The 230686-nt window shown below is 51.3% G+C and carries 224 protein-coding genes, 2 tRNA genes, 1 other RNA gene, 2 pseudogenes and 1 other annotated feature (1 of these 230 running past the window's edge); of the genes and pseudogenes, 126 read left to right on the top strand and 103 right to left on the bottom strand.

What is annotated here, in order from left to right:
- Positions 1-279: 279 nt before the first annotated feature.
- On the bottom strand, positions 280-2466 hold the full coding sequence (gene fhuE, locus HV041_RS11075; RefSeq protein WP_115602219.1) for a ferric-rhodotorulic acid/ferric-coprogen receptor FhuE: 2187 nt from the start codon (positions 2464-2466) through the stop codon (positions 280-282).
- Between the two features lie 348 nt (positions 2467-2814).
- On the opposite strand from fhuE, the gene hinT reads away from it, so the two are divergent.
- The 8 genes from hinT (at position 2815) to HV041_RS11035 (ending at position 8860) form a co-directional block, all read left to right on the top strand.
- Positions 2815-3174: a purine nucleoside phosphoramidase gene (gene hinT, locus HV041_RS11070; RefSeq protein ID WP_005121105.1), complete on the top strand. Its 360-nt coding sequence runs from the start codon at positions 2815-2817 to the stop codon at positions 3172-3174.
- Positions 3175-3176: 2 nt separating this feature from the next.
- The gene (locus HV041_RS11065) at positions 3177-3551 is read left to right on the top strand and encodes a YcfL family protein (RefSeq protein WP_121584512.1); all 375 of its coding nucleotides are present in this window, start codon (positions 3177-3179) and stop codon (positions 3549-3551) included.
- Positions 3552-3573: 22 nt separating this feature from the next.
- Positions 3574-4206 carry a penicillin-binding protein activator LpoB gene (lpoB, locus tag HV041_RS11060; RefSeq protein WP_048212601.1) on the top strand — a complete coding sequence of 211 codons (633 nt, stop codon included), beginning with the start codon at positions 3574-3576 and terminating at the stop codon, positions 4204-4206.
- Positions 4187-5011 carry a thiamine kinase gene (gene thiK, locus HV041_RS11055; protein ID WP_121584513.1) on the top strand — a complete coding sequence of 275 codons (825 nt, stop codon included), beginning with the start codon at positions 4187-4189 and terminating at the stop codon, positions 5009-5011. The genes lpoB and thiK overlap by 20 nt, the downstream gene beginning before the upstream one ends.
- 10 nt (positions 5012-5021) lie before the next feature.
- Complete coding sequence (gene nagZ / locus HV041_RS11050; protein ID WP_115602217.1) at positions 5022-6047, top strand: beta-N-acetylhexosaminidase; 1026 nt, start codon at positions 5022-5024, stop codon at positions 6045-6047.
- A 21-nt stretch (positions 6048-6068) separates the two neighbouring features.
- The gene (gene ycfP / locus HV041_RS11045; RefSeq protein ID WP_165712786.1) at positions 6069-6611 is read left to right on the top strand and encodes an alpha/beta hydrolase YcfP; all 543 of its coding nucleotides are present in this window, start codon (positions 6069-6071) and stop codon (positions 6609-6611) included.
- A gap of 236 nt (positions 6612-6847) precedes the next feature.
- Positions 6848-8152: an NADH-quinone dehydrogenase gene (gene ndh, locus HV041_RS11040; protein ID WP_121584514.1), complete on the top strand. Its 1305-nt coding sequence runs from the start codon at positions 6848-6850 to the stop codon at positions 8150-8152.
- Positions 8153-8320: 168 nt separating this feature from the next.
- Entirely contained in the window at positions 8321-8860 is a 540-nt protein-coding gene (locus HV041_RS11035) for a glycine zipper 2TM domain-containing protein (RefSeq protein ID WP_048211960.1), read from the top strand.
- A gap of 56 nt (positions 8861-8916) precedes the next feature.
- On the opposite strand, the gene HV041_RS11030 is transcribed toward HV041_RS11035, so the two are convergent.
- Together HV041_RS11030 and comR are read right to left on the bottom strand one after the other, a co-directional pair.
- Positions 8917-11097 (bottom strand): TonB-dependent siderophore receptor, encoded by a 2181-nt coding sequence (locus HV041_RS11030; protein WP_115602216.1) that lies wholly within the window; start codon positions 11095-11097, stop codon positions 8917-8919.
- A gap of 253 nt (positions 11098-11350) precedes the next feature.
- Positions 11351-11986: a TetR family copper-responsive transcriptional repressor ComR gene (gene comR, locus HV041_RS11025; protein ID WP_182294216.1), complete on the bottom strand. Its 636-nt coding sequence runs from the start codon at positions 11984-11986 to the stop codon at positions 11351-11353.
- A gap of 243 nt (positions 11987-12229) precedes the next feature.
- On the opposite strand from comR, the gene bhsA reads away from it, so the two are divergent.
- On the top strand, positions 12230-12487 hold the full coding sequence (gene bhsA, locus HV041_RS11020) for a multiple stress resistance protein BhsA (RefSeq protein WP_040231961.1): 258 nt from the start codon (positions 12230-12232) through the stop codon (positions 12485-12487).
- 83 nt (positions 12488-12570) lie between these two features.
- Here the strand turns inward: bhsA and HV041_RS11015 are convergent, their stop codons facing one another.
- The 3 genes from HV041_RS11015 to HV041_RS11005 form a co-directional block, all read right to left on the bottom strand.
- Complete coding sequence (locus HV041_RS11015; protein WP_061067736.1) at positions 12571-13536, bottom strand: L,D-transpeptidase family protein; 966 nt, start codon at positions 13534-13536, stop codon at positions 12571-12573.
- A gap of 147 nt (positions 13537-13683) precedes the next feature.
- Entirely contained in the window at positions 13684-17130 is a 3447-nt protein-coding gene (gene mfd, locus HV041_RS11010) for a transcription-repair coupling factor (protein WP_121584515.1), read from the bottom strand.
- Between the two features lie 119 nt (positions 17131-17249).
- Positions 17250-18314, bottom strand: a complete 1065-nt coding sequence (locus HV041_RS11005) for an acyltransferase family protein (protein ID WP_121585479.1) — start codon at positions 18312-18314, stop codon at positions 17250-17252.
- Between the two features lie 260 nt (positions 18315-18574).
- On the opposite strand from HV041_RS11005, the gene lolC reads away from it, so the two are divergent.
- From lolC to cobB, 5 genes are read left to right on the top strand one after another with little or no spacing between them, the layout of a single operon-like run.
- Positions 18575-19774 carry a lipoprotein-releasing ABC transporter permease subunit LolC gene (gene lolC / locus HV041_RS11000; protein ID WP_003030806.1) on the top strand — a complete coding sequence of 400 codons (1200 nt, stop codon included), beginning with the start codon at positions 18575-18577 and terminating at the stop codon, positions 19772-19774.
- The gene (lolD, locus tag HV041_RS10995; RefSeq protein ID WP_003832278.1) at positions 19767-20468 is read left to right on the top strand and encodes a lipoprotein-releasing ABC transporter ATP-binding protein LolD; all 702 of its coding nucleotides are present in this window, start codon (positions 19767-19769) and stop codon (positions 20466-20468) included. Before lolC ends, lolD begins: the two co-directional genes overlap by 8 nt.
- Entirely contained in the window at positions 20468-21712 is a 1245-nt protein-coding gene (gene lolE, locus HV041_RS10990; RefSeq protein WP_121584516.1) for a lipoprotein-releasing ABC transporter permease subunit LolE, read from the top strand. The genes lolD and lolE overlap by 1 nt, the downstream gene beginning before the upstream one ends.
- Positions 21713-21755: 43 nt before the next feature.
- Positions 21756-22667 (top strand): N-acetylglucosamine kinase, encoded by a 912-nt coding sequence (nagK, locus tag HV041_RS10985; protein ID WP_048211952.1) that lies wholly within the window; start codon positions 21756-21758, stop codon positions 22665-22667.
- Between the two features lie 15 nt (positions 22668-22682).
- Entirely contained in the window at positions 22683-23504 is an 822-nt protein-coding gene (cobB, locus tag HV041_RS10980; RefSeq protein WP_040231971.1) for a Sir2 family NAD+-dependent deacetylase, read from the top strand.
- A gap of 99 nt (positions 23505-23603) precedes the next feature.
- Here cobB and potD read toward each other — a convergent pair whose 3' ends face one another.
- From potD to potA, 4 genes are read right to left on the bottom strand one after another with little or no spacing between them, the layout of a single operon-like run.
- The gene (potD, locus tag HV041_RS10975; RefSeq protein WP_029139492.1) at positions 23604-24650 is read right to left on the bottom strand and encodes a spermidine/putrescine ABC transporter substrate-binding protein PotD; all 1047 of its coding nucleotides are present in this window, start codon (positions 24648-24650) and stop codon (positions 23604-23606) included.
- 27 nt (positions 24651-24677) lie between these two features.
- Positions 24678-25457, bottom strand: a complete 780-nt coding sequence (gene potC / locus HV041_RS10970) for a spermidine/putrescine ABC transporter permease PotC (RefSeq protein ID WP_003030794.1) — start codon at positions 25455-25457, stop codon at positions 24678-24680.
- Entirely contained in the window at positions 25454-26311 is an 858-nt protein-coding gene (gene potB, locus HV041_RS10965) for a spermidine/putrescine ABC transporter permease PotB (RefSeq protein WP_003030793.1), read from the bottom strand. Before potB ends, potC begins: the two co-directional genes overlap by 4 nt.
- Positions 26295-27431 (bottom strand): spermidine/putrescine ABC transporter ATP-binding protein PotA, encoded by a 1137-nt coding sequence (gene potA, locus HV041_RS10960; protein ID WP_048211951.1) that lies wholly within the window; start codon positions 27429-27431, stop codon positions 26295-26297. Before potA ends, potB begins: the two co-directional genes overlap by 17 nt.
- Before the next feature lie 250 nt (positions 27432-27681).
- On the opposite strand from potA, the gene pepT reads away from it, so the two are divergent.
- Positions 27682-28905 carry a peptidase T gene (gene pepT, locus HV041_RS10955; protein WP_121584517.1) on the top strand — a complete coding sequence of 408 codons (1224 nt, stop codon included), beginning with the start codon at positions 27682-27684 and terminating at the stop codon, positions 28903-28905.
- 106 nt (positions 28906-29011) lie between these two features.
- On the opposite strand, the gene roxA is transcribed toward pepT, so the two are convergent.
- From roxA to rluE, 8 genes are all read right to left on the bottom strand, one after another.
- Positions 29012-30133 carry a [50S ribosomal protein L16]-arginine 3-hydroxylase gene (roxA, locus tag HV041_RS10950; RefSeq protein WP_121584518.1) on the bottom strand — a complete coding sequence of 374 codons (1122 nt, stop codon included), beginning with the start codon at positions 30131-30133 and terminating at the stop codon, positions 29012-29014.
- A gap of 92 nt (positions 30134-30225) precedes the next feature.
- On the bottom strand, positions 30226-31689 hold the full coding sequence (gene phoQ / locus HV041_RS10945) for a two-component system sensor histidine kinase PhoQ (RefSeq protein WP_165712789.1): 1464 nt from the start codon (positions 31687-31689) through the stop codon (positions 30226-30228).
- Positions 31689-32360, bottom strand: a complete 672-nt coding sequence (phoP, locus tag HV041_RS10940; protein ID WP_003030783.1) for a two-component system response regulator PhoP — start codon at positions 32358-32360, stop codon at positions 31689-31691. Before phoP ends, phoQ begins: the two co-directional genes overlap by 1 nt.
- Before the next feature lie 164 nt (positions 32361-32524).
- On the bottom strand, positions 32525-33895 hold the full coding sequence (purB, locus tag HV041_RS10935; protein WP_003846707.1) for an adenylosuccinate lyase: 1371 nt from the start codon (positions 33893-33895) through the stop codon (positions 32525-32527).
- Positions 33896-33898: 3 nt separating this feature from the next.
- Positions 33899-34540 carry a high frequency lysogenization protein HflD gene (gene hflD / locus HV041_RS10930; protein WP_016153409.1) on the bottom strand — a complete coding sequence of 214 codons (642 nt, stop codon included), beginning with the start codon at positions 34538-34540 and terminating at the stop codon, positions 33899-33901.
- A gap of 34 nt (positions 34541-34574) precedes the next feature.
- Complete coding sequence (mnmA, locus tag HV041_RS10925) at positions 34575-35681, bottom strand: tRNA 2-thiouridine(34) synthase MnmA (protein WP_048212599.1); 1107 nt, start codon at positions 35679-35681, stop codon at positions 34575-34577.
- A 53-nt stretch (positions 35682-35734) separates the two neighbouring features.
- Positions 35735-36196, bottom strand: a complete 462-nt coding sequence (locus tag HV041_RS10920) for an NUDIX hydrolase (RefSeq protein ID WP_048211947.1) — start codon at positions 36194-36196, stop codon at positions 35735-35737.
- A gap of 13 nt (positions 36197-36209) precedes the next feature.
- Positions 36210-36833 carry a 23S rRNA pseudouridine(2457) synthase RluE gene (gene rluE / locus HV041_RS10915; RefSeq protein WP_121584520.1) on the bottom strand — a complete coding sequence of 208 codons (624 nt, stop codon included), beginning with the start codon at positions 36831-36833 and terminating at the stop codon, positions 36210-36212.
- 202 nt (positions 36834-37035) lie between these two features.
- Between rluE and icd the strand changes: the two genes are divergently transcribed.
- The 3 genes from icd (at position 37036) to HV041_RS10900 (ending at position 41346) form a co-directional block, all read left to right on the top strand.
- Positions 37036-38286 carry an NADP-dependent isocitrate dehydrogenase gene (gene icd / locus HV041_RS10910; protein WP_121584521.1) on the top strand — a complete coding sequence of 417 codons (1251 nt, stop codon included), beginning with the start codon at positions 37036-37038 and terminating at the stop codon, positions 38284-38286.
- Between the two features lie 619 nt (positions 38287-38905).
- Positions 38906-39400: a molybdopterin-dependent oxidoreductase gene (locus HV041_RS10905; RefSeq protein WP_048211945.1), complete on the top strand. Its 495-nt coding sequence runs from the start codon at positions 38906-38908 to the stop codon at positions 39398-39400.
- Between the two features lie 17 nt (positions 39401-39417).
- Entirely contained in the window at positions 39418-41346 is a 1929-nt protein-coding gene (locus HV041_RS10900; RefSeq protein WP_182294215.1) for a bifunctional diguanylate cyclase/phosphodiesterase, read from the top strand.
- A gap of 37 nt (positions 41347-41383) precedes the next feature.
- On the opposite strand, the gene HV041_RS10895 is transcribed toward HV041_RS10900, so the two are convergent.
- Together HV041_RS10895 and HV041_RS10890 are read right to left on the bottom strand one after the other, a co-directional pair.
- Entirely contained in the window at positions 41384-41626 is a 243-nt protein-coding gene (locus HV041_RS10895) for a helix-hairpin-helix domain-containing protein (protein WP_121584522.1), read from the bottom strand.
- A 102-nt stretch (positions 41627-41728) separates the two neighbouring features.
- Positions 41729-43816, bottom strand: coding sequence for a TonB-dependent receptor (locus HV041_RS10890; RefSeq protein WP_121584523.1), 2088 nt, complete (start codon positions 43814-43816; stop codon positions 41729-41731).
- 432 nt (positions 43817-44248) lie between these two features.
- Here HV041_RS10890 and HV041_RS10885 point away from each other — a divergent pair, with 432 nt between their 5' ends.
- The 6 genes from HV041_RS10885 (at position 44249) to zinT (ending at position 49713) form a co-directional block, all read left to right on the top strand.
- A complete protein-coding gene (locus tag HV041_RS10885; RefSeq protein ID WP_048211941.1) occupies positions 44249-45835 on the top strand; it encodes an ABC transporter substrate-binding protein in 1587 nt (528 codons plus the stop codon).
- Positions 45835-46809, top strand: coding sequence for an ABC transporter permease (locus HV041_RS10880; protein ID WP_121585480.1), 975 nt, complete (start codon positions 45835-45837; stop codon positions 46807-46809). Before HV041_RS10885 ends, HV041_RS10880 begins: the two co-directional genes overlap by 1 nt.
- The gene (locus HV041_RS10875) at positions 46799-47611 is read left to right on the top strand and encodes an ABC transporter permease (protein WP_121584524.1); all 813 of its coding nucleotides are present in this window, start codon (positions 46799-46801) and stop codon (positions 47609-47611) included. The genes HV041_RS10880 and HV041_RS10875 overlap by 11 nt, the downstream gene beginning before the upstream one ends.
- Positions 47605-48399 carry an ATP-binding cassette domain-containing protein gene (locus HV041_RS10870; protein ID WP_048211939.1) on the top strand — a complete coding sequence of 265 codons (795 nt, stop codon included), beginning with the start codon at positions 47605-47607 and terminating at the stop codon, positions 48397-48399. Before HV041_RS10875 ends, HV041_RS10870 begins: the two co-directional genes overlap by 7 nt.
- Positions 48383-48973, top strand: a complete 591-nt coding sequence (locus tag HV041_RS10865) for an ATP-binding cassette domain-containing protein (RefSeq protein WP_048211938.1) — start codon at positions 48383-48385, stop codon at positions 48971-48973. The genes HV041_RS10870 and HV041_RS10865 overlap by 17 nt, the downstream gene beginning before the upstream one ends.
- A gap of 95 nt (positions 48974-49068) precedes the next feature.
- Positions 49069-49713 carry a metal-binding protein ZinT gene (gene zinT / locus HV041_RS10860; RefSeq protein WP_161958604.1) on the top strand — a complete coding sequence of 215 codons (645 nt, stop codon included), beginning with the start codon at positions 49069-49071 and terminating at the stop codon, positions 49711-49713.
- Between the two features lie 70 nt (positions 49714-49783).
- Here the strand turns inward: zinT and ycaC are convergent, their stop codons facing one another.
- Positions 49784-50410, bottom strand: a complete 627-nt coding sequence (gene ycaC / locus HV041_RS10855) for an isochorismate family cysteine hydrolase YcaC (protein WP_005120379.1) — start codon at positions 50408-50410, stop codon at positions 49784-49786.
- Between the two features lie 247 nt (positions 50411-50657).
- Between ycaC and leuE the strand changes: the two genes are divergently transcribed.
- The 4 genes from leuE to HV041_RS10835 all read left to right on the top strand — a co-directional run bounded on the left by leuE (position 50658) and on the right by HV041_RS10835 (position 52880).
- Positions 50658-51296: a leucine efflux protein LeuE gene (gene leuE / locus HV041_RS10850; RefSeq protein WP_048212597.1), complete on the top strand. Its 639-nt coding sequence runs from the start codon at positions 50658-50660 to the stop codon at positions 51294-51296.
- A 174-nt stretch (positions 51297-51470) separates the two neighbouring features.
- Positions 51471-51833, top strand: coding sequence for a DUF1971 domain-containing protein YeaR (yeaR, locus tag HV041_RS10845; protein ID WP_045441926.1), 363 nt, complete (start codon positions 51471-51473; stop codon positions 51831-51833).
- Positions 51834-51836: 3 nt separating this feature from the next.
- On the top strand, positions 51837-52019 hold the full coding sequence (locus tag HV041_RS10840) for a DUF1869 domain-containing protein (protein ID WP_048211936.1): 183 nt from the start codon (positions 51837-51839) through the stop codon (positions 52017-52019).
- 216 nt (positions 52020-52235) lie between these two features.
- On the top strand, positions 52236-52880 hold the full coding sequence (locus tag HV041_RS10835; RefSeq protein WP_048211935.1) for a hypothetical protein: 645 nt from the start codon (positions 52236-52238) through the stop codon (positions 52878-52880).
- Between the two features lie 52 nt (positions 52881-52932).
- Here the strand turns inward: HV041_RS10835 and fdhF are convergent, their stop codons facing one another.
- Positions 52933-55080 (bottom strand): formate dehydrogenase subunit alpha, encoded by a 2148-nt coding sequence (fdhF, locus tag HV041_RS10830; protein WP_121585482.1) that lies wholly within the window; start codon positions 55078-55080, stop codon positions 52933-52935.
- A 360-nt stretch (positions 55081-55440) separates the two neighbouring features.
- Here fdhF and HV041_RS10825 point away from each other — a divergent pair, with 360 nt between their 5' ends.
- A complete protein-coding gene (locus tag HV041_RS10825; RefSeq protein ID WP_005120370.1) occupies positions 55441-55689 on the top strand; it encodes a GlsB/YeaQ/YmgE family stress response membrane protein in 249 nt (82 codons plus the stop codon).
- A 49-nt stretch (positions 55690-55738) separates the two neighbouring features.
- Here HV041_RS10825 and yoaJ read toward each other — a convergent pair whose 3' ends face one another.
- The 3 genes from yoaJ to HV041_RS10810 are packed head-to-tail and all read right to left on the bottom strand — an operon-like array spanning position 55739 to position 56987.
- Complete coding sequence (yoaJ, locus tag HV041_RS10820; protein WP_099530266.1) at positions 55739-55813, bottom strand: protein YoaJ; 75 nt, start codon at positions 55811-55813, stop codon at positions 55739-55741.
- A 2-nt stretch (positions 55814-55815) separates the two neighbouring features.
- On the bottom strand, positions 55816-55914 hold the full coding sequence (locus HV041_RS10815; RefSeq protein WP_086523648.1) for a YoaK family small membrane protein: 99 nt from the start codon (positions 55912-55914) through the stop codon (positions 55816-55818).
- Between the two features lie 47 nt (positions 55915-55961).
- Positions 55962-56987 (bottom strand): sensor domain-containing diguanylate cyclase, encoded by a 1026-nt coding sequence (locus tag HV041_RS10810; RefSeq protein ID WP_121584525.1) that lies wholly within the window; start codon positions 56985-56987, stop codon positions 55962-55964.
- 186 nt (positions 56988-57173) lie between these two features.
- On the opposite strand from HV041_RS10810, the gene HV041_RS10805 reads away from it, so the two are divergent.
- A complete protein-coding gene (locus HV041_RS10805) occupies positions 57174-57422 on the top strand; it encodes a DUF333 domain-containing protein (RefSeq protein WP_005120367.1) in 249 nt (82 codons plus the stop codon).
- A 7-nt stretch (positions 57423-57429) separates the two neighbouring features.
- Here the strand turns inward: HV041_RS10805 and HV041_RS10800 are convergent, their stop codons facing one another.
- Positions 57430-57777, bottom strand: coding sequence for a DUF488 domain-containing protein (locus tag HV041_RS10800; RefSeq protein ID WP_061067749.1), 348 nt, complete (start codon positions 57775-57777; stop codon positions 57430-57432).
- Between the two features lie 185 nt (positions 57778-57962).
- On the opposite strand from HV041_RS10800, the gene HV041_RS10795 reads away from it, so the two are divergent.
- Complete coding sequence (locus HV041_RS10795; RefSeq protein WP_121584526.1) at positions 57963-58670, top strand: CTP synthase; 708 nt, start codon at positions 57963-57965, stop codon at positions 58668-58670.
- 36 nt (positions 58671-58706) lie between these two features.
- Here the strand turns inward: HV041_RS10795 and HV041_RS10790 are convergent, their stop codons facing one another.
- Positions 58707-59894: a CynX/NimT family MFS transporter gene (locus HV041_RS10790; RefSeq protein ID WP_121584527.1), complete on the bottom strand. Its 1188-nt coding sequence runs from the start codon at positions 59892-59894 to the stop codon at positions 58707-58709.
- 99 nt (positions 59895-59993) lie between these two features.
- On the opposite strand from HV041_RS10790, the gene HV041_RS10785 reads away from it, so the two are divergent.
- Positions 59994-60812, top strand: coding sequence for a helix-turn-helix transcriptional regulator (locus tag HV041_RS10785; RefSeq protein WP_061067752.1), 819 nt, complete (start codon positions 59994-59996; stop codon positions 60810-60812).
- On the opposite strand, the gene HV041_RS10780 is transcribed toward HV041_RS10785, so the two are convergent.
- The 3 genes from HV041_RS10780 to dgcJ all read right to left on the bottom strand — a co-directional run bounded on the left by HV041_RS10780 (position 60769) and on the right by dgcJ (position 63391).
- Entirely contained in the window at positions 60769-61215 is a 447-nt protein-coding gene (locus HV041_RS10780) for a DUF441 domain-containing protein (protein WP_182294214.1), read from the bottom strand. The two genes, HV041_RS10785 and HV041_RS10780, sit on opposite strands and share 44 nt — an antisense overlap.
- A 138-nt stretch (positions 61216-61353) precedes the next feature.
- Positions 61354-61857 (bottom strand): YbaK/prolyl-tRNA synthetase associated domain-containing protein, encoded by a 504-nt coding sequence (locus tag HV041_RS10775; RefSeq protein WP_048211929.1) that lies wholly within the window; start codon positions 61855-61857, stop codon positions 61354-61356.
- A 43-nt stretch (positions 61858-61900) separates the two neighbouring features.
- Positions 61901-63391, bottom strand: coding sequence for a diguanylate cyclase DgcJ (gene dgcJ, locus HV041_RS10770; protein WP_101741748.1), 1491 nt, complete (start codon positions 63389-63391; stop codon positions 61901-61903).
- 165 nt (positions 63392-63556) lie between these two features.
- Here dgcJ and HV041_RS10765 point away from each other — a divergent pair, with 165 nt between their 5' ends.
- Positions 63557-64327, top strand: a complete 771-nt coding sequence (locus tag HV041_RS10765; RefSeq protein ID WP_048211927.1) for a class I SAM-dependent methyltransferase — start codon at positions 63557-63559, stop codon at positions 64325-64327.
- Between the two features lie 65 nt (positions 64328-64392).
- Here HV041_RS10765 and HV041_RS10760 read toward each other — a convergent pair whose 3' ends face one another.
- Together HV041_RS10760 and yeaG are read right to left on the bottom strand one after the other, a co-directional pair.
- Complete coding sequence (locus tag HV041_RS10760) at positions 64393-65676, bottom strand: YeaH/YhbH family protein (protein WP_048211926.1); 1284 nt, start codon at positions 65674-65676, stop codon at positions 64393-64395.
- A 121-nt stretch (positions 65677-65797) separates the two neighbouring features.
- A complete protein-coding gene (gene yeaG, locus HV041_RS10755) occupies positions 65798-67732 on the bottom strand; it encodes a protein kinase YeaG (RefSeq protein WP_005120355.1) in 1935 nt (644 codons plus the stop codon).
- Positions 67733-68165: 433 nt separating this feature from the next.
- Between yeaG and HV041_RS10750 the strand changes: the two genes are divergently transcribed.
- From HV041_RS10750 to HV041_RS10735, 4 genes are all read left to right on the top strand, one after another.
- Positions 68166-68912, top strand: a complete 747-nt coding sequence (locus HV041_RS10750) for a MipA/OmpV family protein (RefSeq protein WP_048212595.1) — start codon at positions 68166-68168, stop codon at positions 68910-68912.
- A 580-nt stretch (positions 68913-69492) separates the two neighbouring features.
- Positions 69493-69735, top strand: coding sequence for a hypothetical protein (locus HV041_RS10745; RefSeq protein WP_121584528.1), 243 nt, complete (start codon positions 69493-69495; stop codon positions 69733-69735).
- Positions 69736-69745: 10 nt separating this feature from the next.
- Positions 69746-70096, top strand: a complete 351-nt coding sequence (locus HV041_RS10740) for a hypothetical protein (RefSeq protein ID WP_121584529.1) — start codon at positions 69746-69748, stop codon at positions 70094-70096.
- A gap of 177 nt (positions 70097-70273) precedes the next feature.
- A complete protein-coding gene (locus HV041_RS10735) occupies positions 70274-71128 on the top strand; it encodes an aldo/keto reductase (protein ID WP_048211922.1) in 855 nt (284 codons plus the stop codon).
- A 98-nt stretch (positions 71129-71226) separates the two neighbouring features.
- Here HV041_RS10735 and HV041_RS10730 read toward each other — a convergent pair whose 3' ends face one another.
- Together HV041_RS10730 and gapA are read right to left on the bottom strand one after the other, a co-directional pair.
- A complete protein-coding gene (locus HV041_RS10730; RefSeq protein WP_048211921.1) occupies positions 71227-72111 on the bottom strand; it encodes a D-hexose-6-phosphate mutarotase in 885 nt (294 codons plus the stop codon).
- An 83-nt stretch (positions 72112-72194) separates the two neighbouring features.
- Positions 72195-73190: a glyceraldehyde-3-phosphate dehydrogenase gene (gene gapA, locus HV041_RS10725; protein ID WP_003030697.1), complete on the bottom strand. Its 996-nt coding sequence runs from the start codon at positions 73188-73190 to the stop codon at positions 72195-72197.
- Positions 73191-73531: 341 nt separating this feature from the next.
- On the opposite strand from gapA, the gene msrB reads away from it, so the two are divergent.
- Together msrB and HV041_RS10715 are read left to right on the top strand one after the other, a co-directional pair.
- Positions 73532-73945 (top strand): peptide-methionine (R)-S-oxide reductase MsrB, encoded by a 414-nt coding sequence (gene msrB, locus HV041_RS10720; RefSeq protein WP_061067757.1) that lies wholly within the window; start codon positions 73532-73534, stop codon positions 73943-73945.
- A gap of 42 nt (positions 73946-73987) precedes the next feature.
- The gene (locus tag HV041_RS10715; RefSeq protein WP_048211919.1) at positions 73988-74263 is read left to right on the top strand and encodes a YeaC family protein; all 276 of its coding nucleotides are present in this window, start codon (positions 73988-73990) and stop codon (positions 74261-74263) included.
- 44 nt (positions 74264-74307) lie between these two features.
- On the opposite strand, the gene yajD is transcribed toward HV041_RS10715, so the two are convergent.
- The gene (gene yajD, locus HV041_RS10710; RefSeq protein WP_003030690.1) at positions 74308-74652 is read right to left on the bottom strand and encodes an HNH nuclease YajD; all 345 of its coding nucleotides are present in this window, start codon (positions 74650-74652) and stop codon (positions 74308-74310) included.
- Between the two features lie 94 nt (positions 74653-74746).
- Positions 74747-76000, bottom strand: a complete 1254-nt coding sequence (locus HV041_RS10705) for a glycoside hydrolase family 18 protein (protein ID WP_121584530.1) — start codon at positions 75998-76000, stop codon at positions 74747-74749.
- Between the two features lie 296 nt (positions 76001-76296).
- Here HV041_RS10705 and HV041_RS10700 point away from each other — a divergent pair, with 296 nt between their 5' ends.
- From HV041_RS10700 to HV041_RS10665, 8 genes and pseudogenes are all read left to right on the top strand, one after another.
- Entirely contained in the window at positions 76297-77373 is a 1077-nt protein-coding gene (locus HV041_RS10700) for a zinc-binding dehydrogenase (RefSeq protein WP_121584531.1), read from the top strand.
- A 27-nt stretch (positions 77374-77400) separates the two neighbouring features.
- Positions 77401-78780: an MFS transporter gene (locus HV041_RS10695; protein WP_121584532.1), complete on the top strand. Its 1380-nt coding sequence runs from the start codon at positions 77401-77403 to the stop codon at positions 78778-78780.
- A 17-nt stretch (positions 78781-78797) separates the two neighbouring features.
- Positions 78798-79841 (top strand): NAD(P)-dependent alcohol dehydrogenase, encoded by a 1044-nt coding sequence (locus tag HV041_RS10690; protein WP_121584533.1) that lies wholly within the window; start codon positions 78798-78800, stop codon positions 79839-79841.
- Between the two features lie 24 nt (positions 79842-79865).
- The gene (locus tag HV041_RS10685; protein WP_061067762.1) at positions 79866-80702 is read left to right on the top strand and encodes a ketose-bisphosphate aldolase; all 837 of its coding nucleotides are present in this window, start codon (positions 79866-79868) and stop codon (positions 80700-80702) included.
- Positions 80703-80706: 4 nt separating this feature from the next.
- The gene (locus HV041_RS10680; protein ID WP_121584534.1) at positions 80707-81654 is read left to right on the top strand and encodes a sugar kinase; all 948 of its coding nucleotides are present in this window, start codon (positions 80707-80709) and stop codon (positions 81652-81654) included.
- A 9-nt stretch (positions 81655-81663) separates the two neighbouring features.
- A complete protein-coding gene (locus HV041_RS10675; RefSeq protein ID WP_048211912.1) occupies positions 81664-82647 on the top strand; it encodes an aldo/keto reductase in 984 nt (327 codons plus the stop codon).
- 136 nt (positions 82648-82783) lie between these two features.
- On the top strand, positions 82784-83542 hold the full coding sequence (locus HV041_RS10670) for a DeoR/GlpR family DNA-binding transcription regulator (RefSeq protein WP_048211911.1): 759 nt from the start codon (positions 82784-82786) through the stop codon (positions 83540-83542).
- 140 nt (positions 83543-83682) lie between these two features.
- Positions 83683-85040, top strand: a pseudogene (locus HV041_RS10665) (MFS transporter).
- A gap of 37 nt (positions 85041-85077) precedes the next feature.
- Here the strand turns inward: HV041_RS10665 and pncA are convergent.
- The 3 genes from pncA to sppA are packed head-to-tail and all read right to left on the bottom strand — an operon-like array spanning position 85078 to position 88659.
- Positions 85078-85716 carry a bifunctional nicotinamidase/pyrazinamidase gene (pncA, locus tag HV041_RS10660; protein ID WP_048211909.1) on the bottom strand — a complete coding sequence of 213 codons (639 nt, stop codon included), beginning with the start codon at positions 85714-85716 and terminating at the stop codon, positions 85078-85080.
- Between the two features lie 14 nt (positions 85717-85730).
- Positions 85731-86747: an asparaginase gene (gene ansA / locus HV041_RS10655; RefSeq protein WP_115602156.1), complete on the bottom strand. Its 1017-nt coding sequence runs from the start codon at positions 86745-86747 to the stop codon at positions 85731-85733.
- 55 nt (positions 86748-86802) lie between these two features.
- Positions 86803-88659, bottom strand: coding sequence for a signal peptide peptidase SppA (gene sppA, locus HV041_RS10650; RefSeq protein WP_121584535.1), 1857 nt, complete (start codon positions 88657-88659; stop codon positions 86803-86805).
- Between the two features lie 174 nt (positions 88660-88833).
- Between sppA and HV041_RS10645 the strand changes: the two genes are divergently transcribed.
- From HV041_RS10645 to HV041_RS10635, 3 genes are all read left to right on the top strand, one after another.
- The gene (locus HV041_RS10645) at positions 88834-89385 is read left to right on the top strand and encodes an NAD(P)H nitroreductase (RefSeq protein WP_121584536.1); all 552 of its coding nucleotides are present in this window, start codon (positions 88834-88836) and stop codon (positions 89383-89385) included.
- A 116-nt stretch (positions 89386-89501) separates the two neighbouring features.
- On the top strand, positions 89502-90545 hold the full coding sequence (gene selD, locus HV041_RS10640) for a selenide, water dikinase SelD (protein WP_048211905.1): 1044 nt from the start codon (positions 89502-89504) through the stop codon (positions 90543-90545).
- Between the two features lie 4 nt (positions 90546-90549).
- Entirely contained in the window at positions 90550-92496 is a 1947-nt protein-coding gene (locus HV041_RS10635) for a DNA topoisomerase III (RefSeq protein WP_121584537.1), read from the top strand.
- 88 nt (positions 92497-92584) lie between these two features.
- On the opposite strand, the gene gdhA is transcribed toward HV041_RS10635, so the two are convergent.
- Positions 92585-93928 (bottom strand): NADP-specific glutamate dehydrogenase, encoded by a 1344-nt coding sequence (gene gdhA, locus HV041_RS10630; RefSeq protein WP_121584538.1) that lies wholly within the window; start codon positions 93926-93928, stop codon positions 92585-92587.
- A gap of 237 nt (positions 93929-94165) precedes the next feature.
- Between gdhA and HV041_RS10625 the strand changes: the two genes are divergently transcribed.
- A complete protein-coding gene (locus tag HV041_RS10625) occupies positions 94166-94441 on the top strand; it encodes a YnjH family protein (RefSeq protein ID WP_121584539.1) in 276 nt (91 codons plus the stop codon).
- Here HV041_RS10625 and HV041_RS10620 read toward each other — a convergent pair.
- Complete coding sequence (locus HV041_RS10620; protein WP_048211902.1) at positions 94401-94814, bottom strand: pyrimidine (deoxy)nucleoside triphosphate diphosphatase; 414 nt, start codon at positions 94812-94814, stop codon at positions 94401-94403. The two genes, HV041_RS10625 and HV041_RS10620, sit on opposite strands and share 41 nt — an antisense overlap.
- 79 nt (positions 94815-94893) lie before the next feature.
- On the opposite strand from HV041_RS10620, the gene HV041_RS10615 reads away from it, so the two are divergent.
- Complete coding sequence (locus HV041_RS10615) at positions 94894-95463, top strand: carboxymuconolactone decarboxylase family protein (protein ID WP_048211901.1); 570 nt, start codon at positions 94894-94896, stop codon at positions 95461-95463.
- Positions 95456-96079, top strand: a complete 624-nt coding sequence (locus HV041_RS10610; protein WP_121584540.1) for a CDP-alcohol phosphatidyltransferase family protein — start codon at positions 95456-95458, stop codon at positions 96077-96079. Before HV041_RS10615 ends, HV041_RS10610 begins: the two co-directional genes overlap by 8 nt.
- A 7-nt stretch (positions 96080-96086) precedes the next feature.
- Here HV041_RS10610 and HV041_RS10605 read toward each other — a convergent pair whose 3' ends face one another.
- The 7 genes from HV041_RS10605 to xthA all read right to left on the bottom strand — a co-directional run bounded on the left by HV041_RS10605 (position 96087) and on the right by xthA (position 103217).
- Positions 96087-97394 carry a rhodanese-like domain-containing protein gene (locus HV041_RS10605; RefSeq protein WP_121584541.1) on the bottom strand — a complete coding sequence of 436 codons (1308 nt, stop codon included), beginning with the start codon at positions 97392-97394 and terminating at the stop codon, positions 96087-96089.
- Positions 97395-97482: 88 nt separating this feature from the next.
- Positions 97483-98115, bottom strand: a complete 633-nt coding sequence (locus HV041_RS10600) for an ATP-binding cassette domain-containing protein (RefSeq protein WP_048211898.1) — start codon at positions 98113-98115, stop codon at positions 97483-97485.
- On the bottom strand, positions 98115-99650 hold the full coding sequence (locus tag HV041_RS10595) for a thiamine ABC transporter permease (RefSeq protein WP_121584542.1): 1536 nt from the start codon (positions 99648-99650) through the stop codon (positions 98115-98117). Before HV041_RS10595 ends, HV041_RS10600 begins: the two co-directional genes overlap by 1 nt.
- A complete protein-coding gene (locus HV041_RS10590) occupies positions 99623-100792 on the bottom strand; it encodes an ABC transporter substrate-binding protein (protein ID WP_121584543.1) in 1170 nt (389 codons plus the stop codon). Before HV041_RS10590 ends, HV041_RS10595 begins: the two co-directional genes overlap by 28 nt.
- A 31-nt stretch (positions 100793-100823) precedes the next feature.
- Positions 100824-101534, bottom strand: coding sequence for a TVP38/TMEM64 family protein (locus HV041_RS10585; RefSeq protein ID WP_121584544.1), 711 nt, complete (start codon positions 101532-101534; stop codon positions 100824-100826).
- The gene (locus tag HV041_RS10580; protein ID WP_167470004.1) at positions 101531-102187 is read right to left on the bottom strand and encodes a TVP38/TMEM64 family protein; all 657 of its coding nucleotides are present in this window, start codon (positions 102185-102187) and stop codon (positions 101531-101533) included. The genes HV041_RS10585 and HV041_RS10580 overlap by 4 nt, the downstream gene beginning before the upstream one ends.
- 223 nt (positions 102188-102410) lie before the next feature.
- Positions 102411-103217, bottom strand: coding sequence for an exodeoxyribonuclease III (xthA, locus tag HV041_RS10575; RefSeq protein WP_121584545.1), 807 nt, complete (start codon positions 103215-103217; stop codon positions 102411-102413).
- A 444-nt stretch (positions 103218-103661) separates the two neighbouring features.
- Here xthA and HV041_RS10570 point away from each other — a divergent pair, with 444 nt between their 5' ends.
- The 7 genes from HV041_RS10570 to ves all read left to right on the top strand — a co-directional run bounded on the left by HV041_RS10570 (position 103662) and on the right by ves (position 111447).
- Positions 103662-104882 (top strand): aspartate aminotransferase family protein, encoded by a 1221-nt coding sequence (locus HV041_RS10570; RefSeq protein WP_121584547.1) that lies wholly within the window; start codon positions 103662-103664, stop codon positions 104880-104882.
- Entirely contained in the window at positions 104879-105913 is a 1035-nt protein-coding gene (gene astA / locus HV041_RS10565) for an arginine N-succinyltransferase (protein ID WP_048211892.1), read from the top strand. The genes HV041_RS10570 and astA overlap by 4 nt, the downstream gene beginning before the upstream one ends.
- Entirely contained in the window at positions 105910-107388 is a 1479-nt protein-coding gene (astD, locus tag HV041_RS10560; protein WP_121584548.1) for a succinylglutamate-semialdehyde dehydrogenase, read from the top strand. The genes astA and astD overlap by 4 nt, the downstream gene beginning before the upstream one ends.
- The gene (astB, locus tag HV041_RS10555; protein WP_121584549.1) at positions 107385-108728 is read left to right on the top strand and encodes an N-succinylarginine dihydrolase; all 1344 of its coding nucleotides are present in this window, start codon (positions 107385-107387) and stop codon (positions 108726-108728) included. Before astD ends, astB begins: the two co-directional genes overlap by 4 nt.
- Positions 108721-109686, top strand: a complete 966-nt coding sequence (gene astE, locus HV041_RS10550; protein ID WP_121584550.1) for a succinylglutamate desuccinylase — start codon at positions 108721-108723, stop codon at positions 109684-109686. Before astB ends, astE begins: the two co-directional genes overlap by 8 nt.
- A gap of 348 nt (positions 109687-110034) precedes the next feature.
- Positions 110035-110520, top strand: coding sequence for an ATP-independent periplasmic protein-refolding chaperone Spy (spy, locus tag HV041_RS10545; RefSeq protein ID WP_048211888.1), 486 nt, complete (start codon positions 110035-110037; stop codon positions 110518-110520).
- A gap of 351 nt (positions 110521-110871) precedes the next feature.
- Positions 110872-111447 carry an environmental stress-induced protein Ves gene (gene ves, locus HV041_RS10540; protein ID WP_048211887.1) on the top strand — a complete coding sequence of 192 codons (576 nt, stop codon included), beginning with the start codon at positions 110872-110874 and terminating at the stop codon, positions 111445-111447.
- 57 nt (positions 111448-111504) lie between these two features.
- Here ves and nadE read toward each other — a convergent pair whose 3' ends face one another.
- Positions 111505-112335, bottom strand: a complete 831-nt coding sequence (gene nadE, locus HV041_RS10535) for an ammonia-dependent NAD(+) synthetase (protein ID WP_101741717.1) — start codon at positions 112333-112335, stop codon at positions 111505-111507.
- Between the two features lie 210 nt (positions 112336-112545).
- Here nadE and osmE point away from each other — a divergent pair, with 210 nt between their 5' ends.
- From osmE to cedA, 8 genes are all read left to right on the top strand, one after another.
- Positions 112546-112887, top strand: a complete 342-nt coding sequence (gene osmE, locus HV041_RS10530; protein WP_003030621.1) for an osmotically-inducible lipoprotein OsmE — start codon at positions 112546-112548, stop codon at positions 112885-112887.
- 298 nt (positions 112888-113185) lie between these two features.
- Positions 113186-113506 carry a PTS N,N'-diacetylchitobiose transporter subunit IIB gene (chbB, locus tag HV041_RS10525; protein WP_003832547.1) on the top strand — a complete coding sequence of 107 codons (321 nt, stop codon included), beginning with the start codon at positions 113186-113188 and terminating at the stop codon, positions 113504-113506.
- A gap of 82 nt (positions 113507-113588) precedes the next feature.
- Positions 113589-114947 carry a PTS N,N'-diacetylchitobiose transporter subunit IIC gene (chbC, locus tag HV041_RS10520; protein WP_040233680.1) on the top strand — a complete coding sequence of 453 codons (1359 nt, stop codon included), beginning with the start codon at positions 113589-113591 and terminating at the stop codon, positions 114945-114947.
- A 54-nt stretch (positions 114948-115001) separates the two neighbouring features.
- Positions 115002-115349, top strand: coding sequence for a PTS N,N'-diacetylchitobiose transporter subunit IIA (gene chbA, locus HV041_RS10515; protein WP_165712569.1), 348 nt, complete (start codon positions 115002-115004; stop codon positions 115347-115349).
- 13 nt (positions 115350-115362) lie between these two features.
- The gene (gene chbR / locus HV041_RS10510; RefSeq protein ID WP_005120798.1) at positions 115363-116202 is read left to right on the top strand and encodes a transcriptional regulator ChbR; all 840 of its coding nucleotides are present in this window, start codon (positions 115363-115365) and stop codon (positions 116200-116202) included.
- 123 nt (positions 116203-116325) lie between these two features.
- Positions 116326-117681: a 6-phospho-beta-glucosidase gene (locus tag HV041_RS10505; protein WP_048211884.1), complete on the top strand. Its 1356-nt coding sequence runs from the start codon at positions 116326-116328 to the stop codon at positions 117679-117681.
- A 12-nt stretch (positions 117682-117693) separates the two neighbouring features.
- On the top strand, positions 117694-118452 hold the full coding sequence (chbG, locus tag HV041_RS10500) for a chitin disaccharide deacetylase (RefSeq protein WP_101741715.1): 759 nt from the start codon (positions 117694-117696) through the stop codon (positions 118450-118452).
- Positions 118453-118621: 169 nt separating this feature from the next.
- Positions 118622-118885 carry a cell division activator CedA gene (gene cedA / locus HV041_RS10495; RefSeq protein WP_071887334.1) on the top strand — a complete coding sequence of 88 codons (264 nt, stop codon included), beginning with the start codon at positions 118622-118624 and terminating at the stop codon, positions 118883-118885.
- 65 nt (positions 118886-118950) lie between these two features.
- On the opposite strand, the gene tcyP is transcribed toward cedA, so the two are convergent.
- The 4 genes from tcyP to hxpB all read right to left on the bottom strand — a co-directional run bounded on the left by tcyP (position 118951) and on the right by hxpB (position 122738).
- Positions 118951-120342, bottom strand: a complete 1392-nt coding sequence (tcyP, locus tag HV041_RS10490) for a cystine/sulfocysteine:cation symporter (protein ID WP_048211881.1) — start codon at positions 120340-120342, stop codon at positions 118951-118953.
- A gap of 135 nt (positions 120343-120477) precedes the next feature.
- Entirely contained in the window at positions 120478-121077 is a 600-nt protein-coding gene (locus HV041_RS10485; RefSeq protein WP_086523651.1) for a metal-dependent hydrolase, read from the bottom strand.
- Between the two features lie 83 nt (positions 121078-121160).
- Positions 121161-121922 (bottom strand): 2-dehydro-3-deoxy-D-gluconate 5-dehydrogenase KduD, encoded by a 762-nt coding sequence (gene kduD / locus HV041_RS10480; RefSeq protein WP_121584551.1) that lies wholly within the window; start codon positions 121920-121922, stop codon positions 121161-121163.
- Positions 121923-122069: 147 nt separating this feature from the next.
- On the bottom strand, positions 122070-122738 hold the full coding sequence (gene hxpB, locus HV041_RS10475; RefSeq protein WP_121584552.1) for a hexitol phosphatase HxpB: 669 nt from the start codon (positions 122736-122738) through the stop codon (positions 122070-122072).
- 167 nt (positions 122739-122905) lie between these two features.
- Between hxpB and HV041_RS10470 the strand changes: the two genes are divergently transcribed.
- Positions 122906-123442: a YniB family protein gene (locus tag HV041_RS10470; protein WP_048211877.1), complete on the top strand. Its 537-nt coding sequence runs from the start codon at positions 122906-122908 to the stop codon at positions 123440-123442.
- Between the two features lie 75 nt (positions 123443-123517).
- On the opposite strand, the gene HV041_RS10465 is transcribed toward HV041_RS10470, so the two are convergent.
- Together HV041_RS10465 and pfkB are read right to left on the bottom strand one after the other, a co-directional pair.
- Complete coding sequence (locus HV041_RS10465) at positions 123518-124378, bottom strand: fructosamine kinase family protein (protein WP_115643489.1); 861 nt, start codon at positions 124376-124378, stop codon at positions 123518-123520.
- A 269-nt stretch (positions 124379-124647) separates the two neighbouring features.
- Positions 124648-125577 (bottom strand): 6-phosphofructokinase II, encoded by a 930-nt coding sequence (pfkB, locus tag HV041_RS10460; RefSeq protein ID WP_121584553.1) that lies wholly within the window; start codon positions 125575-125577, stop codon positions 124648-124650.
- A gap of 287 nt (positions 125578-125864) precedes the next feature.
- Here pfkB and HV041_RS10455 point away from each other — a divergent pair, with 287 nt between their 5' ends.
- The gene (locus HV041_RS10455) at positions 125865-126623 is read left to right on the top strand and encodes a YdiY family protein (RefSeq protein ID WP_121584554.1); all 759 of its coding nucleotides are present in this window, start codon (positions 125865-125867) and stop codon (positions 126621-126623) included.
- Between the two features lie 165 nt (positions 126624-126788).
- Here HV041_RS10455 and yniD read toward each other — a convergent pair whose 3' ends face one another.
- On the bottom strand, positions 126789-126896 hold the full coding sequence (gene yniD, locus HV041_RS10450) for a small membrane protein YniD (protein ID WP_003030590.1): 108 nt from the start codon (positions 126894-126896) through the stop codon (positions 126789-126791).
- A 304-nt stretch (positions 126897-127200) separates the two neighbouring features.
- Here yniD and thrS point away from each other — a divergent pair, with 304 nt between their 5' ends.
- From thrS to selO, 14 genes are all read left to right on the top strand, one after another.
- Positions 127201-129129, top strand: coding sequence for a threonine--tRNA ligase (thrS, locus tag HV041_RS10445; RefSeq protein ID WP_003832572.1), 1929 nt, complete (start codon positions 127201-127203; stop codon positions 129127-129129).
- Between the two features lie 3 nt (positions 129130-129132).
- Positions 129133-129675: a translation initiation factor IF-3 gene (infC, locus tag HV041_RS10440; protein WP_048997935.1), complete on the top strand. Its 543-nt coding sequence runs from the start codon at positions 129133-129135 to the stop codon at positions 129673-129675.
- A 96-nt stretch (positions 129676-129771) separates the two neighbouring features.
- On the top strand, positions 129772-129969 hold the full coding sequence (rpmI, locus tag HV041_RS10435; protein ID WP_003030583.1) for a 50S ribosomal protein L35: 198 nt from the start codon (positions 129772-129774) through the stop codon (positions 129967-129969).
- 55 nt (positions 129970-130024) lie between these two features.
- Positions 130025-130381: a 50S ribosomal protein L20 gene (rplT, locus tag HV041_RS10430; protein ID WP_003030578.1), complete on the top strand. Its 357-nt coding sequence runs from the start codon at positions 130025-130027 to the stop codon at positions 130379-130381.
- A 120-nt stretch (positions 130382-130501) separates the two neighbouring features.
- Positions 130502-130626 (top strand) — a sequence feature (Phe leader region).
- Positions 130507-130551, top strand: a complete 45-nt coding sequence (gene pheM, locus HV041_RS10425) for a pheST operon leader peptide PheM (RefSeq protein ID WP_001386830.1) — start codon at positions 130507-130509, stop codon at positions 130549-130551. It overlaps the preceding feature by 45 nt.
- A 124-nt stretch (positions 130627-130750) precedes the next feature.
- Positions 130751-131734, top strand: coding sequence for a phenylalanine--tRNA ligase subunit alpha (gene pheS, locus HV041_RS10420; RefSeq protein WP_003832580.1), 984 nt, complete (start codon positions 130751-130753; stop codon positions 131732-131734).
- A 15-nt stretch (positions 131735-131749) separates the two neighbouring features.
- Positions 131750-134137 (top strand): phenylalanine--tRNA ligase subunit beta, encoded by a 2388-nt coding sequence (pheT, locus tag HV041_RS10415; RefSeq protein ID WP_121584555.1) that lies wholly within the window; start codon positions 131750-131752, stop codon positions 134135-134137.
- A gap of 4 nt (positions 134138-134141) precedes the next feature.
- Complete coding sequence (ihfA, locus tag HV041_RS10410; RefSeq protein WP_003030571.1) at positions 134142-134441, top strand: integration host factor subunit alpha; 300 nt, start codon at positions 134142-134144, stop codon at positions 134439-134441.
- Between the two features lie 120 nt (positions 134442-134561).
- Complete coding sequence (gene btuC, locus HV041_RS10405; RefSeq protein ID WP_101741707.1) at positions 134562-135542, top strand: vitamin B12 ABC transporter permease BtuC; 981 nt, start codon at positions 134562-134564, stop codon at positions 135540-135542.
- A gap of 74 nt (positions 135543-135616) precedes the next feature.
- On the top strand, positions 135617-136168 hold the full coding sequence (locus tag HV041_RS10400) for a glutathione peroxidase (protein ID WP_048211871.1): 552 nt from the start codon (positions 135617-135619) through the stop codon (positions 136166-136168).
- The gene (gene btuD / locus HV041_RS10395; protein WP_115602132.1) at positions 136168-136917 is read left to right on the top strand and encodes a vitamin B12 ABC transporter ATP-binding protein BtuD; all 750 of its coding nucleotides are present in this window, start codon (positions 136168-136170) and stop codon (positions 136915-136917) included. Before HV041_RS10400 ends, btuD begins: the two co-directional genes overlap by 1 nt.
- Positions 136918-136994: 77 nt before the next feature.
- Entirely contained in the window at positions 136995-137459 is a 465-nt protein-coding gene (locus tag HV041_RS10390; RefSeq protein WP_003832591.1) for an NlpC/P60 family protein, read from the top strand.
- A gap of 316 nt (positions 137460-137775) precedes the next feature.
- Positions 137776-138486, top strand: coding sequence for an EAL domain-containing protein (locus HV041_RS10385; protein WP_048211869.1), 711 nt, complete (start codon positions 137776-137778; stop codon positions 138484-138486).
- A gap of 64 nt (positions 138487-138550) precedes the next feature.
- Positions 138551-139993, top strand: a complete 1443-nt coding sequence (selO, locus tag HV041_RS10380; protein WP_182294213.1) for a protein adenylyltransferase SelO — start codon at positions 138551-138553, stop codon at positions 139991-139993.
- On the opposite strand, the gene HV041_RS10375 is transcribed toward selO, so the two are convergent.
- The 8 genes from HV041_RS10375 to ppsR form a co-directional block, all read right to left on the bottom strand.
- Positions 139990-140769, bottom strand: a complete 780-nt coding sequence (locus tag HV041_RS10375) for a heme ABC transporter ATP-binding protein (RefSeq protein ID WP_115643483.1) — start codon at positions 140767-140769, stop codon at positions 139990-139992. The genes selO and HV041_RS10375 overlap by 4 nt on opposite strands.
- Entirely contained in the window at positions 140762-141754 is a 993-nt protein-coding gene (locus HV041_RS10370; protein ID WP_048211866.1) for an iron ABC transporter permease, read from the bottom strand. Before HV041_RS10370 ends, HV041_RS10375 begins: the two co-directional genes overlap by 8 nt.
- A complete protein-coding gene (locus HV041_RS10365; RefSeq protein ID WP_061067791.1) occupies positions 141754-142575 on the bottom strand; it encodes a hemin ABC transporter substrate-binding protein in 822 nt (273 codons plus the stop codon). The genes HV041_RS10370 and HV041_RS10365 overlap by 1 nt, the downstream gene beginning before the upstream one ends.
- On the bottom strand, positions 142572-143603 hold the full coding sequence (gene chuS / locus HV041_RS10360; RefSeq protein ID WP_121584556.1) for a hematinate-forming heme oxygenase ChuS: 1032 nt from the start codon (positions 143601-143603) through the stop codon (positions 142572-142574). Before chuS ends, HV041_RS10365 begins: the two co-directional genes overlap by 4 nt.
- Before the next feature lie 47 nt (positions 143604-143650).
- Positions 143651-145636 carry a TonB-dependent hemoglobin/transferrin/lactoferrin family receptor gene (locus tag HV041_RS10355; RefSeq protein ID WP_121584557.1) on the bottom strand — a complete coding sequence of 662 codons (1986 nt, stop codon included), beginning with the start codon at positions 145634-145636 and terminating at the stop codon, positions 143651-143653.
- Between the two features lie 73 nt (positions 145637-145709).
- A complete protein-coding gene (gene hemP / locus HV041_RS10350; RefSeq protein ID WP_048211862.1) occupies positions 145710-145898 on the bottom strand; it encodes a hemin uptake protein HemP in 189 nt (62 codons plus the stop codon).
- Positions 145899-146107: 209 nt separating this feature from the next.
- Positions 146108-147154 carry a 3-deoxy-7-phosphoheptulonate synthase AroH gene (gene aroH, locus HV041_RS10345; protein WP_048211861.1) on the bottom strand — a complete coding sequence of 349 codons (1047 nt, stop codon included), beginning with the start codon at positions 147152-147154 and terminating at the stop codon, positions 146108-146110.
- Between the two features lie 126 nt (positions 147155-147280).
- On the bottom strand, positions 147281-148114 hold the full coding sequence (ppsR, locus tag HV041_RS10340; protein WP_003030553.1) for a posphoenolpyruvate synthetase regulatory kinase/phosphorylase PpsR: 834 nt from the start codon (positions 148112-148114) through the stop codon (positions 147281-147283).
- 329 nt (positions 148115-148443) lie between these two features.
- Between ppsR and ppsA the strand changes: the two genes are divergently transcribed.
- The gene (gene ppsA, locus HV041_RS10335) at positions 148444-150822 is read left to right on the top strand and encodes a phosphoenolpyruvate synthase (protein WP_048211860.1); all 2379 of its coding nucleotides are present in this window, start codon (positions 148444-148446) and stop codon (positions 150820-150822) included.
- Between the two features lie 67 nt (positions 150823-150889).
- Here ppsA and fadK read toward each other — a convergent pair whose 3' ends face one another.
- The 5 genes from fadK to HV041_RS10310 form a co-directional block, all read right to left on the bottom strand.
- The gene (fadK, locus tag HV041_RS10330) at positions 150890-152527 is read right to left on the bottom strand and encodes a medium-chain fatty-acid--CoA ligase (RefSeq protein ID WP_121584558.1); all 1638 of its coding nucleotides are present in this window, start codon (positions 152525-152527) and stop codon (positions 150890-150892) included.
- Between the two features lie 81 nt (positions 152528-152608).
- Positions 152609-152902, bottom strand: a complete 294-nt coding sequence (locus HV041_RS10325; RefSeq protein ID WP_121584559.1) for a ferredoxin family protein — start codon at positions 152900-152902, stop codon at positions 152609-152611.
- On the bottom strand, positions 152899-154188 hold the full coding sequence (locus HV041_RS10320) for an FAD-dependent oxidoreductase (protein ID WP_115602124.1): 1290 nt from the start codon (positions 154186-154188) through the stop codon (positions 152899-152901). Before HV041_RS10320 ends, HV041_RS10325 begins: the two co-directional genes overlap by 4 nt.
- A gap of 57 nt (positions 154189-154245) precedes the next feature.
- Complete coding sequence (locus HV041_RS10315) at positions 154246-155181, bottom strand: electron transfer flavoprotein subunit alpha (protein ID WP_048211856.1); 936 nt, start codon at positions 155179-155181, stop codon at positions 154246-154248.
- 21 nt (positions 155182-155202) lie between these two features.
- Positions 155203-155967 (bottom strand): electron transfer flavoprotein, encoded by a 765-nt coding sequence (locus tag HV041_RS10310; protein ID WP_048211855.1) that lies wholly within the window; start codon positions 155965-155967, stop codon positions 155203-155205.
- A 509-nt stretch (positions 155968-156476) separates the two neighbouring features.
- Between HV041_RS10310 and HV041_RS10305 the strand changes: the two genes are divergently transcribed.
- Entirely contained in the window at positions 156477-157367 is an 891-nt protein-coding gene (locus HV041_RS10305; protein ID WP_048211854.1) for an AraC family transcriptional regulator, read from the top strand.
- A gap of 54 nt (positions 157368-157421) precedes the next feature.
- Here HV041_RS10305 and HV041_RS10300 read toward each other — a convergent pair whose 3' ends face one another.
- From HV041_RS10300 to ydiK, 9 genes are all read right to left on the bottom strand, one after another.
- Positions 157422-158573, bottom strand: a complete 1152-nt coding sequence (locus tag HV041_RS10300) for an acyl-CoA dehydrogenase (protein ID WP_040233722.1) — start codon at positions 158571-158573, stop codon at positions 157422-157424.
- Positions 158574-158586: 13 nt separating this feature from the next.
- Complete coding sequence (locus tag HV041_RS10295) at positions 158587-160182, bottom strand: acyl CoA:acetate/3-ketoacid CoA transferase (RefSeq protein WP_101741697.1); 1596 nt, start codon at positions 160180-160182, stop codon at positions 158587-158589.
- Between the two features lie 157 nt (positions 160183-160339).
- Positions 160340-161098: a type I 3-dehydroquinate dehydratase gene (aroD, locus tag HV041_RS10290; protein WP_048211851.1), complete on the bottom strand. Its 759-nt coding sequence runs from the start codon at positions 161096-161098 to the stop codon at positions 160340-160342.
- A 34-nt stretch (positions 161099-161132) separates the two neighbouring features.
- Positions 161133-161999 (bottom strand): quinate/shikimate dehydrogenase, encoded by an 867-nt coding sequence (ydiB, locus tag HV041_RS10285; RefSeq protein ID WP_048211850.1) that lies wholly within the window; start codon positions 161997-161999, stop codon positions 161133-161135.
- A gap of 21 nt (positions 162000-162020) precedes the next feature.
- The gene (locus HV041_RS10280; protein WP_048211849.1) at positions 162021-163256 is read right to left on the bottom strand and encodes an MFS transporter; all 1236 of its coding nucleotides are present in this window, start codon (positions 163254-163256) and stop codon (positions 162021-162023) included.
- Between the two features lie 242 nt (positions 163257-163498).
- Positions 163499-164719 (bottom strand): MFS transporter, encoded by a 1221-nt coding sequence (locus tag HV041_RS10275; RefSeq protein ID WP_048211848.1) that lies wholly within the window; start codon positions 164717-164719, stop codon positions 163499-163501.
- A 146-nt stretch (positions 164720-164865) separates the two neighbouring features.
- On the bottom strand, positions 164866-165222 hold the full coding sequence (locus tag HV041_RS10270; RefSeq protein WP_061067800.1) for a YdiL family protein: 357 nt from the start codon (positions 165220-165222) through the stop codon (positions 164866-164868).
- Between the two features lie 195 nt (positions 165223-165417).
- Positions 165418-165525, bottom strand: an RNA gene (rprA, locus tag HV041_RS10265) — antisense sRNA RprA.
- 188 nt (positions 165526-165713) lie between these two features.
- Positions 165714-166823: an AI-2E family transporter YdiK gene (gene ydiK / locus HV041_RS10260; RefSeq protein WP_048211846.1), complete on the bottom strand. Its 1110-nt coding sequence runs from the start codon at positions 166821-166823 to the stop codon at positions 165714-165716.
- Positions 166824-167036: 213 nt separating this feature from the next.
- Between ydiK and HV041_RS10255 the strand changes: the two genes are divergently transcribed.
- From HV041_RS10255 to HV041_RS10245, 3 genes are all read left to right on the top strand, one after another.
- Complete coding sequence (locus HV041_RS10255) at positions 167037-170093, top strand: FAD-binding and (Fe-S)-binding domain-containing protein (protein ID WP_048211845.1); 3057 nt, start codon at positions 167037-167039, stop codon at positions 170091-170093.
- A complete protein-coding gene (gene menI / locus HV041_RS10250; RefSeq protein ID WP_005120251.1) occupies positions 170090-170500 on the top strand; it encodes a 1,4-dihydroxy-2-naphthoyl-CoA hydrolase in 411 nt (136 codons plus the stop codon). Before HV041_RS10255 ends, menI begins: the two co-directional genes overlap by 4 nt.
- 77 nt (positions 170501-170577) lie before the next feature.
- Positions 170578-170766: a YdiH family protein gene (locus HV041_RS10245; RefSeq protein ID WP_005120249.1), complete on the top strand. Its 189-nt coding sequence runs from the start codon at positions 170578-170580 to the stop codon at positions 170764-170766.
- Positions 170767-170836: 70 nt separating this feature from the next.
- Here HV041_RS10245 and HV041_RS10240 read toward each other — a convergent pair whose 3' ends face one another.
- Entirely contained in the window at positions 170837-171688 is an 852-nt protein-coding gene (locus HV041_RS10240; RefSeq protein WP_115643474.1) for a Vmh family MBL fold metallo-hydrolase, read from the bottom strand.
- A gap of 122 nt (positions 171689-171810) precedes the next feature.
- Between HV041_RS10240 and HV041_RS10235 the strand changes: the two genes are divergently transcribed.
- From HV041_RS10235 to HV041_RS10200, 8 genes are all read left to right on the top strand, one after another.
- Positions 171811-172686, top strand: a complete 876-nt coding sequence (locus tag HV041_RS10235) for a LysR family transcriptional regulator (protein ID WP_121584560.1) — start codon at positions 171811-171813, stop codon at positions 172684-172686.
- Between the two features lie 491 nt (positions 172687-173177).
- Positions 173178-173546 carry a Fe-S cluster assembly scaffold SufA gene (gene sufA / locus HV041_RS10230; protein WP_005120243.1) on the top strand — a complete coding sequence of 123 codons (369 nt, stop codon included), beginning with the start codon at positions 173178-173180 and terminating at the stop codon, positions 173544-173546.
- Between the two features lie 8 nt (positions 173547-173554).
- Positions 173555-175042, top strand: coding sequence for a Fe-S cluster assembly protein SufB (gene sufB, locus HV041_RS10225; protein WP_061067803.1), 1488 nt, complete (start codon positions 173555-173557; stop codon positions 175040-175042).
- 16 nt (positions 175043-175058) lie between these two features.
- A complete protein-coding gene (gene sufC, locus HV041_RS10220; protein ID WP_115643472.1) occupies positions 175059-175805 on the top strand; it encodes a Fe-S cluster assembly ATPase SufC in 747 nt (248 codons plus the stop codon).
- Positions 175780-177051, top strand: coding sequence for a Fe-S cluster assembly protein SufD (sufD, locus tag HV041_RS10215; protein WP_121584561.1), 1272 nt, complete (start codon positions 175780-175782; stop codon positions 177049-177051). The genes sufC and sufD overlap by 26 nt, the downstream gene beginning before the upstream one ends.
- On the top strand, positions 177048-178268 hold the full coding sequence (sufS, locus tag HV041_RS10210; RefSeq protein ID WP_182294212.1) for a cysteine desulfurase SufS: 1221 nt from the start codon (positions 177048-177050) through the stop codon (positions 178266-178268). Before sufD ends, sufS begins: the two co-directional genes overlap by 4 nt.
- Positions 178269-178280: 12 nt before the next feature.
- Positions 178281-178697 (top strand): cysteine desulfuration protein SufE, encoded by a 417-nt coding sequence (sufE, locus tag HV041_RS10205; protein ID WP_048211838.1) that lies wholly within the window; start codon positions 178281-178283, stop codon positions 178695-178697.
- A gap of 123 nt (positions 178698-178820) precedes the next feature.
- Entirely contained in the window at positions 178821-179825 is a 1005-nt protein-coding gene (locus HV041_RS10200; RefSeq protein WP_101741691.1) for a L,D-transpeptidase family protein, read from the top strand.
- A gap of 68 nt (positions 179826-179893) precedes the next feature.
- Here HV041_RS10200 and lpp read toward each other — a convergent pair whose 3' ends face one another.
- The 3 genes from lpp to HV041_RS25075 all read right to left on the bottom strand — a co-directional run bounded on the left by lpp (position 179894) and on the right by HV041_RS25075 (position 182052).
- Positions 179894-180130: a murein lipoprotein Lpp gene (lpp, locus tag HV041_RS10195; protein WP_003029373.1), complete on the bottom strand. Its 237-nt coding sequence runs from the start codon at positions 180128-180130 to the stop codon at positions 179894-179896.
- A gap of 307 nt (positions 180131-180437) precedes the next feature.
- Positions 180438-181850: a pyruvate kinase PykF gene (gene pykF / locus HV041_RS10190; RefSeq protein WP_182294211.1), complete on the bottom strand. Its 1413-nt coding sequence runs from the start codon at positions 181848-181850 to the stop codon at positions 180438-180440.
- A 7-nt stretch (positions 181851-181857) separates the two neighbouring features.
- Positions 181858-182052, bottom strand: coding sequence for a hypothetical protein (locus HV041_RS25075; protein WP_245163452.1), 195 nt, complete (start codon positions 182050-182052; stop codon positions 181858-181860).
- Between the two features lie 375 nt (positions 182053-182427).
- On the opposite strand from HV041_RS25075, the gene HV041_RS10185 reads away from it, so the two are divergent.
- The 3 genes from HV041_RS10185 to HV041_RS10175 are packed head-to-tail and all read left to right on the top strand — an operon-like array spanning position 182428 to position 184945.
- Positions 182428-183450, top strand: a complete 1023-nt coding sequence (locus HV041_RS10185; RefSeq protein ID WP_121584563.1) for an ATP-binding cassette domain-containing protein — start codon at positions 182428-182430, stop codon at positions 183448-183450.
- On the top strand, positions 183443-184111 hold the full coding sequence (locus HV041_RS10180) for a methionine ABC transporter permease (protein ID WP_121584564.1): 669 nt from the start codon (positions 183443-183445) through the stop codon (positions 184109-184111). Before HV041_RS10185 ends, HV041_RS10180 begins: the two co-directional genes overlap by 8 nt.
- 21 nt (positions 184112-184132) lie before the next feature.
- Positions 184133-184945 (top strand): MetQ/NlpA family ABC transporter substrate-binding protein, encoded by an 813-nt coding sequence (locus HV041_RS10175; RefSeq protein WP_048211834.1) that lies wholly within the window; start codon positions 184133-184135, stop codon positions 184943-184945.
- Positions 184946-185025: 80 nt separating this feature from the next.
- On the opposite strand, the gene ttrA is transcribed toward HV041_RS10175, so the two are convergent.
- The 3 genes from ttrA to ttrB are packed head-to-tail and all read right to left on the bottom strand — an operon-like array spanning position 185026 to position 189844.
- The gene (ttrA, locus tag HV041_RS10170; protein ID WP_121584565.1) at positions 185026-188091 is read right to left on the bottom strand and encodes a tetrathionate reductase subunit TtrA; all 3066 of its coding nucleotides are present in this window, start codon (positions 188089-188091) and stop codon (positions 185026-185028) included.
- A complete protein-coding gene (gene ttrC / locus HV041_RS10165; RefSeq protein ID WP_048211831.1) occupies positions 188084-189109 on the bottom strand; it encodes a tetrathionate reductase subunit TtrC in 1026 nt (341 codons plus the stop codon). Before ttrC ends, ttrA begins: the two co-directional genes overlap by 8 nt.
- Positions 189110-189844: a tetrathionate reductase subunit TtrB gene (gene ttrB, locus HV041_RS10160; RefSeq protein ID WP_005122827.1), complete on the bottom strand. Its 735-nt coding sequence runs from the start codon at positions 189842-189844 to the stop codon at positions 189110-189112.
- 227 nt (positions 189845-190071) lie between these two features.
- On the opposite strand from ttrB, the gene ttrS reads away from it, so the two are divergent.
- The 9 genes from ttrS (at position 190072) to ydhT (ending at position 199023) form a co-directional block, all read left to right on the top strand.
- Positions 190072-191805, top strand: coding sequence for a tetrathionate respiration histidine kinase TtrS (gene ttrS / locus HV041_RS10155; protein WP_182294284.1), 1734 nt, complete (start codon positions 190072-190074; stop codon positions 191803-191805).
- Positions 191780-192364 carry a tetrathionate respiration response regulator TtrR gene (gene ttrR, locus HV041_RS10150; RefSeq protein ID WP_061067811.1) on the top strand — a complete coding sequence of 195 codons (585 nt, stop codon included), beginning with the start codon at positions 191780-191782 and terminating at the stop codon, positions 192362-192364. Before ttrS ends, ttrR begins: the two co-directional genes overlap by 26 nt.
- Positions 192365-192456: 92 nt before the next feature.
- The gene (gene fumD / locus HV041_RS10145; RefSeq protein WP_040233753.1) at positions 192457-192666 is read left to right on the top strand and encodes a fumarate hydratase FumD; all 210 of its coding nucleotides are present in this window, start codon (positions 192457-192459) and stop codon (positions 192664-192666) included.
- 498 nt (positions 192667-193164) lie between these two features.
- Entirely contained in the window at positions 193165-193791 is a 627-nt protein-coding gene (locus HV041_RS10140) for a ferredoxin-like protein (protein WP_048211828.1), read from the top strand.
- Positions 193792-193911: 120 nt separating this feature from the next.
- Complete coding sequence (locus tag HV041_RS10135; protein ID WP_115643467.1) at positions 193912-196014, top strand: aldehyde ferredoxin oxidoreductase; 2103 nt, start codon at positions 193912-193914, stop codon at positions 196012-196014.
- A 9-nt stretch (positions 196015-196023) separates the two neighbouring features.
- A complete protein-coding gene (locus tag HV041_RS10130) occupies positions 196024-196692 on the top strand; it encodes a YdhW family putative oxidoreductase system protein (protein WP_121584566.1) in 669 nt (222 codons plus the stop codon).
- A 64-nt stretch (positions 196693-196756) separates the two neighbouring features.
- The gene (locus tag HV041_RS10125; RefSeq protein ID WP_165712573.1) at positions 196757-197425 is read left to right on the top strand and encodes a 4Fe-4S dicluster domain-containing protein; all 669 of its coding nucleotides are present in this window, start codon (positions 196757-196759) and stop codon (positions 197423-197425) included.
- Complete coding sequence (phsC, locus tag HV041_RS10120) at positions 197422-198207, top strand: thiosulfate reductase cytochrome B subunit (protein WP_061067813.1); 786 nt, start codon at positions 197422-197424, stop codon at positions 198205-198207. The genes HV041_RS10125 and phsC overlap by 4 nt, the downstream gene beginning before the upstream one ends.
- Before the next feature lie 3 nt (positions 198208-198210).
- Positions 198211-199023, top strand: a complete 813-nt coding sequence (gene ydhT / locus HV041_RS10115; protein WP_061067814.1) for a protein YdhT — start codon at positions 198211-198213, stop codon at positions 199021-199023.
- A gap of 9 nt (positions 199024-199032) precedes the next feature.
- On the opposite strand, the gene HV041_RS10110 is transcribed toward ydhT, so the two are convergent.
- From HV041_RS10110 to HV041_RS10095, 4 genes are read right to left on the bottom strand one after another with little or no spacing between them, the layout of a single operon-like run.
- Positions 199033-199710, bottom strand: coding sequence for an ABC transporter permease subunit (locus HV041_RS10110; protein WP_121584568.1), 678 nt, complete (start codon positions 199708-199710; stop codon positions 199033-199035).
- Positions 199700-200485: an amino acid ABC transporter permease gene (locus tag HV041_RS10105; RefSeq protein WP_116360135.1), complete on the bottom strand. Its 786-nt coding sequence runs from the start codon at positions 200483-200485 to the stop codon at positions 199700-199702. The genes HV041_RS10110 and HV041_RS10105 overlap by 11 nt, the downstream gene beginning before the upstream one ends.
- Positions 200485-201303: an amino acid ABC transporter ATP-binding protein gene (locus HV041_RS10100; protein WP_121584569.1), complete on the bottom strand. Its 819-nt coding sequence runs from the start codon at positions 201301-201303 to the stop codon at positions 200485-200487. The genes HV041_RS10105 and HV041_RS10100 overlap by 1 nt, the downstream gene beginning before the upstream one ends.
- Before the next feature lies 1 nt (position 201304).
- On the bottom strand, positions 201305-202138 hold the full coding sequence (locus tag HV041_RS10095; protein WP_121584570.1) for an ABC transporter substrate-binding protein: 834 nt from the start codon (positions 202136-202138) through the stop codon (positions 201305-201307).
- Between the two features lie 248 nt (positions 202139-202386).
- Between HV041_RS10095 and HV041_RS10090 the strand changes: the two genes are divergently transcribed.
- Complete coding sequence (locus tag HV041_RS10090; RefSeq protein ID WP_071887336.1) at positions 202387-202566, top strand: hypothetical protein; 180 nt, start codon at positions 202387-202389, stop codon at positions 202564-202566.
- A 117-nt stretch (positions 202567-202683) separates the two neighbouring features.
- Positions 202684-203577 carry a LysR family transcriptional regulator gene (locus HV041_RS10085; protein ID WP_048211818.1) on the top strand — a complete coding sequence of 298 codons (894 nt, stop codon included), beginning with the start codon at positions 202684-202686 and terminating at the stop codon, positions 203575-203577.
- Between the two features lie 46 nt (positions 203578-203623).
- Here the strand turns inward: HV041_RS10085 and HV041_RS10080 are convergent, their stop codons facing one another.
- Positions 203624-203764 carry a hypothetical protein gene (locus HV041_RS10080; RefSeq protein WP_086523654.1) on the bottom strand — a complete coding sequence of 47 codons (141 nt, stop codon included), beginning with the start codon at positions 203762-203764 and terminating at the stop codon, positions 203624-203626.
- Between the two features lie 417 nt (positions 203765-204181).
- Here HV041_RS10080 and HV041_RS10075 point away from each other — a divergent pair, with 417 nt between their 5' ends.
- Positions 204182-205663, top strand: a complete 1482-nt coding sequence (locus tag HV041_RS10075; protein WP_048211817.1) for an APC family permease — start codon at positions 204182-204184, stop codon at positions 205661-205663.
- A 92-nt stretch (positions 205664-205755) separates the two neighbouring features.
- Here the strand turns inward: HV041_RS10075 and HV041_RS10070 are convergent, their stop codons facing one another.
- Positions 205756-206454: a cache domain-containing protein gene (locus HV041_RS10070; RefSeq protein ID WP_121584571.1), complete on the bottom strand. Its 699-nt coding sequence runs from the start codon at positions 206452-206454 to the stop codon at positions 205756-205758.
- A gap of 24 nt (positions 206455-206478) precedes the next feature.
- The gene (locus HV041_RS10065) at positions 206479-207204 is read right to left on the bottom strand and encodes a GntR family transcriptional regulator (RefSeq protein ID WP_040233767.1); all 726 of its coding nucleotides are present in this window, start codon (positions 207202-207204) and stop codon (positions 206479-206481) included.
- A gap of 304 nt (positions 207205-207508) precedes the next feature.
- On the opposite strand from HV041_RS10065, the gene HV041_RS10060 reads away from it, so the two are divergent.
- From HV041_RS10060 to HV041_RS10045, 4 genes are all read left to right on the top strand, one after another.
- Complete coding sequence (locus HV041_RS10060) at positions 207509-208936, top strand: gamma-aminobutyraldehyde dehydrogenase (RefSeq protein WP_048211815.1); 1428 nt, start codon at positions 207509-207511, stop codon at positions 208934-208936.
- 11 nt (positions 208937-208947) lie between these two features.
- Positions 208948-209421: an ester cyclase gene (locus tag HV041_RS10055; protein WP_053065222.1), complete on the top strand. Its 474-nt coding sequence runs from the start codon at positions 208948-208950 to the stop codon at positions 209419-209421.
- A gap of 90 nt (positions 209422-209511) precedes the next feature.
- A complete protein-coding gene (locus HV041_RS10050; protein ID WP_121584573.1) occupies positions 209512-211404 on the top strand; it encodes an FAD/NAD(P)-binding protein in 1893 nt (630 codons plus the stop codon).
- Between the two features lie 3 nt (positions 211405-211407).
- The gene (locus HV041_RS10045; RefSeq protein ID WP_165712564.1) at positions 211408-212616 is read left to right on the top strand and encodes a cytochrome c; all 1209 of its coding nucleotides are present in this window, start codon (positions 211408-211410) and stop codon (positions 212614-212616) included.
- Between the two features lie 75 nt (positions 212617-212691).
- On the opposite strand, the gene HV041_RS10040 is transcribed toward HV041_RS10045, so the two are convergent.
- Positions 212692-214170 (bottom strand): PLP-dependent aminotransferase family protein, encoded by a 1479-nt coding sequence (locus HV041_RS10040; protein WP_048211812.1) that lies wholly within the window; start codon positions 214168-214170, stop codon positions 212692-212694.
- Positions 214171-214275: 105 nt separating this feature from the next.
- On the opposite strand from HV041_RS10040, the gene puuE reads away from it, so the two are divergent.
- The 6 genes from puuE to HV041_RS10010 all read left to right on the top strand — a co-directional run bounded on the left by puuE (position 214276) and on the right by HV041_RS10010 (position 221868).
- Positions 214276-215538 carry a 4-aminobutyrate transaminase gene (gene puuE / locus HV041_RS10035; RefSeq protein WP_182294210.1) on the top strand — a complete coding sequence of 421 codons (1263 nt, stop codon included), beginning with the start codon at positions 214276-214278 and terminating at the stop codon, positions 215536-215538.
- 217 nt (positions 215539-215755) lie between these two features.
- Positions 215756-217888: a TonB-dependent siderophore receptor gene (locus HV041_RS10030; protein WP_121584575.1), complete on the top strand. Its 2133-nt coding sequence runs from the start codon at positions 215756-215758 to the stop codon at positions 217886-217888.
- A 9-nt stretch (positions 217889-217897) separates the two neighbouring features.
- Positions 217898-218908: an ABC transporter substrate-binding protein gene (locus HV041_RS10025; RefSeq protein WP_182294209.1), complete on the top strand. Its 1011-nt coding sequence runs from the start codon at positions 217898-217900 to the stop codon at positions 218906-218908.
- 164 nt (positions 218909-219072) lie between these two features.
- Positions 219073-220128, top strand: coding sequence for an ABC transporter substrate-binding protein (locus tag HV041_RS10020; RefSeq protein ID WP_048211808.1), 1056 nt, complete (start codon positions 219073-219075; stop codon positions 220126-220128).
- On the top strand, positions 220115-221119 hold the full coding sequence (locus HV041_RS10015) for an iron ABC transporter permease (RefSeq protein ID WP_121584576.1): 1005 nt from the start codon (positions 220115-220117) through the stop codon (positions 221117-221119). The genes HV041_RS10020 and HV041_RS10015 overlap by 14 nt, the downstream gene beginning before the upstream one ends.
- A complete protein-coding gene (locus HV041_RS10010) occupies positions 221116-221868 on the top strand; it encodes an ABC transporter ATP-binding protein (protein ID WP_048211806.1) in 753 nt (250 codons plus the stop codon). The genes HV041_RS10015 and HV041_RS10010 overlap by 4 nt, the downstream gene beginning before the upstream one ends.
- On the opposite strand, the gene HV041_RS10005 is transcribed toward HV041_RS10010, so the two are convergent.
- On the bottom strand, positions 221855-222577 hold the full coding sequence (locus HV041_RS10005) for a substrate-binding domain-containing protein (protein WP_115602100.1): 723 nt from the start codon (positions 222575-222577) through the stop codon (positions 221855-221857). The two genes, HV041_RS10010 and HV041_RS10005, sit on opposite strands and share 14 nt — an antisense overlap.
- Positions 222578-222818: 241 nt before the next feature.
- On the opposite strand from HV041_RS10005, the gene HV041_RS10000 reads away from it, so the two are divergent.
- Positions 222819-223616, top strand: coding sequence for an MBL fold metallo-hydrolase (locus tag HV041_RS10000; protein WP_121584577.1), 798 nt, complete (start codon positions 222819-222821; stop codon positions 223614-223616).
- Positions 223617-223671: 55 nt separating this feature from the next.
- On the opposite strand, the gene HV041_RS09995 is transcribed toward HV041_RS10000, so the two are convergent.
- From HV041_RS09995 to HV041_RS09975, 6 genes and pseudogenes are all read right to left on the bottom strand, one after another.
- Positions 223672-223748, bottom strand: a tRNA-Val gene (locus tag HV041_RS09995).
- A gap of 3 nt (positions 223749-223751) precedes the next feature.
- A tRNA-Val gene (locus HV041_RS09990) sits at positions 223752-223828 on the bottom strand.
- A gap of 199 nt (positions 223829-224027) precedes the next feature.
- Positions 224028-224114, bottom strand: a pseudogene (locus HV041_RS25070) (glutathione peroxidase); the annotation flags it as partial.
- 150 nt (positions 224115-224264) lie between these two features.
- Positions 224265-224813 (bottom strand): GNAT family N-acetyltransferase, encoded by a 549-nt coding sequence (locus HV041_RS09985; RefSeq protein ID WP_061067824.1) that lies wholly within the window; start codon positions 224811-224813, stop codon positions 224265-224267.
- A 33-nt stretch (positions 224814-224846) separates the two neighbouring features.
- The gene (locus HV041_RS09980) at positions 224847-225179 is read right to left on the bottom strand and encodes an EmrE family multidrug efflux SMR transporter (protein ID WP_071887338.1); all 333 of its coding nucleotides are present in this window, start codon (positions 225177-225179) and stop codon (positions 224847-224849) included.
- A gap of 115 nt (positions 225180-225294) precedes the next feature.
- On the bottom strand, positions 225295-226062 hold the full coding sequence (locus HV041_RS09975) for an alpha/beta hydrolase (protein WP_121585485.1): 768 nt from the start codon (positions 226060-226062) through the stop codon (positions 225295-225297).
- Between the two features lie 146 nt (positions 226063-226208).
- Between HV041_RS09975 and HV041_RS09970 the strand changes: the two genes are divergently transcribed.
- Complete coding sequence (locus HV041_RS09970; protein WP_226813998.1) at positions 226209-227075, top strand: LysR substrate-binding domain-containing protein; 867 nt, start codon at positions 226209-226211, stop codon at positions 227073-227075.
- A gap of 17 nt (positions 227076-227092) precedes the next feature.
- Here HV041_RS09970 and HV041_RS09965 read toward each other — a convergent pair whose 3' ends face one another.
- Positions 227093-227491, bottom strand: a complete 399-nt coding sequence (locus HV041_RS09965; protein ID WP_048211800.1) for a helix-turn-helix domain-containing protein — start codon at positions 227489-227491, stop codon at positions 227093-227095.
- Positions 227492-227604: 113 nt separating this feature from the next.
- On the opposite strand from HV041_RS09965, the gene namA reads away from it, so the two are divergent.
- The gene (gene namA, locus HV041_RS09960) at positions 227605-228681 is read left to right on the top strand and encodes an NADPH dehydrogenase NamA (protein WP_121584579.1); all 1077 of its coding nucleotides are present in this window, start codon (positions 227605-227607) and stop codon (positions 228679-228681) included.
- Between the two features lie 285 nt (positions 228682-228966).
- On the opposite strand, the gene HV041_RS09955 is transcribed toward namA, so the two are convergent.
- Both HV041_RS09955 and HV041_RS09950 read right to left on the bottom strand, forming a co-directional pair.
- Positions 228967-229821 carry a DMT family transporter gene (locus tag HV041_RS09955; RefSeq protein ID WP_121584580.1) on the bottom strand — a complete coding sequence of 285 codons (855 nt, stop codon included), beginning with the start codon at positions 229819-229821 and terminating at the stop codon, positions 228967-228969.
- Between the two features lie 133 nt (positions 229822-229954).
- Positions 229955-230299, bottom strand: coding sequence for a DUF1294 domain-containing protein (locus HV041_RS09950; RefSeq protein WP_061067829.1), 345 nt, complete (start codon positions 230297-230299; stop codon positions 229955-229957).
- 200 nt (positions 230300-230499) lie between these two features.
- Between HV041_RS09950 and HV041_RS09945 the strand changes: the two genes are divergently transcribed.
- Positions 230500-230686 carry the start of a GNAT family N-acetyltransferase gene (locus HV041_RS09945; RefSeq protein WP_121584581.1) on the top strand. It continues 311 nt past the right edge of the window, so 187 of the gene's 498 nt are visible here — the first part of the coding sequence; its start codon is at positions 230500-230502; the stop codon falls past the right edge of the window.

The raw sequence follows: 230686 nt of genomic DNA, 5'->3' as shown, positions 1-230686 counted from the left end.
TTCGAAAGAAAGCAGAGATGAGATGGTGTACAAACCATAGTACTCAGCTTACATGCAGAAAGGAAAACCAGAAAAAAATAGGTGGTCATTCTGGTGGTCTTGACAATCCCAATTTTTAGGTTTAGCTTACCAATCAGCCAGTTAATGGCTAAGGCGATCCCAGTCAGAGGAACCATATTTAAGAAGCCTGCTTAAGGAAACTTGAGCGGGCTTTTTGCTTTTTAGCTTTTCAGTAAATCCACCCGACATGCAGGTGGATACTTTACAGACTGGGTATTATCAGAACTGGTAGCTGGCAGTGAGGCTGACGTTACGCGGCTCACCATAGACGATAGAGCCTTCGACATTGGTATCGTAGGTTTTATCGAACAGGTTATTGATATTGCCCTGGAGGGCGAAATTCTTCGTTACCTGGTAGCGAGTGAATAAATCCACCAACGCGTAGCTTCCCTGTTCTGCACGGAACGTGCCGTATGGCGTCACGGTATCGCTATACACTCGATTCTGCCAGTTAACTCCGCCCCCCACGGTCAGTGCCGGCAGGGCAGGCAGGTTATAACGGGTGAACAGTTTTACTGTAGTACGCGGCAGGTTCGGATTGACGGCATTGCCGTCGTTGTCATCCGCAACGTACCGCGTTGCGCCGAAAGTCATCTGCCAGTTATCCGTGATCGCACCGTTCACTTCGAATTCAACGCCTTTGCTGACCGTTCCATCCATCGCTTTAAAGGCCGTATCCCCATTGCTACCGGCGATTGGTACGCCGGTTGATTGCGCCACGTTATCCTGCTCAATGCGGAATACGGCGAGGGTGGTGGTTAAACGGCTGTTCATCCAGTCTGATTTCAGACCAACCTCGTAGTTGTTGCCGGTAATAGGGGAGAGATATTTACCGGAACTGTCGCGTTTGTTCTGCGGCTGGAAGATAGAGGTATAGCTGGCGTAAGTGGACCAGTTATCATCGATGTCATAAACCAGACCCGCATAGGGCGTGGTGTGGTTTTGTTCCATGCTGTAGGTCAAGGTGTCGATACGCCAGTTGGTATAGCGCGCGCCGACGATCAAATGCAATGGGTCGGCCAGAGAAATGCGCGTTGCGGCGTACAGCGATTTCATGTGCGTGGTATCGTCCTGAGCCAATGACTGCGGGTTCCAGTTGGTTTCCGGGAAGTTACCATTGTAGGTATAAAAGCTGCCGATTTCGTTGGGGAAAACGTTCGCCCACGAGCTCTCATAACGGTTATTTTGCTTGCTGTAACTGCCGCCCAGCATCAGGTTATGCTGACGACCAAACAGGTCGTAGCCACCATCGGCAAAGAGATCGACGGCATCGACTTTACGCTTGCCGCTATTCCAGCCTGTTCCACCCACGTAATCATAGCCCGGTCCATAGTTGCCATAGGGACCGATCAGTGTGCCGTCAGCTTTATTAACGTAAGCGTCGACGTACATCATCTTGCTGTCGAACTTGACCTCGGAATGTGTGGCATTCAGGGTTGTTTGCCAGGTATCCGCGAAACGCTGTTTGAGTGACACGAAGACTTTGTTGATGTCTTTGTCATTGTAAGTCCAGTCCGGCGCGGTGCTGCGCGAGCGGTCGTAGCTGTTTTTGCTGCCATCGGTATTCCAGCGCGGCAAGCCGCCCCAGGTTGGACTGTTGATATCAATACGCTGGTATTCGTAACCTGCTGACAGGCTGGTGGTGTCGCCCAGATCGGCATCGACAATCCCCGAGAAAAACATTTTTTCATTGTTGTAACGGTCAAGCCAGGAATCGTTATTTTGATAACCCGCCACGATGCGGGCACGCACGTTGCCGTCTGCCGTCAATGGGCTTTGCAAATCCGTCACATAGCGTTGCTTATTCCAACTGCCGTATTCCGCGGAGACATTCCCCGTGAACTCGCGGCTGGTTGCATGTTTACGGATCATGTTAATTGATGCCGAAGGATTCCCCGTGCCGGTCATTAACCCGTTTGCACCACGAACCACCTCTATACGTTCAAACAAGGCCGTGTCGGAAAGGGCATCGCCGAGGTTCCAGCGGGATTCAAAATAGGTCGGGATCCCATCGACCATGTAGTTATCGATCTGGAATCCGCGAGAGAAATAGCTGCTGCGATCAGAGTCCGCCTGGCTTTTACTGATCCCCAGGGTGTTATCCATCACATCACCCAGTGTCTGGAGTTGCTGATCTTCCATACGCTGTTGGCTGACGATGCTGACAGATTGCGGGATATCTCGCTGTGTCATCTGCATTTTTGTGCCTGCGGATGTCGATTTAACGCTGTAATCCTGCTCATCACTGGATGTGGCGGAGGCTGAACCATCAACGATCACGGTCTCTTCTGCGGAGGCGGCGAGGCTGGTACAAGGCAATAACGCAGCCGTAATACAGGCTGCCAGGAGGGATGGGACAATGGCAGAACGATGCTGTTCGTCCCTGTAGTGTGTTGTGAAAGACATCGGAAAGTCCTTGATAATTATTAATATTAAGTTCGAATCACGTGACTGCGTAATGAACCCTTTGGCTGTTAATTATTTTTCTTTCATAAGAATGCAAATGCGAAATATACGCATTCATATTCAATGTGTAAACAAATGCTACGCATAAATGAAATATTGTTTCAGTACTATGTCTGAGCGATAGCGCCGGGAAATGGTTATAAGAACAGCGCTGGCAGGGCTTTTTGCTTAAAAAATCGAGGGTTAAAGTTGAAAGAGCGTGAGTAACTCGCTCATACTCTATACTCGCAGAGTCACCCGGCGTAGCATGGCACAACGCATGGGCTCTTAATGAAAAAGGAAAACGTCGTGGCAGAAGAAACTATATTCAGCAAAATTATTCGTCGTGAAATTCCGTCGGACATCGTATACCAGGATGAACTGGTCACTGCGTTTCGTGATATTTCACCTCAGGCACCAACGCATATTCTGATCATCCCGAACGTTTTAATCCCAACCGTCAACGATGTGACGGCAGAGCATGAGCAGGCGCTGGGACGAATGATCACAGTGGCGGCGAAAATCGCTGAGCAGGAAGGCATTGCCGAAGATGGATACCGTTTGATTATGAATACCAACCGTCACGGCGGTCAGGAGGTGTATCACATTCATATGCATCTGCTGGGTGGACGTGCGCTTGGTCCAATGCTCGCGCATAAAGGTCTTTAAAAATGACCAGAGGATGCATTGCGCTTACGTTGGGTCTGCTGTTGCTGGCTGGCTGCCGTTCACACCCGGAAATTCCGGTCAGTGATGAACAGTCTCTGGTGATGGAATCAACAGTACTGGCGGCGGGTATCACCGCAGAGCCGCCTGAATTAACAACGTCTGATATTCAGGTCTCAGCATCCTCACGACTCTATAACGAAAGACAAGAACCCGTTACCGTTCATTATCGGTTTTACTGGTATGACGCCAGAGGGCTGGAGATGCACCCTCTGGAAGCGCCACGCAGCATGACTATCCCGGCTCGTTCGTCGGTAACGCTGTACGGCAGCGCCAATTATCTGGGGGCGCACAAGGTTAGGCTTTATCTTTATTTGTAAGGGGTGAATCTTGAAGATCAAAATGAATCGCTACGCATTGATTGCCGCGCTGGCGATGTTTCTCTCTGGTTGTGTGGCTCAACGTGAGCCCGCGCCGGTAGAGGAAGTGAAGCCAGTACCGGAACAACCCGTGCAGCCGCAACAGCCAGTTCCGGTTGTACCAACGGTGCCAACCATACCGCAGCAGCCGGGTCCGATTGAACACGAGGACCAAACGGCGCAGCCAACCCCACGTCAGCGTCATTATGACTGGAACGGGGCAATGCAGCCGATGGTCGGCAAAATGCTGCAAGCTGAGGGTGTGAAAGCTGGGGGCGTACTGCTGGTTGATAGCGTAAATAACCGTACCAACGGCTCGTTAAACGCAGGTGAAGCCACCGAGACTTTGCGAAATGCGCTGGCGAATAATGGTAAATTTACCCTGGTTTCTGCGCAGCAGTTGGCAGTAGCCAAGCAGCAGTTAGGTCTGTCGCCTAACGACAGCCTGGGAACACGCAGCAAAGCGATTGGTATTGCCCGTAACGTTGGCGCGCAGTATGTGCTCTATTCCAGCGCTTCCGGTAACGTCAATTCACCTGCGCTGCAAATGCAATTAATGCTGGTACAAACTGGCGAGATAATCTGGTCAGGTAAAGGTGCCGTTCAGCAACAATAACAAACTGACGCGCGATGAAGTTCTGTCGCGCTATTTCCCGCAGTATCATCCCGTCGTAGCCAGCCAGAGCGGCCTAAGCGGCGGGAGCTGCATCATCGAACATCAAGCCCACCGTTTAGTGCTGCGCTGTCATCACGATCCTTACGCGCCAGAATCGCATTTCTTACGCCACTATCATGCGTTAAAGCATTTGCCAGAAAGTCTTGCGCCGCGTCCTCGCTTTTATACGCGCGGATGGATGGTCGTCGACTTTTTTCACGGTAAGGTAGAATCCAGATTACCGGACGCCGACGAACTCGCTGGCTTATTGTATCATCTGCACCAGCAGCCTCGATTCGGCTGGCGAACCAGCCTGCTGCCGCTACTCGAGCAGTACTGGCAGTGTAGCGATCCGGCACGTCGTACGTCATGCTGGTTGCGCGCCCTGAAGCGGCTAAGAAAAAGCGGTGAGCCTCGACCTTTGCGCCTGGGGCCGCTGCATATGGATGTCCACGGCGACAACATCGTACGTACAGACTCGGGGCTGCGGCTGATTGACTGGGAATATGCCGGCGACGGTGATATTGCCCTAGAGCTGGCGGCGGTATGGGTCAGCGATGAGTCCCAGCACCAACGGCTGGTTAGCGCCTACGCCCAACGAGCGCATATTGAGCAAGATGCGCTCTGGCGACAGGTCAGGCGATGGCAAATCTGGATAATGATGCTGAAGGCGGGGTGGTTTGAGTATCGCTGGCAACAAACCGGCGATCGACAATTTATCAGGCTGGCCGATGAAACCTGGCGGCAGCTAACAATGAAAGGATAAGGAGAGCAGTGTGGGCCCAGTAATGTTGGATGTCGAAGGGTATGAGCTGGACGCTGAAGAGCGTGAGATTCTGGCGCATCCGCTGGTAGGTGGGTTGATCCTCTTTACCCGAAATTATCATGACCCGGAACAGTTGCGTGAATTAGTGCGCCAGATCCGCGCGGCATCGCGTAATCATCTGGTGGTGGCAGTGGATCAGGAAGGGGGGCGCGTCCAGCGCTTTCGTGAAGGTTTTACCCGTCTGCCCGCGGCGCAATCTTTTGCTGCACTGCATGGACTGGAAGAGGGGGGCAAACTGGCTCAGGAAGCTGGATGGCTGATGGCCAGTGAAATGATCGCGATGGATATTGATATTAGCTTCGCGCCCGTTCTGGATGTGGGGCATATCAGCGCAGCAATCGGCGAGCGCTCTTACCATGCCGATCCGCAAAAAGCGTTAGCGATGGCAACCCGTTTTATTGATGGCATGCATGCGGCCGGAATGAAAACGACCGGTAAACACTTCCCCGGACATGGTGCAGTGACGGCGGATTCGCATAAAGAAACGCCAACCGATCCTCGCTCAGAAGCCGAGATCCGCGCGAAAGATATGTCGGTATTCCAGACGTTAATCACTGAAAACAAACTGGATGCCATTATGCCTGCGCACGTCATCTACAGTGATGTGGACCCGCGCCCGGCGAGCGGCTCGCCACACTGGTTAAAAACGGTACTGCGTCAGGAGCTGGGTTTTGACGGCGTGATTTTCTCCGACGATTTGTCGATGGAAGGTGCGGCGATTATGGGGAGCTACGCAGAGCGCGGGCAGGCATCGCTGGATGCAGGTTGCGATATGATCCTGGTCTGCAATAATCGTAAGGGAGCGGTCAGTGTGTTAGATAATCTGTCGCCGATCAATGCAGAACGTGTTACACGTTTGTATCATAAAGGTTCATTTTCACGTCAGGAACTGATGGACTCGGCACGCTGGAAGACGGTAAGCGCCCAGCTCAACCAGCTTCATGAGCGCTGGCAGGAAGAGAAAGCAGGTCATTAACGCACGTTTGGCGAGGATGCGATGATTATCTATTTACACGGTTTTGACTCTAACAGTCCGGGCAACCACGAGAAAGTATTGCAACTGCAATTTATTGACCCGGATGTCAGGCTGATTAGCTACAGTACGCGGCATCCTAAACATGATATGCAGCATCTGCTGAAAGAAGTGGACAAAATGCTGCAGCTTAATGTCGACGACCGACCGCTGATTTGTGGCGTCGGGCTCGGGGGATATTGGGCAGAACGAATTGGTTTCCTGTGTGATATTCGTCAGGTGGTGTTTAACCCTAACCTGTTCCCGTATGAGAATATGGAAGGGAAAATCGACAGGCCGGAAGAGTATGCTGATATCGCCACAAAATGTGTGACCAACTTCCGCGAGAAAAATCGCGATCGCTGCCTGGTTATTCTGTCACGCCATGATGAAGCCTTGAACAGCCAGGGTTCATCGGAGGAGCTGCATCATTACTATGAAATTGTATGGGATGAAGAACAAACCCATAAATTCAAAAACATCTCCCCGCATTTGCAGCGAATCAAAGCGTTCAAGACGTTAGGTTAATCTTTACTGAGCGTTTAAAAAACCAGCCTTCGGGCTGGTTTTTTTGTCCTAAAAGTCTGGGTTGTCTATCTTTTCAGCATCAAAACTTGATGCACATCAATTTTGGTATGACCAATGCACCGTTCGTGTTATTCTCAGTCTCGAGGAACATTTTCAATATCGTAACTTGTTGTTAATTAAAGGCTATATACATAACTTTTAATTAACAATTGGTTAATAAATTTGAGGGGGTCACGTTGACTACACCATTGAAAAGGATCGTGATTGTCGGCGGCGGTGCTGGCGGACTGGAAATGGCGACGCAGTTGGGTAAAAAACTGGGTCGTAAGAAAAAGGCAAAAATCACGCTGGTAGACAGAAACCACAGCCACCTGTGGAAACCGTTGCTGCACGAAGTAGCAACAGGATCGCTGGATGAAGGTGTTGATGCGCTGAGCTATCTGGCGCATGCCCGTAACCATGGGTTCCAGTTCCAGCTGGGTTCGGTGATGGATATCGATCGTGAAGCGAAAACCATCACGATTGCTGAGCTGCGAGACGAGAAAGGCGATCTGCTGGTCCCTGAGCGTAAAGTGCCATATGACACGCTGGTGATGGCACTGGGCAGTACGTCCAACGATTTCAACACGCCGGGCGTCAAAGAGAACTGTATTTTCCTCGATAACCCGCACCAGGCGCGTCGCTTCCACCAGGAAATGCTGAATCTGTTCCTGAAATATTCTGCAAACCTGGGCGCGAACGGCAAAGTGAATATCGCTATCGTCGGCGGTGGTGCAACGGGGGTAGAACTCTCCGCTGAGCTGCACAATGCGGTAAAACAGTTGCACAGCTATGGTTATAAAGGGCTGACCAATGAAGCGCTGAACGTCACACTGGTGGAAGCCGGTGAACGTATTTTGCCAGCGTTGCCGCCGCGTATTTCCAGCGCCGCGCATAACGAGTTAACCAAGCTGGGCGTACGTGTACTGACTCAGACGATGGTCACCAGCGCTGACGAAGGTGGGTTGCATACCAAAGATGGCGAGTACATCAAAGCTGATCTGATGGTGTGGGCAGCAGGTATCAAAGCGCCAGACTTTATGAAAGAGATTGGTGGTCTGGAAACCAACCGTATCAACCAGCTGGTGGTTGAACCAACCCTGCAGACGTCGCGTGATCCGGACATCTATGCGATTGGTGACTGTGCTTCCTGCGCGCGTCCGGAAGGGGGTTTTGTGCCGCCGCGTGCCCAGGCTGCGCACCAGATGGCATCCTGCGCGATGAACAACATTCTGGCGCAGATGAACGGTAAACCGCTAAAAGCGTATCAGTATAAAGATCACGGTTCTCTGGTTTCTCTCTCCAACTTCTCTACCGTGGGCAGTCTGATGGGCAACCTGACGCGTGGCTCAATGATGGTGGAAGGGCGTATTGCACGCTTTGTCTACATTTCACTGTACCGTATGCACCAGATTGCGCTGCATGGTTACTTCAAAACCAGCCTGATGATGTTGGTTGGCAGCATTAACCGGGTGATTCGTCCGCGTCTTAAACTGCACTAATACTGGCTTATAATGCCGGATGGAATGCTTCATCCGGCACTTTCTTTCAGAGTTCTCTGAATCATGCTGCTTTACCCCCTTTCTCCGCGATTTTCATCCGTAATCTGATTGGCATTATTTACCTTCTGTTGCAAAGTTGTTGCTAATAGCAAAAAAGGAGGAAGTCCCGTGAATAAATCAATGTTGGCGGGTATAGGGATTGGCGTAGCTGCTGCGCTGGGTGTGGCAGCGGTGGCCAGTCTAAACGTTTTTGAGCGTGGCCCACAGTTTGCACAAGTCGTCTCTGCAACACCGATTAAAGAAACGGTAAAAACACCGCGCCAGGAATGTCGTAACGTAACGGTTACTCACCGTAAACCTGTACAGGATGAAAACCGTATTGCCGGTTCCGTGCTGGGTGCGGTTGCCGGGGGCGTAATTGGTCATCAGTTTGGTGGTGGCCGCGGCAAAGACATTGCGACCGTTGCTGGTGCGCTAGGTGGCGGTTATGCAGGTAACCAGATTCAGGGGTCAATGCAGGAAAACGATACGTACACAACCACACAACAACGTTGTAAAACAGTGTATGACAAATCAGAAAAAATGCTGGGCTACGACGTAACGTATAAAATTGGCGATCAGCAGGGCAAAATCCGCATGGATAAAGATCCCGGTACGCAAATTCCGCTGGATAACAACGGCCAGTTGGTTCTGAATAACAAGGCGTAAAATAGCGTTATCATGAATATTAGCCCCCCATCGCTCAGGCTGGGGGGCTTTTTTTATCAGAAGGTTAAGGCATAGTTCAAACCAAAGGTGCGACCCCGACCTTTGTATTCATACAAGGATGGACTGCCATAAGTCGGGCTGTAGAGTAACGGTGCACGCTGTCCCCAGAGGGTGGTGTACTCTTCATTCAGCAGGTTCTCAACGCTAAAGGTCAGTTTACCCAGCGGGAGCTGATAGCTGCCGATAAAGTCCATCGTATTGTACCCATCCAGCTTGTTGCCACTGGCGTCGCTCAGGTCAAATGTCTGCTGACTCTGTACTCGCAGAGACCACGGTTCTGGCGCCCAGCCAACCCATGCGGTTGCTTTAGATGGCGAAGCCAGAGTGACATCCCATTTTTGCCATTTACCGTTTTGCTTCACTTCCGATTTAATGATGTTGAAGTTACTTCCCAGACTCCAGTCTGTATCAGCAATGAAATAATCCACCGCGCCTTCAAGGCCATAAATCCGGCGATCGTCGGGTTGTACGTTAATGGTCATATCGTTGCGGTTAACGACGATCGATTTATCAGACGTGGAATAGTAAGCGGCGAGCTGTGTACGCAGGTTATCGCCGGTGTAGCGCCACCCCAGTTCGTAAGAGTTAACTTTAATGCCTTCCAGACGTGAATCCGCTACGTTAACACTGCGCTGGAGCTGATAATGATCGCCAACCAGCGAGTAGGTACCGTTGCCGTAGTATTTTCCGGGGTCGGGAAGTTCCACACCTTGAGAGAAGTTGAACCAGGTCTGCTGGCGATCGGTCAGGTGTGCGAGGATGCCCGCGTTAAACAGGAAGTTATCATAGTCTGCTTTGCCACCCGGGATACTATCAGCAGAGTTCGCCAGACCCGTTGCGATGCCTTGTTGTTGCGTATAGCCGACAAAATCATCAACACGGTTTTCAGTCCACTGGTAGCGGATACCGCCGCTGAGCGTAAAGATGTCATTAATGTCGTAGCTGTTTTGCAGGAAAGGCGCGAAGTTGGTGATGCTGTAACCGGGATAGCGCCCGGTGGTGTAGGCCGTTCGGTTATCCATACCGCCAGAGGGGAGGGAATAAGCCAGATCGAAGAATTCTTGATTGGAATCGAATGTTTCGTGATCGGCGTCGATACCCCATGTCAGTTCCCAGTTTTCCATCAGCTGGCTGTTGAGGGTGATTTTGGCACCAAACTGGTCAGTATCCTGCTGTGATGCGGAGAAACTGGTGACCTTACCTTTGCTCAGCGTAGGGAAGGGATAGAATTTAAGTGATTCGTCACGGTAATAGATCTGGCTGACCAGATTCTGGCCGAAGAAATTGGCATCGGAATATTGCAGACTGATCAGATGCCGTTCCGTGCCGGGGATACGGTCGGAATTGAGACCGCTGCTGGTATGAGCGTTGCCGGTTCCCGTCACGGCAGACATGTTCTTGCCGAGATCCAGTCCGTAGTCGTCATCTCCCTGGCTTTTGTAGTACTGCGTAACCAGCTGCAACTGGCGGTTGTCATCAAGCTCAATCGTCCCGGTACCCATCAGATCCAGGCGATCGGAATGCTGCAGACCGGTTTGGGTATTATCGAGCATTAAGGCGTCGTGGTTGGCATCATACCACCCCCCAAACCGTTGATAAGCGACAGACATGCGTCCGGATGCGCGGTCGGTTCCTCCGCTCACTGCGGCGGCAACACGCTCGTCATGATCGTTACTGTTGTTGAAACCGCTTTTGCTGCCCAGCTCGAGTTCAACTTCACGCTCAGGCTGACCTTTTTTGGTGACGATGTTGATCAAACCACCGGTACTTCCGCCGCCATACAGTGATGTTGCCCCAGAGATAACTTCAATGTGTGCAATATTAAACGGATCAATGGAGTCGAGCTGGCGGCTGTCGGTGCGGGAAGAGTTGAGACGAACACCGTCAATAAGCACAACGATGGCGCGACCACGCATGTTCATCCCGTAGTTGGTCCGTCCCTGGCTGCTAACGTCGATTCCGGGGATCAACTGAGCCAGAACATCTTTAAACTCTTTTCCCCCCTGAACCTGCTGTTCAATCTCTCTGCCTTCGATAACCCATGTCGTTTGCGCCATTTCTGCCACGGTGCGTTGGCTCCGGTTGGCGCTGACGATGAGATCTTCTTCTTCTGCCGCCATTGCCGGTAGGGTTAAAGACAGTAACAGAGGATTGAGCACCCAGAGATGCTTATTCATTTGTATTCCTTATAAAATTTGTTGGCCTGTTTTTATTTTTACGGCATGGAAACCGATCGTTACATTATGAAACGGGTATTAAAACAAATGCGAATATTGCTGATAATGATTGACATTATCAATGTATTTTACAAAATAAATGCATTAACCCAATGAAAACAATAAAGAATGTAGGGGTTAAGATGTGCCGCTTCCACCAGGAGCAGCGTAAGCTCCCGGTGATGACATTAAGACGTGGGTAGTGTGGGAATGGTTAATCTTTAATCAGTTCAGGCCACAATCGTAATGTGGTGTGCGCGATCTGCATCAGTTTTTCGAACGAGGCTCCTTCGCGGGCGCTGATCGACATACCCTGCAAAATACAGTTCAGATATTCAGCCAACTTTTGTACATCGCAGTGTGCTGGTATTTCACCCTTTTCCTGTCGTTGATGCAGAAACTGAGCCAGCGTCTGTTCCTGCATGGCGTGACGGGATTTAACCGTGTGCGCAATGTCCCGGGAGGAGGCGGCCAGCGTAGCGGATGTGTTAATCATGAAACATCCCGCAGGCGTGTCTTTACTGGTGAAGCAGGTCGCTATGGAGGTGAAATAGTCCTCAAGTGCAGATTCGAGGCTTTTTTCTTCACAAAACAGTTGGGCTTCGTGTTTTGCCGCGAAGCGACTGATATAGCGGTCCAGCACGGCACGAAACAGTCCTTCCTTATTGGTAAATTCTGCATACAGCGTAGGCGCTTTTGCCCCGGTTGCTTCTACGAGATCGGCGAGCGATGTCGCTTCATATCCGTGCTGCCAGAAGAGTGTCATGGCCTTATCAAGCGCGGCTTCCCTGTCGAACACTTTTGGTCGGCCACGGCTTTTTTTTGCACAACCTGTCGTTTCAGTTGTCATGGTGCCGTTGTACCTGGTTGGGTTTATTGAATAACCATTATAAAAATAATCGCGCAGACACTCCAGTGCATTCAAGATAAAAATAATTCAATGCTATTGATATGAAAAATAAGACCTTTGTACTTTAAATAACAATCGTTATAAAAAAATGTTGACGTGTGACCTGGATCACATCTATGATTTATCTATCGATCGTTAAGTTAATCGCTTACGGCACACATTCATCTGCTAAAGGTCACTATCATGAAAAACGTAAAAACTCTTTTTGTCGCTGCTGTCCTGAGCTCACTTTCATTTGCAAGCTTTGCCGCTGTTGAAGTTCAGGCTACACCTGCAGGCCAACAGAAAGTCGGTATTATCTCCGCCAACGCCGGGACTAATTTAGGTTCTCTGGAAGATCAACTGGCACAGAAAGCAGATGAAATGGGGGCGAAGTCATTCCGTATTACTTCTGTTACCGGTCCTAACACCCTTCACGGGACTGCAGTTATCTATAAATAAGTTGTAAGCCCTCGCAATGCCACTGCGAATTCAATAAAAAACCCCGCGGGAACAAACCGGCGGGGTTTTTTTATGGCCTGAATTTACAGCGTTTGTGCAGGAGCATCGTGATGGCGCGTCACGTCTACAGGCATGCCTGAACGTAGCTCCATTGCATGCTCCATCACCGCTGCGTCTGTTTGTGCCGCATTTTTAAAGTTCTGCATTGATGAATTCAACACGATTGGCAGTAACTGCGGGTCGTCATTAATCTTTTCTGACAGCGGTTGGTGTACTTCAACCAGGCGCATACCGTTAGGTTCAACGGAGGCTTTAATCGGCGTGTTGATGATGTTCACTTTGGTTCCCGGCGTAACCTGACGGAATAAGGTTTCAATATCACCGTCACGCAGGCGAATACACCCGGAACTAACACGCATACCGATGCCAAAATCCGCGTTGGTTCCATGCAGCAAATACACACCGCCGTAAGCCGCTAAGCGGATTGCATGATGGCCCATCGGGTTATCCGGCCCGGCAGGTACTACGGCAGGGAGGTCGATACCATTGGCTTTATACCGTGCGCGGATATTCGCTGTTGGTGTCCAGGTCGGGTTAGCACGCTTATCAGAGATGGTGGTGACCATTGTTGGCGTCAGGGTGTCGCCGCCTAACTGGCCAATGCCAATGGGATACACGGTCACCGATTTTGTCCCTGGCTGGTAATAGTAAAGACGCAGTTCGGCGAGGTTAATGACAATCCCTTCGCGTGGGGCATCCGGTAGCAGAGTTTGCAATGGGATGGTTAAAACACTGCCCGGGCGAGGTACGTATGGATCGACGCCGGGGTTAGCCTGCAGCAGCGCTAAAAAGCCGACGTTGTATTTTTTCGCAATGGCTTCCAGCGATCCGCCGTTGTTTTCGACAACGTGAGTGGCATTTTCGCCCACCAGTTTGCTGCCTGGCGGCGGGAGCGGCCAGGTATTCGCTTGAGCCGGGAGCGCTAATGCGACGGTCGCCGCGAGCGTAAAAAGCGTTAGCCAGCGAGAGAGTCGTTTATTGTTTAACATCACCTAAATCCATTGTTTTTACGTGGTTTTTATTATGTAAAAGTAAACAGGAATTATGGCGGTTTGCTGTGTCGGGAAGTGCAGGGAAGTGCAAAGAGTTTGTAAATTCATCGGCCGGGCAAGCACCATGCTCACCCGGCCGGAACGCTACGCTATGGCGTTTTCTTCAAGTTGACGCATAAACTGACGTACCCAGTCGATACGGGTTTTACGCTCGCTCAAATCTTGCATGAACTTCAGCCGGGTAGGGCCATCCAGACGGAAGTGTTGGGGTTGCTTTTGCAGTAAGCCAATCAGCCACACCGGGTTGACGTGGTTCTTCTCGGCAAACTCAATCGTCCCGCCTTTTTCATTGCCTTCCAGCTTTCTGATACCCAGTTTTTGCGCTTGCTGGCGCAAACGGGCAATATCCAGCAGCGTACGGGCCGGGTCAGGCAACAAACCAAAACGGTCAATCAGTTCAACTTTAATCTCTTCCAGCTCGTTTTCGCCTTTCGCACTGGCAATCCGCTTGTAGAACGACAGTCGCGTATTCACATCGGGAATGTAGTCATCTGGCAGTAGCGAAGGCATGCGCAGCTCGACTTCAGTTTGCTGGTTGGTGAGATCTTCGAGCGACGGTTCGCGTCCCTCTTTTAGCGCATCAACCGCGTTCTCCAGCAGTTCCATGTACAGTGAGAAGCCGATGGTTTCCATCGAACCGCTCTGATCTTCACCCAGCAGTTCCCCCGCGCCGCGAATCTCGAGGTCGTGAGTGGCCAGCGCAAAACCTGCACCCAAATCTTCCAGTGAGGCAATTGCCTCAAGGCGTTTTTGTGCATCGGTGGTCATCGCTTTCGGATGCGGCGTCAACAGCCAGGCGTAGGCCTGGTGGTGTGAACGTCCCACGCGGCCGCGTAGCTGATGCAATTGTGCCAGCCCGAAATGGTCAGCGCGCTCGATAATAATGGTGTTAGCGGTTGGAATGTCGATCCCGGTTTCGATGATGGTGGTACACACCAGCACGTTGAAGCGCTGATGGTGGAAATCGTTCATCACACGTTCCAGCTCGCGTTCGCGCATTTGCCCGTGTCCAATCCCGATACGTGCTTCCGGTACCAGCTCTGCCAGCCTGTCAGCGGTTTTCTGGATGTTTTCAACATCGTTGAACAGGTAGTAGACCTGCCCGCCGCGTAGCACTTCACGCAGGATAGCCTCGCGCACCACCAGATTGTCATACTCGCGCACAAAGGTTTTGACGGCCAGACGACGCGCTGGCGGTGTGGCGATAATTGACAGATCGCGCATACCGCTCATCGCCATATTGAGCGTACGCGGGATCGGGGTTGCGGTCAGCGTCAGAATATCGACATCGGCGCGCATCGCTTTAATACGCTCTTTGTGACGGACACCGAAGCGGTGCTCTTCATCGACAATCAGCAGCCCCAAATCTTTGAGTTTCACATCGCTTTGCAGCAGTTTGTGCGTGCCGATGAGAATATCGATTTTACCTTCGGCAACCTGCTCCAGAATCTGCGCTTGCTCTTTGGCGCTACGAAAACGGGACAGCATCTCAATGCGCACGGGCCAGTTGGCAAAGCGGTCGCGGAAGTTGTCGAAATGCTGCTGAGCGAGCAGGGTAGTCGGCACTAAAACGGCCACCTGTTTGTGGTTCTCGACGGCGAGAAATGCAGCGCGCATCGCCACTTCGGTTTTGCCGAAGCCGACGTCACCACACACCAGACGGTCCATTGCCAGCGGTTGGCACATATCGCTGAGTACCGCGTTGATGGCCTGTGCCTGATCGGGTGTGGTTTCAAACGGGAAGCTGTCACAAAACAGCTGATACTGTTCGCGGTCGTGCTTAAAGGCAAAACCTTCTTTTGCCGCACGCTGGGCGTAAATATCCAGCAACTCCGCCGCGACGTCACGCACCTTCTCGGCGGCTTTCTGCCGGGCGCGGGACCAGGCATCTCCACCAAGTTTATGCAGCGGGGCATTCTCTTCCGCGCCTCCGGCATAGCGGCTTATCAAATGCAACGATGACACCGGGACATACAATTTGGCGTCGTTGGCATAGGTGAGCATCAGGTATTCGCCAGTAATGCCGCCTGCTTCCAGCGTGGTCATACCGGCATAGCGACCCACGCCGTGCTCAAGGTGCACGACGGGCTGCCCCGGATGCAGCTCAGCGAGGTTTCGGATCAATGTATCCGGGTTAATTGTGCGGCGGGAATCCTGGCGGCGACGTGCCACACGTTCACCAAGGAGATCGCTTTCGCAAATCAGGGCCAGGTTGCGTTTTGTATCAATGAAACCATGTTCTGCCGCACCAATCATCAGATAGCGACCGCTGCCAGCGGCTTCATCAAGGCGTAAAATACGTTTTGGCGCGACTTTGATGCGAGCCAGAAGTTCGCCGAGTGCTTCACGGCGACCTTCACTCTCTACCGAGAAAATGACCGGGCCGTTGAAGGTTTCCAGGAATTTACGCAGCGCATCCAGCGGCGATTTGTGTTGCGCTTGTACGGCGATGTCCGGCAGCTTCTGGAATCCCAGATTAGTGTTTGCCGCTTTGTTTGCCAGACTTTCGGTTTTGAGCTGGACGCGAGGCCAGTGTTTCAGCTCGGAAAACAGTTCGTCAACCCGCAGCCACAGCGATTCAGGCGGCAGGAGCGGACGCATCGGGTCAACGCCGCGATTCTCAAAACGTGACAGGGTATCGGCCTGGAAGCGTTCTGCGCTGGTTTCAATATCACCGGTATTCACTAACAGCGTATTGGCAGGGAAGTAGCTGAACAGCGGTGGCAGCGGTTCACTGAAAAACAGCGGTTGCCAGTATTCAATCCCGGCAGGTAACGTGCCTTTACTGACCTGCTGATAAATATGTTCGGCGTCGCGTTTCACTTCAAAGGTGTCGCGCCACTGACTGCGGAACAGCTCAATAGCTGTTTTATCCGTTGGAAATTCGTGGGCAGGCAGCAAATTAATGGCGTCGACTTCCTCCAGCGTGCGCTGGGTGTCGGTGTCAAACAGACGCAAGCTGTCGATTTCGTCATCAAAGAAATCAAGGCGATAAGGCAGTTCACTGCCCATTGGGAACAAGTCCAACAATGCACCGCGTGTGGCGTATTCACCGTGCTCCATAACCTGATCAACATGGCGATAACCAGCGCTGTCCAGTTGCTCACGCAGGGCATCACGCGACAGGCGCTGACCCTTTTTCATCACCAGTGCATGACCGTGTAGATAGCTGTGCGGGCAGACGCGCTGCATCAACGTGTTGACCGGTACGATCAGCACACCGCGTTGCATCGCAGGCAGTTGATACAACGTGGAGAGTCGCGAGGAGATAATTTCCTGATGCGGGGAAAAACTGTCATAGGGCAGTGTTTCCCAGTCAGCCAGATTCATCACCATCTGGTCGGTAAACTGACGAATTTCATCATGCAGTCGCAAAGCATTTTGCATGTCCGGCGCGATAAGCACCACGGGTCCCGGATGGTGTTCGGCGATTTCTGCAACCAGCGTCGCGCAGGCGGCACCGGTAAGTTCACCCAACTGGCGCTGATCGCCAGCTTTTGCTGGAAGCGTGTAACGATGTTGTTCAGGCATTCGGTTGTCAGGATCTCGTTTGGATATACGTCTGATAAGCAATGTTTCTTTATTATCCGTGATCGTCCCTCATAAGCAAATTGATTCGCCCCCGGATGGGGGCAAAAAGCGCGTAAGGTTTAGCGGGAAACGGTGGAGAAAGACGGCGGGGAGAAAAGCAGGTCGGCAACGGTTTTTTGTGAAATTTTTCGTACCATTAGTCCGACCAGCGTACACAACAGTAAGCAGGCGAACGGGTACACCAGTAGCAGGGCCAGCTCTACGTTTGCGGACCAGACGGTATGATTGAGTTTAGGAAGCAGCGTTAAACTTATCAGTTCCACCAGAATTCGGTGGGTGGTGTAGATGGCGATAGTATTGGAACCTATCACGCTTAATGGACTGGATGCACTCATGCCAAAACGTTGTTCAAATTGATAAAACAACTTCATGATGAGTACGATGGAAACAAATGAGAGTAATAGCGAAATATTTGCCCGCCAGGCGATGACAGCCACCAGTGCACTCACCGTCACGATGACCGCGTGACGGCGCAGGGGAACGTCTTTGATCCACATCATCAGCGTTGCGCCAAACCAGGCGCCGAGACTATACCAGGGCAAATTACGTATTACGCTGTTCAGCCCCCACCATGGGGTCGGGAAAAAGTTGATGGCCACACTCAGCAACGCAAACAGCATCAGTAGCGGCAATGCCCAGCGGCTGAAGATCTTACACAGGATAAAATAGACAATCAGCGCATACAGATACCACAGACTGGTACTGGCTGTGAGCATTCCGTGGGTAAAGTCTCCCAGCGAACCGGCATAGGCTGCATTGGCCGCCTGGCTCAGGTCGCGTTGCGGGGCCAGCCAGCTATTGAGCGCGGTTAACGTCAGCCATTGCACGATTCCCCACAGCACCAGTACCCAGGCAATACTCCAGATGCGTTTGTCTACACAGGTAGTCCACGGGACGTTTGCAATGTAGCGGCGGATCAGATAGCCCGAAATAAAGAAAAAGACAGGCATGCGAAACGGTGCCAGATACAGATTGAGGTAGATCCAGCATTTGGTTAGCACCTGTGAGAGTGGATGTTGAAAGGCGGTGAGATGGGGATAAAAGGTAATGACCGAGTGGTAAATGACCACCAGGCAGATACATAACCCTTTGATTTGATTAATCCATAACTCTTTCTTATTCATTGCAGTGGCGTATCCATATTGTGTGAGATAGCCTGCCATCCTGCAAAACCCTGCCTTCGCTGTAATGCGTAACCGTCTGCTTTTTATTTTTTTAAGATAAAGATCAGGAACAACGGATGAGGGAAAAGTGGAAACTTTAGCGAATTGATTTGGTTATACTTTTCAGAACAATGCTGACGAACACTTACGGTTCAGTCATTTACCCATTCCGCTTTCGCTTATATACTCGTGACTTTGCTAACAGCAACCAGACGGATTTCATGTACCAACCTGTCGCTCTATTCATTGGCCTGCGTTATATGCGTGGGCGTGCAGCAGATCGCTTCGGTCGCTTCGTTTCCTGGCTCTCCACCATTGGCATTACCCTCGGGGTAATGGCGCTGGTCACGGTGTTGTCGGTGATGAACGGTTTCGAGCGCGAGCTGCAAAACAATATCCTTGGCCTGATGCCTCAGGCCGTTCTCTCGTCTGAACAGGGTTCTCTGAACCCGCAGCAACTGCCGGAAAAAGCGGTGGTGTTGAACGGCGTCAACCGCGTCGCACCGATAACTACGGGGGATGTGGTGCTGCAAAGTGCGCGTAGCGTGGCGGTCGGCGTGATGCTGGGCATCGACCCGGCGCAAAAAGATCCTCTCACACCGTATCTGGTCAATGTGAAGCAAACAGATCTGCAGCCGGGTAAGTATAATGTCATCCTCGGTGAGCAGCTTGCCGGGCAGTTGGGCGTCAATCGCGGCGATCAAATTCGCGTGATGGTGCCTTCGGCCAGCCAGTTTACGCCGATGGGGCGTTTGCCGAGCCAGCGTCTGTTTACGGTGATTGGCACCTTCGCCGCCAACAGCGAAGTAGACGGCTACCAGATGCTGACCAACATTCAGGATGCTTCCCGCCTGATGCGCTATCCGGTGGGCAATATTACCGGCTGGCGTCTGTGGCTGAACGAACCGTTAAAAGTTGACACGCTGAGCCAGCAAACGCTGCCGCAGGGCACCAAATGGCAGGACTGGCGCGAGCGCAAAGGGGAACTGTTCCAGGCTGTGCGCATGGAGAAAAACATGATGGGGCTGCTGCTTAGCCTGATCGTGGCAGTTGCGGCTTTTAATATTATTACCTCGTTGGGTCTGATGGTAATGGAGAAGCAAGGGGAAGTGGCGATTCTACAAACGCAGGGGCTAACGCCGCGGCAAATCATGATGGTGTTTATGGTTCAGGGGGCCAGTGCCGGAATTATCGGCGCGCTGCTGGGCGCGGTGCTGGGCGCATTGCTTGCCAGCCAACTGAACAACCTGATGCCGATTATCGGCGTGCTGCTGGACGGTGCCGCGTTGCCGGTTGCTATTGAGCCGCTGCAGGTGATCGTCATTGCGCTGGTGGCGATGGCCATCGCGCTGCTGTCTACGCTTTATCCTTCCTGGCGCGCTGCCGCCACTCAACCCGCTGAGGCTTTACGTTATGAATAAGATCCTGTTGCAATGCGACAACCTGTGCAAACGCTATCAGGAAGGCACGGTGCAGACTGATGTTCTGCACGATGTCAGTTTTTGCGTCGGCGAGGGTGAGATGATGGCGATTGTCGGCAGCTCAGGCTCCGGCAAAAGTACACTGCTTCATCTGCTCGGCGGGCTGGATACACCTACTTCCGGCGACGTCATTTTTAGCGGTCAGCCGATGAGCAAACTCTCGTCAGCGGCGAAAGCGGAACTGCGTAATCAGAAGCTCGGATTTATTTACCAGTTCCACCATTTGTTGCCAGACTTTACCGCGCTGGAAAACGTGGCGATGCCGCTACTGATTGGCAAGAAGAAGCCGGCTGAAATTACCGAGCGCGCACGTGACATGCTGAAAGCGGTTGGGCTGGATCACCGTGCCAGCCACCGTCCGTCCGAACTTTCAGGCGGCGAGCGTCAACGTGTGGCGATTGCCCGTGCGCTGGTGAATAACCCGCGCCTGGTACTGGCAGACGAGCCAACGGGTAACCTTGATGCGCGAAACGCGGACAGCATTTTCGAACTGCTGGGTGAGCTGAACCGCTCTCAGGGCACGGCATTTCTGGTGGTGACGCACGATCTGCAACTGGCGAAGCGCATGAGCCGCCAGCTTGAAATGCGCGATGGTCGCCTGACGGCTGAACTGAGCCTGATGGGGGCTGAGTAATGGCATCGCCTTTATCATTATTGATTGGTCTGCGCTTTAGCCGCGGTCGGCGACGCGGTGGCATGGTGTCGCTGATTTCCGTGATTTCTACCGTCGGTATTGCGTTGGGTGTGGCGGTGTTGATCGTCGGTCTAAGCGCCATGAACGGATTTGAGCGAGAGTTGAACAACCGTATTCTGGCCGTGGTTCCGCACGGTGAGATTGAAGCGGTAAATCAGCCGTGGAACAACTGGCAGGAAGCACTCGACAAAGTTCAGAAAGTGCCTGGCATTGTCGCTGCTGCGCCTTATATCAATTTCACCGGACTGGTAGAGAGCGGGGCGAACTTGCGCGCGGTGCAGGTGAAGGGCGTTGACCCGAAACAGGAACAGCGTTTAAGCGCACTGCCATCCTTCGTGCAAAACCACGCCTGGGATAATTTTAAAGCCGGTGAACAACAAATCATCATTGGTAAGGGTATTGCCGATGCGCTGAAGGTGAAGCAGGACGACTGGGTGTCGATTATGATCCCTAACGCCAGCGCGGATCATAAGTTACAGCAGCCTAAACGCGTGCGTTTGCACGTTACCGGTATTCTGCAACTGAGCGGTCAGCTCGATCACAGCTTCGCCATGATCCCAATGGAAGACGCGCAGCAGTACCTGGATATGGGTTCCAGCGTTTCCGGGATTGCCCTGAAGGTCAACGATGTCTTTAACGCCAATAAGTTGGTGCGAGATGCGGGCGAAGTGACCAATAACTATGTTTATATTAAGAGCTGGATCGGTACTTACGGCTATATGTATCGCGATATCCAGATGATCCGCGCCATTATGTATCTGGCGATGGTGCTGGTGATTGGCGTAGCCTGCTTTAATATCGTTTCCACGTTAGTGATGGCGGTAAAAGACAAAAGCGGCGATATTGCGGTATTAAGAACGCTGGGGGCGAAAGACGGACTGATCCGCGCCATCTTCGTCTGGTATGGACTGCTGGCGGGTCTGTTCGGTAGCCTGATAGGTGTGGTTATTGGTGTTGTTGTTTCTCTACAGCTCACACCGATCATCAATGGTATTGAGGCGCTTATCGGCCATCAGTTCCTCTCCGGCGATATCTATTTCATTGACTTCCTGCCATCGGAATTACACTGGCTGGATGTGATTTACGTGCTGGTGACAGCATTAGTGCTGAGTCTTTTGGCGAGTTGGTATCCGGCGCGTCGCGCCAGCAATATTGATCCTGCGAGAGTACTTAGCGGCCAATAACAATATATACACTAAAGCATTCATGCTGCATCAAGGAGCGGTGATGTATTACGGATTTGACATCGGTGGGACTAAAATTGCGTTAGGCGTATTCGATAATCAACGTCGTTTGCAATGGGAAACGCGCGTCCCTACGCCGCGTGACAGTTATGACGCTTTCCTTGATGCGGTGTGCAATTTGGTGCAGGAAGCAGACCAGCGGTTTGGCATTAAAGGTTCGGTTGGCATCGGCATTCCTGGTATGCCGGAAACGGAGGACGGTACGCTGTATGCAGCCAACGTTCCTGCTGCCAGTGGCAAACCGCTGCGGGCCGATCTCAGCGCACGACTGGATCGTGATGTGCGTCTGGATAATGACGCCAACTGTTTTGCACTCTCCGAAGCCTGGGACGATGAGTTCACCCAGTATCCGTTAGTGATGGGCTTAATCCTCGGCACCGGTGTCGGTGGTGGCCTGGTGCTTAACGGAAAGTCTATCACTGGACGTAGCTATATTACCGGCGAGTTCGGTCATATCCGTTTGCCTGTTGATGCGTTGACGTTGATGGGATTTGATTTCCCGCTGCGTCGTTGCGGATGTGGTCAACTGGGGTGCATCGAAAGTTATCTTTCCGGTGGCGGATTTGCGTGGTTGTACCAGCATTACTACCATCAACCTCTGGATGCCCGTGAAATTATCACCCTCTGGGAGCAAGGCGATGAGCACGCACATGCGCATGTAGAGCGTTATCTGGATTTGCTGGCCGTTTGCCTGGGGAATATCCTGACTATCGTCGATCCAGATTTAGTGGTGATTGGCGGTGGCTTGTCGAACTTTACCGCTATTACGACGCAACTGGCGGGCAGGCTGCCACGTCATTTGCTGCCCGTTGCCCGTGTGCCGCGTATTGAGCAGGCACGACACGGTGATGCGGGTGGGATGCGCGGAGCCGCTTTCCTACATCTTACCGATTAATACAAAGAGGTTGTTATGCTGTCGCGTCGGGGTCATCGATTAAGCCGTTTTCGTAAAAATAAACGCCATTTGCGCGATCGCCTGCGTCAACGGATCTTTTTCAGAGACAGAGTGGTGCCTGAACTGGTGGAAAAACCAAGGGTGTTAGTCCTGACTGGCGCGGGAATTTCCGCTGAATCAGGGATTCGTACCTTCCGTGCTGCGGATGGTCTTTGGGAAGAACATCGGGTTGAGGATGTGGCAACGCCGGAAGGATTTAGCCGTAATCCTGGGTTGGTTCAGTCGTTTTATAACGCCCGTCGTCACCAGTTGCAACAGCCCGAAATTCAGCCAAACGCGGCGCATATTGCGTTGGCAAAACTCGAAGCCGAGCTGGGTGATCGCTTTCTACTGGTAACGCAAAATATTGATAATCTGCACGAACGTGCGGGAAGTCAGAACGTTATCCACATGCACGGCGAGCTTCTTAAGGTTCGCTGTTCGCAAAGCGGGCAGATTTTAGACTGGACAGGGGATGTCACGCCAGAAGACAAATGCCATTGCTGCCAGTTCCCTGCGCCCCTGCGACCGCACGTTGTCTGGTTTGGCGAAATGCCGCTGGGGATGGATGAAATTTATATGGCGCTGGCGATGGCAGATGTTTTCATTGCCATTGGCACGTCAGGGCATGTTTATCCGGCTGCGGGTTTTGTCCACGAAGCGCGTCTGCATGGGGCGCATACGGTGGAGTTAAATCTGGAGCCAAGCCAGGTGGGTAGCGAGTTCGAAGAGAAGTATTACGGCCCGGCAAGCCAGGTGGTGCCCGAGTTTGTGGAGAAGTTATTGAAGGGATTGTGATCACGGATGGCGTAGGCCCGATAAGCGCAGCGCCATCGGGCAGTTATGATGCGCCGGATGCGACGCTGGCGCGTCTTATCCGGCCTACGAGGAGGGCAATTAGCGTCCTGCTTTCAGCTTCTGATAATACTCTTCATAGATGGCGCTGGCGGAACCAACATCGTTCTGCCATTCCCCTTTGTTGATGGTTTCTGCATCCGGGTACAGGGTTTTATCATTCGCGACTTCCGGACTTAGCAGCTTGCGTGCCGCCAGGTTTGGCGTTGGATAACCAATAGTTTCCGCCACTTCTTTCGCCACGTCCGGGCGTAGCAGGAAGTTAATCAGCTTCAGCGCACCTTCTTTGTTTTTAGCATTTGCCGGAATAGACAGGCTGTCCATCCAGAAAATACCCCCTTCTTTCGGCCAGACGACTTCCAGCGGTGTACCTGCCTGACGCGCAACATATGCGGAGCCGTTCCACACCATCCCCAGATTGACTTCACCTTCCATATACGGGTTGGCCGGGTTGTCAGAGTTAAACGCCGCAACGTTAGGCATTAGCTTCTTCAGCTCGTTATACGCAGCTTCAATCTCTTTCGGGTCGGTGGTATTCCCGGAGTATCCCAGCTTGCGCAGCGCCATCTGGAACACTTCGCGGGCATCATCCGTTAACAGCAGGCTGCCCTTGTATTCCGGTTTCCACAGGTCAGCCCAGCTGGTCACGGTTTTGGGATCAATGGCATCACTGTTAATACCAATGGCCGTTGCACCCCAGATGTACGGGATTGAGTAGTCGTTATTCGGGTCAAACGGCTTATTGAGCATTTCCGGATCGAGGTTGTGGAAGTTGGTTAACGTCGACTTGTCGATCTTCTGGATCATGCCTTCTTTACGCATTTTGTCGACGTAATAGGTGGAAGGCACCACCAGATCGTACGCACCGTCTTTATAGGTTTTGAGCTTGGCGTACATGGTTTCGTTCGACTCGTAGGTCGAATAGATTACCTTAATGCCGGTCTCTTTGGTGAACTGTTCCAGTAATCCTGGCGGAACGTATTCGGTCCAGTTGTAGAAATAAAGCGTGTTGTTGTCATTCGCGTGAGCGGCGCTCATGCCCAGTGCCAGAGCACCCGCCGCGAGCAGGTGGCGTGACCATTTTTTCATCATTTAACGTCCCCTGAATTAAGGGCCTTAACGGCCCTTGGTTTTATCACGTGCAATAAGCTGGCTGGCGATCACCATAACCAGCGACAGAACCAACAAAATGGTTGCCAGTGCATTCACCTCTGGTGATACACCGACTTTAACCATTGAGTAGATTTTTAATGGCAAAATCTCATAGCCGGGTCCGGTGACGAAGGACGAAACCACGACATCATCCATCGACAGCGTAAAACTTAGCAACCAACCTGCAGCTACCGCCGGCATGGCCAGTGGCAGAATGATCTTGCGCAGAATGGTCACTTCACTGGCACCCAGGTCTTTAGCTGCTTCAAGCATACGTACGTCAAAGCCTTTCAAACGTGAGTAGACCGTTACGACCACAAAAGGTAGGCAGAACGTGATATGTGAAAACAGCAGCGACCAGAAGCCCAGTTGAATGCCAATCAGCATAAACAGCACCAGCAGCGAAATTGCCATCACGATATCCGGCGACATCATCACCACAAACAACATGCCGCTGACAAATGGTTTGCCACGAAAACGGTAGCGATATAAAGCGACCGCAGTCAGTGAACCGATCAGGGTGGCAAAGGTCGCGGAGAGCACGGCCATCGTCAGTGAGTGCTGTGCCGCCTGCAGCAAACTGTCGTTGTTCATCAGCAGCCCGTACCATTTGGTGGTAAAACCCTGCCAGTTAATGCCGAAGCGCGAGCTGTTAAAGGAGTTCACAATCAAAATGATGATTGGAATATACAGATACGCGTAGATAGCGGTCATGAAACCGCCTCTGAGCAGCCGACCGATCATTCGAGTTCCACCTTCTTGTTCAGCAAGCGCGAGGCGCGCCAGTAGATCAGCAGCATCAGCCCCATCACAATGGTCAGCGTAATGCTGGTGGCGGCACCAAACGGCCAGTCGCGGATGTTCAGGAACTGCACTTTAATCACATTACCAATCAGCAGGTTTTTCGCCCCGCCCATTAAGTCGGATACGTAAAACAGCCCCATGGCTGGCAGCATAACCAACAGGCATCCAGCGATAATTCCCGGCATCGTCAACGGAATAATGATGCGGGTGAAGGTCTGAAGTTTACTGGCACCCAAATCACGCGCGGCTTCCAGTAGCGGTTTATCGAGTTTTTCAATGCTGGAATAGAGCGGCATCACCATAAACGGCAGCAGGATGTACACCAGGCCGATAATCACCGCGCTGGGTGTAAACATGATACGAATAGGAGTATCGATAACGCCGAGCCACAACAGAAATTCGTTGAGATAGCCTTTGGTACTGAGGAAAATTTTGAGTCCGTAGATGCGGATAAGTGAATTGGTCCAGAACGGAACAATCAGCAGGAACAGCAGCAGCGGGCGCACTTTTTCCGGCAGTTTCACCAAAAACCAGGCAAACGGGTAGCCGAGTACCAGGCAGGCGAGCGTGGCAATCAGCGCCATATTGAGGGAATGAACCAGCACCTCAAAATAGAGCGGATCGAGCAGGCGTGTATAGTTTTCCAGCGTAAAGACCATTTTGACGAAATTGGCGTCGTCGCGGGTCAAAAAGCTGGTACCGATGATCATCAGGTTGGGCAGAAAGACAAACAACACAAGCCAACCGACAATGGTGACGATCACCACACTCTGGAATTTACTTGTGTTCTTCATCAGCCAGTACGACCTCCCAGCTTTCTACCCAGTTAATCGCCATTTTCTGGTCGAGCGAGTGGTCAAAGTCAGGATCGTCTTCGTTGAAGAATTCACTGACCATCACCATCTTGCCATTTTCCAGTTCCACAACCGACTCCAGCGTCATGCCTTTGTAGTTGCGTTCGCGCACGTAGCCGATCAGGCCTTCGATATGATTATCGTCGTTGATTTCATCCACGCGCAGATCTTCCGGGCGTAACAGAACGTGCAGTTTCTGTCCGGGAACCACCGCGAAGTTGACGTAAATATTGCACTCGCGGCCTTCAACGTTAGCACGAACGCGCTGCTCGTCCAGACGTTCTATCACCGTGGCGTTAAACATATTGATCTCGCCGATAAATCCGGCAACGAACAAATTTTTCGGCTCTTCGTAGATCTCGCGCGGTGTACCGTCCTGCTCAATCTTGCCGTCACGCATCACCACGATACGGTCTGACATAGTCAGCGCTTCTTCCTGATCGTGAGTGACAAAGACGAAAGTGATACCCAGCTTACGCTGTAACGCTTTCAGTTCGTTCTGCATCTGCTTGCGCAGTTTGTAGTCCAGCGCAGAGAGAGATTCATCTAACAGGAGTAAACGCGGTTTATTGACCACCGCACGGGCAATCGCCACGCGCTGCTGTTGGCCACCGGAGAGTTGATGCGGTTTTCGCTGAGCGAACTCTTCCAGTTGCACCATGCGCAGGGCTTCAGTAACGCGAGGAGGAATATCGGCTGCGGGGGTTTTCTGCATGCGTAAACCAAAGGCCACATTCTCATACACGGTCATGTGGGGGAATAACGCATAGCTTTGGAAGACGGTGTTCACGTAGCGGTTTTCCGCAGGAACGTGAGTGATGTCCTGGTTGTCCAACATAATATGACCGGAATCAACCGTTTCCAGACCGGCAATCAGGCGAAGAACGGTTGTTTTACCGCAGCCAGAGGGGCCGAGCAGCGTGAGAAATTCGCCATTGTTGATGGTCAAATCCAGGCTGGAAATCACCTCTTTGCCATCGAAACTTTTGCGAATTCCCGCTAATTGCACCAGTGGAGAAAGCGAACGCGGTTGTTTATTCAATTTTTTACTCTGTCCCATGTAAACGCAACGGATGGCTGACCGATGCGGGGTTTGTGGTTAACCACCTTGATGACTCTTAATGAGGGCGGTTATTCTACGGCAAACCATTGTAATCGCCAATCCTTGTTGCGAATTACTGACTTAACCCTATAGTCAGAGGGGATGTCAGGGAGAAATATTCTCACTTGCGGGGATAAAAGTGACCTGACGCAATATTTGTCTTTTGTTGCTTATTGATAATGTTGTCACAAAAAGTGAGGGTGACTGCATGGATAAACTACTTGAGCGTTTTTTACACTACGTGTCGCTGGACACCCAATCAAAATCGGGCGTGCGGCAGGTACCCAGCACTGAAGGACAGTGGAAGTTATTGCAGTTGCTTAAGCAGCAACTCGAAGAGATGGGGCTGGTCAATATTACCTTGAGCGACAAGGGGACGTTGATGGCAACGTTGCCCGCTAACGTTGCAGGCAATATTCCCGCGATCGGTTTTATTTCCCATGTGGATACCTCACCGGATTTCAGCGGTAAAAACGTTAATCCGCAAATTGTCGAAAACTATCGCGGCGGCGATATTGCGCTCGGTATTGGCGATGAGGTTTTGTCGCCGGTGATGTTCCCGGTGCTGCATCAACTTCTGGGTCAGACGTTGATCACCACAGATGGCAAAACGCTGCTGGGTGCGGATGATAAAGCCGGTATCGCCGAAATCATGACCGCACTGGCTGTGTTGATACAAAAAGATATTCCGCATGGCGATATCCGCGTGGCCTTTACGCCAGATGAAGAGGTCGGTAAAGGCGCGAAGCATTTCGACGTTGCAGCATTTGATGCGCAGTGGGCCTATACCGTCGACGGTGGCGGCGTGGGCGAACTGGAGTTTGAAAACTTCAACGCCGCGTCGGTCAATATCAAGATCGTCGGTAACAATGTGCATCCGGGTACGGCAAAAGGGGTGATGGTGAACGCGCTGTCGCTGGCGGCTCGCATCCATGCCGAAGTTCCCGCCGATGAAAGCCCGGAAGCGACGGAAGGCTATGAAGGTTTTTACCATCTGGCAAGCATGAAAGGGACGGTTGATCGGGCTGATATGCACTACATTATCCGCGATTTTGACCGTAAGCAGTTTGAAGCGCGTAAACGCAAAATCATGGATATTGCCAAAAAGGTCGGTAAAGGGTTACATCCGGACTGCTATATCGAGCTGGTGATTGAAGACAGCTACTACAATATGCGTGAAAAAGTGATCGAGCATCCGCATGTGCTGGATATCGCCAAGCAGGCAATGCGCGATTGTGACATTGAGCCGGATCTTAAACCCATTCGTGGTGGTACCGACGGCGCGCAACTGTCGTTCATGGGATTACCTTGCCCGAATCTGTTCACCGGTGGCTATAACTATCATGGTAAGCATGAGTTTGTGACACTGGAAGGCATGGAAAAAGCCGTGCAGGTGATTGTGCGAATTGCGGAATTGACGGCGAAACAGTAGCCGCTTTTGCCGGTAGATGCCGGATGGCGCTTCGCTTATCCGGCCTACGGGATACGCTATTTGTAGGCCGGATAAGCGAAGCGCCTTCCGGCGCACTTTCAATAGGTTATCCTTCGAAGAACCAGTATCCGCTATTCACCAGTGCGGCAAGCATGGCAAGGAAAGACGGATCTTCCAGTGCATCCTCAAAGTTTTCCGCTGTCAGAACAATATGGCTGGCGAGCGCATCCAGCGCCGGACGGTGAGGGGAGTCAATTTTCTCACCATTTACATAAACGTCATCGCCAATGCGCAGTACACGCAATCCACCCAGACGAACCAGGACATCGCCTTGCTTCAGGGCATCATAGATTTCGTCAGGCTGATAAGGCGGCTCAGGCGGCGCAACGTCCAGTTCATGACGCGACTGAGAGATAAACTCGCCAAACCACTGTTTAAAATGCTCCGGCTGGTTAATGAGCCCCAGCATCATTTCGCGCAGCTTGTCCATTTCCTGTGGCAGCACGTCTGCTGGATGGTCGCGCGGCGGTAGATCTGGATCGCTGTAGTACGTGCTACCCAGTTCGCGTTGCAGAACGTAATCAGCAAATCCGCTGATCAGCTCCCGGGTATTCGGTGCGCGGAAACCGACCGAATAGTTCATCGCGTTTTCCAGCGCATAACCTTCGTGCGGGAATCCCGGTGGAATGTACAGGATATCGCCGGGTTCCAGCTCTTCATCGATAATAGCTTCGAACGGGTCGACCTGAAGGAGATCCGGGTGAGGGCAGTGTTGTTTCAACTGCAGTTTTTCACCTACGCGCCAGCGACGACGACCGGTTCCCTGAATGATAAATACATCGTACTGATCCAGGTGCGGGCCAACGCCGCCGCCGGGGACAGAGAAAGAAATCATCAGGTCGTCGATGCGCCAGTCCGGTAATTCACGGAACGGGCGCATCAGCGCGGCAGTTGGCTCGTGCCAGTGGTTGACCGCCTGCACCAGCAAAGACCAGTTGTTCTCGCCAAGATGGTCGTAGCTTTCGAAGGGACCGTGGCTAACCTGCCATTTTCCGTCCTGGTGGCTGACGAGTCGGCTGTCGACTTCGTTTTCCATTGCCAGTCCAGCCAGTTCGTCAGGAGAGAGAGGATCAATAAAATTGTTAAACCCGCGTTTTAAGACCACCGGGCGTTTCTGCCAGTGGCGTTCAAGAAAATCGGGCCAGTTAAGTGTGAGTTGGTATTCCATAATGAGCATCCCGCAGGCTGGTATCTGCAACCGATTATAACGGATACTTAACCTCAAGCGTGAAGTCAGTACATATTTATTACATGTAAAGATTACTCGTCTTTTTGTCCCGGATGTTGGCGGCCGAAAATAACTTCCATGCGCGCTCCGCCCAGCAGACTGTCGCCAGCGATAATCTGCCCGTCATATTGCTCGGTGATCTCACGTGCGACAGCCAAACCCACGCCTTGCCCGGGGCGTAAGGTATCCACGCGCTGACCACGGTCGAACACCACTTCACGTTTACTGTGTGGAATACCGGGGCCGTCATCTTCTACCACAATGTGCAGATGATCTTCCGTTAATTGCGCTGAGATCTCGACAAATTCCAGGCAATATTTACAGGCGTTATCCAGGACGTTGCCCAGCACTTCGACGAAATCGTTCTGTTCACCCACAAAGCTTGTCTCAGGCGAAATGTCGAGATTAATGTTAACCCCTTTACGCTGGTACACCTTGTTTAATGCAGAGGTCAGTTTATCCAGCAACGGTGCAACCGGATGCAATTCCCGGCTGAGAAGGGCGCTACTGCCGCGCATGCTGGCACGATGCAGATAATAGCCAATTTGCTGTGAAATACGGCTAATTTGCTCCAGCATGACGGGTTCAGCATCGCTCACGCTCATTTTCTCATTACGCATCGAGCGTAGCGTGCTTTGCAATACGGCCAACGGTGTTTTCAGGCTGTGGGTGAGGTCAGTTAACGTGGTACGGTATTTATCGTAGCGCTCACGTTCGCTCTTTAATAAGCGGTTGAGGTTACGCACCAGACTGGTGAGTTCACGCGTGGTGGCAGGATTAAGCATCTCGCGATGATGCTCTTCAAGCTCACGGACTTCGCGTGCCAGTGATTCGATAGGTCGCAGGCTCCACCAGGCTGCAACCCACAGCAACGGGATAACCAACAGTAAATTGGCAACCAGCACATAAATAAACCAGCTCCAGACCATATATGAGCGTTTGAGCTCAATAGGAATGGTATCAACAACCACAATGGTCAGTTGTGGCATTCTGGCGGTGGCAGGGTAGATGTTCACTGCCACGGAGTGGGTCATTTCTGCATTATCGTCATCTTCTCTGACTTCTTTTAACTGCTGCTGAGCGGAGTGATCTTCTCCCAGCAAGGTGCTGGTGGCGTCTACATTGGCTTCAATTTCATGAAAACCGTTGGTTTTTAGCCAGTCCGGTTGGATACTTTTCGTCAGCCAGGGAACATTGCGCTGCGCCCACAACAATTCACCGCTTTCGTTATAGATCAGCGACATTGTTGGGCTTTGCATATCGAGATTTTCAGGCAACTCGACGTTTATCTTGCCGTTTTCCCACTTTGCCAGGGTATAGAATAGATTACTTTCACCCCGCAGCAGGCGGAACGTTGTCTTATCAAAGCTGACGCTGTAGCCCACCAGGGCAACCATGCCGTAGGCCAGCGACAGCACCAACACCACGCCCGCGGTGGCCAGTAAAAAGCGCAGCCGCAGCGATAACGGGAAAAAATGACGCAATAATTTTTTCATTAGCGCAGTTCGAAAAGATAGCCTTGTCCACGTACGGTAGTGATCACCTCATGCGGATATTGCGCCTGTATTTTCTTACGCAGACGTCCCATTAGAACATCAATGGTGTGACTTTCACGCAGCTCGGCATCCGGATAAAGCTGCAGCATGAGCGAATCTTTACTGACCACTTTGCCATTATTACGGATGAGTGTTTCCATAATGGTGTATTCAAACGCCGTGAGTTTGATAACTTCATCATTGACGGATAACTCGCGTCGGGAGAGGTCCACCTGAAAAGGCGGAAGGGAGATAATTTGCGATGCCAGACCGCTGTTTCGACGCATCAGTGCCTGCATGCGTGCAGCCACTTCTTCGATGTGAAACGGTTTGGTGACATAATCGTCAGCGCCAGCGCTGAGGACTTCCACTTTGTCCTGCCAGCCTTCGCGCGCGGTTAATACCAGAATCGGCAGCGAAACCTCATTACTGCGCCAGCGGCGGATCAGCGACAAACCATCTTCATCGGGGAGCCCTAAATCAACGATCGCGATATCCGGCAGATGCTCATTCAGATAATAGTCCGCTTCCTTCGCATCTTCTGCATCATCCACCTGATGCCCTAAATCCTGTAACTGAACCTTGAGGTGGTGGCGTAATAAAGCATTATCCTCGACAACCAGTACGCGCATCAACGTTTCTCCCTAAAATAATGGTTTGAATAGTTTAACGCTGATTATGTGGCTGTGGGGATAAACATTTAATAAACCGGGGGAAGGGATAATGTTGCGTGTGATAAAAAGCCGGAATCGCTTACGCTTATCCGGCTTCTGTTCAGCAGCTGGGGAGTTGCTGATTACTTCAGTTCATCAACCATGGTGATGGCGCGACCAATGTAATTGGCCGGCGTCATGGCTTTCAGGCGAGTTTTCTCTTCTTCCGGCAGTGCCAGACCATCGATAAACTGCTTCATACCTTCGGCGTCAACGCGCTTGCCGCGGGTCAGTTCTTTCAGCTTCTCGTACGGTTTTTCAATGCCATAGCGACGCATCACGGTCTGGATCGGCTCTGCCAGAACTTCCCAGTTATGATCCAGTTCATCCAGCAGATGATCGCGGTTCACTTCCAGTTTGCTCACACCCTTCAGCGTGGACTGATAGGCGATCAGCGCATAGCCAATGCCCACGCCCAGGTTACGCAGAACGGTTGAATCGGTCAGGTCGCGCTGCCAGCGGGAAACCGGCAGTTTGCTCGCCAGGTGTTGCAGAACCGCGTTAGACAAGCCCAGGTTACCCTCAGAGTTTTCGAAATCGATAGGGTTTACTTTGTGCGGCATGGTGGAAGAACCAATTTCACCGGCAACAGTTTTCTGCTTGAAGTGACCCAACGCAATGTAACCCCAGACGTCGCGATCGAAATCGATCAGAATGGTGTTAAAACGGGCGATGCAATCAAACAGCTCAGCAATGTAGTCGTGCGGCTCAATCTGCGTGGTGTAGGGGTTCCACTGGATGCCCAGCGAGGTGACGAACTCTTCGCTAAACTGATGCCAGTCAACTTCCGGGTAAGCGGCGATGTGGGCGTTATAGTTACCCACAGCACCGTTGATTTTACCGAGGATTTCAACCTGGTTGAGCTGGCGATACTGACGTTCCATGCGGTACGCCACGTTTGCCATCTCTTTGCCCATCGTTGACGGGGTGGCAGGTTGACCGTGAGTACGGGATAGCAGGGGAATATCGCGATATTCAACAGAAAGCGCGGTGATGCCATCAATCAGTTGGCGCCAGTACGGCAGGACTACTTCGTCGCGCGCCGTTTTCAGCATCAGCGCGTGAGACAGGTTGTTGATGTCTTCTGAGGTGCATGCGAAGTGGATAAACTCGGAAACAGCGTGCAGTTCCGGGATATCCGCCACTTTTTCTTTCAGGAAATACTCAACTGCCTTCACGTCATGGTTGGTCGTACGCTCGATGGTTTTGATACGCGCAGCATCTTCTTCATTGAAGTTAGCGACGATCGCATCAAGGTAACCGATTGCGTCGGCAGCAAAAGCAGGAACTTCCTTGATCGCTGCGTGCGCGGCCAGTTTTTGCAGCCAGCGTACTTCAACCTGTACACGGAATTTCAGCAAACCGTATTCGCTGAAAATCCCGCGCAGCGCGCTGACTTTATCGCCGTAGCGTCCATCGACAGGGGAAACGGCGGTCAGTGAGGATAATTCCATAGATCACAACTCCGGGGTTAAATGAGCAAGAATTTGTTTTGCCTGAGTCGTCAGGCGATTACGAGAAAACATGAGTTGCAGACGGCCGCCACCTACCTGATGCCAGAGCACGGCAGCGCGAATGCCAGCCAGCAATGAAGCGCGTACTTTGGCCTGAACCTGTGGGCTCTGCAGGATAGCCGGGGAGCCAGTGACCTGAATACGCGGGCCGAGTGGGCTGATGACGTCAACATAAATGCCGGCCATCGCACTCATCAGTGTTTCTGACTGCAAATCAAAATGGTCCAGTTGGCGCTGCAAGCCGTTGATACGGTCTCCCAGCGTGTCCATGGCGCCTTTGGCGGCTGAAAGCTTACGCTCCAGTACCATCAGGCTTAATGTATAGCGGGTAAGTTCCGCGTTCAGCCCCTGACGGCTGCTGGCGTTGAGCACGCCGAGCATCGTTTCCAGACCGAGACGCAGGTTGGCCTCGCTGCCGCCAAACACGCCCAGCGTAGAGCTGGGATTCATGTCAATGACGCTGTTCAGTGAAACGTGTAATGCATCGGCATCACAATGCCCCTGGTGCGCCAGTTCTTGCACCAGGCGTGCCGACTGACAAATGCCTGCCAGGGCGAGGGTGATGTCATAATAATTCTTTGCCACGTTCACTGCTTCCTTGTATCAAATGTGTAAATAATTATACCGGCAGAGGCAATCGTTGTTCGATAATGCCGCCGCCGAGGCACACTTCGCCATTGTAAAAGACCGCCGACTGACCCGGCGTTACCGCCGCGACGGGTTCATCGAAAATGACTTCAATACGCTCGGCATCCAGTGCCTTAACGGTGCACGGAATGTCGGTCTGACGATAGCGGGTTTTCACCGTGCAGCGCATGGTGCCGGTGAACGGTTGACGGTCGACCCAATGTAATTGCTGTGCAATCAGGCCAACGGACATGAGGCGCGGGTGTTCATGACCCTGAGCGACAACCAGAATGTTGTTCTCAACGTCTTTATCCACGACATACCATGGATCTTCGGTACCTTCTTTTGTTCCGCCAATACCCAGACCTTTACGCTGACCCAGGGTGTGATACATCAGCCCCTGATGCTGGCCAATTTCTTCACCGTCAACGGTAATGATCTTGCCGGGTTGTGCCGGCAGGTAACGACCGAGGAACTCACGGAACTTACGTTCACCGATGAAGCAGATGCCGGTGGAGTCTTTTTTCTTCGCAGTAACCAGACCCAGATCTTCGGCAATTTTACGTACCTGCGGTTTTTCCAGTTCGCCAACCGGGAACAGGCTTTGCGCAATTTGCTCATGGCCGAGGGTATAGAGGAAATAGCTTTGGTCTTTATTGCCATCAAGCCCACGCAGCAGTCGACTTTTACCGTCGACATCCGCGCGACGCACGTAGTGACCGGTGGCGATGTAATCGGCACCTAAATCTTCAGCGGCAAATTCGAGGAAGGCTTTAAATTTAATTTCTTTGTTGCACAGAATATCCGGGTTCGGCGTACGGCCCGCTTTGTACTCTTCAAGGAACAGTTCAAAGACGTTGTCCCAATATTCTGCGGCAAAGTTGACGGTATGCAGCTCAATGCCGAGTTTGTCACAGACAGCCTGAGCATCCGCAAGGTCGGCGGCTGCTGTGCAATATTCCTCGCCATCGTCCTCTTCCCAGTTCTTCATGAACAGGCCTTCTACCTGATAACCCTGTTGTTGCAACAGCCAGGCAGAAACGGAGGAATCGACACCGCCGGACATGCCGACGATCACTTTTTTTGGGCTTTCAGACATAGGAATACTCACGACATTGAACTTCAAGGCGGCATATTCTAGCACGCAGCCCCTTACTTGACACCCTCTGTAAACGGCCAGTTAAATTCACCGATCATCGCCAGCGGGTAGCGTTGTCCGCTCTGGTAGCAGCGAATGCTCTCCGCAACCAGCGGTGAGCGCAGGTTTGGCGCGCAGAGAACCTCTTCTGCGCTGACCCAGTGACAGCAATCTATATCGCTGTCATGAGGTTCGGTAGCGCACATATTGGCAAGCTCGATAGAAAACAGAAAACGTAAAAAGGGCGTTTTATCCGGCGCAATCCATTGATGCATTCGAATGAAATGCTGTGGCTGTGCGTGGATACCTGTCTCTTCCCAGAGCTCGCGCGCGGCGGCCTGCACTAACGTCTCATCCGCTTCCAGATGTCCTGCTGGTTGATTCCACAAGGCTTTGCCATTGATTGTTTCCTCAACGACCAAAAACTTATCTTCTGCATGCACAATGCAGGCGACCGTGACGTGCGGTTTGAACATACCTGTTCCTTATTCAGTTAGTTACATCCCGCCATTGACCATTGGCGAGATTATCCAGTGTGTAATCCCCCATGGCGTAGCGAATGAGACGCAGCGTCGGGAATCCAACGTGGGCTGTCATGCGGCGAACCTGGCGGTTGCGGCCTTCATATAAGATCACTTTCAGCCAGGTGGTGGGGATATTTTTCCGCTCCCGAATGGGCGGGTTTCTCGGCCACAGCCATGCAGGCTCTTCTACCACTTCAATACCTGCTGGCAGCGTGGGGCCGTCATTGAGCGTTACCCCGGTACGCAGCGCATCCAGCGCTTCTGCAGTTGGCTCGCCTTCAACCTGCACGTAATAAATTTTCCCGGTGCGCTTTCCGGGTTGTGTTAAACGGGCCTGCAGTGCACCGTCATTGGTCAGCACCAAAAGCCCTTCACTGTCCCGGTCGAGTCGGCCCGCAGCATAGATTCCCGGCACGGGAATAAAATCTTTTAACGTGCTTCTGCCTGCCTCGTCCGTAAATTGCGGCAAAACATCGTAGGGTTTATTGAACAAAACCACGCGTTTTGGCTGGTTTTCTTTACGCTGCCTGGTGACTTGTCGTGAGCTGAATCGCTCAACCCGGTGATTTCTAAAAGAAGTTTTTTGCATGGTATTTTCAGATTATATCAATTGCCGCATTATAGCCTAAGAACGAGTGTCTTTCATGGCGGCAAACATTAGGGTAGTATTGACATGCTCATTACAAAACATTAACAAAAAATTGCTCTAACGCATTCGTGCAGCAGGACGCAAACGCACATGCAGCGCGATGACAGACGAGCAGAACCAGAAGCGCTCGAAGGAGAGGTGAATGGAAAGCAAAGTAGTTGTTCCGGCGGAAGGTAAGAAGATCACCCTGCAAAACGGCAAACTCAACGTTCCTGAAAATCCGATTATCCCGTTCATTGAAGGCGACGGTATCGGCGTTGATGTAACCCCACCGATGATCAAAGTTGTCGATGCTGCTGTCGAGAAAGCCTATAAAGGCGAGCGTAAAATCTCCTGGATGGAAATCTACACCGGTGAGAAATCCACTCAGGTTTATGGCCAGGACGTCTGGCTGCCTGCTGAAACCCTTGATCTTATTCGTGAATATCGTGTTGCCATCAAAGGCCCACTGACCACTCCAGTTGGCGGCGGTATTCGCTCTCTGAACGTTGCCCTGCGTCAGGAACTTGACCTGTATGTCTGCCTGCGTCCGGTGCGTTATTACCAGGGTACACCTAGCCCGGTTAAACACCCAGAACTGACCGACATGGTCATCTTCCGTGAAAACTCAGAAGATATCTATGCGGGGATTGAGTGGAAAGCGGACTCCGCTGATGCTGAGAAAGTGATTAAATTCCTGCGCGAAGAGATGGGCGTGAAGAAAATCCGCTTCCCGGAACATTGCGGTATCGGTATCAAGCCGTGTTCCGAAGAAGGGACCAAGCGTCTGGTTCGTGCAGCGATTGAGTACGCCATCGCTAACGATCGTGATTCTGTTACCCTGGTTCATAAAGGTAACATTATGAAATTCACCGAAGGCGCGTTCAAAGACTGGGGTTACCAGTTGGCGCGTGAAGAGTTCGGTGGTGAACTGATTGATGGCGGTCCGTGGGTTAAAATCAAGAACCCGAAAACCGGTAAAGAGATCGTGGTTAAGGACGTTATCGCCGATGCGTTCCTGCAACAGATCCTGCTGCGTCCCGCTGAGTACGATGTTATCGCGTGTATGAACCTGAACGGTGACTACATCTCCGATGCGCTGGCAGCACAGGTTGGTGGTATTGGTATCGCACCGGGTGCCAACATTGGTGACGAATGTGCGCTGTTTGAAGCAACCCACGGTACTGCACCGAAGTACGCAGGCCAGGATAAAGTGAACCCAGGTTCCATCATCCTGTCTGCAGAAATGATGCTGCGCCACATGGGTTGGACCGAAGCGGCTGACTTAATTGTTAAAGGTATGGAAGGCGCGATCAACGCCAAGACCGTAACTTATGATTTCGAACGTCTGATGGATTGCGCTAAACTGCTGAAATGTAGCGAGTTTGGTGACGCGATCATCGAAAACATGTAATCCAGATTCTGGGTTGTGTGAGAACGGGAACCGGGTGGTTCCCGTTTTTTTTCAATGGAATTCGGTGGCGATTAAAACCGCTTTAAACCTGCCGGGGCTCTACGCCAGATTTGTATTTTTTACCCTCATGGTATTTGTGATTAGTGTTGGCGAACACAAATTGATATTTACGTCTGGTCTGTAAGCTCAATGACGCGGTTCTTGCCAGGATATCTCGACCCGACAAGCAATCATATTTTTTATAGATGAGCTGCAAAACCAGGTTCTGGTGATTCATTGCACAGCACTCATTCGATGAGAGGCGTGAAACCCTCTGCCGGAAAAACAATATCCTGCTGTTGCCTGAAAAAATAGACCTTTATATTTATGTGTGTTTATTTTTACCACTTAAACAGGCAGCTTGTTTTTTGTACGGTGGTAGCGAAATTTATTGTGTCGCAAATAACAGTAATGGCCTTTTTTAAGCAATGTCAAAAAAATAAATTTAGATTAACTCTTTGATTTTAATGGGCTAAAAGATGGGGGAGCTTACAGTATCAATAATCGCTGGGCAGCATGTGTAAATAGCATAATAACTAAATTATAATTCTCTTACATTCGATAGATTGGTGAGGTTAGAATGCGGTTAATTGTCATGTTGTTAAGCTTTGTCGTCACTACCCAGGTCTGGGCCGGTGAACTTTCCAAACCTGTCGGTAAAGTCCTTTTAACAGTGTCCGGTAATATAGAAAACACCAATGAAGACGGGAAAGCCATTTTTGATATCGCCAGTCTCGAGAATCTGGGCACGGTAAGTTTCCAGACCTCCTCACCCTGGTATAATGGACGCACTACCTTTACGGGTATCTCACTGCAAAAGCTCATGGATTATGTCGGGGCAAAAGGTTCTGTTGTTAAAGTCACTGCGCTCAATGACTACACCACCGTTATCCCACTCAGTGATTTCAAAAAATATAATGTTATTCTTGCTCTAAAAATCAACGGAGAATATATGCGCATCCGTGATAAAGGCCCACTATTCATCGTGTATCCCTATGACAGCATTCCTGAACTGAATAATCAGATTTTTTATTCAAGGTCAGCATGGCAGGTCAGTTCAATGAAAATTGAGTAGGGGTTCAGAGGACCATCATGAACAGAATACTGGCTGGCATTATATTCTTCCTTTTTATATCTACCGGATATATATCTTTCCTTGTGCACGAAAGACAACAAGAACTACAGAAACTGACTCACTACACCGACTCATGGTCTGCTGTTCAAATGGTATCAGAATATTACCGATTTGAATCATGGCTTGGTCTCTACATTAGTGATGATACGATGACGCTCGATGCTGTGCGCCTGCGTCTCGATATTATGCTCAGCCAGAGCGATTTAATAAAGGAAGGTGATTTATGGCATTATATAGAGAGCAATCAAGCGCATTATGAACTGGCTATACAGCTTGAAAAAATGCTTAATTATCTGGATGTTCATCTTGAGAAAATGAATCGTTCAGAACTCAAGGCATACCTGAAAGAAATGCATGCGCTTGATGCACCGCTAGCCCGTCTTTCATCCGGTGCGTTAGATAAAGATGTTAGCTCGATTAATAATACAAATATTAACATTCAAACCCTGTATTATATTTATTCAGCTATTTCAGTATTGCTTATAATATTGAGTGCGATACTGGGGGTTCTGATTTTTTTTCAGAACAGAAACATTTTGAGAGCACATCTCCAGGTTAAGTGCCTTGCTGAGGAACTTCAGGAATCTAAAGAAAAACTGCAGATCCAGAATGCAAAACTGGAGTATGACGTCTATCACGACTCTCTCACCGAGATGAACAATCGCCAGTTGTTCTGGGGGGATTTAAATAAAACCATCGAGATGGCAGAAAAAAACAATGACTCTGTGACGGTGATGTTGTTCGATTTAGATCGATTCAAAGAGGTAAATGATACGTATGGCCATGATGCCGGTGATATGTTATTACGTCAGATATCCCATCGTTTGATTTCTATGAGCCAGGGTTCCGACACGCTATATCGTTTAGGCGGCGATGAGTTTGCTTTTCTTTCGAGCGGTCTGACAGAGAGTCATGCTGTTTCCCGAGCCCAAAAAATATGTGATTTTATCAACCAACCCTACACTATTTATAACGCAATTATAAATATAACCACTTGTGTTGGTATTGTTATCTCTGAAACTGAACGCCGTTCCGACTATCTTTATAAATTTGCCGATCTGGCGCTTTATGAAGCGAAAAATGAAGGCTCGGGTAAAATAAAAGTCTTCCGACAGCGGATGTTAGAAAAGCTGCAAGAAAGCAGAACTCTTGAGCATGATATGGCAATGGCCATAGTGAATAAAGAATTCGTGGTTTATTATCAGCCTATTGTCGATTCTTTCAGCCAGGAAATTTACAGCTATGAAGCCCTTATTCGTTGGATACATCCTCTAAAAGGGCTTCTGTCGCCGGATAGTTTTATTCCTGTTGCAGAAAAAACAGGAATGATTAACGAGATGGGAAAATCTGTGCTTGAAATTGCATGCAGGGAAGCAGCGTCCTGGACCGTACCGGTTAAAATTTCAGTCAATGTTTCACCTGTCCAGCTAAGCAGCAAGGCCTTTGCCGGAATCGTGCTGTCCATTCTGAAAGAAACCGGACTTCCGGCAGACCGTCTCGAGCTGGAAGTGACGGAATCCTCTCTCTTTACGGAGAGCAATACGCCGATGAATACGCTTAACAAGCTCAGAGCTCTGGGGGTAAAAATCTCCATCGATGATTTTGGTACCGGATACTCTTCTCTTTCGCGACTGAGTCGGCTTGCCTTCGATAAAATCAAAATAGACAAGTCCTTTGTGCATTCGATATCTACGCAGGAAGACGCCCTTAATATCATCAGGCTTATTACTGGTATGGCGAAATCGCTGAATATGAAAGCTGTTGCAGAAGGTGTCGAAACAGAGGAACAGCTGGCGAGCCTTCAGGCTTTGGGCTGCGATTTCGCGCAAGGGTATCTGTTTGGTAAACCGCAGCCGGGTATCAATGGGAAAATCAGAAACGGTTAAATAACGCCCGTTCCTCGTGCCCTGGCGATATGCTAAATCAGCGTAACGACAACGTACTTGCCAGCGCTAAGACGTTGGCAATTGCCGTTTTCGCTTGCGGACTGTTTTTCCAGCATGTCGAGCCGACCATTGACGCCGCTTGCTGGGTAATATCGTCGACAGTAGAGTTTTTAAGATCGGCAAGCGAGTGGAAACCAAGTTGCTCAAGCCGCTCGATGACTTTGGGGCCAACGCCTTTTAATGACAGAAGTGCCTGACGCTCAGTGGTTGAAAAGGGCATTGTCTCTCCTTACGTATGCGCAATACTGACAATCCGCTTACGAATACATGCTGATAGCGGCCAGGCTATCAGTTATAGCCTGGCCAACAGAGGTAAGCAAAACTAGAACTGGTAGTTTAAGGATACCCAGTAGTTACGGCCCGGGTTGACGTATCCGGTCGTGGATTGTGCCGTCTGATAGTAGTCGCCTGCATAAGCACTATTGCGGCCAACCTGATACAACGTGACGTCACTAAAGTCTTTATCCAGCACGTTGTTCACCGCCGTATTCAGCGTCAGTTCTTTGGTCAGTTTATAAGACATCCCCATGTCCAGAACGGTCCAGGCTTTTAAATTTGCACCTTTGTCGTCATACACCGCCTTTTGGACGGCGCTGAGGTTGTCGTAATTCTCCGTATAGCGTGGAGCCTTACCGCGGTAGCGAGCGCTCAGCCAGGCGTTCATATCTTCCGTTGCCTGCCAGTTCAGACGGGCGTTCGCCATGTGTTTCGGGGTATAACTCAGTGGCGCGCCTTTATTCTCGCCATCTTTTTGCTTGCTCTGGGTATAGGTGTAGTTGAGAGATAAGCTCAGCGAGTCCGACCATAGCGGGAATGTACTGGCAAACTCGATACCATCGGTTCTTGCTTTACCGCTGTTGGTGTAGCTGTTGGTATTATCATCGATAGAATACGAAACGATTTTATTTTTGTATTCAGTATAGAAACCCGTGACGTTGGCGTTCAGCCCAGCGTCATTCTCATAGTAAAGCCCGGTTTCGTAACTGGTACTTTCTTCAGGTTTAAGGTTCGGGTTCCCGACGGTATTGACCGTCCCCTGTGCCGTTACGCCACTGATGCCATTATGAAGTTGGCTGAGTGATGGCGCTTTATAACCCGTTGTGACGCCGCCTTTGAGGGTCCACTCATCGGATACGTCCCAGACCATATAGGCACGTGGGCTGAGGTGCCCACCAAAGACGTCACTATGTTCATAGCGAGTCCCCACGGTTAAGGCCAGAGAATCGAGGATATGCCATTCATCTTCAGCATAGGCCGACCATGTTTTCTGGTGGAATGTCTCGCCGGTATTGGCCAGCACGACACCATCCTTCATGCGGGCATCCCAGTATTCTCCCCCGAGAGTCAACAGGTGCGAGTCACCTAACGGCGTCAGCAGCATGGAATCCAAAATAACGTTGGTGTTCTTCAGTTCACGTGCGTCGCCGGCCCGGCTCGCGTTCTCTGGTGTCAGTGCCGAGGAGACCAACTGGCGGCCTTTGTTCTCGGTTTCATTCCAGCCTACAGAGGATTTCCAGGTACCAAATGTTAATGCGGTATCGTGGCCGAGCGTCACTTTGTTACGCTCATAACGCAGCGTCTTATCATATCCGCCGGTCAGATTGCCAAGCTGTCCATCATCGTTATCGTAGCGTTGTCTGGCGGAATCGAGATCCAGCCACAACGTATTGCTGTCACTGGTTTTCCAGTCCAGGCGAGTGCCGATATTGTAATTCTCAGATTCCGTAGGATACGGCACGCGGGTGGAAGAGGTATCGCTCAGCGAAGTGACACTGGAGCCTTGACGCTGCGTGGTGCTGCCGCGAACTTGCATATCCAGTACACCGGCGATCAATGGGCCGCTTGACCAGAAGTTGGCGACAGTGCTGTTACCCCATTTATTACTTTCTTGCAGGTTAACGCCGGTATTAATGGACGTGCTCCATTTATCGGTGCTCTTTTTGGTGATGATATTGACGACGCCGCCAATGGCATCGGAACCGTATAACGTCGACATCGGACCGCGGATCACTTCAATATGGTCGATTGCCGCCAGTGGAGGCATAAAGCTGGTGTTCATGGCTGAAAAGCCGTTCGGTGTCACGTCGCTGCTTCCATTTTGACGGATACCGTCAATCAAGAGCAGGGTATAGCTGGCGGGCATACCACGGATGCTAATTTCCAGACCGCCGGTTTTACCCGTGCTACTTTCGACATCCACACCTTCCACAGAACGCAGAGCTTCACCTAAATCGTTATATTTATTGGTTTGTAACTCTTGCTGTGAAATAACGGAAACGCTGGCAGCCGCATTGGTGATCTTTTTTTCGTAACCAGAAGCGGTTACTACCATCACGTCTTCAGCGAAGACAAAGGGGCTGGTAAACCCTATACAGGACAGAACGACAGAGGCAACAGGTTTTAAACGCATAGTCAAACTTCCTTTGTTAAAAATTCAAAGGCAGTAAGATAATTGATGAAAATGATAATACAAATAATTATCATTATATATTTACATAACTTGTCACTTACTGTGTCTTTCTTTAATAAATATACATAAATTGTCATGAATTTGAGGTAGGTAAAAACCGAAGCTGGTGAATAGTTTTTCCTGCAACTATTGCTTCTTATTTAATATAAAGGCGAGTAAATACGGTGATTTTGCTTAGCCACTTCAGCGAAGTGAGAGGTGAAAGTACTGGGTATTAGAAAGTCGTATGATGTTTTTTAAAAATCGTCATACTTTTCTGCGCTGCATCATTTTTTTCGACATTACTGTCCGCCATAATCCCTTCCCCAGGAGACCGTCTAACGTAAATTGTTCGTTAAACGCGATAAAAATAACGTAAATCTGGATAAGAGAATGATTAAAGGCAAGCTGGCACTGCTGACGTGCGCACTGACTCTCGCATTAACCTCACCACTCCTCGCTGCGCAAAATGCAGACGAAGGCCAGACGTTAAAACTGGCCATTGGGCCCGAGCCGACGGAGGGATTTGACCCAATGTTGGGCTGGAGTCATGGCAGCTATCTGTTGTTGCATGCACCTGTGTTAAAGCAAAATGCGGATATGAGCTGGGGAAACCTGCTGACGGAAAAAGTGGTGACCAGTGCCGACGGCAAAACCTGGACGCTGACGCTTAAGCCCGATCTCAAATTCTCTGATGGTTCGCCGCTAACGGCTGAAGATGTGGTCTTCACCTATAACAAAGCCGCAAAAAGTGGTGGGAAAATTGACATGGGGAATTTCACCCATGCCCGCGTGATAGACAACCGCACGGCAGAAATTACGCTTAGCCATCCGCAGAGCACTTTTGTGAACGTGCTCGGTTCGTTAGGCATTGTTCCGGCAAAACAGTATGACGAAAAAACATTTGCCAAAAATCCGATTGGCGCAGGTCCTTACCGCCTGGTGAGCTTTCAACCTGGGCAGCAACTGATCGTGGAAGCAAACCCGTGGTATGCCGGTAAGAAGAATGATTTCAACCGGCTTGTGTTTGTATTCCTCGATGAGGATAACGCATACGCCGCAGCGCGTAGTGGCCAACTGGGACTGGTACGTATTGCGCCGTCGATGGCGGTGGCGCCCGCACAGCAGAATTTAAAACTGTGGGTTCGCGACAGTGTAGAAAACCGCGGTATTGTTTTCCCAATGGTTCCGGCTGGGAAGAAAGATGCTAATGGTTATCCGGTTGGGAACGATATTACAGCCGATATTGCTATCAGGCGTGCGATCAATTACGCCATTGACCGTAAGCAGCTTGCCGGGCAGGTTATGGAGGGGCATGCGATCCCCGCGTATAGCGCGGTTCAGGGGTTGCCATGGCAGGGGACTTCGGTGGCATTCAAAGATGGCGACGCTGAAAAAGCCCGGACGATTCTGGATCAGGCCGGCTGGAAAGTGGGCAAAGACGGCGTACGGGTGAAAGACGGTAAAGAGGCGCGTCTGACGTTGTGGTACGCCAGCGGCGACAGTACGCGCCGGGATTTAGCCGAGGCCGTACGTGCGATGCTGGAGCCAGTGGGTATTCAGATTTCGCTGCAGTCGGGTAGCTGGGAAACCGTTGAACGTCATATGCATGCTAATCCTACGTTGTTCGGCTGGGGGAGCCTGGATCCGATGGAGCTTTTCCATCACTACAGCGGGCAGGCGGCGGGTGTGGAGTATTACAACCCGGGCTACTACAGCAATCCGGTGGTCGAGCAACATCTCAAGCAGGCCATTGATGCACCAGACTGGCAAAAAGCGTTGCCTTTCTGGCAACAGGTTGAGTGGGATGGTAAACAAGGCGCAGGCGTACAAGGGGATGCCGCATGGGCATGGCTGCTGAATATTCAGCACACCTATCTGGCGAATCCGTGCATCGATCTGGGCAAAGGTGCACCGGAAATTCACGGTAGCTGGTCACTGCTCAATAATCTGGACGAATGGACCTGGACCTGCCGTTGATGAAGTCTGTTTTAGGCCATGTATTACGGCTGATAGTGTTGTTAGTGCTGGTCGCGGCTGGCACTTTCATCTTGCTCAGCTTTTCGCCGGTCGATCCAATCCGGGCCTATATTGGCAACGATTTGCTGCATGTTCCGCCGGAGCAATATGCACGTATTGCTGCTCGTTGGGGCCTGGAACAACCCCTGTGGGAGCGTTTTTTCCACTGGTTCTTACGCGTGCTACAGGGCGACCTTGGTTACTCGATGTTGTTTAATGCCCCTGTTGCCAGCGTGATTAAGGAGCGGTTTGCGACCTCGTTTGCGCTGCTGAGCGGTGCGTGGCTGGTTTCCGGTTTATTGGGAACGACAATGGGGTTTGTTGCCGGCCGCTACCTGAACCGTTGGCCGGATAAAGCCATCTGCCGACTTAGCTATCTGCTTTCTTCCTTACCGACCTTTTGGATTGGCATGCTGCTGTTGGCAGTATTTGCGGTACGCTGGCCGCTGTTCCCGGTCTGTTGTGCGTGGGAACCGGGAAATAACAGCGATATGGCAACGCTGACTGAACGTCTGCGCCATTTGGTTCTCCCTGTTTGCGCACTTAGCCTGCTGGGGCTGGGGCAAATTACGTTGCACACGCGGGAAAGTATCGCCAGCGTGATGAAAAGCGAATTTGTTCGTTTTGCGCGTTCGCAGGGTGACAAGGGGTGGTCGCTGTTGCGTCACCAGGTTCTGCGACACGCCATCACGCCAGCGCTATGTCTACAGTTTGCCTCGTTGGGCGAACTGTTGGGCGGTGCGTTGCTGGCTGAGAAAGTTTTTGCCTATCCGGGGCTGGGGCAGGCTACCATCGATGCCGGATTACGCGGTGACCTGCCGTTACTGATGGGGATTGTCTTGTTCAGTACCGTGCTGGTGTTTATTGGTAACTCTCTCTCTGCCTGGTTTGTCCATGTTCTGAATCGCGCGCTGGAGCGACCTGATGCTCTATAACCCGACGCCGACGCTTGTTCGTCTTCTGCTATCCGTGAGCGGCCTGTTATTTATTGCAGTATATGGCGCAGCTATGCTGGATAATCCGTTGAACGTGAATCTTCTTGTGCGTCATCTTCCGCCTGATGCGCTGTACTGGTTTGGTACCGACAATCTGGGGCGCGACCTGTGGGTTCGTTGCTTTCAGGGGGCGCTAACCAGCCTGCAAATCGGTATTGGCGCGGCGCTGTGCAGCGGATTCATTGCGTTACTGATGGCGGCGATTTCCCGTCTGCACCCACGCCTGGATGTCGTCATGCGTCTGATCACCGATGCGATGTTGTCCATGCCGCACCTTCTGCTGCTGATTTTGATCTGTTTTACCTTGGGCGGCGGGAAAAGCGGGGTGATTATGGCGGTTGCGCTCACACACTGGCCGCGGCTGGCATTGATTTTACGTGCTGAAGCGGAACGCGTTGCCCACAGTGATTACCTGACACTCACCTGGCGACTGGGGCATGGCCACTTTTACTGCTGGCGGTATCACTATTTACCTGCGCTATTGCCCCAGTGGTTAACGGGAACGTTGCTGATGTTCCCTCATGCGGTATTGCACAGTGCAGCGTTAAGTTTCCTTGGCTTCGGGCTGGCACCCCACGAACCTTCGCTGGGACTGTTGCTGGCAGATGCGCTGCGGTTTATCAGTCATGGCGACTGGTGGCTGGTGCTGTTTCCAGGGCTGATGCTATTTCTCCTTGTGATGCTATTTGATCAACTTGCCCGGGCGGTACATCGTTTATGGTTGAGAGGTGATGCATGTTGAGTTTGCGGCAGATTTCGCTGGAAGTGGCGCGTTATCGCTGGTACGGCGCAAAAAAATGGTCCTCGTTGCTGCAGGATGTCTCTTTTGATGTTGCGCCGGGCCAGATGGTGGCGTTAGTGGGAGGCAGTGGTGAGGGTAAGAGCCTGCTGCTGCAATGCTTACTCGATCTGTTGCCGGAAAATTTGCGCTTTCATGGCAATATCACCCTTGATGGGAAAATGCTGGATAACAATGACATCAGGGCATGCCGTGGCAGTACGTTTAGTTATGTTCCGCAAGGTGTGCAGGCGCTGAATCCGCTGCTGTCTATTGAAAAGCATTTACGAAGAGCCAGCCAGCTTTCCGGTCAGGCGTGGAATGCAGGGCAAATTGAACACTTGCTCGAACGTCATCATCTGGAAACCACCGTGTTAGAGGCTTTCCCGCGTCAGCTTTCGGGAGGAATGGCCAAACGCATTCTGGCGTGTCATGCCGCACTCAGCCAGGCTCGTTATATTCTTGCTGATGAGATTACCGCCTGGCTTGATGCGCCTCTGGCAAATCAACTGCTGGAACAGCTACGCGGCCTGTGTGAGCGGGGCGCGGGCGTTTTATGGGTGACACATGATCTCACTCTGGCTGCACGTCACGCAGATCGCATTGTCGCGCTGCATCAAGGAACGGTGTCGGATAATGTCAGCCGGGAACAGCTTTTACGCGGTGAAATTAGTGAACATCTAAAACGGCAATGGCGAGCGCTGCCCGAAAGAAATCAACTTTTTGGAGAGCGGTATGCTGTGCTGTCGTGATGTGTTCATTCGTCAGGGAGGTAAAATACTGTGGCAAAATCTCTCGTTCTCGTTGTCACCAGGGGAGCGCATTGGGATTTGCGCACCCAGTGGAACCGGAAAAACAACGCTGGGACGTGTGCTTGCGGGGTGGCAAAAGCCGACGTCCGGCGACGTTCTGGTTGATGACCAACCGTTGCCGCGCCATCAATATTGCCCGGTGCAGCTTGTACCGCAGCATCCGGAATTAACCTTTAACCCCAGACGGAGTACCGGTGATGCGGTTCATGATGCATGGCGGCCAGATGCAGAAACGCTTGCCCGACTGCATATTAAGCCGGAGTGGCTAACGCGTCGTCCCGGACAACTTTCGGGCGGTGAGCTGGCGCGAATTGCCATACTGCGGGCGCTCGACCCGCGTACGCGTTTTCTGATTGCCGATGAAATTACCGCCCAGCTCGATCCTTCCATTCAAAGGGATATCTGGGCGCTGCTGCTTGAAGAATGTCAGCGTCGGCCATTGGCTATGCTGATTATCAGCCATCAGCAGGCCCTGCTTGATCAGCTTTGTTCCAGCAAGCTCATTGTAGCGTGAAATGAGACAAGGGCTTGCAGCTGGCCTATTGATTTAATTGATATGTTATATTATAACATTCCGCTCGCAAATGATTTGAGGGTGAAATTTTGGCTATGCATTTGGAAAAATTGGCAGTCGTTCTGGGGATGCTTTTTGTTAGTAGCCAGGTACTGGCGCATGGTCACCATTCCCATGGTGCACCAATGACCGAAATAGAACAAAAGGCGGCAGAAGGCGTTTTTGATGACAAAAATGTGCAGAACCGTACGCTAGCCGACTGGGATGGCATGTGGCAGTCTGTCTATCCGTATCTGGTGAGTGGCGAACTGGATCCGGTATTCAAAAAGAAAGCGGAGAAAGACAAGAGCAAAACGGCAGAGCAGGTTAAAGCCTATTACCGCAAGGGCTACGCGACCGATGTTGACACTATTGGTATTGAAAACGGCGTAATGGAGTTTCATACCGGTAAAAAGGTGGCATCGTGTAAGTATGATTATGCCGGATATAAAATTTTGAACTATACGTCAGGCAAGAAAGGTGTGCGTTATCTGTTCGAGTGTAAAGACGCTGGCAGCGACGCGCCGAAATACGTGCAATTCAGCGATCACATTATTGCGCCACGTAAATCGAGCCACTTCCATATCTTTATGGGTAATACCTCGCAGGCTGCCTTGCTTGAAGAGATGGATAACTGGCCAACCTATTACCCTTATCAGCTCAAGGGAGAAGAGGTGGTGGATGAAATGCTGCACCATTAATCCCGACTGAAACTGTTCACAAAAACCCGCCGATGTTGGCGGGTTTTTGTGTATTACACTGACAGGAACATTATTTCCCGGATGTCAGCGTGTTGTAGCTGGTCATCAGGTTGCGATAGTCAGGAATATGGTTGGAGAACAACGTTCCCAGCCCTTCAATATCGTTGCGCCAGTCACGGTGTAATTCGCAGGCCAGACCGAACCACGTCATTAATTGTACGCCGGCAGACGACATACGATTCCATGCGGAATCACGGGTCAGCGGATTAAACGTACCGGATGCATCAGTGACCACAAACACGTCGAAACCGGCTTCAATGGCAGAAAGCGCAGGGAATGCGACGCAGACTTCGGTCACCACCCCGGCAATAATTAGCTGCTTTTTGCCTGTCGCTTTGATCGCGTTAACAAAATCTTCGTTATCCCAGGCATTAATCTGGCCAGGACGTGCGATGTAAGGGGCATCCGGGAACAGTTCTTTCAGCTCAGGAACCAATGGACCGTTAGGACCCGTTTCAAAGCTGGTAGTCAGAATCGTCGGGAGTTTGAAATATTTCGCCAGATCGCCTAATGCCAGAACGTTGTTTTTAAACTTGTCTGGATCGATGTCACGGACCAGCGAAAGTAAACCCGTTTGGTGATCGACCAGTAGTACGGCAGCCTGATCTTTATCAAGACGTTTATAAGCAATAGTCATTTTTCTTTCTCCATGTGATGAGAGGGGGCCTTGCGGGCTGAATCTACTGATAAACATTAGTGGCTAAACGGGGCATTGGGTAGGCGCAAAAGTGGGTTTCATCGTTGCAAATCTGGAACGAATAATGATGTTGCAATCGGACTGAAACAGAATGCTATATTCTAAAGCTTCTCTTTCCATCCCCTGGCGCATTCGTTAGCATATTGTCTCGCAGCAAGTGCATGTGTTTTTTCAGGAAGAGGTTAACGTGTTCGCAGAGTATGGAGTTCTGAATTACTGGACGTATCTGGTGGGTGCTATTTTTATCGTGCTGGTACCGGGGCCAAATACGATATTTGTGCTGAAGAACAGCGTCGGTCGTGGAGTGAAGGGTGGTTATTTGGCAGCAAGCGGTGTGTTTATCGGTGATGCCGTATTGATGTTTCTGGCCTATGCTGGCGTAGCTGCGCTAATCAAAACAACACCCGTATTGTTCAATATTGTTCGTTATCTCGGCGCGTTTTATCTGCTGTATCTCGGTGCGAAGATCCTGTATGCCACACTGAAATCGAAAGCCAGCGACGCTGCGCCAGAAGAAGTTCCGTTTGGTGCGATTTTCAAACGTGCATTAATTTTGAGTCTGACGAATCCTAAAGCCATTCTGTTTTATGTATCGTTCTTCGTACAGTTTATTGATGTCAACGCGACTCACTCAGGGTTGTCGTTCTTTATTTTGGCGATGACGCTTGAAATAGTGAGCTTTTTCTATCTGAGCTTCCTTATTTTCTCCGGTGCGTTTGTGACACAGTATATTCGTACGAAGAAAAAACTGGCTAAAGTTGGGAATTCCCTCATTGGCTTGATCTTTGTCGGTTTTGCCGCACGTCTGGCGACGCTTCAGTCGTAACGCTATTGGCCCGCTGTTGACGGCGGGCTTTCAGTATTAAGCTGTTCCCTTCATTGAAAAATGGGATTGTTATAACCAATAAATGGTATTTTAAATATATATTTTGAAGCGTACCCTGTTCACAGCAGCGATTCAATAAGACTCGCTGGTTGTCGACTGGAAAAGGGAAGAAAAATGCTTCAAATTCCACAGAATCATATTCATACACGCTCAACGCCGTTCTGGAACAAAGAAACTGCACCTGCCGGAATTTTCGAACGCCACCTTGATAAGGGTACCCGTGCCGGGGTTTATCCTCGACTTTCTGTGATGCAGGGGGCGGTCAAATATCTCGGATTTGCAGATGAACACAGCCCGGAGCCAGAAGAGGTGATGATTATTGAAGCCGGTCAGTTCGGCGTTTTTCCACCGGAGAAATGGCATAACATCGAAGTAATGACCGACGATACCTACTTTAATATCGACTTTTTCGTGGCGCCCGAAGTGTTGATGGAGAGCGCAAATCAACGAAAAGTTGTGCGTACCGGCAAGGAGTAAATCATGGGTAAAGCAACCTACACCGTTACAGTCACCAATAACAGCAATGGCGTGTCTGTCGATTATGAAACTGAAACGCCGATGTCGCTGTTGATTCCGGATGTCGCCGCTGAAGTGGTTAAAGATCTGGTCAATACGGTTCGTTCATACGATACCGAGAATGAGCACGAAGTCTGCGGCTGGTAGATGTTAGCCTCTGCCTCTGATTGAATATTTTCGTTTTTGATTTATAAACCGCACTGCGTTTTGATGGCGCAGTGCGGTTTTTTTATCCGTGTTAAACCTGGAAATATCCGGAAAAAGATTTCTTAAGAATACCTTAAGAAATCCGCATTGATTGCTAATGTTGGATCATTCACAGGGGTTATGATCGTGAAACAGTCACAATACAGAACCTCGCTTATGAAACTGAATACCCGACTAACATTACCCATTTTCATTCTTGGGCTGGTCATCGTAGCGATCCCGTTCACTGCGAACTGGAATCTACCTTTGCTCAACGGTACTGTCGTCAGATGGATTGAGAATGGCCAGGCGTTATGGCTGCTGTTTGGTGCGCTTTTTACTCTCAGCTACATCCGGCCTTTATCACGTCCGGAAGGCGAGAAACAATTTTGGCTTTGGGCGGCTGTGTGGTGGTTGGTGTTGCTGGGTCGCAGTACCAGTTGGGGCCGTGATTATTTTCCGGAGCACCCTAAACTCCTGTTCAGAGCTATCTCAGTGGTATTGATTGCGATGATTATTTTGCCTGTCCTGATATCAAAACACTTACGCCAGGATATTGCCCGTCGCTTACGCAATGAACCGCTGCCGCTATGGCTGTTAGCGATCACCACCTGTGCATTTTTGATCTCCGATACGGTAGAGCATCATCGTCTGCTGGCCCCTATCTTTTTGCACAATGCGCAGTACGGCGATCTCATTGAAGAGCTGTATGAACTCCCGTTTATGGCGGGATTGTTTCTGATGAACCTCGGTTTTATGCAGCGGGATAAGCAGGTGGAATCAACTGCCATTCGCTTTAGTGAACCACAGCTGGCGAAATAACGAGAAAAAGCCTGAGTCTGGGAAGTCAGACTCAGGCGGCCTGGGCGGTGACTTACTCAATGGCCTCGCACAGGCGTGATTTCATGTCGCTATACGTTTGTGCGGCATACTTCTCTGCCCATCCTTGATCGCTAATGTGCTCAATATTGACGGCACAATATTTGGTTTCCGGGGTCTTCGAGATGGGGTCCAGATTATCCTGGGTCAACTCATTACACGCGCCAATCCACCATTGATAGGTCATATACACCGTTCCGGTGTTGATGCGTTCAGAGACATCAGCCCGACTGATAACCTTGCCACGACGCGAACTGACCCATACCAGGTCACGATGACGAATACCTAATTTTTCTGCATCATGGGTATTGATTTGCACATACCCAGGCTCATCGGCCAGGGCCTGCAATGCTGCGCAGTTGCCGGTCATCGAGCGGCACGAATAGTGGCCGACTTCGCGCACAGTGCATAATACCATTGGGTACTTTTCATCAGGTACTTCTGCAGGAGCACGCCACTGTGCGGCAAACAATTTACCTTTGCCATTGGCGGTATCAAACTGGCTGTGTGCATACAGATACGGCGTACCTGGGTGATCGAGTTCCGGGCATGGCCACTGTACATGACCCATATCACCCATTTTTTCGTAAGTCACGCCGTAGAAGAGCGGGCATAGCTCGCGCATCTCATCCCAGATTTGCTGGTTACTTTGATACTGCATCGGATAGCCCATTGCGGTGGCCAGCAGACTGATGATTTCCCAGTCGCGTTTGACATCCCCCGTAGGTTCAATCGCCTGTTCAAACCGCTGGAATCCGCGGTCGGCGCAGGTAAAGACGCCGCCGTGTTCGCCCCAGGAGGTGGCCGGCAGGAGGACGTCGGCCATTTCCGCTGTCTTGGTCATGAAGATATCCTGCACGACAATAAAATCGAGCGCGTTAAACCCTTCGCGGACCAGACCTAAATCGGCCTCGGTTTGCAACGGATCTTCCCCCATGATGTAGTAGGCTTTAATTTTGCCTTCGATAGCCAGATGCGGAACTTCGGTGATGCGCGTCCCAACCTTGTCATCCATCTGATTAACGTCAATCCCCCAGGCGTTGGCGAATTTCTCCCTGACGGTGAAATCGGTCACGTCCTGATACCCTGGGAACTGGTTAGGCAGCACCCCCATATCGCACGCGCCCTGCACGTTATTTTGCCCACGCACCGGCCCAACGCCGACGTTAGGGCGTCCCAGGTTGCCGGTCAGCAACGCCAGGCTCGACAAGCCACGAACCACGTCAACGGCCTGACCAAATTGGGTGACGCCCATTCCCCACATCACAGTTGCCGAGGGCGCTGCGGCAAAAGTACGCATCGCCTGACGAACCTGCTGTGCGGGAACACCCGTTAAATGTTCAACGGCTTCAGGCGCGTAATCCTTGACGGTTTCCCAGTATGTTTCCAGGCCTTCGGCATGTTTTTGCACATATTCGCGATCGTAAAGTTGCTCTTCGATAAGCACATGGCCAAACGCGTTGACCAGCGCCATGTTACAACCGTTTTTCAACTGCAGATGCTGGTCTGCAATTCGGGCAGTTTCAATGCGGCGGGGATCGCAGACAATGATTTTTGCCCCGTTCTGGCGAGCTTTGAGCACCCGGCGAGCCACAATCGGGTGCGAGTCGGCACAGTTGTAACCAAAGATCAGCAGGCATTTTGAGTTTTCAATGTCGCTGATGGAATTGCTCATGGCGCCATTGCCTAACGTTTCCTGTAACCCGGCAACGGAAGGGCCATGGCAGACACGGGCGCAGCAATCGACATTATTGGTATGGAGAACACCACGCGCGAATTTTTGCATCACGTAGTTGGTCTCATTCCCTGTTCCACGTGAAGATCCGGTGGTCATGATGGCGCGAGGACCATAGGTATTTTTGATATCGGATAAGCGTTTTGCGGTGTAACGAATGGCTTCATCCCAGCTAACGGGAGTGAATTTCCCACCTTTTTCATAACGGATCATCGGACGAGTCAGACGGGGAGTAAGAAGGCGAGTGTCGTTAAGAAAGTCCCAGCCATAGTAGCCTTTCAGGCATAACTGGTTTTGGTTCGTTACACCCTCTGCGGCTTCGGCGCGGATGATTTTGTTATTTTCAACAACAAGCTTGAGCTTGCACCCGGCCCCACAGTAAGGGCATACACTGGTGATTTTTTTCATCAATAACAGACCTGTTAAATGCTGAAATAGCGCGAATTGTAAACGGAGCCACGCGATACGCATCGCGGACTACGATTTGTCATAGTGACAGGCTGTTTAAGCATAAAGTGTGCCAGAAGTGGAAACCCAGCAATGGCAGGGGCTGAGGGGGAGTCAGTAGACCTGAATGACTGACGATTCGACATTAATGACGAGCTACGTCAGGGCAAATGCCGCCATCGAATGGTTTAACCTTATGAAAGATCAGAAAAAGATGAAAATAACAGGTGATATTGATCACAAATTTTAATTTTTCAGCGCTATGCTATGCTTTTATACAACGAGTGAATCGTTAACTTAAAAACATAAGCGAGGGATATTATGGGCATTATTTCATGGGTGATTTTCGGTCTTATTGCGGGGATTTTGGCAAAATGGATTATGCCGGGTAAAGATGGCGGTGGATTCTTTATGACCATTATCTTAGGGGTGGTTGGTGCGGTAGTGGGCGGTTGGATCAGTACCTTCTTTGGTTTTGGTAAAGTCGATGGGTTCAACTTTGGCAGTTTCGTCGTAGCCGTTATTGGTGCGATTGTAGTGTTGTTTATCTACAGAAAAATCAAAAGCTAAGCAAACATACTGACAATAAAGGCCACTGATAAGTGGCCTTTTTCTCAGATTACCACCAGCCCAGTTCCGTTCCCAGCACGACAATAATGGCCACGCCAATCATAATAAGCGTTGTTTTTTTCATCGTTATGCTCCTGGTGAGGCGTAGCCGCCAATAAAGAACCAGGACAGGAAAACGACAGCGGAAATGAAAATAATAACGGGGAAAATAATACCGAGTCGCATACGCTTATCTGCCAGAATAATTTAAAGACGATTAAGCATAACAGGGCTTAATGTACGACAAAAGCGGTTTTATCCTGGCGTTTCTTATCCTGATACATCGCACTGTCTGCAAGATGAAGTGCACAGTTGACGTCTGTCTCCAGCGGGTCAATTTCTACAACTCCCAGACTGGCTCCCGGATAATACAGACAGATATCACCAAGGTCATAGTCACCGCAAATTAGCTGCTGTAAGTGGTTTTTCACGCTTTGCAAACGAACACACGGCGACATTTCGATTCCCAATGACAGGCTGGCGACTAAAAATTCGTCACCGCCCAGACGACCAAGAATATCATTCTCACTGCATCCACGGCGTAAACGCTGGCCAATTTGGATCAAAAACTGGTCACCGACTTCGTGCCCAAAACGATCGTTGATCAGTTTGAAATCATCTAAATCAATATAGGCGACAATAATTTTGTGCCTCAGGTGGCGTGCCAGCGAGAAGAGGGTTTCGATATTTTCAAAGATTGCCCGACGGTTAGGTAGCCCGGTCAGAACGTCAGTGTAGGAGTGGGCGATCAGCGCAGCATTCGCTTCACGTAATTGAGCAACCAGCGATTCTTTCTGAATAGACTGCGCTATCAGGCCCGCGAACAGATGCAGTACCTGTTCACCTCGTTCACTAAGCGGTTGTTGCTGACGACTGGTGGCGCAGAGGGTGCCATAGAACGTGCCATCGGGCAGGTGGACAGGAGTACTCAGAAAGGTTGTGATCTCCAGCGCGCGTGCGGCGGTACATTCTGGCCAACGCGCGGGAACGTTATCGCTATACAGACAGTTTGCGTCTATTGCGCGCTTGCAGAGTGTCTCATCCCACGGCACCGACAGCCCTTCGGGGATCTGCATTTGCTTACTATTACGCGCATACAGAATATGCTGCAGACGCGCATCTAAATCGACCTTAGTAAGATAGGTCGACTCCATCTCAGTCACTACCTCCAGCATCTCCAGAAGTTGCCGAACCAGACTCTCAACAGACTGCTCTGTAGCTAATGATTGTGAGACTCGGGCAAGGATCATGTCTGACATGAGAGGCAAATACTCCAGAATGCTGATAAGTCCTGTATTGCCCGCATAATAGAACATCGGAGGGAAAGATGAAACACGCTATCCGGGTCAAAATGTAGACATGGGATTGAAACTCGTCAGTAAAACATGGAGATAGGTGGGGAGTCGGGGTACTCTTCCAGTGTAACGTTTTTAACAGGAGTGAATATGAAACTTGCCTCTATTGTTGTGCCCGGCATTTTGGTGCTGGCGGGGTGTTCCACATCACCTGAAGCACCAGTACCACCGAAAATTGGCATGGCGAACCCGGCATCCGTATATTGTGAGCAAAAGGGCGGCGTGCTGGTTGCGGTGCAGACACCGCAAGGCGTAAGGTCGGATTGCAAACTACCCGGTGGCGAAGTTATTGATGAATGGGCGCTTTGGCGCAGAGATCATCCGGCAACGGGCAAATAACCCGCTGTCACAATTGACGTAACCACTCAGCCAGAACCAGCGCATGGTTTTGCTGTGTATCCTTCGCTGCATACAGCAGCGTTAACGGCTGTTGCCGGGCAATGTCCGCGAGTCGCTTGCCTTCCTGCTGTTGCTGGGCAAGTTCTGCGCGGTATTGCTCGGAGAAATGAGCAAAATCGATGATATCTGCGTGGAATGCCTTACGTAAATCAGATGAGGGCGTCAGCGCTTTATCCCATTCATTGAAAACAAGATCGGTTTTTTTCACCCCGCGCGGCCACAGCCTGTCGACCAGAACACGATAGCCATCACTTTTTTCTGCCGGGTCATACACGCGTTTACACTGAATATTCATCTCTTAATCCGCTCCGTTAAGCCACTGAACTCGTCTTCACGACGGCTAAATAAGATCGTAAAACGTGACCATTATAGCATTTTGGCCACATAGACTCTTAATTTAAGGGATTGTGGTAACAACAAAAAATCGGTAGGCTGAGGCTCCTTATGTTGTCCCTCATTGTCTGGACATAAGGAAAGTTAATGGAAATTTCCCCTGTTAAAGATACGCTTCGCATTGCGCTGGTGGGCGATTACAGCCCCGATATTGTGGCGCACCAGGCTATTCCCCTTGCCATCGATGATGCTGCTGCCGTTCTGGAATTAGTGGCTGATTATGACTGGCTCACCACATCTGATATTAGTAGTGGCGAAGATTTAGTCGGCTATGATGCCATCTGGGTGGTCCCTGGCAGTCCTTACCAGCACCAGGAAGGCGCGCTGACGGCAATACGTTACGCCCGCGAAAACAGCATTCCATTTTTGGGCACTTGTGGCGGTTTTCAGCATGCCATTCTCGAGTATGCTCGCAATGTGCTGGGCTGGCGTGATGCTGCGCATGCGGAAACAGAGACCTCGGGCCGTATGGTGATTGCACCGCTGACCTGCTCGTTGGTCGAAAAGACGGATGATATTGAACTGCGCGCGAATACGCTGATCGCCAGAGCCTACGGACGGGATGTCATTACAGAGGGGTATCACTGTAACTATGGCGTGTCGGAAACTTTTGCTGCTGAGCTTGAAAGCGGCGATCTGCGAGTGACGGGCTGGGATGACGCTGGTGATGTTCGCGCTATTGAACTGGTGACACATCCGTTTTATGTCGGGACGCTTTTTCAGCATGAACGAGGGGCACTGGCAGGAAAGCCTGTACCGCTCGTCCAGGCACTGCTGCGCGCGGCCAGAGGATAACAACTGGGCAGGTTGCTTATTCGCCTGCCCGGTGTATTACGTGCTGGCGATCTCTTTGTCGCGTCCTGAACAGACGCCAAACACGGCCATGATGAGAGCGAGCAGTGCGACGCCAACCAGCGGGATCTGCCAGCTATCGTTAAGATCGTGAATTTTCCCCATCACCGGCGGCCCACATGCGGCCAGCAAATATCCGACAGATTGCGCCATGCCTGATAGCGCGGCAGCCTGGTGCGCTGAGCTTGCACGTAGCCCGATAAAGGTGAGACCGAGGATCATCGTGGCACCGGAGCCAAAGCCAAACAGCACGGTCCACAGGGCCGCCTGCCCGGGCATAACAGCAAACCCTGCAGCGCCGACAGCGCACATTAACGAGACCAGTGCGGCGATAGTACGCTGATCTTTAAACCGATACAGAACGAGGGGGATCAGTAGCCCGGGAGCTGCGGTCGCCAGTTGCAGCAAACCATGCAGCGATCCCGCCTGTGCCTCACTGTAGCCGTGGCTGATCATAATGGCGGGTAACCAGCCGATAATGACATAATAGATGAGTGAGTTGATGCCCAAAAACAGCGTGACCTGCCAGGCGAGACTGGAGCGCCAGATCGCGCGGGAGTGCAACGCTCGCGAATTACTGAGGCTGGCATTGGCCGTCTGGCGCCATTGAGGTAACCAGATCAATAACGCCAGCAGCGGAAAGATCATTAACATCATCAGTGCGCCGCGCCAGCCAAAGCCATTTAACGCCAGCGGCACGACCATTGCCGAACCCAGCGCTGCTGCAGCGCCCATCGTTAACGAATACGCCCCGGTGAGCTTTGCTACATGCTGTGAAAAATCACGCTTAATGAGTCCCGGCAAAAGGACATTTCCCAGTGCGATGCCACAGCCAATGACTGCCGTCCCACCAAACAAGGCTCCGGATGAAGGGAGCGAACGTATAGCAATACCCACACAGATCAGCAGCATGGCGGCTAACAGGCTGCGCTCAATGCCCCAACGGCGCGCAATGGCGGCAGCGAGGGGGGATACCAGCGCGAAGGCCAGCAGCGGCAGGGTAGTCAGAAGTCCCGTCTGGGCGGTACTCAGGCCGTAGTCGGCGCGAATGGCATCCAGCAATGGGGCTGCACCGGTAAAGGTGACGCGTAGTGTGGTGGCAATCATCAGGATCCCCGCGATCAGCAGCACTGCGCTTTTGCCGCGGGAGGAAGGTGTAATAATCATTTTTTTCTCATATCGTCAGGCGAGGCGATACTTTAGCGTTTTTACACTATGGATGAATCAAGCTAAAATGACAGTTTATCGCTAAAATAGGACATTCTGATGTTGGGGCTGAGACTGGATGGGTATCAACCCGATCTTTACCACGATGCCGCCGTGGCTTTTTGTATTCAGGCTCAGGAAGATGAACTTTTCAGCCCACTGCATCAACACCGCAAAGGTCAGTTAATCCTGGCGTTACATGGTGCAATTACCTGCGAAGTGGAGAACGCCATGTGGATGGTGCCGCCGCAATATGCGGTGTGGATCCCTGGCGAAATTCCACACAGCAACCACGTTACCGTGGGCGCGCAATTGTGTTTTCTGTTTATTGAGCCGCAGGCTGTCGTGATGCCTGAATGTTGCTGCACGCTGAAAATCGCTCCGTTATGTCGGGAACTTATTCTTGCGCTGGCGAACAAAACGGATGCCCAGCTCTGTGAACCAGCTACCCAGCGGTTAACGCAGGTGTTGTTTGACGAACTCCCGCAGCAGCCACAGGAGCAAATGCAGTTACCAGTATCCGATCACCCGAAAATTCGCAAGATGGTGGCGACGATGGCGCAGGAACCTGCACAATGGCAAACACTGGGGCAGTGGGCCAACGTGTTTGCCATGAGTGAGCGTAACCTTGCTCGTCTGGTTGTCAAAGAAACAGGATTAAGCTTTCGCCGCTGGCGTCACCAGCTACAGCTGATCCTGGCGCTGCAAGCTCTAATCGACGGGCACAATGTACAGCAGGTTGCTCAAATGCTCGGTTACGATTCAACGACCGCGTTTATCACCATGTTCAAAAAAGGCCTGGGACAAACGCCAGGCCGTTATCTGGCAGGATTGACTACTGCTTCCCAACAATCAACGAGACCAGACCTGCCGCAATGAGCGGTCCCACTGGCACCCCGCGAAACAGCGCCACGCCCAGAACCGTGCCCACCAGTAAACCGGCGACGAGTTGAGGTTGGCTACCCATCAGCGTGACGCCGCGCCCGCCAAGCCAGGAGACAACAACGCCGACGGCGATAGCGACCAGCGACTTCCAGTTTACAAAGGAGTGAATAAGCGTAGAGGGGGGCAGCGTTCCGCTGGCGATCGGCGCCATGACGCCAATGGTCAGAATAATAATCCCAACGGTAAGCCCCTGCTTTTCAATCCACGGGAAGAATGTATTCAGCGGAGTAACACGGATGATTATCAGCACCAGAATTGAAACGGCGACAGTGGTGTTGTGGCTGACAAAGCCCAGAGCTGCCAGTCCAAGCAGGATCAGCAGAGTGACATCAAACATCGTAGTTTCCTTGCCAAAAGAAAAAATAAGCCTGCTTACTGTACGCGTAAACGCGTGACGGAACAGGCTTTTTTTAATGATTATGATTTTTTTTGGGCTAACGCACGATGCGACGTTTTTTACTGCTAACGCAGACCGTTATTGTTCGCGGCGGAAAGGGATTAATTCAGGTTGCGCGATACGCAGGTAATCTGCGGTATCCATGATCACAGATTTTTCCAGCAACCCGGCATTAAACGCAATTTCATGAAAACGCTCAAACAATAGCGGATCGGCGACCAGCTTGAGATTCGGGTGGAAGCTAAACGGCGGGATCGCGCCAAATACACAGCCGGTAAGTTCATCGACTTCCGCCGGGCTGGCAAGCGATGCTCTTAACCCACCAATATGACCCGCTAACAAACTGAGATCGGCCTGCTGGTCAGCGGGCAAAATTGCCAACACATGCTGATTAACGCCGTTGCCTTTGACCTTACAGACCAGGGCTTTTGCTCCCTGGCCGAGCGCGGTACCACGAATTTCAGAAACTGCCTCACATTTGCCGACGGCTTCATGGCTTACCACGCGGTACGTTGCGCCTTGCTCTGACAACAGCGAAATTAAACGCTGATGCGTTGCGTTACCTTTGTTCACTTCCGTCATGACTTACTCCTGGTACAACAATGAAAATCCTGCAGAAAAATAATCACGCACCGGCGCGTTTTTTCTGTTTGTTCATATAGAGCTGTGCATCAGATGCTTTGTAAGCATCATCAATAGTGTCGTTCGGCTGCATATTATAAACCCCGGCTGAGAAGCTGATGGATATATCATGCGCAATAATTTGTAAGTTATAGCGAATTCTCTCCAGCAGGCGGGGCGTTAAATCACTGGGATGGTCGATGAGGATGATACAAAACTCATCGCCGCCGAGGCGGATGGCGTAGTCGCTTTTGCGAATGGAACTTTGAATGGCTTTGGCCAGATGAGTGATAATCCGATCACCTTCTTTATGCCCTAACGTATCATTGATGACTTTCAGCTTATCGCAGTCGATGGCGATAAAGGTGACGAGAGTGCCCGTATTGACCAACTGCTGCAAACGTTGTTCGAGCGTCGGGGTTAAAACTTTCCGATTGTAGAGTCCGGTCATGGCGTCACTGATATTTTCGCGCGTGACGTTGTGATACAAGCGAAAATGCGTTCTGACCAAATTCAACAGCAAAATTGTTGCCAGCAGATAGAAAGCGAAGATTTTCCAGGATGAGACAATAAAGTACATTAAATCAAGCGTTAAAGTGATGCGTATGCCGCCTGGAATGTCCTTCTCGTAGTGAACATAGTGAAACAGGTTAGTCTCACTTTGGTGAACGAGAATCTCTTTACCGGAGCTGGTATCCGAGAGCGTAACGTTAAGATAGCGCCATACCAGAGGCCGGTCGCTGGTATAAAAGATATTCTTTAAATTCTCTTTGTTGATATCCACCATTACTACACCTTTTAACTTACCGGTAGAGTAGACCGGCGTTAAAAAGCTCATCACCTTTTTCCCGGTCAGGTTATCCAGATAAATACTGGAGATCACCGTACGCCCCGTGAAAATACCGTCAATATCATTCTGGTCGATGCCCAGGGTGCCTTTTTGCAAAAACGTCCAGTTATGTATCGCAAATTGGCGCGAGTCGATTCGGTCATAGAAATAGACGTAGTTATTTTTGAGGTCGACGTAATATCGGAATTTATACTCCAGCGTACCTAATCCCTGACCGTAATCTTTCTGCTCACGATTAGCGTTTACCGCCTTATCAAAAGAGGGCAGCAGGAATATGTCTTCAAGTTGTTCGCTACATTTCGTTGAGGTGGTTTGCAGCGTCCCGTGCAATGGTGGGTAGTTATGCTCTGTGAGATTGAGTCCATGAGTGCCGTTAACGCTGTCGAAAGCGTTGCAAAGTGCTTTTTGTTGTTCGACAGACGCGGGTTCCTGAGGGGATGAAAATGTGCGCATCAGATGGGCGGCAATACTTTGATTAGTATACTTATCATAAAGAAACGATGAGTCGGCTTTCTCATTGATATAGCGCATGTACGCATTCATCGCTTTATCGCTTGCAATGAGCTCATAAACCAAAAAAGAAGACGTCAAAACAATTACGCTAACGGAGATAAAGAGCCTGAGCGCTTTATGATGCAATTTCATAATGATTTACAGCCCTGTAAGTCTGATACTTCAGTCTATCACACGGTATAGCTCCTCTCTAACGCTACGCGGAAGGACATTTTGTAATAAAAAACATTCGTACTCTTCACCTTTAACTCTTAATGTTGTATTTATAATGCAACTTATAGAAAAGGAGACAGGCAGATGAGCACGACTGAAAAAGCGGGCCATACGTTCTTAGCCAGCCTGGGCAAAACCCGTCTGCGTCCGGGGGGCATTGAAGCAACAGAGTGGTTGTTCAGCCAGTCACAGCTGGCGCCCGACAGCCAGGTGCTGGAAGTGGCCTGTAATATGGCCACCACGGCGATAGAGATAGCGCAACGCTTTGGTTGTACGGTCTACGCTATCGATATGGATAAAACCGCGCTATCAAATGCCAGAAATAATGTGGCAGCAAATGGGCTGGAAAATCACATTCATGTGATGGCTGCGAATGCCAGTACCCTTCCTTTTGCGGATAACAGCTTCGATGTGGTGATTAACGAGGCCATGCTGACAATGTATGCCGATAAAGCGAAGGCGAAATTAATTGCCGAATATTATCGCGTGTTGAAACCCGGCGGTCGTCTGTTAACCCACGACATTATGTTCACCACACAAAGACTGGACGCGAGCGAGCAGGGCAAGCTTGTGGAGGTGGTGAAATCAAACGTGAGTCCGATGACCAGACAAGGCTGGCGTGAGTTATTTCTCAACTGCGGTTTTGAACAGGTCATGCAGCAGAATGGCGCTATGTCGCTGATGTCGCCAGGAGGATTAATTCGTGATGAGGGAGTTACTGGGGCGATTAAAATTATGTTTAACGGTTTACGCACTTACGAAAATCGCCGTCGGTTCCTGAAAATGTTTCGCTTCTTCCGTTCGCAACGTCATCAGCTAAACTACATTGCCTGCTGCTCTGTTAAGGGAAAATAAAAACAGGATGGGGCACTATTTATAAAATCAGTCAGCACATATACGCGCTGACTGATTTGTTTAGGCTAATTATTGCTGGTCGTACTTTGCTTATGGAACAGTTCGCGGAATACCGGGTAAATATCATCCTGATCGCGAATATGCTGCATCGCAAAGTTATCAAAGGTTGATTGCAGATGTTCGTATTCACGCCACAAGGTCTGGTGCGCACGGCGAGTGATTTCGATATAGCTGTAATATCTCACCACCGGCAGCAGTTTTTTCGCCAGGATTTCATGACACAGTGGTGAATCATCTGCCCAGTTATCGCCATCCGATGCCTGAGCGGCATAGATATTCCACTGGGCAGGGTTGTAGCGATCTTTTACCACTTCATCCATTAACTTCAGGGCGCTGGAAACTATGGTTCCCCCCGTTTCCTGAGAGTAGAAGAACTCGTGTTCATCAACCTCTTTCGCCTGAGTATGATGGCGAATATAGACAACCTCCACGTTTTTGTAAGTGCGGCTCAGGAACAGATACAGCAGGATATAAAAACGTTTTGCCATATCTTTAGTCGACTGATCCATTGAGCCGGAGACGTCCATCAGACAGAACATCACCGCCTGGCTGGAAGGATCGGGTCGTTTCTCATAATTCTTGTAGCGCAAATCAAAAGTATCTATAAACGGCACGCGTTCGATTTTTGCCCGTAGTTCGGCAATCTCTTTGCGTAACCTTTCCTCTTCCAGCAACTGCGCGGGTTCACTTTTGGCGATGGTTTCCAGATCGGCCTCAAGCGCATGCAGTTCACGACGTTTACCCGCCGTCATTGCTGTGCGACGCGCCAGTGAGTTTTGCAAGGAGCGCACCACGCTGATATTGGCGGGCACACCGTTGGAGGTAAATCCTGCACGGTGCGTTTTAAACTCCGTTAACTGACGTTGCTGATTCTGCTTCAGATTAGGAAGCGCTAAATCTTCGAACAGCAGATCAAGATATTCATCTTTAGATATCTGAAAGACGAACTCATCCTGACCCTCGCCATCCTGACTGGCCTGGCCTTGTCCGCTACCTGAACCGCCGCCGCCCCCCTGCGGACGTTCGATACGGTCATTCTGTACAAAATGATCATTACCTGGATGCACGCGATGACGCAGGCCACCGCGCCCCTGATGAAACATCGGTTCGCTAATATCATCGGTCGGAATAGAGACAGATTCGCCGCTATCTACATCGGTCACCGAACGCTTGTTAATGGCCTCGGAGATCGACTGTTTAATTTGCGATTTATAACGGCGCAAGAAGCGTTGGCGATTTACCGTGCTCTTGTTCTTGCCGTTAAGACGCCGGTCAATAAACCAGGTCATATGCCCCCCGTACTGCCAACTGTTCGCCATGTCTGTAAGTGCCGGATGGCGCTGGCGCTATCCGGCCTACGGAACATTATTTTGCAAGCCCGGTAAGCGCATGCACCACCGGGCACTTATGTTAAGACGATTTACGTACGCGCAAATACCATTCGCACAGTAAACGTACCTGTTTACGCGTATAGCCTTTTTCCATCATACGGTCGACAAAATCGTCGTGCTTTTTCTGCTCGTCAGTCGAGGTTTTAGCGTTAAACGAAATGACCGGCAGCAACTCTTCGGTATTCGAGAACATTTTCTTCTCAATAACCGTGCGCAGTTTTTCGTAACTGGTCCAGTTTGGATTGCGACCGCTGTTATTCGCTCTGGCACGCAGAACAAAGTTGACGATCTCGTTACGGAAATCTTTCGGGTTGCTGATACCCGCCGGCTTTTCAATTTTCTCCAGTTCTGAGTTCAGTGACTCGCGATCGAACAGCTGACCGGTATCTGGATCGCGATACTCCTGATCCTGAATCCAGAAATCCGCATAGGTCACATAACGGTCAAAAATGTTCTGTCCGTATTCGGAATAAGATTCGAGATAAGCCGTCTGGATCTCTTTGCCGATGAATTCAGCATATTTCGGGATCAGATAGCCTTTCAGGAACTCAAGATAACGCTCAGCCTGCTCCTGCGGGAATTGCTCGCGTTCGATTTGCTGCTCCAGTACGTAGAACAGATGAACCGGGTTAGCTGCCACTTCGGCATGGTCAAAGTTAAAGACGCGAGAGAGGATCTTAAACGCGAAACGCGTGGACAGACCGTTCATTCCCTCATCAACCCCGGCGTAATCCCGATACTCCTGATAGGATTTCGCTTTTGGATCGGTATCTTTCAGGCTTTCGCCATCGTAAACGCGCATCTTCGAGTAAATGCTCGAGTTCTCAGGTTCTTTCAGGCGAGAAAGAATGGTAAAGCGAGAGAGGGTTTCCAACGTGCCCGGTGCGCAAGGCGCATGGGTCAGCTCACTATGGTTAAGCAGTTTTTCGTAAATTTTGATCTCTTCAGAGATCCGCAGGCAATAAGGCACTTTGACGATGTAAACACGGTCAAGGAACGCCTCATTGTTTTTGTTATTACGGAACGTTACCCATTCAGATTCGTTCGAGTGGGCAAGAATAATCCCGTTAAACGGCAGGGCGGAGATACCTTCTGTCCCGTTGTAGTTTCCTTCCTGGGTGGCGGTCAGCAGAGGATGCAGCACTTTAATCGGTGCTTTAAACATCTCAACGAATTCCATAATCCCCTGGTTGGAGCGGCACAGCGCACCTGAGTAGCCATAGGCGTCAGGATCGTTCTGGGCGTGGTGTTCGAGTTTACGAATATCCACTTTCCCGACCAGAGCGGAAATGTCCTGGTTGTTTTCATCACCAGGCTCCGTTTTAGCGATGGCGATTTGCTCGAGAATAGACGGCCAGACTTTGACGACGCGGAATTTAGTGATGTCCCCGCCGAAATCATGCAAACGCTTCGCAGCCCACGGCGACATGATTGTACCGAGATAGCGACGCGGGACCCCATACTCTTTTTCCAGGATCTGTGCATCTTCCTGCGGATTAAACAGGCATAACGGATGATCGTTAACCGGGCTACGTTCACCATTGGCGCTGAGGACATAAATGGGCACTCTTTGCATCAGCGATTTCAGTCGCTCTGCAAGCGATGATTTTCCGCCTCCCACCGGCCCCAGCAGATAGAGGATCTGCTTCTTCTCTTCCAGCCCCTGAGCCGCATGTTTCAGATAAGAAACAATCTGTTCAATCGCGTCTTCCATGCCGTAAAACTCTTCAAAAGCGGGATAACGTGCAATCACCCGATTCGAAAAGAGTCGAGAAAGTCGAGGTTCGTGGGCAGTGTCAACCATGACAGGCTCACCAATAGCCATTAATAGCCGCTCTGCCGCGTTGGCATAAGCACTGCGATCTTGCCGACAAGTGGTAAGAAACTCCTGCAGCGTGAACTCTTCGTCCTTGGCAGCTTCATAACGCTGGCGATAGTGATCGAATATATTCATGGTATGCCGTCCTTTCGTTTTTTAGCACATGTTAAGAGCCGTTCATATGAATAGTAGAGGCCCCTGAAGAGGTAAACTGAACGACGTCGCTGCTGAAGAAATAAGCAACTCTCATGCCATTTCGATGGTCAGGAGATCAACGTATTCGGTGATACACCTTCTAAATTTAAGCGTAGATGGCATTTGCAAAACTTGCCTGTACGCGCAAATGAATTTCAATGGCATATCAATAACTCATCAGCAAAAAAAGCACATGTTATGTAAAGAAATGGGGCTGAATTCATGTGGTGTTCACCGTACTGCAAGCAAAATGTCATCACTCGTTGAGAAATTAGGGGGTTACATTGGGCAGGTAATACGTAAAATAGTTGGGCTGAAGCGTATTGGCGGTTACACTTTCGTCGCTAAACATTTGAATAAGGAATTATGGATTGTGACCAAACTCAAACTTCTGGCACTTGGCGTGCTTATTGCCACGTCCGCGAGCGTCGCGCAAGCAGAAAGCAACCTGACGCTGGGCGCAGGCGTTGGTGTGGTTGAACACCCTTACAAAAACTACGATAGTGACGTTTACCCGGTCCCTGTTGTGACCTATGAAAGCGACAACTTCTGGTTCCGTGGTCTGGGCGGCGGTTACTACCTGTGGAATGACAATACAGATAAATTATCTGTGATGGCGTACTGGTCGCCACTGTACTTCAAGCCGGGCGACAGCGACGATAGCCGTCTGCGCAATCTCGATAAGCGCAAGAGCACCATGATGGCCGGGCTTTCTTACGTGCATAACACACAATATGGTTTCCTGCGTACCAGCCTCGCGGGAGACGCACTGGATAACAGTAATGGTATCGTATGGGATCTGGCATGGCTGTACCGTTATACCAACGGGGGCCTGACGCTGACACCGGGGATTGGTGTTGAGTGGAACAGTGAAAACCAGAACCAGTACTACTACGGTGTATCGCGCCACGAATCGTCCCGCAGTGGTTTACGCAGCTACGATCCTGAAAGCAGCTGGAATCCGTACCTTGAACTCAGCGCCAACTATAATTTCTTAGGCGACTGGAGCGTGTACGGTACTGCGCGTTACACCCGTTTATCTGATGAAGTGACAGACAGCCCGATGGTAGACAAATCCTGGACGGGTCTGATCTCAACGGGTATCACCTATAAGTTCTGATGCATTTCCAATGCTGAACATGAGCCCGCGTTATGCGGGCTTTTTTATGCCTGACGGGAATGAATGTTGATCTCAAGCATGAGAATTCACGATTTCTGCTGATTCTGCCTTATGCGATGCTGCAACGAATAATTAACGTGTTTTACCTGGTGTAGTTACCAAAAAGGAACGTATTATTTAATTAGTCTGATATCGATTTTCTTACAGCGTAAGAAATACAGGTGTCGCAGAACCAATCATCGTTAGCGACTAACAAAATCTACTACGGCAATATACTGAAAATGCACTGTTTTGTTATTACTCCTGGATCTCAATTAACCTTGCAAAACGTGTTGAAAATATCTGATAACTATTTTTATCGTTTAATTTAACCATGAAAGTCATCTTTCATGTGAAAACTAAAAAACAAAACGTTTAATTTTTATTTTACATTCTTTAGGTAATTATCTGAAAAAATTAAAATTGACATTAAATATTCTATTGCAGATATTACTCAAACTTTGAAAATAGTGAGCGTAATTCTTTCTTGCAGAAATATAATCTGCGATGAAGGTTTTTGAGAATAAACCTGGTATAGATAATGAAAAAGTTAATCATGATAGCTGTGATGGGTGGGATTCTGGCGGGTTGTTCTACCGAGGCCTCTCGCATGAATGACTGTGAGAACAAGGGCGTCAGTCGGGATGCATGCTACGTTGCTGAGCAGAATCGTCAGGCTACAATCAATGCTGCAGCGGAAAAACAGGCTATAGAAAATGCACAGAACCTGTACATCACAAATGACGGTAATTCCAGCCATCATCATAATCACAATAAATATTAAGGTTTTACTCATGAATAAATTAATGATTACCGCTGCGCTGGTGGCATCAACTGTTGCCCCTGCTCATGCTATTAGCGAGGCTTACCGTCGTCAGTTGCAACATGATCATAAAACCATGGTTAGTGAAGCGAATGTTCCGGTTAACGCCAGTATGGTAAAATCTATACATGTGAATAAACTGGGGGTTGATTTTAAACGTGGTACCGATGGCATTGCCTACATTAATGGTAGCCCGGCAGCCAATGATGAAAATAATGCAGATGCGCAAACTTACAGTGCAGGCCTGATTTCGGTTATTGTGTATAAGAACGGAAAAATAAACGCCATGAAAGAAGGTAAATATTTAGGCCGTTTAAAATAATCTCTGTACAGCTAACAAGTTATCTGTCTGGGCCCGGAAATAAATACTGTTCCCGGGTTTTTTATTGTGTCTGATTAACGACGAGCCCTCCAAACGAGGATGGTGCAATTTGTGCACCCTCACAGGACACATCACCCATGTTTTGCTTTACTGTGGTGCATGTGCTCAGGGGTAACTATGACAGTAAAACAAGTGATGTTTACAAAACAGGTATCACTTCCTGCTATTGGGCAGGGAACATGGAACATGGGGGAGAACCCCTGCCGTCGTCGTGATGAAGTCTCGGCGTTGCAGGCTGGCCTGGATCTGGGACTGCGTCTGATTGATACGGCAGAAATGTATGCTGATGGTGCAGCAGAAGAGATTGTTGGCGAAGCCTTAGCGGGACGGCGCGATGGTGCATTTTTGGTTTCAAAAGTTTATCCGTGGAATGCCGGAGGCCAGAAAGCGATTGCTGCCTGTGAAGGCAGTCTGCGCCGGCTGAAAACCGACTATCTGGATCTCTATTTGCTGCACTGGACGGGGGACTTTACTTATGAAGAAACCGTCAGCGCCATGGAAAAACTCATCGCTCAGGGGAAAATTCGTCGGTGGGGTGTTTCGAATCTCGATTATGACGAGATGCAGGCGCTATGGCAGGTTGCAGGTGGACGACAATGCGCCACTAACCAGGTGCTATATCATTTAGCGTCGCGCGGCATTGAATATGACTTGCTGCCATGGTGTCAGCAACAGCAGATGCCGGTCATGGCTTACAGTCCGCTGGCCCAGGCGGGACGGTTGCGCCGTGGTCTGCTCACTCATTCGGTGATTAGCGACATTGCACGTGCACACGATGCCAGTACCGCCCAGATCTTACTGGCGTGGGTTATTCGTCAACCGGGCGTGATCGCGATTCCAAAAGCGGCAAGCGTAGCGCATGTCGAACAAAATGCCGCCGCGCTGAATATCACGCTCTCGGTTGATGAACTGAAGTTGTTAGATGAGGCATATCCGGCGCCAAAAGGTAAAACGGCGCTGGATATGGCCTGATTTGCCTGATGGCGCTGCGCTTATCAGGCCTACGGCTACGAGCGGTTTGTAGGCCGGATAAGGCGTTAGCCGCATCCGGCATGATGCGCAGAGTTGTCTTAGCGTTTAGCCACACGAATAGTCTGCGCGAGGCGAGATGGTTTTTCTTCGGTGGTTTTCTGCGAAGCGGTCGCGTAAGCCGTTTCTACACAAACAAACGTTTTGTAACCGTCATCCGGCATGTCGCCCATGCTAATGGACAGCGCCGGACCCGGGTTCCAGCCGACAACGTTCAGATGGTGGTGGTGCACGACATCGATATTGCGATTCAACGCATCATCATGAATCACGCTGCACGCTTCCGGATTCAGATAGACACGATCGGTGCGGTCCGGGAAGGTCTGAATGCCGTCAGCCAGCACATCTTCTTTCGCATCGTTCACTTTATCGATCAGGCGATCGCCAAGACCACTGACTTTCACTGCGGCAATATCACCCACGTTGAAGTAGGTATGCAGTGCGGAGGTGGTTTCAAACTCACCGTGGGCTTCCAGTTCGATTTCACAGGTAGCACCGACCTTAAAGCGGGCAAGCAGAGTAAAGTCGTGTGGCCATAGCTGACGCGTTTCAGCGTTGCTCTGCAGTTCAAACGTCAACACCACGCCATTGTCGTCTTCGTTATGCGCTTTCAGCGTCCAGGACAAGTTACGAGCAAAACCATGAGAAGGCAAACCCTGTTGAGCCGCCGGGCCAAACCACGGCCAGCAAATGGGGACGCCGCCACGCAGCGCTACGCCTGTTTTGAACGGGGTATTGTTACTGAGCCACAGGACTTCCTCTTCGCCGTTTGGTTTCCAGGAAAGAAGATGTGCGCCCTGCAGCGCGAAAGAAGCTTTAACCTGTGGGTGATCGACAACAAGAACCTCAAGTTCATCAAGCTGACGGCGGGAGAGGACAGGGGTAAGCTGTTCAATGACCGGGAGAGCGAAAATTTTGTTAATCATGATGCAATCCTTGGTATATAAATATTTTGGTCATAAAAAAAGGCGACCGAAGTCGCCTTTTTGGATCAGATACTCATCTCAACTTATTTGGAGATGTGAGCAATCAGGTCCAGAACTTTGTTAGAGTAGCCGGTTTCGTTGTCGTACCAGGATACCAGTTTCACGAAGTTGTCGTTCAGTGCGATACCAGCTTTAGCATCGAACACAGAAGTGCAAACTTCACCGTTGAAATCGGTAGATACGACGTCGTCTTCGGTGTAACCCAGAACGCCTTTCATCGGGCCTTCGGAAGCAGCTTTGATTGCTTTCTTAATTTCTTCATAAGAAGCAGCTTTTTCCAGACGAACGGTCAGGTCAACAACGGATACGTTCGGGGTAGGAACGCGGAACGCCATACCGGTCAGTTTGCCGTTCAGTTCTGGCAGTACTTTACCTACAGCTTTAGCAGCACCGGTAGAGGACGGGATGATGTTCTGGGATGCGCCGCGGCCGCCGCGCCAGTCTTTGTGAGACGGGCCATCAACGGTTTTCTGAGTAGCGGTGGTCGCGTGAACAGTCGTCATCAGACCTTCGATGATGCCGAAGTTGTCGTTGATAACTTTAGCCAGCGGAGCCAGGCAGTTAGTGGTGCAGGAAGCGTTAGAAACGATGTCCTGACCTTCATATTTGTCAAAGTTTGCACCTTTAACAAACATCGGAGTGTTATCTTTGGACGGACCAGTCAGAACCACTTTTTTCGCGCCAGCAGTGATGTGCTTACGAGCAGTTTCGTCTGTCAGGAACAGGCCAGTAGCTTCAGCAACTACGTCAACACCAACTTCGTCCCATTTCAGGTTAGCCGGATCACGTTCAGCGGTAACACGGATTTTTTTACCGTTTACGATCAGATGACCGTCTTTCACTTCAACGGTACCGTTGAAACGGCCGTGAGTGGAGTCATATTTCAGCATGTAAGCCATGTAGTCAGCGTCTAACAGGTCGTTGATTGCAACGATCTCGATGTCAGAGCGTTCTTGAGCAGCACGGAAAACAATGCGACCGATACGGCCAAAACCGTTGATACCTACTTTGATAGTCATATATTCCACCAGCTATTTGTTAGTGAATAAAAGGTTGCCTGTAAAATTACAAAAACCTTACGCAGCGTCAAGCGGAATCGTGTCAATCATTGCGACAAATCAATCTGCTGCCTAAGCTTTGCGCAACTGACTCGCCTCACTCTTCCTTTGGGCTTGAAACCACATGGGGTCGGCGGCCCGAATTTTAAAGGGCAATTAAGATAAAAACGTGATTCTTATCACGAATTGCAGGCTGCCATTTCGCAAGGATCAAGTTTAGAACAAAAGTTCGCACTCCGGTGTTAATGTTTTGTTAGAATCTGTCTCGCAATGTGAGTTTAGATAAAGTGAGATGTGAGCAAATGGCTAATCAACCTTCTCCAGAAGAACTGAAAAAAAATTTAACCGAAATGCAGTTCTACGTGACGCAGAATCACGGGACAGAACCGCCATTTACCGGGCGTTTGCTGCATAACAAGCGTGACGGCATCTACCACTGTCTGATCTGCGACAAACCGCTATTTCGTTCCGAGACAAAATATGACTCTGGCTGCGGCTGGCCCAGCTTTTACGAGCCCGTCAGTGAAGAGGCTATCCGTTACATAAAAGATACTTCACATGGCATGCAGCGCATTGAAATTCGCTGTGGTAACTGTGATGCGCACCTCGGACACGTTTTTCCGGATGGTCCGAAACCTACCGGTGAACGTTACTGCGTTAACTCAGCGTCTTTGAACTTCACCGATGGTGAAAACGGCGAGCAAACCAAGGGCTAAAGAAACGATTCAGCAAATTATTCTACGGAGAGTGGATTTAACATGAATCTTGATGAGATGATCAACAGCATGACGCCGGAAGTTTATCAGCGCTTATCGACTGCCGTTGAACTCGGTAAATGGCCGGATGGCGTGGCGCTAACGGCAGAACAAAAAGAGAACAGCTTACAGCTGGTGATGTTATGGCAAGCGCGAAACAATATTGACGCACAGCATATGACGATCGATACCAACGGTGAGATGGTGATGAAGAGTAAGCAGCAGCTTAAAATGGAATTTGGGATTACGCCCGAACCGATTGCGACGTTTAAATCCTGATTAACCTGGCCCGGCAAACATCGGTGTCGGGCCCGCAGTTGATGTTATTTCTTGTTCATCATCGCCTTCAGATCGGCAAACGGATTGTATTTCGCCTCGCCGACGTCTTTCTGCGCATCTTCCCCCGCCACTACAGTGGAACCATACTGATCAACCTCAGTGTATTTCGAATGCTCATGATCGTGACAGTACAGGCATAACATCTCCCAGTTGCTACCGTCTTCCGGGTTATTGGAGTGATCGTGATCGATGTGATGTACCGTCAGCTCGCGCAAATTTGAATACACGAACTCACGGGAACAACGTCCACAAACCCAGGGGAAGAGCTTTAGCGCCTTTTCCCGGTATCCAACTTCCAGACGGGCGTAATTTTTAGGGATAAAAGCCATAAAAGCGCATGCCTCCAGTAGAAAATGAAGAGCTGCGCCAAAGGCTGGCGCAGCAGAATGGGCTAATCATAACCTATTGTGTCAGGCGTTGGGATCAGTGTTTGATGCCTAACGAATCGGCTAACTGCTTCGCCAACTGGTTTTGGTCATCTGCACCGTATTCCCAGAACATGGCGCCTCCCAGTCCCTTGCTCTTGATGTAGTCAGCCTTGATCTCTACCGAGCGCGGGTTTTCATAAGAGAGGGCAAAAAGTGCTTTTCCATCTGCAGACTGCACCGATATCCACGGCACTTTTGCTTCATCATCCCAATGCTGGCTAAAGCGTTTTTGCGGATCGTTGATCAACTTCGTCACAATATCGTTGTACTTCACATAGGTATCTTTACTCAGATCGACGCCCAGTGATTTGAACAACTCAATTTGCGCAGGCTCGAAATAGGGCTGGGTAACCGGGTTTTTCTGCGCGTCAGGTTTGCTCCAGTCAATGCCTGGTTCAACGGCGCGTTTTGGTACGCGTCCATAAAAGCCAATGCCCAGATTCATTTGGCTCGGTTTCAGACCGGCAGCAAGATAGTTACTGACCACAAAATCGGCGCTGTACTTATCCGCCGCGGCGACCGTCGGCCATTGCGTCGAATCATACAGGTTCGAGTTGAAATACTGGGTGCCGTAAGCCATGTCATAGGTCATCAGGTTGATGTAGTCGAGTGATGGTGCAATGGCTTTCACGTCCACCCAGCTTTTCGGACTTTCCGCATTTGCGCCTACGGCGATGGTCAGCAGTTTTTTATGCCCCAATGCGGCCCGCAGTTCTGTGAGCAAGGCGGTAAAATTCGCGCGGTCGGCCGGTTGGCTTTCGACCAGTCCCCAGGCTCCGTTAACCGGATATTCCCAGTCGAGATCGATGCCATCCAGGCCATATTTCGCAATTATCTCTTGCGCAGACTGAATAAACACCGCGCGCGATTCTTTCGTTGCTGCCGCCCCGGAGAATCCGCGTGCGCCCCAGCCGCCGACGGAAAGCAGAACTTTCAGGTTCGGATTCTGTTTACGCAGCTGTGGAATTTTCAGCAAATCATCCTGCACTTTCTGTGAAAGCCAAATTTGATGCAGTTTGCTGGCGTCTTTTAAGGCGTCATTGGTCTCGTCTTTTTCGTTGTTGTAGACAAGGCCAAACGAATAGTTGAGATGGGTAATCTGGCGAACATCCAGTTTATTGATGTCGCCGCCAGGACCGGCAGTGACGTCGCCACCGCCATTAAAGTAGCCAACTGACATCAGCGAACTGGCGGAAACAACGCTCGCGCAGAGCAGGGGTAATGCTGCCAACAAAGGCAAAAGTTTCATCGGTGTTCCTCTTTGACATTTAAACAAGTAAACACGCCACGGAAATGGCGTGGCGAAAAAAACAGCACCTGCAGGTTAACAGTTTCATAACAGGAAAAATGCGAAGGAATTCACGCCATTTTAGCGAAGCGGCTGCCAGGTTCACTTGGTATTCAATTCATCTTTGCATTTATTTGTGATCTTGGTTGTGAAATGCAGACAATAATCTGTGTTTTAAAGATTTAATGTTGACCTCAAAAATTATATAGATAAGTATGATTGTCACTGATGCAAAACTGAACACAAAGGAAAATTCAATGAAAGCACTGGCAAGATTTGGCAAGGCCTTTGGCGGCTATAAGATGATTGATGTACCGGAACCGGTTTGTGGCCCGGATGACATCGTGATTGAAATCAAAGCGGCGGCTATCTGCGGCGCGGACATGAAACACTACAATGTTGATAGCGGATCTGATCAATTTAACTCCATCCGCGGCCATGAGTTCGCCGGTAAAATTGTCCGCGTTGGCGACAAAGTTAAGGACTGGAAAGTCGGTCAGCGGGTGGTTTCTGACAATAGTGGACATGTCTGCGGTGTTTGCCCGGCCTGCGAACAAGGAGATTTTCTGTGTTGTACAGAAAAAGTGAACTTAGGTCTCGACAACAACACATGGGGCGGAGGGTTCTCTAAATATTGCCTGGTGCCGGGGGAAATCCTCAAAATTCACCGCCATGCGCTGTGGGAAATCCCACAAGGCGTTGATTATGAAGAAGCGGCGGTGCTGGATCCTATCTGTAACGCCTACAAATCTATTGCTCAGCAATCCAAATTCCTTCCCGGCCAGGACGTCGTGGTTTTCGGCACCGGCCCATTAGGGCTCTTTTCCGTGCAAATGGCGTGCATCATGGGGGCCGTAAATATCGTAATGGTCGGGCTGGAAGAGGACGTCGCCGTACGCTTCCCGATCGCCAAAGAGCTGGGGGCGACAGCGGTTGTCAACGGTTCCACCGAAGATGTGGTCGCGCGCTGCCAGGAAATCTGCGGTAAAGACAACCTGGGACTGGTTATCGAATGCTCCGGTGCCAATATCGCCCTTAAACAATCGATCGAAATGCTGCGCCCGAATGGTGAAGTCGTTCGCGTGGGCATGGGCTTTAAACCTCTCGATTTTTCTATTAACGACATCACTGCGTGGAATAAAAGCATCATTGGTCATATGGCCTACGATTCCACTTCCTGGCGCAATGCTATTCGCCTGCTCGCTAGCGGTGCGATAAAAGTCAAACCGATGATCACTCACCGTATCGGCTTATCGCAATGGCGAGAAGGTTTTGACGCGATGGTCGATAAGACTGCGATTAAGGTCATCATGACCTACGACTTTGATGAATAACTCCATTTATTAAAGGAAGGTTCCCGGATGGAACAAATAGCAAAACCGCACTGCGGCGCGAGGTTGGACAGGCTGCCTGACTGTCGCTGGCATACGTCAATGTTTGCCATGGTTGCCTTCGGATTACTGGTTTGCTGGAGTAATGCCGTCGGCGGATTAATTCTCGCGCAGTTAAAAGAACTTGGCTGGACTGATAATTCCACCACCGCCACGTTCTCTGCCATTACGACGGCTGGAATGTTTCTCGGTGCGCTCGGCGGGGGAATTATTGGCGATAAAATCGGGCGTAAAAACGCATTTATTCTGTATGAAGCGATTCATATTATTTCTATGATCGTGGGTGCATTTTCACCCAATATGACCTTTCTGATCGCCTGCCGTTTTGTAATGGGAGTTGGATTAGGCGCGCTGTTAGTGACCTTATTTGCCGGGTTTACCGAATATATGCCTGGCAGAAATCGTGGTACATGGTCGAGTCGGGTCTCGTTTATCGGCAACTGGTCTTATCCACTCTGTTCGCTGATTGCGATGGGGCTGACGCCACTTATCAGCGCGGAATGGAACTGGCGCGTACAGTTGTTGATTCCTGCGGTGCTGTCGCTCATAGCAACAGTTATTGCCTGGCGAAGTTTCCCTGAGTCGCCTCGCTGGCTGGAGTCTCGCGGGCGCTACCAGGAAGCCGAAAAGGTGATGCGGGCAATTGAAGAAGGTGTCATTCGACAGACCGGTAAGCCACTGCCGCCAGTCGTGATAAAGGATGATGGCAAACAACCGCGTTCTGTACCGTACTCCGCCTTATTAACAGGTGTATTGTTGAAGCGGGTTATTTTGGGTTCTTTTGTTCTGATTGCCATGAACGTCGTTCAGTACACCTTAATTAACTGGCTACCGACAATATTTATGACTCAGGGTATTAATCTGAAAGACTCCATTGTCTTAAATACCATGAGCATGTTCGGTGCGCCGTTTGGGATTTTTATCGCCATGCTGGTCATGGATAAAATTCCGAGAAAAACAATGGGTGTGGGGTTATTAGTGTTAATTGCTGTACTGGGTTATATCTATTCGCTGCAAACCAGTATGCTGTTAATTACATTAATCGGTTTTTTCCTGATTACCTTTGTTTATATGTATGTTTGTTATGCCTCCGCTGTCTATGTTCCGGAAATATGGCCAACCGAAGCGAAACTTCGCGGTTCTGGTCTGGCGAATGCGGTAGGGCGTATTAGTGGTATCGCCGCGCCTTATGCGGTCGCGGTATTGCTTAACGGTTATGGAGTGACGGGTGTATTTGTACTGCTGGGGGCGGTCTCCATTATTGTCGCTGTCGCCATTGCTACCATCGGAATTGAAACCAAAGGCGTCTCTGTCGAAAGTCTCGGTATTGATGCAGTTACCAGCAAATAATATTGATGGGAAATAAAATGAAAAATTCAAAAGCGATATTAAAAACGCCGGGCACGATGAAAATTATTGCCGCCGATATCCCGGTGCCAAAAGAGCACGAAGTGCTGATTAAAGTGGAATTCGTTGGCATTTGTGGGTCAGATGTACATGGTTTTGAATCGGGTCCTTTTATTCCGCCGAAAGATCCCAATCAGGAAATTGGTCTGGGGCATGAATGCGCCGGTACGGTGGTGGCAGTAGGGAACCGTGTGACTAAATTTAAACCCGGCGACCGGGTGAATATCGAACCGGGTGTGCCGTGCGGTCACTGCCGCTACTGTCTGGAAGGGAAATACAACATCTGCCCTGATGTTGACTTTATGGCCACGCAGCCTAATTATCGCGGCGCGCTAACCCACTATCTGTGCCATCCGGAGAGCTTCACTTACAAGTTACCCAATAATATGGACACCATGGAAGGCGCGCTGGTAGAGCCCGCGGCGGTAGGGATGCATGCCGCAATGCTGGCGGACGTTAAACCGGGCAAAAAAATCGTCATTCTGGGGGCGGGCTGTATTGGTTTAATGACCCTGCAAGCCTGTAAATGTTTGGGTGCTACCGACATTGCGGTGGTTGATGTGCTGGACAAACGTCTGACCATGGCCGAGCAGCTTGGCGCGACGACCGTGATCAACGGGGCGAAAGAGGACACCGTTGCCCGCTGCCAGCAGTTCTCCGGAGATATGGGGGCCGATATTGTTTTTGAAACCGCAGGTTCAGCGATCACTGTTAAGCAGGCTCCATATCTGGTAATGCGCGGCGGGAAAATCATGATCGTGGGTACTGTACCTGGTGATTCAGCGATTAATTTCCTCAAAATTAACCGTGAAGTGTCTATTCAGACCGTTTTCCGTTATGCCAACCGCTACCCGGTCACGATTGAAGCCATCTCCTCAGGGCGTTTTGATGTGAAGTCGATGGTGACGCATATTTACGATTATGCAGATGTTCAGCGCGCGTTTGATGAATCCGTTAATAACAAAAGCGAAATTATTAAAGGCGTAATTAAAGTAAATCATTAATTTATCGCAAAGGGAGAAATAACTATGCTGGCAGATATTAAATATTGGGAAAATGATGCCCAAAATAAACATTATGCGATTGCTCACTTTAACGTGTGGAATGCAGAAATGCTAATGGGGGTGATTGATGCGGCGGAAGAGTCGAAATCGCCGGTGATTATCTCCTTCGGTACTGGTTTTGTGGGGAATACCTCGTTCGAAGATTTTTCGCACATGATGGTTTCAATGGCTAAAAAGGCCTCGGTTCCAGTTATTACCCACTGGGATCACGGCCGCAGCATGGAGATTATCCATAACGCCTGGACTCATGGCATGAATTCGCTGATGCGTGATGCCTCTGCCTTTGATTTCGAAGAGAATATTCGTCTGACAAAAGAGGCCGTGGATTTTTTCCATCCACTGGGTGTACCGGTCGAAGCGGAACTGGGCCATGTGGGCAATGAAACGGTGTACGAAGAGGCACTGGCGGGTTATCACTATACCGATCCGAACCAGGCGGCGGAATTTGTCGAGCGTACCGGCTGTGACTCGCTGGCGGTAGCGATTGGTAACCAGCACGGCGTCTATACCTCAGAGCCGAAACTGAATTTCGACGTGGTTAAACGCGTGCGCGAAGCCGTATCCGTTCCACTGGTGTTGCATGGTGCGTCAGGTATCAGCGATGCGGATATCAAAAAAGCCATTTCATTAGGTATCTCTAAAATCAACATTCACACCGAACTGTGCCAGGCTGCGATGGTGGCAGTGCAGGAGAACCAGGACCAGCCGTTCCTGCACGTTGAACGTGAAGTACGTAAAGCCGTAAAAGAGCGCGCGCTGGAGAAAATTAAACTGTTCGGTTCTGACGGTAAAGCGGAATGACAACATGGATAATATCGAGGTTATTTGTATAGGGGCTGCTATTGTTGATATTCCTTTACAGCCTGTGAGTAAAAATATCTTTGATGTTGACTCTTATCCGTTAGAACGAATAGCGATGACAACCGGCGGCGACGCAATTAACGAAGCGACAATTATCTCTCGTCTCGGTCATCGTACAGCGTTAATGAGCCGGGTTGGGGCTGATGCAGCAGGTCATTTTATTCTCGACCACTGTCGTCGGGAGAATATAGATATTCAGAGCCTGAAGCAGGATGCCGCAATTGATACATCTATTAACGTGGGATTAGTCACCGCCGATGGCGAGCGTACTTTTGTGACTAACCGTAACGGCAGCTTATGGAAACTGAATATCAGCGATGTTGATTTTGACCGCTTCTCTCAAGCAAAGCTGCTGTCGCTGGCGAGTATTTTTAATAGCCCGTTACTGGATGGCGATGTACTGACTGCAATTTTCACTCAGGCGAAAGCGCATAGGCTTATTATCTGCGCGGATATGATTAAACCGCGGCTTAATGAAACGCTGGACGATATCCGTGAAGCGCTGAGCTACGTGGATTATCTGTTTCCCAATTTTGAAGAGGCAAAACTGCTCACCGGGAAAGAGACGCTGGATGAGATTGCCGACAGTTTCCTGAACTGTGGCGTGAAAACCGTCGTGATTAAGACCGGCAAGAGAGGCTGCTTTATCAAGCGTGTCGATATGAAAATCGAAGTTCCAGCCGTTTCGGGAATTACCGCCATCGACACTATCGGCGCGGGAGACAATTTTGCCTCGGGATTTATTTCAGCGCTGCTTGAAGGCAAAACCCTGCGTGAGTGCGCGCTGTTTGCTAATGCAACGGCAGCCATATCGGTTTTGAGCGTAGGGGCCACGACGGGTGTGAAGAACAGAAAGCTGGTTGAACAACTTCTCGATGAATATGAAGGATAATAGCGGCAGATGAAAATGATTCCTTTAGGCAGTACGGATATTACGCTTTCCCGCATGGGATTAGGCACCTGGGCGATTGGCGGCGGTCCGGCGTGGAACGGCGATCTCGATCTGCAGGTATGTATTGATACCATTGTTGAGGCGCATCGCTGCGGTATTAATCTGATTGATACCGCGCCAGGCTACAACTTTGGCAACAGTGAAGTGATTGTCGGACAGGCACTGAAAAAGCTACCGCGTAACGATATCGTTGTTGAAACCAAATGCGGCATCGTCTGGGAACGAACAGGCAGCCTGTTTAACAAAGTGGGCGACCGGCAGTTGTATAAAAACCTCACGCCCGAGTCGATTCGCGAAGAGGTGGATGCCAGCCTGCAAAGACTGGGTATTGAGAGCATTGATATCTACATGACCCACTGGCAGTCGGTCGAACCCTGTTTTACGCCGATTGCAGAAACCGTCGATACACTAAACGCACTCAAGAAAGAGGGGAAAATTCGTTCTATCGGTGCGGCGAACGTCGATGCGGAACATATCAGGGAGTATCTCAAACACGGTGAGCTGGATATCATCCAGGCCAAGTACAGCATCCTTGACCGGGCACTGGAGGCTGAACTGCTGCCGTTATGCCAGCAGCATGGCATCGTGGTGCAGGTCTATTCACCGCTCGAGCAGGGGTTGTTGACCGGTACTATCGCCAGAGATTATGTCCCGGGCGGGGCGCGGGCCAACAAAGTCTGGTTCCAACGGGACAATATGCTACGGGTGATTGACATGCTTGAGCAATGGCGGCCGTTGTGCGAAAAATACCGCTGCACAATCCCCGCGTTGGCACTGGCGTGGATTTTGAAGCAAAGCAATTTAATCACCTTGCTGAGCGGCGCAACCGCGCCTGAACAGGTTCGTGATAATGTTCAGGCGTTAACGATTTCCCTAACCGATGATGATTCTTCATTGATGAGGCGAATGGCTGAGGCGTTGGATACAAAATAAGCCAAATGGGAGTTACCTCTGTTTCTGTGTAAAATAGTATTAAAATCTGTGATTCAGACATGTTCTTTTGAAAATAAACATAGCCTGTGAGATACTTGGGTCTTATTATTACTTTGCAGGAAACAGAGGTGTCATCGTGGCGGCAAAAGACAGGATTCAGGCCATTAAGCAAATGGTGGCGAATGATAAGAAAGTAGCGGTATCTAATTTAAGTTCGATCTTTCAGGTGACTGAAGAAACGATTCGCCGCGATCTGGAAAAACTGGAAGATGAAGGTTTTTTGACCCGAACATATGGCGGTGCAGTGCTCAATACCACCGCGTTGTCCGACAATATCCATTTTTATAAGCGTGCAAAATCTTTTTTTGAAGAAAAGCAGATCATTGCCCGTAATGCATTACCGTTTATTAAAAATAAGACCACCATGGCTGCCGACTCCAGCAGTACCGCGATGGAATTATTAAAACTGTTGAAGGAAAGAAACGATCTGACGCTACTGACCAACTCGGCTGAAGCTTTTCATGAGCTGGCACAGTCAGAGATTAACGTTGTTTCTACTGGCGGTGAATTAAATAAAAATACGCTGTCGCTTCAGGGAAGGATCACCAAGGAGATTATCAGCCGCTATCATGTTGATATCCTGGTGATGAGCTGCAAAGGTCTGGATATGCAGAGCGGGGCGCTTGATTCTAACGAAGCGGAAGCGGAAATCAAAAAAACCATGATCCGCCAGGCGACTGAGGTGGCCCTGTTAGTTGATCACTCAAAGTTTGATCGTAAAGCTTTCGTCCAGCTCGTGGACTTTAGCCATATTAATTACCTTATAACCAATAAGGCACCGGGTGCAGAGTGGATTGCATTTTGCAAAGAGAATAATATTCAACTCGTATATTAATTTTAACGTAGGGCGTGTCGATATTATTTTAGTTTGCACCTGGACAATGCCATAAGAACCTAATGATGATGGATGGCGCGGCGAAATTTATTCTGCCGCGATCGCCATACTTTCTATTTAGCTTAATTTGAGGCATCCAGATGGAACAATGTGACCCTATCGGTGCAAGATTAGATCGCTTACCTTTATCTCGATTTCATTTTCGTATTTTCGGCATTATCAGTTTTAGTTTATTAGTCACCGGTTTTCTCAGCTATTCCGGGAATGTGGTATTGGCAAAATTAGTCAGTACCGGTTGGTCAAATAATTACCTCAACGCCGTGTTTACCTCGGCTCTGATGTTTGGCTATTTTATTGGCTCACTAACCGGTGGCTTTATTGGTGATTATCTTGGCCGACGTAAGGCGTTTCGCTTCAATTTGCTGATCGTCGGGGTCTCTGCCTGTGCGGCAACGTTTGTGCCTAACATGTACTGGCTTATCTTTTTCCGCTTCCTGATGGGGAGCGGAATGGGAGCGCTAATTATGGTGGGCTATGCCTCATTTACTGAATTTATTCCGCCCGGGGTGCGTGGGAAGTGGTCTGCTCGCCTGTCGTTTGTCGGCAACTGGTCGCCGATGCTGTCGGCGGCAATTGGCGTTGTGATTATCGCCTTTCTAAGCTGGCGGATGATGTTTTTACTCGGTGGCATGGCAATGCTCTTAGCATGGTATCTGTCGGGAAAGTACTATATTGAATCTCCTCGTTGGTTGGCTGGCAAAGGACAGAGAAACGAAGCTGAAAAACATCTTCTACAGGTGGAACTGCAAATTGAGAAAGAAAAAAACATTACTTTACCTTCCTGTCATAGCGATTGCCTGACGGCGGATATAAGCACGGAAAGTGATTCATTTTGGCTCTTGTTCAAAGGACCGATGCTGCGTTGTACTCTGGTGGCAATCACTGTGCTTATTGCGATGAATATTTCGCTCTATACCATTACGGTATGGATCCCGACGATTTTTGTTAATTCGGGAATCGATGTGACGAAATCTATTTTTATGACCGCGATAATTATGATTGGCGCACCTGTTGGGATATTTATAGCCACACTGATTATCGACCGTTTTCCACGGCGATTGTTTGGTTCATTCTTGTTGATTATTATCGCGCTGCTCGGCTATTTCTATTCGATTCAAACCGAAGAGTGGGCTATTTTGAGCTACGGGTTGGTGATGATCTTTTTTTGTATATGTATGTGTGCTTTGCCTCTGCGGTATATGTCCCCGAACTGTGGCCCACACACCTTAGATTGCGGGGATCGGGCTTTGTGAATGCCGTGGGAAGAATTGTCGCAGTATTTACGCCCTATGGCGTCGCTATCTTGTTGACCCGCTACGGTTCGATTACGGTCTTTATCGTGCTAGGCATAATGCTGGTGCTGTGCGCCCTGATTCTTTTTTGCTTTGGCATCGAAACACGCAAAGTTTCGCTGGAAGAGATTTCAACGCTGGCCTGAGATAACGTGCCGACAGGGGAGATCCTGTCGGCATCAATTAGCGCTGGGTTTCCAGCCAGTCATCAAGCGTATACAGCGTTGCGCCCGCCGCCGCCATGTCCATAAAGGCGTTTGCACTGTCCTGGGGTTGAATATTGACGCCACGGCAGCCATCGGTAATAACGCTGACGGTATAACCCAAATCGAGCGCATCCAGAACGGTAAATTTGACGCAATAATCAGTTGCCAGTCCCATAATGATGAGGTCGGTAACATGATGTTGCTGAAGCCACGCATTCAGTGCAGTAGCCTGGCGACGACCGTTATCAAAAAACGCACTGTAACTGTCGACCAGCGGGTTCTCGCCCTTGGTAAAGGTTTGAGATATCGCCCGCTGTTTCAGCAGTGGATGTAGGCTTGCTCCTTCACTGTGCTGTACGCAATGATCGGGCCAGAAGGTTTGCGCCAGGCCATCGAGTTGTCCCTGGCTGTAGGGGGCAACCTGATGCTGGCTGGCAAAGCTGCCGTGATTAGCCGGGTGCCAGTCCAGGCTGGCAACGACGGTGTCACCGCGTACGGCACACCAGTCAATCAGACGGTTGGCAATATCGATTGTGCTGTCACCTTGTGGGACCGCGAGGGCACCACCGGCACAAAAGTCATTTTGTAAATCGACCAACAGTAAGGCTCGGGCCATGGGCATAGACTCCTTTAATCGTCAGGCGTGAGCTCACCACGCAGATTTTGCGTCATCGCTTCACGGATCGTCTGCGTATCCAGTTCCTGACTCAGTAAATAGTGCAATTTGGTGAGAGTGGCTTCGACCGTCATATCCGCGCCGCCAATCACGCCAGCATGCGCCAGCGCATTGCCTGTTGCGTAGCCCCCCATGTTCACCTTGCCGGACATACACTGCGTAAGGTTTATCACCACGATGCCACGCGAGCTCGCATCTTCAAGTTCTTGCAGAAACTCTTTATTCTGCGGTGCATTCCCCACGCCGTAGGAGCGCAAAATTAATGCTTTTACAGGTTGGCGCAGGAAGTTGCGTACTACATCAGCGGAGATCCCAGGATAAATGGTGACCACGCCAATCGGTTGCGGAGTGATAGGATGCACAATCAACTCACCTGTACCGTGAGGTGCGGGCGGTGTTCCCAGCCGACGAATGTGGATCCCCGCTTCCAGCAGCGGCGCAAGGTTAGGTGAGGCAAAGGCGTCAAAACCATCGGCGTGCGCTTTAGTGGTACGGTTGCCACGAAATAGTCGATTGTTGAAAAACAGAGTCACTTCATTAATCGGGTAATTTGCGGCAACGTACAGCGCATTGAGCAGGTTGATTTGCCCGTCTGAGCGTAGCTCGGCTAGCGGTATTTGTGACCCTGTCACAATTACCGGTTTGCCCAGATTTTCCAGCATAAAAGAGAGCGCCGAAGCCGTAAACGCCATGGTATCGGTGCCGTGCAGAATGACAAAACCATCGTAATCGTCGTAGTGCGCTTTAATATCTTCCGCAATATGCTGCCAGTCTTCCGGCGTCATATCGGAGGAATCCATCAGCGGGGCGTATTCGTGGATGGTGAAGTCTGGCATCTCCGGACGGTGGAATTCAGGCATCAACGCCAGCTGGCGCTGCAGGTGACCGGAAACGGGAATATAACCTTGTTCTGAGCGCTGCATGCCAATGGTACCGCCGGTATAGGCAACGTAAATTGATTTTTTCTGCATGACTTTTCTTCTGTCTCAAAGAAAACCCCTCTTCATCCCGAAGAGGGGTCAATAGTTAGCGAACGTTGGCGCAGGTCAGGCAAAACGCATAGCGGTTTTGCGGATCGTTGAATGCGGCCAGCTTATCGCTTTCGGCTTTTACTGCACTGGCCGCAGAGGCCAGCGGTGGCGGGAGCATAGCCTGAATGGCGTCAGGCAGCATGGCACGAACGGAGCCAGACATGCTGTCCATCACCATATCAACGAATGTTGGTTCGTCCTGATAATACTCAATGTGCCACTGTTTCAGTTTGCCAAGCTCAGCCGCTTTCGCGACGGCGTCGTCAAAATCACCGAGGCTGTCTACCAGACCGTTGGCTTTCGCATCCTGACCGGTCCAGACGTGGCCCTGCGCGATTTTGTCAATCTGCTCAGGCGTTGTCTTACGCGCATCCGCAACCAGCGTGATAAAGCGTTTGTAGCCGTTCTCAATGCTCAGTTGCATCATCTGCTGCACTTCCGGCGGTAACGCTTTGGTGATGGAGATATCCGCCAGTGGGGACGTTGCAACACCGTCAGTATGCACGCCAATTGAATCCAGGCTGTTTTCTACCGTGTTGATAACACCAAAGATGCCGATGGAGCCGGTCAGGGTGCTGGGGTTTGCCACGATGTAGCTGGCAGGCGTAGAGATCCAGTACCCACCAGAGGCCGCCATGCCACCCATGGAAACGACAACCGGTTTGCCCGCCGCTTTTGCCGCTGCCAGCTCAGAACGGATTACTTCCGAGGCGCTGACGCTGCCGCCAGGGCTGTTAACGCGCAGAACAATGGCTTTCACTTTCGGATCAAGACGCGCTTCGCGGATCTGTGCGGCAGTGGTGTCGCCGCCCACATTCCCAGGGGTTTCTTCACCGTCCATAATCGCGCCATTGGCGAAGATAACGCCAATGCTGTCGCCGGTATCTGCCGGGGTTTTCAGCGTGTAATCGTAGTAGCTGACAGAGCGGTAGTTTTTATCCGCTTTACTCCAGCCAAACTGTTTGGTCAGCATTTTTTCGACTTCGGCGCTGGAGGCCAGTGCATCCACCAGTTTGTTGTCGAGCGCATATTTCGCGGTATCACCATCGACTTTCGTCAAACCGTCCAGCATGGCCTGTGCGCCCGGGAACACCTGCTGCGCAGGGATCTGGCGATTGGCAGCGACCGTGTCGAGATAGTTCTGCCACAGCTCGCCTATCCAGCGGCTGTCGGCTTCACGCGCGGCAGGAGACATATCATCACGGATAAACGGTTCTACGGCAGACTTATAAGTCCCGACACGGAACACGTGCGTGGAAACTTTCAGCTTGTCGAGCAGGGACTTGTAGTACAAACCGTTGGTGGCAAAGCCGTGCAGATCAACGGAACCCTGTGGAGAGAGGTAAATTTTGTTGGCAAAACTGGCGAGATAATACTGCCCCTGGCTGAAGTTATCGCCTACGGCAAAGACCGGTTTACCGCTGTCGCGGAATTCCCGCAGCGCTTTACCGATATACTGCATGGAAGGCTGGTCGGCCCCGGCAAAATTTTTCAGATCCATCACGATGCCGGTGATGTTGCGATCATCTTTTGCCTGGCGAATAGTATTCACGATATCGAACAGGGAGTTTTCCTGCAGGCGATCGGAACTGGCGCCAAACAGTTGACGACCAATAACGCTTAAGCGACTGGTGCTCGACGGCTTATCGACAATCACCCCCGAGATATCCAGCAGCAGTGCGCCTCGCTCAGCGTGTTCACTGGTATTGCTGCTACTGACCTGCATCCAGATGCCCACGCCCACCAGCACCAACAAGATGAAGAACAGGTTAAGCACAAATTCACGGACGAAATTGAGTAATCGCCATGTCCATTTAAAAAATCCGGCAATAAATCGCCACAGGGTTCGCATGTATTCTCCCTACCGATTAACAACACGCCACCCGAAATTCCGGAGAAAGGCGTTAAGATGAGGCTATCGTAATGACCCGGCAGGCACTTGTCAGCAGGAATCGCCGCCTGTGCTGTAACAAAATCCGCCCACGTGTTAATTTTGTGAACAAATATCATTGTTGGAGTTAAGCAAATGGATGCACTCGAATTACTTATCACCCGTCGTAGCGCTTCTCGTCTTGTCGAACCGGCCCCGGTGGGAGAACAGCTGCAAAATATTCTGCGCGCTGGTATGCGTGCGCCAGACCACAAGTCGCTACAACCGTGGCAATTTTTTGTGATTGAAGGTGAAGGACGCGAACGCTTTAGTGCCGTGCTTGAAAAAGGCGCAATCGCCGCAGGTAGCGATGAGAAAGCTCAGGAAAAAGCGCGCAGCGCACCGTTTCGCGCGCCGCTGATTATTACCGTGGTGGCGAAATGTGAAGAAAGCGACAAGGTTCCGCAGTGGGAACAGGAAATGTCTGCCGGTTGTGCTGTGATGGCTATGCAGATGGCCGCAATTGCCCAGGGCTTTGGCGGTATCTGGCGCAGTGGTGCATTAACCGAAAGTGCGGTCGTTCGTGAAGCATTCGACTGTCGCCCGCAAGATAAAATCGTCGGTTTCCTCTATTTGGGCACACCGCAGCTAAAAGCATCCACGACGATCAACCTTGCCGATCCGAGCGCATTCGTCCGTTATTTCTGATATCAACGGCAAAACTGTCTGGATTATGAGCAAAGACACCCGAATTCAGACAGTCACTCTTACCACATCATGGAATGAGCGCTACCATATCCGGATTGCAATGACAGGAGATGTCCATGAGCGAGCACGCTATTCGTTTAACGCAATACAGCCACGGAGCCGGTTGCGGTTGTAAGATTTCCCCCAAAGTACTGGAAACCATCCTGCACAGTGAGCAGGCGAAGTTTGTTGATCCGAACTTACTGGTGGGTAATGAAACTCGCGACGACGCGGCGGTATACGATCTGGGGAACGGCACCAGCGTTATCAGCACCACCGATTTCTTTATGCCGATTGTCGATAATCCGTTTGATTTTGGCCGCATCGCCGCGACTAACGCCATCAGCGATATATTCGCTATGGGCGGCAAACCGATTATGGCAATTGCTATTCTGGGCTGGCCGCTGGATAAGCTGGCGCCGGAAATCGCCCGCGAAGTCACCGAAGGTGGACGTTTTGCCTGCCGTCAGGCGGGTATCGCGCTGGCGGGTGGTCACTCTATTGATGCCCCTGAGCCTATCTTTGGCCTTGCGGTAACCGGCGTTGTGCCGACCGAACGCGTGAAGAAAAACAGCACCGCAGAGGCAGGGTGTAAGTTATTCCTGACCAAGCCTCTGGGGATTGGCGTTCTGACGACAGCAGAGAAAAAATCGCTGCTGAAGGACGAACACAAAGGACTGGCGACGGAAGTGATGTGCCAGATGAACATTGCCGGCGCGGCATTCGCCGAAATCGATGGCGTGAAAGCCATGACCGACGTCACCGGTTTTGGTCTGCTCGGACACCTGAGTGAGATGTGTCAGGGCGCAGGCGTTCAGGCGCAGATTGTCTACCAGGCTATTCCTAAGCTGCCTGGCGTTGAAGAGTACATCGCGCAGGGTGCGGTACCCGGCGGTACCCAGCGTAACTTTGCCAGCTACGGCCACCTGATGGGTGAAATGCCGCAGTCGGTACGCGATCTGCTCTGCGATCCGCAAACTTCCGGTGGCCTACTGCTGGCGGTAACGCCGGAAGCTGAAGCCGAAGTGAAAGCCGCAGCGGCGCAGTTTGGCATCGACCTCACCGCGATTGGTGAGTTAGTGGAAGCTCGTGGCGGTCGCGCCATGGTTGAGATCCGTTAACCCGATGCGGTTGTTTATTGCCGAAAAACCGAGTCTGGCGCGCGCCATCGCCGATGTGCTACCCAAGCCGCATCGCAAAGGTGACGGCTTTATTGAATGCGGAAATGGACAAGTGGTGACCTGGTGTATTGGTCACCTGCTTGAACAGGCGCAACCAGACGCCTACGACAGTCGTTATGCTCGCTGGAGTCTGGTCGATCTGCCGATTGTCCCGGAAAAGTGGCAACTGCAACCGCGCCCCTCGGTGACCAAACAACTTAACGTCATTAAGCGCTTTTTGCATGAGGCCAGCGAAGTTATTCACGCCGGTGACCCCGATCGTGAAGGGCAACTGCTGGTGGATGAAGTGCTGGATTACCTGCAACTGGCGCCTGAAAAGCGTCAGCAGGTGCAACGTTGCCTGATTAACGACCTCAACCCGCAGGCCGTGGAGCGGGCTATTGAGCGTCTGCGCGCCAACAGTGAGTTTATCCCGCTGTGCGTCTCGGCGCTGGCGCGAGCGCGTGCGGACTGGTTGTACGGTATCAATATGACGCGCGCTTACACCATTCTCGGACGTAACGCGGGCTATCAGGGCGTACTTTCGGTCGGGCGCGTACAAACGCCGGTGCTCGGGCTGGTTGTGCGTCGTGATGAAGAGATTGAAAACTTTGTCGCCAAAGACTTCTTTGAGGTAAAGGCGCATATCGTAACGCCCGCCGATGAGCGGTTTACCGCTATCTGGCAGCCGAGTGAAGCATGTGAGCCGTATCAGGATGAAGAAGGGCGCTTGCTGAATCGCACGCTGGCTGAACACGTGGTAAACCGCATTAACGGTCAGCCAGCGATAGTCACCAGCTATAACGATAAACGGGAATCAGAATCCGCGCCGCTGCCGTTTTCGCTGTCGGCGTTGCAGATTGAAGCGGCGAAACGCTTTGGCTTAAGCGCACAAAACGTTCTGGATATCTGCCAGAAGCTGTATGAAACCCATAAGTTGATTACCTATCCGCGTTCGGATAGCCGCTATCTGCCAGAAGAACACTTTGCCGGACGTCATGCGGTGTTGAACGCGATTAGCGTCCATGCGCCGGATCTGCTCCCGCAACCGGCGGTCAATCCCGATACGCGAAACCGCTGTTGGGACGATAAAAAAGTGGATGCGCACCACGCCATCATTCCTACCGCGCGCAGTTCGTCCATCAACCTGAACGATAACGAAGCGAAAATCTACAACCTGATTGCCCGTCAGTATCTGATGCAGTTTTGCGCGGATGCGGTATTCAGGAAGTGCGTTATTGAGCTGGACATCGCCAAAGGCAAGTTTGTTGCCAAAGCGCGTTTTCTGGCGGAAGCCGGATGGCGCACGCTGCTTGGCAACAAAGAGCGCGATGAAGATAACGACGGAACGCCGTTGCCGGTGGTGGCAAAAGATGACGAGCTGTTGTGCGAAAAAGGCGAAGTGGTTGAACGTCAGACCCAACCACCACGACACTTTACCGATGCCACGCTGCTGTCAGCAATGACCGGGATCGCGCGGTTTGTGCAGGATAAAGATTTGAAAAAGATCCTGCGTGCCACCGACGGACTGGGAACAGAAGCCACGCGCGCAGGTATTATCGAACTGTTGTTTAAGCGCGGGTTCCTGGTGAAAAAAGGCCGTTATATACACTCGACGGATCCCGGAAAGGCGCTGTTTCATTCGTTGCCAGAAATGGCGACGCGCCCGGATATGACCGCGCACTGGGAATCGATCCTGACGCAAATCAGTGAAAAACAGTGTCGCTATCAGGACTTTATGCAGCCGCTGGTGGACACGTTGTATCAACTTATCGATCAGGCGCGCAGTACGCCGGTACGACGTTTCCGCGGAATTGTCGCACCGGGCGGTAGTGGTGGCGATAAGAAAAAGAGTGTGCCGCGTAAACGTCCGGCGAAAAAAAGCCCGCCATCTGAAGAGGCGGGCCTGTAAGTTTGTAGGCCTGACAAGCATAGCGCATCAGGCTTAGCCGGATGCGGCACCTGTGCCTTATCCGACCTACGGGTCTACAGAGAAGATATTAAATTACACCCTGGCCCAGCATCGCGTCGGCTACCTTCACGAAGCCCGCGATGTTGGCGCCACGTACGTAGTTGGTCTGCTTGCTTTCGCCGCCGTATTCAACGCAGGCATGGTGAATATCCAGCATGATGTGGTGCAGGCGCGCATCCACTTTCTCCGCTTTCCAGCCCAGACGTGCGGCGTTCTGCGCCATTTCCAGACCGGATGTCGCTACGCCACCGGCGTTGGCGGCTTTACCCGGTGCGAACAGTACACCTGCCTCGAGGAACAGGTCGGTGGCTTCGATGGTGGTCGGCATGTTTGCCCCTTCGGCGACAGCTTTCACGCCGTTGGCGATCAGCATTTGCGCGGCTTCCACATCGAGTTCGTTCTGCGTGGCACACGGCAGGGCGATGTCGACCGGCACCGACCACGGCTGCTGGCCTTCCAGATACGTCAGGCCAAACTCACGGGCATAATCTGCTACGCGACCGTCACGACTGTCTTTGATTGCACACAGACGCGCCAATTTTTCTTTGGTAAATCCGCTTTCGTCGACTACGGTTCCGCTGGAATCGGAGGCGGTAACCACCCGCGCGCCAAACTCCATGGCTTTCTCAATGGCGAATTGCGCCACGTTACCGGAGCCAGAAACCGCCACGCGCATGCCTTCAAAGCCCAGACCATGGCGTTTGAGCATCGCTTCGGTGAAATACACCAGACCGTAGCCGGTCGCTTCCGGGCGGATCAGGCTGCCGCCGAAAGAAAGACCTTTACCGGTAAAGACGCAGGCGCTGTTGTTGGAGAGTTTTTTCATCATCCCGGCCATAAAGCCGACTTCACGGCCGCCCACACCGATATCGCCCGCCGGAACGTCGGTATCGGGACCTAAATGGCGGAACAGTTCGGTCATCAGCGCCTGGCAGAAACGCATGATTTCGCCTTCGCTTTTCCCTTTCGGATCGAAATCGCTCCCGCCTTTACCCCCGCCCATTGGCAGGGTGGTGAGGGCATTTTTAAACGTCTGCTCGAAGCCGAGGAATTTCAGGATCGACAGGTTCACGGACGGATGGAAACGCATACCGCCTTTGTATGGGCCAATGGCAGAGCTAAACTGCACGCGCCATGCGCGGTTGACCTGCACCTGATTGCGGTCGTCAAGCCAGACTACGCGGAACTGGATCACGCGCTCCGGTTCAACCAGACGTTCCAGCAATGACATCTGGCGATAACGCGGGTTTTGCTCGAGGAAGGGCCACAGCGTGGTCATTACCTCACGAACGGCTTGCGCGAACTCGGTCTGATTCGGGTCGCGCTTTTGCACATGGTTAAGAAATGACTCCAGAGAACATGTCTGATCCATAGATATAAGAACCTCTTATGTATTGATATGGTTATATTTTTGATATTTGTGTTAAGTGTTTTGCAGTTTTTGACTATACCACCAGCACTGTGACGAGACGCAAGAAAAAATTAATCCCGCTAAGTAAATTAATATTGCGTCGTGGGTCATAACCAAAAACGATGATGGAAGGGGCTAAAGTTTCTGCCGGTTTATACCGTTATACTGAGCATAGATGTCAGTTAAAAAGGAAAGAATATGCGCCGTTTAATCATGGCAGGTGCGTTGGTGATGTTATCCAACGGGGTACTGGCAAATCAGCTTTATCGTCCGGATGTGCAAGTGAATGTGCCGCCGGAAGTGTTTAGTTCCAGCGGCCAGCGCGCACAGCCATGTAATCAGTGCTGCATTTATCAGGATCAAAACTATTCAGAAGGGGCGGTGATTAAAGCCGATGGCGTGCTGCTACAGTGTCAGCGCGATGAAAAAACCATCAGCACGAATCCGCTGGTCTGGCGTCGCGTAAAAGAATAAACGCTTCCAGTAACGGGATATCGGCAGGCGCCAGCGGATAACGCAGCGCCTCTTCGGGTGAACACCAGACGATATCCTGATGCTCATACGCCTTCAGTTCTCCCTGATATGACGGTACATGCCAGGCATGTAAGTGAATCAGTCGGCCCGAAACCTCGCGTTGATGGCTGGCAATGTAGCGCCCCACGACTGCCTCAATGCCCAACTCTTCACGCAGTTCACGGGCCAGCGCATCTGGCTGACTTTCGCCCAGCTCAACCTTACCGCCGGCAAACTCCCACATGCCTGACTGATCCGCATGCTGCGGACGCTGAGCCAGTAAAATTTTGCCATCACGTTCAATAATAGCGGCGACCACGTCGAGGGTTTTCATTATATTCATCAAGATCTAACGACAGAAAATGACATACTATCGTTATCTTTGTTTTATCTAAAGTATTCAGGAGCAACCGTTGAACGAACCTCAGTCGTGGGTAAAGCCGTTAACGCGTATCCCTTCCAGTCTAAAACCGCTCGCTGCTACGCAGAAAAAACATTATGGCGATGTGCTACATCCTACGCGCTGGTGGGGGCGGATGCCGTTTCTGTTCTGGCTGGTAGCGCTGTTTGTCGGATTTCTGGAGCGTAAAAAGGCGCGTTTAACGCCGGTGATGCGCGCGCTGTTGATGACCCGCGTATCTCAGGTGTGCCACTGCGCTTTTTGCGTTGATGCCAACAGTTTACGCCTGGCTGAACGCTGTGGCGCGCTGGATAAAGTCTTACAGGTTGCCAACTGGCAAGAATCGGCGCTATTTAGCGCAGAAGAGCGCGTAGCGCTGGCCTATGCCGATGCGATCACCGCCACGCCGCCACAGGTTGACGCTGCGCTGAAAGCGCAGATGAAGCAGCAGTTTACCGATGATGCCATTACGGAAATGACCGCGCTGATTGCGTTTCAAAATCTCTCGGCGCGTTTTAATGCCGCTCTCGATATTCCTTCGCAGGGACTGTGCGACACCTTCAAAGGACGCCCGCATGCTTGACCGTCATCTTCATCCGCGTTTAAAACCGCTTTTGCATCGCTGCGTGGGCATTATTGATAAGCCTGCGATTACCCCGGACGGGCTTACGCTGGTCGGTTTTGCCATTGGCGTGTTGGCCTTGCCATTTCTGGCGTTAGGCTGGTATCTGGCAGCGCTGGCGGCCATTGTGCTCAATCGGCTTTTTGATGGGCTGGATGGGGCACTGGCGCGGCGCAGAGGGCTAACCGATGCAGGCGGATTTCTTGATATCTCGCTCGATTTTCTGTTTTACGCCTTAGTACCATTCGGTTTTATGCTCGCCGATCCGGCGGCTAACTCGCTGGCTGGCGGCTGGCTGCTGTTCGCCTTTATGGGAACCGGCAGCAGCTTTCTGGCCTTTGCCGCGCTGGCAGCGAAACATCAAATTGATAACCCGGGCTACGCGCATAAATCGTTTTATTATCTGGGGGGACTGACCGAAGGTACCGAGACGATTTTGCTGTTTGTGTTGGGGTGTCTGTTCCCGGAATATTTTGCCGTGATGGCGTGGGTCTTTGGCGCGCTGTGCTGGATGACGACGTTTACCCGGATCTGGAGCGGATACCTGACGCTGAAAACAGTTCAGCGCCAGGAATAATCAGAGATTACTTGCTGCTGTCCGGACCCCGTTCACCGCTGGCAACCGGATTTTTTGGATTGCTGCTCCACTCATACCAGCCGCCGTCGTAAACGGAGACGTTTTTCCAGCCCATCGCGCGGGCATACATAAACGTTTCCGAAGCACGCCAGCCGGTACCGCAATAGAACGAGACCTGCTGCTGTGGCAGAATATTCCATTGCTTCCACATGGCGGCGATGTCATCCGCGCTGCGCATGGTGCCATCCGGATTATGGAAATCTTCCATGTGGGTGGAATCACTGCCCGCGTGGCCCCAACGTGCGCCTGCAATCTCACCTTTTGGCTTAATGTAGCTATAGCCGCTGGTGGTACCGACAAATTCCGGCCATGAACGAATGCTCACCAAAGACGCATCCTGGCGATGCAGCAGACCGCGAGCCTGTTCCATATCGAGCATCAGCTGCGGCTGGGCAGGAATGGTCACGCCGAAATCTGGTTCTGGTTTCACCGATGGCGGAGTGCCGCGTTCGACCGGTAAGCCCGCGTCGGACCAGGTTTGCCAACCGCCGTCGAGCAGACGAACATCTTTCACGCCGGCGTACAGCATAATTTGCGCCACGCGCGCAGCGGCATAGACATCGCGGCCGTATAAAATCACCGTGGTGTCATGGCGGATACCGTGCTTCGCCAGCATCGTTTTGAGCTGTTCGTCGGACACTTTGTTCCACAGCGGTTCGCTTTCGACTTCGTTGGTATCAATGTAGCCCGCACCAGGGATGTGGCTCAGCAGATACAACTTCGGCGCGCCCCAGGCGGCCTCAATCACTTTCCAGTCGCCCGCCGGTTTAGCCGTTACGTTTTTACCCTGCTGCAGGTCGTGCAGCCACTGCGGGTACACCAGCTGTTCGAAGTGCGGCAGACGTTGCAGGCGGGCTGGGTCCGTAAGCGCATCGCTGAGGGTGGAGATATGGTTAAAGCCCACTTTTTGCAGGCGGGCTTTGACAGCCTGTATGTCGTTATCGCTGCCATACAGTGCCACCGGCGTGTCAGTGTTGAGTTGATGTGATTTAACCCAGGCGCTGAGTTGTTCATCATTCATCTTGTCGAGCCAGGCGGCAGACAGGTTCAGTGCGGAAGGTTCGTGTCCTGAAGGACCATTAAGCGACTGCGGCCAGCCGTTGTAAAAAGCGCTCTGACGGGTATCGATTGCCGCGCCTTGCTTTTGCTGTAACTGGTCGAGGGTGAGCGTCTGTGCTGTTTCAGCAGCCCAGGAAGAAGCGCAAGCGAGCCCTAAAGCCAGTGCCAGCGCGGTCATTTGAGAAACACGTTTCATCGAATAGCCCGACGTTGAAAAAAAGAGGACGACATTCTGTGCCGCCGGTTAAGTAAAAACCTTGCGTTAACGCAGCATATCGCCACATTCACGCCCAGTTTTCCATCTGAAATACACGGCCTGCTGGCGGGACATCCTGCGCGTCATGGGTAACCTGTACCACTGGAATACCCAGCTTACGTACCTCGGTAAAGACCCACCGACGAAAGGTATCGCGCAGCGACGTGTCCAGCCTGCTAAAGGGTTCATCGAGTAACAGCGCCTGGGGCTGCGCCAGCAGTGCGCGGAGCAGAGCGACTCGCGAACGTTGTCCGCCGGAGAGCGAAGCCGGATCGCGCGAATAAAAACCGGCCAGGTCCGCACGCGCGAGAGCGCTTTCCACCGCATGTCGTCTGGTGGAACCCTGTAGAGTGGCGGGTAGGGCCAGCAGTAAATTCTGCCCAACGCTGAAATGGTCAAACAGCAGTGCATCCTGAAACAGAATGCCAATCTGGCGCTGCGCCGTAGGCAGAGCGTCAACGCGTCGTGCGTTGAGCCACAGCTCGCCTGATGCCTGAAATTGAGGTGACAACGCCCCGACCATCCACGAAAACAGCGAAGACTTTCCACTGCCGGAGGAACCCATAATCGTGACAATGTCACTTTTATTAACCTGAAAGGTAACGTTCTTCAGCAGCGCAGTCGCACCCTGGTACAACGAAAGGTTTTGCACAATGAGCATTAGCGGAGTCCTTGTCGAAAGCGGCCAATCCACGCAGCGAGAAACGCCGTGAGTGCGAAAACTAACAGCGGTAACAGAAGCTGCCATAGCGCCTGAGTTGCCAGAATCGCAGTGCTACCGCCGCTGCTTAATGCCACCGCTTCGGTGGTCAACGTGGGAAAGCGTCCTGCGCCTAACCATAGTGTTGGCATGAACTGGGCGATACTGACAGAGAATCCGACCGCGAAGGCAATCAGAGCCGGGCGAGCCAGTAGCGGGCATTTTACCTGCCAGAATATGCGGCCCCGCGTCCAGCCAAGCGTTTGCGCAATCAAAATCAATCGCGGGTCAATGCGCTGCCAGGCCGGTTTAAGCACAAACAGCATCCATGGCATCACCCACAGCAGGTGGCCCCAGATAATGGTCCTCATCAGTCCATCCTGCCCGGCATATAACGCCAGCAAATACTGGCCGGTTACCAGCGGCAGTGCAGGCAAAATCAGCGGTAGCCAGACCCAACGTTGTCCGGTTTGCGGTCCCCATTCCAGCCAGGCAAAAAGTATCAGTAGCGCCAGCAGGCTGGAGACGAGTCCCAGTTGCAGACTATTGCCGAGCGCCTCGCTATTTAGCGATGAATAGTTGGCGAGCAGCGCCAGAACCAGTGCGCATAGCACACCGTTAAGGGGCAAAAGTTGTACTAATGAACGTTCGATTGTACAGGATGGAAAACGCAGGCGTTCACCGGTTGCCGCAGGAATGGTGTGGCGCCAGGCGCGCCATAACAGATACCCTGCCAGCGCGATGATGAAGAGCAACAGCACCAGCAACAGGCTGGCGAGCGCGCCTTTAGCCTGCTGCCCGGCATCGCCCTGACTGAGCCATTGCCAGCTCAACACGGCAAGCGTTGGCGGATTTCCGGGGCCAAGAACGATTGCCACATCCACAACGGAGAGTGACCAGGCAACAATCGCCAGCATAACTTTGCCTAATGCCGGGCCGATAGCGGGCAGTACCAGCCAGTTCAGGCATTGCAGTCGGCTGTAACCCAGCGAATCCAGCACGATAACCTGCTGCGAAAGGTGTTTTTCACTCAGTAGAGCCGAGAGGATCCATAACAAAAAAGCGCTCTCTTTCACCGCCAGCGTCACGCCAAGCCCAATGCCGTAACGGTCTGGCTGTGGGCTGAGGAACGGAAGCCATTGCCAGATTTTACCGCCTTCGGCAAAAATCAACAGCGCGCTGGTGGCGAAGGCAACATGCGGGATCGCCAGCAGCCACGGAAGACGGGTGCTTAGTCGCGCCCAGCCTGCACCGGGCCATAAAGCGAGGATCGCCAGCAGCGCGATGATCAGTGCGCCGCTGGCAGCCAGCCCTGTGGAAACCAGCGTCGCCAGTAACGCCTGCGGAAGTTGAGGGTCGGCAAAGAGAGCCAGCCAATGGGTTAGGCTAAGGGCTGGCGCTATCAGAGAGAAAGCCGCTGGCGCCAGCGGCAGATAAACTGCCGCCATGATGGCCCAGAGTAGCAAAATTAATGCGTACCGTAGCGGCGTAGCCATTCTTGTTCCAGAGCGTTTACCCAGGCAGCATGCGGTTCCGGCAGAACGGCAGGGAGTCCTTGTGGGATCCGCGCCAGCAGCGCATCACGCTGTTCGACAGGTAATTTTTGTGGATCAAGCACCGAAGGATCTCCCCAGACAGTTGAGTCGGCTTTACGCAGTTGTGCTTCGGGCGAAAGCAGGAAGTTTGCCACGACTTTTGCTCCGGCACTGGCGCGGGCATTCGCCGGAATAGCAACAAAGTGCACGTTGCCGAGCATGCCCTGTGAGAAACCAAAACTGTAGCTGCTTTTAGGCAATTCGCCGCTGGCCACTTTTTGCAATGCATGGGCCGGATTAAAGGTCAATGATAAACGCAGGGTACCGCTATTGAGCAGTGCATCCATTCGCGCAGGCGTGGGTGGAAAATCTTTGCCTTCACGCCAAAGTACAGGGTGCAAGGTATCAAGATAAAGCCACAATGGCGCGGTAACGTCGGCGAATGTCGCTGCATCTGGCGTAACTTTCAATGCTTGTGGTTTGGTGGTGAGCGATATTAACAACTGCTCCAGAAACGCCGTGCCGGTAAAGTCTGGCGGGCGCGGATAGGTCACCGTGCCAGGGTGCGCCTGCGCAAATTCAAGCAGTGCCTGCGGAGATTGCGGCGGCTGCGCGGTGAGATCGCGCCGGGCAATAAAGGTGAGTTGGGCGCCGCCCCACGGTGATTCAGCTCCCTCCGTCGGAACGGAGAAATCTTCGGTCACCGGTTTTTGGGTATCAACATAGCGCCAGTTAGGCAGCGTTTGCGCCCACTGAGTTTGCAGTAGCCCGGCTTCTTTCAGGGTGCGGAAGTTTTCGCCGTTAACCCACAATAAATCGACAGAACCTCCGGTTTTTCGCCCGGATGCCGCTTCCGTCTGGATGCGTTTTACTGCGTCGGCGGCATCTGCCAGGCGTACGATTTTCAGGTTAATGGCGTAGTGCGTTTTCATCTCACCGCTAACCCAGTCGAGATACTGGTTAACTGCATTGTCGCCACCCCAGGCGTTGAACCACACCGTCTGACCGCGGGCATCATTTTTGATTTGCTGCCAGCCGTCGTCCTGGGCATACGTCGCCAGCGGACAGAGCATTAAACTCAGGCACAATAAACAGTAACGCATAGTATCTCCATGGCTAAAAATGGGGGAAGTCTCAGGTTTTTTTTCGTTGATGTTCAAGATAAAGGCTTCTCGCCACTGAAATCATCACGCTCAGCGCGAACAGGATGAACAGGCCGGTTACAAACCAAAATGTACCGCCGGTTAACAGGCTACCCGCCCATGAATAGACGATAGTGGCGGGTAACTGTCCGATGCCGGTGGCGATGAAAAAATGGCGAAACCGAATTGAGGTCAGGCCTGCTGCGTAGCTTACCGGGTCGAACGGTACAAAAGGTAACAGGCGACAGATCAGAATGGCGTGTTTACCGTAGCGCTCGAAAAAAGCGTCCATATTTTTCAGCATCGTTTTTCCGGTCAGTTTTTCCACCGCGCCGCGACCGAACACCCGGGCGATAAAAAAACAAAGTGCTGCACCTGCCATCGCACTGGTCCAGGAGAGAACTCCTCCCCAGAATGCGCCGAACAATGAGGCATTCGCAAAGGTGATCAGGAAAGCGGGAAGCGGGGCGATGATCGCCTGTAAGATCATCAGGAAGAACGAGACGACCGCGGCCTGAGGCCCCCAGGAACGAATGAAATCTTCAAGACCATGCTGATCGAGCGTGGTAAATGCCGCCAGACTGGCGTGGAGAAAATTGTTCACGCCAGGTATCCACGCCCACGCCATCAGCGCGAGCAGCAGCAGAGCAATCAAACTCGCCCGGTAATAGCGAACCAGCCGAGCTTTGTTTCGTTTTATCATTTATCCGTACACTCATGATTTGCTGACGGATCGATATGCTTATACCGGGCCCAGGCTTTGGCTGCCTGAACGAGGGCGAATAACGCCAGCCCCGCCACGCTGAGCTTACCGATAAATACCAGGGTAATGCCTTCACTGGCCAGTTCGTGTGACATCAGCGTATAGATAAAGATACCTGGTAACGTGGTGATAGCTGAAATCAGAGTAAATGACCAGAACGGAATGGCAGTCAGCCCGTAAGCATAGTTTTGAATATTATAAGGAAACAGTGGAACGAGGCGGGTCAGGATCAGAAAGTCGATACCGCTATGGGCAATCCCTTTTTCGATCGCCTGAAACGTCGCCGTATGCCCGACATGTTTCAGTAATAGTTCCCGCCCAAGCCAGCGTGCCAGTAAAAATGACAATGCCGAGGCAACAGTTGCTGCCAGTAAAGAGATGAGCGTGCCAACCAGTGGGCCGAAAAGGATACCGCCGACAATCACCAGTATGCTGCCGGGTATCAGGCACAGCGCCGCAACGATAAATAGCAGAATATAAAGTGCGTAGCCGAACAGCCCGCTTTGGTGGATGACATCTTGCAAATGATGGAGATTGGTTATCAGGTCAGACAGACCAAAATAGTGGAAAACCCCAGCCAGGGCGCAGAACAGCACTGCCACAATAAGCAGTCGGTATTCTGCCTTATGCGAACTTCTTTTTCATGGGGGGTCTCCTGTAAATCCGTGGGCAATGATGCGTTTTCACCAGCGAAAAGTGCGCGCGAAGATATAGTAAAATCCCGCTCGCAACAATGTATTACCGCCGCTTTTTTGATTTTGCACAGAATATACTGACTCTCCAGGCGAGGCCCGGAGAGCGAAAAAATGCAGATAATTAGACGCGGAATTTTGCCCACACTGGCGCGTGGTCGGACGGTTTTTCCATGCTCCGGATCTCATAGTCGATGCCGGTTTCTTCGCAGCGTTCCGCCAATGGGTTGCTCGCTAGCAGCAGATCGATACGCAGGCCACGGTTATCGTCAAAACCTTTTGAGCGGTAATCAAACCACGAGAACTGGTCATTCTTTTCAGGATTTGCGTGACGATACGTATCCACCAGACCCCAGCCCAACAGGCGTTCCATCCACCCACGCTCCTCCGGCAGGAAGGAACATTTTCCGGTACGCAGCCAGCGTTTACGGTTCTCTTCGCCAATGCCGATATCGAGATCGGTTGGGCTGATATTCATATCACCCATGATCAGCACCGGATTATCGCGTTTCAGTTCAGTCTCCAGATAGTTTTGTAAGTTCTGATAGAACGCCGCTTTCGCCGGGAATTTAGTTTCATGGTCACGGCTTTCGCCCTGTGGGAAGTAGCCGTTGATGACGGTGATGTTGCCAAGCGGAGACGGGATCTCCGCCATAATGATACGGCGTTGCGCCTCTTCGTCATCATTTGGGAAACCACGGCGCACTGCAATCGGCGTCTCTTTGGTCAACAGCGCCACACCATAATGGCCTTTCTGACCGTGATAGAAAACGTTGTAACCCAGTTTTGCTACCTCTTCGAGAGGGAACATATCGTCGTGAACTTTTGTCTCCTGTAAGCCAATCACATCCGGTTGGTGTTTTTCGACAATGGCTGCCAGTTGATGAGGACGGGCACGCAGGCCGTTGATATTAAAAGAGACAAATTTCATAGTCGCTGCCACTTTGTAAGATGAATAGTGCAAGGATGGTAGCAGAATTTCCACGAACTGACTGCTTCTTGTCACCTGATTCCAACAATGATTGCTAATGGTGTTAACGATGGAGCAAAAACTGCACCGTTTTGGCGCGAAGCGCGTCGCTATGGGGCAATAATTTCCGAAAAATTTCGTATACGATCACAATTCCAGAATTATATTTGGCAACTGAATAAAACTGCGTTTTTTCCTCTGTTTAGTCGCCTGATGCGCAAACATATTCACTTTATATGCACATGTAGTGAATATTTCCGTGTTGTAACCTGTTGATATTCCGTCCTCGACCTCCGTTTATGCACTTTTTTCGCTGGCTGGCACGAACCCTGCAATCTACATTTACACCGCAAACACTATATTTATTAACATATAAATAACCTTTTATTTACCGTTGAGGTCGCTATGTCTCTGTCAATTACGCGTGAAAATTTTGATGAATGGATGATGCCTGTATACGCTCCGGCCCCTTTTATTCCGGTGCGGGGTGAAGGTTCACGTCTGTGGGATCAGCAGGGTAAAGAGTATATCGATTTCGCGGGAGGCATTGCGGTTAACGCGCTGGGTCACGCCCATCCGGCATTGCGCGAGGCATTAAACGACCAGGCGAGCAAATTCTGGCATACCGGAAATGGCTACACCAACGAGCCGGTATTGCGTCTGGCGAAAAAGCTGATTGACGCCACCTTCGCCGAGCGCATTTTCTTCTGTAACTCCGGCGCAGAAGCCAACGAAGCGGCACTAAAACTGGCGCGTAAATATGCCCACGATCGTTTTGGCAGTCAGAAGAGCGGGATTGTGGCGTTTAAAAATGCCTTCCATGGCCGCACGCTGTTTACCGTCAGCGCTGGTGGTCAGCCCGCCTATTCACAGGATTTCGCGCCGCTGCCGCCGGATATCCGCCATGCCGTGTATAACGATCTCGATTCTGCCAGCCAGTTGATTGATGACACGACCTGTGCGGTCATCGTCGAGCCTGTCCAGGGCGAAGGCGGCGTGGTGCCGGCAACAAACGCGTTTTTGCAGGGGCTGCGTGAATTATGCGATCGCCATAATGCGCTGCTGATTTTTGATGAGGTTCAGACCGGGGTTGGCCGTACTGGCGAGCTGTATGCCTATATGCATTATGGCGTTACGCCGGACCTGCTGACTACCGCAAAGGCGCTGGGCGGCGGTTTCCCTATTGGCGCACTGCTGGCGACAGAGCATTGCGCCAGTGTGATGACAGTGGGTACGCACGGTACAACGTACGGCGGCAACCCGCTGGCGGCGGCGGTGGCGGGTAAGCTGCTGGAAATTGTTAACACGCCGGAAGTCCTCAATGGTGTGAAACAGCGTCATGACTGGTTTGTGGAACGTATTAACGCCATTAACGAACGTTTTGGACTGTTTAGCGAAATTCGTGGGCTTGGACTGCTGATCGGCTGCGTACTGAATGCGGAATATGCCGGGAAAGCAAAACTCATCTCGCAAGAAGCGGCCAATGCAGGGGTGATGGTACTGATTGCCGGCGCTAACGTGGTGCGTTTCGCGCCAGCGTTAAACGTCAGCCAGGAAGAGGTGGCAACCGGGCTGGATCGTTTTGCGCTGGCATGCGAACGCATTAAAGCAGGAGGTTCATCATGATGGTGATTCGCCCCATTGAACGTGCTGATATTACCGCGTTGATGCAGCTTGCCGGTAAGACCGGCGGCGGATTGACCTCGCTACCGGCGAATGAAGCGACGCTAATGGCGCGTATCGAACGTTCGCTACAAACCTGGCGCGGTGAGTTGCCCAAAAGTGAGCAGGGATATGTGTTTGTGCTGGAAGACAGCGCCAGCGGAACTGTGGCGGGGATTTGCGCCATTGAGGTGGCGGTAGGACTTAACGATCCCTGGTACAACTATCGGGTCGGTACTCTGGTGCATGCCTCGAAAGAGTTGAATGTCTATAACGCATTGCCGACGCTGTTTCTCAGTAACGATCACACCGGAAGCAGTGAGCTTTGCACGCTGTTTCTCGATCCGGACTGGCGTAAAGAAGGTAACGGCTATTTGTTGTCGAAGTCGCGCTTTATGTTCATGGCCGCGTTTCGTGACCGTTTTAACGAAAAAGTCGTTGCAGAGATGCGGGGTGTCATTGATGAACACGGTTATTCACCGTTCTGGCAAAGCCTCGGAAAACGTTTTTTTTCAATGGAATTCAGCCGCGCAGATTTTCTCTGTGGCACCGGACAAAAAGCCTTTATTGCTGAGCTGATGCCTAAACACCCTATTTACACCCACTTCCTGTCGGAAGAAGCACAAAGCGTGATTGGCGAAGTGCATCCGCAAACGGCGCCCGCGCGGGCGGTGCTGGAGAAAGAGGGCTTTCGCTATCGCAACTATGTCGATATTTTCGACGGCGGGCCGACGCTGGAATGCGATATTGACCGGGTGCGGGCAATACGTAAAAGCAGGCTGGTGGAAGTGGCGGAAGGTCAGCCAGCAACCGGCGATTATCCGGCTTGTCTGGTTGCCAATGAAAACTATCAAAACTTCCGCGTCATGCTGGTTCGCGCAGACCCGGATACCCAACGTCTGGTACTGACGGCGGCACAACTGGATGCCCTGAAATGCCACGCGGGCGACCATGTACGTTTTGTGCGTCTTTGTGCAGAGGAGAAAACAGCATGACACTATGGATAAACGGTGACTGGGGGACGGGGCTGGGCGAGCGTCGGGTGAAAACCAACCCAGTAGGTGGTGATGTGCTGTGGCACGGCAATGATGCCGATGCCACTCAGGTGGCGCAGGCGTGCCACGCAGCGCGTACGGCTTTTCCGGGCTGGGCAAGACAGTCTTTTGCCGCGCGTCAGGACATAGTCGAGAAATTCGCGACGCTGCTGGAGAGTAATAAAGCAGAACTGACGGCGATCATTGCACGGGAAACCGGCAAACCACGCTGGGAAGCCGCGACTGAACTGACGGCGATGATCAATAAAATTGCCATCTCAGTGAAGGCGTATCACACCCGTACCGGGGAACAGCATAACGCGCTGCCAGATGGCGCTGCGACGTTACGTCATCGCCCACACGGTGTTCTGGCCGTGTTTGGCCCGTATAACTTCCCCGGTCATTTACCTAATGGTCATATCGTTCCGGCGTTGTTGGCTGGCAATACGTTGATTTTCAAACCCAGCGAGCTGACGCCGTGGACCGGTGAAGCCGTGGCAAAGCTGTGGGCGCAGGCGGGATTACCGCCGGGCGTGCTGAACCTGGTACAGGGCGGGCGTGAAACGGGGCAGGCCCTGAGCGCGCTGGAAGACCTTGATGGTCTGCTGTTTACCGGCAGCGCCAATACCGGTTATCACCTGCATCGACAGTTATCTGGCCAGCCAGAAAAAATCCTCGCTCTCGAGATGGGAGGGAACAACCCGCTGATTATCGAGAACCCGGAAGATATTGATGCCGCCGTGCATCTGACCATTCAATCTGCGTTTGTAACCGCCGGACAGCGCTGTACCTGTGCCCGCCGCCTGTTAGTTAAAAAAGGCGCGCAGGGTGATGCCTTCCTGATGCGTCTGGTGGAAGTTAGTCAGCGTTTAATGCCCGGCAACTGGGATGCGGAACCGCAGCCGTTTATGGGCGGACTGATTTCCGAACAGGCCGCGCAGCATGTCTATGATGCCTGGCAGCGTCTGGCATCGTTAGGTGGCCGTACGCTGTTAGCACCGCGTCTGGTGAAAGCCGGAACGTCACTGCTGACTCCCGGCATCATCGAACTGACCGGGGCGGCGAACGTACCTGATGAAGAGGTTTTTGGCCCTCTGCTTGGCGTCTGGCGCTATGACAGCTTTGATGACGCGATTCGCATGGCGAACAACACCCGTTTTGGACTGTCGTGTGGGTTAGTTTCACCCGATCGCAGCCAATTTGATCAATTGCTGCTGGAGGCGCGGGCAGGGATCGTCAACTGGAATAAGCCGCTAACCGGCGCGGCAAGCACTGCACCGTTTGGTGGGATTGGTGCCTCAGGCAACCATCGCGCCAGCGCGTGGTATGCCGCAGATTATTGTGCCTGGCCGATGGCAAGTCTGGAATCACCAGCCTTAACGCTGCCAACGGCGCTTAGCCCAGGACTCGATTTTTCTCGTGAGGATAAGCGATGAAAGCCCGTGAGATTAATTTTGATGGTCTGGTGGGACTGACCCACCACTATGCTGGATTGTCATTTGGTAATGAGGCCTCAACCAAACACCGTTTTCAGGTGTCGAACCCTCGTCTGGCGGCGAAACAGGGTTTGCTAAAGATGAAAGCGCTGGCGGATGCGGGATTTCCCCAGGCGGTGATCCCGCCCCATGAGCGGCCTTATATTCCGGTGCTACGGCAGTTGGGATTTAGCGGCAGTGACGAGCAGGTACTGGAAAAGGTGGCACGGCAGGCACCTCACTGGCTCTCCAGTGCCAGTTCCGCTTCGCCGATGTGGGTGGCGAATGCGGCAACGGTCTGTCCTTCGGCAGATTCGCTGGACGGAAAAGTGCATCTGACGGTCGCGAATCTGAATAACAAGTTCCACCGTTCACTGGAAGCGCCAACCACAGAAGCGTTGCTAAGCGCGATCTTCCGCGATGAGAGCCGCTTTACGGTCCATAGTGCATTGCCCCAGGTTGCGTTACTGGGTGATGAAGGCGCGGCAAACCATAACCGTCTCGGTGGTGATTACGGCGACCCCGGCATACAGGTGTTTGTCTATGGTCGTGAAGAGGGCAACGGCGCGCATCCGAAGCGTTATCCGGCGAGGCAATCCAGAGAAGCCAGCGAGGCTGTTGCGCGCCTGAATCAGGTGAACCCTAATCAGATTATCTTTGCTCAGCAAAACCCGGATGTTATCGATCTTGGTGTGTTTCATAACGATGTTATTGCGGTATCAAATCGTCAGGTGCTGTTTTGCCATGAATTGGCGTTTGCCAACCAGCAGGCTTTGTTACAGCAGTTGCATAGCCAGGTGGCGGGATTTACGGCGCTGGAAGTTCCCCTGGCTGAAGTGTCAGTGCAGGATGCCGTGGCAACATATCTGTTTAACAGCCAGCTACTCAGTCGTGATGACGGTTCAATGATGTTGGTCTTGCCGCAGGAATGCCGGGAGCATGCAGGGGTATGGCATTATTTAAACCGTCTGCTTGAAGATGACAACCCGATTGACGATCTACGGGTATTCGATCTGCGCGAAAGCATGTCCAACGGTGGTGGCCCGGCATGTCTGCGCCTTCGGGTCGTGTTAACCCCACAGGAGCAACAGGCGGTGAACCCGGCGGTTCTCATGAATGATGTGCTGTTTAACACGCTGAATAACTGGGTTGATCGTTACTATCGCGATCGTCTTACCGCGGCAGACCTTGCTGACCAGCAGTTGCTGCGTGAAGGGCGTGAAGCGCTGGATACGTTGACGCAATTACTCAACCTCGGTTCGGTGTATCCCTTCCAGCAGGAGTGTACACGCCATGGATAATTTCCTTGCGCTGACGCTTGCGGGGGATTCGCCAGATGCCACCCGGGGGAAAGCTCACGGTTTTGACTGGCAATGGATCGGGCATGGCATGCTGGAGCTGACGCCGGTTGTTCCGGTTGAGCGTTCGCTGGTTTTGTCTGCGGGCATTCATGGTAATGAAACCGCACCAGTAGAAATACTGGATACATTGTTGGCCGGGTTGTTTAGCGGCAAGCTGCCGCTGACATGGCGGCTATTGCTGATCCTGGGCAATCCGCAGGCGTTAGCTGCGGGCAAACGCTACTGTCATAGCGATCTGAACCGTATGTTTGGCGGCCGCTGGCAGCTCTTCGATGAGAGCGGTGAAACACGGCGTGCCCGCGAGCTTGAACTGTGTCTGGACGTTTTTTACGCGCGGGCGCAAGAGTCAGTACGCTGGCATCTGGATCTGCATACCGCGATTCGCGGCTCACAGCATCTGCGTTTTGGCGTGCTGCCACAACGTAATGTTGCCTGGGACGAAGATTTTCTGGGATGGCTGGGAGATGCAGGACTTGAGGCGCTGGTGTTCCATCAGACGCCTGGCGGTACGTTCACCCATTTTAGCGCTGAACATTTTGGCGCGCTGGCCTGTACGCTGGAACTGGGTAAAGCGCTGCCGTTTGGACAAAACGATCTGTCCCAGTTTGCGCAGACGGCGGATGCGCTGGCGAAACTGCTGCAAGGCGAGCGAATCCCTACGGGAGAAACATCTCCGCTGCGCTACCGCGTAGTGTCGCAAATCACGCGGCGCAGCGACGATTTCATTCTCTACATGGACAACCAGACGCTGAACTTTACCGCGTTTAAAGAGGGAACCGTGCTGGCGCAGGATGGTGATGAACGTTTTATCGTCACCCATAACGTTGAATACGTTCTCTTTCCTAATCCAAATGTGGCCTGTGGTTTACGCGCGGGACTGATGCTGGAAAGGTTGTAAAAGATATATCCGCCCTCGGGTTAATCTCTGAGGGCTTATTATTGCGTGCTGTTTGTATTTATTACGGATTATTCCTGGTGAATTGCTTTCTTAATAAGCAGGGTTCAGGTATAGTTCTTCATAATCCTTTCAAAATCATCCTGTTGTAATTTTTTATTTCAACTCTCCGCAATTTATTCTTTTTTTCTTCATAATTGATGAAAGTTTGTTTTTTACACTTTCATTGTTTTACCGTTGCTCTGATTAATTGACGCTTAAGTCGGTAAAGTTAATCCCGTCAACACGACATCACATTGCATAAGCTTCGCATGAATGTCGTAAGAATAACTGAAAGGAAGGATAGAAATTATGCGTAAATTGACTGCTCTGTTTGTTGCCTCTACCCTGGCGCTGGGCGCTGCAAACCTGGCTCATGCCGCTGACGCTACCACAGCAGCTCCGGCAGATGCCAAACCGATGATGCACCACAACGGTAAATTCGCCCCGCATCACGACATGATGTTTAAAGACCTGAACCTGACCGATGCACAGAAACAGCAGATCCGCGACATCATGAAAGGTCAGCGCGATCAGATGAAACGTCCTCCGCTGGAAGAACGCCGTGCAATGCACGATATCATCGCCAGCGATAGCTTCGATAAAGCGAAAGCTGAAGCGCAGATTGCGAAGATGGAAGAGCAGCGCAAAGCTAACATGCTGGCGCATATGGAAACGCAGAACAAAATTTACAACATTCTGACCCCGGAACAGAAAAAACAGTTTAATGCCAATTTTGAGAAGCGTCTGACAGAACGAGCAGCGCAGAAAGGTAAAATGCCACAAGCTGCCGAATAATCGGTAGGCGTCTATACTCAATCATTCATGCTGTGTCGGAGCAGATTGCCCCGGACAGCGTGAAAAAAACTCAAGACCGCCGGCCTTGTCCACAACACGTTTAACGATGTGGGCAGGATCGGCGGTTTTTTCTTTCCTACCTATTGCACAGCGCTTGGGACAGGTTATGCTCCTGAGGCCCGCGAAAATGCTACCTGGATCAGCGCGTTAAACTTTTTTGCAAAACGCCATGGTCATCGCTAAGGCAAATCAACTCTGCTGCCGATAACAACGAGCAGGGTGAATGATAACAATGATGATTTGGCTGCCTGATGACGGCATGTCGGCGCACAGTGCCTTTCTGGAGGGATGATGGAGTACTTTGATATCCGCAAAATGCCGGTTAATCTCTGGCGTAATGGTGCGGGAGAAACGCGTGAAATATGTTGTTTTCCGCCAGCAACGCGCGACTTTCACTGGCGGGCGAGTATTGCCTCCATTGCTGCGAACGGCGAATTTTCACTCTTTCCCGGAGTTGAGCGCGTTATTACACTGCTCGAAGGGGGAGAAGTCACATTGGAAGGTGCTAACACGTTACCGCATACGCTAAAACAGCATCAGCCTTTTACGTTCGCCGGTGACCGCGTGGTAAAAGCGAAGCTGACGGAAGGACAGATGTCGATGGATTTTAATATCATGACCCGTCGGGATGTTTGCCAGGCTAAAGTTCGTGTGGCTGACCGGACGTTTACGACCTTTGGTTCGCGTGGCGGCGTGGTATTTGTTATTAGCGGAGCCTGGCAACTGGGGGATAAGTTGCTGACGGCTGACCAGGGGGCGTGCTGGCATGACGGTAAGCATACGTTGCGACTGTTGGAGCGCGAGGGGAAGTTGTTGTTTAGTGAGATTAACTGGAAGCCAGGTTTTTCGCCTGATTCGGTGCAATGACGTCGTTTGGGCCGGATAAACCATTTTGTGGTTATCCGGCACGGGTAAATCAGCGAATTACGATTTTTTCCAGAAGTCGTCAAACACCGTAATCGGTGGGCGACGTTTGTGTTCTGTTTTCACGTACCAGCCTTCAATTTTCTTCGCAACGTCGGCATTCAACGTTTTTCCTTCCAGATAATCGTCAATGTTGTCGTAGGTAACGCCTAATGCGGCTTCATCTGGCAGAGAGGGACGATCGTCTTCGAGGTCGGCGGTTGGCGCTTTCTTGTATAAATGCTCAGGGCAACCCAATGCCGCAAGAAGCTGCTTACCCTGACGCTTGTTGAGGCGAAATATTGGGTTAATGTCAGTGCCGCCATCGCCATATTTGGTAAAGAATCCGGTAATGGCCTCTGCGGCGTGATCGGTACCCACGACAACACCGCTGGTCATTCCGGCGATACTGTATTGTGCCTTCATACGCTCGCGGGCTTTTTCATTGCCGCGCACAAAATCACTCAGTTCAATACCTGCTTCGCGCAATGCCTGCTCGCTGGCCAATACCGCGCCTTTGATGTTGACGGTGAGTACACGGTCAGGTTGTATAAACGCTATCGCGTCCTGACAGTCCTGTTCATCGGCCTGCACACCATAAGGCAGTCGCACGGCAATAAACTGCAAAGCATCGTTACCCGTTTCTTCACGTAACTCGGAAATCGCCATTTGGCATAACTTTCCGGCCAGGGTTGAGTCCTGTCCGCCGCTAATCCCTAACACCAGCGATTTAAGGAAAGGGTAGGTTTTGAGGTACGATTTCAGAAAATCCACGCTGCGGCGAATTTCCTCTTCTGCATTAATATGTGGTTTGGCGCCAAGTGCCCGGATTATCTCTTGCTGCAGAGTCATTTAACCCCCTATGGAAAATAAAATGATCAAAAATAACGATGTGTTAAAGCTAACGCGTTGACGTCCAAACGACAAGGGATGCAGCCGGATATAACATCATTTTGTTTTGATAGAATTTTCTGAAATGACCCGAGTATCAACAGACAGCTTGAAAAATGCGTTGTTGTGCTCCAGGCTTATATAACACGCTGAAAAACAAGAGGACGGAATATGAACAAGAATCTAACAGGAATTCTGAGTGCAGCGGCGGTATTGACTATGCTGGCAGGCTGTACGGCTTACGATCGTACTAAAGACCAATTTGTGCAGCCCGTGGTGAAAGATGTGAAGAAAGGGATGAGCCGGGCGCAAGTGGCGCAGATTGCCGGTAAACCTTCTTCTGAAGTCAGCATGATCCATGCGCGTGGTACATGTCAGACCTACATCCTGGGTCAACGAGATGGTAAAGCAGAGACCTATTTTGTTGCATTAGATGATACTGGGCACGTGATTAATTCCGGCTACCAGACCTGTGCGGAGTACGACACCGACCCGCAGGCAGCGAAGAAGTAACAACTGTTTATTGCCTGGGCACTCTGACGAACCGGCCGCTGTGCCGGTTTTTTTGTGTCACGCGATCTTATTTATTGTCGCGAATTATTTGCCCGAAGTGTGAGGGGTGTCATAACCACAGGTCAAGGAGAGACAATTTAGTTGGTCAATGAAATACCATCCGCGGGTGCAATCCCGTATACTCATTTCAGCCACCTAAAAAAGTAATTTAGCTGACGCAAGTTACCCAGAGCATGGATGCAGGTTATGGCTTGCGGAGTGTCTGGTACACAGATAATCGCACATGAGGATCGTTTTAATGGAAAAGAAACACATTTATCTGTTTTGTTCTGCGGGCATGTCGACTTCTTTGTTGGTCTCGAAGATGCGTGCTCAGGCTGAAAAATACGAAGTGCCGGTTATCATTGAAGCGTTTCCCGAAACGCTGGCCGGAGAAAAAGGCCCAGTAGCCGATGTCGTGTTATTAGGTCCACAGATTGCTTATATGTTGCCCGAAATTCAGCGTTTGTTACCCAACAAACCTGTAGAAGTGATTGACTCGCTGTTGTATGGCAAAGTCGATGGTTTAGGCGTGCTTAAGGCTGCAGTTGCAGCAATTAAAAAAGCCGCAGCAAATTAATTATTTTAAATTTTCCCGTCAAAGAGTTATTTCATTAACATTCACCGCAATTGTTAATTGCGGTATTTAAGGGTATTTTTCTATGAGTAACGCTATTGCTTCACTTGAAAAGGTACTCCTTCCTTTTGCTGTAAAAATTGGAAAGCAGCCACACGTTAATGCAATCAAAAACGGTTTTATTCGTTTAATGCCGTTAACCCTCGCAGGGGCTATGTTTGTATTAATCAATAACGTTTTCCTGAGCTTTGGGGAGGGGTCGTTTTTTTATTCCATGGGCATTCGACTTGATGCTTCAACTATTGAAACACTAAATAGTTTAAAAGGCATCGGTGGGAACGTCTATAACGGTACGCTGGGTATTATGTCATTGATGGCGCCATTCTTTATCGGTATGGCGTTGGCGGAAGAACGCAAGGTCGATGCGCTGGCTGCTGGTTTATTATCTGTCGCCGCATTTATGACAGTCACACCTTACAGTGTGGGTGAAGCCTATGCCGTGGGTGCTAACTGGCTGGGCGGTGCGAACATTATTTCCGGTATTATTATCGGCCTGGTGGTCGCGGAAATGTTCACCTTCGTCGTGCATCGTAATTGGGTTATTAAATTACCTGATAGCGTTCCGGCTTCTGTTTCTCGCTCCTTCTCTGCACTGATTCCTGGCTTCATTATCCTCTCTATTATGGGGATCATCGCCTGGGCGTTGAACACCTGGGGAACGAACTTCCACCAGATCATCATGGATTCCATTTCAACTCCGCTGGCGTCACTGGGTAGTGTGGTGGGGTGGGCATACGTGATTTTTGTTCCGCTGTTGTGGTTCTTTGGTATTCACGGTTCTTTGGCACTGACTGCACTGGACAGCGGTATCATGACCCCCTGGGCGCTGGAAAACATCTCTATCTACCAACAGTTTGGTTCCGTAGACGCGGCACTGGAAGCGGGTAAGACGTTCCACGTCTGGGCGAAGCCGATGCTGGACTCCTATATTTTCCTGGGAGGGAGTGGGGCAACGCTGGGTCTGATTATTGCTATCTTCCTGGCATCTCGTCGCGCTGATTATCGTCAGGTAGCAAAACTGGCACTGCCATCAGGTCTGTTCCAGATTAACGAACCCATTCTGTTCGGTCTGCCGATTATCATGAACCCGGTTATGTTTATTCCATTCATCCTGGTTCAGCCGATTCTGGCAGCGATTACCCTGGCCGCTTATTACACAGGCATTATTCCACCAATTACCAACATTGCACCGTGGACTATGCCAACCGGTTTGGGCGCATTCTTTAACACCAACGGTAGCGTCGCTGCTCTGCTGGTCGCGTTGTTTAACCTTGGCATCGCAACGCTGGTGTACCTGCCATTTGTGGTCGTCGCCAACAAAGCTCAGAACGTCATTGATAAAGAAGAAAGCGAAGAAGATATCGCTAACGCATTGAAATTCTAAATTTAATCCGGCATGGCTATGCGGCCATGCCGGACTGAACCAGAGGAAAAAAGTATGTTGGATATCGAGAACATCGTCGACACGCAGTCAGAAGCAGAAGAGCTTGAAGAAGTGGTGATGGGGCTCATCATCAACTCGGGTCAGGCGCGTAGCCTGGCGTATGGCGCGCTCAAAATGGCCAAACAGGGTGATTTTGAGTCAGCGAAGACCATGATGGAACAGTCTCGCATGGCGCTGAACGAAGCACACCTTGTCCAGACTAAACTGATTGAAGGCGATCAGGGTGAAGGTAAAATGAAAGTCAGCCTGGTGCTGGTCCATGCACAGGACCACCTGATGACGACGATGCTGGCACGTGAACTGGTGGCAGAACTGATTGAGCTTCACGAGAAGCTGAAATAGCGAGGAGTGCAGAATGCAGCTACAGATTAACGCACCGGAAATCAAAACCGTCTATGAGCAGCAGCTTTTTAATGGCAAAAATTTTCATGTGTTCATCTATAACAAAACTGAGAGCATCAGTGGGCTGCATCAGCATGATTACTACGAATTTACCCTTGTATTAACTGGACGTTACTATCAGGAAATCAACGGTAAGCGTGTACTGCTTGAGCGCGGAGACTTTGTCTTTATCCCGTTGGGATCGCATCACCAAAGTTTCTATGATTTCGGCGCGACGCGAATTCTTAACGTTGGTATCAGTAAACGTTTTTTTGAACAGCACTACCACCCGTTGCTGCCATTTTGTTTTGTCGCATCGCAGGTGTATCGGGCGAACAGCTCGTTTCTTACCTACATCGAAACGGTTATAGCATCGCTGAACTTTCGTGAAAGCGGACTGGATGAATTTGTAGAAGTGGTCACCTTCTATATTATTAATCGGTTACGCCATCATCGGGAAGAGCAGGTGCTGGATGATATTCCACAATGGCTTAAAACTACCGTGGAAAGCATGCATGACAAAAGGCAGTTTAGCGAAAATGCGCTGGAAAATATGGTACACCTGTCCGCAAAATCCCAGGAGTATCTGACCCGTGCAACCCAGCGTTATTACAGTAAAACGCCAATGCAGATTATTAATGAAATCCGCATTAATTTTGCTAAAAAACAGCTGGAAATGACTAACTATTCTGTAACTGATATTGCCTATGAGTCTGGTTACAGTAGTCCGAGCTTGTTTATTAAAACGTTTAAAAAGCTGACGTCGTTTACACCAAATAGCTATCGTAAGAAATTAACGGAATTTAATCAGTAAATTTTATTTACCAATAACCAATTTTTATAGCTTGCCCAAAATAGCGCCGGGACTGCCACGCTATACCTGACGAATGGGTTGAGCATAATACGTGTCAGTGTTTTTACACTGAAGGGAGAAATTATGAGCCAGAAATTAAAAGTCGTCACTATCGGTGGCGGGAGCAGCTACACCCCTGAATTACTTGAAGGCTTTATTAAGCGTTATCATGAATTACCGGTCTCTGAATTGTGGCTGGTGGATGTCGACGGTGGTAAAGAGAAGCTGGACATTATTTTTGACCTCTGCCAGCGCATGATTGATAAAGCTGGCGTCCCGATGAAAGTGTATAAAACGCTGGATCGCCGCGAAGCGCTGAAAGATGCTGATTTCGTTACTACCCAGTTGCGGGTTGGGCAACTGCAAGCCCGTGAAAAGGATGAACGCATTCCGCTGAGCCACGGGTATCTGGGGCAGGAAACCAACGGCGCTGGCGGGCTGTTCAAAGGCCTGCGTACCATTCCGGTTATCTTTGATATTGTGAAAGATGTGGAAGAACTGTGCCCGAATGCGTGGGTGATCAACTTCACTAACCCAGCCGGGATGGTGACTGAGGCGGTTTATCGCCATACGAATTTCAAGAAATTCATCGGGGTATGTAATATTCCGATCGGCATGAAAATGTTCATCAGCGACGTGCTGGCGCTGAAAGAGAGCGATGACTTATCCATCGATCTGTTTGGTCTGAACCATATGGTCTTCATTAAGGATGTTCTGGTCAACGGTGTGTCACGCTTTGATGAACTGCTGGACGGCGTTGCGTCGGGTCAGTTGAAAGCCTCTGGCGTGAAGAACATCTTCGATCTGCCGTTCAGTGAAGGGCTGATTCGTTCACTGAGGCTGCTGCCGTGCTCGTATTTGCTGTACTACTTCAAGCCAAAAGAGATGCTGGCGATTGAAATGGGCGAATATTACAAAGGTGGTGCACGCGCACAGGTGGTACAGAAAGTAGAAAAGCAACTGTTTGATCTGTATAAAAATCCTGAGTTGAATGTTAAGCCGAAAGAGCTGGAACAGCGTGGCGGGGCTTATTACTCTGATGCCGCGTGTGAAGTCATCAATGCTATCTACAACGACAAACAGACCGAACATTACGTCAACATTCCTCATCATGGCCATGTTGATAATATTCCTGCGGACTGGGCCGTTGAGATGACCTGCACGCTGGGGCGCAATGGTGCAACTCCGCACCCACGTATCACCCATTTCGATGAAAAGGTTCTGGGGCTTATCTATACCATTAAAGGTTTTGAAGTGGCGGCGAGCAACGCAGCACTGAGCGGCGAGTTGAATGATGTGCTGCTGGCGTTGAACCTGAGCCCGCTGGTGCATTCCGACACTGATGCTGAAATTCTTGCCCGTGAGCTGATTCTGGCGCATGAAAAATGGCTGCCAAATTTCGCCGGATGCATCGAGAAACTTAAAAGCGAACAACACTAACTGAGGTTGGCTATGGAACGCGTACTGATTGTGAATGCAGATGATTTTGGCCTGAGCAAAGGACAAAACTACGGCATTGTTGAAGCCTGTCGCAATGGCATTGTCACCTCAACCACGGCCCTGGTGAATGGTGAGGCGATAGAGCATGCGGTACAGCTTAGTCGCGATATACCGGAGCTTGCCGTTGGGATGCACTTTGTCCTGACGCTCGGCAAACCGTTAACGGCTATGCCGGGCCTGACGCGTGACGGTGTGTTAGGGAAATGGATCTGGCAGATGGCAGAGGAAGAAACGTTGCCGCTGGAAGAGATTTCTCGGGAGCTGGCTGCACAGTATCAGCGTTTTATTGACCTGTTCGGGCGGGAGCCGACGCATCTGGATAGTCATCACCACGTGCATATGTTCCCGCAGATTTTCCCAATTGTCGCCAGTTTTGCCGCGGAGAGAGGCGTTGCGTTGCGGATCGATCGGCAGACGGTGTTCCAGGCGTCCGATTTACCGGAAACGTTGCGTACCTCCCAGGGATTTAGCAGTGAGTTTTATGGCGACGCGATTTCTGAGGCCCTGTTTTTGCAGACGCTGGACGCGTCCGCAGACCGGGGAGAGTCCTCGCTGGAAGTGATGTGTCATCCGGCGTTTATCGATGACATCATTCGACAAAGTGCCTACTGTTACCCCCGCTTAACTGAGCTTGACGTACTGACGTCTTCGTCATTGAAATACGCTATTGCGGAGCGCGGTTATCGTCTTGGCAGTTTTCTGAACGTTTAATTCCTGAGTTGGCGGCGCGTCGGTGCGCCGCATTTTTTTGTCTGCGTCATTGATGTTTGCTGCAACTTATCTGTTCCCCCCATTATCGCCACCCACTTCACGAATTCACTGTTTTTGCACCGTCCAGGGGTAAAATCAGCTAAGATAGCGTTTTTCAGATTTTTAGAATTTGTCTTTAGTGAAGCAACTGATTATGAAACCTCTTCGCCAACAAAATCGTCCGGTCATCAGCTATGTTCCTCGCGTGGAGCCCGCTCCGCCAGAGCATGCGGTGAAAATGGATGCGTTTCGTGACGTATGGATACTGCGCGGAAAATATGTCGCTTTTGTCTTAATGGGGGAGGCGTTTCAGCGTTCGCCTGCATTTACGGTTCCGGAGTCGGCCCAGCGCTGGGCTAACCAGATTCGCCAGGAAAACGAACTGAGCGATTAATCGGATATAAAAAAACCGCCGGAGCATAACTCACTGGCGGTTTTTTGTTTTGCGCAGACAGGCTTTTAGCGATGCGCCAGTTCGGCGTGATCGTCGCTGTCCAGAATCGATTTATCGGTCTGTTTCAGCCATTGGCTGGTCAGCGTACCAGCGGTCATGGAACCGCTAACGTTCAATGCAGTACGCCCCATATCGATCAGCGGTTCAACTGAGATCAACAGAGCAACCAGTGTGACCGGCAGACCCATGGCAGGCAGTACGATCAGTGCCGCGAAGGTCGCGCCGCCGCCCACACCCGCAACTCCTGCGGAACTGACGGTCACGATACCCACCAGCGTGGCAATCCACATTGGGTCCAGCGGGTTAATGCCGACAGTTGGTGCCACCATCACGGCCAGCATCGCCGGATACAGACCCGCACAACCGTTTTGACCAATCGTTGCACCAAAAGAGGCGGCAAAGCTGGCGATGGACTCAGGGACGCCCAGACGGCGGGTTTGCGCTTCAACGTTCAGTGGAATAGAAGCGGCACTGGAACGGCTGGTGAAGGCGAAAGTCAGTACTGGCCAGACTTTGCGGAAGTATTTCAGTGGGCTAACGCCGTTAATACCCAGCAGGATGCCGTGTACGACGAACATAATGCCCAGGCCGAGATATGAGGCAACGACGAAGCTACCCAGCTTAATGATGTCCTGCAGGTTGGAACCGGCAACCACTTTGGTCATGAGCGCCAGAACACCATACGGCGTCAACTGCATCACCAGACGAACCAGCTTCATCACCCAGCTTTGCAGGGTATCGATAGCCGTTAATACGCGCTCGCCTTTTGGCGCATCATCTTTCAACAGCTTCAGTGCGGCAACACCGAGGAATGCAGCAAAGATGACCACGCTGATAATCGACGTCGGGTTAGCACCGGTCAGATCGGCAAACGGGTTTTTCGGGATAAACGACAGTACCAGCTGCGGAACGCTGAGGTCAGCCACTTTGCCGACATAATTGGTTTCAATAGCGTTCAGACGTGCAGTCTCGGCACCACCTTGCACCAGGCCTTCGGCGGTCAGGCCGAACAGGTTGGTTACCAGAACCCCGACCAGTGCGGCAATCAGCGTTGTAAACAGCAGCGTGCCGATGGTCAGGAAGCTGATTTTACCTAACTGAGAGGCGTTGTGCAGACGCGCAACGGCGCTGAGAATAGACGCAAATACCAGCGGCATGACAATCATCTGCAGCAACTGGACATAACCGTTGCCGACAATGTTGAACCACTGTACGGAATCTTTAAGAACCTGGCTGTCGGAGCCATAAATGGTATGCAGGGCGAGACCAAACACCACGCCCATGACCAGACCGACCAGTACTTTTTTGGCCAGACTCCACTGTTTGTGGCGGGCTTGCGCCAGCACGAACAGCAGTACTACGAACACGATAATGTTCGCGATTAATGGAAAGTTCATCCCCGTTCTCCTGATCTTATTATGCGTATCACCATGCAATGGTGATTCTGTTGGCGCAAGATTAGCAGAACTGTGACTTGCCTCTTATATTCAAATGGAATTGTTTATACCTAAAATGACATTTTGGCCGATTTATTAGTCAACCTGGTGCGTTATAAAACGATTAAACTGCATTTGCAGCGTATTAATCATCTGTGATGACCAGCGTACCGCGCTGTTCTCTTGTACGGTCTGCGGCATCCAGATAGCCCAGGCAAACAGCGCCATGCACAGGAACCGTTCCAGTTGGTTGCCTTTTTGCGGCACGAGGATGGGCAGACGAAAACGCCAGCGGCAGGGCCAAAGCAGGGGAACGCCTGCCGGAGTCAGCATGTCAGCCAGAATGTGACTGAGATAACCGAGAACCATACCTTGTAAGGCATCGGCCGGGATTATCCAGCTATCCGGAACTTTCAGGTAAAACGTGGCCAGCAGGGCAAAGACGGCCAGCAGGCTGTGAGTAAACCCGCGATGGCCAAATGCCCGGGCAATAGGCTTTGATATCCACTTCAGCCGCTGCCCGAGCAGGGATTTCGGGTGATCGATATCGGGTAGCAGGCAGGTTAAAATGGCCGAAGGTACAATATGCCACCAATCACCCTGAGCAAGAACGGGCGTCAGCTCGGCATTTTTGGCAAATACCGCACAGGCAATAGAAAAAAGAAGGTGGCCTTCCGCCGTCATGATAAAACCCAATGAACTGTCAATTCATACAGTATAGGGGTTTTATACAGTAGGCGGAAGAGGTGACGTTGTAACCCTTTGTCACAAATGCACGATTAACGCGCCAACCAACCTCCGTCCACGGCAAGCGTGTAACCATTGATATAGTCAGAAGCCTGGCTGGCGAGAAAAACGACCGGGCCTTGCAAGTCATCCGGTGTTCCCCAGCGCCCTGCGGGAATGCGATCGACAATTTGCTGATTACGCGTACTGTCTTCGCGCAGCTGCTGGGTATTATTGGTCGCCATATAACCGGGTGCGATGGCATTGACATTAATTCCCTGAGCCGCCCACTCATTAGCCAGTAAGCGGGTGATTCCAAGCACGCCACTTTTTGATGCGGTGTAGGAAGGAACGCGGATCCCGCCCTGAAAAGAGAGCATTGAGGCAATGTTAATGATTTTTCCGCCGTTGCCCTGAACCAGAAACTGGCGCGCCACTGCCTGTGACAGGAAAAAAACGGATTTGAGATTCAGATTCATCACGTCATCCCAGTCTTTTTCACTAAAATCCAGCGCATCCTGACGACGTATGGTTCCCGCATTGTTGACCAGAATATCGACCCGGCCAAACGCGGCCACAGTTTGGGTCACTATGCCAGACAGCGCCTCTTGTTGGCTGAGGTCGGCCTGAATGGCCATAAAACGCCGACCGAGGGCGTTAATTTTCTCTGCGGTTTCATGTGGTATTTTACGATTCACGCCGACTACATCGCAGCCCGCTTCAGCCAGCGCCACTGCCATACCCTGCCCAAGGCCGGTGTCACATCCAGTGACGATGGCTACTTTACCTTCGAGACGAAAAGCTTCCTGAATCATGTTTACCTCAACTATTTATGTCATTAACGCTTGCTCTATAGGGCAAGGATAGGAGAGGTTAAACAGAAACACAATTAAAAGTGAAACGATGTTTTAAAAATAAAGAATCTGAGAGGGCGGGCAATACGATCATTGCCCGTTACAGGATTAGCCGCGCAGATGAACGGCAGTGAGTTCGGTGAGTGAGGTTAATTTGACATCGGCAAGAACGAAGCGAGGATCGTCCTGATTCTCATGCGCTGGTACGACGATGGAACGCATACGGGCGGCTTTTGAAGCAATCATGCCATTTACCGAGTCTTCCAGCGCAACGCAGTTTATAGGGTCAATGCCCAGTTTCGCCGCACAATCGAGGTAAACCTGCGGGTGCGGTTTGCTGTAAGGCAGTTTTTCTGCAGAAGCCAGCGCGTCGAAGTCGTTGCGCAGATCAAACATGGTCAGCACTTTTTCCAGCATATGCAGCGGCGAAGCGGATGCCAGTCCTACTTTGATTCCCTGAGATTTGCACAACGCCACGGCTTCACGCACACCCGGCAGCAGCGGTTTTGTTTCTTCCACTAACGCAATGGCCCGGGTGATGATGCGCTCGGTGACCTCCTGACGTGAGGGACCGTTCCACGGTTGCTGCGCAAACCACAAATCGACCACCATATCGATGCGTAAGCCAAGGGTGTCGGGAAGTTCATGGCGGCGGGAGATATCAACGCCTAAACTTGCTATCACATCCAGTTCGGCCTGATCCCAAAGCGGTTCAGAATCGACCAGTAATCCATCCATATCGAAAATTGCAGCAAGAATTTGACGCGGGGTTGACATCACAACCTCTCCTTTAGGGTGATAACAGGGATTAAGAGCCAGTCATAACAGGCTCTGAGCGTTCATTATGGCTAATTTGGCAGTATACCGCCTTTAAAGATCAGGCGAAAACGGTTATCAACGGGTAAACTTAGGCCAAAATGACACGTCTTTATCAAGGGGAACTCATGACGTATCAACAAGCTGGACGCATTGCTGTCTTGAAAAGGTTGCTGGGATGGGTAATTTTCATTCCGGCGCTGATTTCAACACTGGTTTCAGTACTGAAGTTTATGTACGCGCACAGCGAAAAGCAGGAAGGGATTAATGCGGTAATGCTCGATTTTGCCCACGTGATGATCGACATGATGCGGGTGAATACGCCGTTTCTTAATCTGTTTTGGTATAACTCGCCGACACCGGATTTTCAGACCGGACTTAATCTTGTTTTTTGGTTGATTTTCATTCTGATATTCATCGGTCTGGCATTGCAGGACTCTGGCGCCAGAATGAGTCGTCAGGCGCGTTTTTTACGCGAGGGCGTTGAAGATCAGTTGATTCTGGAACAGGCAAAAGGCAGTGAAGGGTTATCGCGTGAGCAAATTGAGTCGCGTATTGTCGTGCCACATCATACGATCTTTTTACAAATCTTCCCGCTCTATATTTTGCCGGTGATTGTTATCGTGATCGGCTATTTCTTCTTTTCATTACTGGGATTTTTGTAAGTCCGATATTATCAGGCCTGGACTACGTGAAGCGTCAGGCCTGATAAGCAAAGCCGCCTTCGGGCTATTTATACGTTAAGCCGCCAGTAACCTTTCCATCGCTTTTTGCGCCACCACCAGGTGCTGCCCGCCAAATAGAATTGCCCGATTCAGCAACGTATACAACTGATAGATAGGCTGCCTGTCGAGAAAATCTAACGGTAGCGGCGAGACAGACTGGTAACCGTCATAAATCTGCGGCGGTTGATCGGTATGTAACGGCAACATTGCCAGATCGCACTCTCTGTCACCCCAGTAACAGGCGGGGTCAAAGATGTAGGGGCCATTCGGCCCGAGCGCACAGTTTGCCGACCACAAATCGCCGTGCAGGAGAGAAGGTTGTGGCTGATGGGAGGAGAGTCGTTGCTGAACATGATCGACAATGGCGTCAATATTGCCAAACGCAATGCCTTTTTCCGCCGCAAGTTCCAGTTGCCAGCCGATGCGTTGCTCGGCGAAGAAGGTTGACCAGCGACGCTGCCAGGCATTGGGTTGTGGCGTAGTGGAGAGTGCATTATCGAAGTCGAGGCCGAACTGTGGTTGATCGCTCCATTCATGCAAATGTGCAAGTTGTTGTCCGAGAATAAACGCGTTATGCGCATCAAGCGGACGGGGAGGGAGGAAATCCATCACCAGAAAGCTGTAATCTCTGTCTGCGCCTACTGCCCAGACTTTCGGTACAGATACAGTTTGACTGCGGGAAAGTAGCTCCAGCTGATCGGCTTCTGCCGTAAAGCCGGTTAACAGCTCTCTTTCATCGCATTTGACGAAAAAATCTCTCCCCGCATAGCGTAAATGCCATGCGGCGTGAATCTCTCCGCCGGGCAGTTCATTACGCAGTTCGATTTCGCCTTCACCTAATTGCTCGCTTAAAAGACGACTGATAGCCTGCCACATGATGTCTCTCCCCATGTTGTCTGCCAGATCATAAGGTTAGCGCAAGAATGCGGTTAAAAAACACGAACTGACGCACACCACGGACGCGTCATCGCTGGAAAGGCACTTAATGTTTGTCGCTCTTCTTCACCCCGTACCGTTGTGGAGACGTCTGACTGCACATGATTCACTTCTTTGTAATCACGTGATTTTTTATCATAGTCGCATAACACCCATGCTGACAGTTTTACGCGAGAATCCCCTTTCTCTTCAAAAGAGGGACGGTGTCATTACTGAGTGAGATACGAATAAATTTTTTGCGTGTCGTCCAAAGAGCACAGGCGCGTACCCTGATTGAGCGTTGCTGCGCTACCTGCGGCGACGCCGTAACGGACAATATCCTCAAAAGGTGCATTCTCAGCCAGTTTAAGCGTCATGGCCCCGACCATGCTGTCGCCCGCGCCTACGGTGCTTTGACTTTTCACCGGCGGAGGGACGACCTGGACGCACGTTTCTTGATTGACGCCCAACGCCCCTTGTGGCCCAAGAGAGACCACAACGCGAAGCGCTTTCCCACTATGTACGATTTCCTGCGCGGCCTTGCGCACATCATCGGGCTGTGTCAGTTCGCGGTTTACCAGCGCACTCAGTTCTTTGAGGTTGGGTTTGACCAGTTCGATATTGCCGATGGCTAACGCCGCCGTCAGTGCTTCGCCTGAGCTGTCGACAATACAGCGGATCCCCTGTTTTTGTGCGGTAGTGATGAGCCGGGTCATTTTTTCTATTTGTACACCGGGCGGCAAACTGCCGCTAATGACCAGCAATGCACCAGATTCAATTTCCAGTACCTGATCCTGCAATTGGTAGAATTCGTCATCAGTCAGCGCTGCACCGGGCATGACAAAACGATACTGCTCGCCGCTGGATTCGACGTGGACATGGAGATTTTGTCGGGTCCAGTCTTTAGCCTCGATAGTCGAGACGGGAACATTTTCGTCGGCAAGTAAAGAAACTAAGTGCTCGCCGGTTGCCCCCCCCGCGGGGAAAATCGCCGTTGCGGTTCCGCCAAGATGGGCAATTGCGCGGGCGACGTTGATGCCTCCGCCGCCAGGTTCAAAAACTGGTGAGGTACAGCGAAGTTTACCTTCGGGGTAGATTTGTGGAGTGGTTGTTGCGCTATCGAGAGAGGGCGCAAGTGTTAACGTATAGATACGTACCATCTTTACCTCCTGTTAGGCTGACCCCAGTCTGGCACTTAACGCCACGAAAGTGAAGTAATTAACAACATGATTTCTCGCAGCTTTATTTAAAATTCTCGTGCCAAAGATATATAAATAAAATAAAGGATTAGGAACGCTCTTATTCAAAAAATGAAATAAGAATTTATTGCTATGTTATTCGAGTCTTTTTATAATTTGTTACCTTTCAAGGGTCTTTTGTCATTGATCCACATGAAAGTTTCCGAGACCGTTATGGTCTCTTTTTTTGTTGTACGGACTCTTTATAAATGAAGCTTTTGAAGACAGTGCCCGCAGCAGTATTGCTGACGGGGTGCGTGTTTGCGTCAATGCATGCCGCCGCCGATGATTCCGTTTTTACTGTCATGGATGACCCTTCCAGCGCGAAAAAAACCTTTGAAGGTAACCTGAACGCGGGATATCTTGCCCAGTCAGGCAACACAAAAAGTTCTTCTTTAACCGCCGACACCACCATGACCTGGTATGGTCAATCTACGGCGTGGTCTCTGTGGGGAAATGCCAGCAACACCTCCTCAAATGATGAGCGTTCATCTGAGAAATATGCTGTAGGTGGTCGTAGTCGTTACAACATGACTGACTATGACTATCTCTTTGGTCAGGCCAGTTGGTTAACAGACCGTTATAACGGATACCGTGAGCGTGACGTGCTAACGGCCGGTTATGGTCGCCAGTTTCTTAATGGACCGGTACACAGTTTCCGCTTTGAATTCGGTCCTGGTGTACGTTATGACGAGCACACAGATGGCACCACTGAAACGCAACCGTTAGGTTATGCGTCCGGGGCTTATGCGTGGCAGATGACGGACAACACCAAGTTTACGCAGGGTGTGTCGGTATTTGGTGCAGATGATACAACGCTTAACTCTGAAACGGCCTTAAACGTTGCCATCAACGAACACTTTGGATTGAAGGTCGCGTACAACGTCACCTGGAACTCCGAACCGCCGGCAACCGCGCCGGAACATACCGATCGCCGCACGACGCTTTCGCTCGGCTATCGTATGTAATGACAAACCGGGCCAAATAATTGGCCCGGCTTTTATCTATTAACGTTAAGTTTATTTAAAAGTTAATCTGTGTTTTATTTTTAATGCTTATCGATAACTCGCTATTTTTCAGATGAATTCGATTTAATTGATAAATACAACGGAACCAGAAAAGCGGCCAGTATTTTAACCCCAGATCATTGCTGCCCAACGCAGCATCAGCATTGCCGCACAAATAACCAGCAGGATCACCACCATCTTCCAGTGTTTCTTCGCAAAGCGGTTTGTTGGCATTGTTCTTTTCCTGCTCAGATTAGATGACTTTCTGCAAGTGTAACAAAGACGTCAGGGTGTCAGTGAATTGATTTACATCATAGAGCGCGCGTTGATTGTTGCTTTGATCGGCTCGAAATGCCGTGTACACTGTGAAACGGTGTTATCAAAAAGCGGGTGTAGGTCCAGTGTAGCCATTGAGGCAATCAGTGACATATTTCGCAGAGTGAAGCGGGAATCAGCCCACACCTTTTTGATAATTTTAAATATTGAATCTTTGTATGTGATCTTACGTGTGGGTCACCACTGCAAATAAGGATATAACATGCCTGTTATTACTCTTCCTGATGGCAGCCAACGCCATTACGACCACGCTGTAAGCCCCATGGATGTTGCGCTGGACATCGGTCCAGGTCTGGCGAAAGCCACTATTGCTGGCCGTGTTGACGGTGAGCTGGTAGATGCTTCCGATCTGATTGAGCATGATGCGAAGCTCTCCATCATCACCGCGAAGGATGAAGAAGGTCTGGAGATCATTCGTCACTCCTGTGCGCACCTGTTAGGGCACGCGATCAAACAACTCTGGCCGCACACCAAAATGGCGATCGGACCGGTTGTTGATAACGGTTTTTACTACGATATCGATCTTGACCGTACGTTAACCCAGGAAGACGTCGACGCGCTCGAGAAGCGGATGCACGAGCTCGCTGAGAAAAACTACGATGTCATTAAGAAGAAAGTCAGCTGGTACGAAGCGCGTGAAACCTTCGTGAAGCGTGGTGAGACCTATAAAGTCTCTATTCTTGATGAAAACATCGCCCATGATGACAAGCCTGGCTTGTACCATCATGAAGAATATGTCGATATGTGCCGTGGCCCGCACGTGCCGAACATGCGTTTCTGCCATCACTTCAAACTGATGAAGACCGCTGGGGCATACTGGCGTGGCGACAGCAATAACAAGATGCTGCAGCGTATTTATGGTACTGCATGGGCAGATAAAAAAGCCCTGAATGCCTATCTGCAACGTCTGGAAGAAGCGGCCAAGCGAGACCACCGCAAAATTGGTAAGCAGCTTGACCTGTATCATATGCAGGAAGAAGCACCGGGTATGGTGTTCTGGCATAACGATGGCTGGACTATCTTCCGTGAGTTGGAAGTTTTTGTTCGCTCGAAACTGAAAGAATATCAGTACCAGGAAGTTAAAGGTCCGTTCATGATGGACCGTGTGCTGTGGGAAAAAACAGGTCACTGGGACAACTACAAAGATGCAATGTTCACGACCTCGTCTGAGAACCGTGAGTACTGCATTAAACCTATGAACTGCCCGGGCCACGTGCAGATCTTTAACCAGGGTCTGAAATCCTATCGCGATCTGCCGTTGCGTATGGCTGAATTTGGTAGCTGTCACCGTAACGAGCCGTCAGGTGCGCTGCACGGTCTGATGCGTGTACGTGGCTTTACTCAGGATGATGCACATATCTTCTGTACTGAAGAGCAGATTCGCGATGAAGTTAACGCCTGCATTCGTATGGTCTACGATATGTACAGCACCTTTGGCTTCGAGAAAATCGTCGTCAAACTGTCCACTCGCCCCGAAAAACGTATCGGTAGCGATGAAATGTGGGACCGTGCTGAAGCTGACCTGGCCGTTGCGCTGGAAGAAAACAACATCCCGTTTGAGTTCCAACTGGGTGAGGGCGCATTCTACGGTCCGAAAATTGAATTTACCCTGTATGACTGCCTCGATCGTGCATGGCAGTGCGGTACTGTACAGCTGGACTTCTCTCTGCCGTCCCGTTTAAGCGCCTCTTATGTTGGCGAAAACAACGAACGTCAGGTGCCGGTTATGATTCACCGCGCAATTCTTGGGTCGATGGAACGTTTCATTGGTATCCTGACCGAAGAGTTCGCTGGCTTCTTCCCGACCTGGCTTGCGCCGGTTCAGGTTGTGGTCATGAACATCACCGATTCTCAGTCTGAATACGTCAACGAATTAACGCAGAAACTACAAAATGCGGGTATTCGTGTAAAAGCAGACTTGAGAAATGAGAAGATAGGCTTTAAAATCCGCGAGCACACTTTACGTCGTGTCCCTTACATGTTGGTCTGTGGCGACAAAGAGGTAGAAGCAGGCAAAGTTGCCGTGCGCACCCGTCGTGGCAAAGACTTGGGCAGCCTGGACGTAAATGAAGTGATTGAGAAGCTGCAACAAGAGATTCGCAGCCGCAGTCTTCAACAACTGGAGGAATAAGGTATTAAAGGCGGAAAACGAGTTCAAACGGCACGTCCGAATCGTATCAATGGCGAGATTCGCGCCCTGGAAGTTCGCTTAACAGGTCTGGAAGGCGAAGCTTTGGGTATTGTGAGTCTGAGAGAAGCGATCGAAAAGGCTGAAGAAGCTGGAGTAGATTTAGTTGAAATCAGCCCTAACGCCGAACCGCCAGTTTGTCGTATTATGGACTACGGCAAGTTCCTTTATGAAAAGAGTAAGTCTTCTAAGGAACAGAAGAAAAAGCAAAAAGTTATCCAGGTTAAGGAAATTAAATTCCGTCCTGGCACCGACGATGGCGATTACCAGGTAAAACTCCGCAGCCTGGTACGCTTTCTGGAAGATGGCGATAAGGCTAAGATCACGCTGCGTTTTCGCGGTCGTGAGATGGCCCACCAACAGATCGGTATGGAAGTGCTCAACCGCGTCCGTGACGATCTGAGTGAACTGGCAGTAGTCGAATCCTTCCCTACGAAGATCGAAGGCCGCCAGATGATCATGGTGCTCGCTCCTAAGAAGAAACAGTAAGGCCTTCAAGTAGCAATGTCTGTGGAGCCTACGGGTTCCACAGCCGTTGTTCGCCTACGTTTCGTTTATTAACAATGCGAAGTGGAAGTTATTAAAATGCCAAAAATTAAGACCGTACGCGGTGCTGCTAAGCGTTTCAAAAAAACCGGTGGTGGTGGATTTAAGCGTAAGCACGCAAACCTGCGTCATATTCTGACCAAAAAATCTACTAAGCGTAAACGTCACCTGCGTCCAAAAGGCCTCGTGTCTAAAGGCGATCTGGGTCTGGTTATCGCGTGCCTGCCGTACGCATAAGCCGTTAACGTTTAATTCATTTTTTTACTAAGAATATAGAGACAGGAGAGCACATATGGCTCGCGTAAAACGTGGTGTAGTTGCCCGTGCACGTCACAAGAAAATTTTGAAACAAGCTAAAGGCTACTACGGTGCGCGTTCTCGCGTATACCGCGTTGCCTTCCAGGCTGTTATCAAAGCTGGTCAGTACGCTTATCGTGACCGTCGTCAGAAGAAGCGTCAGTTCCGTCAACTGTGGATTGCGCGTATCAACGCAGCAGCACGTCAGAACGGTATTTCTTACAGCAAATTCATCAACGGCCTGAAAAAAGCCTCTGTTGAAATCGACCGTAAGATCCTGGCTGACATCGCAGTATTCGACAAAGTAGCGTTCACCGCTCTGGTCGAAAAAGCGAAAGCAGCTCTGGCATAAGCCGGTGAAAAGAGGGAGCCTGGCTCCCTCTCTTTTATTTGTAGTGCAATCAATTAGTTGACAATTTATCCGTAAGCCTTTTCAATAAAGGTTGTCCGGTTTTTACCACACAAGGTAACGCAAGCATGAATGCTGCTATTTTCCGCTTCTTCTTTTACTTTAGCACCTGAAATCAGGAGGCTTGCGCGTGAAAGAAGAAACGGAAAACAGCGCCTAAAAGCCTCCCTGGTGGAGGCTTTTTTTATACGCGTCATCCTTCAAGTTGTCTCTGTATTGGCTGCATTCGCTCTTTTGCAGCGTTGATACAACTTGAATGATTTTGCGTATATACGAGCGACTAGTGAATATCGCAACATAACGAGGAAAACCATGTCACATCTCGCAGAGCTGGTTGCCAGTGCAACGGCCGCCATTAACCAGGCTTCAGATGTTGCCGCGTTAGACAATGTCCGCGTCGAATATTTGGGCAAGAAAGGGCACCTGACCCTTCAGATGACAACCCTGCGCGAGCTGCCACCGGAAGAGCGCCCGGCAGCAGGTGCGGTAATCAATGAAGCCAAAGAGCAGGTACAGCAAGCGCTGAACGCGCGTAAAGCCGAATTAGAAAGTGCCGCGCTGAACGCGCGCCTGGCTGAAGAAACTATCGATATCTCCCTGCCGGGACGCCGTATCGAAAATGGTGGACTCCACCCGGTAACGCGTACTATCGACCGTATTGAAAGTTTCTTCGGTGAGCTGGGCTTTACCGTGGCGACTGGTCCGGAAATCGAAGATGACTATCACAACTTCGATGCGCTGAACATTCCTGGCCATCACCCGGCGCGCGCTGACCACGACACTTTCTGGTTTGATGCAACGCGTCTGCTGCGCACACAGACTTCCGGCGTGCAGATCCGCACCATGAAGGAAAAACAGCCGCCGATCCGTATTATCGCCCCGGGCCGCGTTTATCGTAACGACTACGATCAGACTCACACCCCGATGTTCCATCAGATGGAAGGGCTGATTGTTGATACCAATATCAACTTCACCAACCTGAAAGGTACGCTGCACGATTTCCTGCGCAACTTCTTTGAAGAAGACCTGCAGGTTCGTTTCCGTCCTTCTTACTTCCCGTTCACTGAACCTTCTGCGGAAGTTGACGTCATGGGCAAAAACGGAAAATGGCTGGAAGTACTGGGCTGCGGAATGGTTCACCCGAACGTGCTGCGTAACGTCGGCATCGATCCGGAAATCTACTCCGGTTTTGCCTTCGGAATGGGGATGGAGCGTCTGACCATGCTGCGGTATGGCGTTACCGATCTGCGTTCTTTCTTCGAAAACGATCTGCGTTTCCTCAAACAGTTTAAATAAAGGCAGGGTAATACAATGAAATTCAGTGAACTGTGGTTACGCGAATGGGTAAACCCGGCGATTGATAGCGATGCGCTGTCAAACCAAATCACGATGGCGGGTCTGGAAGTTGACGGTGTGGAACCTGTTTCCGGCGCGTTCAACGGCGTTGTGGTGGGCGAAGTGGTTGAGTGCGCTCAGCACCCGAACGCTGACAAACTGCGTGTCACCAAAGTGAATGTAGGTGGCGACCGTCTGCTGGATATCGTCTGCGGTGCGCCAAACTGCCGTCAGGGGCTGAAAGTGGCCGTGGCAACCGTGGGTGCCGTTCTGCCGGGCGATTTCAAAATCAAAGCCGCAAAACTGCGCGGTGAGCCGTCTGAAGGTATGCTGTGCTCATTCTCTGAGCTGGGTATTTCCGACGATCATAACGGGATTATCGAACTGCCTGCCGATGCGCCAATTGGCACCGATATCCGTGAATACCTTAAGCTTGACGACAACACTATCGAAATTAGCGTCACGCCGAACCGCGCCGACTGCTTAGGCATTATCGGTGTCGCACGTGATGTTGCTGTGCTGAACAAAGCTCCGCTGGTTGAGCCGGAAATCGCGCCTGTAGTGGCAACCATTAGCGACGTCCTGCCGATTCAGGTCGAAGCCGTAGAAGCCTGCCCTCGCTATCTGGGCCGCGTGGTTAAAGGCATCAATGTTAAAGCGCCGACACCGCTGTGGATGAAAGAAAAACTGCGTCGTTGCGGTATTCGTTCAATCGATGCCGTGGTTGACGTGACTAACTATGTGCTGCTCGAACTGGGCCAGCCGATGCACGCATTCGACAAAGACCGCATTGAAGGCGGAATTGTTGTCCGTATGGCAAAAGAGGGTGAAACCCTGGTATTGCTGGATGGCAGCGAAGCGAAGCTGAATGCGGATACGCTGGTGATTGCGGACCATAACAAAGCGCTGGCGATGGGCGGCATCTTTGGTGGCGAACATTCCGGCGTGAATGATGAAACGCAAAACGTCCTGCTGGAATGTGCATTCTTCAGCCCGCTGTCTATTACCGGTCGCGCACGTCGTCACGGTCTGCACACCGATGCTTCTCACCGCTATGAGCGTGGTGTTGATCCGGCTCTGCAACATAAGGCCATGGAACGTGCAACGCGCCTGCTGATCGATATCTGCGGTGGCGAAGCGGGTCCAGTCATTGACGTGACGAACGAAGACACGCTGCCAAAACGCGCAACCATTACGCTTCGTCGTAGCAAACTGGATCGTCTGATCGGACATCATATTGCGGATGAGCAGGTGAGCGACATTCTGCGTCGTCTGGGTTGTGACGTGACGGAAGGGCAGGATGAGTGGAAGGCTGCCGCGCCGAGCTGGCGTTTCGATATGGAAATCGAAGAAGACCTGGTCGAAGAAGTCGCCCGCGTATACGGCTACGACAATATCCCGAATACCCCAATTCAGGCAGGACTTATCATGGGTGAGCATCGAGAAGCGGATTTATCGCTGAAACGTGTAAAAACCATGCTGAATGACAAAGGCTACCAGGAAGTTATTACCTACAGCTTCGTCGACCCGAAAGTCCAGTCGCTGCTGCATCCGGGTGAAGAGGCGCTGCTGCTGCCAAGCCCAATCTCTATCGATATGTCAGCAATGCGTCTGTCTCTGTGGACCGGTTTGCTGTCCACGGTGGTTTATAACCAAAACCGTCAGCAAAACCGTGTGCGTATTTTTGAAACAGGTTTGCGTTTTGTACCGGATACGCAGGCTAACCTCGGGATCCGTCAGGATCTGATGCTGGCGGGCGTTATCTGCGGTAACCGTCATGATGAACACTGGAATCTGGCGAAAGAGACGGTTGATTTCTATGATCTGAAGGGCGATCTGGAAGCGGTTCTCGACCTGACAGGCAAACTGGCGGACATCCAGTTCAAAGCTGAAGCGAATCCAGCCCTGCATCCGGGTCAGTCTGCGGCGATTTATCTGAAAGGTGAACGTATTGGTTTCATTGGGGTTGTTCATCCTGAACTGGAACGTAAACTGGATCTGAACGGTCGCACTCTGGTGTTCGAACTGGAGTGGAATAAGCTCGCAGACCGCGTGGTGCCTCAGGCGCGTGAAGTTTCTCGCTTCCCGGCGAACCGCCGTGACATCGCCGTTGTTGTGGCAGAAAACGTTCCCGCAGCGGATATTTTATCCGAATGTAAGAAAGTTGGCGTAAATCAGGTAGTTGGCGTAAACTTGTTTGACGTGTACCGCGGTAAGGGTGTTGCGGAGGGTTATAAGAGCCTCGCTATCAGCCTGATCCTTCAGGATACCAGCCGTACACTTGAAGAAGAGGAGATTGCCGCTACCGTCGCCAAATGTGTAGAGGCATTAAAAGAGCGATTCCAGGCATCATTGAGGGATTGAACCTATGGCGCTTACAAAAGCTGAAATGTCAGAATATCTGTTTGATAAGCTTGGGCTTAGCAAGCGGGATGCCAAAGAACTGGTCGAGCTGTTTTTCGAAGAGATCCGTCGTGCTCTGGAAAACGGTGAGCAGGTAAAACTCTCTGGTTTTGGTAACTTCGATCTGCGTGATAAGAATCAACGTCCGGGACGTAACCCGAAAACGGGCGAAGATATTCCCATTACAGCACGGCGCGTGGTGACCTTCAGACCCGGGCAGAAGTTAAAAAGCCGGGTTGAAAACGCAACGCCCAAAGAAGAGTGATTTAACGATACGCAAAGTATGACGCGTATAACTAAAAAGGCCGCTATGCGGCCTTTTTCCTTTTCACTACTGAATCAGCACCGTAGAATCTCCCCATCTTTTTTCAGCAGAATGGAAAACATGCTGACTTTCGCCCATCAACAGCAGCGACGAAACGTGCGCTGGATACTGTCTCTGTCAGTGCTAATGCTGCTGGCAACCATGATAAGTTTATGCGCAGGAGAACAGTGGATTGCTCCCGGCGATTGGTTTAGCGCTCGCGGCGATCTGTTCGTCTGGCAAATTCGACTGCCCCGTACACTTGCCGTATTGCTGGTAGGCGCCGCACTGGCCCTGGCTGGCGCGGTGATGCAGGCGCTGTTTGAAAACCCGCTCGCGGAGCCTGGTTTACTCGGCGTGTCTAATGGCGCGGGGGTAGGGCTTATTGCGGCTGTGCTGTTGGGGCAAGGGCGATTGCCCGGCTGGGCATTGGGCCTATGCGCCATTGCTGGCGCGCTGATTATCACCCTCATTCTTCTTCGTTTTGCCCGCCGACATTTATCGACCAGTCGTTTGCTGTTGGCCGGCGTGGCGCTGGGGATTATCTGCAGCGCGCTGATGACCTGGGCTATCTATTTTTCCACCTCTTTTGATCTTCGACAGTTGATGTACTGGATGATGGGGGGCTTCGGCGGCGTAGACTGGCATCAGGCCTGGCTCATGGTGGCATTGATTCCGGTGCTGGTGTGGATCTGCTGTCAGTCACAGCCGATGAATATGCTGGCGCTGGGGGAAACCTCCGCGCGCCAGCTGGGGCTGCCTTTATGGTTCTGGCGCAACTTGCTGGTGGTTGCCACGGGATGGATGGTTGGTGTGAGCGTGGCGCTGGCAGGGGCAATTGGTTTTATCGGGCTGGTAATCCCTCATATTCTGCGACTGTGTGGATTAACCGATCACCGCGTTTTACTCCCTGGGTGTGCGCTGGCGGGGGCAATTGCACTACTGTTTGCTGATGTTGTCGCACGTCTGGTACTGGCATCGGCTGAATTACCCATTGGCGTGGTGACGGCCACGATGGGCGCACCGGTATTTATCTGGTTATTGTTAAAAGCTGCGCGCTAGAAAGCGCAGGTTCGGTCTATGCTTAAAAGCTGAACAGGGTCATCCCACTATTCACCTGTTGTTCTGGAGATGCTATGCAAAACACGCTTTTTAATACGGAAGTGACAACCATCGACGGCGAGGCGACCTCATTGCAGGCGTATGCCGGAAATGTACTGTTAATCGTCAACGTAGCCTCAAAATGTGGGTTAACGCCGCAGTATGAGCAACTGGAAAACCTGCAGAAAACCTGGCATGGGCAGGGTTTCACCGTTCTGGGATTCCCCTGCAACCAGTTTCTGGGGCAGGAGCCCGGCAGTGAAGACGAGATTAAGACGTATTGCAGCACAACCTGGGGCGTTACCTTCCCGATGTTCAGTAAGATTGATGTCAATGGCGAAGCCCGCCATCCGTTGTATCAGAAGCTGATTGATGCGGCACCCACTGCGGTTGCACCTGCAGATAGCGGATTTTATGCGCGTATGGCGAGTAAAGGCCGGGCACCGCTCTACCCGGACGATATTCTGTGGAACTTCGAGAAGTTCTTAGTCGGTCGGGATGGACAGGTGCTGCAGCGTTATTCACCTGATATGACGCCTGAGGACCCGGTTCTTGTACACGCTATAAAGACTGCATTGGCCAACTAATGTCCCGATTAATGCTGCTACAGGATGTTGCGGAATCGACCAGACTCGGCCCGCTATCTGGTGAAATTAAAGCAGGAGAGATCCTGCATTTAGTGGGCCCCAACGGCGCGGGGAAAAGTACGTTGTTGGCGCGAATGGCGGGACTGACGACCGGAGAGGGGAGCATCACCTTTGGTGATACACCCCTCGGTGACTGGCCGGCAGCGAAGCTGGCGCAATATCGTGCTTATCTTGCGCAACAGCAAAATCCGCCTTTTGCGATGCCGGTCTGGCATTTTCTGACGCTGCATCAGCCTGATAAAGCGCGAACAGACCTGCTGCAGGAGGTGGCTGATGCGCTTGGGCTGGGAGATAAACTAGGACGTGGTGTTAATCAGCTTTCAGGGGGTGAATGGCAACGTGTGCGTCTGGCGGCCGTCATCCTGCAAATGAGCCCCCAGTCTAATCCGCATGGGCAACTTTTGTTGCTGGATGAGCCGATGAATAGCCTGGACGTGGCGCAACAAAACGCGCTGGACAGATTGTTGAGCCAGCTGTGTCTGCAGGGAATCGCCATTGTGATGAGCAGTCATGATCTTAACCATACGCTACGCCATGCGCACAAGGCGTGGTTGCTCAAGCGCGGAAAGCTGCTGGCGAGCGGTGCGCGTGATGTGGTGCTAACGCCAGCCAATCTGTCGTTAGCCTACGGTGTAAATTTCCGTCGCCTGGATATTGAAGGCCACAGAATGCTCATATCAACCACTTAAGTTAAATGGGTTCTTGAAAATCACATAATTTCCACGCTAAATTGACACAAAAATAAAAATCAGAGGATTCGTCCTGAATGCGCTTTTGGCTCCTTTTCATCACAGCATTGTTTTTGGCGGGGTGCAGCAGCCATCGTGCTCCTGCGCCAAATGCCCGACTGTCGGACTCTATCGCCGTTATCGCAGGTCTTAACGATCAGTTGCAAACCTGGCATGGTACTCCCTATCGCTATGGTGGTATGAGCCGTAGCGGGGTGGATTGTTCGGGATTTGTGTTGATGACAATGCGTGACAAATTCGATCTGCAACTCCCGCGCGACACGCGTACGCAATCAAAGATTGGTACTGAGATCGATAAAGATGATTTGCTACCCGGCGATCTGGTTTTCTTTAAAACGGGTTCCGGTGAAAGTGGTCTGCATGTCGGGATTTACGATACCAATAATCAATTTATCCATGCTTCAACCAGTCGCGGAGTGATGCGTTCTTCGCTGGATAACGTCTACTGGCGTAAAAACTTTTGGCAGGCGCGCCGAATTTAATCATTGCGGGTGACGAGATCGGCTCGCGGCTTTCTCGTCATCCGCATTTTAAATGTCAACTTTCACTTCTGCTGTTTGTCGGTCTATAACCCTGAACATTAAGAGCGTATCTTGCTAAAAATATGATTTATCCCGAGATATTAAAAAGTGCAAGGCTGGATATTCGTTTATAATCAGGATAAGCTAAAAAAAAAGGATTCGATTTACTGGCTAAAAAGGGAAAAATGAAAGGGCCTCAATTTGTATCAGCAGCAACGTATTTTTCCATCCTTTGCTACAGGATGCCGGATTACACCCATGCAGAGGGGCTGGCACAATGATTGTTTCACTGGATTATCTTTATCATTCAGAGTTCTCTTTTCTTCCTGCACGAAGTGAAAAAGGTGACCTTGAGTTCGTCGATATTGTTACAAACTTTGTCAGCCCGGATGGCGACGTACACATGCCAACAGAGCTGGTTATGCCCCGGATGTCAGACGACGAGCAATGCCGCTTATTTGCCGAGAAGCTGGAATTAATCGAAACGTGCCAACACTTTTTTATTCAACGCAAAATTCCGGCCTGGATTAATTTAACGCCAGCGGTCGCTAATACTTTATTATCAGACGCTGAATATGCTTCACGTGTTGAACGATTTTCATTTATTGAACTGACGATTAATGAAAGTTATCCAGAGTTAAACAGTGGCAAAGAAAATCCCACGCTGGCGGCTCTGGCTGCGCGATTCCCATTAATACTGACAAACTACGGTGCCGGGGGCATATCCACGCGGGCAATTTTTGATGGTCTTTTCAAACGGGTCGTGCTGGATAAAAACTTTGTTCAACAACGGATTACACATATTTCGTTTGAGCCGTTTATGCGGGCTATTCTGGCGCAATTATCTCCCTGCTGCGAATCCATCATCATTAGCGGTATTGATACACAAGAGATGCTGACGCGGGTATTACCTTTGGGATTCAGCGCGATGCAAGGGGGACTGTGGCCGGCGGTATCACCGGCAAAGATTATTTCACTGGTAAAATGATAACCCTTTTATTTGCTGGTGTTTAACAGGCTATTAACAGTCTACACTAGAGACAGGAGGCCCTATGACCCTGTCTTTTACTACGCGCTGGCGTGATGAATTACCAGCAACCTATACCGCTCTTTCGCCCACCCCCCTGAAAAACGCGCGCATCATCTGGCATAACGATGCTCTGGCTGCGCAATTGGGTATTCCAGCTGCGTTGTTTGATGTTTCTGATGGGGCAGGTGTATGGGGGGGCGAATCGCTATTACCTGGGATGTCGCCTTTGGCGCAAGTTTATAGCGGGCATCAGTTCGGTGTCTGGGCTGGGCAGCTTGGCGATGGCCGCGGGATCCTGCTGGGCGAACAACAACTTGCGGATGGTTCAACATTTGACTGGCATCTGAAAGGCGCTGGATTAACGCCTTATTCCCGCATGGGGGATGGGCGCGCTGTGCTGCGCTCGACGATTAGAGAGAGCCTGGCCAGTGAAGCCATGCATTATTTGGGGATACCTACAACCCGGGCCTTGTCGATTGTCACCAGCGAGACTCCGGTGCAGCGAGAGACCACTGAAGCAGGCGCGATGCTCATTCGCGTGGCACAAAGCCATATGCGTTTTGGCCATTTTGAGCACTTTTATTATCGTCGTGAACCGGAAAAAGTACGTCAGCTTGCTGACTTTGCGATCCGTCATTACTGGCCACAATGGCAGGAAGAGGCAAATAAGTATCAGTTGTGGTTTACGGATGTTGTTACACGTACCGCGACGTTAATGGCCGACTGGCAAGCCGTAGGCTTTGCGCATGGGGTGATGAACACGGACAACATGTCGATTCTTGGTCTGACGATGGATTATGGTCCCTTCGGTTTCCTTGATGATTACGTGCCAGATTTTGTCTGCAACCACTCTGATCATCAGGGGCGCTATAGTTTTGATAATCAGCCTGCTGCAGCTTTGTGGAACCTACAACGTCTGGCGCAGACGCTGTCGCCATTCATCCCGGTTGATGTGCTCAATGATGCGCTGGACGGTTATCAACTGGCCTTGCTAACCCGCTATGGGCAACGAATGCGGCAAAAACTGGGTTTCTTTAGTGAGCAGAAAAGCGATAACGAAATCCTTAGCGAACTGTTTAGCCTGATGGCGCGGGAAGGTAGCGACTATACGCGAACGTTCCGCATGCTCAGCCAAACTGAGCAACACAGCACCTTGTCCCCACTGCGCGATGAGTTTATTGACCGTGCGGCATTTGACGACTGGTTCACTCGTTACCGCACGCGCCTGCAACAAGACAATGTGGCTGACGTAGTCAGACAAGCGCAGATGAAGACGGAGAATCCGGCTATGGTGCTACGTAACTGGCTGGCACAGCGGGCAATTAGCCAGGCAGAGCAGGGTGATTATACCGAACTACATCGGTTACACGCTGCGTTACGTACGCCGTTTATCGATCGGGATGATGATTATATCAGCCGTCCACCTGACTGGGGCAAACGGCTGGAGGTGAGCTGTTCGAGCTAAGGCGCGAGAAAAACTTGTGGGGATGCGTTGGCCGGGTGTTGGCCAACGTGAACCTGAGCACCGTACCAGCGTATCAGATCATCAGCCTGTAACACGGCGTCGGGCGTCCCTTGAGACACAATGCTTCCTTGATGGAGCAGTATGATCCGGTCAGCCCACAGTGCTGCCAGATTGAGATCGTGAAGGATGATGCAAACATGCAATTCTCCTGAAGCGGTGAGTGTCTTTAGTAATCTCAGCAGATGTTGCTGATGGTACAGATCTAACGCTGACGTCGGTTCGTCGAGAAATAGCCAACCGCGAGGTCCGGCGTTGCACCACAATTGTGCCAGCGCACGGGCTAACTGAACGCGTTGTTGTTCGCCACCGGAAAGCGCGGCGTATTGCTTGCCCGCCAACGGTGTGCAGCCGGTGACTGCCATTACCTGTGCGATAAGCTCGTGCTCGGGATGTTGGGACCAGGGGGCACGGCCCATCGCGATAACGGCTTCTGTCTGCCAGTCAAAACCTACCTGCGTTTGCTGACGCATAACCGCGCGATGGCGTGACAGCGACTGCGTACTCCAGTCAGCCAGTGATTTGCCATCTAACAAACAGCGTCCGGCAGTCGGTTTAAGAAAGCCGGTCAACAGACGTAGCAGGGTGGATTTTCCCGCACCATTCGGCCCGATTAACGCGACCAGTTCACCTTTAGCGAGTTTGAGCGATACGTCGTCAATTACTGAGCGATCAGCAAGGCGATAGTGAAGTCCTTCGGCAATAAAATGTTCAGCCATGCGCTCCTCGCTGACGAAAAATAAGCCATAAAAACCACGGTGCGCCGAGAAGACTGGTCAACAGACCGACCGGCATTTCCGCAGGCGCAACTGCGGTGCGGGAGAGAGTATCGGCAATCAGTAGTAAAAATGCGCCAGCCAGAACGGAACCGGGGATCACGGCCCGATGGTCTGATCCGAGCCACATACGCATTAAATGCGGAACAACCAAACCGATGAACCCAATGACTCCGCTGACCGCTACAGCAGCGGCCACGAGTAATGCGCTGCACAACAACAAAATACGTTGGATCATCCGAACATCAACGCCGAGATAATGCGCCTCCTCCTCACCCAGTTGTAGCAGGTTCAGCGCCGGAGCCAGACGCCAGATGATCAGCACCGTCGGGATAGTCAGTGACGTGACAGCCAGTAGCGTGGACCACTGCGCGGCTCCCAGACTTCCCATCCCCCACAACGACAACTGGCGCAATTGCGCATCATTACTGACCCACGACAAAACGCCAACCGCCGCCCCGCAGAGTGCGTTGATGGCAATTCCGACCAACAACAGACGCGATAGCGAACCGTCACGCTGTTGGCTGAGGATAAAAATCACCACGGTAGCAGCCAGTGCACCGAGAAATGCCGCCATCATTGGCGCATACAGCATGAGTAACGCGGGTAATGAGACCGGTAACACCACCCACAGGGCGACAGCGCAGGCCGCACCGCTGCTAATACCCAGTAGCCCTGGATCGGCAAGCGGGTTGCGAAACAATCCCTGCATGACGCAACCTGCCAGTGCCAGTGAGCCGCCAATCACCAGCGCCAGCAGAACGCGCGGTAGCCGAATGGTGAGCCAGATTTGACGCAAAGCATCATCTCCGTCCTGCCAGAGCAGGCTTACCGGCAGGCGCAACGCGCCAAAACCGGTCGCCAGTATCGTCATTACACCCAGCATAAAGGCCAGCGTCCATAACGAGCAGGTGATTCGTCGGGCCATCAGGGCAATTGCTCCGCTTTGGCGCGTAGCTGCAAAATGGCCTGTGGCGTGCGAACGCTGAAGCCCAGTAATGCCATATCATCAATCTGCAGTACCTGCTTATTGCGTCCGGCAGGCGTTTGCGCAAGTCCCGGTAGCGCCCACAGGTTATCTTCGCCACCCATCGCCTTAACGCCGTCCTGCGAAATCACTACCAGATCGGGCTGGCTGGCAATGACGCCTTCTTGTGATAACGGCTGGTAACGGCTAAAACCCTGCATTGCGTTACGTAAGCCGGCTGCGCGAATAGCGGCATCAGCCCCCGTATCCTGTCCTGCAGCCATTGCGGTCATTCCACCATGATTGAGAATAAACAGAACGCGTTTATCAAGCTTTGTGGCGGGTAATGCCGCGAGTTCCTGGCGTAATGTGTTGCGCAGGGCTTCGCCTTTAGCCTCCTGGTGTGTCGCCTGCGCAATGACCTGCACTTTCTCATCAATCACGCTAAGCGTATTACTGGCAGGGACCGTGACAACCCTGACGTTGCTGTGTTCGACCTGCTTCAGGGCCAGAGAAGGCTGCGCTTGTGCGCTGGCTAGCACCAGAGTAGGGCGGGTAGCCAGGATACCTTCGGCGTTGAGCTGACGTAAATAGCCTACATCGGGTAATTGGGTCGCTTCCTGTGGCCACTGACTGGTGCTGTCACGTGCCACGAGGGATGATTGCGCATCCAGCGCATACACAATTTCGGTGACGTCGCCACCGAGAGCCACAACGCGTTCTTCGTCAGCAGCCAGCGCTGCGATGGGCAGCAGCGCAATCAGGACCAGCAGTTTTTTCATGCGGCCAGTCCTTTTGGCGTTAAGGCATCGATCTGCGCTCGCCATTGTGTTTGCTCTGGTTCCCCTTCCGTACGCTGTCCATAAAGCTGGGCAATTTGCGTGCCATCGGCAGCAAACAGTTCCAGACTGGTGACGTGGCCATCGGCGGTCGGTTTGCGTGTTACCCACGTTTCGGCTACACACTCTTCCAGCAGATGCAGGGTAAAGGTCGGGTTGAAAATATTCAGCCAGCCTTTCATCGGCACCAGTTTTTCTATTACGCCGGTAAAAATCTGTACGCAGCCGCGATTACCCACGAAAACCATAATTTCATTGCCATCCTGGCGCGCGGTATCAAGTAACTGCGCCAGTGCGCTATTAGAAACTTTACAGGCCAGATCGTCGCCCACCAGATTAAATGCCTGTTGACGGGTGAGATCGTGGCGTTTCAGCAGACCGAAGAACTGATGTACATCGGTCATCGCTCGCCACTCTTGATCAACAGTCTGCGCATCGACCGTGATGACGGCTGGCGCAGAAGTGTTGGCAGGTTGCAGTACCAGTGGCGGGTTTTCAGCGAAGATGAAACGGGTCAGCAACGCAGCCCATTCCTCAACGAGGGTATTCTGTGTGACATAGACTTTCAGCAGCGCATCCCCCTGATGGTCAAAGAACTGAATGCTCTGACGCTCGCCGTGGGCGGTGGTCTCACTGATATGAAAAGCGCTTGCCCACTGATTAAGGAACAGGCGCAGGTCGAGGGCGCGCGGATTAAGAACCAGTCCGGCATGACCGTTCAGGTGTTGATTGGTAAAAGCGCCAACCTGTTCATGCACCGCATATTCGTTACGACAAATGCATTTGGTTTCGCCTACGGCTTCCAGTGCGCCGAGTATTTCGCGGACTTCGCCACGCAAGCGCCAGGCGTCATGGCCGACGCGCGCAAAGGTCAGTTCGGCTTCGCTAATATTCATCAATCCTGCAATGTCGCGTGCGTATTTGCCGGGATTTTCTTTCTTCAGTTCCAGCCAGCGTGTGTAATGATTCATTGTCTCTTCCTTCCAGATTGCTACCCCGGCGAACCGGGGAAAAGTGATTACCACTGATAACTCACGAAAATTTTGCCATTGCGACCATCCTGCGGGATGCCTTGTGGCGACCAATACTCTTTATCAAAAGCGTTGCCCAGCACCAGCGTGGTGGTCATACCTTTCAGTGCCTGTTGGCCCTGATAGCTCACGTAAAAGTCGTTTACGGCATAGCCGGGCTGTTTAGCGTAGCTGCTGCTGATATGCGTGGAGCGGTCCGCAAACGTGCCTATCCAGCCGACTGAGAAACCGCTGTGTGCCACGGGTATGTTCAGTTTGCTGGTGACGGTATCCGGGTTAATGCTGGAAATGTATTCGCCCGTGTCAGTATCTTTGCCGCGTGTGCGGTTATAGGCCATATCGAGACTGAACAGATCGGCGGAGTACTTCGCCATCACGTCCCAGCCCCAGATTTTGGCGTTGGGGACGTTATAGGACATGGTTGTCGCGGCAGCAAAGTCGACGCTGGTGGAGATGTAATCTTTCGCTTTGGTGTCGAAATAGCTGGCTTTAAATTCGAGCGCATCGCTCGCCATCAGCAGATCGTCAAAGCGCAGACCAAATCCGTACTCCTGCGTTTCGTTGGTTTCTGGACGCAGGTTAGGGTTTGGCACCCAGTAGTTAGTGTAGAAACGACCAATCGAGAAGTGTTTCGCATCGTTATACATCTCGCCCATGGTCGGCGCACGGAAGGCCTGAGCGTATGAACCGAACAGCATCAGCCAGTCGGCTGGCGTAACGGTCATTCCTGCGCGGGACGACCATTTGTCGGCATCGACATCCGCGTAACCATCGCTGCTACCGCGATATGAGTCATAGCGTGTACCACCCAGCAATGTTACGGGCAGATCTCGCAGGGTGATTTCATCCTGCAGCCAGCCGGAGCTAAAATCAATTTTTGCCTCAGGGAAACCGGTCGTCGCACCTCCGGGGCGTTGTTCCTGGCGATAGTACTCACCACCGTAAGTTAACAGGTGAGAAGCAAAGGAGTCGGTAAACAACCGGCCGCGGTTATCAATTTTTCCGCCTTTGGTCGTTTGTTTGCGAAACTCATTAGTCGCATCCGGATTCTGGGCATTAATGCGAGCCTCGGACCAGTAAAGGCGAGCATCAGCGTTCAGCCAGTCATTGTCCACAGGGGCGAGCGTGTAGGTCAGTTGCGCATCACGCTGGATGGTTGAACGGTCGGTCATCGGGTTGCTGGTGGCATCCGCCGCGCTGGTTTGTGGGTTCTTAGGTTCACGGGCGTCATTGTTGTAGTAGCGCAACGAGCCTGCCAGCGTCTGGGCGCTGTCAATTTTCCAACTGCCTTTCGCCAGCATATTGTTGATCGCTTCATCGTTTGGCGCTGTAGTGCCGTCGCTCTGGCGCAAATCACCGCGATCGCGACTCGACCATGCAAGCAGTCCGTCCAGCGTATCGGTACGCCCAAATGCGCTGGCGCCCATACCGAGGCTGTGATCGCCGGTTGCCGCAGTACCGAACACGCGGTAACCGCTGTTTTGTCCGGCTTCCAGCAGATCTTTGGCATCCGCAGTGTCATAGGCGATCACGCCGCCGAGCGCACCGCTGCCATACAGCAGAGCAGAAGGGCCGCGCACGACTTCGATGCGTTTGATAAGCGCCGGGTCGAGGAAGGTACTGTTCAGGTGTCCGGTGTCGGTGCCCTGACGAACGCCGTCAACCAGCACCAGAACGCCGCGGCGGTCATAGCCGCGCAGATTCACGTCCTGGCCGTTGGTGCGGCCCGTGCCATCGAGGGTCAGACCCGGAACCGTCCGCAACAGATCGGCTGCCGAACTGGCGGTCTGGTTTTCCGGGGCGGTGGCATCAATCACGCTGACCATCATCGGTGCTTCAAAGGCACTACGGGCATTGCCGGTGGCGGTGACGGTCATATCTTCGACCGCCGCATACGCGAAAGTGGGCAGGCTACTGACAATCGCCAGCGCCAATAGCGAGGGACGCAGGGATGCAGTGTGCAGGTATGGCATAGCAACTCTCCATTAGGAAATCGAAAGCGCTGGCTGCCTGGGTATCACCTGGGTGGCTGGCGAAAGGTGTTGTTTATTTGGTCAGAATGAGTTTTCCGGCTTGGGTCTGGCGCAGCAAGTAATGCTGACCATCATGTTCTATGATCACGCGTCCTTCTTTACCCAGCAGGCTTTTACTGTCAATTCGACGCTCATTTGGCATGACAGAAGGCGGTGTTTTTTCTTTTGCAGGCGTTGCTGTAGTGTTATCCATACGTGACATAGTGTTTAAAAATAACAATCAATGTAACAATGATAATCATTATCAATAAACTGAGAATTTGCATCAAGTCTTTTTGTGAAATAATTGTGACGGGATCAAATTTGCGGGATTGTGCTGCATTAAAAAAGCCCGGTCGCATTACGCTGACCGGGCCTGGATGGGCACGAACCTTAGGTCGGGTCAGGCGAAACCACCGCCCGGGCATGATGTTAGAATCGACTGTCTACCGCCGCGGCGAGTTTTTCGACCAGCAGTTCCGTATCTTCCCAGTTCAGGCAGGGATCGGTGATTGACTGACCATAAACCAGTGGCTGGCCGCTGACGATTTTTTGCGTACCTTCGCGTAAGAAACTTTCCGCCATGATCCCGGCTATTGCCGTCGAACCATCGCGAATCTGCTGACAGACGTCATCGCACACTTCTAACTGACGGCGATGCTGCTTCTGGCAATTGCCATGGCTGAAATCCACCACCAGATGCTCCGGCAGAGAGAATTCATGCAGCGTATCGCAGGCAGCGGCAATATCTTCGGCAGAGTAGTTCGGCTTTTTACCACCGCGCATGATGATATGACCGTAGGGATTGCCGCTGGTCTGATAGATAGTCATCTGCCCGGTTTTATCCGGTGAGAGGAACATGTGGCTGGCGCGTGACGCGCGAATAGCATCGACGGCGATACGCGTGTTGCCATCTGTTCCGTTTTTGAACCCGACAGGGCAGGAGAGCGCGGAAGCCATTTCACGGTGAATTTGGCTCTCTGTGGTGCGTGCGCCAATTGCGCCCCAGCTGATCAGATCAGCAATAAACTGACCTGTCACCATATCGAGGAATTCAGTGGCCGTCGGTACACCCAGTTCGTTGACCTGTAACAGCAGTTTACGTGCCAGCTCAATACCATGATTTACACGATAGCTGCCATTCAAGTCCGGGTCGGAAATGAGGCCTTTCCAGCCCACGACGGTACGCGGTTTTTCAAAATAGGTACGCATCACGATTTCCAGACGCGCCTGGTGTTTAGTGCGCAGTGCCTGCAAACGCGTGGCGTATTCCATGGCGGCATCGAGATCGTGAATCGAGCATGGTCCAACGATGACCAGCAAGCGAGGATCTTCACCATTCAAGATTTTTTCTATCCGGCGTCGGGAATCCGTAACATGGCGGGCGACGGAGGACGAAACAGGATGCCGTTGCGCAAGCTCTGCTGGAGTGACCAGGTTGTCAATACGCGCAGTACGGAGTTCATCGGTTCTGTTCATTACTTATCTCAGAAATTTGTTGCTTCAACGGCAGGACTACCGGGAAGTGATGTACATCACAATATCACACTCATCCTGCCTGGTGGCGAGCATAATAACAAAAAATCGAACCAATGCACTAGCATTCTAGTACATGCGGCGATTCAGCCCCATAATGTCGAGGATCTTGGTGGCAATCTCTTCTACCGAGTAATTGGTACTGTTCAGCCAGGGGATCTGGTTTTTTCGGTACAACGCTTCTACCTCAGCAACTTCCATTCGGCACTGGCGCAGCGAAGCGTACCGGCTGTTCTCCCGGCGCTCTTCGCGGATCGCCGCCAGGCGCTCAGGGTCGATGGTCAGGCCGAATAATTTATGCTGCAACGGCTTCAGAGAGGCGGGCAGCACCAGATTATCCATATCATCGGCAATAAAGGGGTAGTTGGCCGCACGGATACCAAACTGCATAGCCAGATACAAACTGGTCGGAGTTTTGCCGCAACGAGAAACGCCAAGCAGGATCACCTGCGCCTGATCGAGGTTGCGCAACGAAATACCGTCGTCGTGCGCGAGGGTATAATCAATGGCGGCAATACGCGCATCGTACTTGTTGAGGTTGCCGGGATTCAGGCCGTGCGTGCGATGTGCGATCGGCGTGGGGTCGAGTTTCATCTCATGTTGCAGCGGCGCGACCAGTGCCTGGACGATGTCCTGGCAAAAACCTTCACTTTGTAAAATGATCGAGCGAATTTCCGGCAACACGATGGAGTAGAACACCAGAGGACGCACACCCGTTTGTTGATAAATGGCGTCAATCTGGTCTTTAACCGCCCGCGCACGACTCTCATTTTCAACAAACGGCAGCGTAATGCTGCTGATCGTGACCGGAAATTGCGACATTACCGCGTGACCCAATACCTCTGCGGTGATGGCTGTGCCATCAGAAATATAAAATACATGACGATCAACAGCATTATCCATTTTGCTCATCCTGGGGGCAGACATAATTCTCTGAAAGCATAAATTAAAATTCGTCAGAAGCGAATATTGCTGCATCAGTTTTATAAAGTGAAACAGTATTTTTATATTTAATGAAAAGTACATTTCATTTTTCGGAACAAATGTTTATACCGACTGATTTTGTGGTGATCCCGTGCCGTTCGCGGGTTTGCGCAAATGCGGAAAGAATCTGAAAAAATAAAAAATAAAGTTGCTTGAACGATTCACCGTTTTTTTCGCTGAGGTAAATATGCCAAGATAATTACGCAAAATTGAGTTTCCTAACCTCGTTCATATATAAGGATTGTTCGATGTCCAACAATGGCTCGTCACCGCTGGTGCTTTGGTATAACCAACTCGGCATGAATGATGTAGACAGAGTTGGGGGCAAAAATGCCTCCCTGGGTGAAATGATTACTAACCTTTCAGGTATGGGCGTTTCCGTACCGAATGGTTTTGCAACGACCGCCGATGCGTTTAACCAGTTTCTGGACCAAAGCGGCGTAAACCAGCGCATTTATGAGCTGCTGGATAAAACGGATATTGACGATGTCACCGAGCTTGCAAAAGCGGGTGCACAGATCCGCCAGTGGATTATCGACACTCCTTTCCAGCCTGAACTGGAAAATGCCGTCCGCGATGCCTACGCGCAGCTGTCAGCGGACGATGCCAATGCTTCTTTTGCCGTGCGTTCCTCCGCTACAGCAGAAGATATGCCAGATGCGTCATTCGCGGGCCAGCAGGAAACGTTCCTCAACGTCCAGGGATTTGATGCCGTACTGGTTGCTATCAAACACGTGTTTGCCTCGCTGTTTAACGATCGCGCAATCTCCTATCGTGTTCATCAGGGCTATGATCACCGCGGCGTCGCGCTCTCTGCGGGCGTTCAGCGGATGGTGCGCTCAGACCTCGCGTCTTCCGGCGTCATGTTCTCCATCGATACCGAATCCGGTTTCGATCAGGTGGTGTTTATCACCTCTGCATGGGGCCTTGGCGAGATGGTCGTGCAGGGGGCGGTTAACCCGGATGAATTCTACGTGCATAAACCAACGCTGGCGGCTAACCGTCCGGCGATCGTTCGTCGCACCATGGGTTCGAAAAAAATCCGCATGATCTACGCGCCGACCCAGGAACACGGTAAGCAGGTAACGATCGAAGATGTGCCGCAGGAACAACGCGATGTTTTCTCCCTGACTAACGAAGAAGTGCAGGAACTGGCCAAGCAGGCGGTGCAGATCGAGAAGCATTACGGTCGTCCGATGGACATCGAATGGGCGAAAGACGGTCATACCGGCAAGCTGTTCATTGTACAGGCTCGTCCGGAAACCGTACGTTCTCGCGGCCAGGTGATGGAGCGTTATACGCTGCATGCGCAGGGTAAAATTATTGCTGAAGGTCGTGCCATCGGTCACCGCATTGGCGCGGGTCCGGTCAAAGTCATCCAGGACATCAGCGAAATGAACCGTATCGAGCCAGGCGATGTGCTGGTTACCGACATGACCGACCCGGACTGGGAACCGATCATGAAGAAAGCAGCGGCGATTGTCACCAACCGTGGCGGTCGTACCTGTCACGCGGCGATTATTGCCCGTGAACTGGGAATTCCGGCCGTGGTAGGCTGTGGCGATGCGACCGAGCGCATGAAAGATGGTGAGAAGGTTACTGTCTCCTGTGCCGAAGGCGACACCGGTTATGTTTACGCTGACATGCTCGACTTTAGCGTGAAGAGTTCCAGCGTGGAGACCATGCCGGATCTGCCGCTGAAGGTGATGATGAACGTCGGTAACCCGGACCGCGCTTTCGACTTCGCTTGTCTGCCAAACGAAGGTGTCGGCCTGGCGCGTCTGGAATTTATCATCAACCGTATGATTGGCGTACACCCGCGTGCTCTGCTGGAGTTTGATGACCAGACGCCTGAGCTGCAAAATGAAATCCGCGCCATGATGAAAGGTTTCGATTCTCCGCGTGAATTCTACATTGGTCGTCTGACGGAAGGGATCGCGACGCTGGGGGCGGCGTTTTATCCAAAACGCGTCATCGTGCGTATGTCTGACTTTAAGTCCAACGAATATGCCAACCTCGTCGGCGGTGAGCGTTATGAACCGCATGAAGAGAACCCGATGCTGGGCTTCCGTGGGGCGGGCCGTTATGTTGCCGATAGCTTCCGCGACTGTTTCGCGCTGGAATGTGATGCCGTAAAACGTGTCCGTAACGATATGGGCCTGACTAACGTCGAAGTAATGGTACCGTTTGTTCGTACCGTTGCCCAGGCGAAAGCGGTGGTGGAAGAGCTGGCACGCCAGGGGCTGAAGCGCGGTGAGAACGGGCTGAAGGTAATCATGATGTGTGAGATCCCATCCAACGCCTTGCTGGCTGAACAGTTCCTCGAATACTTCGATGGCTTCTCTATCGGGTCTAACGACATGACACAACTGGCGCTGGGTCTGGACCGTGACTCTGGCGTGGTTTCTGAACTGTTTGATGAGCGTAACGATGCGGTGAAAGCACTGTTGTCGATGGCGATTCGTGCCGCTAAGAAACAGGGTAAATACGTGGGTATTTGTGGCCAGGGCCCATCTGACCACGAAGACTTCGCGGCCTGGTTGATGGAAGAAGGGATCGACAGCCTGTCGCTCAACCCGGACACCGTTGTGCAGACCTGGCTGAGTCTGGCTGAACTGAACAAGTAACATCATGTCTTATCCGGCCTATTCAACGTAGGCCGGATAAGATGCGCTAGCGTCGCCATCCGGCACTTTATCCTGCAACACTCTCCACGCTCAAACGCTGAATAATATCCTGACGCAGTTGGTATTTTTGTACTTTACCGGACGCTGTGCGCGGTAATTTCTCTACGATCACAATGTGCTCAGGGTATTTGTACTTTGCCACCCGCTTGCGACTAAAAAAGGCTACCACTGACTCCAGCGACAGCGAATGGTGCGGAGGTTTTAGCACCACATACGCACACGATCTTTCGCCTAAACGATCGTCCGGCATTGCCACAACGCAGGCATCATGGATACGCGGATGCTGCAACAGAATATCCTCGACCTCGCGGCTACTGATATTTTCTCCACCGCGCACAATAATATCTTTCTTACGCCCGGTGATTTTGATGTATCCGGCATCGTCCATTCGGCATAAATCGCCGCTGTAATACCAGCCGTCTTGATCCAGCGCACGGGCGGTGAGTTCGGGTTCATCGAGATAGCCCATAAACACATTGGGCCCGCGGGAGGCCTCTTCTCCTTCCATACCCGCAGGCAACGTGTTACGTGCCTCATCGACGACTTTAATTTCCACGCCGGATGCGGCATATCCGTCGGTGTTCATCATGCGGGAAAGCGAATCATCCAGATTGACCACCGCGTGCGGCGAGCTTTCTGTTGAGCCATAGACGCTTAAAAGTTTAATGCCGAGCAGCTGACAATCGCGGGCTATTTTTTTCGGAATAGTGGTGCCGCCGCATAAGAAAAAGCGTAACGACGAGAGATCGTAGGGATGTTTTTCCACGCTACACAGCATGTCATAGACGAACGGTGTGGCGCCGAGTACGCAGGTACAGCGCTGCTGTACCAGTAATTCGAGACAGGCTGCTGGAGTAAAAATATCCAGCAGTACGCTGCGTGCGCCAATTAAAAACGGTGCGGTCACGCCATGTAAAAAACCGGTAGCATGGCCAAGTGGCGCGGGCATTAAAAATACATCCAGCCAGGTAAGATTAAGACGGGCACAATAGATGCGTTCACTGGCCAGGATGTTGTTGTGGGTCAGCATTACCCCTTTGGGCATCCCCTCTGTTCCGGAGGTAAACAGCACCGCAGCCAGCTCATCGGCATGCACACTAATTGGCTGGGTTAATGGTGGTGATAAAAGAAGCTGGCTGAGTGCCAGTGAGCCTGTCGCGGGTGCCAGCTTATCGACGGCAACAATCTGTTGCAGATGCGGCAGCTGGTTTTGCAAGGGCAGGATCAGATCTACCGGCCGGGTTTGTTTAAACAGCGTAGGTGCGAAAAAAATCTTTGCCTTGCATTTGTTCAGTACCCATACCAGCTCGGCTTCGCGCCAGGCAGGAAGTAGTGGTACGGAAACCGCTCCGGTTTTCAGACAGGCCAGATAGATAAGGGTAAATTCACACCAGCCGGGCAGTTGAAAGGCGACGCGGTCACCTGGCTGGATTCCGCAGGCTAACAACCAGGTCGCCAGACGGCTGGCCGCGCTGTCGAGCGCGGCGTAGGTGTATGAATCGCCGTGATTATCGACCACAGCGATTTTGTCCGGCATCGCCTGGGCTGTTTGGCTCCAGTAATCACCCAGCGATGCATCCCCCCAAAACCCTTGTTGTCGATAAGCTTCCCGACGTTCGGCATTAAACGTTAATGTGACACTCATGAGTTATTCCCTGGATAATTTCGGTACACGTCCTGCCGAATAACAGATGTGCTGTATCCGGCGTGCAACAGGCGATACGTGTTAGCCGTAACGGAAATCCACACCAAATGTCCCAACCGGGTATTCCCATTGTTCGAGGATAGTAGAGCCGCACAGAACCCGGCAGGTACCACATTCCAGGCAGCCTGCGGAATCAAAATGAATATTTCCACTTTCGTCCTGCTTATACAGTCCAGCAGGACAGGCTTTCAGCAGTTTGCGAAATTCTTTCATGTCAGGATGTTCGGTAAGGATGATGTGCGGATGCCCCTCATCGACATTGAATTTATTAACGCCCAGTTTGACGTCAACATTTACGGTGTCGTCCTGACTCATAGTGCGGTTGCTCCCTTGATGCCGTCTTTCAGTAGGTTCATCAGCCCAATCTGCTTCGCGTGGGATAAAATGGTCTTGCGAATTGGCTGGTTTGGGCTGCCATCAACGGTGAACATATCGCTCATGATATCGGCCACCATGCGCGGGTATTGGGTAAACAAACGGGGGTTTTCCATTAGCGCGGGGATCTTACGGAAATGCTGTAAATCACGCATCACACAACCCTGTGCAAGGGCGCGTTTGTAGTCCATCAGGCTGTTGGCGGAGAAATCCTGACGTTCTTTCGCTGCAATGGCGGTTTTGGCCGCAGCCTCTGCTGAAGCAATCGCCAAATCCATGCCACGCACGGTGTAACCCAGGTTCAGACAAAAACCGGCGGCGTCGCCGACTATCATCACACCGTCATCAACCAGCTTCGGTACCATCGCCAGGCCGCCTTCCGGCACCATGTGTGCGGAATACTCCAGCAATTCACCGCCGGCGATCAGTGGGCGAATAGTGGGGTGCTGTTTAAAATCTTCCAACATTTGCGGAATGCTTTTTGTCGCATGCCCGATATTGCCCAGACCACATACCAGTCCCAGAGAGACGGAGTCTTTGTTGGTATACAGGAAACCTCCGCCCATCAGGCCATTAGATGGCGAACCGGCAAACAACCAGGCGGCACCTTCATTTCCTGACAGATTAAAACGATCTGCAATGACTGCTGGCGGCAGGCCGATCAGTTCTTTTACGCCAACGGCATAATGATGTGCCGAAGAAGGCGGTACCATTCCCAGTGAACGTCCCAGCATGGAATTGACGCCATCAGCAAGGATAACGATATTGGCTTCCAGGATATCGTCACCCGCCTGCACGCCAGTGACTTTGTTGCCTTCCCGGATCAGGGAATCGACGCGAACGCCCGGAATAAACTGAGCCCCGGCCTGTTCGGCTTTTTCCATCAACCAGGGATCGAGCCTGTTGCGCAATACGGTATATGAGTCCTGCGCTGGGGTATTGTCTTTTTCACGGTGGAAATCGAGAGTGACAGCACTTTCTTCCGTCAGGAAAGAGATTTTTTCGCGGGTCACTTTCCGTTCGACAGGGGCTTCCTCTGCAAAGCCGGGCATAATGTGCTCCAGGCTATGCGTGTAGAGTCGTCCTCCGGTCATGTTTTTGCTGCCGGCACTGTTTCCGCGCTCAATAACCAGCACGTCCAGCCCGGCCTGGGCCATCACGTAACCTGCTACCGCACCCGCCACGCCAGCACCGACCACAATGGCATCAAATTTTTCATCTGACATGTTCTTTGCTCCTTTCCCGCTGCGAATGCAGCGGGATATGTGCGTTAAATGTGGCTGTTAGCGACTGAGCTGTTCGATAAGGGCCGGGACGACTTTGTAAATGTCACCAACCAGACCGTAATCGGCGTAGTTGAAGATCGGGGCTTTTTTATCTTTATTGATGGCGACTATGATCTTCGCGCCGTTCCCGCCGACCATATGTTGAATTTGCCCTGAAATGCCCAACGTCAGGTACAGATCTGATTTCAACAGCACGCCGGATACGCCAATATAGCGCTCGCGCTCCATCCAGTTTTCACCTTCGGCAATAGGGCGTGAACAACCCACTTCGGCACCCAGAACGGCGGCAAGATTGCGTACCATCTGCAGGTCGCTCTCGGCCACCAGGCCACGACCGACGCCAACCACGCGTTTGGCTTTGCTGAGATCGACACTGCTGAGAGATTTGGCGCGACGTTCCTGGCAAACAATCTCATGAAGTGGCGTGATATAAGGTGCTGAGATGACAGGGCAAGTGTGCGCAGGATTGGTTTCTGCTGGTTCAAACATACCAGGGGCAAGCGTGATAATCGCCAGCGCGCTATTCAGTTTTTCTTTACCGAATGCCAGACCGCCATACATACGGTGTTCTGCAAACAGCGCACCTGCATCGAGAGTGACCGATGTGGCGTCGTTTACCATCGCCGCATTGAGTTGCATGCTTAACCGCGCGCCCAGTGATTTTGTGCGTTTAGACGCAGGCATCAGCAACAGGCCGGTGTGCGTTTGCAGTAAGGCTGAGACAGTCTCGGCGTAGTTTTCAACACGCTGCAGTTCACTGGCGTGTTCGAGCACGATGATGTCATCGGCACCCAGCGCTTTCACCTGATCGGCCTGTTCGTTGCCCTGCACAATAAGGTGTACCTGCTCGCCCCACTGGCGGGCGGCGGTCATTAATTCCGCATAGCGTTCTACGTTATCGCTAAACACCCATACGTTGGCTAATTTACTCATGATGATTGTTCTCCGTTGGGCTTAGTTCAGGGCTTTTTTCAGATGTTCGGCCAGTTCGGCAATGGCTTCTGCTGAGTCATTTTCCAGAATGATGTGCTTACGTTCTGTCTGCGGTGGAACGCTAAGGCTGACTAATTCCGCCAGCGGTGACGCTGGCGTCCAGCCAATATCGCTGGCCTGCCAGGGGGTGACGGGTTTTTTGCCGGCACCAAGAATAGCTTTCATTGCCGGAATCCGCGGTGTATTGATATCCGAGGTCACGCAAATTACTGCCGGGAGCGGCAGGTCAATGACTTCGACTTCATCTTCAAGGGTTCGCTCAACCAGAATGCGGTCGCCGTTACGTTGGATGTTGCTTACCGCGTTAACCACAGGAAGCTGCAGGAGCTCACCTACCAGTAGACCGACCTGTTGTGCGTAGACATCGCCGGACCCTTCCCCGAACAGCATCAGATCGAATTTAATGTTTTTAGCCGCACAAGCCAGCGCCTGGGCGGTATCGCGCGGCAGCGCATGCTCCAGCTGAGGGTCCTGCACCATAAACAGGCTATCCGGACCGCGGGATAGCACGTCTTTACGTACTTTAGAGTTTTGCAACAAGGAGCCGCCCACGGTTAAGGCGACAATCTCATCGCCTTCGGCGGTAAGTTGTGTGGCGGCTTCAATCGCATTCAGATCAAATTGACTGATTTTGGCATCGGCCCGATCAAAGTTAAGCGAGCGCTCTGGGGTAATAACAATGTCCTGTTCTTCAGGCACCAACTTAAAGCAGGTTATTATTTTCATGGCATCTCCAGTGAGTCACGTTCGGATGATGACGAAGTGCGTCATTATCGGCAGTAGGGAAAATTTGACTGAAAATAGTGTGCGGCAGAGTGGGGCCTGTTTTCGACGGGGCAATCTGTTTTCATTCCCAACAATCTTGCAGAAAAATGTGCAACGGCGATGCGGAGTTTCTAAGCGAGGAGTAAAAGTTGTGTACGCAAGGTTACACCGTAAAAACAGTAAACGAGGGTGTAATTGAGAAATGCATCCTATTTTTAAGCGATATCTGCCCGCATTTGTTTCTGATATGTAAATCATTAATGTTGAATTAATAACATTTATTCTTTTCAATTAGTATAAAACGTAAATAACGCACGCTAACAGTGTTCCTGGACAAGAAGTGTCATCTTGCAGACGGCGCAAATAATTTTGTTTCGCTTGGATAGAATATCGTTGTATAACGTGGTTAATCGTTATCATTTAACACTATTAATTTTCCGCACATTTACCATCTAAAGGTGGAGGCTGTCATGTATCAACGATGTTTTGATAATGCCATGGAAACCCTTTTTGAGCAGGGGAAGACCCCCAGATTTTCGCGATTCGTCATCAGTGATGATCCTAACTGGGAGTCGGGCCACCATGTGCATGACAATGAAACCGAACTTATCTATGTCAAAAAAGGTGTCGCGCGCTTAATTATTGATTCTTCACTGTATGTCGCTCACGCCGGGGATATTGTGGTGATAGAACAAGGACGGTTACATGCTGTCGCCTCGGATAGCAACGCACCTGCCACGACCTACACCTGTGCACTGTACGGTTTTCGCTTCAATGGTTGGCAGGATAACCAGCTGTTGCAGTTACACTCGTGTCCGGTCATCAGCGTCGGCCAGGGAAAGGAGGTTATTAAGAGTATTTTTAATGAACTGAGTATTATGATACCGCAGTGTAAAAATAATCTGTCATCCTCTGCTTATGATGCCTTTGCCTACGCATTAACCGTCTTGTATTACGAAAACTTTAAAAATGCTTATCGTTCGGAGCAGGGGTATATTAAAAAAGACGTGTTAATTAAAGATGTTCTGGTGTATTTGAATAACAACTTTCGCGAAAAAATCACACTCGATCAGTTGTCGAAAAAATTTCGCGCCAGTGTGAGTTATATTTGTCACGAATTCACTAAAGAGTATCGTATTTCGCCGATTAATTATGTTATTCAGCGACGGATGACGGAGGCAAAATTTTCGCTGACGAATACGGAAGCGTCGTTAGCGGAAATCTCGTGGCGGGTGGGGTATGAAAATGTTGATCACTTTGCCAAACTCTTCCAGCGACACGTAGGCTGTACTCCCAGCGATTATCGTAAGCAGTTTAAAAATAATCTGACTGAGCAGGAATGCCTGCAGCCGGAAATCTGATTTTCTGGCGTAAGTCCGGATAGCGTTTATCCGCTATCCGGATGATAGTACGGCTTACTTGTTTTGATAATCTTTCAGGATCTGACGTCCGGCGACGTAGATCATGATTTCATCGGTGCCACCGCCAATGCGTTCGCAGCGTACATCACGCCAGAACCGGGATACCCGGGCTTCATCGGTATAACCCAGACCACCCATTATCTGAATCGCGTCGTCGATAACTTCCATTGCTGTGCGCGCGCAGTACAGTTTTGCCAGCGCCGCGCTGGTACGCAGTGATTGTTCCTGATCGGCCTGCCAGGCGACTTTCAATACCATATTGCGCATGTTTTCGATTTTAACCGCCATCAGCGCCAGTTTTTCCTGGATCATCTGGTTGTGGCCAATCGGTTTACCAAAGGCGATACGCTGGTTGGCGTAACGTGCGGCATCCTCGAAAGCGCATTCGGCAAAGCCGGTGCTGCGTGCTGCGTTGATCAGTCTCTCCATTTCGAAGTTGTACATCACGTTGAGGAAGCCCATACCCTCTTCGCCGACCATATCACTTTCGTCAACTTCAACGTCATCAAGATAGACTTCGCAGGTACTTAACATGTGCCAGCCGATTTTGTGCAGCGGATTAACTTTGATGCCGGGTTTCTTCGAATCCACCCACCACAGGGTAAAGGCTTTCTTCGGGTCTTTCGGCTCGGGATCGCGAGCCAGAACCAGCATATACGGGTACTCTTTGGCACCGGTAATAAAGGTTTTTTGCCCGTTAAGGTACACCTTGCCGTTTTTGCGGGTGTAGCTGGTGGTGGCGCTGTTGTTATCTGAGCCAGCTCCCGGTTCGGTTAACGCCAGCGCATAGGCCGGATCGCCCGTTTCCATGGTGCTTTCAGCGGTTTTACGTAGCTGCTCCGCGGAGCCAAAACGGCGCATACTGTGGATACACTGGCCGTTAGTGATCAGAAAGGCAGGCGCACCACATTTTGAGACTTCCATCAGCGCCAGCATTTGCGTGACGTAATCTGCCGGAATGCCACCGAACTCTTCCGGCACGCCCAGCATCGAAATACCGTTATCCGCAAGCGCGCGCATAAATTCTTTAGGGTAGGTGGAGGTCTGATCGCAGGTGCGGAAATATTCTTCCGGGAAATTACTGGTGATCAGTTCCCGAATGCTGGCAAGCAGCAGCTCTTGTTCTTCAGTTAATGAAAAGTCCATCAGGGTACTCCTTTTAATTGGCGGCGTCGGGCAAAACAAAACCCATCGTGGCATCGATAAATAATCTTTCGTCCATCAGTTTCAGGTCTGGAGAAATAACGGGGGTGAATTCCATTTTGTCCAGAATGTCTTCTTGTAAAGAAACACCTGGGGCAATTTCCACTAAATGGAGGCCATCTTCTTTTAACGTAAATACGGCGCGTTCGGTGATGTAACGTACATCCAGTCCACGTTCGAGGGCAATTTTTCCACTGAAGGTGATTTCAGGTAATTCGCTAACGAATTTCTTCACCCGACCTTCCTGCACGATATTCAATTTGCCGTCGGCAACATCTGTTTTCAGACTTCCGGCTGTCAGGGTGCCGCAGAAAATAATTTTCTTCGAGGTGGCGCTGATATCAATAAAACCGCCAGTGCCCATGATCTTGCCATTGAATTTATGCACACCGACGTTGCCGTGCTGATCGACTTCGGCGAAGCTTAAATAGCACACATCCAGACCGCCACCGTGGTAGAAGTCAAACTGGGAGGTCATATCCAGAATAGCGCGGGTATTGACGTTGGCCCCAAAAGCGATGCCCTGCGAGGTAATACCACCGATTGGCCCGGTTTCAACCGTCAGTATGAAGTCATCGGCGCAGCCTTCTTCACGCGCGACGAGACCAATACCATCGGCAATTCCAACGCCAACGTTACCCACTGCACCTTTGCGCATTTCGAACAGCGCACGTCTGGCCACCAGTTTACGTTGGTTAAGCGGCAGGGCAGTTTGCAGGCTGTCATCAAGGATGAAATCGCCTGAAATAAAACGGTTAACCGGCGCTCCGCCATACAACTGAGTCTGTTCTGGATCGATAACGACGATATCCACCAGATAGCCAGGGATCCGCACGGCTTTAGGGTGCAGTGTGGCTTTCTTCACCATTTTTTGTACCTGCATCATGACGATGCCGCCGTTGTTATGCACGGCCTGCGCGATGACCAGCGCATCGAGATACATCACTTCATCTTCAAAGGTGGCGTAGCCTTCGCTATCACAGGTGGTGGCGCGAATAAAGGCGATATTCGGCGCAATGGCTTTGTAGTAGAGATACTCTTTGTTATCAATTTCTACCAGTTTGATCAGATCTTCGGTGGTCACTTCATTGAGTTTGCCACCTTGTTGGCGGGGATCGACAAACGTGCCAATGCCGATATCACTCAAAATACCTGGCTGATGGGCCGCAGAGGCACGCAGGGTTTGAGTTAATACGCCTTGTGGATAGTTGTAGGCGGCTATTTTATTTTGTTCCGCGAGGTCGGATATCCGTGGGGATTGTCCCCAGTGGCCGCACAACGCCCATTTAACTAAACCTTCCTGTGCCAGTGGACTAATACCCCGGTCTGCACGGTCGCCCAGTCCTGTCGGGCTAATTAGCGACAAATTACGTGGGGATTGGCTATTTTTATATTTCTCGGCTAGTGCATTAATTAATGTTGTGGCTTCAAGTATCCCACCGCCAGCGCCTAATACGCAGAGTGTGGCTTCATCCGGAATATAATCAATTGCGTCAGCTGCAGATAATACCGGTACCCGACCATTTAAGCGTGTTGGTCTTGAAAGTTTCATATAAACTCCAGGTTATATTCGTGCGAATGCCTATCGCTATATTCGATAATAGTATTTTGCGTTATATTGAAAATATTTAATCGTCTGCCAGATATTCGTGGTAAAACGAATATCTGGGGCAGGGCGTTATTTATTGCAATTTAAAAATATTGGGCTATTAAGCCTGGTGTAATATTGTCAGAACGGTACGTAGATCGGTTACGGAGATTTGTCCTGGGGCCGAGGCTTTTTTCACCGCACCAAACGTCGCCGCTGAGCCGAAAACTTCGCCGGACAGTCGTGAGATCACACCGGTTTTCGCCATTGACATGGTAATAATTGGGCGGTCGGCGTAGCGTTCCTGCATTTCCAGCGTTGCGCTAAGCAATGTTAGCACATCCGCTTTGCTTTGCGGCATCAACGCGATTTTGGGAATATCTGCACCAAGTTCCTGCATTTTACGCAGTCGCTGGACAATATCATCGGCTGCTGGTGTCTTGTGAAAATCATGATTCGACATAATAACGAAGACATTTTTTGCGTGCGCATGCTCGACGGTCGCTTTAACCAGTTCATCACCGGTGAAAAGCTCCAGGTCGATCATATCTACCAGACCGCTGTCCACTGCTGCGCGGTTTAATGCAATATAGTTTTCGACGGACAGAGCCTGTTCACCCCCTTCTTTGGCACTACGGAAGGTGAACAGCAACGGTTTATCCGCCATCACATCACGGATCGCACGTGCGGCTTCCAGTACTGCGTCAATGGAAGCGACATCTGCGAAATGGTCAACACGCCATTCCAGGATGTCGAAATCCGCTTCGCGATAGGCCAGTGCTTCGCTTTTTACCGTTGAGATGTCTTTACCCATCAGTGAGACAATGATCTTCGGCGCACCCTCGCCAATCACGAGGTTTCTTACGGTTACGGTTTTCATTGATTACCCTTTAACTATTCACAAATACTGCCCATCAGGCTGCAAAACCCATAACCTGTTTGACATACTCCAGCGGGAAATCTTTCCCGGTCCAGAGCTTGAACTGCTCAGCCCCTTGCCACAACAACATGCCGTAACCATCAATCGTTTTGCAACCGGCATGTTGTGCCTGTTGCAACAACCTGGTCATATGCGGGTTATACACGCATTCGGTCACCAGCAGTTCCGGGCGAAGCAGGGAAACGTCGGTCACAATAGATTCGTTATCCAGCGGTTTCATGCCGACTTTCGTGCCGTTGGTCAAAATATCCGCGCTGGCGAGTGCCTCGGCAAATGCCTGTCGATCGGCAAGGTCGATCACGGTGACAACGCAGTCGGTGTTTTCATTAACACGTTTAGCGAATGCCTGCGCCTTTTCAAAGAACTCATCTTTACGGTTAAAGATCTTAATTTCTTTGATGCCTTCAATGGCTGCCTGAGCGCCAATGGCTGTAGACGCGCCGCCCGCGCCCAACAGTACCATGGTTTTACCTTTAATATCGAAGCCGCTTTCTTTAATCGCGCGAATATGGCCGGTGCCGTCGGTGTTGTAACCACGCAGGTAGCCATCATCATTAACGATGGTGTTGATTGCGCCAACCAGTTTGGCGGCAGGTGTTAATTCATCAACATATTCACAGGCCAACTGTTTATTGGGCATAGATACCCCGGTGCCGCGCATTTTTAACGCTTTTAAACCAGCAATTGCATTAGCAAACGTTGAGTTATCGACTTCAAATGCCATGTAGGTAAAAGGCAGACCCGCTTTTTCTAATGCTTTATTTTGCATTTCAGGGGACAGACTGTGTCTGATAGGGTAGGCCATCAGACCAATCAGTTCATATTTTGCAGTTACGTCCATTTGATACTCCTTCTAAACAATTTATTGAAAATAACGTTCGCCCAACCGCACATCATTTTTGGGGATATCAAATACGCGGTAATAGCGAATAAAGACGATGATGGCGGTGATGAATGCCAGCAGAGCAAATGCAAGGTCCAGCAAAATGATGTATTGCAGGCCGATGTTAGAAAGGTATCCGGTGATCAGTGGGATAATAAAGTTGGCTACACCACCCATCATCATATAAACACTGGTGACTTTGGCTTTGCTCTTCGGGAAAAACTCTGACATCACCGAGACACCGAGCTGTAAAATACCGCCAGCAGCAGAAAAGCCAATCAGAAACGAACCTGCGTTACAAACCAGCGGAGAGGGATACAGATAAATGACCGCAGCGGTAATGCTTGCCAGACCAGCGTTAAAAACGTTAGCCCAAATGGGGCGAACCATTTTCTTCAGGAGGGCAGCAAAGATGAATACGCAGACCAGCGATCCCATGCTGTAGTAAGAGATGGTTTTTAGTGCGTCAGTTTCTGCCATGCCAGCAAATGCCATGGCATATTTCGGCATCCAGACCACGATGACATAAAAGGTTGAGAATGCGGCAACCCCAAACAGCACGGAAGCGACACCTTCCAGCCAGACCAGGGGTTTACTGTTCATCTGTGGCAGATCTTTGGCGAGACCCGCGTCCACCATCTGGCTGGGAAAGCGACTTTTTAACAGCATCAGGGTGATGACCACGAACAGTACACCCGGGATGATGACCGCATAGCCGTACCAGACATGGTTGAGCAGCATGGTGCTGACGACGATGGGGTAAATCATCTGGCCAAACGACACCATGGCTTTAACCAGAATAACCGCCGAGCCGGATGCTTTAGGGAAACATTCCATTAACGCCGGATAACCGCCGGTATCCAGCGCTGAATTCGCTACGCCAACGCATACAGCCAGAATAAAGGCAATCATCAGATTGGGGCTGGCGGGAATACCGAAGAAGAACAGCATATATAGAATAACGCCTAACAGAATGATAGCCCGACGACCGAACTTATCTGAGAGAACGCCAAAGAATAAAATACTGACCAGTCGACCAAGACCAATGCCGGAAATTAGATAGGCAATCCCTGCATTATCGGTTGAAAACTTTTCAGCCAGGGAGGTCATGTTTTGCGCCAGTGTGATGACGCTAATACCGTGTAAAAAATAACTTAAATAAATACAGGTTATCGCCAGAAGAAATGGCGTGTTAAAGGTCTTTTTCTGAGACATTTTTTCACAACTCCTTGCGGATTTTAAAATTATTCTGTGCTCGTCGGTGTAGTTTAAATTTCGGCGACCTTGTGATTAATATACCGGGCAGTAGTTATTGTACCTACATAGCATGGCGTTTAAGTTACCAGGTATATTGCATATCAAACTGTGAAACCTAATTCGTCAGACCGACGTTTTGCCGTTATTTTAAAAATACGTCCAATTATTTTGCAGAAGAGGGGAACAATATTGCACCCGCGTTATTGTGCGAGTGGTGCCATGTTTAACTGACGCTTTGCTGCAAGCCGGCTGCGATAACCAATAAACAGTGCCAACAGGAAACCGAACGCAGCGATACCCGCATCAAACCACATGATGTGCGCAATACTGGTTTCGGAGAGCCTGGCGGTAATCAGTGGGATCGTGAAGGTCGCGATACTGCCCGCGCTGTAGTAAATACCGGTAGCTTTACCTTTCGCCTGCGGGAAGCGAGCGGCCATTAGCGTTAGACCGATTTGCACGACGCCTCCGGCTGATGAGAACCCGATGACAAAGGCGAATGTAATCACGACCCAGGTCGTTGGATGCAGGCAAACTGCCAGCAGCGCGACAAAGGAGATAAAGGTGTACAGCATCAACAGAGACGTGGCACGACCCGCTTTTCTCGCCAGGGGAGCAGTAATGAATACGCACAGCAGAGAACCACAGGTGTAAATACTTAACAGCTTGATAGATAACGTATACGGCATACCGGCGACAAACTGACCATACTGTGCCAGCCACTGGCTAACCAGATAAAATGTGGCCATCGAGATATAGCCATACAGGGTGTAACTCCCCAGATCGAGAAGGGAACAACCATGCTTCGGCTGAATAGGTTCCTGTAAAGAGGATGATGGCATGATGGAATGCTTCGGCCCCGGATGTGCAGGGAAGCGGCAGCGAAACAAAAATATGCCGTTAACCGCCATAATTCCCGCCGCCAGCAAGAAAGACCAGCCAAACCAGAGTTCAGCCCACACCAGCAGGCTGATAACCATCGGCAACAGAAACTGGCCGCTGGACACAAAGGCTTTAATCAGGATATTGGCGGTGCCGGGTGAACGGGGGAAGGCTTCCATCAGGCTGGGGTAGGTTCCGGCATCAAGAAAACTGTTTGCCATTCCCGCTAAAAAACCAAAGGCGTAGGCAATCACAATGCTGTGAGTATTGATGATGCCAAAAAAGAAGATGAGGTAGCAGATCATGCCAAAAATGATAAACGGTCTGCGCCCATAGCGATCGGACAGCATGCCTGCAACTAATAAAACGCTTAACCGACCGATACCAAGGGAGGAGATGACAATCGAGACCCCCGCGGCATTGGTTTGCCACTGCTGTTCAAGTGAGGACATATTGAGGGACATCAGAATGACCCCCATACCGTGTACCAGGTAATTAAGGTACAGCCCTATCGCAGTAGAGAAATAGGTGTTTTTCATAATGTGTTACTCGGCGAAGAGGCTAAATGGATGTTGTATTTTGTGTCGCGTAGGGCGTGTTAGCCCAAATAGTATGCAGACTGCGCGTGAGCGAGGGCATAATGTCGGGTGCCCGTGTTGCAACGTAGTGCTGGCGTTATGACCGCCTAACACAAACGCTCGAGGTTGTGTGCATAGAGCTCCACTGCAGCAGATTGGTAGATTTTCCAGTCGAGAAAATTGTCGTGGTGATAAACTGCCTGAAAAGAAACCAGATCGGGGAAAAAACGCATTGTGTTATTACCAATACGATTATTTATTTTTTCGATGATCGCGTTAATTCTTAACTTTCTCTTTGCTTTCATTTCTGCACAAATGCGCGCGATGTTTTCCGGGATTTCTTTTTCCCCACTTTCCCATTGTTGCCAGGCAACAATGTCGCCATCACGCGCGATATACGCGGCGCTTTCTTCCACCGTCATAGCAAAAATATGGCGGATAGCCTGCAATTCTAATGCGTTCATTATTTCATCACTTCATAAAAGACGGTGGAATAGTAATAGCATTGTTGTGGATATTTCGGCTTGAAGAGAGTCACAGTATCTTGTGCAATATTATTTGTTATTAATCTGTGAAGTTGGTGCATTTGGCGTGAGAGTGAAATAAAACAATTGGCTAGCTGATGTGATGTAGGCCGTGATGGGACGTGGAAATGCAGGATAAAAAAAAGCCCATCGTGGGAGATGGGCAAAGACTACACACAGCAATTCGTTGTTTCACTCAGGGGATTTCCATGCTTATAAATCAATGTGTTGATCTAAAGCCTTGGGGTAATAGTAGGCATGCTGGTTTTTCACGTCGATCAGATTCATCTCAATAGTTTAAAAACTGTAAAGAATTTGCGACATAAATGAGTATTCCCACAGCGCTGGAGTTGGGTTTGGTTCGGGGAGCTGCGATGTATTTATCAGCAATAGTAAACAATCAGGCGGCAATGTTGCCGCCTGATGCCGGATTACTTATTGCTTTCGATTTCAGCGATTTCTTCGAGAATTTTATCCGGGTCAGTGCCCGGTGCAGGGGCTTCATTGACCCATGCGGAGAACAGGCGCCATGAAACAGCCAGTACCACTGGGCCGATAAACAGACCAATCATACCGAATGCAATCAACCCGCCGATAACCCCGGAAAGAATAAGGATCAACGGCAAATCAGCCCCCATACGGATCAGCATGGGACGAATAACGTTATCCAGTGTTCCGACCACGCCACTCCACACCAACAGCACCGTGCCCCAGGTAGAATCACCTGTCCAGTAAAGCCAGATAATGGCCGGAATCAGCACCGGTAAAGGCCCCAGTTGCACCAGACAGGAGAGGATCATCAACACCGCCAGTAGTGTCGCGTAAGGTACCCCCGTTACCGCCAGACCAATACCGCCGAGGACTGCCTGTACCAGCGCGGTGACGACCACGCCTAATGCAACCGCACGAATGGCCTGTGCTGCCAACAGGATTGCCGCGTCACCGCGTTTTGATGCAAGACGGCAGGCGAAGTGGCGAATGCCTAGCGCCACCTGCTCACCGCGCCAGTACAGCAGGGCGCTGAATAGCAACATCAAGCCACAGTGCATCATAAAGCGGCCAATATGCGCGGCCTGACCAACAAACCAGGTGGTTGTGGTACCGATATAGGGACGAACCTTAGCCATGATAGCCGAACCGCCCATATCCAACAGGCTGTGCCATGCGCCATAGAGTTTGGCACCCACCAGAGGAATACTGTTTAACCACGCCAGATCCGGCAGCGTCATATCACCGGCGGTAACGGCATGAATCAGTGGACCACTGCCATCAACGATGCTGTTGACCAACAGAGCGATAGGAATAATAAATAACAGAACTAACAACAGGGTCATCACCAGCACGGCCAGCGAACGGCGTCCCCACAGCAATTTTTGTATACGTATCAGGATGGGCCAGGTCGCAATGACCACCGTACCTGCCCAGGCAAAACCGAGGATAAAGGGTTGCACAATCCAGAGACAGGCCACAATCATGATGGCTAAAAACAGCACCGATAGCAGCACTTGTGCAATATCCCTGGGCTGACGGAAATTTACCATAAATACTTTTCACCTTTGTCTTTGCGTCAGAACGTTGACGCGACGTGAACACGTTAATCACACTCTATAATGATGAGCAATTTCAGCGGTTTTGAACAGGCGGATTCTGCCTGTAAATCTGCTGAGCGTATTAGAAAAAAATGTGATACAACAAACAAAGCAACACGCAAACGATTAAATTCACAACACAGACCGCAGGAAAGGGTCACTATAATGATTCCACAAATTTCTCAGGCGCCAGGTGTCGTTCAACTGGTGCTCAATTTTTTGCAGGCGCTGGAGCAGCAAGGGTTCACGGGCGATACGGCAACGAGCTATGCCGATCGTCTGACAATGTCGACGGATAACAGTATCTATCAGCTTCTGCCTGATGCCGTGGTTTTCCCTCGTTCGACGGCTGATGTGGCGCTTATTGCCCGCCTGGCGTCAGAACCGCTCTTTTCGTCGTTGATTTTTACCCCTCGCGGCGGCGGCACAGGCACCAACGGGCAGGCGCTTAATCAGGGCATTATTGTTGATATGTCCCGTTACATGAGCCGCATCATTGAAATCAATGTGCAGGAAGGTTGGGTGCGGGTAGAGGCGGGGGTGATAAAAGATCAGCTTAACCAATATCTGAAACCCTACGGCTATTTCTTTGCGCCTGAATTGTCCACCAGTAACCGGGCGACGTTGGGGGGAATGATCAACACCGACGCTTCCGGGCAAGGTTCGCTGGTCTACGGTAAAACCTCCGATCACGTGCTGGGTATTCGCGCGGTATTGATGGGCGGGGATATTCTCGATACCCAGCCGATGCCGGTTGAATTTGCCGAAATGCTCGGTAAAAACAATACGGCGATTGGGCGCATCTATAAGACGGTTTATGAACGGTGTCGTGAGAACCGACAGTTGATCATTGACAAGTTTCCAAAGCTCAATCGCTTTTTAACCGGCTACGACCTGCGGCACGTCTTCAATGATGAGATGACCGAGTTTGATTTAACCCGCATCCTTACGGGGTCCGAAGGTACGCTGGCCTTTATCACCGAAGCCCGCCTTGATATCACGCCGCTGCCTAAAGTTCGGCGACTGGTCAACGTCAAATACGATTCGTTTGACTCTGCATTGCGTAATGCGCCAGTGATGGTGGAAGCGCGCGCGCTGTCGGTCGAAACCGTCGATTCAAAAGTGCTTAATCTGGCGCGTGAAGATATTGTCTGGCACTCCGTCAGCGAATTGATTACCGATGTCCCGGATAAAGAGATGCTCGGGCTGAATATCGTCGAGTTTGCTGGTGACGATGAAGCATTAATTGATTCTCAGGTCAGTGCGCTGTGTGAACGTCTGGACGGGCTAATTGCCCGGCAGGAAGCCGGCGTAATTGGCTGGCAGCTGTGTACCGAACTAGCTGGTGTCGAGCGCATCTACGCCATGCGGAAAAAGGCCGTTGGTCTGCTGGGTAATGCCAAAGGCTCTGCGAAGCCGATTCCGTTTGCCGAAGATACCTGCGTACCGCCGGAACACCTGGCCGACTATATTGCCGAGTTCCGTGCGCTACTCGATAGTCATGGCCTGAGCTATGGCATGTTTGGTCACGTGGATGCCGGGGTGCTGCACGTCAGACCCGCGCTGGATATGTGCGATCCGCAACAAGAAGTGCTGATGAAACGCATCTCTGATGATGTGGTGGCGCTGACGGCCAAATACGGTGGTCTGCTATGGGGCGAACACGGGAAAGGTTTCCGTGCTGAGTACAGTCCGGCATTCTTTGGCGAGGAACTGTATCGCGAACTGCGCAAAGTGAAGTCGGCGTTTGATCCGCAAAACCGGCTCAATCCGGGGAAAATTTGCCCTCCGGAAGCCATCGATGCGCCAATGATGAAAGTGGATGCGGTTAAACGTGGGACTTACGATCGTCAAATCCCGCTGGCCGTTCGACAGGAGTGGCGTGGGGCAATGGAGTGTAACGGCAACGGGTTATGCTTTAACTTCGATGCCAAAAGCCCGATGTGTCCGTCGATGAAAATTAGCCTCAATCGCATTCACTCGCCAAAAGGGCGGGCAACGCTGGTACGGGAATGGTTGCGCCTGTTGGCCGATCGTGGGATCGACCCCGTGAAACTGGAAAAAGAGTTGCCAGAAAAACGTGCCAGTTTACGTACGCTAATCGCCCGAACCCGGAACAGCTGGCATGCACGTAAGGGCGAGTATGATTTCTCGCATGAAGTGAAAGAGGCGATGTCCGGGTGTTTGGCATGTAAAGCCTGTTCTACGCAGTGCCCGATAAAAATTGACGTTCCGGAATTCCGCTCGCGCTTCCTGCAGCTGTATCACACGCGCTATCTGCGCCCGCTTCGCGATCACATGGTCGCCACCGTTGAGAGTTATGCACCGCTGATGGCGCGCGCACCTAAAACGTTCAACTTTTTCATCAATCAACCACTGGTACGTAATCTGGCTAAAAAACACATCGGCATGGTGGATTTGCCGCTGTTGTCTGCACCATCATTACAACGACAGCTGGTCGGGCATCGTTCGGCCAATATGACGCTGGAACAGCTTGAAGCTCTCAGCCAGGAGCAAAAAGCACGTACGGTGCTGGTGGTGCAGGACCCTTTCACCAGCTATTACGATGCACAGGTAGTGGCTGATTTCATCCGACTGGTAGAAAAATTGGGTTTGCAGCCGGTGTTGTTGCCATTCTCGCCTAACGGCAAAGCGCAGCATATAAAGGGCTTTTTAAACCGGTTTGCAAAAACGGCGAAAAAGACCGCTGAATTCCTCAACCGGGTGGCAAAGCTGAATATCCCAATGGTCGGTGTCGATCCGGCGCTGGTGCTATGTTATCGCGATGAATACACGCTGGCGCTCGGCGAGCAGCGCGGTGATTTCCATGTCTTACTGGTCAATGAGTGGTTATCGGCTGTACTGGCGTCACAACCGCCGGTCGCTATCGGTGGCGAACCGTGGTACTTCTTCGGACACTGTACCGAAGTGACCGCTCTGCCGGGAGCGCCTGCGCAGTGGGCCGCGATTTTTGCCCGGTTTGGGGCCAAACTGGAAAACGTCAGCGTGGGGTGCTGCGGGATGGCGGGTACCTATGGTCACGAAGTGAAGAATCATCAGAACTCACTGGGGATCTATGAGTTATCATGGCACCAGGCAATGCAACGATTGCCGCGTAACCGTTGTCTGGCTGCCGGGTATTCATGTCGAAGCCAGGTTAAACGCGTAGAAGGCACAGGCGTTCGCCACCCATTACAGGCATTACTGGAGATTATAGGATGATCTGGAAACGTGAAGTCACACTCGAGGCGCTCAACGCCATGGGTGAAGGAAATATGGTCGGGCTGCTCGATATTCGTTTTGTGCATATCGGCGACAATACTCTGGAAGCCACAATGCCCGTGGATCATCGCACCAAACAACCCTTTGGTTTGCTGCACGGCGGGGCGTCTGTCGTGCTGGCTGAGAGCATTGGCTCGGTGGCTGGATATCTGTGTACGATGGGCACTCAAAAAGTGGTGGGCCTTGAGATTAACGCCAACCACGTTCGTTCTGCACGTGAAGGGCTCGTCAGAGGGGTGTGCAGCCCTGTGCATACCGGTTCACGTCATCAGGTGTGGCAAATCGAGATCTTTGATGAGCAGGGTCGGTTATGCTGCACCTCGCGACTGACGACCGCTATTTTGTGATGCATGTTGAGTTTGGTCATTATCTGCGCAGGTAATGGTGTTATACTGTGCAGGTTCTGAACACAAGCGAGGATGATATGTCTACCCAATTAGACCCGGCCCAACTGGCAATAGAATTTTTACGTCGTGATAAAACCGATCTTTCACCAGCTCAGTACCTGAAAAGATTGAAACAATTAGAGCTGGAGTTTGCCGATTTATTAACGCTCTCTTCGACTGAACTGAAAGAAGAGATCTATTTTGCCTGGCGCCTGGGCGTTCATTGATTCCGGTATGCCTGTCGTAATAAAAACCCCGACACATGTGTTCGGGGTTATTTTTTGCCTTAAACCTTGTTTACCACTTCATCTCACCGGTATTCACTTTCGCACTCAGCTCCAGAGAGCTTTCGTCTGCAAGGCCCGGCCATGCTGCGGTCATTGTTTTTATCACGTAGGCTGAACCTTTTTTCGCGCCCAGCGCCTGCTCAAACGACTGCAAATAATCCTGGGTGAAGCGAATCGCTTTATCACCCGTCGGGCGTTCACCAATATAATGACCGGGAATCACCTGAGTGGGATGTAATTGCTGCATTTCACTCAGCACGTTTCGCCATGCCGTGCGCTCTGCCGATGACTGCGTGTCCGCTGTCCAGACGTGAATACCTGAAGCGATACCGGTTCCGCCAATGATGGCGCGGTTCGCCGGGATCCAGACATACGCCGCATAGTCATTAGGATGGCGTAATTCCAGCGTTTCGCCATCAACCGTAAAGCGTGTTTGCGTGGTGGCCTGCGGTACAGTGAGCGATGTTGGCGCGCCATCTTTCATCTGTGGGCCCCAGAACTGTAATTTGGCTTCTTTGGTGGCACGAATATGATCCACCACGTGCGGCGTAGCCAACACCTTGACACCGGGGAAGGCTTTGACAAGTGGCTCAAGGCCAAAGTAGAAATCCGGATCGCCAGACGTGATCACAATGGCTTTCAGCGTCTTACCGCTGGTGCGAATCAGTTGCACCAGTTTTTCACTGTCTTTGGTGCTGAATTGGGCATCAAACAAAATCGCTTCTTTCGGGCCGGACACCAGCGTAGAAGAGACCGGGAAAATAGCCTTTTCCTGCGGATTGTAGACATCCAGCTGTAGTGGAGCGGCAAATGCCGAAGAGGCAAACAGGGGTAACAGCATAGCCAGTGTATTGATTTTCATAACGGGGAACCTTGTGCAGGACATTGTCTTTTGATCGTTCCCGTATTTTAAGGAAATTCGGATCTGTTAGAATTCCCATATCAGGACATGCTGAGTTTCATAAAACGATCGGATGGGATGCAATGGACAGAGTCATGGCGGCAACAGTTTTTAACCATATCTGTGATTTAGGCAGTTTGAGTGCCGCCGCGCGCGCGCTGGGGCTTTCCCGGCCGATGGTCAGTCGCTATCTGGATGAGATGGAAAAGTGGACCGGGGCGCGGCTTATCCATCGTTCGTCACGGCGCTTGACAATCACGCCTGCCGGTGAAGAGGCATTGGTGAAAACCCGCACCCTGGCACAGCTTTCGCGAGATATCGGTGCCGCCGGGCTCGCGCAAACTCCATCGGGCACGCTACGTGTGGCGTGTGCACATTTTACCGCCATACATATTCTGGCGCCGGTGCTGCCCGCGTTTCTTGCTCGCTATCCTGACCTCCGCATTGAAGTTGAGATCAACAATCAACCGGTAAGCCTGGTTGGAGAGCGTATCGATGTGGCGATCCGCATCACGGAAAACCCCGAACCCGGAACGATTGCCCGGCGCTTAGGGGATTGTGAATCGGTGTTATGTGCCTCCGTGGATTATCTTAACCAGCATGGCATCCCAAAAAACGTCGACGATCTTGCGCAGCATAATTGCCTTTATTACAGCGGATTCGCCGGAAAATCATGGCATTTTCTGGATGCGCAAGGGCAAGCTGTCACTGTGGCCATTAAAGGTAATTTAAGCGCCGGTATCTCGTCACTGCTATGTGAATCCGCCCTGGCGGGGATGGGGATTGCGTTGGTACCTGAGCAGGAGGCGAGAGAAGGGCTGGCGCAGGGGGGATTAATACGACTTCTACCCCAACTACAGCCTAAACGCCTGCCGATTTATGGTTTATATCTTTCCCGCGATCACCAGCCTGCGGGGTTGCGACTGTTGCTGGACGCACTGAATGAGACACAGTGCTAACTATGTGATTGAGTGTGTTTATAAAATAGTCAAAGCGCAATTTGTGTTAAAAAAAATTTATCAGTGTATGAGATTCTTCTGATCGCCCCTTCAAGAGCTAAGCCATTGTGAGTGCCGGAGATAAGCGCCGGATGGGGCCGGAACCCTTAAGCCTGCCAGCAAGCAGACTTAAGGGTTTTTTATGGCCCACATGCGCTTTGGGCCGTATTGCTCCCCCGTAGTCATCCCCACCTATCCCTTAAATAGACATTATCTATACATCTTTTAGCATTTGACCTGCCGGAACGATTACACATTCATAATCTATTATTAATCAATGTATTGAATAAAAAAATCCATCCCTGTTAACCCTCGCCGCAGGGTCTATGCTTAATAAAAGTCGTCAAAAAGGGCGGTTAACCCGAATGCCCCTGCTGTTGAGGGGTTGAAGTGATAATCATTATCACTAACATGGTGTTATAGCTTAAAAGCTAGTGACTCGAGGTAACCCTATGGAATTGCATTCAGGAACATTTAATCCCAACGATTTTGCGTGGCGCGGGCTGACGTTAACGCCAGCGGCAGCGGCGCATATCCGTGAACTGGTGGCAAGGCAACCCGATATGTTGGGCGTGCGGTTAGGCGTGAAACAAACCGGGTGCGCGGGATTCGGCTATGTGCTGGACACCGTCAAGCAACCTGAGAAAGACGATCTGCTCTTTGAAACAGAGGGCGCCAGACTTTATGTCCCGTTACAGGCGATGCCGTTTATCGATGGAACTGAAGTCGATTTCGTGCGTGAAGGATTAAATCAGTTATTTAAATTTCATAACCCGAAAGCCCAGAACGAATGTGGCTGTGGCGAAAGCTTTGGGGTATAGGCGGTACTATGTCTCGTAATACTGAAGCAACTGACGATGTCAACACCTGGGCTGGCGGGCACCTCAATTACAAAGAGGGGTTCTTTACCCAACTCAAAACCGATGAGCTGGCCAAAGGGATCAACGAAGAGGTCGTGCGCGCGATTTCGGCAAAACGAAATGAACCCGACTGGATGCTGGAATTCCGTCTGAATGCGTTTAACGCGTGGCTGACCATGGAAGAACCACACTGGCTAAAAGCGCACTATGACAAACTGAACTACCAGGATTACAGCTATTACTCTGCACCTTCTTGCGGTAATTGTGATGAAACCTGCGCCTCTGAGCCGGGCGCGGTGCAACAAACGGGCGCGAATGCATTTTTAAGCAAAGAGGTTGAAGACGCGTTCGAGCAGCTTGGCGTGCCGGTCCGTGAAGGCAAAGAGGTGGCGGTGGATGCCATTTTCGATTCGGTGTCAGTCGCAACGACCTACCGCGATAAGCTGGCGGAACAGGGTATTATTTTCTGCTCGTTCGGCGAAGCCATCCACGATCATCCTGAACTGGTAAAAAAATACCTCGGTACCGTCGTCCCGGGGAATGACAATTTCTTTGCCGCGCTGAATGCGGCGGTAGCATCAGACGGCACGTTTATTTATGTGCCGAAAGGCGTGCGTTGCCCAATGGAACTGTCGACCTATTTCCGTATCAATGCAGAAAAAACCGGACAGTTTGAACGCACGATTCTGGTGGCGGATGAGGGGAGTTACGTCAGCTATATCGAAGGTTGTTCGGCACCAGTGCGTGACAGTTACCAACTGCATGCGGCGGTGGTTGAGGTGATCATCCATAAAGATGCTGAGGTGAAGTATTCAACGGTACAAAACTGGTTCCCCGGCGATGGCAATACTGGCGGCATCCTGAATTTCGTGACCAAACGTGCGCTGTGTGAAGGCGAAAACAGCAAAATGTCATGGACGCAGTCAGAGACCGGTTCAGCCATTACCTGGAAGTACCCGAGCTGCATTTTGCGCGGTGATAATTCGATCGGCGAATTCTACTCCGTTGCGCTGACCAGCGGTCATCAGCAGGCCGATACCGGCACCAAAATGATCCACATTGGCAAGAACACGAAATCGACCATTATCTCGAAAGGGATTTCTGCCGGACATAGCCAGAACAGCTACCGCGGCTTAGTGAAAATTATGCCTACCGCCACTAACGCCCGCAACTATACCCAATGTGATTCGATGCTGATCGGGGCGGACTGTGGGGCGCATACTTTCCCGTATGTGGAGTGCCGTAACAACAGCGCTCAGCTTGAACATGAAGCGACGACCTCGCGCATTGGCGAAGATCAGTTGTTTTACTGCCTGCAACGTGGCATCAGCGAAGAAGATGCTATCTCGATGATCGTCAATGGTTTCTGTAAAGACGTGTTCTCTGAGCTGCCGCTGGAATTTGCTGTGGAAGCGCAAAAACTTCTCGCCATAAGTCTTGAACACAGCGTCGGCTAAAATTTAAGGAAAGCACATGTTAAGCATTAAAGATTTACAGGTCAGTGTGGAAGATAAGGCGATACTGCGTGGGCTGAGTCTTGAGATTCGCCCCGGAGAAGTCCACGCCATTATGGGGCCGAACGGTTCCGGGAAAAGCACGTTGTCTGCGACACTCGCCGGACGAGAAGACTATGAAGTCACCGGCGGGACGGTAGAATTCAACGGTAAGGATTTACTGGAACTGTCACCGGAAGACCGTGCCGGTGAAGGCATCTTTATGGCATTTCAGTATCCGGTAGAAATCCCCGGCGTCAGTAATCAGTTTTTCCTGCAAACGGCACTGAATGCTGTGCGCAGCTACCGTGGCGAAGAGTCGCTGGACAGGTTTGACTTCCAGGATCTGATGGAAGAAAAAATTGCGTTGCTGAAGATGCCGGAAGATTTGCTCACCCGTTCGGTCAACGTGGGCTTCTCCGGCGGAGAGAAAAAGCGTAATGACATTTTGCAAATGGCGGTACTGGAGCCTCAGTTGTGCATTCTGGATGAGTCGGACTCCGGGCTGGATATCGATGCGCTGAAAATCGTCGCAGACGGCGTGAACTCGCTACGCGACGGGCAACGCTCATTTATTATCGTCACCCACTACCAGCGAATCCTCGACTATATCAAACCCGATTACGTCCACGTTCTCTACCAGGGGCGCATTGTGAAGTCCGGTGATTTTACGTTGGTTAAACAGCTGGAGGAGCAAGGGTATGGCTGGCTTAGTGAACAGCAGTAACGTGCTCCAGCAGTGGCATCATCTGTTTGAAGCGCAGGGTGAGCGTCGCTCACAGCATGCGCAACAACACCTGCAACAGATGTTGCGGCTGGGGTTGCCGACGCGTAAACATGAGGACTGGAAATACACGCCGCTGGAAGGGTTAACCAACAGCCAGTTTGTCAGTGATGTTGCTGAGATAACGTCAGCCCAGTGTGAAGCATTGGCACCGGCTATTGATGCCATACGACTGGTATTTGTCGACGGGCAATTCTCTCCAACGCTGAGCGACAGCACAGAAGGTAGCGGTTTTGACATTACCGTTGATGATGCGCGTCAGGCGCTCCCTGCGGCTATCCAGCCAGAAGTGTTCCTGCATCTGACCGAAAGCCTCTCACGCAGCGTCACGCACATTCAGGTCAAACGATATCAACGTCCAGCGAAACCGCTGCTGTTGATGCACATCACCCAGGGGCTGGCAGGTGATGAGGTGAATACCGCGCACTATCGTCACCATCTTGAACTGGCCGAAGGTGCAGAGGCTAGCGTCATTGAGCACTATGTTAGCCTGAATGCGCATCGACATTTTACCGGTGCGCGCTTAACGATGAACGTGGCGGCAAATGCCCATTTTCACCATATCAAACTGGCGTTTGAGAATCCGGTTAGCCACCATTTCGCGCATAACGATATCCAGTTAGGGGCAGATGCGACGGCGGTGAGCTACAGCTTCTTACTCGGTTGTGCGGTATTACGCCATAACACCAGTACCCAGCTTAATGGGGAGAACAGCACACTGCGCCTTAACAGCCTGGCGATGCCGGTGAAAAATGAAGTCTGCGATACCCGAACCTGGCTTGAACACAATAAGGGGTATTGCAACAGCCGCCAGTTACATAAAACGATTGTCAGCGATAAAGGCCGGGCGGTGTTTAATGGCCTGATTAACGTGGCGCAGCATGCCATTAAAACCGATGGTCAGATGACCAACAATAATTTGCTGCTCGGTAAACTGGCAGAAGTGGATACCAGGCCGCAGCTTGAAATCTACGCTGATGACGTGAAATGCAGCCACGGGGCGACGGTAGGGCGGATCGACGATGAACAGATGTTCTATCTGCGTTCGCGTGGGATTGGCCAGCAGGATGCCCAACAGATGATTCTCTACGCGTTTGCCGCTGAACTGACGGAAGCTCTGAGCGATGAAACGCTGAAACAACAGGTACTGGCGCGGATAGCCCAACGTCTGCCGGGAGGCGTAGCATGACATTTCCCATTGAAAAAGTACGGGCGGACTTTCCGGTCCTGACGCGTGAGGTCAACGGCTTACCGCTGGCTTACCTCGACAGTGCTGCCAGTGCGCAAAAGCCCAACCAGGTGATTGATGCCGAGGCAGAGTTTTATCGGCATGGCTATGCGGCTGTCCATCGGGGGATTCATACGCTCAGCGCTCAGGCGACGGAAAAAATGGAGAATGTCCGTAAGCTGGCGTCATTGTTTATTAACGCGCGTTCAGCCGAAGAGCTGGTGTTTGTTCGCGGTACGACGGAGGGCATCAACCTGGTGGCGAACAGCTGGGGCAATAGCAATGTTCGGGCGGGTGATAACATCATCATCAGTGAAATGGAACACCACGCCAATATTGTCCCCTGGCAGATGCTGTGCGCCCGTGTAGGTGCGGAACTGCGTGTTATCCCACTGAATGCCGACGGGACGTTGCAACTGGAAACGCTATCGACGCTGTTTGATGACCGTACGCAACTGTTGGCCATTACCCACGTATCTAATGTGCTGGGCACTGAAAATCCGCTGCCGGAGATGATCGCGCTGGCGCATCAGTACGGCGCAAAAGTGCTGGTAGACGGCGCGCAGGCGGTCATGCACCACCCGGTGGACGTGCAGGCGCTGGATTGCGACTTTTATGTCTTCTCCGGACATAAGCTGTATGGACCCACCGGCATTGGCGTGTTGTATGCCAGAGAGTCGCTGCTGCAAGAAATGCCACCGTGGGAAGGCGGTGGCTCGATGATAGCAACCGTCAGTCTGAGCCAGGGAACGAAGTGGGCTAAAGCCCCCTGGCGTTTTGAAGCCGGAACGCCGAACACCGGAGGGATTATCGGTCTGGGAGCGGCCATTGAATATGTTAGCGCGCTGGGGCTTAGTGAAATCAGCGAATATGAACAGTTCATGATGCGCTATGCGCTGGAGCAACTGGCGGAGGTACCTGATCTGACGCTCTACGGCCCGGAAAACCGTCTGGGCGTGATTGCGTTTAACCTCGGCAAACATCACGCGTATGACGTCGGTAGCTTTCTTGATAACTATGGAATTGCAGTGCGGACTGGGCATCACTGCGCTATGCCATTGATGGCTTATTATCACGTTCCCGCGATGTGCCGGGCTTCCATTGCCATGTATAACACCCATGAAGAAGTGGATCGCCTGGTGACGGGACTCAAGCGTATTCATCACTTGCTGGGATAACAGGGAGGCATTATGGCTGCGCTACCGGATAAAGAAAAACTGTTGCGTAATTTTCTGCGTTGCGCTAATTGGGAAGAGAAATACCTGTACATCATTGAACTGGGTCAGCGCCTGCCGGAATTAACTGCCGACGATCGCTGCCCGGAAAATAGCATTCAGGGATGTCAAAGTCAGGTATGGATTGTTATGCGGCAGAATGCTGAAGGTATTATTGAATTACAGGGCGACAGTGATGCGGCAATTGTGAAAGGACTTATCGCCGTCGTCTTCATTTTGTATGACCGGATGACGGCTCAGGATATTGTGAATTTTGATGTGCGTCCGTGGTTCGAAAAAATGGCGCTCGCACAGCATCTCACACCTTCACGTTCACAGGGACTGGAAGCGATGATTCGGGCGATCCGCACCAAAGCCGCAACTCTTAGCTAAACTGATAAAACACGTCATCTTTCAGGCTGACTGGAATGATTCCGTGCAAGGCATCGCAATGACTCGTAGGCCGGATCGGACGTTTGCCGTCATCCGGCAACAACGCCAGGGGGGTGAGTGAGTATGAAACGCGCGTCTGTTATTACGTTAATGCTGATCGGCGCTTACAGCGCTATACAGGCCGCCTGGGCGGTCGATTACCCTTTGCCACAGGCTAACAGCCGTCTTGTCGGGCAAAATCAAACCTACACCGTGCAGGAAGGCGATAAAAACCTACAGGCGATTGCCCGTAAGTTTGATACCGCCGCAATGCTGATCCTTGAAGCCAATAATACTATTGCCCCCGTCCCTAAACCCGGAACGCTGATCACTATTCCCTCGCAATTATTGCTACCAGATGCGCCACGCGAAGGCATTATTGTGAATCTGGCGGAACTGCGTCTGTATTACTTCCCGCCGGGAGAGAATAGTGTTCAGGTATTCCCGATTGGTATCGGTTTGCAGGGGCTGGAAACGCCGGTAATGGAAACGCGGGTTGGTCAGAAAATCCCCAATCCAACCTGGACCCCTACACCGGGCATCCGTAAACGCTCTCTGGAGCGCGGCATAACATTACCGCCAGTAGTGCCTGCTGGGCCAAATAATCCGTTAGGGCGCTTTGCACTGCGTCTGGCGCATGGAAACGGTGAATACCTGATCCATGGCACCAGCGCGCCGGACAGCGTGGGCCTGCGTGTGAGTTCCGGCTGTATTCGCATGAATGCACCGGACATCAAAGCGTTGTTCGAGCAGGTGCGACCAGGTACGCCTGTCAGAGTGATCAACGAGCCGATAAAGTACGCCGTCGAGCCAAATGGTATGCGCTATGTTGAGGTGCACAGGCCATTGTCACCGGAAGAGGAACAAAACGTCCAGACTATGCCATATGTACTACCAGCCGGTTTTACCTCGTTTAAAGACGACAAAGCCGTGGATAATAGCCTGGTGGAACGAGCGTTGTATCGCCGTGCGGGCTATCCTGTCACCGTGACAGCCGGGCAAGCCTCGGTCGTGAGCAATGGTGCGGATGTGAAGTCTGCGCAAAATGGTGTGCCGGGAGAAGATGCTGAGGTGCGCGCTACGCAATAACAGGGAAGGGGAATTCAGAGCAAAAAAAATGGCGCACAATGTGCGCCATTTTTATTACACAGATACTATTACTTGCGGTATTTAGTAGCTGCGTTGTCCAGACGCTGGTTAGCGCGAGCTGCGTCATCTTTAGCAGCCTGAACGTCGGAACGCATTGCGTTCACGTCGTTGCTCAGCTGGTCAACTTTAGCGTTCAGAGTCTGAACGTCAGAAGACAGCTGATCGATTTTAGCGTTGCTGGAGCAACCTGCCAGCAGAGTAGAACCCAGGATTACCGCGCCCAGTACCAGTTTAGTACGATTCATTATTAATACCCTCTAGATTGAGTTAATCTCCATGTAGCGTTACAAGTATTACACAAAGTTTTTTATGTTGAGAATATTTTTTTGATGGGAATGCACTTATTTTTGATCGTTCGCTCAAAGAAGCATCGAATTGTGCAAAAACAGCTAAAAACTCGTGAGAAAACAGAAAGCTTCCATCGGATTCATCTTAGATAATCTCGGATTGGATAGTGAAATCCGATTTGATTTTTTATTAATCGTGGCTATCAAGAAAATTAAAAAGCGCCGCAAGGGCGCTTTTTAAGCAAATTAATTCGCGATGGAATTATTACAGCACGTGAACAGATGCCGTATTGGTGGTGCCGCTCGGAACCAGCGCACCGGAAACCATCACCACAACGTCACCTTTCTGTGCCAGACCGCTTTCCAGAGCAACTTCTTTACCCAGGCGATAGAAATCATCGGTAGAGCTGATTTCTTTAACCACCTGTGCAACAACGCCTTTGCTCAGCACCAGCTGACGCGCGGTAGTTTCGTTGGTGGTCAGCGCCAGGATGGTGGCATCCGGGAAGTATTTACGTACTGCGCGAGCAGATTTACCGCCCTGGGTTGCGACGACGATCAGCGGAGCATCCAGTTTTTCTGCAGTTTCAACCGCGCCACGGCAAACGGCTTCGGTGATGCGCAGTTTGCGGCTGTCGTTGTTGAAGTCCAGACGGCTGGTCATCACGCGGTCAGTACGCTCACAGAGGGTCGCCATGATGGTAACGGCTTCCAGCGGGTATTTACCTTTTGCAGACTCACCAGACAGCATGACTGCGTCGGTACCGTCGAGGATGGCGTTCGCTACGTCACCGGCTTCTGCACGGGTCGGACGCGGGTTTTTGATCATGGAGTCCAGCATCTGGGTCGCAGTGATAACGACTTTACGTGCGCGGATACATTTTTCGATGATCATTTTCTGCGCGAAGATAACTTCTTCAACCGGGATCTCAACGCCCATATCGCCACGAGCAACCATGATGCCGTCAGACGCTTCGAGGATTTCGTCGAAGTTGTTCAGGCCTTCCTGGTTTTCGATTTTGGAGATGATCTGGATGTTTTCGCCGCCGTGCGCTTTCAGGTGCTCGCGGATTTCAACGACGTCAGAACGTTTACGGATAAAGGAGGCTGCAACGAAGTCAACGCCTTGTTCGCAACCGAAGATCAGGTCTTGTTTGTCTTTTTCAGCCAGTGCTGGCAGGGCAATGGAAACGCCCGGCAGGTTAACGCCTTTGTTTTCGCCCAGGTCGCCGTTGTTCAGCACTTTACAAATAACTTTGTTACCTTCGATAGCGGTAACTTCCATGCCGATCAAACCATCGTCGACCAGAACGGTGTTACCGACGGACAGGTCTTTAGTGAAGCCTTCATAGGTAACAGCAACGATTTCATTGTTGCCCACAACAGATTTGTCGGTAGTGAAAGTGAAGGTCTGGCCAGCTTTCAGAGAAACGTCGTTGCCGCCTTCCAGCTTAATGGTACGGATTTCCGGACCTTTGGTGTCGAGCAGAATAGCGGCTTTTTTACCGGTTTTGCTCATGACGTTGCGCAAATTCTTGATGCGCTGACCGTGTTCTGCGTAATCACCGTGGGAGAAGTTCAGACGCATGACGTTCATGCCCGCGTCCAGCATTTTGGTTAACATCTCTTCGGATTCGGTTTTCGGACCGATGGTGCAAACAATTTTCGTCTTTTTCATGACAGTCTTAGTCTTTAAGTTGAGAAGGATATGGAAATCTGGCTTCCATCGCGCACGGATGGAAAGCTAAACCTGAGTTACGAAAGTTGTGATGCCTCGCTCTAAGAATAGGTGACATCGATAAAGCGTGCAGAGGAATGTGTGCTTGCGTTTCAGCCCAACGGGATGGTGAGTTTTGTAGTCGTTGAGTTTTACAGGTCAATGTGCTGAAACCATTCAAGAGACAATTGGCGCGCATTATACGCTGAAAATTATCAAAAAGGAAAATGGAAACAGCGTTTCAAAAGAGTTCTGTGCAGTTTCACAAGAAATATTCATTAATTTGTTCATAGGTATGGATAAAGAGGTTGTCCACCGCCAAGGTTTGTTGCGCAACAACCTGCATTTGTCCTCTCAGATGAGGGTTATCCTGTCATCCCGGCTCGAATGTCTTCATATTTCTAAAAGTTATATCAAATTCTTTTTAATTCATTTTAAAAGTCAATCTCGCTGATTACACTCATTTGGACATCCATACTGCTAAACAGCCAAAAGCACTAGCAGGATAACAATAAGCAGCAGCGGATACCCAAACGACATGATTGTCCTGAAAAATATTTCGAAAGTGTTTACGCCAGGCAGGCTTTCTATTACCGCTGTCGATGATGTCAACCTGACGGTTGAGCAGGGGCAGATTTACGGGATCATTGGTTACAGCGGGGCGGGAAAAAGCACCTTAATACGTTTGCTCAATGGTCTGGAAAAACCGTCCTCCGGTAGCGTGACGATTAACGGCCAGGATATTTCCGCCGCCCGCGGGGAATCGTTGCGTCAGGCACGGTTGAAAATCAGCATGGTGTTTCAGCACTTTAATTTACTGTGGTCACGCACCGTCAGTGAAAATATCGCTTTCTCTATGCAAATTGCCGGTGCGCCGAAAGCGATGATTAAGGCGCGAGTGGCCGAGCTGATTACCCTTGTCGGTCTGAGCGGTCGCGAAAATGCGTATCCATCGCAGCTCAGTGGCGGCCAAAAGCAGCGCGTAGGGATCGCCCGCGCGCTGGCGAATAATCCTGATGTACTGCTCTGTGACGAGGCTACGTCAGCCCTGGATCCGCAAACTACCGATCAGATTCTGGAGTTACTGCTCGATATTAACCGTCGCTTCAAATTAACCATCGTGCTGATCACCCATGAAATGCACGTGGTACGCAAGATCTGCGATCGCGTCGCGGTAATGGAAAACGGCAGGGTGGTTGAAGAGGGCGATGTACTTACTGTCTTTACCCATCCACAGCAACCGATCACCCGACAGTTCGTTCGTCAGGTGAGTCAATATGCCGAGGAAGACGAATTCAACCCGCAGCTGGCCAGCGAACTTGGCGGCGTGGTGATCAAGCTTACGTTTACCGGGCAACGTACGCATCGGCCAGTGGTTGGCGAATTGACCTTACGCTATGGCCTGCCGTTTAACATTTTGCACGGCAAGATGACGCAAACCGCGCACGGTGTGTTTGGTCAGCTCTGGGTGCACGTTGTGGCCTCTGAGGAACAATTGAACAATATTTTGGCCGACCTGCGCCAGAGCGACATTGAAGGCGAGGTGATTCAACATGCCTGAAGATCTGTTTCCCCATCTGAAGTGGGACCAACTGCTGGCAGCGACCCAGGAAACGCTCTATATGACGGCACTTTCTGGCGCGGCAACGTTTGTCCTTGGGATTGCACTCGGGCTGGCGCTATTCCTGACCGCTCGCGGTGGACTATTCCAGAACCGCGCCTTGTATAGCGCGATCTCGCTGGTGGTCAATATTTTCCGCTCGATCCCGTTCATCATTCTGATCGTATTGCTAATACCGTTTACCAAAACGATCGTTGGCACCATTCTCGGCGCCAATGCCGCGTTGCCCGCGTTGATTGTGGGGGCTGCACCTTTTTACGCACGCCTGGTCGAAATCGCCCTGCGTGAAGTCGATAAAGGCGTTATTGAAGCGACGCGCTCGATGGGCGCACGTCTGACGACGCTTGTTTTTCGGGTTTTACTGCCGGAATCCTCACCCGCTCTGGTGTCCGGGATCACCGTGACGATGATTGCACTGGTTAGCTACAGCGCGATGGCGGGGGTGATTGGTGCCGGTGGTTTAGGGAACCTGGCTTATCTGGAAGGATTCCAGCGCAACCACAGCGACGTCACGCTGGTGGCGACGGTAACGATTCTGCTCATCGTCTTCATCATTCAGCTTTGCGGCGATGTGATCACCTCTCTGTTAGATAAACGCTAATAAAATACGGAAACCATCATCATGAAAAAATCACTGACATTACTCGCAGCTGCAACCTTAAGCGCCCTGAGCTTTGCCTCGTGGGCAGATACGCTGACCGTTGGCGCGTCCAACGTGCCGCATGCAGAGATCCTCGAGCAGGCTAAGCCTATACTGGCGAAGCAAGGGATAGACCTGGAGATTAAACCATTCCAGGACTACATTCTGCCGAACACCGCGCTGGCGGGTCGTGAGATTGACGCTAACTACTTCCAGCATATCCCGTACCTGAATAGCGTGATTAAAGATCATGCTGGCGACAAATCCTATGATTTCGTCAGCGCAGGGGCGATTCATATTGAGCCGATTGGTATCTATTCGAAAAAGGTGAAGTCACTGAAGGATCTGCCGGAAGGTGGCAAGGTGATCATGCGTGATGCGGTATCTGAAGAAGGTCGTATTCTGTCGATTTTTGAAAAAGAGGGTGTGATCAAGCTGAAGCCGGGTGTGGATAAAGTGACGGCGCGCATTAGCGACATCGTAGAGAACCCGAAAAAGTTGAAGTTCTTACCTAACGTGGAAGCGGCGCTGTTACCGCAGATGTATAACAATGAAGAAGGGGATGCGGTGGTGATTAACGCCAACTACGCAATCGACGCCGGACTGGATCCAGTGAAAGATCCGATTGCCGTAGAAAGCGGTGAAAACAACCCGTATGCCAATATCATTACCGTGCATCGCGGTGACGAGAAGAAAAAGGATATCGTGGCGCTGGTTGATGTGCTGCACTCCAAAGAGATCCAGGACTGGATCCGTACCAAATATAAAGGCGCGGTGATCCCGGTTAATAACTGATCCGCTTTTTGCTGAGTGGCGGCAGTGCCTTATCCGGCCTACGACGTCTTGTAGGCCGGGTAAAATGCGTTCGCGCAGAGCTATACTCGTTCAATTCTCGCTGGCAACCCCTGACGCACAGCGGCTCCTGAAACCCAATCCAGCCAGGTGTTGGCAACCTTTCGTGTCGGATCCGCAAAGCCCAGATCGTTGATATTGATTCCCGACTTTATCTTTTTATCAAACGGCATCGGCTCACCGTCGAGCGTATGCTGCGCAGCGCCCATCTCTTTATGTCCATAGCCATGCTCAATTGCGATTACCCCAGGCATCACGCCCTGCAGTAAGCTGATTTGCGCTTCAACCTGCCCGCCCGGCGTGGTGATGCGAACGGTATCGCCGTGAGATAAACCATAGCGCTTGCCGTCCTGCGGGTTAAGCGCCACCAGATTAACCGGCTTCAGATGATGCAGGCGCGGGATCACGGCCGACGCGCTGGACATGGTATTGGATTTAAAGGAAATCAGTTTCAACGGCCACTCTTGTTCCGGGAACAACTCCTCAACCGCACGTCCATCAGAGAGGCGCGAAGGATACCAGGCCGGACAGCCGCTGTAGCGCTCGCCGGTAATCGCATGACGGTGTGCAGCGACATCCGCATTCCATATTTGCAGCGGTTTTTCCCACGCATTGCCGACGCGGTTATCGACCCGACCACTGTTATCTGGCGCAAAACGGCCACCGCGCGAATAGATAAACGCCACGCGACTCACCTCATCGGTTTTTAACGTTTGGGTCATCACCGGCAAGATTCGTTGCACCCCGGTCAGCGCGATATCCTCTTCCTGTGCCTCCGCCACAGGCGTTTTGCCCATAAAAGCAATGTTGGCGGCCAGCCGCAGATAATAATCTTCGGCGCGGTTGAGCGGATACTGATTGCCCTGCGGGTCGGCAATGGCATTGTCACCAAAGCCGGGGAGACCAATGCGTTTTGCCACCGCGATGCAGAAAGCCTCCATTGAGACTGGTTGACCGTCAGCGGTCTGGCGGGTAGCGGGCCTGACCACGGGCCAGCGGGCGGTGGTGGCTTTACTGGCGACACCGGCCCATGGGGCGCTGAATCCCCAGCTTTCAAAGTTATGCGTGTCCGGTACGATGTAATCCGCCAGCGCGGTTGTTTCGTTCATGAACGCATCAATCGCGATAAACAGCGGCAAACGTGCAGGATCTTTTAGCTTTTCTTCTGCCACACCGCGTAAGCCCGCAATCCCATAAAACGGGTTGGTCATGTTGGAGATCCAGGCCTTTAGCGGATACGGATAACCTTCCAGTGCTGAAACCAGCAATTCGGTAAGCTGGCCTGCGACAAACGGATACCAGGGCGCTTTGGCCGGGAAGGGCGATTGCCCGGCGGCGACTTTGTTGCGGTACTCTTCGGAAGACTCATAGGCTGTCTTGCTGCGGGCGATGCTCAGACCTTTAGGTTTCACCTTCCCGGCAAAACTGTCCATATTGTAGCGCGGGCCGTCAGTTGCGCCGTTGAACTTACCGCCGCCGACGAACACGCCGCCTTCGAGGCTCAGGTTCCCGATCAACGCATTGAGCATCATTACCGACCAGGCATTATAAAAACCGTTACCCGCCATCATCCCACCGTGCGTGATCACTGCTGCTTTTCGTCCGTGACGGGTGAAAGCATCGGCCAGCGCGCCAATGTCTGCCTCAGAAACACCACACTGCTGGCTGTATTGCGCCATTGACAGTTTCTCAGCGGATTCTTTCAGACACTGGAAGCTGCTTTTTACCGTGACCGTTTGCCCCCCGGCCAGCGTGACTTCACGGGAGATGAACAGTTGGGCACGTTGGCAACTGCTGGCGGCGACGATCTCTCCGGCTTCGTTAATGACTGTTGGTTCGTTGGCGGCGTCTGCGCGTAAATGCGCCAGCGTTAAATGCTGACCGGCGAGCGTTGGAATTTCATCGGTAATGACCAGATGGGTGGCGTTGGTCCAGCTTTTTTCCCCGGCCTGCTTCATGGCCTGTACGTCTGGAATAGCCAGGTAATCAGCGTTATAGCGCTGCTTTTCAATTATCCAGCGGATCATCCCCATCGCCAGAGCGGAGTCCGTCCCTGGGCGTACGGGCTGCCAGTGCCCACGATCGTCGGCAAGCACTGTCGTTAGCGGTAGGGCTGGTGCAACCACAACATAGCGGAAGTCATCACGTAAACGGGCGCTGGCGAGTTGCCGTGCCTGGCGTTTAAACGGGTTGCCGGATTGTGCTGGAGACGTCCCCATAAACAACGCAAATTCGACATTATCCCAGTCGGGTTTTACGTGGGTATTTTTATCAAGATCGCCCATCAACGCGCCAGATCCGGCACGATAGGCCAGACCACAGTATGCGCCATGGGCACCGAAGTTTTTGCTGCCGAAACTGTTCAGGGCAAAGCGACGCAAAAATGTATCACGTCCTTCATCACTGGTATTGGTGACCAGTAGCTGATTGGATTTTGGGCCGAAACCGGGGTGTCGGGCATCAATCGGCGTATCAGGATCGTGGATCGCCCGCAGACCGTCAACGTGGCCTTCGCCAAACAGATCGCCGCCTTCTACCACTTCTTTGATCAGTTGCTCAAAGCTGATGCGCTGCCATTTGCCTTCCCCACGTTTACCCACGCGTTTCATTGGCTCCAGAATACGCAGTGGGCTGTACAGGCCTTCAAGTAACGTTGCACCGCGAGCGCAAGCGGTGGAGCGGGCATCAAGGCCGGTTTCGCCCGCCAGTTGTTCCATCGCGGCGGCAAAGGGAACAGAGGAGTCAATGTGGTGTTCGTGAGATAGCGGATGGTACGGGTTGCCCGCAATACGCAACACTTTGCCTTGTTCGTTATCAACACGGACACGCACGCCACATTGCGTCCAGCAGCCGAAACACTGCGTCATGGAGATCACCTGTTGCGGGTTCTGTTGCCAGCGCGTTTGGGCATGTGCTTCGGGGATGAGTGCATTACCAAAGATACGGTCACGGGTTATTTTTCCTGATGTTCCGTCAAGCAAACCATCAATCGCACGCTTTGCCACGTCCCGATAACTCAGGCCGAAGGTCACCATGCCCCCGACGGCTAGACCAACTTTAAGCCACTGACGACGAGTTAAATTAGCCATGTTGCATTCTCCTTGCGATCGCGTTCAGGGCTTCACGAACCATAATGATCAGTGCGACCCACAGGCCAAAAGTGCCAAGAATAGCCAGCCAGCCATCTGTGCCACCGGGCAGGATATAGGGATTAAACTGGGCGTTAAATTTCGGTACGGTCTGTACCTGAATGAGTAATGTCCAGCGCATTAGCCAGCACAATGCCATTGCACTTATTGCCAGCGAAATACGTAATGGCAGTGATAACGGATGGCGTAACACCAGGGCGCAAACGCCCAGTGAGGTAACCCAAAGTGCAATCCAGCCGATGGCGTAATGTCGCGCGGAAGCCGCCACATCCAGCCACTGGCGAATTGCTGACCCCGATAGCGTGTTGCCACTAGCCCATATCACCACCACGATAGCCAGCGCGCACAGCGTGGCTATCTGTCCCCATGCCAGTTTGCGCGGTAATGTTGTCCCTGCGTTTTTCACCGTGGCGATAAGCAGGGCAAGGAACGTTTGCAGGGCACTGAGGAACATCGCTACCGGGAAGGCGTAGCTGAACCAGATCGGACGCGCCTCGACAATCGAGACCTCGCGACCTGTATAGACCAACAGTCCAATCGCCGATAGCGCACTTCCCACGGCCAACCATTTAGTGACGCTGTAACTTTTTGCGGTTAATCGCTTAACCTGTTGTGCGATAAACCACAGCCCTAAAAACCCGGTGAACAGCGGTAAAAACAGCGCGCCCCACGGCATCCACGACCATGGCGTAGGAAAGGCGTAGAAATGCCAGACACGAGCGGTCTGGTGTAAATCAGCGGTCAGCGCCAGCGGCGCGGTAATCGCGCAGGTCAGGGCGATTAACAGCGTCAGGTTTTCCAGTTCCGGCGTCTCTTGTTTGCGCCAGTGAAGCGCACAGGCAAACAGTGCGGCGCAGGCGGCAATGCCGATAAAAAAGAAATATTGCACAGCCCAGGGTAACCAGCTTACGTCCTGTGGATGCGTCAGAACCTCTTCGATAATCAAGGTAGGGTTCATTTAAACCTCCTGCCAGAGCGCGGGCTGGGCACGCCCCATTAATGGTGTCACAAAGGCCTCATCCAGGCCCAGATAGAACACGTGCGGCGAGGTGCCACTTTCCGGTTTCAGGACCTTGATGGCGTCATGATGTTGTTGCAGCATTTGAGAAATCCGGCTGTGTGGATCCTTGATATCACCGATGATGCGCGCGCCGCCAACACACGACTCTACGCAGGCCGGGAGCAGGCCTGCTTCCAGTCGATGAACGCAAAAAGTGCATTTATCGGCGGTTTGCGTTTCATGGTTGATAAACCGTGCATCGTATGGGCAGGCCTGCACACAGTAGGCGCAGCCAACACAGCGTGTGTTGTCGACAACCACAATGCCATCTTCGCGCTGGAAGGTGGCCTGCACCGGACACACCGGCACGCAAGGGGGGTTATCACAATGGTTGCACAGGCGCGGCAGCAGGACGTTGGTGACGCTTTGCTGGCCTTCAAGTTGCACCTGATACTGATTAACGTTGGTACGAAACTCACCTTGCGGCGTCTGGTTTTCAATCGCGCAACTCACGGTGCAGGCCTGGCAGCCGATACATCGACGCAGATCGACCAGCATGCCGTAGCGATGCTGGGGCGATCCTTCATGCCGTTCAGGCGAAAAGGGAAACTGGGCCTGTGCGAGGGGAACCAGTGATGCGCCAGCGGTCAGGACGCCCAGTTGCTGGAGAAACTGCCGTTTACTGCTGTCCATATTTTCTCCCGTTACGATGCAACAACGAAACATTGGTCACGCCGTTGATTTGCGTGTGATGAATAAAGAATCTCAATGATTTACAGTGTAAAAATCGTGGTGGGGGCAGCTCTATTGTGGTTAACCACATACCCGGCTTGTTGTTGATCTAAAACAACATAATTGACAGGGATAATTCAGTGGGATGTAACGTCGTTCGATGTCTGACGCTATTGGCCTCCGTGTGGATGCTCGGCAGCGTGGCGTGGGCAGGTTCGTGGAATGTGGGTGTTTTGGCGATGCGTGGCGAGGTCTCTACACGTGCCCACTGGCAACCGCTGGAAACCCTGTTAAATCAGCAAATTCCGGGTGAACAGTTTCATATTCAACCGCTGGATCTGCAGCAGATGCAGGAGGCGGTTAACCGTGGAACCGTCCAGTTTGTGGTCACCAATCCGGCGCAATTCGTGCAGTTAAACAGCCATGCAGCGCTTCGCTGGCTGGCATCATTACGCTCCACTCGTGGCGGAAAGGCAACCAGCAACGTGATTGGCAGTGCGGTCCTCGTCAGGCGCGACAGTGGGATTGTGAATGCACATGATCTGATTGGTAAAACGGTAGGTGCCATTGATGCTCAGGCATTTGGCGGTTATTTGCTGGGATACAAAGCGCTCAGCGATGCGGGATTGCGCCCTGAACGTGATTTACATCTGACGTTTACCGGCTTTCCTGCCGATGCCTTGCTGTATTTATTACGTGAAAAAGCGGTTCAGGCGGTGATTGTGCCCGTGTGTCTGCTGGAAAAAATGGATGAAGAAGGGCTAATCCGCAAAGCGGACTTTAGGGCCGTGATTAGCTATCCAACGTCAATTCCTTGCGTAACCAGCACGCCGCTCTATCCTGACTGGTCGTTTGCTGCCTTGCCCGCGGTCAGTGATGAACTGGCCGATCGTGTCACGCGGGTACTGTTTAACGCGCCACAAAACGCTGTCTTTCGTTGGGGCGCGCCGGCCTCAACCCGCGAAGTAGAAGCTTTTCTGCGCGATGTCCGCCAGCACCCACAGCAGCGCCAATTGTGGCTGGATGTTAAAAGCTGGTTTATTCAACATCGTCTGGCCATGGGGGCGGCGGGTATCGTCCTGTTGTTGCTGACGCTCAATTACATCTGGGTCATGCTGCTGGTCCGCCGACGTGGAAGACTGCTTGAGCGTAATAATGTGCTGTTGCGTAAACAGGAACAGGCGCTGGAAACCGCGCGTCAAATGAGTGTGCTGGGCGAGATGACGTCCGGATTCGCTCATGAACTTAACCAGCCGCTTTCGGCTATCCGCCACTATGCACAGGGTTGTCTGATTCGTCTGCGCGGCCAGGATCAGCAGCATCCGTTGTTACCCGCCCTTGAACAGATTGACGAGCAGGCGCAGCGGGGCGCCGATACGCTACGCAATTTACGTCAGTGGGTCAGTCAGGCGCAGGGAAATCCGGTGATGACTGACGACTGGGAGCCCATTAACATTCATGATGCGATCCATCATGTCTGGCAGTTATTACGCATGGCACAGCAATTCCCGACGGTAGCGTTACAAACGCAGGTCGATAATTCGCTCACGGTTACACTGCCGACCGTTTTGCTGGAGCAGGTTCTGGCTAATCTGGTACTAAACGCGGCCCAGGCGGGGGCAAAAACGGTGTGGTTCTCAGCGTGCAGTGAGGAGCATGGTGTGCGTATCCTGGTGCAGGATAACGCCGGAGGGATCGACGATGCGCAGTTATATCAGGCATTCCAGCCCTTTATGACCACCCGTAAGGAAGGGATGGGACTCGGGCTGGCCATTTGTCAGCGACTGGTTCGCTATGCAAATGGCGACATTAGCATCAAAAATCACCCAGCGTCTGACGGTCTGGCGGGCGTAGCGGTGACATTACATTTTAAGCAAACACAGGAAGGAGGGCGTCGTGGCAATAATTCATCTGTTGGATGACGATGTAGCGGTTACTCAGGCCTGTGCATTTTTACTGGAAAGTATGGGGTATGAGGTACGCTGCTGGGAGCAGGGTGAAACATTTTTGGCTCAGGCCGATCTGCATCAGGTCGGCGTATTACTGCTGGATATGCGCATGCCGGTACTGGATGGACATGCCGTGCATGAAGCAATGCGTCAGCGCGAGAGCACCCTGGCGGTGGTATTTCTTACCGGGCATGGTGATGTGCCCATGGCGGTTGAACAAATGAAGCGCGGAGCCGTCGATTTCTTACAGAAGCCGGTTTCAGCCGCGCCGCTACAGGCTGCGCTGGAAAATGCTGTGCAGGCCTCGGTAGCGGCTTTTTCGCGACAGGAAATCGTTGCTTGCTATCAGCAACTTACCCCGAAGGAGCGAGAACTGGCGAATCTGGTTGCAAAGGGGTTGATAAATCGGGAAATCGCCGATGCCATGAATATTGCCGTTCGCACGGTTGAAGTGCATCGGGCGCGGGTGATGGAAAAAATGCGGGCCGGAAGCCTCGCCGAGCTGGTAAATCGACTTCAGCGGATCCAGTAAAATTTTGACATTTATTTGATTTTCATTGGATTTTGTCTAATTTGCCAGAGTGATATATGCTGTGGGTTTGAGTTAATGACGAGCGGGTGAATATGGGAAATCAAACCAAAGACGACGAGCTGTACCGCGAGATGTGCAGAGTAGTCGGTAAAGTAGTGCTGGAAATGCGCGATCTGGGGCAAGAGCCTAAGCATATCGTCATTGCTGGCGTACTGAGAACAACCCTCGCCAATCAGCGTGTGAAGCGCAGTGAGTTAGAAAAACAGGCCATGGAGACGGTGATTAAAGCGTTGGCCGGTTAATCCATAAAAGAGGGCGGTAGAATTATTCTGCCGTCCTCTTATTTTATTCTTCGTTATCTTCCAATAAATATAATTTAGTTCGGTCACTAAAATTACGCATTGCGCTATATATTTGATTATATATCGAGTGGTATATAACACAATATTTGTGATTGCACTCCCAAATATTTTCATGCATATGAAATGTTATTTCAATCTCGCTTAATGATAATAAATATCACTCCACATTAATTATTTTCCTTCCGATTTTTAATTGATAACGATCAAGGTTACAGGGGGGGAATAACCACATTATTTATCTGCCTAACCCTAAAGGATTATACCCGAGTTTAGGGTATGGATTGATTCAGTTTAACCACCGTCATCTGTGCGATCAGGTTAGGGCAAAAATTCACGTGTTGTTGGCAACATTTATGGCCGATTTGACCTGATCTGCATTCATTAAAATTAGCCTGGATCTGTTGCTACTACAGCGTTTGCGAAGAGGATGCGAAATAAATGAACCAGGTTGATCGTCCATTTTTAGATTGTGGTTTAACGCGGCTTGAGTTTCTGCGTATATCAGGGAAGGGTCTGGCAGGATTAACGATTGCCCCCGCTCTGCTATCCCTTTTTGGTTGCAAGCAGGAAGATATCGATAGCGGCACCGTCGGACTTATCAATACGCCGAAAGGGGTGCTGGTGACTCAACGAGCCCGCTGTACTGGCTGCCACCGCTGTGAAATTTCCTGTACTAATTATAACGATGGCGCTGTTGGCACCTTCTTTTCCCGCATCAAAATTCATCGTAACTACTTCTTTGGCGATGATGGCGTTGGGTCCGGTGGCGGGTTGTACGGCGATTTAAACTACACCGCAGACACCTGCCGTCAGTGTAAAGATCCCCAGTGCATGAAAGTCTGCCCGATTGGCGCAATTACCTGGAAACAGGAAGACGGTTGCATTGCCGTAGATCATAAACGCTGTATTGGCTGCAGTGCCTGTACCACGGCCTGCCCATGGATGATGGCGACCGTTAATACCGTAACGAAGAAATCCTCAAAATGTGTTTTATGCGGGGAATGCGCTAATGCTTGTCCGACAGGGGCATTAAAAATTATTGAGTGGAAAGATATTACTGTTTGATGGATAGCAGGGCTGCCTGATACGCGTCATTTAATGCCGGAAAATTGCAGTTTTTGAATAAAAGAACTGCCTGAAAGGTGGCGAGTATATCTATCGGACCTTCTTGCAAAGGAAAACATGATGGCTAATGGTTGGACAGGTAATATTTTACGGGTCAATCTCACCACGGGTAATATCACCGTTGAAGATTCCAGTAAATTTAAGAAATTTGTCGGTGGGATGGGCTTTGGCTATAAAATTATGTACGACGAAGTCCAGCCAGGCACCAAACCTTTTGATGAAGGAAATAAGCTGGTTTTCGCGACCGGGCCGCTAACCGGTTCGGGCGCGCCCTGCAGTTCTCGCGTTAATATCACCTCATTATCGACATTTACCAAAGGCAATTTAGTGGTCGATGCCCATATGGGCGGTTTCTTTGCCGCACAAATGAAATTCGCGGGTTACGACGCCATTATTATCGAAGGGAAATCACCTTCTCCGGTCTGGATCAATATCAAAGACGATAAGGTCAGCATCGAAAAAGCGGACTTCATATGGGGTAAGGGTACGCGCGCAACCACTGAAGAAATTTGCCGTATCACCAGCCCGGAAACGTGCGTTGCAGCTATTGGTCAGGCGGGTGAAAACCTTGTTCCGCTTTCCTGCATGATTAATAGCCGTAACCACAGCGGCGGAGCCGGCACTGGCGCAGTCATGGGGTCGAAAAACCTGAAGGCCATTGCGGTAGAAGGGACCCAGGGGGTCAATATTGCCGATCGCAAAGAGATGAAGCGGCTTAATGACTACATGATGACCGAGCTAATCGGCGCCAACAACAACCATGTTGTGCCGAGCACGCCGCAGGCCTGGGCTGAATACTCTTCACCTAATTCGCGCTGGACGGCTCGCAAAGGGTTGTTCTGGGGCGCTGCGGAAGGAGGGCCAATCGAAACGGGGGAAATTCCACCGGGAAACCAGAATACGGTCGGTTTTCGTACCCATAAATCCGTGTTTGATCTCGGCCCGGCCGCTGAGAAGTATACCGTCAAAATGAGTGGCTGCCATTCATGTCCAATTCGCTGTATGTCGCAACTCAATGTTCCCCGTGTGAAAGATTTTGGTGTGCCGAGTACCGGCGGGAATACCTGCGTGGCGAATTTTGTACATACCACTATTTTCCCGAATGGGCCGAAAGATTTCGACGATAAAGACGATGGGCGCGTCGTAGGAAACCTGGTTGGCCTGAACCTGTTTGACGATTATGGCATCTGGTGTAACTACGGGCAGTTGCACCGTGACTTTACTTACTGCTACTCCAAAGGCGTCTTTAAGCGAGTGTTACCTGCGGCAGAGTATGCAGAGATCCGTTGGGATCAACTGGAAGCAGGCGATCCGAACTTTATCAAAGATTTCTACTATCGACTGGCGCATCGCGTGGGTGAACTCAGCCACCTGGCAGATGGTTCCTACGCAATTGCAGAACGTTGGAATCTGGGCGAAGAGTACTGGGGTTACGCGAAGAACAAACTATGGTCGCCGTTTGGTTTCCCTGTTCACCATGCGAACGAAGCCTCGGCGCAGGTGGGGGCGATCACCAACTGTATGTTCAACCGCGACTGTATGACGCATACCCATATCAACTTTATCGGCTCCGGTTTACCGCTGGCGCTACAGCGTGAAGTAGCGGGCGAACTGTTTGGTTCACAGGATGCCTACGATGAAACCAAAAACTATACCCCGATTAATGCCGCCAAAATCAAATACGCCAAATGGACGCTGCTGAAAGTCTGTCTGCACAATGCGGTTACGCTGTGTAACTGGGTCTGGCCAATGACGGTTTCGCCATTGAAGAGTCGAAACTATCGTGGAGACCTCGATCTGGAAGCGAAATTCTTCCAGGCCGTAACGGGGGATGAAACAACTCAGGCGAGTCTGGATTTGGCCGCGGAGCGCATTTTTACCCTGCACCGTGCTTATACAGTCAAGTTGATGCAAACCATGGATATGCGTAATGAGCACGACCTGATCTGCTCCTGGGTGTTTGATAAAGATCCGAAGATCCCAGTCTTTACCGAAGGGACCGACAAGATGGACCGGGAAGATATGCGTCAGTCGCTTACGATGTTCTATCAGGAAATGGGCTGGGACCCGGCGTTGGGTTGCCCAACTCGCGACACCCTTCACCGCCTCGGCCTTGAGGATGTGGCAGCCGACCTGGCCGCACACAATCTGTTGCCGGTGTAAGGAACGCAGATGACGTACGTGAGTAACGACCTGGCCGCTGCAGAGGATGTGCATGGTGATGACGTGGATAGCCAAAAGAGACAGTGGCTGCACGCGTTACACCAGCCTGTCGCACACCAGAGTTCGTCATTAATTCAGGAACCCACCAGTCCGGAGTCGATAGTGGCGGATTTTATCCGCCAGCATTCTGCTTCAGGTCAACTGGTGGCACGCAGCGTGTTTCTGTTGCCACCTTATTCGGTTCCTGAAAGTGACCTGGCTACGCTGCTGGACGCGATGTGTCAGCATGCATCCGACGCAGATATTCTCTGTATCCAGGGGTCAGAGGATACCTACTTCTACTCGACGCAAACCATGACGGCAAACTACGCCGAGATGTGTGTGCAGGTGGTGGAAAATGATATCTGCCGTGCCATTGCAGAAGCGGTACGTTTTGACTGCCAAACGTATCCTCGCCCCTATAAGGTCGCCATGCTGGCGCAACCGCCATACCACTTTGAACCTGAGCAGGTTACGGCGGCGCTCACGGCAATGGAAACGCATCCTGATTATGCAGACATACGTGCTGTGGAATCGTCGAATGCGGAACCTTATCTGTTTAGCGAGCGCTTTATGAGTTACGGCAAAGCGTATGGCCTGTGCGAATGGCTTGAGGTTGAGCAGTATCAGAACCCCTGAATTTTTCAGGTTGATGTCATGGAACGTGTGGACGATCACTGTCACAGCATTAGAGGATAACCCGATGTCCTTCACCCGACGAAAATTTGTCATTGGCATGGGGACGGTGTTTTTTTTCACCGGCCCAGGCCAAAACCTGTTAGCGAGTACGAAGAGTACTAAAAACGTTCGTTATGTCATGATCCACGACGAATCATTGTGCAACGGATGTAATATTTGCGCCCGAGCGTGCAGGAAAACGAATCATGTTCCTGTTCAGGGGAGTCGTTTATCAATAGCCCATATCCCGGTAACGGATAACGATAACGAAACGCTGTATCACTATTTTCGTCAGTCCTGTCAGCATTGTGACGATGCCCCCTGCATTGAGGTGTGTCCGACCGGTGCTTCCTGGCGAGATGAAAACGGGATTGTGCGAGTCGATACCTCTCGTTGTATCGGCTGCAGTTACTGCATTGGCGCATGTCCGTATCAGGTACGCTATCTCAACCCACAAACCAAAGTGGCGGATAAATGCGACTTCTGCGCCGAATCACGTCTGGCGAAAGGTTTCCCGCCAATTTGCGTCAATTCTTGTCCAGAACACGCGTTGATTTTTGGCCGTGAGGACAGCCCGGAAATTCAGACCTGGTTGCGGGAAAACAAGTACTACGAATATCAACTTGCAGGCGCCGGGAAGCCCCATCTGTATCGTCGGTTCGGTCAACATTTGATTAAAAAGGATAATGTATGAACGCGTCGCAGAATGCCGAACAGTTTCACGCACAGCTTGCGCAGTACGTCCCAATGTTTTCGCCGGATTACTGGCCTGTCTGGTTGGTTTTCGCCGGGTTAATGCTGGTGGGGATGTGGCTGGTGCTGGCACTCCACGCAATGTTGCGCTTTCGTTCAGCGAATAAAGCGTCTGCAGGACACGGAGAGAAGGTCTATTTATACTCGAAAGCTGTCCGTTTGTGGCACTGGTCGAATGCGCTATTATTTCTGTTGCTGCTGGCCAGCGGCCTGCTAAATCATTTCACTGCGGTCAGTGCCCCAGTGATGAAAAGCCTGCTGACTGTGCATGAGGTCTGTGGCTTTTTGCTGCTTGCCTGCTGGATTGGTTTTGTCCTGATTAACCTGATTGGGGGGAACGGGCATCACTATATTATTCAGCGTCAGGGCTGGATCGGCCGGGCGCAGAGGCAGACGCGATTTTACCTGTTTGGCATTATGCAGGGCGAAGCGCATCCATTCCCGGCATCAACGCGTTCGAAATTCAATCCGTTACAGCAGGCGGCGTATGTCGGCGTGATGTACGGTTTGCTGCCGCTACTGCTGATCTCCGGGTTGCTATCCCTGTACCCACAGGCTGTGGGCGATCTGTTCCCTGGCGTACGTTACTGGTTGCTGCAGGCGCACTTTGCGCTGGCTGTCGTGAGCGTGTTTTTCATTTTTGGACATCTTTATCTCTGCACCACTGGACGCACACCGGGCGAAACCTTTAAGTGCATGGTGGATGGCTATCACCGGCATTAAGAGATGATGATTACGCGTGGTGACTTACGGGCCTGGCGCGTCGGGCCCGTGATGTATCGCTGGTTTCTGCGTGCGTTTCCTGAAGGAGGCAGCTATGCGGAGGTGCACCGTGCACTCCAGCAGGAAGGGTATAGTGACTGGGCAGATAGCCTCGTGGAATACGGCTGGTCAAGATGGCAGGATGAAGAGAATTTTGTCCAGCAGGATATCTGTGCGATGGGCCGTGTTGTCTGTCCACAGACGGCAGACGACAACGGTAAACAATTGGCGAGCGCGGCTGATGGCGACAGTCTCGGTAGCGCGGGCGATAACATTAAAATCGTCAGCGCCGGGTACGCCGCGCAGATTGCCAGTGCAGGTTACAGCGCACGTATTGGCTGCGTGGGTTATAACGCTCATGTTGCCAGCTCCGGTGAGCGTGGCCGTATTGCCATCGCAGGAAACTCCACACGAGTCAGTAGTGTGGGAGGCGGTACACGAATGGCCAGTACGGGTATGCGGGTGCGCATCAGTTCGCTGGGTGACAGAAGTCGTATCGCCAGCAGCGGTGATTTAACCCAGATAGCCAGTTTTGGCGCAGAGTCGAAAATCGCCAACTGCGCGGACAACGTGCAGATCATGGCCAACGGAGAAAACACTGTTATTGCCAGTACTGGCGTGGTCGATTCAATAATTCTCGGCCCCGGCGGATGCGCGGCTCTTGCCTATCACGACGGTAAGAGAATGCGCTTTGCGGTGGCTATTGAGGGTGAAAATAACATTCGCGCAGGGGTGAAGTATCGGCTCAACGAAGACCATCAATTTGTGGCATGTTGAGCCGTGTTGCTATTTCAACGCGAACCGACGCTGAGTGATCTTCTCCAGGCTAAAGCACAGCAGGTAATAGACCAGTCCGGTAAAGACAAAAATGGCCGCCGGGTAAATTTGTACCCGGTTGTTAACCTGACCCGAAACCGTCGTGAGTTCAGGCACGTTGACGATAAATGCCAGCGACGTGTCCTTGAGTAGCCCGATAAAAATCCCCGTTAGCGAGGGCAGTACGTTGCGCAGAACCTGCGGCAACAGAATTAACCCGAGCGCCTGGAGCGGACGAAACCCCTGAACGATGGCCGCATCATACTGACCGCCTGGCAGCGCAGTGATACCTGCGTACACAGAATGCATCACCGAGGCGGCGGTAAACCAGGCCAATGCCAGCGTAACGGTTATGGCTCCCGGTAAATCACTGCCTGTGAGCATGGGCAACAGATACCACATCCAGAAAATCACGAAGATTAACGGAATACCACGAATAAACTCTGCCCAGATAAACAGCCCCTTACGTATCGCCCCAGGAAAACGCCAGGCACAGCAGGCGAGTGCGATCCCAGCGGGAAGCGCCAGTGCCGCTGCGCCAATCGCCATCAACAGCGTGAGCAGAACGCCCCCCGGTTGCCCCTCTGTGACCCGCCCCCACAGGAGGTAGTCCAGATTGTCGGTAATAACCGAAATATTAGCGATCATGCAGTAGGCTCCTGAAACGGAATATGCGTGTTTTACGCGCCAACGGTTTACCTGCTGCAGACACAGGACCAAGACGGGTTAACAACATCCCCAGTACAATGCCGGTCAGCAGGTAGAGTGCCGTGCCGACGGCAAAGGCTTCCAACGCATGGGCGTTATAGCTTTCAATTTGCCGTACCTGGTATGTCAGTTCTGCAAAGCCAATGCCGCTGGCCAATGAAGACAGCTTCATCAGATTAAGATATTGCCCCACGATCGGCTGCCAGGCATTTGCCAGCCCCTGAGGGAGCAGGATGTGACGAAACGTCGCCCATGACGAAAACCCCTGTGCTATGGCTGCCTCGCGCTGCCCGCCAGAAACAGCCTGTAAACCGGAGGCGACCTCTTCGACCAGAAAGGCCGAGGTAAAGACACCCAGTCCCCATGCGGAGCAGAGAAACTCCGGCGTTAACCACCAGACATCCCCCGGCAGAATGGACCAGGAGTGTTCCGCATTAATGAAGGTAATCACGTCGCGAGGAAGGAGATTCCATGCAGCGAAGTACCAGAACATCAGTTGGACGAGTAAAGGAGTATTGCGAAAAACAGAGACCCACACGCTGACTATGGTGGTCGCAAAGCGCTGTCCTGTCAGGCGCAGGCTGAGCAGAAAGATGGCAAACACCGTGGCGAGTACCACGCCGGCTAGCGTGACCCAAAGTGTGGTCAGAAAACCAGAGATTATCCATTGCAGAGGTTGCCCGCTCAGCACCCCCTGCCAGTCCATTGCATGCATTATAACGATGACTCCTGGTGTAACGGGTCGAGCACTTTTTTCAGAAAACGTTGGGTCCTGGGGTGCTGAGGGCGAGTGAAAAACGCCTCAGGAGGTGCGACTTCGAGAATATCGCCGCCATCAATAAACACCACACGATCGGCAATCTCCCTGGCGAAATGCATTTCATGGGTCACGACAATCATGGTAATACCGCTATGAGCCAGACGCTTCATGACCTGCAACACTTCGCCAATCATTTCTGGATCCAGCGCGGAGGTGGGTTCATCAAACAGGATGATTTGCGGCGAGGAGGCCAGCGCGCGGGCGATAGCAACACGTTGTTGCTGCCCGCCGGAAAGTTGGGCGGCATACGCATCGGCTTTCTCAGCTAATCCTACCTGTTCCAGCAGTTCAAGTGCCCGTTGCTCAGCATCCGCTTTTTTCCAACCGTGAACATATTCCAGCGCCAACGTGATGTTCTGCTGTGCCGTCAGGTGGGTGTAGAGATTGAATTGCTGGAACACGAAACCAATCCGGCTGCGAAGCTGACGCAATGTGGGGCCGCGCAGCTGACCGATTGGTTTGTCATCAATAAAAATATCGCCGCCGCTCAGTGACTCCAGTTGGTTTATCAGGCGAATAAGCGTCGACTTTCCTGAGCCAGAAGGCCCGAGAATGGTGACGACTTCGCCCGGTTCAACCGACAGGCTGACGCCGTTAAGCACGGTATGATTGTCATAGTGTTTTATGACATTACGCAGTTCAACACGCGCCTGGCGCAGATGCGTAAAATCCGCAGCCGAAGCTGCGGGACGATGAAAAAGGCCTGAGAGCATATTACTTCGCTTCTATTTTGAAGGCGCGGGGCTGTGGATTTTTGGTTTGCGGACCAAACCAGACATCATAAATTTTGGCTGCCTGCCCGGTTGACTCGAGCTTTAATAGTTCGTCGTTCACGGCCTTCAACAGCGCAGGTTCACCTTTTTTCACACCCACACCAATTTCTTCTTTGCTCAACAGGTCGGGCAAAATTTTGAAATCTGCTTTATCCGGCGCACCGCCTAACAACCCTGCCAGAATGGTGCTGTCCTGGGTGATCGCCTGGACATTACCATTACGCAGTGCGGTTAATGCCAGCGGAATATCGTCATAGGCCAGCACACGTGATTGTGGAAAACGCTGATGCAACGCCTGCTCACCTGTCGTCCCTTTCACCGCACCGATACGGGCCTTACTGTAGTCATCAAGCTTATCCGGCGATTTTGCCGGAACGAGGAATTGCTGTCCGGTAACGAAGTAAGGGGCGGAAAAATTGATAACCTGTGCACGCTCAGGTGTAATCGTGATATCCGCTACGATTAAATCGGCCTTACCGGACTGCAATAACGGTATACGGTTAGCCGGATTGGTGGCGACCAGTTCCAGTTTAACGCCAAGTGATTTAGCCAGCGCTTCAGCGAAATCAACGTCGTAGCCGACAATTTTATGTGTTTTTGCATCAATAGAGCCGAACGGTGGATTGGCGTCAAAGGTGGCGATTTTTACCACGCCTGCGGCTTTGATATCGGCCAGTTGATCGGCCTGAGCGTATGACGCGGCAATGCCTGACGCCAGCAGGACACTGAGTGCCAGCCATGTTTTTTTTGTGCTGTGAATCGTCGTTGCCATCATTTTCTTTGAATCCCTGTTGTTTTGGTTTGTGCTTTTTACGCTCCCATAACTTGCGGCGGTGACCAAATAAGAAAAAATTCTTATCTATATACAAAATGGTATTAGTGAAAAGGGTGTTAATTGCGGGTGAAAATAATGAAAAACTGAAATGCAAAATAGCGCACAACGTTGGCAAAAATTCGCATTTCATTTTTTACGCATTCTGCGCTGGAATAAGTTGAGCCCAACAGACAGCGGAGGCGGAGAAGATGAACGGGGTTAAATATCTTTGGTTGCGTATAAAGAATCGACATCCACAGACTCCACAACATAGTGCGGAACGAAATCTTCAGCGTGTTGTGGAGTCTGTTCTTCCTGCCGCCAGCCTGTATGGGGTGGATATCGCCAACATTGATCCGGAGTGGTTCCGTGATAAAACAACACGCTGAACTTCGCCTGACGCGCGAAATGTACTGGAATGAAGTGTGCAAAATGAGCAGAAATACTACTGAATCTCAATTCTGATCTGTAACATACATCGAAACAGGTCTGGATTGGGAACAAGCATGCTGCGTGATAATTTTAACGATCTCTATTATCTCATTGTCGTTGCCCGTGAACGCAGTTTTACCCGCGCCGCAGCGAAGTTAGGGGTCTCGCAGTCAGCATTAAGCCATGCCATTCGCGGGCTTGAGGAGCGACTGGATGTCAGATTGCTGACCCGTACCACGCGAAGCGTCGCGCCAACCGAAGCCGGAGAACGGCTTATCAACAGTATCAGTCCGCGTTTCGATGACATTGAGTCGGAGCTACTGGCATTAACCGATATTCGCCAGCGCGTGGCGGGGAATATCCGTCTGACGCTCGGGGAACATGCGTTGCAATCGACCGTCTGGCCTGCACTACAGCCGTTTTTGCAGGCGTATCCTGATGTAAATGTGGAAATGACCATCGACAACAGCCTGACGGATATCGTGACGGGACGCTATGATGCCGGTATCAGGCTTGGCGAGCAGGTGGCCAAAGATATGGTTGCTGTCAGGATCGGTCCCGACTGGCGCATGGTTGTGGTGGGATCCCCCGCCTATTTTGCCCGCCATGGCAAACCGCAAACCCCGCATGATTTACAGAATCATAACTGTATCAATATGCGCATGCCGACCCTGGGCGGGCTGTATGCCTGGGAGTTTGCCAAAAATGGGCAGGATCTCCGCGTGCGGGTAGAAGGGCAGCTTATTTTTAACAATCTTCCACCGCGTATCAGTGCGGCGATTTCGGGCATGGGCCTGGCATTTGTACCGGAAGACACCGTCGAGCAGGCGGTAGCAGAGGGAGCGCTGGAAAAAGTGCTGGAAGACTGGTGTGAACCTTTTCCCGGTTATTACCTGTACTATCCCAGCCGTAGACAACATACCGCAGCCTTTGCACAGCTGATTGAGGCGTTGCGTTATACGGCGTGAAGCGCAGGCTGACTATAAAAAAACCGGCATTGAGCCGGTTCAGAAATTAGATTTTGCAGGCATCGCCGCAGTCGTTATCAGCAATCATTTCCTGCGCTTTTTTGTCCGCATCTTCCAGACGTTCAGCATTACGCTCTTGCGCTTCTTCCAGCCCATCAAAGACCAGATTATCGAGATCAATTTCCATCATTCACCTGCCAGGTTCAGCGTTTAACATCATTCCATTATATTGCAAAAATGTTGCTGAACAGCAGCGATTATTGCTACTAAGCACGTTCTTATACCAGGTCAGCGTATTTTTCCGGCAGCGTATCCCACAGATGGCGGTTCGCTTCCAGCAGCAGACGGTGCTGCTCAACGGCGTGCGCGTTTTCCCGTGCCCCGCGCGACATCAGCGTCCAGGCCTCCAACGCTGAAAACCTCTCGTCATTCACTCGTTATGTTAATTAAATGTTATTAAATCGAGTCGAGCCCTTGTTTATTCAGGAACGTGATGTGCGATTTGTTTTAACAAATATGCGACAAAATCACTATACATATAACTTAATATCTTTTATACATTAATTGTTCAACCCTGCGACTATTCCACAAAAGAGAAAGCAATATGGAACAGACTCCTGATAAGAAAAACGATAATTTTCAAAAAGATGGCAAAGAACAGTTCAACCGCTCGATCGGGCTTATTTCAAATTTTGCGTTGGGTTTTACCTACCTGTCACCGCTCACCGCTGTTTATTCGCTGTTCGCGTTGGCAGTGACGCTGGCGGGACCACCCGCGGTGTGGTGGATTTTAATCGTCGCGTGTGGGCAGTTGTTAGTCGCCCTGGTGTTTGGTGAGGTTGCGTCTCAATATCCGATCACCGGGGGGCTGTATCCCTGGGCGAGAAGGTTGTGGGGTAAGAAATATGCGTGGATCGCCGCCTGGATCTACCTGTGGGCGCTGGTGGTGACGATTACCTCGATCGCGGAATATACATCAACATTTGTTGAATCACTCTTTCATTATGGCCAGACACCCGCCACCATGCTGGTGACCTCCGTCTTGCTGCTGCTTTTGATGATGGCCGTCAATATGTCCGGGACCAGGAATCTGGCCAGGGTCGCCAAAATTGGTTTCTGGTGTGAAATCGTCAGCGTGATTGCGCTGGGTATTTACCTGCTGATTTTCCACCGTTCACAGCCTTTCTCCGTCATCTTTGATTCGATGGGGGTACTGGCACATGACGGAAGTTATTCCACCGCCTTTATGTCTGCCGCGCTGATGGGCCTGTTTATGTTCTTTGGCTTCGAAGCGTGCGGTAACGTTGCAGAGGAAGTGCAAAATCCAAGCAAAAAAATTCCGGTAGCCATGATTTTAAGTATCGTGTTTGGCGCGATCTCCGCCATTATCTCCGTCATGGGCTATCTGCTGGCGTCACCGAACCTGGTGAGTATCGTGAATGGCAAAACCGCCGATCCGATCCCGGCAATCCTCAATGAAGCGCTGGGGGAAACCGGTGCGACGGTCTTTATCGTTGTCGCTATTATCGCGATGCTGTCGTGCATTCTGTCTCTGCAAGCGGCGTTAAGTCGTCTTATCTTTTCTTTCTCTCGCGACAGAATGCTGCCGGGCAGCGAGTGGATGGCCAAAATTTCCAAAAATGGTGTCCCGGATAATGCCATGGTCGTCAGCTGCGTGTTGCCGGTTATCATTTGTGTCTGGGTCTATTTCCAGCCAGATAACTTATCGCGTATCACCGCATTTGCTGTGATCGGTATTTATATTTCATTCCAGATGGTGGTACTGGCCGCGCTGCGTCAACGTCTGAAAGGCTGGAAACCCGCCGGAGAGTGGACGATTGGTGGTTGGGGCGTGATTGTAAACGTGCTGGCATTAGCTTACGGCCTGTGTGGGATCTGGTTACTGGCGCAGCCAGCTGACAGCAGTGATTTCATCGACCGTTGGACAGTACTGTTTGGTCTGGCGATTGTGGTAGGTTCAGGATTGATCTACATGTTCCTTACCCGACCTTTTGGCCGCTCGGCTGCACCGGAAAACGATGCTATTGCCTATGCCACGAAGCTCAATATAGGGCAGGATAACTAAAACTAAGGGCCTTCGGGCCCTTAATTTCGAACGCTTTGCGCGCCGGATACAACGCTGGCATCCTTATCCGGTAACGCTCAGCCTTGAATGGACTATTTCTGGTAGTGATAAAGGATAAAGTAGTCGCTTTGATACACCACCGTGCTGTGGGCTGGTGACAATAATTCACCGACGCGAAAGCGCGGCCAACTGGAAAAGATGATCCGGTTTTCCAGATTGGTCAGAATGACATAATCAGGGTGAGGGCAGGAGAGCAGTTCGGCTTCTATCTGACTGACCAGCAGATCGACGGCGGCGACGCCGAGGAACTGATCATGATAGTAAACCGGAACCGCTGAGGTTAGGGTATAGGAGATGTTACAGATATAGTCGACATACGGGCCATGGATGTACGCTTCACCTGCCGGAGGCGAATGCTTAAACCACTCAAAGGTTCTGAAATCCAGCCGCTGTTGCGTCGCCTGATCCAAATCCAGATGTGCCTGACTCAATCCATTATCTTTCTTATACCACCATTCCAGCAGCCAATATTCTTTGGTGGTTTCTGTTCTCTCAATATGGCTGGCGAAACCTGCGCCCGAACAGTAGTGATTGTTGTTCAGTGTGCTCTTGATGTGTTGCTGAACCGTTGATCTGACAGCGGGGTCGAGGACAACTTCGGCAGAGCCTTTTTGCACACCGGCAATGGCCTCGTGAATGCTCCTCGCCAGCGCAACGGTAGACTCTACGGTAGAGGCGGTAATATCATCAATTTTACGGATTAATGCGCTTAAGGATGTCGAAGAGCTCATGGTCTGTCCTGCCTTCACTGATTGTCAGTTCGAGTTATATTTCAGCTTTTTTTCAATAAGGTAATAGGTAAACGTATCGATGATCTGCGTGGCGTACTGGACTGACCCGGTCTCGTTATGGGCGGCTAGCGCGTCGGCCAGCGCCGAATAAAGCGCGATAATTTCCGCATGAATATTGTCGGCGCGATAGAGTATTGCCACCAGTGATGCCCACTCGGCCTGGACCTGAAGCTCCTGGTTGGCCAGCCGTGCTGAATGAGAGCTGGCCGCAATTGCCAGCAAACAACGCATATCGGCCTGAGTCATCAGTTCTGGTGAGTCGGCTTTCCTCAGCACGTCTACAAACTCGCGAAATTTGGCAATATCCGCCGCGGTCATGCGTCTGGAGGCTAACCTGGCGCTGTGGCTGATAATGGCGCAATGCATTTCGCCTAAATCCGAAAGGTAATCGGTACTGATCGATTTAAACGGATGCAGGGCGCTATTTTTGCCATCAATATTCTCGCAAACGAAGCTCCCGCCATTACGGCCACGAACCGTATGGATAAGATTATTAGCCCGAAGCGTGTTGAGCGCTTCTCTGATAGTAATATGTGAGACACCCATCATCTTTGCCAAATCGGTTTCATTGGGCAGCTGTTCTTTTGGCTCCAGTAACCCGGTAATAATGGCATTTGACAGGCGCTGCACTATCTGGTCTGAACGACTGACCTGCCCGATAGGCGCAAATATGACCGCATGAGTAATCATAATCTTTTCTGCACTCAATTCCCTGAAACAACGACCATTTTTAACACATGCCCGCGGGGCACGAAAGGTCAGAATGGCCGCGTTATTTTACATGCCCACGCGCAACATCGCTGCACAGGCGGATGTGTGTCCCGATAGCGTCAAAGCGCACTGCACGCTGACGATGAAAAACCTTACCCTGAAAATGTAAAATTTAAGTTAAAAATGCGAGGTTTATCATAGTGTCAATGTTGCGCATTTGAAAAATTTTTACAATATATATATTACATAAGCTTCTTTATGTATTAATTGGCGGGAGACAGGCATGAGAACCCTGAAGCATTTTATAAATGGGCAATATGTAGCGGGTAACACAGAAGACACGTTTGAGCTGGTGAGTCCGGTTGACGGTGAAACGTACGCCTTATCGCCTAATGCCGGTGCGACTGAGGTGGATCTTGCCTACTCGGCGGCCGCGGCGGCATTTAACATGTGGAAAAAATCGACACCAGCCCAGCGGCAAAAAGCACTGCTGCAACTGGCGGATGAGATAGAAAAAAATGTTGAACGACTGGTCAACGCGCAAAGCCAGGAAACCGGTCAATTGCGTCATTTTATCGAAAAAGAAGAGATTGCAGCCTCGTGCGATGCGATCCGTTTTTTTGCCGGCGCAGCGCGTTGTCTGGAAGGGAAGGCCGCCGGAGAATATTCCGCCGGGTTCACCTCAACGATTCGTCGTGAACCGTTGGGCATTGTGGGACAAGTCACACCGTGGAACTACCCGTTTATGATGGCGGTGTGGAAGATTGCACCGGCGCTGGCCGCAGGCAATACGGTAGTTTTAAAACCGAGCGATACCACCCCGGTAAGTACGCTGCTCCTGGCTGAACTGGCGGCACCCTTATTTCCGCGCGGGGCGTTTAACGTCGTGTTGGGCAAGGCCAGTACTGGCTCACTGGTGGTTTCTAACCCGACGGCTTCATTGGTGTCGATTACCGGTTCGGTACGCGCTGGTCTGCAGGTTGCGGCATCAGCAGCAGCTAACCTGACAAAGGCCCATCTTGAACTGGGTGGCAAAGCACCCGCCGTCGTGTTTGCTGATGCAGATATGGACAAGGCGATTACTGCCATCACTACCGCAGGATTTTTCAATGGCGGACAGGATTGTACTGCCGCCACGCGCATCCTGGTGGAAGATTCTGTCTATGCGACGTTCCTGGAAAAACTGATCCAAAAAACGAAAAGTATCAAGTTTGGTCCTCCGCAGGATCAGGATGCGTTATATGGCGCGCTGAATAGCAAAAACCAGCTTGAGCAGGTGAAGGGGTTTATTGAGCGTTTACCTGCACATGCGAAAATTGAAACCGGTGGTCATGCGGGGCCTGGACCGGGTTTCTACTTTGAGCCAACGATAATTTCCGGCCTGCATCAACATGATGAAGCCATCCAACACGAAGTGTTTGGCCCGGTAATGACCATTCAGTCGTTTTCTGGTGATGAAGACGCGTTGCGCAAGGCGAATGATGTGGAATATGGCCTGGCCGCGAGCGTCTGGACCTGCAATCACAGTCGCGCTCAGCGTTTCAGTATTGATCTCGATTTCGGCACAGTATGGATTAACAGTCATATTCCTCTGTGCGCCGAAATGCCGCACGGTGGATTCAAAAAATCCGGCTACGGAAAAGATCTCTCCTCTTATTCGCTCGATGAGTATACCCGGGTGAAACATATCATGTGTGATATTTCCGAATAACAGGTAATACGATGAAAACATTAAAAATAGCCGCACTTTCATTGGTGATGTTCTCAGGATTCAGTCTGGCAGAAAGCTCACCGCTGAACACGGTTAAAGCATATATGGCAGCATGGAATGCGCATAATGCGCCGCTGGCTGCCCAGTACCTGGCGGACGATGCCGTTTATTACGATGCCGCCGCAGGAGAGCCGGTAACCGGCCGGAAAAAAGCTGAAAAAGACGTGATTGGTGCATTTATTAAGGCGGTCCCGGATCTGACCTGGAAAATGGTCGGTAAACCTGTCGCGGATGAAGATACTGTGGCATTTCGTTGGGAATTCTCGGGTAAAAATAGCGGCGAATGGGCGGGAAGTCCGCCGACAAATAATCCGATCAAATTTGAAGGTGTCAGCTATATTCATGTTAAGGCAGGAAAAATCACCTGGCAGGGTGATTATTATGACGCTAAAAAACTGGATGAAGAGCTGAAGCCAGTGAAGTAGTCGGCGGTATCCTCCTTGTATCTGCGAGGGGGAACCTCTCATTTGTAGTGTTTTTTAGGACAATGTGTCAGTGGCAAAAGGACAAAGTTAATGGCAATTACCCGACGTGATTTTCTCAACGGCGTGGCGGTGACTATCGCTGCGGGACTGACCCCTCTGGATCTGGTCAGAGCGGCAGGAAAGGGGCTCGAATTTATTGATGGAAGTTATTATCCGCCTGCGTTAACGGGGCTACGCGGTAACCATCCGGGTTCGTTTGAAATGGCCCATGCGTTAGGCCGTGAACATAAGCACTTTGATTTAAGCGCTCTGCCCATCGAGGAAGAGTACGATCTGGTGATTGTGGGCGGCGGTATCAGCGGACTGGCCGCGGGTTGTTTCTGGCATGAACTGGTCGGGAAAAACAGCAAGGTGCTGATCCTCGATAACCATGATGATTTTGGTGGTCACGCCAAACGCAACGAATTCACCTCCGCAGGCAAAAAACTTATCGGATATGGCGGGAGTGAAGCCTTTCAGTCACCCGCGCATAATTTCAGCCCCGAAGTGAATAAGCTGATGGAAACCGTCGGCGTGAGCGTCACGCGGTTGAAAAAGAGTTTTGACGTTAATTTCTACCCCGACTGGCAGCTAAGTCGCGGCGTCTTCTTCGATAAAAAGAATTTTGGTGAGACGAAAATAGTCAGCGGCGATCCGGGGCGTGCGGTATCCGATGATATTCCGCCGGATCGGCTCAATGGCCGTAATATCGAAGACTTTATCAATGACTTCCCCTTGAGTGAGGAAGATCGTAAAGCCCTGATCGATTTGCATGTGCGTCCGGTTGATTATCTTCCTGGGATGACGGTTGATGAGAAAACGGAATGGCTGGATACCCACAGCTATAGTGAGTTTCTTTCCACCAGGGTTGGTTTAAGCAAAATGGCGCTGCTCTATTTCCAGCAGCGTTCCAACGATTTCTTTGCCATCGGTATTGAAGGCATTTCCGGTAGTGATGCTCGTGCGTGCGCATTGCCGGGAATGGAAGCGTTAGGGCTGCCGCCGCTGGACGGTGAATCGCTTGCCGACCTCGAAGAGCCATATGTCTATCATTTCCCGGATGGCAATGCGGGTCTGGCACGGTTGCTGGTCAGACACATGCTGCCGGACGCGCTGCCTGGCAATACCATGGAAGATTCTGTCCTCGCCAGACTGGATTATGAAAAGCTCGACTTGCCGGAAAACACCACGCGTTTACGCCTGAACAGCACGGTGATTAATGCGGCGAACGTGGAGGGTGGCGTTGCCGTCACTTGGCTACGCGATGGCAAAATGCATCGCGTGCGCAGTAAGAATGCCATCATGGCGGGCTATAACATGATGATCCCATATCTGGTACCGGAAACACCAGAGCAGCAGCAGGCTGATCTCAAACTGAACGTGAAGGCGCCGCTGGTGTACACCAATGTGGTGGTCAAAAACTGGCAAGCGTTTAAGCAACTGGGGGTTCATGAGTTTTATTCACCGGCCGCGCCTTACAGCCGAATCAAGCTCGACTATCCGGTCAGTATCGGCGGATATCAACACCCGGCCTCGCCGGACGAGCCAATGGTGATTCATATGGTCTATGTGCCCACGTATCCTGGCAGTAATCTGTCCGCGAGGGAGCAGTTCCGTTTAGGGCGTGCTTATTTGCTGGGGACCACGTTTGCCGCACATGAAGAGATGATCCGTTCTCAGTTGCAGGAAATGTTTGGCTCAACCGGTTTTGACAACCAACGGGATATTGCGGCCATTACCGTAAACCGCTGGGCGCATGGTTATGCGTATTACGCTAATTCACTGTTCGATGATATGGAAAAAATGCCGGAGATTATTGAGCGGGCGCGTAAACCTATCGGACGTATTGCCATCGCTAACTCTGATGCTGACTGGAGCGCTTATGCTCATGCTGCGATCGATCAGGCATGGCGTGCGGTTAATGAACTCAAGGATATGGGGTGATTTATGCATAATGTAACCGTTTTAATCGCCTGCCTGTTTACCGCTTCTGTCTCTGCCGCTGAATCTAACGGTGAGTACATCGCGAGGATCTCAGACTGCGTGGCATGCCATACCGCGGAAGGCGGCGCGGCGATGGCGGGAGGTAAGAGGTTCCCCACGCCGGTTGGTGATATCTATTCGACGAATATTACCCCGGATAAGACGCACGGTATCGGCAACTATTCTTACGACGATTTTGAGAAGGCCGTGCGCCAGGGGATTGCCAAAGACGGTCATCCGCTGTACCCGGCGATGCCTTATCCTTCTTACTCGAAATTGTCCGACGCAGATGTTCAGGCGCTGTATAGCTACTTCATGCATGATGTTAAGCCGTCAGCAGAACCCAATAAAGAGAATGCTATTCCCTGGCTGATTTCGGCCCGCTGGCCGCTGCATATCTGGAATTGGTTGTTTACCGATGCGCCGACTGCCGCTGTTGAAGGCAACAAAGCGGATGATACGGCAGCGCGGGTAAAACGGGGGGCTTATCTGGTTGAAGGTCCGGGTCACTGCGGGTCATGCCACACTCCGAGAGGGATGGCGATGAACGAAAAAGCCTATACCAATGCCGATGCTGAGTACCTGAGCGGGGCGATGATCGACGGCTGGTATGCGCCATCGCTGCGGGGAACCGGGATGTCTGAGCAGGCGTTAACGTCATTGCTGCTGACGGGGAAAAGCAAACATGCTGCAGTATCGGGATCGATGTCTGAAGTCGTCAGCCAGAGCACACAGTACCTGACGGACGAAGATGCCACGGCGATTGCGCAGTATCTGTTGAGCCTGAAAAGCACGAAGACGGAACCGGCGCGTACGACAGCCGCTACGGCCTCCTGGTCGAATTCCCCTGAAGCGGGTAAAGTGACCTACAACCGCTACTGCTCGACCTGTCATGGTCTGGAAGGGAAAGGGACCGATGATAATGCACCTTCGCTTATTCACAATCCGTTAGTGATGGTAGACGACCCAACTCCGTTGTTCAGGGTGATTGCCCACGGCGCAGAAACACCGACGACGCGGGGGAATGTCTCCTTTAAGATGCCAGCCTATGGCGGGTTGCTCAGCGACAGCGAAATGCGCGATGTGATCAATTACGTGCGTAAAAGCTGGGGTGAAGGTAATGGTGAGGTAAGTCAGGAAGATCTGTCCGGGATTAAAAAAGCCTCACATTAATCTGTGCAATGATACCGGATGGCGCTGCGCTTATCCGGCCTACAAAAAGCGTACTTCGTAGGCCGGATAAGGTGCTTACTCGGTGTTTATCCTGATAATATCCGCAAGTCGGGTAAACGCCGCAGCCATCTCATGTTCTTCAATACTGGCAAAGCCCAGCAGCAGACCGCTGCGTTTTTCTTCTTTCACGTAGTACCGCGAAAGTGGGCGAACCAGAAGACCTTGTGCGTTGGCCTGTTGGGCAATTGCGCTATCATCAGTACCCGCAGGTAGCTGTAAAATCAGATGTAGTCCGGCGTTGCTGCTGTAAGGTCCCAGATAATCCTCACCAAGCTGGCTGATGATGAGCTCTACCAACGTATGGCGTCGGCGGCTATATAACTGGCGCATTTTACGGATGTGCGCCGCATAGTAACCCTCACGAATAAACTCAGCCAGCGCCGCCTGAATCAGGAGATGCCCACCACGATAGAGATCGTTATGTACCTTCATCAGTGGGGCGGCAAGCGGTTTGGGTATCACAACGTACCCGAGCCGCAGTGCCGGATAGAGGGTCTTGCTGAAGGTGCCGATATAGATAACCGGAGCATCTTCTTCCAGTCCCTGCAATGACGGGATGGGTTGGCCGGAAAAACGAAACTCGCTGTCGTAGTCATCTTCCACAATCCAGCTGTGCGTTTCACGTGCCTGATAGAGTAGCTGCCGTCGTCGACCAAGGCTCATTACCGGGCCAAGCGGATATTGATGTGACGGTGTCACAAAAATAAGTTTCGGCGCCGGTTCGACGCAAGCAGGCGCAAGCATGCCTTGTTCATCAACCGGGATGGCCGAAAAGTTGACGGCATTGATGCGCAGAATGTTTTTTATTCCCCAGTAACCGGGTTCTTCAATCCACGTATTATCGCCAGGATTACACAACGAGCGGGTTACCAGATCCAACGCCTGGTGAATGCCCTCGGTAATCAATATTTGATCTGGCGTACAGCGCACGCCGCGTGCGGTGCGCAGATAGTCCGCCAGCGCTTCTTTCAGTTCAATCAAACCACCAGTGGCATCGTAGGTGAGAAACTCCGGGCGTAGCCGCCTTGCCAGCCGATCCTGAATCTTTTTCAGTGTGCGATGCGGGAAAGAATGCACGTCCGGTACACCAGGAATAAAAGCTCCCCACTGGCGAGGGCTGGCGCTGGCATGCCCAAGCAGTTCAAGGCTACGGACGGACAAACTGGTGTGGTCTTCACGTGTCGCAGGTGAAACCGGAGGTTTATTAGGGGCCAGACCGAGATTGTCCAGCACGCTGTCGGTCACAAATGTACCGCTGCTGGTGCGCGCGGAGATATAGCCTTCGGCCTGCAACTGCTCGTAAACCCGCAGGACAGTATTCCGTGATAACGCCAGCTCACTCGCCAGGTCGCGTGAAGGTGGCATGCGGGTAGCGGGTTTCAGGCTCCCCTCAAGGATGCAGCTACAGATGGCGGCATACAGGCGACGATGCAGCTTCTCGTCAGTCTGCTGGCTAAATGCATGCTTGATCACATCTCCGGCAAGTGAACGCATTTGGATCCTTAAAATAAAACGATTTGGCTCTCGATTAAAGTACCAGATGGCGTCTAAATTTAAAGGGTAATTCAACCAATTGTGTTTATGGACAAGGTGTAGAGAATGAACAATAAAAACCTGCAACAACGTCGTCTGGATGCCACCCCACGTGGCGTGGGTGTGATGTGTGATTTTTATGCCCAGTCGGCTGAAAACAGCACGATTACCGATATTGAAGGCAATCAGTATATTGATTTCGCCGCCGGGATTGCCGTGCTGAACACCGGGCACCGCCATCCGCGTCTGGTGCAGGCCGTTGAGGCGCAACTGCAAGCCTTTACCCATACGGCTTATCAGATTGTTCCCTACGAAAGTTATGTATCGCTGGCGGAGAAAATCAACGCGGTGGCGCCAATTGACGGTAAGCGTAAAACGACATTCTTTACCACCGGGGCTGAGGCCGTGGAAAATGCGGTTAAAATTGCCCGCGCTCACACCGGTCGCCCTGGCGTTATCGCCTTTGGCGGTGGTTTCCATGGGCGGACATACATGACGATGGCGTTAACCGGCAAAGTGGCGCCATACAAAAAAGGCTTCGGTCCGTTCCCGGGGTCCGTTTACCATGCGCCATATCCTTCTGCGCTACAGGGGGTTTCAACTGCAGACTCGATTAAAGCGATAGAACGTTTGTTTAAAGCGGATATCGATCCGAGCCAGGTCGCTGCGATTATCTTCGAACCCGTCCAGGGGGAAGGCGGCTTTGTTGTCGCTCCGGCGGAGTTTGTCGCGGCAATTCGCCGTATCTGCGATGAGCATGGCATCGTGATGATTGCCGATGAGGTGCAAAGTGGTTTTGCCCGTACCGGGGAGCTGTTTGCGATGGATCACTATGCTGATAAAGCAGACCTGATGACCATGGCAAAAAGCCTTGCGGGTGGGATGCCGTTGTCGGGTGTCGTAGGCAAAGCCGATATTATGGATGCGCCTGCGCCGGGTGGGCTGGGGGGGACTTACGCCGGGAACCCGCTATCGATTGCGGCAGCTCATGCGGTACTGGATATTATCCGTGATGAAAAGCTGTGCCAGCGTGCGGCAGCGCTTGGCGAGCAACTGCGTGCTGTGCTGACCGATGCGCGTGCAGTATGTCCTGAACTTGCCGAAGTGCGGGGATTAGGCTCGATGATTGCCGCTGAATTCTGCGATGCGGCCACGGGTGAACCCAGCGCCCCCGCCGCGCAGCGCGTGCAGAAAAAAGCGCTTGAGCAGGGGCTGCTGCTGTTAACCTGCGGCCAGTATGGCAACGTGATCCGCTTCCTTTACCCACTGACTATCCCGCAGGATCAGTTTGCAAAAGCGTTAGAGATAATCAAAACGTCGATGAAGTAATCTCGTTCAGTACAGATCGTGTGTAAAGCCGACAGTAGTCATTACCGTCGGCTTTTTTGTTGTAACCATTATCGCCAATCCTCTCTCGTTATATATTTACATATATATCGATTAAGCCTATTCTATTCATCATACAAATATAATAAACGTGCCCCGCAAGAGAAGGCGCTTGTGTTATCGACCGCCAGTCTTTCTATCTAACGAATTGAATCAACAAATGTTAAATTGCAAAATCACCCCAATTGCCTCCGGGTTGCTGACTTTTTCTTGTCTTGCCGCCCCCCTGTCGGCCCATGCTGATGACACCATTACCGTTACTGCTTCCGCGCCTGCTCAATCTTCGTTTCCCGAGCAGGAGCCCGCGGCCGCTGAAAAAAAGGCGACGATCGGTAGCCTGGGGCAGCGAGAGTTAATCGATGTTCCGTGGTCGGTACAAACACTGTCGAAAAAGGTGATTGATCAGCAACAAATCAAAGATGTTAAGGACGTTTATCGCTACATACCGTCCGTTCAGGGAGAGGGGGTTCGACCACAAACCCGTGGCATGCAAGGAAGCGTGGTGCAAAACCATATGATTGATGGGCTGAATGCCGTTTCCACCACCGAATATCCGACAGAGCAGTTCCAGAATATAGACGTACTGAGCGGTATCGCAGGTTCACTGTATGGACCCGCTAACCCGGCGGGGATGTTTAATCTGGTCTCGAAACGCCCTCTGGATACGCCACTGCATCGGGTTACCGTAGGGCAAGGTACAGGGTCAGGAACGCTGGCATCAATGGATTTCAGCGGGCCTGTCGACGCGGGAGACAGAGTGAAGTACCGCCTCAACCTGATGAATGATGAAGGGAACAGTTACACCACCGATAGTCATGTTCGTCGGCAGTACGCGGGATTGGGCCTGGATTTTCAGCTGACCGATAAAACCGTGCTGGAGAGTAATTTCAGCTATTACCATTATTATGAAAAAGGCATGCCAGGCAGCTTTGCGCTGGCAAAAGGCGTGCAGTTTCCTTCGGCATTCGATCCGACGAACAGAAAATATGGTCAGTCATATGCAGGTCATGATGATGAAACGACCACTGCGGACATGCACATCAAGCATGATTTTGACGGTAACTGGATGCTGGATCTGGGGGCCTTACACCAGGTTGCTGACCGTGAATCGACGGCAGTAACCAACACCCTGACGGATAATCGGGGTCACTACACCACCACGACCTCGAATTCAGCGGCCAGTCGCTTTACGATCAACAGCTATTTAGCGAACCTGACCGGCAGCATTGATTCCGGCTGGTTGACGCAGGATATCGCGACCGGAATGCGCGGATTTGTATGGAAAAACTATAACCCGAGAAATGGGGGAACCTTTACGCTGGGGCATTCTTCACTTGATCAACATCCCGACTATCCGCGCCCGCCTTATCCTGACTTTACTAATCGCTATCATTCGGCGACCACTACGCAGCATGCATTTCTGTTAAGCGATACGCTGCATTTCACTCCGCAATGGAGTTTGTTGCTGTCTGGCAGCGAAAACTTGTTTACCGTCAGCAACTATAACAAATCCGGTCATGAAACCAGTCGCCAAAAGGATAACGGCATGAGCGGCTCCGCCAGCCTGATGTATAAACCGGTTGAGAACGTCACGCTGTACACCACCTGGGCTGACAGTTTGCAGCAGGGCGATACCGCACCTGCCGGGGCCAGCAATGCAGGACATGTGCTGGATCCGTACCGCAGCCATCAGGTGGAGGTGGGGGCAAAATATGCGCCCGTCAAAGATCTGCTGCTCACCGCGGCGCTATTTGAAGCAAAACGTCCCTTTGCTTATACCAACGACAACGGCGAATTTGCTCAGGACGGTACGCAGAAAAACCGTGGGCTGGAACTGATGGCTGATGGGCATATCACGGAAAATTTACGGGTGTTAGGGGGAGCCGCCTGGTTGGACCCCATGCTGCACAACACTGCCGCCAGTAATGCAGATGGTAAGCAGGTTGTCGGCTTGCCACGCTTTACCTCGAATGTGCTGGCAGTCTATAGCATTGAACAGGTTCAGGGACTGGATGTGGATGCCAACGTGCATTACGTCGGACGTCGGGCTACCGATAACGCGAATGATACCTGGGTAGGCAGTTATACCACAGTGGATATTGGTAGCCGTTATGCCACCAGACTGTGGAACACACCCACGACCTTCCGGTTTGATATCACTAACCTGACCGACCGCCGCTACTGGACCAACATTGTCCCCGGCGCGTTGACGGGTTATACGGGGGCCGGGGCGGCCAGTGCGCAACTTGGCGCCCCACGTCAGGCGCAGATTTCCGTTCAGGTTGATTTTTAAGGATTGCTGATGAAAACGTGCCACACATGGTTGCTCTGTGTGTGGCTGGCGTTTCCCGCCCTGGCCACGCGTCAGGTTGTGGATGATGCCGGTCACACTGTAACCGTCCCCACACAAGTTCAACGTATTGCGGATAGCTGGTTTGCCCATCACTCGGTGTTGATGACGCTGGGGGCGGGACGTCAGATTGTCGCCACCGTCAACCATCCACAGAGCCAGCCGTGGATGTTCAAAATAAACCCATCGCTGAATCAGGCCTTACAAATTCACGGGACGTCATTCAATAGCGAGGCCCTGCTGGCTCTGCATACCGATGTTCTGTTTGTCGCAAAGGGCAAGGGGGATGCGCAGAGTTACAACCTGGCGGGTATCCCGACGCTGGAAATGGCATTTACTGATTATCCTTCGATGGAAAAGTCAGTCACGACCACGGCGGACGTGTTAGGCACGGATCAGGCCCGTGCCAGGGCGGTGGCATATAATCAATTTTTAACCCGCACCATTGCGGATGTTCGCGCGAAAACGGCGACGTTAGCGGAAAATCAGCGCCCGCGGGTTCTGCACATTCAGTCGCTGAACCCACTGAAAGTCGACGGTAGAAACACGTTGATTGATACCTGGATTGCGCTCTCTGGTGGGCGGAACGTCGCCGGGGAAGTGGACGGTAACATGAAAGAAGTCTCACCCGAGCGGGTGCTGTATTGGCAGCCGGAGGTGATTATTCTCGGGGCGGGATGTGGCGATATTGCCAGTTCACCTTATGCAGCGTTGTTCAAAGAGCTTAACGCGGTGAAACAGGGCAAAGTCTGGCGCAATCCGGCGGGCGTCTTCCCCTGGGATCGCTATGGAACCGAAAGCGCGTTGCAGTTGCAGTGGGCCGCGTCAAAGCTGCATCCAGCACTGTTTGGCGGCCTGGATATGGTTAACGTAACCCGCGATTTTTACCGCCAGTTTTTTGATTATTCGCTTAGCGAGGCGCAGGCGAAGCAGATTTTAGCCGGGCTACCCCCACAGGGGTAAAGCGGGAAGCGCTGACGGGCAAATGCAGGCCAGTTCAGGGTTACACGCTGTATTTGCCGTGACGAACCGCGTGGCGGTATACCGTGTCTGGCGATAATGGGTTGCCAGCTATCACGTTATATAATTTAATGCATATCGAATTTTTCCCAGTCCAGATGGTATCTATGTTAACTCTTCGCTCTTTTGTGCTGGTTTGCGCCAGCATGTTTTTTGCCTTTTCCGCACAGGCGGATCGCACTATCACCGATCAGCTTGGGCGACAGGTTACAATCCCTGACCATGTCGATAAGGTGGTTGTGCTGCAACACCAGACGCTGAATATTCTGGTGCAACTGGATGCTGCGCAGGATATCGTCGGCGTGATGTCGAGCTGGAAAAAACAGCTTGGGCCTGAGTTTGCCCGGTTTATGCCGACAATAACTACGCTGCCTACGCCTGGCGATCTCACCAGCGTGAATATCGAAAGTTTGCTGGCGATTCATCCGCAGGTAGTGTTTGTCGCCAACTATGCGCCCGCTGAGATGATCCAGCAGATTCAGAATGCCGGTATCCCGGTGGTGGCTATCTCGTTACGTCAGGATATTGCCGGGCAACAGAATAAAATGAACCCGACGATGGCTGATGAAGAGCAGGTCTACAACGAAGGCTTAAAGCAGGGGATCCGCCTGATTGCGGATGTGGTCGGGCGTAAAACGCAGGCGGAAACGCTGATCAATTACGTCTTTACGGCGCGAGCAAAATTCAATGCGCCAGTTGCGGCCATACCGGAAGCGCAAAAGGTTCGCATTTATATGGCTAACCCTGATCTTATGACCTACGGTTCCGGGAAATACACTGGCCTGATGATGCAACATGCGGGTGGGTTAAATGTGGCGGCGGCCAGCGTGAAAGGCGCGCGTCAGGTGGCGCTTGAGCAGGTGCTGGCGTGGAACCCGCAGGTGATTTTTGTTCAGGACCGATATCCGCAGGTGGTCAAAGAGATCCAAAACGATCCTAACTGGCAGGGAATTGACGCGGTGAAAAATCATCGTGTCTGGCTGATGCCTGAATATGCCAAAGCCTGGGGTTATCCGATGCCGGAAGCATTGGCAATAGGTGAGTTGTGGATGGCCAAAAAACTTTACCCGGATGCCTATAAAAATGTCGATGTGGATGCGCAGGCGCAGGATTACTATCAACGTTTTTATCGTGTGAACTGGCAGTCAGATGCTGCTAAGTAAACGGGATTTCCCCTTGCAATCATTACTGATAGCAGGGGTGTTGGTGCTGGGGGTCAGTTCGCTGTGTCTTGGACAATATCCGCTGTCACTTCGTGAAGTGTTTTATCAACTCACCCATTTTGGCGATGCGCAGGGTATTGCCAGTCAGGTGATATGGACAGTCAGACTACCGCGTATTCTGATGGCGTTGCTGGCGGGGGGCGCGCTGGGATTGTGCGGCGCTACCTTGCAAGGGGTGTTTCACAACCCATTGGTCGACCCGCACATCATAGGCGTAACCTCGGGGGCGGCCTTCGGCGGGACGCTGGCGATTCTGCTGGGTCTTGAGCCGTGGCTGATGATGGGGTCAACCTTCTTCTTCGGTCTGGCAGCGCTCATTCTGGTATATGCCATTGCGGCCTTACAAGGGCTGGAAAATACGCTGGTGCTGATCTTATCTGGCATTATTTTAAGTGGTTTTTTTGCCGCGCTGGTGAGCCTGATTCAATACCAGGCCGATACGGAAGAAACCTTGCCGAACATCGTATTCTGGCTGCTGGGCAGTTTTGCCACGGCTAACTGGCATAAAGTCCTGCTGCTGGCGATCCCGGTATCCATTGCGGCGACGATGTTGTACCAGTTGCGCTGGCGGATAAATCTGTTATCGCTCAATGATAAAGATGCTAAATCGCTGGGCGTGGCGGTGGTTCCGCTGCGGCGTAGCGTGCTGGTGTGCTGCGCGTTTTTAGTTGCCGCTCAGGTGGCGGTCAGTGGCAGCATTGCCTGGGTTGGGCTGGTTATTCCCCATCTTGCGCGGTTGCTGGTGGGGGTTGATCATCGTCGCTTGCTCCCGTGTGCTTTTTGGATGGGAGGTGGTTTTATGATTGCGGTTGATGATATCGCCCGCACTCTGATGCATGCGGAAATACCGCTTGGGATCATCACCGCGTTGCTCGGCGCACCGCTGTTTGCCTTCTTGCTCATTCGTACCAGTCGTCGGGGGAAACAATGACATCTATTGCGCTCAGCGTGAATCAGCTTAGCTATGGCTATCGCTCTCCACTGTTTGACCCCCTCACTTTTCAGTGCCAGAAAGGCCAGATCTGGGCGGTGCTTGGGCGAAACGGTCTGGGTAAGAGCACGCTGCTGGATACGCTCACGGGCACGCGACCCGCGCTGGGCGGGAGTATTGATGTTCATGGGGGGATAGGCATTGTGGCCCAGCATTGCCATCTGCCGTTTCCCTATACGGTGAGCGACGTGGTGTTGATGGGGCGGGCGCAGCACGTAAAATTGTTTGCTCAGCCCAGCCGCCAGGATCAACAACGGGCGGAGCAGGCGCTGGAACAGCTAAACATTGCGCATCTCGCCGCCACATCGTTTAGCTCACTTTCTGGCGGTCAGCAGCAACTGGTGATGATTGCCCGTGCTCTGGTTACAGAATGCCAGACGCTGTTGCTTGATGAGCCATGTTCAGCGCTGGATCTTGCCAATCAGCAGGTCGTGCTGCAGCTCATCAGTGATTTGGCACACCGGCAGGGGTGTAGCGTGCTTTTCTCGACGCACGATCCGTTGCACGCCTTACAGATTGCAACTCATACGCTGCTGTTGCTTCCTGAGGGAAAATGGCTGGCAGGGCCGACGGACGGCGTGGTGACAGAAGATAATCTGTTCCAGGCCTATGGCTTGCCATTGCGAAAATTCAGTGTGGAAAACTATCAGACTCCATTTATTGCGCCGCTGTTTGCTATCCACCGCTAACAGGCAAGAAACCGGCGGCGGTCAGCAACGCCTGACCGTCGTTGGCAAGCATAAATTTAACCAGTCTCATCACCTCTTCAGAAGCATCGAGCACCGCCAGTTGGTATTCACACAAGATGTTCTGTTCCGCAGGAATAGCAACGTAGCGAACATCGGACGGTGAACCGAGTGCTTTTGCATAATGTGCGTAACCAATAAACAGATCGGCCAACCCCTGGCGAAGAAGCCAACTGCTTGCCAATTCTCCTGGCGGGATGCTGAGCGTATCGCGGCCACCAACCAGTGGCAGGGCGCGTGCACGAAGCTGTTGTCCAAGTCCCGGTTCCAGTGCATCCATGTTATCGAAAAATGTCCAGGTATAATCACCGGAAGGGTCGCAGCCCGGTGTGGATGTGCCAATACGCAGCGCCGGGTCGCGTAGTAAATCCAGCCATTCACCGCGCCGGTTGGTAACCAGGCCCAGTTGATTCCAGCACAGTGTATGTGTGGAAACGGCCCGGTGTGTGTCCAGTAGTCGTTGTGGATGTGCCCGATTTGCACTGGCGAACAGAGCACACGGTTCCCCGGCTTCAATACGCTCGCGCAGCAAACCTGCCGGGCCATAGCCAACGTTGACCTCAATGCCGCTAAGGCGGGTGAACTGATTGAGTAGTGGGGTAAATGCCAGTCGTAAACTTCCCGCAGCAAGGAGGGTGATTGAAGAGGGCATGATATCTGATCTCTGGACTATGGCAGTTATGCGAAGAAGATGAATGATACGCCCTGCACAAGGGACTTTGAAGGCATCTGATGATGCCATTTCGCTTACATCATTTGATGTTGTAGTCACTTTCAAAGGGTTATTTGATCCAGCGTGCGGTGGGATGCTGACGCTGTCTTTTTTTGTTCTATGCTTTGACCGTAATAAAAGATCCTGAACGGAAGAGAGCATACGTGCAGGGGGAAGACAAATGACAATCTTGTGTAAGACCTGCGGAACGTCCTATGACGATACGCATGGGGCTATAACGCATTGCAAAATCTGCGAAGATGAGCGCCAGTATGTTCCCGTTACCGGACAATCATGGATCGATCCAGCCGCGCTTCACGCGACGCATACGAATAAATGGCTGCAGCATGAGCGTTCGCTACTGAGTATTCAGACCGTGCCACGGTTTGCCATTAACCAACGAGCATTTTTGCTACGCACCCCGCAGGGGAATGTGCTCTGGGATTGTATTGCGAATCTGGACCCGGCCACGCAGACGCTCATCACCGCGCTGGGTGGGTTGAGTGCCATTGCCATTTCGCATCCTCACTACTACTCCATGATGCAGGATTGGGCGGCAGCATTCGATGCACCAATCTATCTGCATGCCGACGATCGCCAGTGGATTATGCGTGACAGCCCCTCTATTCGGCTATGGGAAGGCGATGTGCATAAATTACTCCCTACCGTGACGTTGTTACGCCTGGGCGGACATTTTGCGGGGGGGAGTATTATGCATATTGATGATGGGGAGGGGATAATCCTTGTGGGCGATATTTTGCAGGTCACTCCCGGTGCGGATGCTGTGTCGTTTATGTGGAGCTACCCCAATATGCTGCCATTGCCGGCAAGCGCGGTTATCCACATTATGCACGCGTTGCAGGATGTCAGATTCGACCGACTCTATGGCGCGTTTGAAGGTCAGGATATTAAATCCAACGCCAGACAGATTGTGGTGCGATCGGTGCAGAAGTATCTTGCTTGTCTGCGCAAAGAATAGAATGGGTTTCAGGAGAACGTTTGAGAATTTAGCACCAAATCAAAGGGATATGATTTGGTGCGTCCGAGTGGACTCGAACCACCGACCCCCACCATGTCAAGGTGGTGCTCTAACCAACTGAGCTACGGACGCAAATGGTGCGTTCAATTGGACTCGAACCAACGACCCCCACCATGTCAAGGTGGTGCTCTAACCAACTGAGCTATGAACGCAACGTTGTAGGTGACAACGGGGACGAATATTAGCGGCACAGACCGAATGAGGCAAGAGGGAATTAGCATTTTTCTGCATGTTTTCACGCGATTGCAGAGTAATTAAGCAAGTTGACTATATTTTGTTGATTTTGCAGCGTGTTTTTTATTCAGACAGCGAACTGGAGCATACCAGGTTCGGTTTGAATGACAGGGGCGCTCAGACTTTACGCGCTGTAAGGATAGTAGTTTCTATTTTCTCTGGGGTAGTGAAAGGGGTAAAACGCTTGAGCGGCTTGCTGTCACGCCTATCGGGAAGCCCACACTGTAGTTGATGTGACAGGCTTCGCTGCGTACGCGACAGTGGATTGGACAGAAAACTGATTCAAGAGGCGATGAACTTTTGCGAAGAACAGAAATTCTCTGCGGTTCAGTTATGGACATTCCATAATTTATATTAACCAACCTGACGAGCGTTCCATTCGTCGCGCGTGATTTCCCAAAGTTCAGAATCCAGCAAACCGCTGACATACTCTTTCTTTTCCGTCTTGATAAGCCGCATGCCGCTACTGTCTGAAATACGTTTGGAACGGATATTGAGAGATGCTTTCGGCGCACGCAATACCGTCTTATTTAACGTATTAAACCAGTAATCCGTAGCGATATTACTGGCCTCACGCATAAAACCCTGACCCTGATATTCCGGATCTAACCAAAATCCACGGTTATTATCCTCAACGTCATAAAGGCAAATTAAACCTATGAGAGCGTCAGGGGCCTCACGGAGTCTGATAGTCCAGATCCACGCAATCCCTTTTTCCATATCAGGCAGGGCAACGTTATTGACGTAATTCTCCGCACCGTTATCAGGATAGGGCCAGGGTACTGAGGAAACCATATAGCGAACTATCTCCCAGCGTGGATAAAGCAACTGAATCTGCGAGGCATCTTCGGCTTCTAATGGTTTTAACAGCAAGCGTTCCGTATGGAGTTTTGGTATTTTCATATGCGCTTTTCCTACAAGAGCAAAATAAGAGAATCAATGTGGGGAGGATTTTGAAAAAATATTAATAACCAGAACTCCAGCACAAATAAGAAGCATGCCTGCGATCGCCGGAAAATCAAGTTTTTGCCCACTTACCAACCAGCTCAAAAGGCTGATTAATACGATTCCAGCACCTGACCAAATTGCGTACGCAATACCCGTTGGAATGGTCGACAGAGTCTGGGAGAGAAGATAAAAGGCTGTGCAGTAGCACACAATAGTTGCTACCGATGGCCATAGGCGTGTGAATCCGTCAGAGAACTTCATCAGGGTTGTACCTATGACCTCAGCTACAATAGCTCCTGCAAGGAAAATGTATGAATTCAAGATCTGATCCCATGTGACAATCTAAAGCAAATATCGTATCACAAAGGGTTGGGTGAGTTTGAACGCAGCCCAAACTACTTTTTCGTGTAGTGATTAATAATCACCACGATATTGATTATTTTACGGCGCTGACCGCATGAAGAATTACACTTGCCACGGCATCTGGCTGAGAAATATGTGGGGCATGACTGGTGTTCAGGGTAGTCACCGTCGCGTGAATTTTCTTCGCCATCGCTTTCTGTAAGTCAGTGTCGAGCATATGATCCTGTTCGCTGACAATATACCAGGAAGGTTTATTTTCCCATGCCGCGTCTTTCACTTTTTCGCCAAATACTGCGCCGTTAGTTGGGCCCTGAGTGGCGTAGATAAGTCTCGCTTGTTCCGTAGTAACACCCTGCGCCAGGTGCTTAGAAACGCCTTCAGAAGTGAGCTTCAGATAACCCGCATCATCAGCATCAATATGGCTGAAACCTGATGGCGTAGGATAATCTTTTGTTAAATCACCGACAGACTCTCCGGCCGATGGTGCAAAAGCGGCAACATAAACCAGTGCTTTGACGTTCTCATTTTTTGCACCGGCCTCTGTAATGACTGCTCCACCATAGGAATGGCCGACCAGCACAACAGGACCTTTTACTCGTGCCAGTGCGCGACGTGTTGTGGCGGTATCTTCAGCAAAGGAGGTGAGTGGGTTTTGTACGGCAACGACATTAAGCCCTTTAGCCTCAAGCAAAGGAATGACCTTATTCCAGGTTGAACCATCTGAAAATGCACCATGCACAAGCACAACCGTGGGTTTAGCAGCTTTAACATCAGCTGCAGATGCCAGCGCTGAACAGCTCATGGAGGCCGCCATCAGTAAGGAAAGAGAGAGATTTTTCATATCAAGAATGCCTTTGTTAGTGATCGGATGCTCACGGTTAAGCGAGCTAAGTTGACTGGCAATGTACATTGAAAACGTAATGCGATAAATTTACGTAAATAACCATCACCTGGAACATTTCATTTCAAATGGATCGTTTAACCTGCATGCAGACATTCATTAGGGTGGTCGAGTCAGGCTCCATTTCTGCCGCAGCGGGTGAGCTGGATCAGTCCTCTCAGCTGACGGGTAAGCAGTTACGCATGCTTGAGCAAAATCTTGGCATTCAGCTGATCAACCGTACGACCCGGAGCCAGAGCCTGACGGACAGCGGCCGTCTCTTTTATGAAAGAGCGAAAAATATTCTGGCTGAAATGGAAGAAGCGGAAGCCGTGATTGCTGAAACCCGTGCGATCCCCCGTGGTAATCTCAGGATCAGCGCTCCCATTACCTTTGGCAGTCAGCTGCTGGCCTCAAAACTGCCGGAATATCTCAAACAAAATCCCGAAGTCTCGCTCGAACTCTGTTTGTCGAATCGCACTGTCGATCTGGTTGAAGAGCGCTTTGATGCCGTTTTTCGTACGGGAGAACTGGCGGACAGCCAGCTACTGGCAAGAGCGCTTGCTCCCTATCAGATGGTTATTTGTGCTGCACCGGCTTATCTTGAAGAGGCTGGAACGCCCTCTGTGCCGCAGGATTTGACGCGGCACCAGTGCCTGATCTTTACCCATACATCAATGCGGACGGAATGGAAATTTGAAGGCCCTGGCGGACAAGTCTCGGTACCTGTAACCGGCAGGTTTAAAACGGACAACAGCGAAGCCCTGCTTGCTGCCGCCCTCTCAGGGCTGGGAATCATTATGCAACCGCTTCCGCTGATGAGCGCGGACATCGCCGCCGGGCGGCTGGTGCGGGTTCTGCCCGATTATGAACTGCCCGGTCGGCCCGTCCATGTGCTTTATGCCCAGGACAGAAGAATGACTCCACGATTACGAAGTTTTATCGATTTCTGCATCACCCATTTTGGCTCTTAGATACCCGTGAAGACGGCTTACTTCGGATCGCCGAGAACCTTTTTCAACTCCTCGATATCCTCTTCAACCGCTGTTTTAAGACCGCGGCGTTCCAGCCAGTTTCTGCCCCATATGCTTAGATCCAGAACCAGTTTGTTCAGCTCCCGTCCTTCGTCACTCAACGAGTATTCAACCTTTGGTGGAACAACGGGATAAACCTGGCGAATAATCAGGCCATCCTCTTCAAGTTCACGCAGTTGCTTCGTCAGTAAACGCTGATTGATGCTGGTTAAAAACCGCTGGAGTTCGCTAAACCGAAGCGTACCGTCCTTAAATAAATGATAGAGGATCACCCCTTTCCATTTCCCACCCATGATATGCAGTGCTGCTTCCATTGAACAACCTGGTGCCGAATCGTAGTTACGTAATTTCTTCATAAAAACATCATGGTTACCTTTTGGTAAGTATGTGCATTTTTTTAGCGTATAAACGAATTATAATCGTATGGTACTTTTAGCGGGCTAAATATCAATCACTTTCTGGAGTAGAAATGTCAGCTTTGCTTTTTGAACCCATCACAATCAACGGCGTTGAATTCCGCAACCGTATTGCCATGTCCCCGATGTGCATGCACTCGGCATCTGACGACGGCAAGATTAATGACTTTCATGTTATCCACTACGGCGCGCGTGCCCTGGGCGGAGCAGGTCTTATCATGCTGGAAACGGCCTCTGTATTACCGAATGGTCCAATCGGTCCTGGAGACATCGGTATCTGGGGTGATAGCCATATTGAAGGTTTGTCCCGCGTGACAGATGCCATTCACCGTTTTGGCGCGAAAGCCGGCGCACAGATTGGACATGCTGGTCGCCAACTGGGAATTGACCTGCCCTCTATCGCGCCGTCAGCTATTCCGTTCACACCTGATTCCCGCGTACCACAGGCGATGAGTATTGAGCAAATTAACGAAGTCGTAGAGGCGTTCCGTCAAGGTGCTCGCCGTGCGCGTGAAGCCGGTTTTGACGTTATTGAAATCCACGGTGCCCACGGCTATCTGTTGAATCAGTTCCTGTCGCCGCTAGCGAACAAACGTACCGATGAATACGGCGGTAGCCACGAGAATCGTTACCGCATTGTGCGTGAAGTCATTGACGTCGTGCGCAGCGAGTGGAAAGGCCCATTGTTCCTGCGTATCTCTTCAACCGATTATGTTGAAGGCGGAAACCGTCCGGAAGACTTCTTGATCTACGGCAACTGGATGAAAGAACAAGGTATTGATCTGATTGACTGTTCAAGCGGCGGAATTGCGATGGTACAGGTAAACACTTACCCAAATTATCAGGTCCCTGCAGCCGAGCTACTACGAAGGGAGTTGGATATTAAAACCGGGGCTGTAGGTCTGATCGAAACAGGTCGTCAGGCAGAAGAAATTTTGCAGAATGGCCGGGCAGATATCATTCTTGTTGGCCGGGATATGCTGAAGGATCCGTTCTGGGCGCGTACTGCAGCAGACGATTTGAACGTTGTACTCCCCGTTCCTGCACAGTACACCCGCTATGGTTCTGGCTGGCAGCGTTCTCAGCCGCGACTGCCGGCAGCTGACCTGGCAAGCACTGTAGAGCAATAATAACAGCTACTTCATCAGCCCTGCACGGTTGTAATGCTGTATCTGTACCAATAGACCCTTTGTTGTAACCCTCATAGTTAAAAAAACAGAAGTGCTTTCCTTTTGCCCCTGCATGCTGACGCAGGGGTTTTTTTATTGAGAACATCTGATTTTGTATTGCGGATGGTAAAAACCTTAAAAATCAAAGATAAAATTAATTCCATAAATATACTCATCAAATCATATCAACGTCCGCTCCTGGCTGTGAGTCAAAACACCGAAGCACAGTGCTGTGACTCCTCAACGTTATCCCTGTGCTGATTTCTTACTCTGTGTTCGATCGGATGAAATAACAATGGCTATGCCAGCCAGAACGATCAGTGTGCAAACCAGAATTCTCAAATCAGGCAATTCGCCAAGAAATAGCACTCCACCTACCGCAGCAATACAGGGCACGCTCAACTGCAGCGTGCTGGCGGTTGCTGAAGACATAGTGGCAACAAGTTGGTACCAAAGTACGTAAGTCACACCAGAAGCCAGTCCGCCGGAGAGCAGGGCAAGGATGACGCCGTTGGCGTCAGTATGCACGGGCTCCTGTCGTACCAAACTCAGGATGAAAATAACCGGAAGGCTCAGAATGAAATTTCCTGCAGTCGTCCCGGCAGGAGAGAGGATATTTTTCCCACGCACAGAATAAGCTCCCCATGCCATGCCTGAAACAACCATCGTCAGGGCGGGTATCAAAGGGGGAGCGGTTGCGCCGGGGAGCAGCAGCATAATGATCCCCCCGATGGCAATAACGATCCCGGTGGCTTTGTATCCGCTAAGTGTTTCACCTTTTATTAATCCCCAGCCAATCATGCAGATCTGCACTGCGCCAAACAGCAGTAATGCGCCTGTTGCGGTATTGAGCTGCACATACGCGATTGAGAAAAATAATACATAGGCACACAGCAACAGGGCATCGATGATTTTCCAGCGTATTTCTTTCAGTTTACCCCGGGCTATATGCCAGAAAAACAGCATTACTGCACCACCGAGTAATCTCAGCACGCTGAACGTTTCAGGATCTGAATACCCATTCTTTAAGGCGATACGACAGAGGATAGAATTGGCTGCAAATGCAGTTAGCACCAGGAGAACCAGCAACAGCTTTTTCATATCCATCCTTAATGTTGACGATCTGTTGCAGAGTATAGAGTGCGTACATCAGGACAGACATGCTAACGATGCTTTTGTTTATAATCCAACACGATAACGTTGCACAGGGGCTGGCGCTATCCCTAAATGATGCTCAGGAAAGTGAGAATGGAAAGAACTGATACACGGCCACCATAGCGGAGGTACTTAATATCACACTGATGATGAAGTAAGTTTTGAAGGGCTGCTTTTGTGTTTTATGGTGAAAGAGTTGTTGGCCGACAATGGCTCCAGCCCATCCGCCCACAGCGCCAAATACCAGCAATGTGGATTCCGGCACTCTGCGCCAGGCCTTACGCGCTGCCATTTTGTCCACGCCGTAAATCGCCAGCGTCAATATGTTGGCGAGCAGGCCCCATATCAGCAACGGATGTGGGGCAAAAAGGCTACTGACCGCAGAGCAGACCAGTAGCAAATAACAACAGCGATTGAGATTCATCTCATTAACCACAGCCAGAACGGAGAGGCGATTATCTTAACCCAGAACCGACACCGATAAATGGATATGTAGATTCCTGGAAGCCAGGGTTATCCAGATTTTGATACAGAAAATGTCGGGGTCGCATGTCCAGTCTATAAAATAGAACATTATGAAAAGTAATGATATTGTTCTACCAGCCACGCTCATAACGAGGTTTTATGAAAATCAGAAGGTTCAAGAATGGAGATGAGATTTCGTTACTCAGCGTTTTCTTATCTTCTGTACATACCCTCACATCCCACTATTACACACATGAACAAATAGATGCCTGGGCCCCGTCAGATATCGACCCGGATCACTGGACTAATCGCATGAGGGCACTACGTCCCTTTGTTGTTGAAGTGG

Origin of the sequence: Citrobacter sp. RHBSTW-00029, from assembly GCF_014104295.1 — a bacterium.
GTDB classification, from domain to species: domain Bacteria; phylum Pseudomonadota; class Gammaproteobacteria; order Enterobacterales; family Enterobacteriaceae; genus Citrobacter; species Citrobacter youngae.
Note: the sequence above shows the minus strand (reverse complement) of the source record. Positions and strands in the feature narration are given on the sequence as shown.

Coding starts and splice junctions, on each gene's coding strand:
- HV041_RS10880 (WP_121585480.1), top strand. CDS start 45,835: ATGAAGTCTGTTTTAGGCCATGTATTACGGCTGATAGTGTTGTTAGTG.
- HV041_RS10585 (WP_121584544.1), bottom strand. CDS start 101,534: ATGATAAAACGAAACAAAGCTCGGCTGGTTCGCTATTACCGGGCGAGT.
- HV041_RS10130 (WP_121584566.1), top strand. CDS start 196,024: ATGACGTACGTGAGTAACGACCTGGCCGCTGCAGAGGATGTGCATGGT.
- thrS (WP_003832572.1), top strand. CDS start 127,201: ATGCCTGTTATTACTCTTCCTGATGGCAGCCAACGCCATTACGACCAC.
- namA (WP_121584579.1), top strand. CDS start 227,605: ATGTCAGCTTTGCTTTTTGAACCCATCACAATCAACGGCGTTGAATTC.
- HV041_RS10470 (WP_048211877.1), top strand. CDS start 122,906: ATGACGTATCAACAAGCTGGACGCATTGCTGTCTTGAAAAGGTTGCTG.
- HV041_RS10355 (WP_121584557.1), bottom strand. CDS start 145,636: ATGCCATACCTGCACACTGCATCCCTGCGTCCCTCGCTATTGGCGCTG.
- mnmA (WP_048212599.1), bottom strand. CDS start 35,681: ATGTCTGAAAGCCCAAAAAAAGTGATCGTCGGCATGTCCGGCGGTGTC.
- hemP (WP_048211862.1), bottom strand. CDS start 145,898: ATGTCACGTATGGATAACACTACAGCAACGCCTGCAAAAGAAAAAACA.
- HV041_RS11015 (WP_061067736.1), bottom strand. CDS start 13,536: ATGTTAAACAATAAACGACTCTCTCGCTGGCTAACGCTTTTTACGCTC.
- sppA (WP_121584535.1), bottom strand. CDS start 88,659: ATGCGAACCCTGTGGCGATTTATTGCCGGATTTTTTAAATGGACATGG.
- yniD (WP_003030590.1), bottom strand. CDS start 126,896: ATGCCAACAAACCGCTTTGCGAAGAAACACTGGAAGATGGTGGTGATC.
- HV041_RS10245 (WP_005120249.1), top strand. CDS start 170,578: ATGTCTACCCAATTAGACCCGGCCCAACTGGCAATAGAATTTTTACGT.
- astB (WP_121584549.1), top strand. CDS start 107,385: ATGAAAGCCCGTGAGATTAATTTTGATGGTCTGGTGGGACTGACCCAC.
- chbB (WP_003832547.1), top strand. CDS start 113,186: ATGGAAAAGAAACACATTTATCTGTTTTGTTCTGCGGGCATGTCGACT.
- HV041_RS10790 (WP_121584527.1), bottom strand. CDS start 59,894: ATGATTATTACACCTTCCTCCCGCGGCAAAAGCGCAGTGCTGCTGATC.
- HV041_RS10765 (WP_048211927.1), top strand. CDS start 63,557: ATGAGCACGACTGAAAAAGCGGGCCATACGTTCTTAGCCAGCCTGGGC.
- HV041_RS09985 (WP_061067824.1), bottom strand. CDS start 224,813: ATGAAAATACCAAAACTCCATACGGAACGCTTGCTGTTAAAACCATTA.
- HV041_RS10185 (WP_121584563.1), top strand. CDS start 182,428: ATGATTGTCCTGAAAAATATTTCGAAAGTGTTTACGCCAGGCAGGCTT.
- HV041_RS10730 (WP_048211921.1), bottom strand. CDS start 72,111: ATGATTAACAAAATTTTCGCTCTCCCGGTCATTGAACAGCTTACCCCT.
- HV041_RS10695 (WP_121584532.1), top strand. CDS start 77,401: ATGGAACAAATAGCAAAACCGCACTGCGGCGCGAGGTTGGACAGGCTG.
- pfkB (WP_121584553.1), bottom strand. CDS start 125,577: ATGGTACGTATCTATACGTTAACACTTGCGCCCTCTCTCGATAGCGCA.
- HV041_RS10680 (WP_121584534.1), top strand. CDS start 80,707: ATGGATAATATCGAGGTTATTTGTATAGGGGCTGCTATTGTTGATATT.
- lpoB (WP_048212601.1), top strand. CDS start 3,574: ATGAATCGCTACGCATTGATTGCCGCGCTGGCGATGTTTCTCTCTGGT.
- HV041_RS10920 (WP_048211947.1), bottom strand. CDS start 36,196: ATGTTCAAACCGCACGTCACGGTCGCCTGCATTGTGCATGCAGAAGAT.
- msrB (WP_061067757.1), top strand. CDS start 73,532: ATGGCTAATCAACCTTCTCCAGAAGAACTGAAAAAAAATTTAACCGAA.
- mfd (WP_121584515.1), bottom strand. CDS start 17,130: ATGCCTGAACAACATCGTTACACGCTTCCAGCAAAAGCTGGCGATCAG.
- fadK (WP_121584558.1), bottom strand. CDS start 152,527: ATGAGTGTCACATTAACGTTTAATGCCGAACGTCGGGAAGCTTATCGA.
- HV041_RS10385 (WP_048211869.1), top strand. CDS start 137,776: ATGATTGTTTCACTGGATTATCTTTATCATTCAGAGTTCTCTTTTCTT.
- HV041_RS11065 (WP_121584512.1), top strand. CDS start 3,177: ATGACCAGAGGATGCATTGCGCTTACGTTGGGTCTGCTGTTGCTGGCT.
- HV041_RS10370 (WP_048211866.1), bottom strand. CDS start 141,754: ATGGCCCGACGAATCACCTGCTCGTTATGGACGCTGGCCTTTATGCTG.
- lolC (WP_003030806.1), top strand. CDS start 18,575: ATGTACCAACCTGTCGCTCTATTCATTGGCCTGCGTTATATGCGTGGG.
- HV041_RS10705 (WP_121584530.1), bottom strand. CDS start 76,000: ATGAAACTTTTGCCTTTGTTGGCAGCATTACCCCTGCTCTGCGCGAGC.
- HV041_RS10895 (WP_121584522.1), bottom strand. CDS start 41,626: ATGCCCTTTTCAACCACTGAGCGTCAGGCACTTCTGTCATTAAAAGGC.
- HV041_RS10815 (WP_086523648.1), bottom strand. CDS start 55,914: ATGCGACTCGGTATTATTTTCCCCGTTATTATTTTCATTTCCGCTGTC.
- HV041_RS10740 (WP_121584529.1), top strand. CDS start 69,746: ATGAATAAATTAATGATTACCGCTGCGCTGGTGGCATCAACTGTTGCC.
- HV041_RS10375 (WP_115643483.1), bottom strand. CDS start 140,769: ATGGCTGAACATTTTATTGCCGAAGGACTTCACTATCGCCTTGCTGAT.
- HV041_RS10610 (WP_121584540.1), top strand. CDS start 95,456: ATGCTTGACCGTCATCTTCATCCGCGTTTAAAACCGCTTTTGCATCGC.
- pheT (WP_121584555.1), top strand. CDS start 131,750: ATGAAATTCAGTGAACTGTGGTTACGCGAATGGGTAAACCCGGCGATT.
- HV041_RS10595 (WP_121584542.1), bottom strand. CDS start 99,650: ATGGCTACGCCGCTACGGTACGCATTAATTTTGCTACTCTGGGCCATC.
- rplT (WP_003030578.1), top strand. CDS start 130,025: ATGGCTCGCGTAAAACGTGGTGTAGTTGCCCGTGCACGTCACAAGAAA.
- HV041_RS10065 (WP_040233767.1), bottom strand. CDS start 207,204: ATGATTACTCATGCGGTCATATTTGCGCCTATCGGGCAGGTCAGTCGT.
- HV041_RS10835 (WP_048211935.1), top strand. CDS start 52,236: ATGAAACTGAATACCCGACTAACATTACCCATTTTCATTCTTGGGCTG.
- HV041_RS10100 (WP_121584569.1), bottom strand. CDS start 201,303: ATGCTCTCAGGCCTTTTTCATCGTCCCGCAGCTTCGGCTGCGGATTTT.
- sufE (WP_048211838.1), top strand. CDS start 178,281: ATGGCTGCGCTACCGGATAAAGAAAAACTGTTGCGTAATTTTCTGCGT.
- sufD (WP_121584561.1), top strand. CDS start 175,780: ATGGCTGGCTTAGTGAACAGCAGTAACGTGCTCCAGCAGTGGCATCAT.
- HV041_RS10715 (WP_048211919.1), top strand. CDS start 73,988: ATGAATCTTGATGAGATGATCAACAGCATGACGCCGGAAGTTTATCAG.
- HV041_RS10110 (WP_121584568.1), bottom strand. CDS start 199,710: ATGATCGCTAATATTTCGGTTATTACCGACAATCTGGACTACCTCCTG.
- phsC (WP_061067813.1), top strand. CDS start 197,422: ATGAACGCGTCGCAGAATGCCGAACAGTTTCACGCACAGCTTGCGCAG.
- HV041_RS10805 (WP_005120367.1), top strand. CDS start 57,174: ATGAAACTTGCCTCTATTGTTGTGCCCGGCATTTTGGTGCTGGCGGGG.
- comR (WP_182294216.1), bottom strand. CDS start 11,986: ATGACAACTGAAACGACAGGTTGTGCAAAAAAAAGCCGTGGCCGACCA.
- tcyP (WP_048211881.1), bottom strand. CDS start 120,342: ATGAACTTTCCATTAATCGCGAACATTATCGTGTTCGTAGTACTGCTG.
- HV041_RS10675 (WP_048211912.1), top strand. CDS start 81,664: ATGAAAATGATTCCTTTAGGCAGTACGGATATTACGCTTTCCCGCATG.
- HV041_RS10305 (WP_048211854.1), top strand. CDS start 156,477: ATGTATCAACGATGTTTTGATAATGCCATGGAAACCCTTTTTGAGCAG.
- HV041_RS10620 (WP_048211902.1), bottom strand. CDS start 94,814: ATGAAAACCCTCGACGTGGTCGCCGCTATTATTGAACGTGATGGCAAA.
- ycaC (WP_005120379.1), bottom strand. CDS start 50,410: ATGACTATTGCTTATAAACGTCTTGATAAAGATCAGGCTGCCGTACTA.
- HV041_RS10605 (WP_121584541.1), bottom strand. CDS start 97,394: ATGAAACGTGTTTCTCAAATGACCGCGCTGGCACTGGCTTTAGGGCTC.
- HV041_RS10030 (WP_121584575.1), top strand. CDS start 215,756: ATGTTAAATTGCAAAATCACCCCAATTGCCTCCGGGTTGCTGACTTTT.
- HV041_RS10010 (WP_048211806.1), top strand. CDS start 221,116: ATGACATCTATTGCGCTCAGCGTGAATCAGCTTAGCTATGGCTATCGC.
- HV041_RS10045 (WP_165712564.1), top strand. CDS start 211,408: ATGCATAATGTAACCGTTTTAATCGCCTGCCTGTTTACCGCTTCTGTC.
- gdhA (WP_121584538.1), bottom strand. CDS start 93,928: ATGGATCAGACATGTTCTCTGGAGTCATTTCTTAACCATGTGCAAAAG.
- fumD (WP_040233753.1), top strand. CDS start 192,457: ATGGGAAATCAAACCAAAGACGACGAGCTGTACCGCGAGATGTGCAGA.
- HV041_RS10200 (WP_101741691.1), top strand. CDS start 178,821: ATGAAACGCGCGTCTGTTATTACGTTAATGCTGATCGGCGCTTACAGC.
- HV041_RS10280 (WP_048211849.1), bottom strand. CDS start 163,256: ATGTCTCAGAAAAAGACCTTTAACACGCCATTTCTTCTGGCGATAACC.
- HV041_RS09965 (WP_048211800.1), bottom strand. CDS start 227,491: ATGAAGAAATTACGTAACTACGATTCGGCACCAGGTTGTTCAATGGAA.
- hxpB (WP_121584552.1), bottom strand. CDS start 122,738: ATGTCAACCCCGCGTCAAATTCTTGCTGCAATTTTCGATATGGATGGA.
- aroD (WP_048211851.1), bottom strand. CDS start 161,098: ATGAAAACCGTAACCGTAAGAAACCTCGTGATTGGCGAGGGTGCGCCG.
- nagK (WP_048211952.1), top strand. CDS start 21,756: ATGTATTACGGATTTGACATCGGTGGGACTAAAATTGCGTTAGGCGTA.
- HV041_RS10090 (WP_071887336.1), top strand. CDS start 202,387: ATGAACGGGGTTAAATATCTTTGGTTGCGTATAAAGAATCGACATCCA.
- HV041_RS10105 (WP_116360135.1), bottom strand. CDS start 200,485: ATGCATGCAATGGACTGGCAGGGGGTGCTGAGCGGGCAACCTCTGCAA.
- HV041_RS10365 (WP_061067791.1), bottom strand. CDS start 142,575: ATGAAAAAACTGCTGGTCCTGATTGCGCTGCTGCCCATCGCAGCGCTG.
- chbA (WP_165712569.1), top strand. CDS start 115,002: ATGTTGGATATCGAGAACATCGTCGACACGCAGTCAGAAGCAGAAGAG.
- HV041_RS10505 (WP_048211884.1), top strand. CDS start 116,326: ATGAGCCAGAAATTAAAAGTCGTCACTATCGGTGGCGGGAGCAGCTAC.
- HV041_RS10900 (WP_182294215.1), top strand. CDS start 39,418: ATGAACAGAATACTGGCTGGCATTATATTCTTCCTTTTTATATCTACC.
- HV041_RS10890 (WP_121584523.1), bottom strand. CDS start 43,816: ATGCGTTTAAAACCTGTTGCCTCTGTCGTTCTGTCCTGTATAGGGTTT.
- HV041_RS10775 (WP_048211929.1), bottom strand. CDS start 61,857: ATGACGGAAGTGAACAAAGGTAACGCAACGCATCAGCGTTTAATTTCG.
- lpp (WP_003029373.1), bottom strand. CDS start 180,130: ATGAATCGTACTAAACTGGTACTGGGCGCGGTAATCCTGGGTTCTACT.
- HV041_RS10095 (WP_121584570.1), bottom strand. CDS start 202,138: ATGATGGCAACGACGATTCACAGCACAAAAAAAACATGGCTGGCACTC.
- ydiK (WP_048211846.1), bottom strand. CDS start 166,823: ATGGTAAATTTCCGTCAGCCCAGGGATATTGCACAAGTGCTGCTATCG.
- HV041_RS10325 (WP_121584559.1), bottom strand. CDS start 152,902: ATGAGTCAGGACGACACCGTAAATGTTGACGTCAAACTGGGCGTTAAT.
- astE (WP_121584550.1), top strand. CDS start 108,721: ATGGATAATTTCCTTGCGCTGACGCTTGCGGGGGATTCGCCAGATGCC.
- selD (WP_048211905.1), top strand. CDS start 89,502: ATGAGCGAGCACGCTATTCGTTTAACGCAATACAGCCACGGAGCCGGT.
- HV041_RS10690 (WP_121584533.1), top strand. CDS start 78,798: ATGAAAAATTCAAAAGCGATATTAAAAACGCCGGGCACGATGAAAATT.
- phoQ (WP_165712789.1), bottom strand. CDS start 31,689: ATGAAAAAATTATTGCGTCATTTTTTCCCGTTATCGCTGCGGCTGCGC.
- HV041_RS10255 (WP_048211845.1), top strand. CDS start 167,037: ATGATTCCACAAATTTCTCAGGCGCCAGGTGTCGTTCAACTGGTGCTC.
- kduD (WP_121584551.1), bottom strand. CDS start 121,922: ATGATTCAGGAAGCTTTTCGTCTCGAAGGTAAAGTAGCCATCGTCACT.
- potD (WP_029139492.1), bottom strand. CDS start 24,650: ATGAAAAAATGGTCACGCCACCTGCTCGCGGCGGGTGCTCTGGCACTG.
- pepT (WP_121584517.1), top strand. CDS start 27,682: ATGGATAAACTACTTGAGCGTTTTTTACACTACGTGTCGCTGGACACC.
- astD (WP_121584548.1), top strand. CDS start 105,910: ATGACACTATGGATAAACGGTGACTGGGGGACGGGGCTGGGCGAGCGT.
- ttrS (WP_182294284.1), top strand. CDS start 190,072: ATGCTCGGCAGCGTGGCGTGGGCAGGTTCGTGGAATGTGGGTGTTTTG.
- ihfA (WP_003030571.1), top strand. CDS start 134,142: ATGGCGCTTACAAAAGCTGAAATGTCAGAATATCTGTTTGATAAGCTT.
- osmE (WP_003030621.1), top strand. CDS start 112,546: ATGAACAAGAATCTAACAGGAATTCTGAGTGCAGCGGCGGTATTGACT.
- puuE (WP_182294210.1), top strand. CDS start 214,276: ATGAACAATAAAAACCTGCAACAACGTCGTCTGGATGCCACCCCACGT.
- ttrA (WP_121584565.1), bottom strand. CDS start 188,091: ATGGCTAATTTAACTCGTCGTCAGTGGCTTAAAGTTGGTCTAGCCGTC.
- pykF (WP_182294211.1), bottom strand. CDS start 181,850: ATGAAAAAGACGAAAATTGTTTGCACCATCGGTCCGAAAACCGAATCC.
- menI (WP_005120251.1), top strand. CDS start 170,090: ATGATCTGGAAACGTGAAGTCACACTCGAGGCGCTCAACGCCATGGGT.
- potA (WP_048211951.1), bottom strand. CDS start 27,431: ATGGGACAGAGTAAAAAATTGAATAAACAACCGCGTTCGCTTTCTCCA.
- ppsR (WP_003030553.1), bottom strand. CDS start 148,114: ATGGATAATGCTGTTGATCGTCATGTATTTTATATTTCTGATGGCACA.
- HV041_RS10055 (WP_053065222.1), top strand. CDS start 208,948: ATGAAAACATTAAAAATAGCCGCACTTTCATTGGTGATGTTCTCAGGA.
- HV041_RS10020 (WP_048211808.1), top strand. CDS start 219,073: ATGTTAACTCTTCGCTCTTTTGTGCTGGTTTGCGCCAGCATGTTTTTT.
- HV041_RS10270 (WP_061067800.1), bottom strand. CDS start 165,222: ATGAACGCATTAGAATTGCAGGCTATCCGCCATATTTTTGCTATGACG.
- HV041_RS10870 (WP_048211939.1), top strand. CDS start 47,605: ATGTTGAGTTTGCGGCAGATTTCGCTGGAAGTGGCGCGTTATCGCTGG.
- HV041_RS10875 (WP_121584524.1), top strand. CDS start 46,799: ATGCTCTATAACCCGACGCCGACGCTTGTTCGTCTTCTGCTATCCGTG.
- HV041_RS10735 (WP_048211922.1), top strand. CDS start 70,274: ATGACAGTAAAACAAGTGATGTTTACAAAACAGGTATCACTTCCTGCT.
- sufC (WP_115643472.1), top strand. CDS start 175,059: ATGTTAAGCATTAAAGATTTACAGGTCAGTGTGGAAGATAAGGCGATA.
- lolE (WP_121584516.1), top strand. CDS start 20,468: ATGGCATCGCCTTTATCATTATTGATTGGTCTGCGCTTTAGCCGCGGT.
- aroH (WP_048211861.1), bottom strand. CDS start 147,154: ATGAACAGAACCGATGAACTCCGTACTGCGCGTATTGACAACCTGGTC.
- HV041_RS10785 (WP_061067752.1), top strand. CDS start 59,994: ATGTTGGGGCTGAGACTGGATGGGTATCAACCCGATCTTTACCACGAT.
- HV041_RS10645 (WP_121584536.1), top strand. CDS start 88,834: ATGGATGCACTCGAATTACTTATCACCCGTCGTAGCGCTTCTCGTCTT.
- HV041_RS10005 (WP_115602100.1), bottom strand. CDS start 222,577: ATGCCCTCTTCAATCACCCTCCTTGCTGCGGGAAGTTTACGACTGGCA.
- ydiB (WP_048211850.1), bottom strand. CDS start 161,999: ATGGACGTAACTGCAAAATATGAACTGATTGGTCTGATGGCCTACCCT.
- HV041_RS10075 (WP_048211817.1), top strand. CDS start 204,182: ATGGAACAGACTCCTGATAAGAAAAACGATAATTTTCAAAAAGATGGC.
- bhsA (WP_040231961.1), top strand. CDS start 12,230: ATGAAAAACGTAAAAACTCTTTTTGTCGCTGCTGTCCTGAGCTCACTT.
- chbC (WP_040233680.1), top strand. CDS start 113,589: ATGAGTAACGCTATTGCTTCACTTGAAAAGGTACTCCTTCCTTTTGCT.
- HV041_RS10840 (WP_048211936.1), top strand. CDS start 51,837: ATGGGTAAAGCAACCTACACCGTTACAGTCACCAATAACAGCAATGGC.
- dgcJ (WP_101741748.1), bottom strand. CDS start 63,391: ATGAAATTGCATCATAAAGCGCTCAGGCTCTTTATCTCCGTTAGCGTA.
- HV041_RS10025 (WP_182294209.1), top strand. CDS start 217,898: ATGAAAACGTGCCACACATGGTTGCTCTGTGTGTGGCTGGCGTTTCCC.
- btuD (WP_115602132.1), top strand. CDS start 136,168: ATGTCCCGATTAATGCTGCTACAGGATGTTGCGGAATCGACCAGACTC.
- rpmI (WP_003030583.1), top strand. CDS start 129,772: ATGCCAAAAATTAAGACCGTACGCGGTGCTGCTAAGCGTTTCAAAAAA.
- HV041_RS10240 (WP_115643474.1), bottom strand. CDS start 171,688: ATGAAAATCAATACACTGGCTATGCTGTTACCCCTGTTTGCCTCTTCG.
- HV041_RS10780 (WP_182294214.1), bottom strand. CDS start 61,215: ATGTTTGATGTCACTCTGCTGATCCTGCTTGGACTGGCAGCTCTGGGC.
- cobB (WP_040231971.1), top strand. CDS start 22,683: ATGCTGTCGCGTCGGGGTCATCGATTAAGCCGTTTTCGTAAAAATAAA.
- HV041_RS10060 (WP_048211815.1), top strand. CDS start 207,509: ATGAGAACCCTGAAGCATTTTATAAATGGGCAATATGTAGCGGGTAAC.
- astA (WP_048211892.1), top strand. CDS start 104,879: ATGATGGTGATTCGCCCCATTGAACGTGCTGATATTACCGCGTTGATG.
- HV041_RS10070 (WP_121584571.1), bottom strand. CDS start 206,454: ATGAGCTCTTCGACATCCTTAAGCGCATTAATCCGTAAAATTGATGAT.
- chbR (WP_005120798.1), top strand. CDS start 115,363: ATGCAGCTACAGATTAACGCACCGGAAATCAAAACCGTCTATGAGCAG.
- HV041_RS10125 (WP_165712573.1), top strand. CDS start 196,757: ATGTCCTTCACCCGACGAAAATTTGTCATTGGCATGGGGACGGTGTTT.
- spy (WP_048211888.1), top strand. CDS start 110,035: ATGCGTAAATTGACTGCTCTGTTTGTTGCCTCTACCCTGGCGCTGGGC.
- ansA (WP_115602156.1), bottom strand. CDS start 86,747: ATGCAGAAAAAATCAATTTACGTTGCCTATACCGGCGGTACCATTGGC.
- HV041_RS10865 (WP_048211938.1), top strand. CDS start 48,383: ATGCTGTGCTGTCGTGATGTGTTCATTCGTCAGGGAGGTAAAATACTG.
- HV041_RS10400 (WP_048211871.1), top strand. CDS start 135,617: ATGCAAAACACGCTTTTTAATACGGAAGTGACAACCATCGACGGCGAG.
- HV041_RS10015 (WP_121584576.1), top strand. CDS start 220,115: ATGCTGCTAAGTAAACGGGATTTCCCCTTGCAATCATTACTGATAGCA.
- HV041_RS10685 (WP_061067762.1), top strand. CDS start 79,866: ATGCTGGCAGATATTAAATATTGGGAAAATGATGCCCAAAATAAACAT.
- HV041_RS10625 (WP_121584539.1), top strand. CDS start 94,166: ATGCGCCGTTTAATCATGGCAGGTGCGTTGGTGATGTTATCCAACGGG.
- sufS (WP_182294212.1), top strand. CDS start 177,048: ATGACATTTCCCATTGAAAAAGTACGGGCGGACTTTCCGGTCCTGACG.
- btuC (WP_101741707.1), top strand. CDS start 134,562: ATGCTGACTTTCGCCCATCAACAGCAGCGACGAAACGTGCGCTGGATA.
- HV041_RS10040 (WP_048211812.1), bottom strand. CDS start 214,170: ATGCGTTCACTTGCCGGAGATGTGATCAAGCATGCATTTAGCCAGCAG.
- rluE (WP_121584520.1), bottom strand. CDS start 36,833: ATGCAAAAAACTTCTTTTAGAAATCACCGGGTTGAGCGATTCAGCTCA.
- HV041_RS10825 (WP_005120370.1), top strand. CDS start 55,441: ATGGGCATTATTTCATGGGTGATTTTCGGTCTTATTGCGGGGATTTTG.
- HV041_RS10140 (WP_048211828.1), top strand. CDS start 193,165: ATGAACCAGGTTGATCGTCCATTTTTAGATTGTGGTTTAACGCGGCTT.
- HV041_RS10315 (WP_048211856.1), bottom strand. CDS start 155,181: ATGAGTAAATTAGCCAACGTATGGGTGTTTAGCGATAACGTAGAACGC.
- HV041_RS10300 (WP_040233722.1), bottom strand. CDS start 158,573: ATGGACTTTTCATTAACTGAAGAACAAGAGCTGCTGCTTGCCAGCATT.
- pncA (WP_048211909.1), bottom strand. CDS start 85,716: ATGGCCCGAGCCTTACTGTTGGTCGATTTACAAAATGACTTTTGTGCC.
- HV041_RS09970 (WP_226813998.1), top strand. CDS start 226,209: ATGCAGACATTCATTAGGGTGGTCGAGTCAGGCTCCATTTCTGCCGCA.
- HV041_RS10080 (WP_086523654.1), bottom strand. CDS start 203,764: ATGGAAATTGATCTCGATAATCTGGTCTTTGATGGGCTGGAAGAAGCG.
- chbG (WP_101741715.1), top strand. CDS start 117,694: ATGGAACGCGTACTGATTGTGAATGCAGATGATTTTGGCCTGAGCAAA.
- HV041_RS10050 (WP_121584573.1), top strand. CDS start 209,512: ATGGCAATTACCCGACGTGATTTTCTCAACGGCGTGGCGGTGACTATC.
- HV041_RS10390 (WP_003832591.1), top strand. CDS start 136,995: ATGCGCTTTTGGCTCCTTTTCATCACAGCATTGTTTTTGGCGGGGTGC.
- HV041_RS10885 (WP_048211941.1), top strand. CDS start 44,249: ATGATTAAAGGCAAGCTGGCACTGCTGACGTGCGCACTGACTCTCGCA.
- yeaG (WP_005120355.1), bottom strand. CDS start 67,732: ATGAATATATTCGATCACTATCGCCAGCGTTATGAAGCTGCCAAGGAC.
- HV041_RS10310 (WP_048211855.1), bottom strand. CDS start 155,967: ATGAAAATAATAACCTGCTTTAAGTTGGTGCCTGAAGAACAGGACATT.
- roxA (WP_121584518.1), bottom strand. CDS start 30,133: ATGGAATACCAACTCACACTTAACTGGCCCGATTTTCTTGAACGCCAC.
- HV041_RS10600 (WP_048211898.1), bottom strand. CDS start 98,115: ATGCTCATTGTGCAAAACCTTTCGTTGTACCAGGGTGCGACTGCGCTG.
- fhuE (WP_115602219.1), bottom strand. CDS start 2,466: ATGTCTTTCACAACACACTACAGGGACGAACAGCATCGTTCTGCCATT.
- yajD (WP_003030690.1), bottom strand. CDS start 74,652: ATGGCTTTTATCCCTAAAAATTACGCCCGTCTGGAAGTTGGATACCGG.
- HV041_RS10760 (WP_048211926.1), bottom strand. CDS start 65,676: ATGACCTGGTTTATTGACCGGCGTCTTAACGGCAAGAACAAGAGCACG.
- HV041_RS10905 (WP_048211945.1), top strand. CDS start 38,906: ATGCGGTTAATTGTCATGTTGTTAAGCTTTGTCGTCACTACCCAGGTC.
- HV041_RS10800 (WP_061067749.1), bottom strand. CDS start 57,777: ATGAATATTCAGTGTAAACGCGTGTATGACCCGGCAGAAAAAAGTGAT.
- HV041_RS10745 (WP_121584528.1), top strand. CDS start 69,493: ATGAAAAAGTTAATCATGATAGCTGTGATGGGTGGGATTCTGGCGGGT.
- HV041_RS10295 (WP_101741697.1), bottom strand. CDS start 160,182: ATGAAACTTTCAAGACCAACACGCTTAAATGGTCGGGTACCGGTATTA.
- ppsA (WP_048211860.1), top strand. CDS start 148,444: ATGTCCAACAATGGCTCGTCACCGCTGGTGCTTTGGTATAACCAACTC.
- HV041_RS10455 (WP_121584554.1), top strand. CDS start 125,865: ATGAAGCTTTTGAAGACAGTGCCCGCAGCAGTATTGCTGACGGGGTGC.
- HV041_RS10320 (WP_115602124.1), bottom strand. CDS start 154,188: ATGTCAGATGAAAAATTTGATGCCATTGTGGTCGGTGCTGGCGTGGCG.
- sufA (WP_005120243.1), top strand. CDS start 173,178: ATGGAATTGCATTCAGGAACATTTAATCCCAACGATTTTGCGTGGCGC.
- HV041_RS10810 (WP_121584525.1), bottom strand. CDS start 56,987: ATGTCAGACATGATCCTTGCCCGAGTCTCACAATCATTAGCTACAGAG.
- HV041_RS10570 (WP_121584547.1), top strand. CDS start 103,662: ATGTCTCTGTCAATTACGCGTGAAAATTTTGATGAATGGATGATGCCT.
- purB (WP_003846707.1), bottom strand. CDS start 33,895: ATGGAATTATCCTCACTGACCGCCGTTTCCCCTGTCGATGGACGCTAC.
- gapA (WP_003030697.1), bottom strand. CDS start 73,190: ATGACTATCAAAGTAGGTATCAACGGTTTTGGCCGTATCGGTCGCATT.
- HV041_RS10085 (WP_048211818.1), top strand. CDS start 202,684: ATGCTGCGTGATAATTTTAACGATCTCTATTATCTCATTGTCGTTGCC.
- HV041_RS10180 (WP_121584564.1), top strand. CDS start 183,443: ATGCCTGAAGATCTGTTTCCCCATCTGAAGTGGGACCAACTGCTGGCA.
- xthA (WP_121584545.1), bottom strand. CDS start 103,217: ATGAAATTTGTCTCTTTTAATATCAACGGCCTGCGTGCCCGTCCTCAT.
- HV041_RS11030 (WP_115602216.1), bottom strand. CDS start 11,097: ATGAATAAGCATCTCTGGGTGCTCAATCCTCTGTTACTGTCTTTAACC.
- HV041_RS11005 (WP_121585479.1), bottom strand. CDS start 18,314: ATGAATAAGAAAGAGTTATGGATTAATCAAATCAAAGGGTTATGTATC.
- HV041_RS10135 (WP_115643467.1), top strand. CDS start 193,912: ATGGCTAATGGTTGGACAGGTAATATTTTACGGGTCAATCTCACCACG.
- HV041_RS09975 (WP_121585485.1), bottom strand. CDS start 226,062: ATGAAAAATCTCTCTCTTTCCTTACTGATGGCGGCCTCCATGAGCTGT.
- HV041_RS09950 (WP_061067829.1), bottom strand. CDS start 230,299: ATGAATCTCAATCGCTGTTGTTATTTGCTACTGGTCTGCTCTGCGGTC.
- HV041_RS10000 (WP_121584577.1), top strand. CDS start 222,819: ATGACAATCTTGTGTAAGACCTGCGGAACGTCCTATGACGATACGCAT.
- HV041_RS10635 (WP_121584537.1), top strand. CDS start 90,550: ATGCGGTTGTTTATTGCCGAAAAACCGAGTCTGGCGCGCGCCATCGCC.
- icd (WP_121584521.1), top strand. CDS start 37,036: ATGGAAAGCAAAGTAGTTGTTCCGGCGGAAGGTAAGAAGATCACCCTG.
- yeaR (WP_045441926.1), top strand. CDS start 51,471: ATGCTTCAAATTCCACAGAATCATATTCATACACGCTCAACGCCGTTC.
- selO (WP_182294213.1), top strand. CDS start 138,551: ATGACCCTGTCTTTTACTACGCGCTGGCGTGATGAATTACCAGCAACC.
- pheS (WP_003832580.1), top strand. CDS start 130,751: ATGTCACATCTCGCAGAGCTGGTTGCCAGTGCAACGGCCGCCATTAAC.
- HV041_RS10590 (WP_121584543.1), bottom strand. CDS start 100,792: ATGCGTTACTGTTTATTGTGCCTGAGTTTAATGCTCTGTCCGCTGGCG.
- potC (WP_003030794.1), bottom strand. CDS start 25,457: ATGATCGGTCGGCTGCTCAGAGGCGGTTTCATGACCGCTATCTACGCG.
- fdhF (WP_121585482.1), bottom strand. CDS start 55,080: ATGAAAAAAATCACCAGTGTATGCCCTTACTGTGGGGCCGGGTGCAAG.
- HV041_RS10235 (WP_121584560.1), top strand. CDS start 171,811: ATGGACAGAGTCATGGCGGCAACAGTTTTTAACCATATCTGTGATTTA.
- HV041_RS09955 (WP_121584580.1), bottom strand. CDS start 229,821: ATGAAAAAGCTGTTGCTGGTTCTCCTGGTGCTAACTGCATTTGCAGCC.
- HV041_RS10465 (WP_115643489.1), bottom strand. CDS start 124,378: ATGTGGCAGGCTATCAGTCGTCTTTTAAGCGAGCAATTAGGTGAAGGC.
- zinT (WP_161958604.1), top strand. CDS start 49,069: ATGCATTTGGAAAAATTGGCAGTCGTTCTGGGGATGCTTTTTGTTAGT.
- lolD (WP_003832278.1), top strand. CDS start 19,767: ATGAATAAGATCCTGTTGCAATGCGACAACCTGTGCAAACGCTATCAG.
- chuS (WP_121584556.1), bottom strand. CDS start 143,603: ATGAATCATTACACACGCTGGCTGGAACTGAAGAAAGAAAATCCCGGC.
- ycfP (WP_165712786.1), top strand. CDS start 6,069: ATGATTATCTATTTACACGGTTTTGACTCTAACAGTCCGGGCAACCAC.
- sufB (WP_061067803.1), top strand. CDS start 173,555: ATGTCTCGTAATACTGAAGCAACTGACGATGTCAACACCTGGGCTGGC.
- ydhT (WP_061067814.1), top strand. CDS start 198,211: ATGATGATTACGCGTGGTGACTTACGGGCCTGGCGCGTCGGGCCCGTG.
- HV041_RS10275 (WP_048211848.1), bottom strand. CDS start 164,719: ATGAAAAACACCTATTTCTCTACTGCGATAGGGCTGTACCTTAATTAC.
- HV041_RS10795 (WP_121584526.1), top strand. CDS start 57,963: ATGGAAATTTCCCCTGTTAAAGATACGCTTCGCATTGCGCTGGTGGGC.
- HV041_RS10175 (WP_048211834.1), top strand. CDS start 184,133: ATGAAAAAATCACTGACATTACTCGCAGCTGCAACCTTAAGCGCCCTG.
- phoP (WP_003030783.1), bottom strand. CDS start 32,360: ATGCGCGTACTGGTTGTCGAGGATAATGCTTTATTACGCCACCACCTC.
- ttrB (WP_005122827.1), bottom strand. CDS start 189,844: ATGGACAGCAGTAAACGGCAGTTTCTCCAGCAACTGGGCGTCCTGACC.
- potB (WP_003030793.1), bottom strand. CDS start 26,311: ATGAAGAACACAAGTAAATTCCAGAGTGTGGTGATCGTCACCATTGTC.
- ttrC (WP_048211831.1), bottom strand. CDS start 189,109: ATGAACCCTACCTTGATTATCGAAGAGGTTCTGACGCATCCACAGGAC.
- ves (WP_048211887.1), top strand. CDS start 110,872: ATGGAGTACTTTGATATCCGCAAAATGCCGGTTAATCTCTGGCGTAAT.
- nadE (WP_101741717.1), bottom strand. CDS start 112,335: ATGACTCTGCAGCAAGAGATAATCCGGGCACTTGGCGCCAAACCACAT.
- HV041_RS10700 (WP_121584531.1), top strand. CDS start 76,297: ATGAAAGCACTGGCAAGATTTGGCAAGGCCTTTGGCGGCTATAAGATG.